This is a genomic window from Flavimobilis marinus, assembly GCF_900113055.1.
GTDB lineage: Bacteria > Actinomycetota > Actinomycetes > Actinomycetales > Cellulomonadaceae > Flavimobilis > Flavimobilis marinus.
The window spans coordinates 792,495-1,019,658 of record NZ_FONZ01000001.1; the positions used below are offsets into that span (position 1 = coordinate 792,495).

The following is a 227,164-nucleotide window of genomic DNA, read 5'->3' on the forward strand; positions in this document are numbered from 1 at the left end:
CTGTGGACGACGAGCTTCCCCGCGGCCGGGCCGGCCCCCGCCGGCACCCATCGTGTGACCGGAAATACCGTGGAGCTCGGTGGGGTTGTGGAGTAGGCTCGAGGGTGTCCGGAGCGGCGTGCCGCCCTGGGTGCTTGAAAACTGAACATGGGGGTGATCGGTTTCGACGGTGGTCGTGCTTCGAGGAGAAGCGGGCCGAGGATGCAGACTTATCTCGTAAACGATGTCTGCAAACCAATAGGTGCCGATAACAAGCGCACCGACTTCGCACTCGCCGCCTGAGCGAGTCCTGAAGTCCGTCAGCCCGGAGTAGCTCTCGCTCCGGTTCCTGGCGTCAGCTAGAGAGCCACTGCTCACAGCATTCGTCATCGGTGCTGCGGGGACTTTTAGATGACTGGGCCTGTCAGCAGCTTGTCTGCGTGCGTGCTGGGGCCGAGAAAATCCACTAGCAGACTGCGCCCGGAGAAGTCCTCGATCGGCGTCACCGGACCGGGGTTCGATTCCCCGCACCTCCACCAGACAGCGAAGGCCGCCCCACGGGGCGGCCTTCGCTGTGCCCGCGAGCAAGAGGGCTAGCGCTTGACCTTGACGGTCCGCACGCTGGAGACGTCACCACGCAGGGTGCTGGTCTCCTTGAACACGACGCGGTACGACGTCGTCTTCTTCACCTTGACGGTGGTCTTCCACCGTCCCGACGTGCCCACCTTCACCTTCTTGACGTTCTTCCACTTCGAGGAGCCCTTGACCTTCTGCTGCAGGACGAGCTTGGTGCCCTTCTTCATGGCCTTGGTCTTGTAGTAGACCTTCTGGTCCGCCCGCAGGTAGGTGGCCTTGCCCGACAGCGCGACCTTGGCGTTCTTCTTGACCGTGGTGCGCGACGCAGCCGGCTTCGCCACGTTGGTGGCGTTGAGGATCTTGAACGACGTCGTCGCCGTGATCTCCTTGTCGATCGACCCGGCGGGGTTGATCGTGGAGCGGTACACGTCGAGCTTCGCAGTGAGCTTGCACGTGCCGCTCTTGAGGTAGTAGTTGGTGAACCCCTTGCGCGTGTTCTCGATCGGCAGGTCGATCGTCCAGCTGCCTCCCGTACGGCCGTCGACCTCGCTCTTGCGCATCAGGACGTCGCCGTAGGAGCCGCCGCACGAGCCCTTGCCGGTCGAGCGGACCTCGACGCTCCACCAGACGTCCTTGGTCCCAGCGGGAGAGCCGTCGGAGAAGGTGTCGGTGAAGGTCCCAGGGACCACGACGTCGACGGTGAGGAACTTCTTCACCGTCGACTTGCCCTTCTTGTTGTTGATGTTCTTCACCTTGACGGTGACCGACGCGGGCAGGGCGGGGTCGGAGGCAGAGCCCGTCCCGGCGCTGGCGGGCCCGGCCACGGCGCCGGCGGTGACGAGGCCGGCGATGATCGCCGACGTCAGCATGGTGCGAAGTCGCATGCGTGTGATCCATCTCGTGTTGGAGGGGCCAGCGCGCCTGAGTCGGCGTGCGGCTCGGCCGCAGCGTAGCGGAGCGCGCACGCACGTGTCCGGGGACCCGCCAGACGCCGGACAGGTCAACCAGCGGTGCGCACCCCGAACCCGTACACGAAGTACCGCGGGGTGCTGCCGACGGTGAGCTCGACGCCCGCGCGGCGAGCCGCGTCGCACAGCTCGTCCGGCTCGTAGAAGTTCTTCACGATCGTCGCGACCCGTCCGTCGTCGAGCTCCCGCGACATCAGCTGCCCGTCCGCCGCGACGACGTGCGGGGCATCGGTCGCGCTCGCGCGGTCGTCGACGAAGAACACCCGCCCCCCGGGCTTGAGCGCACGCGCCACCCGGGCCCAGAAGTCGTCGAGCCGCTCCCGCGGGACGTGCGTCACCCAGAACGTGAAAGACACGGCGTCGTAACGGCGGTCCGGCTCCCACGTGAAGAGGTCCGCGACGACCGACACGACGTGCGGCTGACCGACCACGGGGTTGCGGGCCAGCGTCGCCGCCGCCCCGTCGAGCACGGTCAGCCGCGTCGCACATCGGGCCAGGTGGATGCTCCACGTCCCCGTGCCGGCGGCGAGCTCGACGACGTCGCCGGTGATCGCCGCGGCGTCGAGCACCTGGACGACCTGGTCGACCTCCACGAGCCACGCGGCGTTGGTGTCGGACACCTCAGGAAGGCTGGCCATGTGCCAGATGTTCGCTCCGGATCGCGGCGCGCGCGCGTCAGGACGCGGCGGTCTCGTCCCGCGGGGCCAGGACGGCGAATGCGACGACGGCGAGTACCGCGACGACGACCGCGTGCGCCCACGCCACGCCCCACAGCTGCTCGACCGTGCCCCGGTCCAGCCTCGGATCGCTCCCGATCGTGTACGTCCAGTTCGTCGCGAGCACCCACACGAGCAGGACGTAGACGCCGGCAGCACGGCCCGCGGTCGCGAGCACCCCAGGGTCCCGGAAGGCCGCTGCCAGCGCCGTCGTCGCCAGCACGACCAGGACCAGGCCGACGACGCTCCCCGCCGAGGTCCACTCGCGGACGAACGTGTCGACCGTGAGCCGCTCGGCTCCGCTGGCGTCCCGCCCCATCCACCGGCTGACCAGCCACGTCGACACCCACGGCACCGTCGCGGCGACGCCGGAGTGGAGCGCGGCGCGGGGGAGGCGTGAGGCCCAGGTGGTCATGCCCCCATGATCGGCACGAAGTCGGCGCCGCTGAAGTCATCGACGCGGTCCCCAGGTCCGTGATGCGTCACACTCGCGGTGGTACGTTCGCCTCGATGGGCACCGACGAGGACATGACCATGAGCGACACGGGCTACGGCGACTTCGAGTTCGAGCGCCGTTTCCTGGTGCGCGAGGTGCCGGACCACGTCCTTGCGGAGCCGGACCCGGTGCTGATCGTGCAGAGCTACTTCCTCGCGGCCGACGGCTACGCCATGCGCCTGCGCGTCCAGGCGTCATCGGTGCTGCTGGCCATGGACGGCACGGAGGACCCGCTCGACGTTCTCGATCGGTTCGCCGCCCAGTTCGACTTCTGTGCCCTCACGGTCAAGGGCCCGCAGGTCGGGGGCACCCGCTACGAGGCCGAGCGGCAGATCGACGTTCACATGGGCGTCGAGATGATCCGCCGGGGCGGCGCGCGCATCGTCAAGAACCGCTATGCGACGTGGATCGGCGCGGACGGCTGGGTGATCGACGTCTTCGGCGGCGCGAACCACCCCCTCGTCGTCGCCGAGTGCGAGCGCGGGGGACCCGTGACGGACCTCAGCATCCCGGACTTCGCGATCACGGAGATCACCGACGACTGGCGCTTCGCCAACGAGAGCCTCTCCCAGCGTCCGTTCGGCCCGTGGGCGGCCGCGTACGACGTGGAGCTCGCCCAGGCGGGCCCGCGCTTCCTCCAAGGCTTCGGCGAGAACACCCTGGGACGCGACGGGCTCTGAGGCCTCAGTCGTCCTCGGTCGGCGGCACCGCATGCCCGAGCAGCCGGTCGAGCTGGCGGCGTTCCCGCTTGGTGGGGCGCCCGGCGCCGCGGTCGCGCCGCGGCATGGACAGCAGCAGCTCCTTGGGCGGGGGCGGCGGGGAGTGGTCCTCGTACGCGTCCACGGCGATCGCCGCCCCGACCCGCTTGGTGATCGTCCGGCGCACGATGACGATGCGCTCGCCCGCGTCGGTGCGGGCGCGGACCTCGTCGCCGACGCGCACGGGCGTGCTGGGCTTCGCGCGCTCGCCGGCCACCTTGACGTGCCCAGCTCGGCAGGCGGCGGCCGCGAGGGAGCGTGTGCGGAACAGTCGCACCGCCCATACCCAGCTGTCGACGCGCACCCGCGCGCCGGCGTCGTCGCTCGCCATGGCGCGACACTAGCCCCAGTCCCGCGCGCGGTGCGAGCGCGCGACGATCGGGGCAAGAAAGTGCGGTCGACCGACACTGCAGGTCAGGGCCGCGCCACGCCGTCCACGAGGCCGCCGGGGGCGCGCAGCATGTCCGTTCCGCGTCGCGACGGACGTAGACTCGGCGCATGAGCGAGTCGAGCCCGAACCCCATGGACCCGCAGGCTCCGAGCGGAGGCGCTACCGGTGTGCTGGAGCGCACCGAGCAGGCCCAGGAGGTCGAGCCGGGCGATCACGAGCGGTTCGCGCACTACGTCCGCAAGGAGAAGATCCTCTCCTCAGCGCTGTCCGGCAAGCCCGTGATCGCGCTCTGCGGGAAGGTCTGGGTCCCGGGCCGCGACCCCTCGAAGTTCCCCGTGTGCCCCGTGTGCAAGGAGATCTACGAGGGCTTCCGCGAGCCCCAGGACGGCGACGACGGCGGCTCGGGCGACGCTGGCTCCGGCGACGGCGGCCGGTGAGCCCGGACCAACCGGACCTGTTCTCGATCGCCCACGAGGAGTCGCGGGAGCGTGCTGCTCGCGAGAGCGACCAGCGCGCGCACCGGGACTCCGTGCGGCCCGCTGCGCGCAGCGCTGCCCCGGTACGTCCGGCCGGGGTCCAGGCGCCCGTGCATGCCTCCTCGGCAGCGGCGTCGCAGCTGTCCCCGGCGTTCCCGAGCCGTGCCCCGTGGGGCACCGCGACCAAGCTGCGTGCCTGGCAGGCCGCTGCCCTCGACCGGTACCGGGAGGCTCAGCCGCGCGACTTCCTCGCCGTGGCGACGCCCGGGGCTGGCAAGACGACGTTCGCGCTGCGCCTGGCCACCGAGCTGCTCGAGGCCGGCACGGTGCGACGCGTCGCCGTCGTCGCGCCGACGGAGCACCTCAAGCACCAGTGGGCCGACGCCGCGGCGCGCGTGGGCATCCGGATCGACCCGAGCTTCCGCAACAGCCAGGGCCGCCACGGTGCGCACTACGACGGCGTCGCCCTGACGTACGCGCAGGTCGCGGCCAAGCCGGCGCTGCACCGCGCCCGGACCGAGGCCGCGCCCACCCTGGTGATCCTCGACGAGGTGCACCACGGCGGCGACGCGCTGTCCTGGGGCGACGCGGTCCGTGAGGCCTTCGAGGGCGCCACGCGCCGCCTGATGCTCACCGGGACGCCCTTCCGCTCGGACACCGCGCCCATCCCGTTCGTGCGTTACGAGCGCGGCTCGGACGGCATCCGCCGCTCGGCCGCGGACTACACCTACGGCTACGGCGAGGCTCTGCGCGACCACGTCGTGCGGCCCGTGATCTTCATGTCCTACTCCGGCAACATGCGCTGGCGCACCAAGGCGGGCGACGAGATCAGCGCGCGCCTGGGCGAGCCGCTCACCAAGGACATGACGGCGCAGGCCTGGCGCACGGCGCTCGACCCGAACGGGGAGTGGATCCCGTCCGTCATCGCGGCCGCCGACAAGCGGCTCACCGAGGTGCGCCGGACCGTCCCGGACGCCGGGGCCATGATCATCGCGTCCGACCAGACCGACGCGCGCGCCTACGCGGGCCACATCGCCCGGCTGACGGGTGAGTCCCCGACGGTCGTGCTGTCGGACGAGGCCGGGGCGAGCGCCAAGATCGACGAGTTCTCGGCGTCGGACGCCCGCTGGCTCGTGGCCGTGCGGATGGTCTCGGAAGGTGTCGACGTGCCCCGCCTCGCCGTCGGCGTCTACGCCACCTCGACGGCCACGGCGCTGTTCTTCGCCCAGGCGGTGGGACGCTTCGTGCGCGCCCGGCGCCGGGGGGAGACCGCGTCGGTCTTCCTGCCCAGCGTGCCCAACCTGCTCGGCCTCGCGGCCACGATGGAGACCGAGCGCGACCACGCGCTCGACCGGCCGGAGAAGCAGGGCGACGGCATCGACCCGGAGGCGCTCGAGCTCGCGCGCGCCAACAGGTCGGAGTCCGCGTCCGCGGACCTCGAGGGCTCGTTCGAGGCGCTCGAGGCGCAGGCGTCCTTCGACAAGGTGCTGTTCGACGGCGGCGAGTTCGGCCTGGGTGGCGCTGACGCGGGCTCCGCCGAGGAGCTCGACTTCCTCGGGATCCCCGGGCTGCTGGACCACGACCAGGTGGGTGCGCTGCTGCGGCAGCGGCAGGCGAACCACATGACGACGCGTCCCGCGCCCGAGGTCGATCGCGCGGAGATGGACCACCGTCGCGCCGCCGAGCTGCGCAAGGAGCTGTCCCAGCTCGTCTCGGCGTGGGCCCGGCGCAGCAAGCAGCCGCACGGGTCGGTGCACAACGAGCTCCGACGCCGCAGCGGCGGCCCGGAGGTCCCGCTCGCCACCGTCGCGCAGCTCGAGAAGCGCGTCGGGATCGTGCGCGACTGGTTCGTCGGCAAGAAGTAGCGCCGCCTAGGCTCGGCCAGGGCGCGGTCAGTCCAGCAGCAGCGAACGCTGGGGAAGCGCGGGGTCACCCGCGGACAGCCGCAGGGCCGTGGCCGGGAGCTCGGCGCGCACGCGGGCGTGGTGCTCCGCCGCGCGCCGCACGCCCTCCGGCCCGGTGTAGGCGGCGTCGGCGACACCGTCGCGGACCAGGTCCACCAGCAGTCCCCGTTGGCCGTCGCCGGGCTGCCACGCGTCGACGGCGGCGTCGCTCCCGCTGACGACCAGCTCGGCCTCGGCGCGGCCGGCTCGGTCCAGGACGCGTGCTGCGCTCTTGCGTCCGCCGACGCTGGCCTTGCTGGCCGAGGCCTTCGCCACGGGCTCCATCACACCGGCGCCGTTCTCCCGCGCCACGACCTTGTAGACCATCGAGCACGTCGGCGCCCCGGAGCCCGTGACCAGCGAGGTCCCGACGCCGTAGGAGTCCACCGGGGCGGAGGCGAGCGACGCGATCGCGAACTCGTCGAGATCGGACGTCACCGTGATCCGCGTGCCGGTCGCGCCGAGCGCGTCGAGCTGGGCGCGCACCTCGACGGCCTGCTGGCCCAGGTCGCCCGAGTCGAGGCGGACCGCGCCGAGGCCCGGGCCCGCGATCGCCACGGCGCGCTCGACGCCACGCGTCACGTCGTAGGTGTCGACGAGCAGCGTGGTGCCCGGCCCGAGCGCGTCGACCTGCGCCCGGAAGGCCTGCTCCTCGTCGTCGTGCAGCAGCGTGAACGAGTGCGCGGCGGTGCCGATGGTCGCAAGCCCGTAGCGCTGGCCTGCCTCGAGGTTGGAGGTCCCCTGGAAGCCGGCGACGACGGCGGCGCGCGCGGCCGCGACCGCGGCCTGCTCGTTGGCCCGGCGCGCGCCCATCTCGAGGCACGGTCGTGTGCCCGCCGCGGACGTCATGCGCGAGGCCGCGCTCGCGACGGCGGAGTCGTAGTTGAGGATCGACAGCACGAGCGTCTCCAGGATCACCGCGTCCGCGAACGTGCCCTCGACGACCAGCACGGGGGAGCCCGGGAAGAAGATCTCGCCCTCGGCGTAGCCGCGGATCGACCCGGAGAAGCGGTACGCGGCCAGCCAGTCGAGCGTGCGCCGGTCGACGACGTCGGCGCGCTCGAGCCAGGCGAGCTCGGCGTCGCCGAACCGGAACACCTCGAGGGCCTCCAGCACGCGCCCCGTGCCCGCCAGCACGCCGTACCGCCGGCCCGGGGGAAGCCGGCGCGTGAAGACCTCGAACACGCACCGGCGGTCCGCGGTCCCGGCCGCGAGCGCCGCCTGGACCATCGTCAGCTCGTACTTGTCGGTCAACAGCGCCGTGCTCGACGACGGGGTGAAGTAGTCCGGCTGGTCGGAAGTCGTCATGGCACGACGTTATGGCACGCGGGCGCGCGACACCCGACGAACGCGAGACCCGACGTACCCTGGCACCGTGACCATCAGCCCGGACCTGACCACCGAGGTCGAGCAGGGGGCCGCGCTCGCCGACACGTGGGTGACGATCGTCTGGAACGACCCGGTCAACCTCATGTCCTATGTCGCGTACGTCTTCGAGTCGTACTTCGGCTACGCCCAGGCGCACGCGGAGAAGCTGATGCTCGACGTGCACACGCGGGGCCGCGCCGTGGTCTCTTCCGGGTCGCGCGAGCGCATGGAGCGCGACGTCCAGGCGATGCACGACTACGGGCTGTGGGCGACGCTGCAGCGAGCGGGGGAGTGAGCGTGCGCGGGTTCGAGCGAGCGGACGAGGGCTACACCGCGCACATGGACGGCGCCGAGCGCGGCGTGTTCGCCTCGGTGACACGTGAGGTGCTCGCGCTGGTGCGGAGCGTCGAGGGCGCGCCGTCCGCCGAGCCGGAGGCGATCGTCGAGCGGGCGCAGGACGCGGCGGCCGGGCTGCCCTCGTTCAGCGTCGAGGCCGTGCCCACGCCCGACGACTCCGCGCTGCGCCGGCTCTTCCCGGCCGCCGTGCGCGACGACGACGACGCCTCCGCCGAGTTCCGCCGGTTCGCCCAGCCGGAGCTCGCCAGCGCGAAGGTCGCGCGCCTCGAGCGTCTGGCCGAGCTGTTCGCCGACGACGCACCGACCCTCGTCGTTGACCGCGCGGAGGCGCGGGAGGTTGCCGCAGCACTGACCGACGTACGCCTCGTCGTCGCCGACCGCCTGGGCGTGGTGACCGACGCCGACGCCGAGCGCGTCGCGGCGAGCGTCTACGACGCGTGGGACGGCGACGCGGAGGAGGCGCCGATCCTCGCGACGGTGCACGTGCTGCTCACGGTGCTGCAGGACACTCTGGTCGAGGAGATGCTCGCGGATCTCCGCGGTAGGCGCTGAGGAGACGCTGATCACAGCTTCCTGAGCGCTGCCTGAGGGCTGCGTGGAAAACATGTGAAGGTCCTCATCGTTTCAAGATGCGCGACCACGCGACCTGCGACATTGTCAAGGGGTACCGAAGCACTCTTTCTCGAAAGAAGGGCCGAGACCATGCCTACCTGGCTGCTCATCCTCATCGTCGGCATCATCCTGCTCGTCCTCGGTTTCACCGGGGTGGCAGAGATCCTTATCTGGATCGGTATCGCCGTGCTCGTCGTGAGCCTCATCCTGGCGCTGCTGGGGCGCGGCAAGTCGACACGCGTATAACTGCGCGCGGCTCGATCTGTTCCACGACGCCGGCCCGGAGGCACCCGCCTCCGGGCCGGCGTCGTCATGTCCGGGCCCTCCGGCCGGGCTAGGCTCAGGGGCGTGAACGACGCACCCATCGGCATCTTCGACTCGGGCGTGGGCGGCCTCACCGTCGCACGCGCGATCATCGACCAGCTGCCGCACGAGTCCCTGGTCTACATCGGGGACACGGCCAACACGCCCTACGGGCCCAAGCCGCTCGCGACCGTCCGTGCCCTCGCGCTCGAGGTGATGGACCGCCTGGTCGACGAGGGTGTGAAGATGCTCGTCATCGCCTGCAACACGGCGTCCGCCGCCGTGCTGCGCGACGCCCGCGAGCGGTACACGATCCGTCGTGGGCTGCCCGTCGTCGAGGTGATCGTGCCCGCGGCGCGTCGCGCCGTCGCTGCGACCCGCTCCGGGAAGGTCGGCGTGATCGGCACCCGGGCGACCATCGAGTCCCGCGCCTACGAGGACGCCTTCGCCGTCGCGCAGGGCCTTGCGCTCACCAGCCAGGCCTGCCCGGAGTTCGTCGAGCTCATTGAGGCCGGGGTGACGTCGGGGCCGGACGTGCTCGACGTCGCGCACCGCTACCTCGACCCCGTCCGCGCGGCCGGCGTCGACACGCTGGTGCTCGGCTGCACCCACTACCCGCTGCTCACCGGGGCGATCTCCTACGTCATGGGCGACGGCGTCACACTCGTCTCGAGCGCCGAGGAGACCGCGAAGGACGTCTACCGCACGCTCGTCGCGCACGACCTGCAGCGCTCGCGCGACGCCGGGCCGCCCGTGCACCGGTTCATGGCCACGGGCGACGCCGAGGGCTTCTCCGTCCTGGCGCGACGGTTCCTCGGGCCCGAGGTCGGCAACGTCGAGTCCGTGCTGGCGCCGTCGTGAGGCTGACCGCCGTCGGGTGCCGCGGCTCCGTGCCCGGACCGGACTCGCCCGCGTCCAGCTACCTGGTCGAGGCCGAGGACGCGGACGGTCGCACCTGGCGACTGCTGCTCGACCTCGGCAGCGGCGCGCTGGGCTCGCTGCAGCGGGTCGTGGACCCGTTCGCGCTCGACGCCGTGCTGGTCACCCACCTGCACCCCGACCACTTCATCGACCTGTGCCCCCTGTACGTGTACCTGCGGTACCACCCGCAGACCGGCTACGCCGTGACCGGCGGGCACAAGCCGGTCGTCGTCCGCGGTCCCGGGGACCTCGAGGACCGACTCGGGTCCGCCTACGGGCTCGCCGCCGACGAGACCATGCGCTGCGTCTTCGACATCCAGTCGCACACGCCGACCTGGTCGCTCGGGCCGTTCACCGTCGAGGTGGTGGCCGTCGAGCACCCCGTGGAGGCCTTCGGGCTACGGGTGCACGGGCCGTCCGAGGACGACCCGGACCGCCAGGTGGTCCTGGCCTACTCGGGGGACACCGACGAGTGCCCCGGCGCCGTCGACGTCGCCCGGGACGCGGACCTGTTCCTGTGCGAGGCCGCATTCGTCGAGGGCCGCGACGAGCCCCGCGGCGTGCACCTCACGGGCCTGCGCGCGGGGCGGATCGCCCAGGAAGCCGGGGCGAAGCGGCTCGTGCTCACGCATCTGCCGCCGTGGAACGAGGACACCGTGGCGCTCGCGGAGGCCCGCACCACCTACGCCGGACCCATCACGGTCTGCGAGCCGCTCGGCGTCTACCGCGTCTGACGGCGCCCGGAGCAGGCAGAATGGCCGCCATGACCACCCCCCGCCTCGTCCTCGCCTCCCACAACGAGCACAAGCTCGGTGAGCTGCGTGCGATCCTGCGCCCCGTCGTGGGCGACCTCGACCCCGCCCAGGTGGTCAGCGCACGGGAGTTCGGCGCTCCCGAGCCGATCGAGGACGGCCTCACATTTGCCGAGAACGCCCTGATCAAGGCCCGGGCCCTCGCGGCGGCGACGGGCCTGCCGTCGGTGGCCGACGACTCCGGGCTCGCGGTCGACGTCCTCGGGGGCGCGCCCGGCATCTTCTCCGCGCGCTGGTCCGGCCGGCACGGTGACGACGCCGCGAACCTCGACCTCCTGCTCGCGCAGATCAGCGACGTGGCGCTCGAGCACCGCCTCGCCCAGTTCGTGTGTGCGGCGGCCCTCGTCACGCCGCAGGGTGACGAGCACGTCGAGCTCGGCCGGATGCACGGCTACCTGCTCACCGAGCGGCGCGGGGACGGCGGGTTCGGCTACGACCCGATCTTCGTGCCCGAGGGAGCCACCCGCACCACGGCCGAGCTCAGCCCCGAGGAGAAGAACGCGATCTCCCACCGCGGCCGCGCGTTCCGGGCCCTGGCCCCGCACATCGCCTGGGCGCTCGCGGTCGGCTGAGGCTCCGCAGGCGTGCTCTCAGGCGAGCCGCGCTCAGTGCTGGGAGAGGCCCGGGTAGCTGCTGCGCGCGCCGGCCGTGAACCGGGCGAGGAAGCGCCAGCCCACGAGCAGCGCGCCCAGGACGCCCAGCGCGACGAGCACGAACGGCAGCGCCGTGCCGCCACCCGTGACGGCACGTAGAGCCATCCCCAGCGCCCACGTGAGCCCCCACAGGCCCACGCCGGTGGGCCAGAGCGCGCGAGGACGCTTGTGGGCGCGCAGGGCGAGCCACCCGACCGCCAGCGCCACGAGGAACGGCCATGCCGCGCCGAGCACGCCCGCGACGTCGAGCGACGAGTCGTGGCTCGAGCGGCCCACGGCGGCGAACACCACCACGGCGACGGCGTCGAGCGCGGCGGCGGTGGCGATGGCCCGCTTGCGCGGACGAGCGGGCGGGAGCGGCCGTGCGAGGACGTCATGCATGGGCTCACGCTAACCCGCCAGCGTCTAGGGTGGGTGGTCGATCAGGAGGTGGAGTGATGGGCATGCCGCACGTCGTCGTCGACGACGCCGGGTACGCCTATCCCGGGCGCACCGTGCTGGAGCACGTGGACGTCCGCGCGAGCGCGGGGGACCGCCTCGCCGTCGTGGGGGAGAACGGCTCGGGCAAGACGACGCTCCTGCGCCTGCTCGCGGGTGACCTCGCCCCGAGCACGGGCGAGGTGCGCGTGGTGGGGACGCTCGCCGTCGTCGAGCAGGAGATGCCCGTGGCGCCCGGCGCGACGGTGGGCGACGTCGTCGCGGCGACCCTGAGCGACGTGCGGGCCGTCGCGGCCGAGCTCGAGGCCGCCACGGAGGCGTTCGACCACGAGGAGGGCGCCCTGGGCGAGCTCACGGCCCTGCTCGCGCGTGCGGAGCACCTCGCCGCCTGGGACGCCGATCGCCGCGTCACCGAGGCCCTGTCCCGCCTCGGCGCGTGCACGGACCTCGACCAGCCGCTCGCGGAGCTGTCCGTGGGGGAGCGGCACCGCGTCCGCCTCGCGTGCCGGCTGGCCGAGCGCGCCGACGTGCTCCTGCTCGACGAGCCGACCAACCACCTCGACGGCGCGGGAATCGACTACCTGACCGCGCAGATGATGGGGTGGCGGGGGGTCGTCGTCGTGGTGACCCACGACCGCCAGCTGCTCGACGACGTCGCGACCGCGATCCTCGACCTCGACCCCGCCATGGACGGTCGCCCCGTGCTGTACGGCCAGCCCGGCTACCTCGCGTTCCGGTTCACCAAGAACCAGGCGCTGCACCGCTGGCGGCAGCGGTACCGCGCCGAGACCAAGCGACGAGAGGTGCTCGCGGCGCGGCTGGACGCGTCCTACGAGGGGCTGTCGGACGAGTGGCGCCCGCCCAAGGGGTCGCAGAAGCATCGCCGCGGCACGCGCGCCCGCACGCACGTCAAGGCCGCCGACCGGCTGATCGAGCGCCTCGAGGCCCAGGCGGTGGACGTCCCCGTCCCGCCCCTCGAGCTCGCCTTCCCGGAGCTCGCCGCGCTCGACCCGCACTGGTCGCTCGGCGCGGGCGACTGCCTGCTCGAGGTCCGCAGCCCGCTCGTCGCCGGCCGCCTCGACCTGCCGGGCGTGCGCATCGCCCTGCCCGCCTCGGGGCGACTGCTGGTCACGGGCGGCAACGGTGCCGGCAAGTCCACGCTCATGGCGGCGCTCGCAGGCACGATCCCGCTCGAGCGCGGCACCCGGACGGTGCACGACGGCGTCCGCGTGGGCGTCCTGGGCCAGGAGGACACGACCCTCGGGCAGGACGACGGCGCTACGGGGTTCGAGCTGTACGCGCGTCACGCGCTGCGCCTGCTCGACGCCGGCCGGCTCGACCCCACCCACGTGGTGCCCGTCGCGCACCTGGGACTGCTCGACGAGGAAGAGCTGGACCGGCCGCTGCGCGAGCTCAGCGTGGGCCAGCGTCGCCGCTTCGAGCTCGCGTGCGCGCTGCTGAACGCCCCGCATGTGCTGCTGCTCGACGAGCCGACCAACCACCTGTCGACCGACCTGGTCGACGAGCTGACGCTCGCGCTCGTGCGCACCCCCGCCGCCGTCGTCGTCGCCACGCACGACCGGCGCATGCGCGACGACCTCGCGACCTGGCCCGCGCTCGAGCTGTGACCACGCCCGGCGCTCCAGGCGTGGACGCCGCGAGCGGCGTCAGACCGTGCGGCCGACGTGCGCCATGGCCTGGCGCAGCAGGAAGCCCGCGCCGCCGTGCATCTCGAGCTGGATCGCCTCGCTGACGGCTTCCTCCGGGGTGATCCACGCCAGGTCGATCGCGTCCTGCTGCGGCGTGCAGTCCCCGTGCACCGGCACCACGTACGCGAGGGACACCGCGTGCTGGCGGGGGTCGTGGTACGGGGTGACCCCCGGCGTCGGGAAGTACTCCGCGACCGTGAACGGCTGCGGGGACGCCGGGATCTGGGGGAGCGCGACCGGGCCCAGGTCCTTCTCGATGTGCCGCTGCAGGGCATCGCGGACGCGCTCGTGGAACATCACGCGGCCGGAGACCAGGGCGCGGGACATCACCCCCTCGGGGGTGACGCGCAGCAGCAGGCCGACCTCGACGACGTCGCCGCACTCGTCCACGCGCACCGGCACGGCGTCGACGTAGACGACCGGCACCTGGGTGCGCACGGCACCGATCTGGTCGGGGCTGAGCCAGCCGGAGGGACGGGGCTGGTCACCAGGGAAGTCGAGGGTCTCGGTCACTTCTCAGTTCTACCCCGACAACACCACGGGAGGCGAATGGTCACCGAGTGGGGGAATACTCGGAACCGGGGGACGTTGACCCCACGAAGAGCAACGACAGACGACCTCGAGGGAGGACCCCCATGGCCACGGTGGCAGTGACCGAAGCGACGTTCGAAGAGACGATCAAGGACAACGACATCGTCCTGCTGGACTTCTGGGCCGAGTGGTGCGGACCGTGCAAGCAGTTCGGTCCCATCTTCGAGAAGGCGTCGGGCGAGCACCCCGAGATCGTGTTCGGCAAGGTCGACACCGAGGCCGAGCAGGGCCTTGCGGCCGGTGCCGGCATTACGTCGATCCCCACGATCATGGCGTTCCGCGAGCAGGTGCTCGTGTTCTCGCAGCCCGGCGCGCTGCAGGCCAGCCAGCTCGGCCAGGTGATCGACGCCGTCAAGGCGCTCGACATGGACGAGGTACACAAGCAGGTTGCCGCGCAGGCGGCGGGCGAGGCCCCGGCCGAGGACTGAGACCTCACGCATGGACGAAGGCCCGGTGGGAGTACCCGCCGGGCCTTCGTCGTCGTGCGCGAGATGGGACTCGAACCCACACGCCCGAAGACACAGGAACCTAAATCCTGCGCGTCTACCAGTTCCGCCACTCGCGCGCGCAGACATCCTACGGTCCGCCGGGCGCCGGGTGGCCTCCCGGCTCAGTCGATCTTGAGGTCGCGGCGGAGCTTGGCGACGTGGCCCGTGGCCTTCACGTTGTACTGCGCGAGCTCGACGGTGCCGTCGGCGCCGACGACGACCGTCGAGCGGATGACTCCCGTGACCGTCTTTCCGTACAGCTTCTTCTCCCCGTATGCGCCCCACGCCTCGAGAACCGTGTGCTCGGGATCGCTCAGGAGGGGGAAGGTGAGGGACTCGGCCTCGGCGAACTTCGCGAGCTTGTCCACCTTGTCGACCGAGACGCCGACGACGCGGTAGCCAGCGCCCTGGAGGCTCGCGAGGGAGTCGCGGAAGTCGCAGGCCTGCGTGGTGCAGCCCGGTGTGCCGGCCGCCGGGTAGAAGTAGACGACGACGCGCTCGCCGCGCAGGTCCGACAGGGTGAGGGTCGAGCCGTCGGCGGCCGGGAGCGTGAAGTCGGGGGCGAGGTCACCCGGGGTGAGGCGCGGCATGTGGAAGTCCTTTGGTCTCGGGGATGCGCCACGAGCCTAGTAGCCCCGGTGTGATGCCTCTCATCACCCGTCTCCTCACCTGGATTCCACTTGTGGCCCGCGCGCGGCGGTGTTTCCATGGAAGCGCGACAATCGGTGCAGAGCGTCTGCGATCGCCATTCCTGGCGGTTACAGCTGCACCGGGTGAGGTCGGTGAAAAGGGGGAGGGATCGATGCTGCACGACCACAGGCCTCGCGGCGGCCGACGACCGGTCACGCCGACCTCCCGCAGCACCGCGAGCGCCTGGACCACCCCGACGGCGCACAGCGCCCAGGGGACGGGCGCGCTCGCGGGCGCAGTCCTGGACGACGACTTCGACCTCGGACGCATCCCGCTCGCGCTGATGGCCGACCTCATGAACCCCTTCGGCCCCGGGACGGAGCGCATCCTCGAGGAGGAGCGTGGCCTGTGACACACCCCGCGAGGGCTCGGGAGCGTTGAAATCTCGCCGATTTCGCGGTGTCCCGTCGGGGTGGTAATGTCTTCCATCGTTGCTCCGGCAACACGCGCCATTAGCTCAATTGGCAGAGCAGCTGACTCTTAATCAGCGGGTTCGGGGTTCGAGTCCCTGATGGCGCACAGCAGAAGGCCCGGTCCCAGCGGAGACGCTGAGGCCGGGCCTTCGTCGTGTCTCCCCGTGGTCGCGGTGGACGACGAGCACCTGGACAGCCTCGGGCGAGCGACGGCGGGACGCTACGCTCGCCAGCAACCCGCTCCGACGCGGGTGGCATGGCACCACGGCGCGCCCAGTGCGCTGCGCAGCGAGACCGAGGGCAGAGGCAAGCACATGACAGCACAGCAGGGAACGGCGGGACGCGGGCCTTCGCTCGTCCTGGCAACGGTCGTCGCCGTCGGCGCATTCGTCGCGGCGATGGTCCTCTATGACGTCGTGCTCGGCATCAGCGGATACGGCGGCAACGAGTTCTGGTGGGCGCGTGCCGTCGAGGGCGTGCTGATCGGGGGCGCGGCGCTCGTGGCGTGGACCGTCGCCGCGGTGCGGCTGGGGGCCATCGTGGGTCTGGCCGTGACGACGGTCCTCCTGGCCCTCGGGCTGGCTGAACCCTCGAGTGAGCTGTGGTCCAGCGGCCAGTCACCGGTGATCTGGGCGTTGGCCGTCGTGTTCGCCGTGCGCGCTGTTGTCCCCGCGGCGCGCAGAGCCGAGACGCTCCCCGGGATGTCGGCGTCGTGACGACAACGACGGCCAGGGCCCGCGAAGAGTTCGACAGGTTCACTCAAGACTTGGTGACGTCGGCGTCGGCGCGCGACGACGTCGTCGGCCTCGTGCTCCTCGGGTCGGGCGCGGACACCGCGCGGGTTGACGAGTGGAGCGACCACGACTTCTACCTGGTGAGCACCCCGGGCGCGCAGGAGGCGCTGCGGACGGACCTGTCGTGGCTACCGCGGTCGGTCTCGATCGTGCTCGCGGCGCGCGAGACCGAGCACGGGCTCAAGGTCGTGTACGACGACGGGCACGTGCTCGAGTTCGCCGTCGCCGACCTCGACGAGGTGCGCGGGTTCGGGACGAACCACTGGCGCGTCGTGCTCGACCGCGGAGGAGTGGCCGAGGCGGTCGGGTCCGCGGCCCTGGTGACGCACGCGCGTCCGGGCCGGCCCGCGCGCGACGCCGTGGGGCTCGCGGTCACCCTCGTGCTGATCGCCGCCGGACGCGCCCGTCGGGGCGAGACGCTCACCGCCCAGCGTTCGGTCGCGCAGGCGGTCGACCTGGTGCTCGAGGCCGTCACGGCGCGCATCGCGTCCGCCGACCCAGCCGTGACGGACGTGCTCGACGCGCGGCGCAGGGCTGAGGCGGCCTATCCCGACGTCGCCGCAGCGCTGAGCCAGGCACTCATGGCAGCGCCCGAGGAGGGCGCGCGGCGCGTGCTGGACGCCGCCGAGGGTGCGCTGGCGCGCGGGTGGGACGGGTGGCCCCACGCGGCTGTCGCTGCGGTCCGGCGCCGCCTGGGCTGGGCGAGGCCGGCCCCCTGGGCAAGAAGCTGAGACGTGGGAAACAAGGAGCCGCTTCCCGAGAGTCGGGCGCTGCGTCGCGCTGGGTCAGGACTGACGCAGCTGGGACCTTGTGTCAGAAGGCTCCAACTCGTGCCGATATCACCACGGTTAGTTCGACCGAGTGTCCTTCAGTGTCAGGAGCGTGACTGACGGAGCAATAGCCGACGAGGCAGCGGGTGCGGCAAGGCTCAGTCACGCTGATCGGGCGCTCGGGGCCGCCTCACCGAGCGCTGCCATCACCTATCCGTGCAGCAGACACCCGCTGCTACGCTCCCACCAACCACGCGTTCACCGACGCGTCGTCAGTGCATCGAGTCAGGGGCCCTCATGCGTGTACGCGGTTACTCAAAGACGGCTGTGGTTATGGCTCTCTGTCTGGCCGTCACTTCCCTCGGCGGATCGTCCGCGCACGCGGATGCGGCCGATCCCGCCACAAGCCTGTCGGCACCGACCGGTCAGTCAGAGCACGGCAACTTCGTCGTGCATGAAGACAGCTATGGCTCTACCTTCACATGGCGCCCGCGGGAAGAACTTCCGATGGGCGGCGCCCGCCCCGAGTTCTTCCTCGATGGTCAGTTCGTGGGCGCGCCCCTGGCCAAGGGTGGGGTCCTCACCCTGCGCGTTCCGGGGCTGCAGGGCGCCAAGGCTCGCAGTGTGAGCGCCGTCAGTGGCGGGCGGGTGCTGGACGGCAGGGCGCTGCCGTCCGCCAAGAAGCGGACCACCACGAAGGCCCCCGTGCAGCCAGCAGCGATCCTCAAGGACGACCCAGGAAAGAAGGGCAGGTACAAGACCGAGTCCTTCACCTACACGGCGAAGTCCCTCAAGGTCGCTGGCTACCCCTCGCGACTGGAGATGAAGGCACTTGTCGTTGCCCCCAAGGGTGCCAAGGGAAAGCGGCCCGTCGTGCTGTTTCTGCACGGGCGGCACGGCACGTGCTACGTCGGCGAGGAAGTCGACCTCGCGTGGCCGTGCGCGGACGGTATGAAATCTATCCCGAGCTACCGTGGCTACGCCGAGCAGCAGCGGCTGCTCGCGAGCCAGGGCTACGTGACGGTCTCGGTCTCCGCGAACGGCATCAACGCTCAGGACGCTGAGGTTGCTGACGCGGGATCAGGTGCGCGTGCGCTCGTCGTGCGTGAGCACCTCGCCCTCCTGGCCAAGTGGAACGCCGGCGTCAAGGCGACCGGCAAGGACGCACGCGTGATCAAGCGCGTCCTGTCCGGCCACATGAACCTGAAGAAGGTCATGACCGTGGGGCACAGTCGCGGAGGTGAGGGCGTCAACCGCGCCGCACTGCAGGAGAAGAAGGGCGACCCGTTCAGAATCGTCGCGCAGGTGCTCGTGGCGCCGACGGACTTCGGCCGCCAGGTCGCTGTCGGAGTCCCCACGACCGTCCTCCTGCCATTCTGCGACGGCGACGTCTCGGACCTCCAGGGCCAGCAATACGTCGACCAGGGTGCGCGCATCGCCGCAGGCGACAACTCCCTCAAGACGTCCGTGCTCGTCATGGGCGCCAACCACAACTACTTCAACACCTACTGGACCCCGAACGCGACGGCCGCCCCGGCGAGTGACGACTGGTGGGACGCCGGCGATGCTGCTTGTGGTAGCAAAGCGAGATCGCGGCTCAAGCCCGCAGCGCAGCGAGCCGTGGGATCGACGTACATCGCCGCTGCTGCCCGGACCTTCCTCACCAGGAGCACCAGCGCTGTCAAGCTGCTTGACGGTACCGCGGTCCGGGCGGCCTCGGCCGGCCGGGCGGTCGTGCTGACCTCCGCAGTCGGAGGCAAGCGGCGTGCGGTCGTCGTGCCCTCGTCGGCTCTGAAAGTCAAGGCGAGCGTGAACGCGTCCGCCACGGTGTGCGACGGCTTCGCGCTGGACGAAGGCGTCGGAACTCCTTGCACACTGGACGGATCCTGGGCATCCCCGCACTGGCTTCCCTCGAGCTACCAGACGACCGGCTCCCCGAGCCCCCGGGCGTTGCGATTCGCATGGAAGAAGACGGGGGGCGCCGTCACGATCTCGGCGCCGCGTGACCTCGGGTCCTATCGCCACATCGACTTGCGCGTCATCGCGGACCCCTCGGTCACTGCGGGAAGGTTCGCATTGGTGCTGCGCGACGCGTCCGGGCGCAAGGTGAAGATCAAGTCCCAGAACGATGCAGCACACCTACCCGCCGCTGGCGAGACGGCACGGCTGTGGGCGCAGACCGTCCGGTTCACGCTGCCGAAGCGCTCCCGGGTCAACATGAGCAAGATCGCGTCGATCTCCCTCGTCGGCACGAGCGCGCGCGGCAAGGTCTACGTGCTGGACGGCCACCTGTCCTCGTCTGGCCTTCGCGCCACGAAGGTGACGAGTAAGAACGTCGCGCGGTTCAACGTGCAGGATGCGGTGGTCACTCGCGACGCCCGGCAGTCCGAGCAGACCGGGTACCTCACCGTCCCGATCTCCAACGCGTTCACGAGCGCAGCACGGGTGTGGGTCGAGGTCTCCGATCTCAACGCGTTTGCTGGCTACAGCGGCAAGTACTACACCGTCCAGCCCGGGCAGCGGGAGATCAAGGTTCCCGTGGTCTTTGCCGGCGACGACATCTTCACAGATGACTCCTTCGCGGATCAGGGCGGATACGGAGTCAGAATCGAAGCGAAGCGGAACGCGGTCGTGGACCGCGTGGAGGGTCGCCTGACCGTCCGCAACTCTGCCCCGCGCCCGACTCTGTCAGTCGAACAGACCGATGTCGTGGCGAAGCCCGGGGGAGTCGTCCGCTGGGTGCTGTCGCTCTCCGCGCCGATGACGCAGGACTACTACGGCTTTGCGACGGCGGTTCCGCCTACGCTTCCGGGGGGCGAGCTCACGCTCGCCTCGGCGGTGCCGAGCTGGTTCGCCCAGTTTGGGCAGGGCGCTGCCAAGGCGATGACCTTCTCTCAGGCGGGGGTGGTCGTGGGCGTGTCGGTCCCGGCCTACAGCACCACCACGACGATCGAGGTTCCGGTCCGTGACCTCGCGTACGTGGGAGACGGGCGGACGCTGGAGTTCGTCGTCGAACCCGATGGCGCCTTCGTGCCCGAGCCGATCACGCTGCGCGCCCGGATCGAACCCAAGGAGGGCTAGTCGATGCATCTCCGAGCAGAAGGGTTCCCGCCTTGAGCGGCTTCACATTCTTCACCTTGTTGTTCTGGCTCCTTCCGCTGCTCTCTGTCGTGTTGATGATCGCGGCGCTCCTGAGCCTGGCGAAAGCGGACGTGAATCAACGCGAGTTCCTGGCCTGGCTTGCCATCATCGTCTTTGCGCCCGTCGTCGGGCCTGTCGTGTGGTTCTTCATGGGCCGCGGGCCGCGCGCGGCGGAGCCTGCAGCGCACGTCGATCCGATTCGGGTGCCACCGACGGCCTGAGCTACAGTCGCGCCCATCATGAGCGAGACGCCCAGCCCTCACGGCACCTTCCGCACCGAGCCGGTGTCGTTCATCCGGCGCAGCGGCCGCCTGTCCGCGGGGCAGGAGCTCGCGCTGGAACGCTCGGGCGGGACGTACGTGGTCGACGTGCCTCGCGCGATCGCGCGCACCTCGGTGGACCCGGACTACGTCCTCGACCCCGCCGCGGTGTTCGGCCGGACCGCTGCAATCGTCGTGGAGATCGGGTCGGGCATGGGGGAGTGCGCGGTGGCGGCCGCGACCGCACGCCCCGACGTCGACCATCTCGCCCTCGAGGTGTACCTGCCGGGGATCGCCCAGGCCGTGCGCGGAGCCGAGCGCGCCGGCCTGGCCAACCTCCGCCTGCTCCAGGCCAACGCGCCCGAGGTCTTCGCGACAGCCCTCCCCGTCGCGAGCGTCGACGAGGTGTGGATCTTCTTCCCCGACCCGTGGCCCAAGGCGCGCCACCACAAGCGGCGCCTGGTGACGCCGTCGTTCGTCGAGCTCGTCGCCCGGGTGCTCAAGCCGGGCGGAGTGTGGCGCCTCGCGACCGACTGGCGCCCCTACGCCGAGCAGATGATCGAGGTGATCAGCGGCTCGGACGCGTTCGCCCCGCTCGTCCCAGGCAGCGACGGCACGGCGCCGCGCTTCGACGGCCGGGTCCTGACGACGTTCGAGGCGAAGGGTCACCGGGCGGGACGCGAGGTCACCGACCTGGCCTACGTGCGGACCCGGTGACGGTTACGCTTCACCTCGTGACGCGAATCGCCCTGGCCACCAGCAACTTCCACCCCGATCTCACCGAGGACGACGTGCCGGTCCTCGAAGCGCTGCGCAAGCACGACGGCGTCGAAGCCGTTGCTGCGATCTGGGACGACCCCGACGTCGACTGGTCGTCCTTCGACCTCGTCGTTCTTCGGTCGACGTGGGACTACTCCTCCCGCCGCGAGGAGTTCCTCGCGTGGGCCAAGAGCGTGCCCCGTCTGGTCAACCCCGCCGGTCTGGTCGAGTGGAACACCGACAAGTCCTACCTGCGCGAGCTCGCCGATGCGAGCCTGCCGACGATCCCGACCATCTGGCTCGACCCGGCGCGCAACCTCTCCTCGCGTGCCGTGCACACGCGCATGCCCGCCCACGGGGACTTCGTCATCAAGCCGACCGTCTCGCGTGGCTCGCGGGACACGGGCCGCTACGAGGCCGGCGAGGCGCACTCGCGCGGGCTCGCCATCCGGCACGCCGTCGAGCTGCTCAAGGACGAGCGGCACGTCATGGTGCAGCCCTACCTCACGCAGGTCGACACCGAGGGCGAGTCGGTGCTCGTCTACATCGACGGCGAGTTCTCCCACTCCGTCCGCAAGGGCGCGATGCTGCAGGGGCCGTTCCGCGGCATGGCTGGCCTGTACAAGCAGGAGGAGATCTCCGACCGCGAGGCCACGGACGCCGAGCGCGCCGTCGCCGACCGCGTCGTCGCGCACGCCCGCGAGGTGTTGCACCGCGTCTCGGACGAGCAGGAACTGCTCTACGCCCGCGTGGACCTGGTGCCCGGCAACGACGGCGAGCCCGTCGTCATCGAGTTCGAGGTCGCCGAGCCGTCGCTGTTCCTGGCCTTCAAGCCGGGTGCCGCGGAGAAGCTCGCCGAGGCGATCCTCGCGCGTCTGGCCTGAGGCGCCGCTGCGAATTCCCGGGCACGTGGTCAGAGTGCCGCCGGAAAGCAGGTACACTTTTCGTCGGCCCAGGCACGCATGTTCGCCCGGGTCATGGTGGGTATAGCTCAGTTGGTAGAGCACCTGGTTGTGGTCCAGGGGGTCGCGGGTTCAAGTCCCGTTACTCACCCCATGAGAACGAGCCCCTGATCGGCGGAGACGCTGGTCAGGGGCTCGTCTCGTCTCCGGTCCCGCCCTAGCCAGGACGGCCTCGCCAGCAGCACAATGGCCCCGACCCCCACGGAAGGACCGCACGTGACCGAGCCGCAGCCGCCCATCGAGCCCGACACCAAGGACTGGACGTGGGTGCTCGTCCGTCCGTGCGCGGAGTGTGGGACCGACGTCAGCGCGATGGGCCCCAAGGACGTCGCTGCGGCCGTGCGGGACTCGCTGCCCCGCTGGCGAGCAGCGCTCGAGCGGCCGCACGTGGCCCAGCGTCCCGACCCGGCCACGTGGAGCCCGCTCGAGTACGGCGCGCACGTCCGCGACGTCTTTCGTGTCATGCGGTTCCGACTGGACCTCATGCTCACCACGGAGAACCCCGAGTTCCCGGACTGGGACCAGGACGCCACCGCCCTCGAGGACGCGTACGCCGAGCAGGACCCGCCCGCCGTCGTCGTCGCCCTGGCCGACGCCGGGCGGGCGTTCGCGGACGGGCTCGAGGCGGTCCGGCGCCGGGACTGCGAGCGCATGGGCCGCAGGAGCAATGGCTCCGTCTTCACCGTCGAGACGCTCGCCCGGTACGCGTGGCACGACGTCGCCCACCACCTGCACGACGTCGGGGCCTGAGCGGAGCACGCGCGCGCGGCGACTTGACGCACGGCCAGGCTCCAACAATCATCGCCATATGACGATGACAACCGAGAGTGCGATGGACGGCGACGCGCGAGACGCCGCGGGCCGCACCGCCGCGGCGTGCCTGTTCCACGGCTTCAGCGACCCGAACCGGATCGCGATCCTGCAGCACCTGGCGCTCGGTGAGCACCGCGTGGTCGACCTCACCGCGCACCTCGGGCTCGCGCAGTCGACCGTGTCCAAGCATCTCGTGTGCTTGCGCGACTGCGGACTCGTCACGGGCCGGGCCGAGGGCCGCGCGACGGTCTACTCGCTCAACCACGCCGACGCGCTGCACGAGCTGTGGGCAGCTGCCGAGCGGCTGCTCGCACGCACTGGCGAGCAGGTCACCCTGTGCGCCAACCACGGCCTCGCGGCGGTCGCCGCCGAGGACGCGCTGTGACCCACGAGCACGCAGTCCTCGCCCCCGCCGAGCGCCGAGCGCTGGGCCGCCGCGCGCAGCTGCTCGCTGGTGCCTCGGTTACCTACAACGTCGTCGAGGCGGTCATCGCCATCGCCGCAGGCCTTGTGGCGGGGTCGGTGGCGCTGGTCGGCTTCGGTCTCGACTCGGTGGTCGAGGTGTCCTCGGGCCTGATCATCCTGTGGCAGTTCCGCCACGCACTGCCGGAGTCCCGCGAGCGGCTCGCGCTGCGGGGCATGGCGGTGTCGTTCTTCGCCCTGGCTGCCTACGTCACGGTCGAGTCCGTCCGGGCGCTGTGGACCGGTGCCGAGCCCGAGACCTCGGCCGTCGGGATCGCGCTCGCTGCCGCGTCCCTCGTGATCATGCCCGTGCTGTCCTGGGCGCAACGGCGCACCGGTCGGGCGCTGGGGTCAAACGCGGTCGTCGCCGATGGCACCCAGACCTTGCTGTGCACCTACATGTCGGCAGCCGTGCTCGGCGGACTCGTGCTGAACGCGACCCTCGGCTGGTCCTGGGCCGATCCCGTCGCGGGTCTGGTGATCGCCGCGATCGCGGTGAAGGAGGGCCGGGAGGCGTGGCGCGGCGAGGGGTGCTGCGGCGGCCTGGGCGCGAGCTCGTGCGCGTCGACCGGCGCCGTCGAGCGGCGCTAGGGAGCGTCGCGCGGCGCGAGCGCGACGGACGTCTCGCTGACTCCCGCAGCGATCTTCCGCGCGGTGTTCGAGTCCGGGCCAGGCTGGGGCACGAACATCGCGGCGCGGTAGTAGCGCAGCTCGTCGATCGACTCCAGGATGTCCGCCAGCGCGCGGTGGCCGCCGTTCTTCTTGGGCGACTGGAAGTAGATGCGCGGGTACCAGCGGCGGGCCAGCTCCTTGACCGACGAGACGTCGATGACGCGGTAGTGCAGGTGATCGGCGAGGGTCGGCATGTCGCGCGCGAGGAACACCTTGTCGGTCCCGACCGAGTTGCCTGCCAGCGGGGCCTTGCCGGCGTCCGGCACCCACGTGCGGATGTAGTCGAGCACCCGCTCCTCGGCCTCGGCCATGGTCAGGCCCGCGTCGAGCTCGTCGATGAGCCCCGAAGACGTGTGCATGGCGCGCACGAAGTCGTTCATCTGCTCGACCGCCTCCGCAGGAGGACGGATGACGACGTCGACGCCTTCGCCCAGCACCGTCAGCTCGGAGTCGGTCACGACGACGGCGACCTCGACGAGTGCGTCGGCGACGGGGTCGAGTCCCGTCATCTCGCAGTCGATCCACACGATCCGGTCGTTGTTCAATGGCCTGCTCACCGGTCCAGGGTACGAGATCTGCGGAATATCGCCCCTGGTCATCCATCAGGACAGCCTCGCCGAGCCGTCGCCGGTACGTATCGCGGGCATGGAAGAGCCCCGCAGGCGTCGTGCGTGCCTGCGGGGCTCAGCCGCCGTTCACGAGGTGCGGCGGGGGAGGCGGGTCGTCCGACGAGGGACGGCCACACGGGTCGGGCGCGCGTTGCGGGCCTGCGCGAAGGTGTTCGCCCTCAGGTCCTCGCGTCGCGTGCGGACGGCTATCTCGTAACTGATCAACGGGTGGGTCATGGTGGTGCTCCGTGACGGTCGGTTCGGATGGGCTCCGGCGTCGACTCCGGTGGCCCGCGACGTCACCGCGGTGTGGTCACAGCCAACCAGGAGCGGGTGGACGCACGCACGCCTTTTTCCGGTACAGGGTGCCCGACGACGGCGCTCGCCGAGAAGGATCGGCGCTGTTGTCGTAGCGTCGGCGCATGCCTTCCGCGACCGTCCTCGACCGCTCCCTGGCCGTGCTGCGCGTCATCTGGCCCGGGCTGCTGCTCATCGGGATAGGCGGCGCCGCGTTCGCGAGCCTGCTCGACGCCCTCTGGGACCAGGAGGACCTGTGGGCCGCGGACACCCCCGTCCTCGAGTGGCTCGTCTCGCAGCGGTCGGAGACGCTCACCAGCGTCTTCACCGTGATCACGAACACCTTCGGGCCGGTGATCCTGCCGATACTCGTCGCGATCGGTGCGTTGATCTGGGCGCGCGTCGACCGCCGCTGGTGGGCGCCGAGCCTGCTCGTGGGCGCGATGCTCCTCGCCGTCGGGATCTCCTCCGCGGTCAAGGCGATCGTAGGACGCCCGCGCCCGCCCGCCGAGGCGATGTCGGTCCCCGGCGCGGAGACGACGTTCTCCTTCCCGTCGGGCCACACGATCGGCGCCGCGACGCTCGTCCTCGTCGCCGGCTACCTGATCTGGACCATCGGCCACCGGCGCGCCGTCCTGGTGGTATGGGTCGTGTCGACCGTCGTCATCGTCGGTCTTGTCGCTGGCTCGCGCCTCTACCTGGGCTACCACTTCGTCACGGACGTGCTGGCCGGCGCGAGCCTTGCCGTGGCGGTGCTCGGCGTCGTCGTCTGCGTGAACCGCTGGTGGGGGCCGCGCTCGCGTGAGCTGCGCGGTGTCCCGGCGGTCGACCAGGCCGCGTAAGATCGTCCCGCCTCCGTAGCTCAATGGATAGAGCAACGGCCTTCTAATCCGTAGGTTGCAGGTTCGAGTCCTGTCGGGGGCGCTCAGCGACCCACGTAGGCCGCCAGGTGTTCTCCTGTCAGGGTCGACCTGCGGGCCACGAGGTCGGCGGGCGTGCCCTCGTAGACGACCTGGCCGCCGTCGTGCCCGGCGCCCGGACCCAGGTCGATGATCCAGTCCGCGTGCGCCATCACTGCCTGGTGGTGCTCGATCACGATGACCGAGCTTCCGCCGTCGACCAGGCGGTCGAGCAGCGCGAGCAACTGCGCGACGTCGGCCAGGTGCAGGCCCGTCGTCGGCTCGTCGAGGACGTAGACGCTCGTGCCCTTCTCGCCCATGTGCGAGGCGAGCTTGAGGCGCTGGCGCTCGCCGCCCGACAGCGTGGTGAGGGGTTGGCCGAGGCCGAGGTACCCGAGGCCGACGTCGGACAGTCGCTCGAGGACCGCGTGGGCGGCGGGCGTGCGCGCCTCGCCCTCGCCGAAGAAGTCGAGCGCCTCGGTGACGGGCATCGCGAGGACCTCGGCGATGTTCTTGCCGCCCAGGCGGTACTCAAGCACGGACGCCTGGAACCGGCGGCCCTCGCAGTCCTCACAGGTCGTGGCCACCCCGGCCATCATCGCGAGGTCCGTGTAGATGACGCCCGCGCCGTTGCACGTCGGGCACGCGCCCTCGGAGTTCGCGCTGAACAGCGCCGGCTTGACGCCGTTGGCCTTGGCGAAGGCCTTGCGGATCGGCTCGAGCAGGCCCGTGTACGTCGCGGGGTTGGAGCGCCGCGACCCTCGGATGGGCGTCTGGTCGACCGTGACCACGCCGTCGCGCCCCGCCACCGAGCCGTGGATCAGCGAGCTCTTGCCCGATCCGGCCACCCCGGTCACGGCGACCAGGACACCCAGGGGGATGTCGACGTCGACGTCGCGCAGGTTGTGCGTGGCGGCGCCTCGGACCTCGAGGGTGCCCGTCGCAGCGCGGACCGACTCCTTGAGCGACGCGCGGTCGTGCAGGTGCCGGCCCGTGATCGTGTCGCTCGCCGCGAGCTCGGCGACCGACCCGGTGAAGCACACCGTCCCGCCGGCGGACCCGGCGCCCGGGCCGAGGTCGACCACGTGGTCGGCGATCCGGATGGTCTCGGGCTTGTGCTCGACGACGAGGACGGTGTTGCCCTTGTCCCGCAGGCGCAGCAGCAGCTCGTTCATCCGCGCGATGTCGTGCGGGTGCAGGCCGATGCTCGGCTCGTCGAACACGTACGTGACGTCCGTCAGCGCGGAGCCCAGGTGCCGGATCAGCTTGGTGCGCTGGGACTCGCCGCCGGACAGCGTGCCCGACGGGCGGTCGAGCGAGAGGTAGCCCAGCCCGATCTCGACGAACGAGTCCAGGGTGTGGCGAAGCGTCCCGAGCAGGGGAGCGACCGACGGCTCGTCGAGGCCGCTGACCCACGCGGCGAGGTCGCTGATCTGCATCGCGCACGCGTCCGCGATGGACACCCCGCCGATCGTGGAGGTCCGGGCCGGCTCGGCCAGGCGCGTCCCCTCGCACTCGGGGCACGTGGTGAACGTGACGGCTCGGTCGACGAACGCCCGCACGTGCGGCTGCATCGCGTCGCGGTCCTTGGACAGGAACGACTTGCGGATCTTCGGGATCAGCCCCTCGTAGGTGAGGTTGATGCCGTCGACCTTGATCTTCGTCGGCTCCTGGTGGAGCAGCGCGTGCAGCTCCTTCTTGGTGAACTTCGCGATCGGCTTGTCCGGGTCGAAGAACCCGCTGCCCGCGAAGATCCGCCCGTACCAGCCGTCCGCGCTGTACCCCGGGATGGTGAACGGGCCCTCGTTGATCGACTTGGCGTCGTCGTACAGCGCCGTGACGTCGATGTCGGTGACCGAGCCCATGCCCTCGCAGCGCGGGCACATGCCGCCCAGGCGGTTGAACGTCGCCTTCTCCGCGCGCGTCTTGCCGCCCCGCTCCACGGTGATGGCACCGCTCGCGTGCACGGACGGAGTGTTGAACGAGTACGCGTTGGGTGGGCCGATGTGCGGCGTCGCCGCGCGGCTGAACAGGATCCGCAGGAGCGCGTTCGCGTCCGTGACGGTGCCGACCGTGGACCGCGGGTTCGCCCCGATCCGGTCCTGCCCGACGATGATCGCCGTGGTCAGGCCGTCGAGCAGGTCCACCTCAGGGCGCGCGAGCGTCGGCATGAACCCCTGCACGAACGCGCTGTAGGTCTCGTTGATCATCCGCTGCGACTCCGCGGCGATCGTCGCGAACACCAGCGAGCTCTTGCCCGAGCCGGAGACTCCGGTGAAGACCGTCAGGCGGCGCTTGGGCAGCTCGACGCTCACGTCCTTGAGGTTGTTCTCTCGCGCCCCGTGCACGCGGATCGTGTCGTGCGAGTCGGCGGGGTGGGCAGCACGCGGGGTGGTCGTCATGGTTCTCCCTCGGTGGGCCGGGTGCCCCGGGCGCGGCGGGCGTCGTCGGCGTGGGCAGCGGTCTTCTCGATTGTTGCGCGCAGGCACCCCCGGTGGCGAGCACTCGTGGCCTCGGCGACGGCGCGCGCGTTTGGCTCCGGTCGCAGCGACGGGCGAGGATGGTCGGGTGAGCACCCACGGGCTGAGCGAGACGGACGGCACCGAGCCGCACCCCAGCCCGACGCTGCTCGACGTGGTGACTGACCTGCGCCGAGACCTCGCTGCGCTGCGGCTGGGCGCGGACGACGGCGCCGACGCGGGCCCCGACCGCGCCGACGCGCGTGCGCTGCGCGACCGGCTCGCCCGCCAGCTCGACGAGCGGGTGCTGCCGCGCCTGCGGGCCCTCGCGCTGCCCGCCGTCGTCGTGGTCGCCGGATCCACCGGGGCTGGGAAGTCGACCCTGGTGAACTCGCTCGTCGGGGCCGACGTCAGCCCCGCCTCGGTGCTGCGCCCCACCACGCGCGAGCCCGTCGTCGTGCACCATCCCGAGGACGGGCCCCTGCTCGCCGCGCACCCGGTCCTGGCGCTCGCGCGTGCTCACGAGCACGACGCCGTCCCGCGGGGCGTCGCGCTGCTCGACGCGCCCGACCTCGACTCGTTCGAGGAAGCCAACCGCACCCTCGCCGGCCGGCTCATGGACGCCGCCGACCTCTGGCTCTTCGTCACCACCCCCGCCCGCTACGGCGACGCCCTGCCGTGGGCGGCCCTGGCCCGCGCCCAGGAGCGCGGCACCGCCGTCGCCGTCGTCCTCAACCGGGTCCGGGACGCCGACGCGCCCACGCTGCGCCGCGCGCTCCTCGAGCGCCTCCGCGACCAGGAGCTCGTCGACGCCCCGATGTTCGTCGTGCCCGACGCCGGTCCGACCACCGCGCTGCTCGCGCCCGACGCCGTCGCGGACCTGCGCGCGTGGCTCACGACGCTCGCCGGACGCGACCAGGGCCGCACCGCCGTCCTGCGCTCCCTGCGCGGCTCGCTCGCGTCACTCGAGGCCGACGTCCGCGCACTCATCGCAGCCGCCGAGGAGCAGGACACGGGCGCGCACGACCTCGCCGGACGCCTGCGCGAGGTCGCCGATGCCCACGCGGCGACCGCCATCGACGCGCTCGAGACCGGTGTGCTCGCCGCGGGACGCCTCGGCGCCGCGTGGCATGCCGTGCTGGACGCCGACCCCGGCATGCTGCGCCTGACCCAGCCCCGGCTCGTGCTCCCACGCCGCGCCGCCCGCGCGCGGACCGTCGCGCTCGCGGGCGTCCGGACCCGCGTGCGCGACGTGGTCGCCGAGCTCGTCGACCTGCACCGCGCCGCCGCCGCGTCCGACGCCGCGGGGGAGCCGGTCGTCGCGGCCGACGCCGGGCTGCGCCTCGCCGAGTCCTGGCTCGACGCGACCACCGTGCGCGTCGCCCCGGTCGAGTCCCGCGGTGCGCGGGCCGCCCGGGCCGCCGTCGGCGACGCCGGTCTCGGCACGCTGCTGGCCGGTGCCGCCGTGGGCGTGACCGGGATGGAGCGTCTCCTCGCCTCTGCTGCCGGGGCCCACGAGGGCGCCCAGATGGTCCGTGGGGTGCGGGCCGACCTGGCCGAGCGCGTCCGGCGCGCGATCGACGACGCCGTCGTGCCCTACGTCGACGCCGCAGGTGCGTCCGCGCCCGGCGACGAGGTCGCCGCGCTCCACCTGCGCGCCGGGGAGCTCCGCCGGCTCGTCTGAGCTCGTCGGCCGCATGACATCGAGTCACACGGACCGGTGACGCCAGGGCACTGACGCTCGCCGGCGTCCGCGCGCCAACCTTGAAGGGCCCGACCGAGACCCTCAAGGAGCCCCCATGGCACTCGACAAGGACCTCTTCCTCTTCGACGGCGACTGCCGGTTCTGCGCCCGCTCCGTGGCCTGGCTGTCGGCACGCACCGACGGGTCCGTCACGTTCCGGGCCTGGCAGCACGTCGACACCGACGCGCTCGGCGTGAGCGCCGCAGCGTTGGAGCAGAAGGCGGTGCTCGTGGCCACGGACGGGCGTCGCTTCGACGGCCACCTCGCCTACGGCGAGTGCCTGCGCCGATCCCCGCGGCGCGACGTCAACCTGCTGGGGCGGCTCATCCTCGAGGAGCCCACGCGCGAGGTGTCCCGCTGGGTCTACGGGTGGGCCTCGAAGAACCGGCATCGGCTCGGCGGCCAGGCGGCCCGCTCTGCGGCCGGGTAGCAGGAGCGCTCGCCCGCACCGCGCTCGGTCGCCCGCCTCAGATCCAGCCCTCGGTCCAGGCGCGGTCCGCCGCCTCGCGGCCCGTCGTGACCCCGAGGCGTGCGATCGCGCCCGACACGTAGTTGCGGACGGTGCCCTGCGCGAGCGAGAGGTCGCGGGCGATCTCCTTGGTCGTGCGACCCCCGCGGACCAGCTCGAGGATCTGCAGCTCACGGTCGTTGAGCGGGCTGGTGCGCGCCGTCAGCGCGAGCGCCGCGATCTCGGGGTCGATGTAGCGATGCCCGGCACGGACGTCCAGCAGGATCCGGGCGAGGCGGTCGGCGGGCGTCGTCTTCAGCACGAAGCCCTTGGCGCCCGCCTCGAGCGCGCGGCGCAGCAGCGTCGGGCGGGCGTGCCGCGTCATCACCACCACGTCGACCCCGAGGGGGCGCAGCGCCGCCGCAGCCTCGAGCCCACCGAGGACAGGCATCTCCAGGTCGAGCAGCGCGACGTGCGGCCGGAGCGTGCGCGCGAGGTCGACCGCCTCCTGCCCGTCGCGCGCCTGCCCGACGACGCGGATCCCGTCCTGGAGGTCCAGCACCTGCGCCAGCGCTGAGCGCAGCAACGACTCGTCGTCGGCTACGAGGACGGCGAGCTCCCCAGGGCTCGAGGCGTCAGGGGGCGCCTCGGGCCCGGCGGGGAGCGAAGGATCGACGGCGGGCACGGACCCGGTCCCGTCCTGGTGGCCGGCGGTCATGGGTTCTCCTCGGTCGAGCAGGTGAGCGTGAGCTGCCAGCCGGAGCCGTCCGGTCCGTGGTCGAGCCGCAGGCCGGCGCTCGCGGCGCGCTCGGTGAGGCTCTCGAGCCCGGACCCGTGGTCGAGGCCGAGGTGGCCCTCGGGGCGCGGCGGTCCCGGGTCACGCACCACCACGCGCACCTCGTCGCCCGCGCGGGTCACCGCGAGGTCGGCGGTCGTCGCGGCGGAGTGCCGCAGCAGGTTGGTGGCGGCCTCGCGCACGAGCAGGCCGGCCAGGTGGCGGGCGTCCGGCGGCACCGCGGCGAGGCGGCCCGACACCGTCAGCGCGACGCCCGCGGCTCTGAGCACCTCGACCGCGCCCGCGACCTCCTGCTCGAAGTCCACGGCGCGGTACCCGTGGGCGATGGCGCGCGTCTGGCGCAGCGTGCCGGCTGCGGTCTCGTGGATCGCGTCGAGGATCTCGGCGACCTGGGTGGCGTCTCCCGGCTCGTCCCGGCGCAGGAGGGTGCGCGCGAGGTCCGCCTGCATCACGATGTTCTGCAGCTCGTGGCCCTGGAGGTCGTGCAGCTCGCCGGCGAAGCGCAGCCGTTCTTCGGTGCGGGCGAGCGCGACCGAGGTGCCACGGGATGCCTCGAGCGCCGCGACGACGTCGAGCCACCAGACCTGCCCCACCTGCACGACGAGCGCGCCAGCGACGACGGCTGCCACGGACAGGCCGGACCAGTCTGGGGTCATGACGAGCGCGACGACCACGGGCGCGAGTACCGCGAGCGCGAGCGCAGCGGCGTCGCCCCGCGGGAGGCGAGGGAGCAGTCCGTCGTCGCTGCGCACCGTGCGGGCGAGCGTCGCGTCCGCGAGCGTGACGGCGTACGGGAGCGCCCACAGCCAGGCAGGGCGCCCCTCGCGCAGCCCGTAGGCGAGCAGACCGAGCCCGGCGAGCAGCACGACGACGACGGCCACGCGGCTGGTCGCCCAGGCGCCGATCCCCGCGCCGGACCACCAGCGCGACGGGAGCAGACCGGCACGGACGACCAGCGCGAGCTGTTGGACCCAGACGGCCGCGACCGTCGCCCAGACCGCGAACGTCGCGAGGGTCGGCACCGGGTGGTCGAACGCCACAAGCAGGCCGGCGATCAGCGTGGGCGCGAGCAGCGAGACCTGGGTGTAGAGCTCGAAGGCGTGCGGGACATGGGCCGACTCGTCGCTGCCGGCCGCGTCGCCCCCTGCCACGTCGGTCACCTCGCGCATGCTGTCACCTCCGTCCCATCGCGGCAAGCATCCGCGCGTCGCGTTGGCGCCGCGGGTGTCGGCACGGCACGCTGGGCCCAGAGCCGAACAAGAGGGGACCTCATGACCACGGACGGTGACACGCTCCGCGGGCGGGCGGGCGACCTGCTGCGCGCACTCGAGACGGCGGGCACCCGGCTCGATCGGGAGGTCGCCACGGCGGCACGCAGTGCCGTCGGCCTCGCCCAGGAGCGCCTCGACCTGGGTGTGGACCTCACGGTCGTCGCCCTCGTCGGGGGTACCGGCTCGGGCAAGTCCTCGCTGTTCAACCGGGTCTCCGGCCTGCCCCTGGCCGAGGTCGGGCCCGAGCGCCCGACGACGTCGCAGGTGTCGGCCTGCGTGTGGGGCGAGGGGGCGGCGGCGCTCCTGGACTGGTTGGACGTGCCGCGCGAGCGCCGCACCGACCGGGTGAGCGCGCTCGACGCGGACGACGAGGAGGACCTGCGCGGGCTGGTGCTCCTCGACCTGCCCGACTACGACTCGATCGCGCGCGAGCACAAGGACGTGGTCGACCGCGTGCTGCCGCACGCCGACCTGGTCGTCTGGGTCGTCGACCCGCAGAAGTACGCCGACCACGCCCTGCACGCCGGCTACCTCGACGCCGGTGGGAGCCGCGCGACGGTGGTCCTGAACCAGATCGACACCGTCGCGCCGGAGGCTGCCGAGCGGCTGGTCGAGGACGTGCGCCGGCTCGTGGCCCCGCACGGGCTCACCGACGTGCTCGCGGTCTCGGCCGTGACGGGGCAGGGCATGGAAGAGCTTCGCACGGCGCTGGGGACTGCGGTCCGGACCCGGTCCGTCGCGGCGCGTGCGGTCGCGGAGACCCTGCACGGCGCAGCCCGGCTGCTCGGCGAGGCGCTTCCCGCCGACGCCATGTGGAGCCTGGACGCTGCTGCCGAGGATTTCCTGGACCAGGCGGCCGACCTCGTCGGGCTCGACGAGCGCGCGGCGAGCGCCGGCACGGGCGCCGACGACGGAGCCCGGGCGAGCGGGGACGCTGACCTGCCCGCGGCCGCGGTGGAGCCGCTGCGCGACCGGTGGCTGGCGCGCGTGGCCGCACCGCTCGCACCGCGCTGGCGCGGAGCGGTGGAGGAGGCCGTCGCCTCACCCGGCGACCTCGCCCGGCGGCTGTCGTCCGCGGTGAGCGGGACCAGGATCGCGGACGGACGGGGCGGCGCAGCCCGGGCGCGCGTGGTGGCGCTGACCCTCGGTGTGCTGGCGCTCCTGGCCGTGGTGGCGTTCGTCGTGCTCGCCGTCGTCGACCAACCGCTGGGTATCCCGGTGGGGGTCGGTGCCGTCGTGCTCGTCGCCGTCGCGCTCGTGGCCGCCTGGTGGTGGCGTCGCTGCGAGAAGCACGCGACGCTCGCGCGGGCGGACGAGTTCCGGTCCCGCGCGCGTGAGCGCCTGCGGACCGCGCTCGACGAGACCCTGGTGAGTCCGGCGCGGGAGCAGCTCGACGAGCACCACACGACCCGCGAGCTTGCGTTGGCGGGCCTCGACGCGGAGCTGGTGCGCGCGACCCCGGACGCTACCCCCACCCCGACCGCAGCTTCCTCCACAGCCGCGGTCTGAGCCCGGGCTCCTCCACAGCCCGCGGCGCCAGCCACCGCGGCGGCCCCCGGACGGGAACTCTGGCTCGTGGCAGCACACGGCTGCCGCCACGACCAGGAGGTAGACCGATGACCGCGACCGTGACGATCAAGGGGTGGGCGGGCGCGTCGCCCGTGCTCACCGCCACCAAGAACGGCAAGCCCTTCGCCCGCCTGCGCGTGGGCTCGACCGACCGGTACCGCAACGACAAGGACGAGTGGGTCGACGCGGAGACCGACTGGTACACCGTCCGCGTCTGGGGCGAGCGCGCGGAGAACCTTGCGGCGTCCGTGCGCAAGGGCGACCCGCTCGTCGTCACGGGCAGGCTCGAGCTGGAGAAGTGGACGACGAGCGAGGGCGAGCAGCGGGCGGACCTCGTCCTGCGGGCGACGGCGCTGGGGCACGACCTCTCGAACGGACAGACGGTCTTCCGGCGCACCGCCAAGGGCGGGGCGCACGTCCCGGACGACCCGGCGGACGCCTTCCGCCGCGCGGGGAGTGCGGGGGCCGAGGAGCCGGACCCCTACGCGGCGGACGCTCTCGAGGATCTCGACGACGTCAGCGTCGACGAGCCCACCAGCGACGACGAGGTCGACGTTCGCGTGGCCTGAGGGAGTGACGCGAGCGAGCGGCCGGGCGTCGCGCTGCGTCGCGGAGCGACCCCCGGCCGCCGCGCGTCCCGAGTGCACCCCGGGGTCCGGCATTCACCGAGCGCGCGCGACGGCGTAGGCTGACCAGGTCCGGGTCGCGCGCTCGTCCGAGCGCGCTGTGCCCGCACGTCCCTGTTCATCCCCATGCGAGGCGGTCCAAGAGTCAGTGGCTGAATTCATCTACACCATGTACAAGGCGCGCAAGGCGCACGGTGACAAGGTCATCCTCGATGACGTCACCATGAGCTTCCTGCCGGGTGCGAAGATCGGCGTCGTCGGTCCTAACGGTGCTGGTAAGTCCACGATCCTCAAGATCATGGCTGGTCTCGACCAGCCCTCGAACGGCGAGGCGCGGCTCTCCGCCGGCTACTCGGTGGGCATCCTCCTGCAGGAGCCCCCGCTGAACGAGGAGAAGACGGTCCTCGGCAACGTCGAGGAGGGCGTCGCCGAGATCAAGGGCAAGCTCGACCGCTTCAACGAGATCGCCGAGCTCATGGCGACCGACTACTCGGACGAGCTCATGGAGGAGATGGGCAAGCTCCAGGAAGCCATCGACGCCGCCGACGCCTGGGACCTCGACACCCAGCTCGAGCAGGCGATGGACGCCCTGCGCTGCCCGCCGCCGGACGCCGACGTCTCGGTGCTGTCCGGAGGTGAGCGTCGCCGCGTCGCGCTGTGCAAGCTGCTGCTCGAGAAGCCCGACCTCCTGCTCCTCGACGAGCCCACCAACCACCTCGACGCCGAGTCCGTGCTCTGGCTCGAGCAGCACCTCAAGTCCTACCCCGGCGCTGTCCTCGCCGTGACCCACGACCGCTACTTCCTCGACCATGTCGCGGAGTGGATCGCCGAGGTCGACCGTGGACGCCTCTACCCGTACGAGGGCAACTACTCCACCTACCTGGAGAAGAAGGCCGAGCGCATGGCCGTCCAGGGCAAGAAGGACGCCAAGCAGGCCAAGCGTCTCAAGGAAGAGCTCGAGTGGGTCCGGATGAACGCCAAGGGGCGCCAGACCAAGTCGAAGGCGCGTCTGGCCCGCTACGAGGAGATGGCCGCCGAGGCGGACCGCACCCGCAAGCTCGACTTCGAGGAGATCCAGATCCCGCCGGGCCCGCGCCTGGGCAACGTGGTCATCGAGGCCGAGAACCTGCGCAAGGGCTTCGGCGAGCGCGTGCTCATCGACGGCCTGAGCTTCACGCTGCCGCGCAACGGCATCGTCGGCGTCATCGGCCCCAACGGTGTCGGCAAGACGACGCTGTTCAAGACGATCGTGGGCCTCGAGCCGCTCGACGCGGGCGACCTCAAGGTCGGCGAGACCGTCAAGATCTCCTACGTCGACCAGTCGCGCGGCGGCATCGACCCCAAGAAGACGCTGTTCGAGGTCGTCTCGGACGGTCTGGACTTCATCAAGGTCGGCAACGTCGAGATGCCCTCGCGCGCCTATGTCGCCGCATTCGGGTTCAAGGGCCCGGACCAGCAGAAGCCCGCCGGCGTGCTCTCCGGTGGTGAGCGCAACCGCCTCAATCTCGCGCTGACCCTCAAGCAGGGCGGCAACCTGCTCCTGCTCGACGAGCCCACCAACGACCTCGACGTCGAGACCCTCGGGTCGCTCGAGAACGCGCTGCTCGAGTTCCCCGGCTGCGCGGTCGTCGTCTCGCACGACCGCTGGTTCCTCGACCGGGTGGCGACGCACATCCTTGCCTACGAGGGCACGGAGGAGAACCCCTCGGCGTGGTACTGGTTCGAGGGCAACTTCGACTCCTACGAGGCGAACAAGATCGAGCGCCTCGGCGCCGACGCTGCGCGCCCCCACCGGGTCACCTACCGCAAGCTCACCCGCGACTGACGCGCGCAGCTGAGTGCATGAAGATGGCGGTGTCTGAGACCTCGGACACCGCCATCTTCATGCACTCGACGGGTTGAGACCGGGCGTCGGACCTAGGGTGGGGCCATGGGTGGCACCGAGGACACGTCGCTGGTCGACGCGCTGGACGACGCCCGGCGGGTGCTGGACGGGCTGCGGCTACCCCTGGACGTGAGCGAGGCGGCAGGCGCCCGGCTCGAGCGCGCCGCGCTCGTCGCCGAGCTCGACGACTACGTCCTGCCGCGCGCCCGGACCATGGACGCGCCCCTGCTGGCCGTCGTCGGCGGGTCGACCGGCGCCGGGAAGTCGACCCTGGTCAACTCGCTCCTGCGGCAGGTCGTCACTCCCGCCGGCGTGCTGCGGCCCACCACCCTCGCGCCCGTCCTCGTGCACCACCCGGCCGACGCGTGGCGCTTCGTCTCCGACGCGATCCTCCCCGGCCTCGACCGGGTGCGCGCCGACGAGCCCGTCCCGGCCGCCCGCTCGCACACGAGCCTGCGGCTCGCGCCGTCGGAGGTGCTGCCCCAGGGGCTCGCGCTCCTGGACGCTCCGGATGTCGACTCGGTGGTCGACGAGAACCGACGCCTCGCAGGACAGCTGCTCGCGGCGGCCGACCTCTGGCTGTTCGTGACGACCGCGGCTCGCTACGCCGACGCCGTCCCGTGGGCGCTGCTGGCGGCCGCCGCACGCCGCCGGGCGCGCGTCGCGCTCGTGCTCAACCGGGTCGACCCCGGCACCGAGGAGACGATCAGCAGCCACCTGCGTCAGATGCTCGCCGAGCGCGGGCTGCCCGAGACGCCGGTGTTCACGGTCACCGAGGGCTCGACGACCCACGGGCTCCTCGACGTCGCCGCCGTCGCCGAGCTCTCCGCATGGCTCGCCGCCACCGGGGCCGACCCCTCCGCGCGGGCCCGGATCATCGCCGGCACCCTCGACGGGGCGGTCGACGACGTCGTGCAGCGCACCGCCGCGCTCGCGCACGCCGCGGAGGCGCAGGTGACGGCACGCGCACGGCTCGACGGCGCCGTCGACGCCGCTTACGGCGCTGCGGCCGCGGACATCGCGAGCGCCACCGCCGACGGCGTGCTCCTGCGCGGCGAGGTCCTGGCCCGGTGGCAGGACTTCGTCGGCACGGGCGAGCTGTTCCGCAAGATCGAGGCGGGCGTCGGTCGGTTCCGCGACCGCGTGTCCGGGTACTTCCGCGGGCAGGGCAGCACGACGGCGCCCGACGTCACCGAGGCGGTCGGCCACAGCCTCGAGGCGGTGATCCTCGACGCCGTGCACGGTGCCGCCGAGCGCACGTACGCGGCGTGGCGCGCCGACCCAGCCGGGACGTCGCTCGCGGACGGTCTGGGGCGGGGTGCGACCGGGCTGCGCGAGGAGGTCGGGGCCGAGATCCGCGCGTGGCAGGGCGACGTGCTCGCGCTCGTCGCGGAGGGCGGCGCGCACAAGCGCGGGCGTGCCCGGGCGCTCTCGTTCGGGGTGAACGGGCTCGGCGCGGCGCTGATGATCGTCGTGTTCGCCTCCACGGGCGGCCTGACCGGCGCGGAGATCGGGATAGCGGGCGGATCCGCCGTCCTCGCGCAGCGGCTGCTCGAGGCCGTGTTCGGCGACGAGGCGGTGCGCCAGCTCACCGCCGACGCGCGCACGCGGCTCGCCGTCCGCGTCCAGGGCGTCCTCGACGCCGATGCCCGCCGCTTCCGGGCACGGCTCGACGACGTCGCTCCGGACGCCGGTGCTCCCGCGGCCCTGCGCGCCACCGCCGCGGCCCTGCGCAGCGCGGCCCAGCGCTCCCGCGCGATGCGACCCGTCCCGCTGCCCGAGGCAGGACCAGCGACGTCCCTGGTCCCCTCGAGCGGCGACGAGGCGGCAGGGAACGGGCGCCCGGCTGCGGAGCGTCCCCGCTGGTGGCGACCCCGGGGCCGATCGTGAGAGCACGCCGAGGTCCCGGCGCCGACGTCGGTGCCCGGGTCGAGCTCCTCGACGCAGCGCGGGTCGCCGGGGGAGATGCGCTCGTGGACGTGGCCGCCCGCAGCGACCCCGAGCTCGTGGCCGAGGTCGAGGCCTTCGTCCGGCGCGCGCGCGAGCGGATCGCGCTGTCGCTCGACCGCACGGTCGTCGCCTTCGCGGGCTCGACCGGGTCGGGCAAGTCGTCGCTGGTCAACGCGGTCGCGGGCAGGCAGGTCGCGGTTCCGGGGGTGCGCCGCCCGACGACGGCCGAACCCGTCGCCGCCGTCTGGCCCGGACCGGAGCAGGGTCCCGAGACCGACGAGACCAGCCTCGCGCTGCTCCGGTGGCTCGACGTCAAGACCTGGCACGACGTGCCGCCAGCGCCGCCCGGAGCCGCGGCCGTCCCCGACGGGCTGCTCGTGCTCGACCTGCCCGACCACGACTCGGTGGTCGTCGAGCACCGCCTGCGCGCCGACCGGCTCCTCGCGCGCGCGGACGTCATGGTCTGGGTGACGGACCCGCAGAAGTACGCCGACGACGCGCTGCACGCGGGATACCTGCGCGAGCTCGCCGGCCACGAGGGCACGGTCGTCGTCGTGCTGAACCAGGCCGACCGCCTGCAGCCGGCCGAGCGCGATCGTTGCCTGGCGGACCTGCGCCGGCTCGTCGACGCCGACGGCCTGCGCGACGCCGTCGTGCTGGCGACTTCCGCCCAGGACGGCACGGGCGTCGCGGACCTGCGCGCCCTGCTCGCCCGCGCCGCCGCCCAGCGCACGGCCGCCAACGAGCGCCTCGCCCAGGACTGCCGCGGGCTCGCCCGGCGCGTCGTGGCGGTCTGCGGGGACGACGTCGTGGCCTCGGCCCCCGACGCACGGCTGCGGACGGCGCTCGCCAAGGCCGCGGGAGCCGACGTCGTCGTCGGGGCCGTGCGCTCCTCGACCCGACGGACCGTGCGCGCCCGCACGGGCTGGCCCGTCACGCGGTGGGTGGCGCAGCTGCGCCCGGACCCGCTCCGCCGGCTCGGGCTCGGGAACGAGAAGTCGCGGGCCGAGCGGCCCGATCTCGCGCGCACCTCCCTGCCGCAGCAGTCGCAGGCCTCGCGGGCGGCCGTCTCGCTGGCGGTGCGCGACTACGTCACCGACGCCTCGGCCGGGGCACCCGAGGGCTGGACGCGCCGCCCCGACGTCGACGCCCTGACCGACGCCCTCGACCAGGCCGTCGCGGGCGTGCGGTTCGGTGCCGAGCGGGTGCCATGGTGGGCCCGCGCGGTCTCCGTGGCGCAGTACGTGCTGCTGGGCGTCGCCGTCGTCGGGCTCGCGTGGCTCGCGCTGCTCGCCGGGCTCGACTACCTGCGTGTCCCGTTCGGGGACCCTCCCACCTGGGAGCAGGGTCGGCTGACCGTGCCGGTGCCGACCGCGATGCTCGTGCTCGGTGTCCTGGCGGGGCTCCTGCTCGCCGTCGTCGGGGGACTGGCCGCGCGGGTGACGGCGGCCCGCCGCGCCCGGCGCGCCCGGGCGCGGATCGAGGCGGCCGTCGCCGACGTCGTCGCCGGTCACGTGACCGCGCCCGTCGCACGCCGCCTAGCCGCCCTCGCCGAGTGCCGCGAGGCAGCCCGACGCGCCGCCCGCTAGGTTGGGCGCATGATTCTGGAGATCCCGGTCCACCTGCGCTGGTCCGACATGGACGCGTACGGCCACGTCAACAACGTCGAGTTTCTCCGCCTGCTCGAGCAGGCCCGGATCAGCGCTTTCTGGCACGTCGAGGGGCGCACGGACGCGCCCGGCACGGCGATCCTCGACGCCTCCGGCGCCGCGGGTCTCGTGACGCTGGTCGCCCGCCAGGAGATCGAGTACCTCGCACCGCTCGAGTACCACCCGGAGCCGATCATCGTGAAGCTGTGGCTCGCACACCTGGGGGGCGCGAGCATCGACGTCTGCTACGAGGTGTGCGACACCGCGCGCACCAAGACCTACGCGCGCGCCGTGACGACCCTGGTGCTCATCGACACGGCGACGTCGTCACCCCGGCGCATCGGGCCGCGGGAGCGCGAGGCATGGGAGCCGTACGTCGGGGAGCCGATCAAGTTCCGGCGCCGCGCCTGACGCCGGTCGCTCACCCCAACAGCTCGATGACCGCGCGCTCGGCCGCCGCCGACGTCCGCGGCACCCCGATGGTGCGACCCCGCTCCCACAGGTCGAACAGCCGGGGGTCGATGTAGGACGCGCGGCAGACCGCCGGGGTGTTGCCCAGCTCGTCCGCGACGGCGCGCACGACGGCGGACATCGCGCGCTTGCGGCCCGCTGCCGACGTCGGGGGCGGGCCAGCCGCGCCGAGCTCGCGTGCCGCCATGACGGTGGCGTGCCACGTGCGGAAGTCCTTGGCCGTGGCGTCCTCGCCCAGCTGGGACTTCACGTAGGCGACGATGTCCACGCTCGTGACGTCGTGCCACTCGCCGCGGGCCCCCTCACGCCACACCAGGAGACGGTCGCCACCGGAGCGGCGGCGCTTCAGGCGGGTGAGGATCGGCACGACCTGCTCGTCCTCGATCGCGTAGTCGCGGATCTGCCCGGACTTCGCCGGATACCGGAAGTGCGCGGAGCCGTCGGCACGCACGCGGACGTGCTCGCGCAGCAGCGTGGCCAGGCCGTAGCTGCCGTTGGTCTTGGTGTACGTCTCGGAGCCTGCACGAAAGTAGCCGAGGTCGAGAAGGCGGAACGCCACGGCCAGCACCTGCTCACGCCCGAGGTCCGGTGCCTCCTCGAGCGTCTGGGCCACGCGTCGTCGGGCCGTGGGCAGGGCGCGGGCGACGGCGAGGACGTGCTCGTGCTTGGCGCGGTCCCGGCGCTCGCGCCAGGCCGGGTGGTACAGGTACTGGAGGCGACCGGCGTCGTCCACCCCGGTCGCCTGGATGTGACCGTTCGGGTACGGGCAGATCCACACGTCGCGCCAGGCGGGCGGGATCACGAGGTGCGTGCACCGCTCGACCTCCTCGGGCTCGGTGAGGAGCGCTCCGTCGGCGTCGACGAACCGGAGCTCGCCGTCGCGCTCGACCCTGCCGAGCCCGGGGCGAGACGGGTCGGCGCGGCGCAGTCGTGGCATGCAGGAAGTGTCACCCACGGTGTGCGGGCGCGCAGGTCGAGGCGGGGATACCGTCGACGCACGACGAGAGTCGACACACGACGAGAGGAGATTCCATGCGCCTGCAGGCGACGGTGGGCGAGCTGGTCGCGCTTGCGGAGGCCGGTGGCCCGCTGCCGGAGCTCGTGCGGTCCGTCCGCGCGGCCGACGGCGTCGTGCACGTCGAGCTCGACCCGACCCTGATCCCGGACGCGCCCAGCCTGCTGCGCTGGGCGGCGGCCGCAGCCGGGACGGTGTCGGTTGCCGTGCGCGTCGAGGGGCTGCGCGGGGGAGAGGCGGTGCTCGACGTCGAGGCGCACGTCCGTGGCCTGCCCGCGCACAAGCTGCTGCCCTACCTGATCGGGCCGGTGCGCTCGGCGCTGCGTGCGCGTGGCCTGCCCGAGCACCTCGTGGATGTGCGCCGGGAGGAGGCCGGCCCGCGCGTCGTCGTCGCCGTCCAGGAGGCGCTGAACCTCAAGACGACAGGCATCCACCTGGCGGCGCTCACCCTCCAGGACGACACCCTCCAGGCCACTGTCACCCTGACCCCGCCGCTGACCTTCTGACAACCGTGAGTGCATGATTTTGGCGGTGTTTTTTGGCGATGACACCGCCAAAATCATGCACTCAGCGGGAGGGGGAGAGAGGGGGGGAGTCAGGGGATACGGAGCATGCCCTCCTGCGCGATCGAGGCGACCAGGGTGCCGTCCTGGGCGAAGACACGTGCGCTCCCGAGGCCGCGGCCGCCCTGCGCGCTCGGCGACGACTGCACGTACAGCAGCCACTCGTCCACGCGGGCGTCGCGGTGCCACCACATCGCGTGGTCGAGGCTCGCGATCGACATCCCCTTGAGTGCCCACGACAGCCCGCCGCGGCGCAGCACGGGCTCGAGCATCAGCTGGTCGCACGCGTACGCCATCAGCGCGCGGTGCGTGAGCTGGTCGTCGGCCACCGGGCCCCGGGCGCGCATCCACACCATCTGCCGGTCGGTGCGCTCCGACGCCGGGGCGAGGTAGAGCGGCTCCTCGACGTGCCGGATGTCGAACGCCGCCTGGCTCGTCCAGAACTTCGCGACCGGGTGGTCCATCGCGGAGAACTTCTCGACGGCGGAGTCGACCGTCATCGGGTCCGGCGCCTGGGGCATCTCCTGCGACTCCTCGATCCCGCCCTGCGGCTCCTGGAACGACGCCGTCATGGACAGGATCGGCTTGCCGAACTGCAGCGCGTGCGTGCGCCGGGCGGAGAAGGACCGGCCGTCGCGCAGCCGCTCGACCTGGAACTCGATGGGCTCCTCAAGGTCGCCGGGGCGCAGGAAGTAGCCGTGCAGCGAGTGCGGGGTGCGGGTGGGGTCGACGGTCCGTCCCGCCGCGAGCAGGGTCTGGGCGAGGACCTGACCGCCGTACACGCGGCCGTTGAGCTGCGGCAGGGAGCGACCGCGGAAGCTGTTCTCCCCGGTCTGCTCGAGCTGGAGCACGTCGAGGAGCCCGGCGAGCGGGGCAGACATCTCGGGGGTGGTTCCGGTCACGGTGGCCTCAGTCCTCGAAGGTGTTGAGCAGGGAGTGGGCGGCGCGCTCGAGGTAGTCGAGCAGCGTGGACTCGTGCAGGGGCGACAGCCCCAGGGAGCCGACGGCGGCGCGCATGTGAGCGAGCCAGCGGTCGCGCGCGTCGGGGTTGACCTTGTAGGGCGCGTGCCGCATCCGCAGCCGCGGGTGGCCGCGGGTGTCCGAGTACGTCGTCGGGCCGCCCCAGTACTGCTCGAGGAACAGCACGAGGCGCTCCTTGGCGGGCCCGAGGTCCTCCTCGGGGTACATGGGCCGCAGCACCTCGTCGTGGGCGACGCCCGCATAGAACGCGTCGACCAGGCGGACGAACGTCTCGTGGCCCCCGACGGCGGCGAAGAAGGAGGACTCGGTCACGCCGCGATTCTGCCACGCCGGCTCCCGGGGCCACCTGCGAGGGCGCCCGGAGCGAGGGTGCGTCCCGTCACAGACCGAGGGCGTCCAGCTGCGGGAGGCGGGCACGGACGGCGGCGCGGGCGTCGTGCGCGCTCGACGCAGCCAGGGCGATCCGGGCCACGGTGCGGCACTCCTCGAGGGTGACCGCGCCCAGGGCGGCGGCAACGTCGGGCAGCGCCCGCGGGGCCATCGACAGCGAGGAGACACCGAGCCCCACGAGCACGGTCGCCAGCGCCGTGTGCGAGGCCGCCTCGCCGCAGACCCCGACGGGCCGTCCCTGCTGGGCCCCTCCCGCGCACGTGCTCGCGATCAGCTGCAGGACGGCCGGCTGCCACGGGTCCGACAGGTGCGCGAGCGAGCCGAGCAGACGGTCCGCGGCCATGGCGTACTGGGTGAGGTCGTTGGTGCCGATCGAGGCGAAGTGCGCGTGCGCGAGGATCTGCCCGGACAGCAGCGCGGCGCTCGGGACCTCGACCATGACCCCGGGCTCCGCGAGGCCGTGCCGGTGGCACGCGGCCACAAAGTCCTCGGCCTCGTCGACGGTGGCGACCATGGGCGCCATCACCCACACGGTGGCGTCCTCGGCGGCGGAGGCCTCGGCGATCGCCGCCAGCTGCTCGTCGAGCAGCTCAGGCCAGCGCGCCGACGTGCGCAGCCCGCGCAGGCCCAGCGCGGGGTTCTCCTCGTATCCCATGGACAGGAACGGCAGTGGCTTGTCTGCCCCCGAGTCGAGGGTGCGGATCACGACCTTGCGCCCGGGGAAGGCGGCGAACACCTGGCGGTAGGCGTCGACCTGCTCGGCGCGCGAGGGGGCCTGCTCGCGGCCGAGGAAGCAGAACTCGGACCGGAACAGGCCGACGCCCTCGGCGCCGACCTCCGCGGCGAGGAGCGCCTGCTCGGGGTTGGCGACGTTGGCCAGCAGCTGCACCGGGTGGCCGTCCGAGGTGCGCCCGGGACCTGTCAGGACCCGGGGGCGCGCCGTCGCGGCGCGCGCGGCGGCGAGCTCGGCGGCGTCGGGCTCGATCGTCACGAGGCCCGTGGACCCGTTCACGAGCACCTGGGTGCCCTCGGCCAGCAGGGCGGACGCGCCCTGGGCGGCGACGACGGCGGGGATGCCGAGCGCGTTCGCGACGATCGCCGTGTGGGACGTGGGCCCGGCGCCGTCCGTGACGACGGCGAGCACGCGGGCCGGGTCGAGGGCCGCGGTGGTCGACGGCGCCAGGTCGAGCGCGACGAGGACGAACGGCTCGCTGTGCTCGGGGACGCCCGGCGCTGGCCGACCGGTCAGGGCAGCGATCACGCGGTCGCGGATGTCCTCGATGTCGCCCACGCGCTCGGCGAAGTGCCCGCCGAGCGCGAGGAACTGCCGGCTGACCTCGGCCGCGGCCTCCCAGACCGCGCGCTCGGGGACGAGGTGCTCGGTCTGGACGCGGCGCTGGGCGTCGGCGCTCAGGGTGGGGTCGGCCGCGATGGTCGCGGCGGCGGCCAGCACGTCCGCGGTGTCCCCGCTCGCGGCCGCGGCTGCACGTTCGAGGTCGGCGGTGACCTGTGCGGCGGCCGCGGGGATCCGGCGCGCCTCGGCGTCGTGGTCGTGGCTCGGGTGGAGGCGCACGCCCGCGGGTGGTTCCGAGACGGGGTCGGGCAGGTGGACGACAGGGCCAGCGACGAGTCCGGCGCTGACCCCGATCCCTGACACGTGGCGCTGGGATGGGCTCACCGGTCTAGGCTAGGACATCAGCCCTGCGTCACCCGCAGGGACAGCCCTTCGAGGTGTCGCGCGTCCGTCCCGACGGAGCCCGGCGGCCCGGCGCAGAACGTGGGAGAGCAGTTGATGAGCAAGGCAGAGCAGATCCTCGCCGCCCTCGGCGGAGGCGCGAACGTCGTCGACCTCGAGCCGTGCATCACCCGCCTGCGGGTGGAGGTCACCGACCCGGAGCAGGTCAGCGACGACCAGCTCAAGGAGAGCGGCGCGTTCGGCGTCGTGCGCTCCGGCCGGGTCATCCAGGTCATCGTGGGTCCGGAGGCCGACAACCTCGCGGCCGAGCTCGAGGGCATGCGCTGAGCACGACGCTCGAGGTGCGGGCGCCGTTCCGCGGCGTCGTGCTGCCCCTCGCGGCGGTGCCTGACCCGGTGTTCGCCGGAGAGATGGTCGGGCCCGGCCTGGCCCTGCGCCCCGAGCCCGGCGTGCACGTGGTCTGTGCACCCGTCGCCGGGGTCGTCGCGTCGCTCTTCCCGCACGCGTGCGCGATCAGCGCGCCCGGTGACCGGACGGTCGTGCTACACCTGGGCATCGACACAGTCGGGCTCAAGGGCGTCGGCTTCGAGACGATCGTGGCGGTGGGCGACGTCGTCGACACCGGCGCCGTGCTGCTGCGGTGGGACACCGCGCCGACGCTCGCCGCGGGGCTGTCCACCGTGAGCCCGGTCGTCGCGCTCCAGGCGGAGGCGGGCATCAGGCTCGTGGCCGAGCCCGACGACGTCGTCGCACCCGGCGACCTTCTGCTCACCTGGGCGTAGGGCGTAGGGCGTAGGGCGTTGCGCGTAGGGCCCGACGCCGCTCAGAGCTGAGACTCGCCGCTCACGTCCGCCTCGACGACGGTGCGGGACGCGTCTTCGTCGTCGGCTTCGCCGCCCTTCGCCGCGCCCGTGCTGGCACCCGACGAGGTCTTGTCGACCACCGTCATGCGCGTCCCGCCGACGAGCGGGATGCCCGCGGCGGTAAGCGACTCGAGCGCGGCGGCGCGCAGCTCGCGGGCGACCTCGAACTGGTCGCCGCTGGGGGTGCGGACGATGATGCGGAAGAGCATCGAGTCCTGGGCGAGGTCCTCGATGCCGGACACGAACGGCTCGTTGAGTAGCAGCGGTCCGAGCTCCGGGTCGGACTGGACCTTCGCGGTGGCCTGGGCGAGCAGCGACTGCACCTGGCGCGGGTCCTCGTCGTAGCCCACGCGGAGCTCGACGAACGCGCGGCCCCAGCCTTGGGTGCGGTTCGCGACGCGCAGGATCTCCCCGTTGCGCAGGTACCAGAGCGCCCCCTCGAAGTCGCGGACCTTGGTGACGCGCAGGGCGACCTCCTCGACCTCGCCGACGACGTCACCGAAGTCCACGAGGTCGCCGACGCCGTACTGGTCCTCGAACAGCATGAACGCGCCCGAGAGGAAGTCTTTGACGAGGCTCTGTGCGCCGAAGCCGAGGGCGACGCCCGCGACGCCGGCCGACGCGAGGAGCGGGGCGAGGTTGACGTCGAGCTCGGCGAGGACCAGGAGAGCCACGAGGCTGCCGATGACGATGTTGGCCGTGGACCGCAGCACGCTGCCCAGCGTCCGGGCGCGGTTCGCGCGGCGCTGCGTGGACAGGGCGTCCGCCGGGGTGCCGCGCAGCCGGTCGGGCAGGACGTTGCCCTCGGCGAGGCGCCCGGTCACCAGGCGGATGGCGCGGCGGAGCAGCGCGAGCAGGAGTGTGCCCACGACGAGGATGACGAGGATCCGCAGGGGCGCCCCGACCGCCCAGTCCATCAGCGAGTCGTTCTTCTCACCTGGCTCCCGCTCGACGACGTCGAGGAAGCCCTCCGTCGTGCTCGTCGGCGACGGTTCTGGGTCGGCGTAGGGCAGGCGGGAGAGCACGGCGTAGACGGGTGACAGCATCTGGCCAGGGTAGGCGGAGGGGCCGACGTCGTGCAGTTCCGGTCCGCCGTAGCGGTTGCTCCCAGAGGCTCGTGCAACAAGCGCCATGAAACATTTCTGCAACTTTCAGCCGACGCTGGTCCCTTTGGCCCGGTGTGTCGGGACGTCATCTGCAAAGATCGGCATGTGGATGCACCGGTTGAGATGAGCGAGTCCCTGCTGCGCCTGGCCCGTGAGAGCGGCGTCGGCACCGAGTACTGGGCCTTCGACGGCTCTGAGCAGCGCGTCGAAGGGGGGACCCTGGTCGCGGTCCTCGGCGCGCTCGGGATCGACGCGACCTCCCCCGAGCGCATCGAGGTCGCGCTGCGGCACCTCGAGGACGAGCCGTGGCGCGAGCCCCTGCCGCCCACCGTCATCGTCCGCCAGGGCAACGACGTGCAGTTCCCCGTCCACGTCTGGGACGGGGAGAGCGTCGAGGTCTGGCTCGAGCTCGACCCCGAGGCCGGGGGTGGCCGCCGCGAGCTCGAGCAGCGCGACGTCTACGTACCCCCGCGCCAGGTCGACGGGCGGATGATCGGCCGCGCGACCTTCGCCGTGCCCACCGACCTCCCGCTCGGCTGGCACGAGCTGCGCTCGCGGTCCGCCGACGGCGACCACCAGGCGACCCTCGTCGTCGTGCCCCAGCGCCTCGAGATCCCCGCGTCGCTGCAGCGCGACCGCGCGTGGGGCCTCATGGCCCAGCTGTACTCCGTGCGCTCGCGGCGGTCCTGGGGCGTGGGCGACCTCGCGGACCTGGCCGACGTCGCGTGGCTCAGCGCCCACGACCTCGGCGCCGACTTCCTCCTGATCAACCCGCTGCACGCCGCCGAGTCGTGCTCGCCCATGACGCCCTCGCCCTACCTGCCGACGTCGCGTCGGTTCGTGAACCCGCTGTACGTGCGCCCCGAGGACATCGACGAGACCGCCTACCTGTCCGCCGCCGACCGCGCGCTGGTCGAGTGGTCCGCGCAAGAGGTCCGCCCCCTCAACACCAGTGCGGGGCCCATCGACCGCGACGCCGCGTGGGACGCCAAGAAGCAGGCGCTCGAGATCATCTTCGCGGCTCCGCGCACCGCCGCACGCGAGGCGTCGTTCCGGGCCTTTCGCGCTGCCGAGGGCAAGGGCCTCGAGGACTTCGCACTCTGGAGCGCCATCAAGGAGGTCCACCCCGAGGAGGACTGGCCTGCGGAGCTCCTCGACGTCGCCGGCCCGGCGGTCGCCGCGCTGCGCAAGAAGCTCGCGGACCGCATCGAGTTCTTCTGCTGGCTGCAGTGGGTCGCCGACACGCAGCTCGCCGCAGCCCAGCGCGGCGCGCTCGAGGGCGGCATGTCGCTCGGGATCATGCACGACCTCGCCGTGGGCGTGCACCCGGTGGGCGCGGACGCCTGGGCCCTGCGTTCGGTGCTCGCCACGGGCGCCTCCGTCGGGGCGCCGCCCGACATGTACAACCAGCAGGGGCAGGACTGGTCGCAGCCGCCGTGGCACCCGCGCGCCCTCGGCCGCGCCGGCTACAAGCCGCTGCGTGACATGCTCCGGACCGTGCTCCGCCACGCCGGGGCCATCCGGATCGACCACATCATCGGGCTGTTCCGGCTGTGGTGGATCCCGGAGGGCCACGGCGCCCAGGAGGGCGCCTACGTCCGGTACGACCACGAGGCGATCATCGGGATCCTCTGCCTCGAGGCGCACCGCAGCGGCGCCGTCGTGATCGGCGAGGACCTCGGCACGTTCGAGGGCTGGGTCCGGGACTACCTCACGGACCGCGGCATCCTCGGCACGTCGATCCTGTGGTTCGAGAAGGACCACGAGGGCCGCGCGCTCGCGCCCGAGCACTACCGGCGCATGTCGTTGACGTCGGTCACCACCCACGACCTCCCGCCCACCGCGGGCTACCTCGCCGGCGAGCACGTGGAGCTGCGCGAGAGCCTCGGGCTCCTGCAGGCCCCCGTGCAGGTGGTCCGCAACGAGGCGCGGGCGGAGCGCGACGACATGGTGCGGCTCCTCGCGACCCGCGGGCTGATCGGGGACGACCCGTCGGAGCGCGAGCTGGTCGAGGCGCTGCACGCGCTCATCAAGGAGACCCCGGCGCTCCTGCTGGGGGTGTCCCTCGCAGACGCCGTGGGGGAGCGCCGGGCGCAGAACCAGCCGGGTACCGACACCGAGTACCCGAACTGGAAGGTGCCGCTCGCGGACTCCGCGGGGAACGTCGTCCTGATCGACGACCTCTTCGACAACGCGCGGCTCCGCTCCCTCGCGGCGGTCTTCCAGCGCTGACTCCGCCCGGCACGGCCCTCGCCGCGTCGCAGGTGGCAGCGAGCACAGTCCTGAACGGCTCCACCGGTCAGGAGTGTGCTGGCTGCGCTCTCCGTCGCTGACGGGAATGGGGTGCGCGCGCCGGACGTTGGAACGGTTCCGCCGTCTCAGGAGGTCTCGTGCCCGCTGCACAGCACGCTCCCACGCCCACCCATGCATCGCCGGATCTGACCGAGGAGCTCGACCGCCAGATCCAGGTCCTGGTCGACCTCGGGTACCCGGCGCTGCTCGACCGGACCGAGCGCCAGCTGCGAGATGCCCTCGAGCCCCTGCGCGACGTCGTCGCACGGCTGCGGCCCGATCCAGCGTCCGCCGCCGACCCGGACGACCACGTGCCCTTCGTCGTCGTCCTTGACGGGCTCGAACTCGCTGCGGCCGCCAGCCGTATGAGTCTCGCCGGCCGGCCGGCCCGGCTCATGCTCACGCCCGAGGAGATTCCGCAGTACGTCCCGCTCGACGTCGTGCGCGTGCCTGTCGGCGTGCCGCTCGGCTCCTCGGGCGCGACGCCGGGGCCCCGGGCCTACCTGCTGTCCGACGTGGACACCGGCTCGGAGTTCTGCGACGTCACGCCGGAGACCGCGCTGACCCAGATCGTGGCGCGCGGACGCACCCCCCTGACCATCGCCGAGGGGGTGGCGCTCGTGACGCAGCGCCCCGACAAGCTGCGCAAGAACCGCTGCTTCTCGCTCGCGGGGTCGCGCCGCGGGGACCAGCGGGTGCCGGCGATCTGGATCAGTGAGCGGGCGCCCAAGCTCGGCTGGTGCTGGGACCGCAACCCGCACACGTGGCTGGGCACGGCGTCGGCGGGCGCCCGGAGCATCCCGGTCTGACGGCTGAACACCCCGCCCCACCGATCGAGTGCCCGGCAAGCGCGAACGAGTGCCCTGTCTCTTCCGGACTCCGGCGTCCGGACCGGCAGAGACAGGGCACTCGATCGTGGGGTGGTGCGGGTGGCTCAGGCCTGGGCGTCGACCGCCTGGGCCGCCAGGGCGCGCTCGGTGCCCGCGAGGCTCTCGATCACCATGCGGCGCAGCGCCGTCGGGGCGACCTTGGGGGCCCCCTCGGCGTGCTGGTCGAGCCAGGCCTGCGTCGCGTCACGCAGCTCGGCGCTGGCGAGGACCGCCGGGTAGAGGCCCTCGATGAGCTCCTCGGCCATGTGGTACGTCCGGGACTCCCAGATCGGGAACAGGGCGTCCAGGTACGTCGTGACGAACGGCTGCAGGACGGCGGGATCGTGCACGTGCCCGAACCCGGCCGCCGTGGCGCGGATGATCGCGTTCGGGGCGTCGTCGCGAACCACGACGCTGTCCCACGCGGCCTGCTTGCCCTCGAGCGTCGGTACGGCTGCACGCGCGTGCGCGGCGTGCTGCTTGCCCGACGCCGTGTTGTCGCCCGCGAGCTCGGCAGCGATCTCCGCCTCGCCCGCGCGGCCACCCGCGACGAGCGCCGTGAGGAGCTCCCAACGCAGGTCGGTGTCGATGGCCAGGCCCTCGAGCGCGACCGACCCGTCGAACAAGCCCCCGACGGCGTCGAGCTGGCCCGGCGTCGCCGCGACCTGCGCGAGGAACTTCACGAACTGGAACTGCTCGTCCGAGCCGGGCTCGGCGCTCTGCGCCAACGCCCAGAGTCCGTCGCCGACCGCGGTGAGCATCTGCTCGCGGCGCTCTGGGGCGACGTAGCTGCGCGCGGCGAGCAGGAGCTGGCCGAGCGTGGTGCGGATGGTCGTCGACTCGGTCTCCGAGGCGATGTTGTTGAGCACCAGGCGCACGTACTCGCTCGCCGGGACCTCCGCGTCTCGCGTCGCGTCCCACAGCGAGCCCCACACGAGGGAGCGGGCCAGCGGGTCGGCGATCTCGGCGAGGTGCTCGACGGCCGTGGCGCGCGAGACCTCGTCGAGGCGGATCTTCGCGTAGGCGAGGTCCTCGTCGTTGAGGAGCACGAGGTCGGGGCGCGTGGTCCCGACGAGCTCGGGCACCTCGGTGCGCTCGCCGTCGACGTCGAGCTCGACGCGGTGCGTGCGGGTCAGGCCGTCCTCGCCGAGGGTGTAGTAGCCGATCGCGAGGCGGTGCGGGCGGATCGTCGGGTAGTCCGCGGCCGCGGTCTGCAGGACGGCGAACGAGGTGAACACCCCGGCGTCGTCGACCTCGATCTCGGGACGCAGGGTGTTCACGCCCGCGGTCTCGAGCCACAGCTTTGACCATTCGCCCAGGTCGCGCCCGGAGGCGGCCTCGAGCTCGGCGAGGAGGTCCTTGAGCTCGGTGTTGCCGAACGCGTGCTTGGCGAAGTACGCCGCGACGCCGGCCATGAACGACTCGAGGCCCACCCACGCGACGAGCTGCTTGAGCACCGAGCCGCCCTTGGCGTACGTAATGCCGTCGAAGTTGACCTGGACGTCCTCGAGGTCGTTGATCGTCGCGACGATCGGGTGCGTGGAGGGCAGCTGGTCCTGGCGGTACGCCCAGGCCTTCTCCATCGCGGCGAACGTCGTCCATGCCTGCTTCCACTCGGTGGCCTCGGCCGTCGCGAGCGTCGAGGCCCACTCGGCGAAGGACTCGTTGAGCCACAGGTCGTTCCACCACTTCATCGTGACGAGGTCGCCGAACCACATGTGCGCGAGCTCGTGCAGGATCGTCACAACACGACGCTCCTTGACGGCGTCGGTCACCTTGGAGCGGAACACGTACGTCTCGGTGAACGTCACGCAGCCGGCGTTCTCCATCGCGCCCATGTTGTACTCGGGCACGAACAGCTGGTCGTACTTGGTGAACGGGTACGGGTACTGGAAGTGCTTCTCGTAGAACTCGAAGCCCTCGCGGGTCTTGGCGAAGATGTAGTCGGCGTCCAGGTGCTCGGCGAGCGACGCGCGGCAGAACACGCCCAGGGGGATCACGCGGCCGTCGGCGCTGGTCAGCTCGCTGCGCTCGACGACGTACGGCCCCGCCACGAGCGCGGTGATGTACGACGAGATGACGGGCGTGGGGTCGAACGCGTACGTCAGGCGACCCTCGCCGGCGGGCCTGGGCTCCGGCGTCGGCTCGTTGGACACGACCTGCCAGCCCTCGGGGGCGGTGACCGTGAAGGCGAACGTCGCCTTGAGGTCGGGCTGCTCGAATACCGCGAACACGCGGCGGGAGTCCGGGACCTCGAACTGGGTGTACAGGTAGACCTCGTCGTCGACCGGGTCGACGAACCGGTGCAGGCCCTCGCCCGTGTTCGTGTAGGCGCAGTCGGCGACGACGCGCAGCTCGTTCTCGGCGGCGAGGTCGTCGAGCTGGATGCGGGAGTCGGCGAACACAGCCGCGACGTCGAGGCTGCGTCCGTTGAGCACGACCTCGTGCACGACGGGGGCGACCAGGTCGATGAACGTGCTCGAGCCGGGCGTGGCGGTGAAGCGGACGACCGAGGTCGAGGCGAAGGTGGTGGGCCCCGTGGTCAGGTCGAGGGCGATCTCGTAGGACTGCGTGGCGACGGTGGTCGCGCGCTGCGTCGCCTCGTCGCGGGTCAGGTTCTCTGCGGGCACTGCTGCTCCTTGTGATGGCGCGGTTCCGGGTCGTGCGTGCTGCTCGGTCGATCTTGTCACGGCGCACCCACACTCCCGCCAGCTTTTGGGCCGCGGGAATAGCGGACGCCCTTCGGGCGCTACGCACAGCAGTGCAGCGTCAGCCCTTCGACCCGAGGAGTCCCATGTCCGAGCAGGCCACCACCCCCGTCGCCGACTTCTGGTTCGACCCGATGTGCCCCTGGGCGTGGATGACGTCGCGCTGGATGACGGAGGTCGAGCAGGTGCGGGACGTGACCGTCCGCTGGCACGTCATGAGCCTGGCGGTGCTCAACGAGGACAAGGACATCCCCGAGGACTACCGGGCGATGCTGGCCGACGGGTGGGGCCCGGTGCGCGTAATCGTCGCGGCGGCGCGCGAGCACGGCGACGACGTCGTGAAGCCGCTGTACGACGCGATCGGTACCCGCTTCCACCCGGACGGGCGCAGCGACCGGCGTGAGGTCGTCGCCGAGGCCCTGGCGGAGGTCGGGCTGCCGGCCGCGTTGCTGGAGCGCTACGACAACGCGGCCGACGACATCGATGCGGCCTTGCGCGCCTCGCACGCCGAGGGCATCGCGCTCGTGGGCGAGGACGTCGGCACGCCCGTCGTCGCCTTCGAGGGCCGGGCGTTCTTCGGTCCCGTGCTCAGCCCGGCACCCAAGGGCGAGGCCGCCGGCCGGCTCTGGGACGGGGCGCTGCTGCTCGCTGAGTTCGACGGCTTCTACGAGCTCAAGCGCACCCGGACCGTGGGCCCGATCTTCGACTGACGCTCTGCGGAGGCGCGCCCGGTGCCCGGTCCGCGCTAGCGTGGGACGAGCATCCCCGACGCGTGTGGAGACTGATCGATGAGCTATGCCGGTGCACCGCCGCCGCCCCCGGGCCCTCCAGGACCCGGTGGTGCGGGCGCGCGACGTCGCCTGAGCCCGGGCCTGCTGGCTTTCCTGATCGTCGACGTGGTCCTGGTGATCGCCGTCGTGATCGCCGCGGTGGTCATCCTCGGTGGTGACGACGGCGAGCCGACGGCGAACCCCACGACCACGTCCAGCGCGCCTGTGTCGCCGGACGCCACCGAGGCGCCCGCGCCCGAGCCCAGCGAGCCGACGACGACGGAGCCCGGCACCGAGACCACCTCGCCCGACGAGGGTCCCACCGAGGAGCCGACGCTGTTCGCCTCGCCGAGCGGCAACATCACCTGCGCGATCTCCGCGGAGGGGGCGCGCTGCGGCATCGCCCAGCTCGCCTCGAAGCCGGCGTCGATCGACACGTGCGACGGCTCCGTGGGCTACGTGTACATCGTGACCGAGGCGGGCGTCGAGGTCCCGTGCGTCGCGAAGGGCGACCGGCCCAAGACGGCCGAGGGCGGCACGACGGTCCTCGACTACGGCAAGGAGGCCACCGGGTTCGGCTTCACGTGCGAGTCGGCCGAGGATGGCGTCACGTGCCGCAACGACGCCTCGGGACGCGGTTTCCAGCTCGCCCGCGCCGGAGGTCAGGTGTTCTGACCGGCACGCCGGCCCACGCCAGCGGAACAGACAGACAGCCAGACCGACAGCCAGACAGACACAGAACGCCCCGGCCGATCCCGGCCGGGGCGTTCTGCTGCGTCGGCGCTGGCTACCAGATGCGTACGCGCTCGGCGGGCTCGAGGTACAGCGCGTCCCCGGGCTGCACGTCGTACGCGGCGTAGAACTCGTCGAGGTTGCGCACCACGCCGTTGCAGCGGAACTCTGCGGGGGAGTGCGGGTCGATCGCGAGCAGGCGGATCGCCTCGGCCTCGCGGGCCTTGGTGCGCCACACCTGCGCCCAGCCGAGCAGCACGCGCTGCACGCCGGTCAGCCCGTCGACGACGGGAGCGTCGTCGAGGTCGGTGCCGAGCGCGATCCGGTACGCCTTGAGCGCGATCGAGAGGCCGCCGAGGTCGCCGATGTTCTCGCCGATCGTCAGAGCGCCGTTGACCTTGTGCTCGGAGTCGAGGCCGAGCGGGGTGAACGCATCGTACTGGTCGATCAGGGCGGCCGTGCGCTTCTCGAACTCGGCGCGGTCCTGCTCGGTCCACCAGTCCTCGAGGCGGCCGGCGCCGTCGTACTTGGACCCCTGGTCGTCGAAACCGTGGCCGATCTCGTGGCCGATCACCGAGCCGATGCCGCCGTAGTTCACGGCGTCCTCGGCCTCGGGGTCGAAGAACGGCGGCTGCAGGATCGCCGCGGGGAAGACGATCTCGTTCATGCCCGGGTTGTAGTAGGCGTTGACCGTCTGCGGCGTCATGTACCACTCGTCGCGGTCGATCGGCTTGCCGACCTTGTTCAGCTCGTGGTCGAGGTCGAACGAGTTCGACCGGCGCACGTTGCCGAGCAGGTCGTCGGCCTGGACCTCGAGCGCGGAGTAGTCGCGCCACTTGACCGGGTAGCCGATCTTGGGCACGAACGCGTCGAGCTTGGCGAGCGCCTTGACCTTGGTGTCCTCACCCATCCAGTCGAGGCCGGTGATCGACTCGCGGTAGGCCTCGATGAGGTTCGCGACGAGCTCTTCCATCTTGGCCTTGTGACCGGCGGGGAAGTGGCGGCCGACGTACTCCTGGCCGACCGCCTCGCCGAGCGCGCCCTCGACCAGCGCGACGCCGCGCTTCCAACGGTCGCGGATCTCCTGGGCACCGGTCAGCGTCCGGCCGTAGAAGTCGAAGTTCGCCTCGACGAGCTCGCTGTGCAGGTACGGGGCGCGGGCGGAGACGGCGTGGTAGGCCATCCACAGCTTCCAGTCTTCGAGCGGCTCGGTGGTCCACAGCTCGGCGAAGCCCTGGGTGTAGCTCGGCTCGCGGACGACGATCTGCGTGAACGCGGCCTCGGGCACGCGCAGCGCGACGGACCAGGCGTTCCAGTCGAAGCCCGGGGCGCTCGAGGCGAGCTCGGCGAGCGTCGTCGGGTTGTACGTGAGGTTCGCGTCGCGGTCGCGCACCACGTCCCAGTGGTGCCCCGCGAGCTTCGTCTCGAGCGCCATCACGCGCCCGGCGGCCGCGGTGGCGGCGTCCTCGGCGACGACGCCGGCGAGGGTGAGCATGCGCGCGATGTGCGCCGTGTAGGCGGCGCGGATCTCGGCGAAGTGCTCCTCGCGGTAGTACGACTCGTCCGGCAGGCCCAGGCCGCCCTGGTAGAGGTACACGACGTAGCGCTCCGGGTCGTGCGCGTCGTTGTCGACGTAGAAGCCGACGGCGCCGGCCGCGCCGGTGCGCTGCAGGGCGCCGAGCGACCCGGTGAGCTCCTCCTGCGACGTCGCGGAGCGGATCAGGGCGAGGTCGGGCTCGAGCGGGGCGGCGCCGAGGGCGTCGATGGTCTCGACGTCCATGAAGCTGGCGTACATGGCACCCACCTTGGCGAGCGTCCCGCTGGGGTCGCCGTCGGCCGCGCCGGTGATGATGTCGCGCACCTGCTCCTCGGCGCGGTCCGCGAGCGTGCGGAACGCTCCGTCGCGGGCGCGGTCGGCGGGGATCTCGTACGTCGACAGCCAGCGGCCGTTCACGTGGCGGTAGAGGTCGTCCTGGGGGCGCGTGGCCGGGTCGAGCGCGTCGGTGTCGATGCCCGATCGGGGCGCACCCGCCTCGGCGGTGAGGTTCTCAGTCGTCATCTACCTACCCTATGCGCCGGGCGAAGGTCGCCGTCAGGGTGTCGTCGCTGAGCGTGAGCCGGAGCGGAGCGCCGGAGGACGTCGGGATGATGGCCCCGTCCTCGGTGTGCGTGGCAGTCCCGAGAGCGTCGAGGTAGCCGACGAGCGCCGCGCGGTCGATGGCCAGGGCCTGCGGCTTGCCCACGGTGATCAGGTCGCCGTCCACGGCGCCGGGTGGGAACGCGACCCTGACGGCGTGGTCTCCCTGGCTGACCCTCGCTGTCTCGGCGACGAGCTCGTAGACCTCCTCGTCGGCCCTGGGCGCCACCGTGTAGCGGGTGCCCGCGTGCACCGCTGCGAACGTGTCGCCCGCGATCCTCCCACCGGGGTATGCCGCCTGGAGCTGCGCGAGGAGCTGGTCGCGAGGAGCGTCGGTGCGAAAGGTGTAGACGACGCCGTCGAAGGAGAGCCGCTCGTGGCGGAGCTCAGCGGTGAAGTCGGAGGCGGACTCGGAGATCCCGCCGGACGACCTGATCATCTCGTGCCGCTCGCCTATCCCAGCCATCCGCGCGGCGACGGTCGTGCCGCCAGCCACCCCGACGAGGCTCGCCGCGAGCAGCCCGACCGCGAGGCGACGGCGCGGACGCCACAGGACCGCTGCAGCGACGCCGAGCACGAGCGCGATGACGACGATCCCGAGCAGCGTGACGAGCCGCGGTAGCTCCATCGGTCGTGCCCCCTGTCGTCGGGCTGATCCTGGCGGATCGCGAGCGGCACGGTCAATAGCCCGAGGCCAGCGGGAGCGTCGCTCGATGCGGCATGATGGCCCCATGCGCGTTCACCTTGCCTCCGACCACGCCGGATATGCCCTCAAGAGCCACCTCCTGACCCACCTCACGGCCGCGGGACACGACGTCGTGGACCACGGTGCGTTCGAGTACGACGCAGAGGACGACTACCCCGCCTTCTGCTTCGCCGCGGGCGAGGCCGTGGTGGCGGAGCCGGGTTCGCTCGGCATCGTGATCGGCGGGTCGGGCAACGGTGAGCAGATCGCCGCGAACAAGGTCGCCGGCGTGCGGGCCGCGCTCGCGTGGAGCGTCGAGACCGCGAAGCTCGGCCGCCAGCACAACGACGCGAACGTCATCGCGATCGGGGAGCGCCAGCACTCGCTCGAGGAGGCCACGACGTTCGTCGACGCGTTCCTCGCGGAGCCGTTCAGCGGCGCGGACCGCCACCAGCGGCGCATCGACCAGCTCGCGGCGTACGAGTCCGCGCGCTGAGCCTTCGCCCATGCCTGAGGGCCACACCGTCCACCGCCTCGCGCGGACCTTCGCTGAGCTGTTCGGCGGGCAGACGCTGTCCGTGACGAGCCCGCAGGGCCGGTTCGCAGCGGGCGCCGCACTGCTCGACGGGCGCACGCTCGCCGACGCCGAGGCGTGGGGCAAGCAGATGTTCCTGCGGTTCGAGGGCCCCGACCCGGCATGGCTGCGCGTGCACCTCGGGCTCTACGGCGCGTGGACCTTCGCCGGTGACGGCAGCGCCGACGTCGCGCACGCGATCGGCGCCCCCCGCAAGCGTGTGGGGGAGGGCGAGAAGACTCTCCCCGCGCTCGTGGTGGCTGAGGAGGGCGGGCCCGACGCCGACCAGCCCGACGCGGCCGGCGGCGGCTCGTCGGGCGACTTCGTGCCGCCCCCGCCGCGCGGTCAGGTGCGGGTGCGGATCGCGAGCACGCACGCCGTCGCGGACCTCACCGGTCCCACGGCGTGCGAGGTGATCGGCGACGACGAGCGGGCGGCGGCGCTCGCCAAGCTGGGCCCCGATCCCATCCGGGCCGGTACAGCGTCACCGAAGGAGGCGGCCGGGCTTGAGGACCGGTTCGTGGCTCGCGTGCAGCGCTCGCGGACAGCCGTCGGGGTGCAGCTCATGGACCAGGGCGTGTCCGCCGGCGTCGGGAACATCTACCGCGCCGAGGCCCTGTACCGCGCGCGCCTCGACCCCGCCCGTCCGGGAGCGACGGTGCCGGCGGAGGACCTGCGCGGGCTGTGGCGCGACCTCGTCGCGCTGATGACCGACGGCGTCGCGCGGGGCGCGATCGTCTCGACGCTGCCCGAGCACCGCGGCCTGGGGCACGAGCGGGGTCTGCACCGGCCGAGCGCACGGCCGGGCCGCGTGCGGCAGAACACCGACGCGGAGCCGGACGCCGTGCCGTCCGAGGAGGCGTTCTACGTCTACCACCGCGACGGTCTGGCCTGCCGGGTCTGCGGGACGACGGTGCTCGTGCGCGAGGTGGCCGGGCGCAACCTGTTCTGGTGCCCCGGGTGTCAGCGCTGAGCGCGCCTCAGCTGGCGTCGTGCTGCGCGAGCCACGCCAGCGCGCCCCGCGCGGCCGCGACGCCCGTGCTGAAGGACGCCTGCAGCAGGTAGCCGCCCGTGGGTGCCTCCCAGTCGAGCATCTCACCCGCGACGAACGTGCCCGGGCGCGCGTACAGCATCAGGGCGTCGTCGACGTCTGACCACGCGACCCCACCGGCCGTGGAGATGGCGCGGTCGATCGGCCTGGTCGTGGTGACCGTGACGGGCACGGCCTTGATCAGCGCAGCGGCCGCGGCGGGCTCCTGGGTGATCGCGCCGCCGCTCGCCTCGCGCAGCAGCGCGGCGCCCACGGGGTCGAGCCCGACGGTGCGGCGCAGCCACGTAGAGGTGGAGTCCTTGGGGCGGCGGCGGCGGGCCAGCCGGTCGGTGAGGTGCTCGATGCTGAGGTCCGGCCGCAGGTCGACCTCGAGGACGCACGGCGGCGGGCCGTCGAGTGCGTCTCGGATCGCCGCGCCGATCGCGTAGACCGGGCCACCCTCGATCCCGTGCCGCGTGATCATCGCGTCCCCGCGGCCCACGAACCCGTGCTGGCCGCGGACGGTGACGGCGACGTTCTTCAGCGGCGTCCCGGCGAACCGGTCGGCGAAGACCTCGGACCACGATGCCTCGACCCCGACGTTCGCGGCGCGCAGGGGCGCGACGCGCACGCCGTGCTCACGGAACGCCTCGACCCAGCCGCCGTCGGAGCCCAGCCGCGGCCACGACGCGCCCCCGAGCGCGAAGACCGCGACGTCGCTGCGCGTCGTGGTCTCGACGCCGTCGGAGCCGGCGAACCGCAGCTCGCCGGGCTGGTCGGTCCAGGCCGTCCAGCGGCGCCGGGTCTCGATGCGCACCCCGAGCTCGTCGAGGCGGGCGAGCCAGGCGCGGACGAGCGGCGTCGCCCGGAACGCGACGGGGAAGACGCGCCCGCTCGACCCGACGAAGGTCTCCTGGCCCAGGCCCGCGCACCAGTGACGCAATGCCGCCGCGTCGAATGCCGTGAGCATCGGCGCCAGCCGGTCCGCGGACGTGCCGTAGCGCGTGAGCATGCGCGTGAGGGGCTCGGAGTGCGTGATGTTCAGGCCCCCGCGGCCGGCGAGGAGGAACTTCCGGCAGACGGCGTTGGTGTGCTCGTAAACGGTGACCGTGACGCCCGCGCGGGCGAGCTCCTCGGCGGCGATCAGCCCGGCGGGTCCGCCGCCGACGATGCTCGCGGTTCTCATCGACCGGGCCGGACGACGTCGGCGGGGAGGAGGAGCATCTCCCGAAGATAGCCGAGCGCCGGCGCCGCCCGGGCCACCGGGCGCGGGCGACACCGTCGAGGCTAGAAGATGAAGCTCGAGACCGGCTGGACGGGCCACGCGAACGCGGCCGACGCCGTCGCGAGGGACCCCGTCGTGTGCTCGGTGACCAGACCCGCCAGAGCGAGGGACGCGAGCGTCGTGCCGCCCAGGTAGGCCGCGGCGAGCTCTCGGACGTCGAGCGACAGGTCAGCGGCGTCGTCGGTGCGCTCGACCGACGGCGCGGCGAACGCCTGGGCGCGCACGCGGTAGCTCCCGGTGTTCTCCGGCAGGCGCGCATCCTCGACCCGGACCACGACGTCGACGTCCGCCGCGTAACGCCGCTGCGCCAGGGCGGAGGGAACGTCGACCAGGCGGACCCAGACGTTGTCGGCGCCCTTCGTCCGCGCGGCCCGCGGGTCGACGAGCAGCGACAGGATCGCGTCGTCGGGGGCCACGACGAAGGTCGCGACCTCGCTCGTGAGGTCCAGGTCGAGCAGCACGGACCACAGTGCGTGGGCCGCGGCGGCGTCGAGCGCGACGATCTCGCTCAGGTGCACGGTTCCGCGGGGACCCTCGTCCTCCCAGCGCACCTCGCGCCGGAACGTCGCGTAGCCGCGGGCCTCCCCGTTGCGCTCGACGACGACGATCCGCCGGGTCTCCTTGCCGCCCCGGAACGGGGGCAGGTCCTCGAGGTGGCGACGGCGCATCTCGGGGGTGTCGCGGGTCGCCCACCCGGGGCGGTTGAGCAGCGCGCCGTGCGGGGCCCCGACGCCGAGGGGCCGGCGGCCCGCCTCCCGGTGCAGGGAGTCGACCAGCTCGAGGTGGTTCTCGGCGGTGAGCTCCTCGAGGCGCGCGCTGTGCTCGGTGGACCCGGTGACGGGACGGAGCTTCGCGCCGCGGGGGATCGTCAGGCGCACGTCGTGGGCGGCGAGGCCGTAGCCGAACCGGCCGTAGATCGCTGCCTCCGCGGCGAACAGCGCGGAGATCGCTTCGCCGCGCTCCCGGCACTGCGCGAGGTGGTGGTCGATCATCGCGCTCAGGATCCCGCGGCGGCGGTGCGCCGGGTGCACGCCCACCCACGTCAGGCCGCTCACGCGCGTCTCGGCGCCGGGGACGTTGAAGTGCTCGAACGGGTAGGAGCCGTGCATCGCGACGAGCTCCGTCGTCGGGAGCGCGCCGTCGAGCGGGACGGCCGACTCGTCGGGCTCGTCCCGCACGACGCCGACGAACCGGTCCCACGGCAGCTCGAGGGGCAGCTTCTCCTGCGTCTCGAGGTCGACCCCGCTGGGGAACGCCCACAGGTCCAGCTGGATCACGGCGCGCTTGTCGTCGGCGGACAGGGGACGGAGGCGGTAGCCGTCGGGGAGGGTCATAGATGCCACAGTGGCAGGCCGCCCGCGTCCGTGACCAGGGTTTTCCTGCGACCGGGTAGGTTGCCCGCCATGGACGAGGAGTATGTGGAGGCGGTGCTGGACGTCGTCGAGCAGATCCCCGCCGGCCGGGTCATGACGTACGGGGACATCGCCGAGGTCGTCGGCCGCGTGCTCGAGCGCGGCGGCCCGCGACAGGTGGGGACCGCACTGCGCGACGCCGGGGGAGCAGTGCCGTGGTGGCGCGTGGTGAATGCCCAGGGGCTGCCGCCGGTGCACAAGCGGCAGACGGCGCTCGACCGGCTCCGGGCTGAGGGGACGACGATCACCGCCGCCGGGCGGGTGGCTCCGGGGTGCCGGTGGAGGTCCGGCGAATAATGCCGTGACAGCCGTCCCGGGACGCGGGAACATAAACGTGCCTCCCCCTGTTGGAGAGGATGCAGGTCAGATGCAGGTCATGAACCGGGCAGCTCCGCTGCCCACCCGCCGCGCCGGAGAGATCCCGCGGCTCACCTGCTCGCGTTGCTCTCCCGTCCCGTGCCGCACGGGAGAGGCAGTACGTATCGGCATGTGTTGCCCGGGTCCGTTGGCCCGGAACAGCCCATGGCCGAGGGCACCACGGTGACGGCCCCGAACAGCTCGGGGCGGTTCAACGACCGGGATGATGACAACCGCCGGTCCGGGCACCGTGGGGCGGCACCTTCGTGGCGTCGGGCGTCCCCGCCATCGGTAGGGGCGCCCGACGCGGCGGTAGCATCGGCGGATGCTCTCCCTCCCTCGCGCCGCGGTCCTGCTCGGCGCGGTCGCGCTCGGTGTCGGCGGCTGCGCGTCGCCGGCGGAAGAGCCACCGCCAGTGGCAACCCCCGGGGCGACCTCACCCGGCGCGGACGACCTCGCACCCGGCTGGGACGAGTCCCCGGACAGCGCGGAGCCGACACCTGATGCTGCGCTCGACGCCAGCCAGCTCGCAGACATCGTGCGCCTGCCCGCATCCGGGGCCGTGACGGACGAGTCCTGTGCACCCGACGACGTCGCCGTCACCCTCACGTTCACGGACGCCGCGCTCGGGCACCGGTTCGGGGTGCTCGCCGTCGAGAACGCGTCTGCGGAGGCCTGCACGGTCGAGGGCTACCCGGGCCTGGGGGCCCGCGGTGCCTGGGGCTCGACGTTCCTTCTCGACGTCGAGCACCGCGACCCGATCCACGCCGATGCCGAGCCGACGACCGTGACGGTGGCGCCTGGCGAGCGCGCCCAGGCCAACGTCGAGTGGACGGGCGAGCTCGCAGGGGCAGCGTCGGAGCCGGTGTCGCTCCTCGTCGTCCAGCTCGCCACCGGCCAGGAGGCTCTCGGCCATGCCGTCTCGATGGACGGTCCGCCGGGTGAGCCGGACACCGGCATCGACATCGGGATGCTCACGACCGTGCGGGTCGGGCCGTTCTCTGCGGCGCCTGAGGTCCCGGACGCGAGCGACTCACCGGGGGTCTGACGCCCCGAGCACGCGCTCCGCGAACCGCGCCCCGATCCGCGCGTGCCCCGCCGTGTCGGGGTGCAGGGCATCGGGGAGCGGCACCTCGGCGAAGTCCGCCTCCCCGTAGAGCTCGAGCCCGTCGAGGTACGTCAGGTGCGGGTCGTCCGCCGAGCGCTGGGCGACGATCCGCGCGAGCTCGTCGCGGATGACCCGCAGCGTGAGCTTGCCCGCGGCGCGCTCGGACGGGTCGCCGGTCGCGCGGAACTGCATCCGGCCCTCAGCGAGTGCCGCCATGTCGAAGGCGCCAGGCCCGGGGGTGTCCTCGTGGATCGGGCAGAAGATCGGTGAGACGACGACGAGCGGCGTCTCGGGGTGCCCATCGCGGATCGTGTCGAGGAACCCGTGCACCGCCGGCCCGAAGGCCCGCAGGCGCATGACGTCGGCGTTGACGAGGTTGATGCCGATCTTCACGGAGATGAGGTCGGCTGGCATGTCGCGGATGACTCGCGCGACGAACGGGTCCAGCATCGCGCTGCCCCCGAAGCCGAGGTTCACGAGCTCGACGCCACCTGTGGCCGCGGCCAGCGCCGGCCAGGTCGCCGACGGGCTGGTCGCGTTCGAGCCGTGGCTGATCGAGCTGCCGTGCTGCACCCACACGCGCCTGCCCGCGCGCACGAGGGGAGCCACCGTGGCGTCCGTCCGCAGCTCGACGAGCTCGGTCGTCTCGTTGTGCGGCAGCCAGAGCTCGACGTCCTTCTCCCGCGCCTCGAGCCCGTCGAAGCGGATCGTGCCCGGCTCACCGGGGCGGACGTCAGGCACGCCGGTCGCCATGTCGATCGCGACGCTCGTGCCGCCGACGACGCTCGCCTGGGCGGTCAGCCGACCGTCGACGACGAGGTCGTAGACGCCGTCGGGCCGGGCCGGCGCGCCCACGTAGGAGTAGCGCGTCGGGTGGGCGTCCAGCTCGATCACCGTGGCCGCCGTGCGGAACGCGAGGCGCACCCCCGCCGGCTGGGACTCGACCATCGACAGCTGGGCGTCAGCGCCCTGCGCGCGCGCCCAGGCGGGCAGCCGGTGCGGCTGCACCCCGCGGACGGTGGGCTCGAGCTCGAGGGCGCCGCGGACGACGTCGGCGGTCAGGGGCGTGCGGATCCAGTGGTGCATGGGGGACACAGGTCGAACCTCCGGCTGGGGGAGCCCGCGCGGCGGGTCGTCACCCAGCCTGCGCCAGGAGCGGGCTCGACGCCAAGGCCAATAGTGTTGCCTGGTCGGCCTGCAGGACCATGGTCGTGACCGCCGTCTGCTCCCACGCGGCCATGCCCCGGGCGACGTCGTCGAGCGTGCCGACGAGCGCGACGTCCTGGACGAGCTCGGTCGGGATCGCCCGGGCGGCATCCTCCTTGCGGCCCTCGAGATAGAGGCGCTGGACGTCGTCGCACACCTCGCGGTAGCCCAGGCGGGCGACGGCCTCGAGGTGGAAGTTCGCGCCCTTGGCGCCCATGCCGCCGATGTACAGCGCGAAGAACGGCCGGACAGCGTCGGCGGCCTCCTCGACGTCGTCGCGCACCACCACCGGCACGGTCGCCGAGATCTCGAACTGGTCCCGGGGCAGGCGCTCGTCCGAGCGCTTCGCGAAGCCGTCCTCGAGCAAGCCGCAGAACTCGCTGTCGAGGCGCGGCGCGTAGAACATCGGCAGCCAGCCGTCCGCGATCTCCGCGGACAGCGCGATGTTCTTCGGGCCCTCGGCGGCGAGGTGGATTGGCAGGTCGCGACGCAGCGGATGCACCGTGGGGCGCAGGGCACGGCCCAGGCCCATCGGCGTCGTGTCGCTGCGAACCGCGTCGTCGGGCTCGGCCAGGGGCAGCTGGAAGAAGTCGCCGTCGAACGACACGGGGCGCTCGCGGGCGAACACCTGCCTCACGATGTCGACGTACTCACGCGTGCGCGCCAGCGGGCGGCGGTACGGCTGGCCGTACCAGCCCTCGACGACCTGTGGGCCGGACGCGCCCAGCCCGAGGATGAAGCGGCCGCCGGAGAGGTGGTCGAGGGTGATCGCGGCCATGGCCGTGGCCGTAGGGGTCCGGGCGTACATCTGCGCGACGGCGGTGCCCAGGCGGATCTGATGGGTGCGCGCGCCCCACCAGGCGAGCGGCGTGAACGCGTCAGAGCCGTACGCCTCGGCCGTCCAGACGGAGTCGAGACCGGCCTGGTCCGCCAGGACGACGGCGTCCGCGACGCCGGCCGGGGGCCCCGCGGTCCAGTAGCCGGTGTGAAGGCCGATGCGCATGTGAGCTCCTCGTCGTTGAGGGGCGGCCGGGGCCGCGGGGCCGACGTCGGGCGTCGGAGGGCAAGGACAACGTACCTGAAACGGACCGTCCTAGATACTGCGTGGCTAGCGTGCGCGCGCAGCCAGCGTGTTGAGCAGCGCGGCCCCCGAGCCGGCGTCGTCGATCGTCACGACCAGGCGCTTGCCGCCCGAGTGCACGACCTCCAAGCCCTCGCCGTGACGGACCACGATGCCGAGCGAGCCGTCGCGTCCGGTGCGCCAGCCGAAGCCGCCGAACTCCCGGAACGGGGCGACGTCGCGTGCGGAGGCCTCCTCGATGCTCGCGAGCGGCACATGCGTCCGCGGCCATCCGAGAGCGGATCGGACGTGCACGCCGCGGGAGTCGACGCGCACGGTCCAGGCAAGCATCCCGGCAAACAGCGCGAGCAGCAGCGCGGGGATGACCAGCAGCCACCACTCGCGCGTCACGACGGCGAGCACGCCCGTCACAAGGATCGAGCTCGCGCCGATCCACACCCCGGGGCCCCCGGCGATCGTCGCGATCCACACCGCCCGCTCGCTGGCGCCGAGGGCGGCGCGGGGTGCGTCGTCGGGCACGCTGCTCGTGGCTGCCGTCGGGCGATCGCCCGGGACGAGCAGCGCGGCCCCGATGCCGACGACGAGCGCTGCGAGCGTCGCGATCGCCAGGACGGCTCCGACACCTCCGGCGTCCGCGGCGTCCGTCAGACCGCGCTGCATGTCGAGCGAGCCGAGCTGCAGGCCGGCGACGAACGCGCTCATGCCGACGCTCGCACCGGCGGACAGGCGCCGGGTCGAGGCGAGCTGCCCCCACCAGAAGCCGATCGCCCAGAACATCACGGCCAGCAGGACGCCGATGATCGCCATCGTCGCCAGAGACGAGGTCAGGGAGGCGAAGCCGTCGGGACCCTCGCCGGTGCCCCAGTGGACCGCGACCGGGTCGGGCAGATCCTCCCGCCAGGACCACGTGAGCGCCGCGGCGGCCGTGAGCACGGCGGTCGGCGCGACCAGGGCGAGGAGGGTGGTGATCCCGCGGTGCGGGACGGACGGGCGGGTGGGTACGGAGTTCGAGCTCATCGCAGAGCCTCCTTGAGCAGGGTGAGGGTGGTGGTCGGGGGGACGCCGAGCGTGCGTGCGCGGTCGACGACGACGTCGATCGCCGCGCGGAGCTCGTCGAGCGCGGGGGCGGGCGGGGCGCTGACGACGGCGCCGCGGCCGCGCCGCAGTTCGATCAGACCGTCGTCGCGCAGGGACTGGTAGGCGTGCAGGACGGTGTGGACGTTGATGTCGAGCGACTCGGCGAGCGCGCGGGCGGCGGGCAAGCGGTCGCCGGTGACGAGCGCGCCCGCTGTGACGGCCGCGCGCACCTGGGTGCCGAGTTGCTCGAACAGCGGCTCGGGGGCGTGGGGATCGACGCGGAAGATCATGCGATGACCATACTAGTTCTATGGCAACTAGAACAAGTTGCTCAGGACTGGACCGGCCGGTCGACCGCGCTGCGGGGCCGCCCGCCCGGCCAACCGCGCCGCTGCGCCGCCCGGCCAACCGCGCCGCTGAGCCGGCGAGGCCGCGACTTCGTCACTTCGACCGCGACTTCGTGACTTCGAACTGACGAAGTCGCGGTCGAGCTGACGAAGTCGCGGTCGGGTCCGGTCGTCCGTAGGTACCGGGGGAGGCGCAGGCGCAGGCGCCGGGCCACCTGAGCGGCAAGCAGCCCGGGTGCCCGAGCAGCTCGGGTGCCCGGGCAGCCGGGATGGCCTCGTGGCGGGAGGAGCCGCGAGGCTAGATGACGTACTCGATGAGCTCCGCCGGGTCCTCGACCGGGCGGACCGCCTTGGGTGCGCGCTCGCGGACCTGCGCGGGGACGCCCACGGCGACCGCGCCGGCGGGCACGTCCTTGACGACGACGGCGTTCGCGCCGATCTGCGCGTCGTCACCGATCCACACGGGGCCGAGCACCTTGGCGCCGGCGCCGAGGACGACCCGGTCGCCCACGGTGGGATGGCGCTTGCCGTGTGTCATCGAACGGCCGCCGAGGGTGACGTTGTGGAACAGCACGACGTCGTCGCCCACGACCGCCGTCTGCCCGATCACGACGCCCATGCCGTGGTCGATGAACAGTCGACGCCCGAGCACGGCGCCGGGGTGGATCTCGATCCCCGTCGCGGCGCGCGTGGCCTGCGAGATCAGCCGCGCGGGCAGGCGCAGCAGCGGGGTGTGCCACATCCGGTGGGTCAGCCGGTGCGCCCACAGGGCGTGCACGCCGGGGTAAGCGAGCGCGACCTCGAGCGAGGACCTCGCGGCGGGGTCCTGGCTGCGGGCCGCCTCGAGGTCCTCGCGGAGGACGACGAGCGCGCGGTGGAGCAGTGACATGCACACCTCGGATCTGCCCCGGGGGACCGGGGGAGCAGGGACGGCGGGTGCGGGCGGACGACGCTGCGGCGCCGCCCGCCCGCGGTCGATCAGTCGAGCAGGTCCGCGTAGAGGATCGAGGACAGGTAGCGCTCACCGAACGACGGGACGACGACGACGATGAGCTTGCCCTCGTTCTCGGGGCGCTTGCCGACCTCGAGCGCGGCGTGGATCGCAGCGCCGGAGGAGATGCCGACGAGCAGGCCCTCCTCCTTGGCGGCGCGGCGCGCAACCTCGACCGAGGTCTCCGCGTTCACGTCGAACACCTCGGTGTAGACGGACGTGTCGAGGATCTCGGGGACGAAGTTCGCGCCGAGGCCCTGAATCTTGTGGGGGCCGGGCGCGCCGCCGTTGAGGATCGCGGACTCCTCCGGCTCCACCGCGATGATCTGCACGTCGGGCTTGCGCTCCTTGAGGACCTGGCCGACGCCGGTGATGGTGCCGCCCGTGCCGATGCCGGCGACAAAGATGTCCACCTTGCCGTCGGTGTCGTTCCAGATCTCCTCGGCCGTGGTGCGGCGGTGGATCTCAGCGTTGGCCTCGTTGGCGAACTGCCGCGCGAGGATCGCCCCGTCGCGCTCGGCGGCGATCTCGTTCGCCTTGTCGACAGCGCCCTTCATCCCGCCGGAGCCGGGGGTGAGGATGAGCTCGGCACCGAACGCGCGCAGCAGCGCACGGCGCTCCTTCGACATGGTCTCGGGCATCGTCAGCACGACGTCGTAGCCCCGCGCCGCGCCGACCATGGCGAGCGCGATGCCGGTGTTGCCCGACGTCGCCTCGACGATCGTCCCGCCGGGCTTGAGCGCGCCCGCGGCCTCCGCCGCGTCGACGATCGCGACGCCGATGCGGTCCTTGACGGAGTTCGCCGGGTTGTAGAACTCGAGCTTGGCGACGACGGTCGCGCCGACGCCCTCGGTCAGACGGTTGAGCCGGACGAGCGGGGTGTTGCCGACGAGCTTCGTGACGTCGTCTGCGATGTGAGCCATGGAATGGTCCCTCTTCTCTCGTGGGTGTGCCGGGCGGGTGCTGCGTCCGCGAGGAGGCACCCGGGCCGGCTCGGCACGCGGCGCCACCTCGCTGGGAGGGGCTGCCGGAGGGCTAACGAGGATGGGGGCCGGATTCTTCCGTGATCCACCTGGTCGTCTCTTCCCACCGGCGTCGGGGGCGAGGAGCGATGCTCGGAGCAGGCGCACGCCTGCGGCACCGCTCTAGAGACAACAACAGCCGAGGTGGGAAGCGGGCACGTGGCGCATCGCTGATCCTCTCCTCGACTGGGTGCGCTCAGGTGCGCACGGCCGTCACCATACTGCACGCGGCAGCGACGGGCGACGACAGATCCGTGGATCTCAGGGAGCGGATGACGGGAATCGAACCCGCGTAATCAGTTTGGAAGACTGAGGCTCTACCATTGAGCTACATCCGCACAGGTCCGCGAGCGGCGGACCAGCGCCCACACCTTAGCAAGTGACGCGGGGCGTCACGAACCAGGGGAAGAGTCGGGGTGACAGGATTCGAACCTGCGACCTTCCGGTCCCAAACCGGACGCGCTACCAACCTGCGCCACACCCCGTGGGCCAGCAGACCTCGCTGGCGCCTCACCGAGTGTAGGCGACCGCGGCGGTGGGCCCGTGATCCGCCCATGCCGTACGATCGACGGGTTACTCGCGCGCCTCGTGGCGTGCCAGTCCCTGAACTCCCGTGGCCACCGGGTCACGCCCGCCGGACGCACGCCGTCCGCCGGACCCCCTGCGAACAGTTGGAGACCATCGAACGTGAAGAGCGCCGTCGAGAACCTGGAGCCCACCAAGGTCAAGCTGACCGTCGAGGTGGCGTACGACGAGCTCAAGCCGAGCATCGATCACGCCTACGAGCACATCGCTCAGGACATCTCGATCCCCGGCTTCCGCAAGGGAAAGGTGCCTGCGCGCATCATCGACCAGCGCGTCGGCCGCGGTGCCGTGCTCGAGCACGCGATCAACGAGGGCCTTCCGAGCTTCTACACGCAGGCCGTGCGCGAGAACGAGCTGCGCCCCCTGGGGCAGCCGCAGGTCGAGGTCACGAAGGTGCCGGACCCCACCGACACCGCCGGTGAGCTGCACTTCACCGCCGAGGTCGAGGTCCGCCCTGAGCTCGACATCCCCGCGCTCGAGTCGCTCTCGGTGACCGTGGACGACGTCGAGGTCTCGGACGAGGACGTCGAGCAGCGCCTCGAGGCGTTGCGGGAGCGCTTCGGCTCGCTCGTGGGCGTCGACCGCCCCGCGGCCGACGGCGACTTCGTCGTGATCGACATGACGGCGAAGATCGAGGACGAGGAGATCGACTCGGTCTCCGGCACGAGCTACCAGATCGGCTCGGGCAACATGCTCGAGGGCATCGACGAGGCTCTCACGGGCCTTTCTGCTGGCGAGTCCTCGACGTTCACCTCGGCCCTGGCCGGCGGCGAGCACGAGGGCAAGGACGCCACGATCTCCGTGACCGTCACCTCGGTCAAGCAGCGCGACCTGCCGACCGCGGACGACGACTTCGCGCAGATGGCGAGCGAATTCGACACGCTCGACGAGCTCAAGGCGGACCTGCGTACGCAGGTCGAGAGCGCCAAGGGCTCCAACCGTGCCGTGCAGGCGCGCGACGCCCTGCTCGACGCGCTCAAGGCTGCCGTCGACGTCCCGGTCCCGAGCGGCGTCGTCGACGCCGAGGTGCACCGCCACCTCGAGTCGGAGAACCGCCTCGAGGACGACGAGCACCGCACCGAGGTCACCGAGGAGGCTACGGTCGCTGTCAAGAACCAGATCCTGCTCGACACCCTGGCCGAGCAGCTCGAGGTCAAGGTCGGCCAGTCCGAGCTCCTCGACTACCTGCTGAACGCCTCGCGCCAGTACGGCATGGACCCGAACGAGTTCATCAAGACGCTCGACGAGTCCGGCCAGATCCCGTCCGTCGTCGCCGAGGTCGCGCGCTCCAAGGCGCTCGCCGTCGCGCTGCGCCGCGTCGAGGTCAAGGACGCCGCGGGCAACGCCGTCGACCTGTCGGAGTTCGTCGGCACCGACGAGGAGGACGCCGCCGCGGACGCGAGCGACGCCGCCGAGGTCGCCGCCGCCGAGGCTGCGGAGAACGACGAGCAGGCCTGAGCCTGACAGCACCCGACGACGGCCGTCCCGCACCCGCGGGGCGGCCGTCGGCGTACCGGGAACGCGTCGTGCGTGACGTCCCCGGTGCGCCGACAGCGAAACGCGCCTCCGCCCGGGCAGGACACCGGGTGCGTGCGCGTTAGGGTCGGGACAGTTGATCATCGACGAGGGAGATGAGCGTGAACGAGCAGATGCCCATGGCGGCACGTGGTGATGTCGCGGGCCTGGGGCTGAACGACAGCATCTACAACCGGCTCCTCAAGGAGCGCATCATCTGGCTCGGGTCCGAGGTGCGCGACGAGAACGCGAACGCCATCTGCGCGCAGATGATGCTGCTTGCGGCCGAGGACCCTGACAAGGACATCTACCTCTACATCAACTCGCCCGGTGGCTCGATCACGGCGGGCATGGCGATCTACGACACGATGCAGTTCATCCAGCCCGACGTCGCCACGGTCGCGATGGGCATGGCGGCCTCGATGGGGCAGTTCCTGCTCTCCTCCGGAACCAAGGGCAAGCGTTACGCCACGCCCCACGCGCGCGTCATGATGCACCAGCCCTCGGGCGGCATCGGCGGCACCGCGACGGACGTCCGCATCAACGCGGAGCTGATCCTGCACATGAAGCGCGTGCTCGCCGAGCTGATCGCCGAGCAGACCGGCAAGACGGTCGAGCAGATCCACACGGACTCCGACCGCGACCGCTGGTTCACCGCGCCCGAGGCCCTCGAGTACGGGTTCATCGACCACGTCGTCACCCACGCGGGCTCCGTCGCCGGCGGCGGCGGCACCACGGGCTCCTGAGCCCGCAACCCCGCCCAGCCCTCCCGGACACCAGACTTCTCAGGAGCCAGTGATGAGCATCGAGTCCCAGTACCTCAACACCGCCCAGCGCCTCGCTGGGCCCTATGCCGGCGCCCTCGCCGGTGGCACGGCGCCCGCCGGACCGTCGGCGCGCTACGTCCTGCCGAACTTCGAGGAGCGCACCCCCTACGGCTTCAAGCGCCAGGACCCGTACACCAAGCTGTTCGAGGACCGCATCATCTTCCTCGGCGTGCAGGTGGACGACGCCTCGGCCGACGACGTCATGGCCCAGCTCCTCGTGCTCGAGAGCCAGGACCCCGACCGCGACATCGTCATGTACATCAACTCGCCCGGCGGCTCGTTCACGGCGATGACGGCGATCTACGACACGATGCAGTACATCAAGTCGCAGGTCTCCACCGTGTGCCTCGGCCAGGCTGCCTCAGCGGCCGCCGTGCTGCTCGCGGCGGGTCAGCCGGGCAAGCGCCTGGCGCTGCCGAACGCGCGCGTGCTGATCCACCAGCCGGCGATGGAGGGCGGCGGCTACGCCCAGGCCTCCGACATCGAGATCCACGCCAACGAGCTCATCCGGATGCGCGAGTGGCTCGAGGCCACGCTGGCCTCGCACACCGGCCGCGACGTCGAGCAGGTCCGCAAGGACATCGAGCGCGACAAGATCCTGTCGGCGGCCCAGGCCCTCGACTACGGGATCGTCGACCAGGTCCTCGAGAGCCGCAAGCCGAAGGTCCTCCCGGCCTCGTGACGAGCCCGCACGGCTGACCCGCCGCCGTGGCCCGGAGCGTCGTGACAGACATCCGGGCTACGGTGGTGTGGAATGGACAGCACGGAGCGGTCGATCGACCGCGCTCAGCGCGCGGGGTACCGCCGACAGGCAGTGGAAGGGGAACAACAGTGGCACGGATCGGAGACGGCGCCGACCTGCTCAAGTGCTCCTTCTGCGGCAAGTCGCAGAAGCAGGTCAAGAAGCTCATCGCGGGCCCCGGGGTCTACATCTGCGACGAGTGCATCGAGCTGTGCAACGAGATCATCGAGGAAGAGCTCTCCGAGACCAGCGAGCTCGGCATGGTCGAGCTCCCCAAGCCGCGGGCGATCTTCGACTTCCTCGAGCAGTACATCGTGGGTCAGGACCTCGCCAAGCGCGCCCTGGCCGTCGCGGTCTACAACCACTACAAGCGCATCCAGTCGGGGCACACCGGCAAGCCGACCTCGGACGACGCGGACCAGGTCGAGATCGCCAAGTCCAACATCCTGCTGATCGGCCCGACCGGCACCGGCAAGACGTACCTCGCGCAGACCCTCGCGAAGATGCTCAACGTGCCGTTCGCGATCGCCGACGCGACCGCGCTGACGGAGGCCGGCTACGTCGGCGAGGACGTCGAGAACATCCTCCTCAAGCTGATCCAGGCCGCGGACTTCGACGTCAAGAAGGCCGAGACCGGCATCATCTACATCGACGAGGTCGACAAGATCGCCCGCAAGAGCGAGAACCCGTCGATCACGCGCGACGTCTCGGGTGAGGGCGTGCAGCAGGCGCTCCTGAAGATCATCGAGGGCACGGTCGCCTCGGTGCCGCCGCAGGGTGGACGCAAGCACCCGCACCAAGAGTTCATCCAGATCGACACCTCGAACGTCCTGTTCATCGTCGCCGGCGCCTTCGCCGGCCTCGACGACCTCGTGGCCGAGCGCTCACGCAAGCGCGGCGTCGGCTTCGGGGCTCCCATGGAGTCCGACGACGACGTCGACCTCTTCGCGGAGGTCCGGCCCGAGGACCTGGTGAAGTTCGGGCTGATTCCCGAGTTCATCGGTCGCCTGCCCGTCGTGACGTCCGTGTCGAAGCTCGACGAGGACGCGCTCGTGCGGATCCTCACCGAGCCTCGCAACGCCCTGGTCAAGCAGTACCAGCGCATGTTCGAGATCGACGGCGTGGACCTCGAGTTCTCGAGCGACGCCCTGACGGCGATCGCCGAGAAAGCGCTCGAGCGCAAGACGGGGGCGCGCGGCCTGCGCGCGATCCTCGAAGAGGTGCTGCAGCCGGTCATGTTCGAGATCCCCAGCCGCGAGGACGTCGAGCGCGTCGTCGTGACCCGGGCGGTCGTCCTGGAGGACGCCCCCGTGACGATGGTCGAGCGCGCCCCCGAGCAGCGCGAGAAGAGTGCCTGACGCGCCCCGGGTGCCCGCGGAGATCCTCCAGCTGCGCGAGAGCATCGACAACATCGACGCCGCCCTCATCTACATGCTGGCGGAGCGGTTCCGGTGCACCGAGCGCGTCGGGCAGCTGAAGGCCACCGGTGGCCTGCCTCCCGCGGACCTCGAGCGCGAGGGCCAGCAGATCGAGCGCCTGGCGGGCATCGCTCAGACCGCCGGCCTGGACCCCGTGTTCGCCGAGGCCCTGCGGGCGTTCATCGTGAGCGAGGTGATCCGCAGGCACGAGGCGATCGCCGCGGAGCGCGACGGCGAAGCCCCGGTCCTCGACATCTACTCCTGAGCAGCGGCCGCACGTCTTCGCCCGGTCACCTCGTGGCCCCGACCGCCGCGTGGCGGGTGCCGTCGCTATCCATTGCAGGAACCCCCACCGCGTAGCAGGGTAGGGAGGGACCCGGCGGCAGCGCCGCCACAGCCGACGTCATGAGGTGGTCTCGCGTGAAGATTGATTGGCTCCGTCCGCTCCTCGGCCAGGAAGCGCCGTTCACGACCGTGCATCTCGATGTGACAGGAGAGGGTGAGCCAGCCGCTCGAGAAGCGCGTGATCGCTGGCGCGGTCTCCGCCGCCAGCTCGCCGGCGAGGGAACGCCCGAGGCGACGCTCGACCTCATCGAGGAGGCGTTGACGCCCCCCACCGGCCGCGCACGGGGACGCGTCGTCATCGCGAACCCGCAGGGAATCCTCGTCGACCGCACCCTCATGGCCGCGCCGACGTCGTCGTCGGCGGTGCACGGGCCTGTCCCCGCGCTGCTTCCGGCCGCGCTGCACAACGACGAGGTCGTCGACCACATCATCGCGCGCGTCGACCGCAGCGGCGCCGATCTCGTCCGCCATCACTGGGGCTCCGCCGACGGCGACTGGCATGCGACCGTCGAGGGCGGCCACGACGACGTCGAGGTCACCCAGACCGGTCCCGGTCAGAGCCGCGGGGAGGCGCGCCAGCACGACTCGTGGGAGCGCAACGCTGAGGCTGTCGCGCAGGAGCTCGACCGACTCTGCGCGAGCGAGGCGCCGGAGGTCATCATCCTCACCGGCGACGTGCGCGCCGTCGCGCTCGTCAAGGGTGAGCTCGGCCAGAAGGCGTGCGCGTGCGTAATCGAGGTGCCCGGCGGCAGCCGGGGCGCTGGGGCTCACGAGGACGCCTTCGACACGCACGTCACGGCGGCGCTCGACGACTTCCGGGCGCGCCGCCGCGAGAAGGTCCTGGCGCGCTACCGGGAGGGCCACGGGCGCCAGGACGGCGCGGTGACCTCGCTCACCGACGTCGTCGAGGTGCTCACCAAGGGACAGGTCGCCGAGCTCGTGCTGGCCGAGGACGCCGCGCGGACCGCCGAGCCCGAGCCCGCGCTGTGGGTGGGGCCCGAGCCGCTGCACCTGGCTCTCGACGAGGCCACGCTGAGCGCGATGGGGCTGACGGACCTGCGGCAGATGCCGGCGTCGATCGCGCTCGTCCGGGCGGCCCTCGGCCAGGATGCGGGTCTGACCTTCGCCCCGGACGGCGCCGTGGACCTCAGGGACGGCGTCGGGGCCGTGCTGCGGTGGTCGGACCCGAGCACGCCGCACGAGTCCGCCCCGAGCCTTTCGAGCGACGCGGGGCGGCTCTCGGCCCACGGCTGACGAGCGAGGCGGACCGTGCCGAGCGCCACGCCGGTGCTCGGCACGGGCCGCCGCCGCTGAGGTCAGCGGTGCGTCGGGTCGAGCACCCGGTCGAGGAACTCGCGCGTGCGGGGTTCCCGAGGGGTCCCGATCACCTGGTCGGCCGGCCCTTCCTCGAGGATCGTGCCCCCGTCCATGAACACCACGCGGTCGGCGACGTCGCGCGCGAACGCCATCTCGTGCGTCACCACGATCATGGTCATGCCGCCCTCGGCGAGCTCACGCATGACGGCGAGCACCTCACCGACGAGCTCCGGGTCGAGCGCGGAGGTCGGCTCGTCGAACAGCATCAGCGCCGGGTCCATGCTCAGGGCACGCGCGATCGCGACCCGCTGCTGCTGTCCGCCCGAGAGCTGGCTCGGCGTCGCGCCGGCACGGTCGGCAAGGCCCACCCGGGCGAGGTTCTCGAGTGCCACCTTCTCGGCCTCGGCCTTCGAGCGGCGCAGGACCTTGCGCTGGGCGACGGTGCAGTTCTCGAGCACGGTCTGGTGGGTGAAGAGGTTGAACGACTGGAACACCATGCCCACGTGCTGGCGCACGGCGTCGATGTCGACGTCCGGGTCGTTGATCTCGGTGCCGAGCACGCGCACCGAGCCTGCGGTCGCGTGCTCCAGCTGGTTCACGCAGCGCAGCAGGGTGGACTTGCCCGAGCCGGACGGCCCGATCACGCACACGACCTCGCCCGGTGCGACCGTGAGGTCCACACCGCGGAGCACCTCGCGCGGGCCGAAGGACTTGTGCAGGTCGGTGATCTCGACGACGGCGTTCATGCGGCCGCTCCCTTCGTGCCACGACGCTCGAGGTGCCGAGCGACAAATCCGAGCGGGATGGTGATGACCAGGTAGCACAGGCCCGCCACGACGAGGCCGGTCATGCCGCCGCCAGCCGAGGAGTTCAGGGCGTTGTTGCCGACCTTGGTGAGCTCGAACTGCGCCTGGGTGACGCCCATGAGGTAGACGAGCGAGGTGTCCTTGGTGAGCAGGATGATCTCGTTGGTCATCGGCGGCAGCACGATCCGGAAGGCCTGCGGGATGACGACAGTGATCATCGTGCGGCTGTGCGACATGCCGAGCGAGCGTGCGGCCTCGATCTGACCGCGCGGCACGGCGGCGATGCCGGCGCGGAGCGTCTCGGCGATGTATGCCGCGGACACCAGCCCGAGCGCGATCGCGATCTTGATGATCAGGCTGTCGATCCGCAGGTCGAACGCGAGCGGCACGCCGTAGGCGACGCCGAGCACGACCAGCAGCGCCGGGATGCCGCGGAAGAACTCGATGTACACGGTCGCGATCGCCCGGTACGGGGCGACCGAGGACAGCTTCATGAGCGCGAGCACCGTGCCCAGCACGAGGCCGACGGCGAAGGCACCCAGCATGTACGTGAGGGTGTTCACGAACGCGCCGGGCAGGTCGGGGAGCATCGCGCGCGCGGCATCGAGGTTGAAGACGCTCGTCGTGAAGGTCTCGCGGTCGACGGCGCTCAGGACGGCGACGACGGCGACGAGGAGGATCGCGTACTGCACGCCGCGCCAGAGGCGCGCGCGCCTGCGCGGGCTCAGGCGCCGGCTGCGGACGACGGGGGAGACTCCCGCGCCAGCCGCGCCGCCCGAGGTCCCCGGCGTGCGGTCGGTCGCTGACGGGTCAGCGTCCGGAGCGCCGCGGAGGCCGCTGGTGTCTGCGCGCCCGAGGGGCACGCCGCTGCTGTCGCGGGAGTCGGTCATCGGGTCAGCCCTCGTGGGCGACGCCGATGCGCGCCTCGTAGAGCGTGTCGTAGGTGCCGTCGCCCTCGATGCGGTCGAGCGTCGCGTTGATGGCCTCCAGCAGCGCCGTGTTGCCCTTGGCGACGGCGAGGCCATAACGGTCCTCGGTGGGGAACGTCGCGGTCACGCCGAAGCCGTCGCCCTCGTAGGCGCCGAGCACGAACACGTCGTTGATGACGGCGTCCACCTGGCCGGTCTTGAGCGCCTGGACCTGCAGCCCGAGGTCGGCGTACTGGATCGCCTCGAGACCCTTGGCCTCGGCCCAGTCCTCGCCGACCGTCGCGATCTGCACGGCGACGGTCTTGCCGGCGAGCGCGTCCTCGGACGTCAGAGCGGCATCGGCCGCGGCGAGGAGGCCCAGGTCGGCGTCGAAGTAGGGCTCGGAGAAGTCGACGTTCTGCGCGCGCTCGTCGTTGATGGAGATGCCGGCCGCGGCGATGTCGCACTGCCCCGAGGTGAGGGCGGCGCCCGACTCCATCGCGTCGAAGGCCACGTTGATGACCTCCTGGTCGACGCCGAGGTCCTTGGCGACCTCACCGGTGATATCCATGTCGAAACCGACGATCTCGCCGTTCTCCTCGAACTCGAACGGCTCGAACGGCGCGTTGGTGCAGACCGTGAGCGTGTCGCCTGCGACGAGCTCGACGTCGGCGGAGCTGCCCGAGCCCTCGGTCGAGGACGCGTCTCCCGAGGCCGACGTGCCTGCGGGGGTGGCGGGGGCGTCGTCGGACGAGCAGCCTGCGAGCAGCAGTGCCGAGGCGATGAGGGCGGCGGCGGCCGTGGAGATCTTCATGGTGTCCTCGCTCTGATGAATGTTTATTCTTCGGAGATACTACCTATGCAGAGCGTCGTGGGCGGCGTCCGAAGGTCCTGACGTGACGCGACGCACGTGTGAACCGTGCCATAGCGGCAGTCAACACCGATGCGGCCACGCGCACGGAGAGACGGCGGACGCGGGCAACGCGATCGCTGGTCGGGACGCTGAGCGCCGGGCTCAGGGCGCGGCGGGGCGCGCCGGGTCCGCGCTGGGCGCGTAGATGCCCTCGATCTCGGCCGCGAAGTCGCGGTGGACGAGGTTGCGCTTCACCTTGAGCGACGGGGTGAGGTAGCCGTTCGCCTCGGTGAAGTCGGTGGTGAGGACCGCGATCTTGCGGATCGACTCCGCCCGGGAGACCGCCGCGTTCGCGCGCGCCGCCGCGCGGTCGAGGGCGGCGACCACGGTGGGGTGGGTGGCAGCGGCGGCGACGTCCATCGAGGGCAGCCCGTGGGTCGCGAGCCAGCCCGGAAGCATCTCTGCGTCGAGGGTCACGAGCGCGCCGATGAACGGCTTCCCGTCCCCGACCACCACGCACTGGCTGACCAGCGGGTGACCGCGGAAGCGGTCCTCGAGCACCGCCGGCGCGACGTTCTTGCCGCCGGCCGTCACGATGAGCTCCTTCTTGCGCCCGGTGATCCGCAGGTGGCCGTCCTCGTCGAGCGTGCCGATGTCCCCGGTGCGGAACCAGCCGTCGTCGAACGCCTCGGCCGTGGCCTCGGGGTTGGCGTGGTACCCGCGGAACACGTGGTCACCCCGGACGAGGATCTCGCCGTCGTCCGAGATGCGCAGGGACGCGCCCGGGACGGGTGGGCCCACCGTCCCGATCTTCGTGTTGCCGGGCACGTTGACGGTCGTGGGTGCCGAGGTCTCCGTCAGCCCGTAGCCCTCGAGGACCGTCAGACCGATGCCGCGGTAGAAGTGCCCCAACCGGGTGCCCAGCGGTGCGCCGCCGGAGATGGCGTAGCGCAGCGCCCCGCCCATGGCCGCGCGCAGCTTGCGGTAGACCAGGAGACCGGCCACGCGGTGCTGGACGCGCAGCACGGGCGTGAGTCGGCCTTCGCCGTCCTGGGCGCGCGACGCCGCGATCGAGACCTTGGCCGCCCACCGGAACACCGCCAGCGACGTGCCCGTTCCCGCGCGCTGCTCGGACGCGTTGTAGACCTTCTCGAACACGCGAGGCACGGCCAGCAGGAACGTGGGCTGGAAGGTCCCCAGGTCCGCCACGAGGTTCTTCGCGTCGGGCACGTGCCCGACGACGGCTCCCGACGTCACGCACAGCACCTGCACGAACCGCGCGAACACGTGGGCGAGGGGCATGAACAGCAGGGTGCGCGCCGCTGGAGGTTCCACCATCGGACGCAGCGACGTCGCCATCGTGTTGCGAGTGATCGACACGAACGCCCAGTGGGTGAGCTCGACGCCCTTGGGGCGGCCCGTGGTCCCGGACGTGTAGATGATCGTCGCGACGTCGTCGCCCGCGACCGCGCGCGAGCGGGCCTCGACGTCGGCATCCTCGACGGCGCCTCCCGCGCGCTTGAGTGCGTCGAGCGCGCCCGCCGCGAGGACCAGGCACGTCTCGAGCGCCGGGAGCTCCGCGCGCGACTCGGCGACGAGCGACTCGTGCGCGGCGGTCTCGACGACCGCGAAGCGCGCTCCCGAGTCTGAGCAGATCCACGCGACCTGCTCCGCGGAGCTGGTCTCGTAGACGGGCACCGACACCCCGCCCGCAGCCCACACCGCGAAGTCCAGCACCATCCACTCGTAGCTCGTGTGAGCCATGATCGCGACGCGTTCGCCTGGCCTCAGCCCGAGCCCGACGAAGCCCTTGGCCACCGCTCGCACCTCACGCGCGAACGCCTCGGCCGTCATCGGCACCCAGTCGCCGCCGAGCGTGGTCTTGCGCTCGAGGAGCGTCGAGCCGCCAGCCGCGCGCACCCGAGCGGCCAGCAGGTCGTTGACAGAGCTCCCCTCGGGGACGTCGACGGCGCTGGGGGTCGAGACCTCGTGCACGGCAGCCGCTGCCCGTCAGGCGCGCGGGGTCTTGGGCTCGGGCTGGCCGAGCTCGCTTGCCGTGACGACGATGCCGCCCTGGACCGCCGAGTCGCCCTGCCCGTCGGCCGCCGGGGCGAGGATCAGGTCACCCGTCACGCGGCCCGCGCCACGCACGTCGACGAGAGCGGACTCGATGCGGGCGACGTCGGCGGCCGGGACCGCGAGCTCGGCACGCAGGATCGGCGTGCGCATCGAGGCCTTGGCCTCCGACTTCACCTTGCGGAGCACGGCGAGGGCGTTGCCGGCGGCCGTGAGGACGGCGGGGTCGCCGTCGGCGGCGGCAGCGCGCAGCTGACCCGAGGTGGGCCACGCCGCCTGGTGCACCGAGCCGTCCCGCCACCACGACCAGACCTCCTCGGTCGCGAACGGCAGCACCGGCGCGAACAGGCGCAGCAGCGTGTCGAGGGCCAGCGCGAGCGAGACGCGAGCCGACGTCGTCTCCGCAGCGACGTCGTCGGCGCCCCCGCCGTAGGCGCGGTCCTTGACGAGCTCGAGGTAGTCGTCGCAGAACGTCCAGAAGAACGTCTCCGACACCTCGAGGGCGCGCGTGTGGTCGTAGGCCTCGAGCGCGGCCGTCGCGCGGTCGACGACACCGGCGAGGCCGGCGAGCATCGCGCGGTCGATCGGCTCGGTCACGAGCGTCGGGTCGAGCACGAGCTCCTTGTCGCCCGCGAACGACAGGGCGAACTTGGACGCGTTGAGGACCTTGATCGCCAGGCGGCGGCCGATCTTCATCTGGCCGACCTCGAAGGCCGCGTCCGTGCCCAGGCGGGCGGAGGCCGCCCAGTAGCGCACGGCGTCGGACCCGTGCTCCTCGAGCAGGCCCATGGGCGTGACCACGTTGCCCTTGGACTTGCTCATCTTCTTGCGGTCCGGGTCGAGGATCCAGCCCGAGATCGCGGCGTTGCGCCACGGCAGCGAGCCGTGCTCGAGGTGCGAGCGGACCACGGTCGAGAACAGCCACGTGCGGATGATGTCCTGGCCCTGGGGCCGCAGGTCCATGGGGAACACGCGCTCGAACAGGTCCGGGTCGGCCAACCAGCCGCCGGCGATCTGGGGGGTGAGCGAGGACGTCGCCCACGTGTCCATGATGTCGGGGTCGCCCACGAAGCCGCCGGCGACGCCGCGCTGGTCCTCCGTGTACCCCGCCGGCACGTCCGAGGACGGGTCGATGGGGAGCGAGGCCTCGTCGGGGACGATCGGGGACTCCCACTGCGGCTGACCCTCGCCGTCGACCGGGTACCAGACGGGGATCGGGACGCCGAAGAAGCGCTGGCGCGAGACCAGCCAGTCGCCGTTCAGGCCGCCGACCCAGTTCTCGTAGCGGACCTGCATGAACTCGGGGTGGAAGTCGAGCTCCTCGCCGCGGGCGAGCAGCTCCGCCCGCAGCTCACGGCCCGGCATCGCCCGGCCACCGTTGCGGATGTACCACTGGCGGCTCGTGACGATCTCGAGCGGCTTGTCGCCCTTCTCGAAGAAGTTCGTCTTGCGCTGCGTGGCGACGGGCTCGCCGACGAGGTCGCCGGACTCGCGCAGGGCGTCGACGATCGCGGCGCGCGCCGAGAAGGTCGTCTTGCCGGTGATCTCGGTGAACAGCGCTACGGCGCGGTCCGTGGTGAGCCACTCCGGGACCTCGCGGGTCAGGCGCCCGTCGCGGTTGAGGATCGAGCGAGTCGGCAGCTGCAGCTCGCGCCACCACTGCACGTCGGTCAGGTCGCCGAAGGTGCAGCACATCGCGATGCCCGCGCCCTTGTCCGGCTCGGCGGCCGGGTGGGCGAGCACGGGGACCTCGACGTCGAACAGGGGGGAGCGGACGGTCGTGCCGAACAGGTGCTGGTAGCGCTCGTCGTCCGGGTGCGCGATCAGGGCGACGCACGCGGGGAGCAGCTCCGGGCGGGTGGTCTCGATCTCGACCGTCGTCGCGCCGTCGGCGCCCACCGTGCCCGCGGGGAGGTGGAAGCTGACCTTGTGGAAGTGCCCGGGGTAGTCGCGGGCCTCGAGCTCCGCCTGGGCGACCGCGGTCTGGAACGTGACGTCCCACAGCCCCGGCGCCTCCGCCTGGTACGCCTCGCCACGGGCGAGGTTGCGCAGGAACGCCGTCTGCGCGGTGGCCTGCGCCGTCCTGCCGATGGTCTGGTAGTGGTGCGACCAGTCGACGCTCAGGCCGAGGTAGCGCCAGAGGGCCTCGAACTGCTTCTCGTCCTCGGCCGTGAGGCGCTCGCACAGCTCGACGAAGTTCTTGCGGGAGATCGGCTGCTGGTCGGCTGCCTTCACGCTCTTGCCCTCGGCGCCCTCGAGCGGGGGCTGGTACCCCTCGACGTACGGCAGCGACGGGTCGCAGCGCACGCCGTAGTAGTTCTGCACGCGGCGCTCGGTCGGCAGGCCGTTGTCGTCCCAGCCCATCGGGTAGAACACGGACTTGCCGCGCATGCGCTGAAAGCGCGCGACGACGTCGGTGTGGGTGTAGCTGAACACGTGCCCCACGTGCAGCGAGCCCGAGACGGTGGGCGGCGGCGTGTCGATCGAGTACACCTGCTCGCGCGTGGCGGAGCGGTCGAACGCGTACGTGCCGTCCCTGGTCCAGCGCTCGTCGAGCGCGGCCTCGAGCCCGTCGAGGCTGACCTTGTCGGGTACCTCCCGGACGACCGCCCGGACGACCTCGGCGCTGGCCGCGGGGGAGGTCGAGTCGGTGGTGGTCGCGTGCTCGGGGGTCGACGAGGTGCTCATGGCGCCCATCTTCCCAGATCGACGGCGGTGCCCGCGCGCGCGGTCCGTGCACCGCGCGTCCCCGCCGACGCAGAGGACCGTCAGGCCTGCGCCGCCGCCGCGAGGGCGGTGCCCAGCGCATCGAACGCGTCCCGCACCGACCCGACGCTGATCCGCAGGTGTGCCTCGCCCGGCCCGGGCGCATCGACGCGGAACGGGCTGCCCGGAGCCGCCCGCACGCCCTGGGCGGCGAGGCTCACCAGCGCCGCCCGCTCGTCGGCGACGGGCAGCCACATGTTCAGGCCGTCTCCGCGCCGCAGCCTGCCACCCGAGGCCTCGACGGCGCGGGCCACCTCACGCTGGCGACGGCGGTAGGCGTCCCGGGCGCCGGCGACCTGCTGCTGGGTCGTGCGGTCCGTGAGGAGCTCGAGCAGCGCGGACTGCAGCATGCGCGAGGTCCACCCGGGCCCGAGCATGCGGCGGGCGACGACGCGCTCGAGGACGCGCGCGGGGCCGCCCACTGCCGCGATCCGGAGGTCAGGACCGTGCGACTTCGAGTAGGAGTGCACGTGCACCACGCGTCCCGCGAGGTACGTCCCGAGACTCACGTCGGCGGTCTGGCAGATCGCGCCCGAGTGGTCGTCCTCGACGACCACGACGTCGGCGCCGTGCGGGTGCGTGTGCAGCACCCGTGCCAGCTCCCGTGCCCGTTCGCTGGTCATCGACGCCCCCGTCGGGTTCTGGGCGCGCGGCTGCAGGACGACGACGTCGCACCGGGCGTCGAGCGCTCGCCAGAGCTCGTCGGGCAGCAGGCCGTGCTCGTCCAGGCCGACGCCCACGCGCTGCACGCCGAGGCTGTCGAGGAGGTCGAGCAGCGGCGGGAAGCACGGATCCTCGATCGCCACGCGCGAGCCCAGCCCGACGAGCACGTCGAGCGTGCGGCTCATGCCGTCGAGCGCGCCGTCGACGACCGTGAGCGCCTCCGGCGCGAACGGCCACGCAGCGCGCAGGCGGGACTCCAGCGGGGGCAGCACCGGCGGGCCCAGGTAGGACGACGTCGTGGCGCCCGCCGTCCGGCGCGCGAGCGTCGCGAACGCGGGCCCGAGGGCAGGCAGCAGCTGGGGATCGGGGGTGCCCGACGACAGGTCGAGCCGGTAGGGGACCTGCGCACCGCTCGCGAGGTCGCGGTAGCGCGGGGGAAGCCACGTCGTCGTCTGGGCCAGGACGAAGGTGCCGGCCCGCCCCCGCGACCGGACGAGACCGGCGTCGGACAACGCGTGCCACGCGGCCGAGACCGTGCCGGGGGAGACCTGCAGCGACGCGGCCACCTCCCGGACCGTGGGCAGGCGCGTCCCGACGGGCAGGTCGCCCGAGCGCACGAGCTGGCCGATCGTCGCGGCGATGCCGGCGGGCGTGCGCTCGGTGAGCGCGGCGAGGAGGTCCACAAGGCGTGATCCTGCCCTGCACGGGGCCGCCCGGAGCGCAGCCCGGGGCCGCGCGGCCCAGAGTTAACGACGCCGACACAACTCTTCTCGCGACCGTTACACGGGGACACCGCCGCGAAATGTTCAACCACCACAGTCGCATTCAGCAGCGAAGGGGCGGCGGACCAGCCCCCGAGGGCGTCGTCGCCGACCGAGAACGCTGGCACGACGACCCGAGGAGCGACGTTGAGCATCGTCAGAACCGCCCTGACCCAGGCCACCTGGACCGGGGACAAGGAGTCCATGATCGCGCTGCACGAGGAGTGGACGCGCGAGGCGGCCGCCCAGGGTGCGCAGATCATCTGCTACCAGGAGCTCTTCTACGGACCGTACTTCGGGATCGTCCAGGACCCCCAGTACTACGAGTACGCCGAAGCCGTCCCGGGACCGACGACCGACCGGTTCGCGGCGCTCGCCAAGGAGCTCGGCATCGTCATCGTGCTGCCCGTGTACGAGGAGGACCAGGCCGGCGTCCTGTACAACACCGCAGCGGTCATCGACGCCGACGGCACCTACCTCGGCAAGTACCGCAAGCACCACATCCCGCACCTGCCCAAGTTCTGGGAGAAGTTCTACTTCCGGCCCGGCAACCTGGGCTACCCGGTGTTCGACACGGCGGTCGGCAAGATCGGCGTCAACATCTGCTACGACCGGCACTTCCCCGAGGGCTGGCGCGTGCTCGCCCTCAACGGCGCCGAGATCGTGTTCAACCCCAACGCGACGGCGCCGGGAATCTCCAACAAGCTCTGGGAGATCGAGCAGCCCGCCGCCGCCGTCGCCAACGGGTACTTCGTGGTCGCGACCAACCGCGTGGGCCTCGAGGACAACGAGTACGGCGCCGAGGCCGTCAACTTCTACGGCTCGAGCTACGTCGTCGGCCCGGACGGCGCGTACGTCGGCGAGGTCGGGTCGTCGACGTCGAACGAGCTCCTCATCCGCGACATCGACCTGGGGCAGATCCGCCGGGTGCGCGAGCGGTGGCAGTTCTTCCGCGACCGCCGCCCCGACGCCTACGGCCCGATCGTCGCGCCATGACCGGCGCGCGCGTCACCGCCGTCCGTCCGCTCGAGCCACGAGGAGCCTGACATGTACACCCTCATCACCGGCGGCACGGTCGTGAGCTCGACCGGGTCCGGCCAGGCCGACGTCCTGATCGAGGACGAGAAGATCGTCGCCGTCCTCGAACCCGGGTCGGGCGTGCTCGGCGCGACCTTCCTCCAGGGGGTGGACCGCCGGATCGACGCCACGGGCAAGTACGTCATCCCCGGAGGGATCGATGCGCACACCCACATGGAGATGCCGTTCGGGGGCACGTTCGCGTCCGACACCTTCGAGACCGGGACGCGCGCCGCCGCGTGGGGCGGGACGACGACGATCGTCGACTTCTCCGTGCAGTACACCGGCGAGGACGTCCTCGAGCGCTTCGCCGCGTGGCACGACAAGGCAGCCGGCAAGTGCGCCATCGACTACGCGTTCCACCAGATCATCGGTGGAGTCGACGACGTCTCGCTCGCGGCGATGGACACCCTGATCGACGAGGGCGTGTCGAGCTTCAAGCTCTTCATGGCCTACAAGGACGTGTTCCTGTCCGACGACGGCCAGATCGTCCGGGCCATGCAGCGCGCCTCCCGCAACGGCGGGCTGCTGATGATGCACGCCGAGAACGGCTCGGTCATCGACGTCCTGCAGCAGCAGGCCCTCGAGCGTGGCGAGACCGACCCGATCCACCACGGGCTCACGCGCCCGTGGCAGACGGAGGAAGAGGCGACGTACCGGGCGATCCGGCTGTCCGAGCTCACCGGTGCGCCGCTCTACGTCGTCCACGTCTCGGCCAAGCAGGCCGCGATGCGCATCGCCGAGGCCCGTGACACGGGGCAGAACGTGTTCGGCGAGACCTGCCCGCAGTACCTGTGGCTCTCCCTCGAGGAGCAGCTCGGCGCGCCGGGGTTCGAGGGGTCCAAGTGGGTGTGCTCGACGCCGCTGCGGGCCCGCGTCGACGGGCACCAGGAGCACATGTGGCAGGCGCTGCGGACCAACGACCTCCAGCTGGTCTCGACGGACCACTGCCCCTTCTGCATGAAGGGCCAGAAGGAGCTCGGGCGGAACAGCTTCGCGGCGATCCCCAACGGCATCGGGTCCGTCGAGCACCGCCTGGACCTGGTCTACCAGGGCGTCGTCACGGGGAAGATCTCGCTGTCGCGCTGGGTGGAGATCTGCTGCACGACGCCGGCACGCATGTTCGGCATGTACGGCACCAAGGGCGTCATCGCGCCCGGGGCCGACGCCGACGTCGTCGTGTACGACCCGGCGGGGCGCACCCGGATCTCGGTCGACACCCACCACATGAACCTCGACTACTCGGCGTGGGAGGGCTTCGAGATCGACGGTCACGTCGACACCGTCATCTCCCGGGGCCTCGTCGTGATCGACGACGGCGAGTACCACGGGCACGCCGGTCACGGGAAGTACATCCGCCGCGGGCTGTCGCAGTACCTCATCTGAGCCCCGGGCCGCCGCCCCCGAACCGAAAGGACACCCTCTCGATGGACATCGGTGTCGTCCTGCAGACCAACCCTCCCGCGTCCCGCACGGTCGAGCTCACGCGCCTCGCCGAGACGTACGGCTTCTCGCACGCATGGACGTTCGACTCGCACCTGCTGTGGCAGGAGCCGTTCGTCATCTACTCCGCGATGCTCGCGGCGACGCGCAAGATCGTCGTCGGACCCATGGTGACGAACCCCGCCACCCGGGACTGGACCGTGATGGCGTCGCTGTTCGCCACGCTCAACGAGATGTACGGCAACCGCACCGTGTGCGGGATCGGGCGCGGAGACTCGGCCGTGCGGGTGCTCGGGGGCAAGCCCACGACCCTCAAGACGCTGCGCGAGTCCATCCACGTGATCCGTGAGCTCGCGAACTCCCGCAGCGTCGAGGTGGGCGACGCGACCCTGCAGTTCCCGTGGAGCCACGGCTCCGAGCTCGAGATGTGGGTCGCGGCCTACGGGCCCCTGGCCCTCAAGCTCACCGGGGAGGTCGGTGACGGGTTCATCCTGCAGCTCGCCGACCCCGACATCGCCGCCTGGATGATCGGCGCGGTCCGGGACGCCGCGGACAACGCGGGCCGGGACCCCATGGCGATCAAGTTCTGCGTGGCGGCGCCCATGTACGTGGGCAACGGCGACTCGCCGGCCGAGCGCCTGCACATGCGCGAGCAGTGCCGATGGTTCGGCGGGATGGTCGGGAACCACGTCGCTGACATCGTCACCAAGTACGGCGCCGGGTCGAACGTGCCCCAGGCGCTGACCGACTACATCGCCGGCCGCGAGGGCTACGACTACAACCAGCACGGCCGGGCCGGGAACACGCACGCCGACTTCGTCCCCGACGAGATCGTCGAGCGGTTCTGCGTGCTCGGCAGCGTCCGCGAGCACATCGACAAGCTCGAGGCGCTGCGCGACCTCGGGGTCACGCAGTTCGCCGGATACCTCCAGCACGACAACAAGGAGGAGACGCTGCGCCAGTACGGCGAGTGGGTGATCCCGGCCCTCAGCCAGCACGTGGTGGCGAGGGCATGAGCGGCGCGGCGCCTCGGCCAGCCCTTGGCCGCTGGTCTGCGATCGGCCGCCGGCCTGCGCTCCGCCGCCAGCCTGCGCTCGGCCGGATGGCGGCCGCGCTGGGCGCGGTCGCCCTGCTGGCCACCGTCTGGGAGCTCTACAAGGCCGCCGGGCCGGCGCAGGGATGGTCGCTCGGGCAGACGCGGATCCTGCCCCGCACCTCCGACCTCGCCATGCCGCACACCTGGGACATGCTCCAGCGCCTCGTGGAGCCGATCACCGGCGCCCGTGACGCCGCGCCGCTGTGGCGTGCCGTCCTCGACGCCGGCGCCGTCAGCCTCGGGATCGCCGCCGTGGGCTGGGCGATCGGCGTCGGGGTCGGGCTGCTGATCGCCGTCGCCATGCAGCGCCTGCGCGTCGTCGAGCGTGCGGTCCTGCCGCTGGTGATCCTCTCCCAGACGGTGCCCCTGATCGCCCTCGCGCCGCTCGTGCGCTCGTGGGGGTCGCGGCTCGAGATCGGCTCCCTCGAGTGGGCGCCGTGGATGTCGGTCGCCGTCATCGCGTCCTACCTCGCGTTCTTCCCCGTCGCGGTGGGGGCCCTGCGCGGGCTGCAGTCGCCGTCGGCGATCCAGACCGAGCTCATGCACGCCTACGGAGCGGGCTGGTGGACGACGCTGCTCCACTTGCGCGCCCCGGCCGCCGTGCCGCACGTGCTCCCCGCCCTCCGCCTCGCCGCGGCCAACGCCGTGATCGGGACGGTCGTCGCCGAGGTCGCCACGGGTCTTCCCGGCGGGCTCGGGCGCATGATCCTCGAGCTCGCCAACTTCGCCGGGTCCGACCCCGCCAAGCCCTGGGCGCCGATCTTCGGCGCCGTCGTCCTCGGCCTGCTCGCCGCGGGCATCGTCACCGCGCTCGGCGCAGGCCTCGCGCGGTTCAGAAGGATGGAGGCCTCCGCATGACTGCAGCAGCCGTACGCGTCACCGGCGTCACCCGCGTCTTCGCCGGGGCGGGCCGTGAGGTCGTCGCCCTCGAGGACGTGGACCTCACGGTCGCGCCGGGGGAGTTCGTGTCCCTGATCGGGCCCTCCGGCTGCGGGAAGTCGACGCTCCTGCGGTTGATCGCCGACCTCGACGCGCCGAGCGCCGGCACCGTCGAGGTGTTCGGGCGGCCGGCCCGCGAGGCCCGCCTGTCGCGTGACTACGGCATCGCGTTCCAGCAGGCCGGCCTGCTCCCGTGGCGCACGGTACGCGCCAACATCGAGCTGCCGCTGGCGCTCGCGGGCGTGGGCCGCGGTGCCCGCCGGGAGCGCGCCGACCACCTGCTCGACCTCGTGGGCCTGGCCGACTTCGCCGGCCAGTTCCCCGACCAGCTCTCGGGCGGCATGCAGCAGCGCGTCGCCATCGCCCGGGCGCTCGCGGACGAGCCCAGCCTGCTTCTCATGGACGAGCCCTTCGGTGCGCTGGACGAGATGACGCGCGAGCACCTGCAGACCCAGCTCCTGCGGATCTGCGCCGAGAACCGTGCCGCCGTCGTCTTCGTCACGCACTCGATCCCCGAGGCCGTGTTCCTCTCCGACCGGGTCGTCGTCATGTCCGCCCGGCCGGGGCGGGTCCGGGAGGACATCGCGGTGCGGCTCGACCGGTCCGCGGTCGCGGGCGCCGGGCTCGACAGTGCGAGCGACGACCTGCGTGCTGACGCCGGCTTCTTCGCGCACGTCGCGCGGGTGCGCGCTGCCCTGCACGGCACGCCGTCGCTCGCGGTCGCCGGGGACACGGTCGCCGAGGACGCGGTTCGCGGAGGGGCCGCATGAGCGGGCCCGCCGCCGCCCGCGGACCCGGGCGGTCCGCCGTGCGGTCGGGACTCGCGGCGACCCTGCCGCCCGTCGCGCTCCTCGGGTTCCTGCTGCTCGGCTGGCACCTCGCGGTCACGCTCGGCGACGTCCCCGCGTTCGTCCTGCCGGGCCCCGTCGACATCGCCGCGAACCTCCGCGAGCTCGCCGGACCTGTCACCGGTGCCGCCCTCGTCACCGGCCGCAACGCCGCCGTCGGCCTCGTCGTCGGCGCCGTCCTCGGGATCGGGCTGGCCGTGCTGTCCTCAGCCCTGCGGCCCGCGGACCGGCTGGCAGCGCCGGTCGTGACCGCGCTCGCCGTCGTGCCGATCGTCGCGCTGGCCCCCGTCCTGTACTCGATGTACGGCGCGGCCTCCGAGCAGGCCCGCGTGATCGTCGCCGGGCTGGCGGTGTTCGTGCCCGTGTACGTCAACACGCTCACCGGGCTGCGTCAGGTGGCTCCGGTGCACCGCGACCTCATGCGGGCGCTCGCCGCCTCGCCCGTCCAGGTGGCCCGCACCGTCACCGTCCCGACCGCCCTGCCGTTCGTCTTCACCGGCCTGCGCATGGCCTCCTCGCTGGCGGTCATCTCCGCGATCGTCGCCGAGTACTTCGGCGGGCCACGCTCCGGCATCGGCTCCTTCATCACGACCGCCGCAGCGGGCTCCGACTACGCACAGGCCTGGGCCTACGTCGTCGGCGGCATCGTCGTCGGCCTCGTCTTCTATGCCGCCACCGCCGTCGCCGAGCACCTCACCGCTCGCCGGAGCATCGGCGCGAGCACCCTCGCCGGACTATCGGCGTGAGCACCCCCCACCGACCACGCGCCACGCCCGCGGCGCGTCCCACGATCGAAGGAGACGACATGACCCGCACGATCTGGAAGGCCACTGCGGCCGCACTCACCGCAGGGCTGCTCCTGGCCGCCTGCTCGGACGGGGGCGAGGAGACCGCACCCGCGGCCTCCGGCTCCGCCGGCGAGCTCACGCCCGTCAAGCTCCAGCTGCAGTGGCTCACGCAGGCCCAGTTCGCCGGCTACTACGCCGCGCTCGACCAGGGCTACTACGAGGCCGAGGGCCTCGACGTCGAGATCCTCCCGTCCGGCGGCGACATCGTCCCCCAGGACGCGCTCGCCCAGGGCGAGGTCGACTACGCGATCGCGTGGGTGCCCAAGGTGCTCGGGTCGATCGAGCAGGGCGCCGGCGTCACCAACGTCGCGCAGATCTTCGAGCGTTCCGCCACCCTCCAGGTCGCGTTCGCGGACTCGGGGATCGAGAGCGTGGCCGACCTCGAGGGCAAGACGATCGGGTCGTGGGGGTACGGCAACGAGTGGGAGCTGTTCGCCGGGCTCAACAAGGCCGGCGTCACCGACTTCGAGCTGGTCACCCAGGCGTTCGACATGCTCGGGCTGCTCAACGGCGACATCGACGCCGCGCAGGCGATGACCTACAACGAGTACGCCCAGCTGCTCGAGGCGGAGAACCCCGAGACCGGCGAGCTGTACCAGCCTGAGGACTTCACCGTCATCGACTGGAACGTGGAGGGGACCGCCATGCTCCAGGACGCGATCTGGGCGGACACCGAGCGCCTCGAGTCCGACGCCGCGTACGAGGAGACGACCGTGAAGTTCCTCAAGGCGTCGCTCAAGGGCTGGGCGTACGCCCGGGACAACGCCCAGGCAGCCGCGGACATCGTCACGGCCGCCGGGTCCACCCTCGGCACGAGCCACCAGCTGTGGATGACCAACGAGACCAACAAGCTGCTCTGGCCCTCCACCACCGGGGGAGTCGGCACGATCGACGAGGCCGCCTGGGACGCGACCGTGGCGATGGCCATGGAGACCGTCAACGAGACCGGCGCCAGCATCATCTCGGCGCAGCCGCCCGCGTCCGCCTACACCAACGAGTACGTCGAGCAGGCGCTCAGCGAGCTGACCGCCGAGGGCGTCGACGTCGTCGGCGAAGGCTGGTCGCCGATCGAGGTCACCCTCAACGCCGGCGGCGCATGACCAGCAGCGCGCAGCCGGTCTGACGGGTCGGCGGCGACGCTCCGGTGCCCTTCCGGGGGCGGCGCCGCCGACCACGTCCCTCGCCTCGTACTCCCACCGCCGACCCAGGAGGCCACCGTGCCCACGCCAACGTCCGAGCCGCTCACGGCGCTCGAGCTCGACCGCTTCGTCTTCCACTCCTGGTCCGCCCAGGGGCGGCTCGCCCCCCTCACGATCGCCGGCGGCGAGGGCTGCGAGGTCTGGGACGACACCGGGCGCCGCTACCTCGACTTCTCGTCCCAGCTCGTCAACGTGAACATCGGCCACCAGCACCCCGCGGTCGTGGCCGGCATCGTCGAGCAGGCCGGCACCCTCACCACGATCGCCCCGGGGCACGCGAATCTGGCCCGAGGGCGCGCGGCCCGCGCCATCACCTCCCTCGCCCCGGACGGCATGTCGCAGGTCTTCTTCACCAACGGCGGAGCGGACGCCAACGAGAACGCGATGCGCCTGGCGCGCCTGCACACCGGCCGGCCCAAGGTGATCTCCGCGTACCGCAGCTACCACGGCAACACCGGCGCGGCGATCGCCGCGACCGGCGACTGGCGGCGGATCCCCAACGAGCACGCCACGGGGCACGTCCACGTGTTCACGCCCTACCTGCTGCGCTCGGACTTCTGGGCCAGCACGCCCGAGGAGGAGTGCGAGCGAGCCCTCGGCCACCTCGCCCGGGTGATCGAGTGCGAAGGGCCCGCATCGATCGCGGCGATCCTGCTCGAGACCGTGCCGGGCACCGCGGGCGTGCTAATCCCGCCACCGGGCTACCTCGCCGGGGTCCGCGCGCTCGCCGACGAGCACGGGATCCTCCTCATCCTCGACGAGGTCATGTGCGGCTTCGGTCGCACCGGGCGCTGGTTCGCGTTCGCCGATCACCTCGAGCCCGGGACCCGGCCTGACCTCATCACGTTCGCCAAGGGAGTGAACTCGGGCTACGTGCCAGCCGGCGGCGTGATCATCGGCGACGACGTCGCCGCGACCTTCGACGAGCGCGTCTTCCCCGGCGGGCTCACCTACTCCGGGCACCCGCTCGCGATGGCGGCGATCGTCGCCACCCTTGAGGCCATGGCGAGCGACGACGTCGTCGGGCACGCCCGGCGGATCGGCGACGACGTGCTCGGCCCCGGCCTGCGATCGCTGGCTGCACGACACCCCGTCGTCGGCGAGGTGCGTGGCGTCGGGGTGTTCTGGGCCCTCGAGCTCGTCGCCGGGCGCGGCGACGTCGCGCCCCTCGGTCCGACGGACATGGCGTTCGTCAAGGCAGAATGCCTTCGACGAGGGCTGCTGCCCTTCGTGCAGGACAACCGCATCCACGTGGTGCCTCCGTGCGTCGTCACCGCCGCCGAGGTCCACTGCGCCCTGAGCATCTACGACGACGTGCTGACCGCGCTCGAGGAGAACCGATGAACCCGACTGATCCTGCTGCTGCTCCTGCTGATGGAGCGGACCGCGCCGCTGCCGGGCTGAGCCCCGCGAGCCCTGCTGGCGCTCCGGCCGATGACCGACGCGGCACGGCCCGCCGGGCCGTCGTGACCGGGGCCTCCTCAGGCATCGGGGCCGCGACCGTGGCCGCGTTGCGCGCGGACGGGTGGGACGTCGTCGGCGTCGCCCGCCGAGCCGACCGCCTCGCGGACCTCGCCGCGCGCACCGGGGCGACCGTCGTCGCCGCGGACATCACCTCCGACGAGGACGTCGCGCGCCTCGTCGCCGAGGTCACCGCCGGTGGACCCGTGCACGCCGTCGTGAACAATGCCGGAGGCGCCCTCGGCAACGAGCCCGTCGCCCAGGCCGACCTCGACGGATGGCGCCAGATGTACGAGCTGAACGTGCTCGGCACGATCCGCGTGACGAACGCGTTCCTGCCGGCGCTGCGCGAGTCCGAGGGCGACGTCGTCGTGGTCACCTCGACCGCGGCCCACGAGCCATACGAGGGCGGGGGCGGCTACGTCGCGGCGAAGTTCGCGGAGCGGGTGGCGGCCCGCACGTTGCGGCTGGAGCTGGTGGGGGAGCCGTTGCGGGTCATCGAGATCGCGCCCGGCATGGTGCACACCGAGGAGTTCTCGCTCACGCGGTTCGGTGGTGACCAGGCCAAGGCCGACGCCGTCTACGCAGGAGTCCCCGACCCCCTCGTGGCGGCCGACATCGCCGAGGCCATCCGCTGGACCCTCACGCAGCCGGCGCACGTGAACGTCGACACGCTGATCGTGCGGCCGCGCGCGCAGGGCTCCTACACCAAGACCCACCGGATCGCCGGCGCCTGAGCGCCGCCACCTACTCTCCTGACGATAGGTTTTCTCCATGGACCTGACCATCGGTTACGCAGCCATGCTCGAGCAGTTCCACCCGACGGAGGTGATCGAGCTCTCCGCCTACGCCGAGTCCCAGGGGTTCAGCGGCGTCATGGCCGCCGACCACTTCCAGCCGTGGGTGCCGCAGCAGGGGCAGAGCGCGTTCGTGTGGAACGTCCTCGCCGCCCTGGGGGAGCGCACCCGCGGCGACCTCGGGCCCGGGGTCACCGCCCCGACGTTCCGCTGGCACCCGGCGATGGTCGCGCAGGCGTCGGCAACGCTCGCGGCCATGTACCCGGGCCGGCACTGGTTGGGGCTCGGCTCGGGCGAGGCGCTCAACGAGCACATCACCGGCCAGTACTGGCCGGAGGCGCCGGAGCGCATCAACCGGATGTTCGAGGCGATCGACGTCATCAAGAAGCTGTTCTCGGCGTCGCTCGCCGGCAAGGACGTGAAGCACTCGGGCCAGTTCTACAAGCTCGAGTCCACCCGCCTGTGGACCATGCCGGAGGTGCCGCCGGAGATCCTTGTCGCGACCGCGGGCCCGGTGACTGCGAAGCGCGCGGGCCGCCACGCCGACGGCCTCATCACCGTGGGCGCGCCCCTCGAGAAGATCTCGATGCTCTTCGGGAAGTTCGACGACGGTGTCCGTGAGTCGGGTCGCGACCCGGAGTCGATGCCGAAGGTGCTGCAGATCCACCTCTCGTGGGCGCCGACCGACGAAGAGGCCATGACGAACGCCATGACGGAGTGGCCCAACGGGGGCATGAAGTTCCCCAAGGCGGACATCCGGTCGCCGTTCGAGTTCGAGCAGATCGCCAAGCTCGTGCGTCCGGAGGACTTCGCGGGCCGCATGGTGATCTCGGCCGACCCGGACGAGCACCGCGCGGCGATCCAGAAGTACGTGGACCTGGGCTTCGACCGAATCTACCTGCACAACGTGGGCCGCAACCAGCGGGAGTGGATCGACGTCTTCTCGCGGGACGTGCTGCCCAAGCTCTCGCGGTGACGCGCACGGCTCTCGAGATCTGGGCGCCCGACGGCGTCGGTGAGGTCGCCCCCGGGGACGACCTCGGCGCACTGGTGTGCGGCGTGTGTCCGGACCTGGCGGACGGTGACGTCGTGGTGATCACGAGCAAGATCGTCTCCAAGGCCGAGGGGCGGGTCGTGGCTGCCGCCGACCGGGAGGCCGCGATCACCGCGGAGACGGTGCGGGTCGTCGCGACCCGCGCACGGCCCGGCCTGCCGCCGCTGCGGATCGTGGAGAACCGGCTGGGGCTCGTCATGGCTGCCGCGGGAGTGGACGCCTCCAACACGCCCGACGGCACGGTCCTGCTGCTGCCCGAGGACCCGGACGCGTCAGCGCGCAGGATCCGGGCGGCGGTCGCCGCGCACCTCGGCGTCAAGGTCGGCGTGATCCTCACGGACACCGCGGGGCGGGCGTGGCGTGACGGGCTGGTGGATCTCGCGATCGGCTGTGCTGGCGTCGTGCCGCTGATCGACGAGCGCGGCGGGCACGACTCGCACGGACGCGAGCTGACGGTCACCGTCACGGCGGTCGCTGACGAGATCGCCTCGGCGGTCGAGCTGGTGAAGGGGAAGACGTCCGGGCGGCCCGTGGGTGTGGTGCGCGGCCTCGGCCACCTCGTGACCGACGACGACGGGCCCGGTGCTCGTGTGCTTCCCCGGCTCGGTGCGAGCGACCTGTTCGCGGAAGGCACGGCGGAGGCCTACGCACGCGGGTTCGGCGACGGGAGCGCCGCACGCTGACGTGGCTCAGAGCCGGAGCATCCCCTTGGCGATCGAGATGGCGATCTCGTTGCTGACGTGCGGGTCGGGACCCCACCCGCCGCCGGCGATGCTGATGGACGCGTCGGGCACGAGCACCCCCACCGTCATGACCGTGGCGACCGCGGTCTGCGCGCTGTTGCCGTAGGCGATGCCTCCAGCCGCCTCGATCGCGGGATCCGGGAGGTGCTCGAGGTTCGCGTCGGCGAGCTCCGCCGCCGTGAGCATCGCATCGGTCTGGTCATACGGCTCGCCGATCACCTCGACCGAGCGGATGTTGGCGAAGTCCTCCGGGTCCGGCTCGTCCCAGCTGCACCAGACGCCGTACTCGTCGACACCCGAGGTCTCGGTCAGGACGAGACCGTCCGTGAGGCCCTGCGTGAGGGCCGCGACCTGCTCGCAGCTCGTGATGTGGGCGAGCGCGTCGGTCGTCTCCTCGGCCTGGGGGGCGCCGTCGGCTCCGTCGTCGAGGAGGTCCTCGACGCCGTCGACCGCGTCGTCGACCGGCGAGTCGCTCGAGGTGTCCTCGGGGGACGCGTCCCCGGGAGCTGACTGACGGACCGTGGCCGAGGGCGCCGTCGGGCCGGCAGGGGCGGTGCCGCCGCACGCTGCGAGCGTCAAGCAGACGGCGGCGATTGCGAGCGCGCGTGAGGCCGATATCCAGGTCACGGCACGCAAACTACCGCGAACGCGGCGCGAGGGCGAGGGCCTGCCTCTCCTTGCTGGCGGCGGGGGCCGTGGAGAATGGGGCCATGCTGACGATCACGGTTCCCGACGCCGACCTCGAGTCCCGCCTGTCCGACCTCGCCGACCGCGTCCGCATGATCCGCTGGGACTTCAAGACGCCCTATGCGGACGTCACGGACGTCGACCCCGCCGAGGTGAGCGTCGTCGTCGTGCCGCACTACTTCACCAAGCGCGAGGGCTACGAACGCCTCGCGGCGCTCCCGAACCTCCGCACCGTGCAGCTCCCGAGCGCGGGCTACGAGCACGCGCTGCCGCACATCCCGGCGGGGATCACGGTGTGCAACGGCCGTGGTGTGCACGACGACGGCACGGCCGAGCTTGCCCTCGCACTCACCCTGGCGGCGCAGCGGGGCCTCGACGACGCCGTCCGTGACATGCCGGCCGGGCGCTGGCGGCCCTCGATGCGGTCCTCGCTCGCCGATCGTCGGGCGATCGTGGTGGGCTACGGGTCGGTGGGACAGGCCATCGCGGCGCGCCTGCGGGCGTTCAAGGTCGACGTCGTGCCGGTCGCCAGCACAGCGCGCGACACCCCCGACGGGCACGTGCACGCCGTGACGGAGCTTCCGTCGCTCCTGCCGACCGCCGACATCGTCGTCCTGATCACTCCGCTCACCGACGACACCGACGGTCTGGTCGACGCGGAGTTCCTGTCCGCGATGCCCGACGGCGCGCTGCTCGTCAACGTCGGACGAGGCCGCCTGGTCGACACCGACGCGCTCCTCGCCGAGGTCCGTTCGGGCCGGCTGCGCGCTGCGCTGGACGTCACCGAGCCGGAGCCGCTCCCCGCCGACCATCCGCTCTGGCGCACGCCGGGCGTGATCATCACGCCGCACGTCGGCGGCAGCAGCGATGCCACGTTCCCCCGCTTCGCCGACCTGGTCCGGCGTCAGCTCGAGCGGCTCCTTGCGGGTGAGGAGCCGGAGAACGTCGTCGCGCGGACCTGAGCGACCGACTGCCGTCAGCCCTTCGCGGCCTTCGCCGCCTTGGCCGCGGCCTTGGCGGCCTTCTTGGTCGCCCGCACCTCGTCGAGCGACTGCTGGTCGACGACGTCGGCGATAGACCTGCGGGCGTCCTCCTCGCCGTAAGCGCCGGCCGCCTCCCGCCAACCGTCCGGCGTGGTGCCGTACTGCTTGCCGAGGAGGGCCAGGAAGATCCGGGCCTTCTGGTCCCCGAACCCCGGCAGCGCCTTGAGGCGGCGGAGCACCTCGCGCCCGTCGGGCTCCGAACCGTCCGACGTCGGCGCTCGCCAGACCTGTGCGGCGTCGGCGTCGTACTCGTCGACGAGGTGCTGCGCGACCGCCTGGATCCGGCCCGCCATCGAGCGCGGGTACCGGTGCACGGCCGGCGACTGCGAGCAGAGCGCGACGAACTCGTCGGGGTTGGCGCGGGCGACCTTGCGGACGTCGAGCCCGGCCATGCGCTCGGCGATCAGCGCGGGCCCGGCGAACGCGGACTCCATGGTCACCTGCTGGTCGAGGAGCATCCCGACCAGCAGCGCGAAGGGGTCCGACGACAGCAGGCGGTCCGCGTTCTCGTCACCCGTGAGCCACAGTGTGGGAGTCATGCGTCCATGATGGCAGGCACCCCCGACGCCGACCTGACGAGCAGCTATGGCCGCAGGAGTACCTTGGTGGCCCGCCGCTCGTCCATCGCCGCGTACGCCTCGGCGACCTGCTCCAGAGGGAGCTCCAGGTCGAAGACGAGTCCCGGGTTGAGGGCGCCTGACAGGACCTCGGGCAGGAACTCCTCGATGTAGCCGCGCACCGGAGCGACTCCGCCGTTCACGCCGACGTTCGTGCCGAACAGCGTGCGGATGGGCAGCTCGGCTCCGCCGTTGGGGACGCCGACGTAGCCGACCATCCCGCCGGGACGTGCGGACCGGATCGCCTGGTCCATCGACTCCGCCGTGCCGACGCACTCGAGCACGCAGTCGGGCCCGATCCCGTCGAACATCTCCTTGATGCGCGCGATGCCCGCGTCGCCGCGTTCGGCGACGACGTCCGTCGCGCCGAACTCCCGCGCGATGGCCTGTCGGGTCTCGTGCCGCGACATCGCCACCACTCGTGCTGCGCCGAGGCGCCTGGCCGCGAGCACGGCGCAGAGGCCCACGGCGCCATCGCCGACGACGACGACGGTGCTGCCCTCGCGCACGCCAGCCGAGAGCGCGGCGTGGTGGCCGGTTCCCATGACGTCCGCGAGGGTGAGGAGGCTGGGCACCAGGGCATCGTCGGGGACCTCGGGCGTCGGGACGAGCGTCCCGTCGGCGAGGGGGACGCGCACGCGCTCGCCCTGGGCGGCGTCGACGAACACGCCGTCACGGTCGTCCGAGCCCCACCAGCCGCCGTGCAGGCAGGACGTGGAGACTCCGTTGCGGCAGTTCGCGCACGTGTTGTCGCAGAAGTAGAACGGTGCGATGACGAAGTCGCCCACGGACACCCGCGCGACGGCGGACCCGATCTCCTCGACGATCCCCACGAGCTCGTGCCCGATGCGTCGCGGCTCGCGGGTCGGTGTGACGCCGCGGTAGCCCCACAGGTCCGACCCGCACACGCATGCGGCGACGACCCGGACGACGGCGTCCGTGGGGGCGCTGATCGCGGGGTCGGGGACGTCGTCGAGGCGGATGTCGCGCTCACCGTGGAGGACTGTTGCTCGCATGCCGGTGAGTCTACGGAGAGGGGCGGACGCGCTCACCTCGGAGCGTGTGTCGGACGTCACCCCTAGGCTCCGAGCATGTTACTGACCGACGACGACACCCTCGTGTACAGCGCAACGGATCTCGCCAGCGCAGCCTCGTGCGAGTTCGCGCTGCTGCGTGCCCTCGACGGTCGGCTCGGCCGCGTCGATCCCGTCGTGCTGCCCGTGGACGCGATGCTCGAGCGGGCCGCCCGGCTCGGCGACGCGCACGAGCAGCGTGTGCTCGAGGACTACCTCGCGCGGTTCGGCCCCTGGGACCGGGCCTCGGGCACGGGAGTGGCCTGCATCGAGCGGCCGGCGGGTGCCAGCGGTCGGCGTCGCGACGCGCTCGAACGCAAGCACGCCCAGACGCTCGATGTGCTCCGGGCGGGCGCGGATGTCGTCTTCCAGGCAGGCTTCTTCGACGGACGGTTCGGCGGCTGGGCCGACTTCCTCGTGCGGATGCCGGGCAGCGGAGAACCCGGGAGCGCAGCCGCCGACGGCGTACCGACGTACGCCGTCTACGACACCAAGCTCGCGCGGCACGCCAAGGTGACCGCCCTGCTCCAGGTGACGGCCTATGCCGACCAGCTCCTGCGGGCCGGCATCCGGCCGGCAGACCAGGTGCACCTCGTGCTCGGTGACCGGTCGACGGTCAGCCACGAGCTCCGCGACCTGCTGCCCGTCTACCGTGAGCGCCGCGCAGCGCTCGAGGGCCTGCTCGATCGCCACCGTGCGGCGGACGCGCCCGTCGTGTGGGGAGAACCGTCGGTCCGCGCGTGCGGACGGTGCGCCGTGTGCGCGCCGGAGGTCGAGTCGCACCGAGACGTCCTGCTCGTCGCAGGCCTCCGGTCGACGCAGCGGGCCCGGCTGCTGGCCGCCGGCATCACGACGATCGATCAGCTGGCTGCGAGCAGGGTGCCCGTCGACGGCGTCGGCGCCGCGACCCTCGAGGCGCTGCGTCTCCAGGCCGCTCTGCAGGTGGAGCAGGACCCGCCGGGCAGCGAGGTGGGCGGTGGCGAGGCAGTCGCAGCGGAGTCGGACGCTGTGTCGAGCCAGACGACGACGGGGGTCGTCTTCCGAGTCGTCGACGCCGCGCCGATCCACGGGCTGCCTGCACCCGACCCGGGGGACGTGTTCTTCGACTTCGAGGGCGACCCGCTGTGGTCCGAGGACGCTTCGGCGGACTGGGGCCTCGAGTACCTCTTCGGGCTCGTGGAAGCGCCGCAGGAGCCGACGGCGCAGCCCGTGTTCCGGACGTTCTGGGCGCACGACCGGGCGCAGGAGAAGCAGGCGCTCCTCGACTTCCTGGCCTATGTCACGCAGCGCCGGGCCGCGCACCCGGGCATGCACGTCTACCACTACGCGCCCTACGAGAAGACGGCGCTCCTGCGGCTCGCCGGGCGCCACGGGGTGGGTGAGCAGGAGGTCGACGACCTGCTCCGTGCGGGCGTGCTCGTCGACCTGTACGCGACCGTCCGGCGCAGCGTGCGGACCGGGCAGCGCTCGTACTCCATCAAGAAGCTCGAGCCGCTGTACATGGAGGCCGCCCGGGCCGGGGAGGTGACGACGGCGGGGGACTCGATCGTCGAGTATGCCGACGCCTGCGCGCTGCGCGACGGCGGGGACACCGCGGCTTGGGCGGAGCGGCTCGAGGCGATCGCCCGGTACAACGAGGACGACTGCGTGTCGACGCTGCGCCTGCGTGACTGGCTCCTCCAGGTCGCCGGTGCTCCGCCGGACGATGCGGCCGGCACCGCGCCGGGCGCCCCGCCCAGCACTGCGACACCCGGCCCTGACGCGCTGATGCCCGCGCCCGAGCCCGACCTCGACGCCGAGGCGGAGTCTGAACCCGACCCGCTCGCCGACCAGCTCGCGGCGTTCGCGGGGGCCGAGCCCCGGGGCGTCGACCAGCAGGCCGTCGCACTCCTGGCGGCGTCGCTGGACTACCACCGCCGCGAGGACAAGCCGTTCTGGTGGGCACACTTCGACCGCCTCGTGAGCGACCCGGCCGACTGGACCGAACCGCGCAGCACGTTCGTCGTCGAGCCGGGGTCGGCCGAGGTGCTCGAGCCGTGGCACGTGCCGCCCGGGAAGCGCACGAAGGTGCGCCGGCTGCGGCTCGCCGGACGGCTCGAGCCCGGCAGCGAGCTCCGTGCCGGTGCGGCCGCGTGGAGCCTCTACGACGTCCCGGTGCCGGGCGCCGCCAAAACCACCGTCGACGGGGTGCGGGGATGGTTCGAGACCGCCACCGTCACCCAGGTGGATGTCGAGGAGGTCGATGGCGCCGTGCGGGACGTGCTGATCGTCGACGAGCGGCTCCCGTCCAAGGCAGAGGCGCACGACGCGCTGCCGATGGCCCTCGGCCCTGGCGCGCCGCCACGCACGGACAAGCTGGTCGCCGCCGTCCGGGACGTCGCCCAGCACGTTGCCGCGAGCCTCCCGGCGCTGCCGCCGCACCCCGCCGTGGACCTGCTGCGCCGGATTCCGCCGCGCACCCGCAGTGGCGCGCCCCTGCCGAGCGTCGGAGCGGGGAACGACGCGTACGCCGACGCGATCGTCGCCGCGCTCGGCGACCTGGACGGCTCCTACCTCGCCGTCCAGGGGCCGCCCGGCACGGGCAAGACGCACACCGGGGCGCACGTCGTCGCGCAGCTCGTGCGGCGCGGGTGGCGGATCGGCGTGGTCGCACAGTCCCACGCGGTCGTGGAGCACATGCTCGACGGCATCGCGAGCGCCGGCGTACCCCAGGAGCAGCTCGGGAAGCGCCCGGCCTCCGACCGCCGCGACGACGTGCCGTGGCAGTGGCTGGGCGACACCGGCTTCGGTCCGTTCTACGCGGCCCAGCGTGGCGGCTACGTGGTCGGCGGCACGATGTGGGACTTCACCAACGTCCGACGCCTGCCTGACCAGGCGTTCGACCTGCTCGTCGTCGACGAGGCCGGGCAGTTCTCGCTCGCCAACACGATCGCGGTCTCGGGCGCCGCCCGTTCGCTGCTGCTCCTCGGCGACCCTCAGCAGCTGCCGCAGGTCAGTCAGGGGCGCCACCCCGAGCCCGTGGACCGCTCGGCCCTCGGCTGGCTCGCCGACGGACACGACACCCTCCCGGCAGAGCTGGGCTACTTCCTCGCGCGGACGTGGCGCATGCACCCAGCGCTCGCGGGAGCCGTCTCGCGGCTGTCGTACGACGGTCGCCTGGAGGCGATGGCGTGCACGTCGGAGCGCTCGCTCGACGGCGTCGCGCCCGGGGTGACCTGCCGTCGGGTGCACCACGACGGCAACGCCGTGGCGTCGCGCGAGGAGGCGCGCGCCGTGGCCGAGGAGGTGCGGTCGGTGCTGGGCCGGCGCTGGCGCGACCCCGCCACGTCCGTCGACCGCCCGCTGCGCGAGAGTGACGTGATCGTCGTCGCGCCCTACAACGCGCAGGTCTGGACGGTCCGGCAGGAGCTCGCCGCTGCCGGTCTCGGCGCTGTGCGCGTGGGTACCGTCGACAAGTTCCAGGGCCAGCAGGCCGTCGTCGTCGTGCTCTCGATGGCCGCGTCGTCGGCCGACGACGTCCCCCGCGGCATGGAGTTCCTGCTCAACCGCAACCGCCTCAACGTCGCGATCTCGCGCGGACAGTGGAGGGCCGTCGTCGTCCGCGGCGAGCACCTCACCGACTACCTGCCCACGCGCCCCGAGCAGCTCGGCGAGCTCGGGGCGTTCATCGCCGTCTGCGAGCGATGCGAATCCGGGCGTGCTACGGGCGGGCCGACGGCGTAACGTCGTCCTCGATCCGGCCGGAGCCCGCGCATGCGCGCGGCGAACCCGGTCGCGACGCGCGAGAAGGGGGAGCCATGAGATTCGTCCTGCTGTTCCGGGCGGAGTCCGAGCCGGAGGGACCGCCCAGCGTGGAGGACCTCGCCGTGCTCGCCCGCTACCGGGGCATCCTCGACGACGCGGGCGTGCTGGTCGCCTCCGGCTGGCTGCAGCCCACGAGCACGGGGGCGGTCGTGGACTTCTCCGGGCCGGACCGCACGATCATCGACGGCCCCTTCGAGGATCTCGACTCCTACGTCGCCGGCTTCTGGGTGCTGCGGTGCGCCACGTTCGACGAGGCCCTCGACTGGGCACAGCAGGCGCCGCTCGCGTCGGGGCGCATCGAGGTCCGCCAGGTGGAGGGGGAGGACTGAGGATGGCCCACGCCAACGACCCCGACGTCGTGCACCGGCTTCTGACCACCCCGGGGCGCTGGGCCGTCGTCGGGCTCTCCAGCAACACCGCACGGACGGCCTACGGCGTCGCGCGGTACGTCCAGAACCTCGGCATGACGATCGTCCCGGTCCACCCGAGCGCCGACGGCGTGCACGGCGAACGGGGCTACCCGGACCTCGCCTCGGTCGACGGGCCGATCGACGTCGTCGACGTGTTCGTGCGTTCGGAGCTCGCGGGCGGCATCGTCGACGAGGCGATCGCCGTGGGCGCGAAGGCCGTCTGGCTCCAGCTGGGCGTGGTCGACGAGGACGCGGCGCAGCGAGCAGCCGCCGCCGGTCTCGATGTCGTCATGGACACGTGCCCCGCGATGGAAGCCCCACGGCTCGGGATCGCCTAGCGCGCACCACGTGCGCGTGCCGCCTACTGCGAGGCGCCGGAGTCGTCGGCGTCCTCGGCCTCGAGCAGCGCCAGCTGGGCGAGGCGGTCCCGCCAGAACGCCTTCATCACGGCCAGTGCGTCGGCGTCGGTGAGGCGGTGGTGCTGCACCGCGACCCGCGTGCGGCCCTCAGCGTCCTCGAGCCGCACGGTCACCCGGCTGCCGTCCGGCCAGTCCCAGCGCACCGACGTCGGCTCGGTGGTCCCGCGCAGGGTCGGCTCCATGTCGAGCCACCGTGCGCGCTGAGCCGGGTCCGTGAGCAGCCGGTACGTCGCCGCGGTGCCGAGCGGCACGATCTTCGACCCGGTCGCCTCGAACGTCCCGTCCGGACGCTGCCCGGCCGCGCGCAGTCCCCGGGCCTGCTCGTACCCGACCGTCAGCGACTGGGCCCACCACCCCTCGACGCCGCGCTCGCGCACGAGCCAGTCCGCGATGTCGCGGTGCTCCCAGCCGGCGGCTCCGGCGCGATCGAGGTCGGCGAACCACTCGTCGCGCGAACGGCCCGTACGCGCGTGCAGCGCGTCCTCGCTGATGGAGGCTTCGTGGGTACGGACGTCGTCGTCGGCCATGCGACGAGTCTGGCACCCGTTGGCGGTCCCGGCCACGGGTCGTTGCAGGCCTGCGTGAGCGGTGCGGCTCAGAAGTTCACCCGTCGATCGAGGGCGGTGCGCTCTCGATCGACGTGGGGCTCGACCAGACTGTGCGTGGCGGTCCTCCGGATCGCGTCGCGGGTGCGCGTTGCGCTCCAGCAGCAGGTGCCAGGCGAGCGCGGGACAGAGGATGGCGATGATCGAGCGTCTGACGACATGGGTGGCGATCGCTGCGGTCGTGCTGGCGGGACTCGTGGCGGGCCCCGCACAGGCTGCGGACCACGAGCACGGTGCCGTGACCGGCGCGATCACGGCCGGTGGGGGACCACTGCCCCGAGTGGTCGTCTCGTTCCAGGGCGCCGGGTCCGTCCGCGACAGCTCCGCCACGGACAGCGGCGGGCGCTACGCGCGCGAGCGCCTCGCAGCGGGTGAGTACACCGCCTTTGTGGAGGCGGCGAAGGCGGACACGTTCCTGACGACGTACTACCCAGGCACCGTGCGCAAGATCGATGCTCGGCCCGTCCAGGTTCGGGCGGGCCAGACCAGCAGTGTCGACATCGCCGTCTGCGATGAGCTGGGCCACATCCGCGGACGTGTGCTCACGCCGGCCGGCAAGCCAGCGAAGGGGCTCGTCGTGTACGCCCAGGCGCAGAATCGGACAGGCTCGGGACACACCTCCACCGACGCGCGCGGCTACTACGTGATCAAGAACCTGCCGGTCGACTCGTACACCGTGACCGTCCCCTGGACGTCGTGGAGCCCGCAGACGGTAACCACGACGAAGCTCCGTACCGGTGTCACCACGACCGCGCGGACCCTCAGGCTCGACGCCGGTCCCGGAACATCGACGATCGTCGGCACAGTCACGGCCGCGAAGAGCGTCCGGAAGAAGCACGCGCTCGGGGTCACGGCGTTCGACAGCAAGGGACGCATCGTCGGGACAGATCTTCCTGACGCTCGGGGAAGGTTCGTGCTCACAGGCCTGCGGGCGGGCACGCACACGATCGTGCTCGACGGCACCAACCAGTCCCGGAAGGTGAAGGTGAAGAGGGCCCGGACAGCGAGCGCGGGTACGTTCGCGCGTGGCGCGGGCACGGTCATCTCGGGAGTCGTGAAGACGTCACGGGGCGGGCGCGCGAAGCGTGCTGAGGTCGTCGTGACCGACCGGTACGGGACGTGGCTGGGTCAGACGAGGACCGACGCCCGGGGTCGCTACCGTCTGCCCGGCGCGATCAGCGGTCGCTACCGGGTGCACGTGCTTCAGGTTCGCGGGGCTGATGCCGCGCCTCGGCCGAAGACGGTCACGGTGAAACGGGGAAAGAGAGCCACGGCAAATCTTCGGGCGGCGCGCGCGGCCACTCTCTCCGGGCGGGTGGTCGCAGCCGGGAAGGGAGTCCGGGGGATATCCGTGCAGGTCAGTCCGGTGAAGGGCGATCCGCTCCGCCGGTTCGTCGGCGCCGCGGTCACCAAGGCTGACGGGAGCTACTCCGTGTCGGGCCTTCCTGCAGGCACCTACCGGATCTCGACCTTCGATCCCTACGTCGGCGGTTACCTCAACGGCTCGACGACCGCGACGGCGCGTCAGGGCAAGGGAGCAACCGTCAGGACGATCACGCTCAGGTAGGACCCGCTACTCGCTGAGCGCGAGCAGCGGCCTCCCGGTCCGGGGGTGCACCAGGACGTCGCAGCGCACGCCGTACACCTCGTGGACGCGCTCCGCGGTGAGGACGTCGTGCGCGGGCCCGGCCGCCACGACGCGGCCACGGGAGAGCAGGACCAGGTGGTCGCAGGCAGCGGCCGCGAGGTTGAGGTCGTGCAGCGCGGTCAGGACGGTCACGCCGTCGGCGGCCAGGTCGCGCAGGAGCGCGAGGAGCGAGAGCTGGGCACCGACGTCGAGGTGGTTGGTCGGTTCGTCGAGCAGCAGGAGCGTGGGCTCCTGAGCCAGGGCTCGAGCGAGATGGACGCGCTGGCGCTCCCCGCCGGAGAGTGTCGCGACCTGACGGTCGGCGAGCGCAGCCAGCCCGACGCGGCCGAGGACCGCACGCGCCAGGCCACGGTCGTGCGCGCTGTCGCCGGCGAGCACCGAGCGGTGCGGGATCCGCCCGAGGAGCACGGCGTCCAGCACCGTCACGGGACGGTCGGGCGCGGCGTCCTGCTCCACGAACGCCAGGCGTCGGGCGCGCTCCCGTCGCGGCATGCGGAGCAGGTCCGCCGAACCAAAGGTCGCGCCCCCGTCGTCGAGCCGCTGCACACCCGCGAGGCCCCGCAGCAGGGACGACTTCCCCGACCCGTTGGGGCCGAGGAGCCCGGACACGGCACCAGCGGGGACCGTGCAGTCGATCCCGTCGATGACGAGCGTCTCGCCGACCGACCACGTCGCCCCCGTCACCTCGAGCGTGGCACCAGCGTGCGGAGCGGCGGGGACCGCGCGTGGCACCTGCGTCGTCGACGTCATGCGATCGACCTCCGCCCGCGCCACAGGATCCACGCGAACACGGGAGCGCCGATGGCCGCGGTGACGACCCCGACCGGCAGCTCCCTCGGCTCGAACACCGTGCGCGCGAGCGTGTCCGCCCAGACGAGGAACACGGCGCCGGCGATGGCCGCGACGGGCAGCAGGGCGCGGTGCCGCGGCCCCGTCAGAGCGCCGACGGCGTGGGGCAGGATCAGCCCGACGAAACCGATCGACCCCGACTGCGACACCAGCGCGCCGGTGAGCAGCGCGACGGCCCCGAGCATCACCCAGCGCACCGCCGTGACGTGCAGCCCGAGGGTGCTCGCGGCCGCATCGCCGAACGTGAAGGCGTCCAGCACCGAGCCCGAGAGCACCAGCGGTGTGCCCAGCAGCAGGAGCGCCCCGGCGGTGACCGCCACCGACGTCCAGCTGGCGCCGGCCACCGAGCCGAGCAGCCACGACAGGATCTCCCGGTAGGAGTCCCCGGTCGCCGACCAGAAGATCACGAAGCTCGTCCCCGCCGCGCACAGCTGGCTGATCGCCAGACCGGCGAGGATCGTCCGCGTGGGCGTGATCGCCCCGAGGGCGCCGGCGAGCCCGAGGGCGGCGACGAGCGCGAGGCCGGACCCGACGAACGCGGCCACGGGGAGCGCCGCGCTGATCCCCACGACCAGGACGAGCACCGCACCGAGCGAGGCGCCGGACGACAGCCCGAGCAGGTAGGGATCCGCGAGCGGGTTACGGGTGAGCGACTGCATGACGGCCCCGCAGACGGCGAGCCCTGCCCCGACCGCCGCCGCGGTCAGCGTCCGGGGCAGGCGGCCGTCCCAGACGATCGCGTCACGCAGCGGCTGCACGGGCGCGGGCCCCAGTCCCAGGTGGTGCGCGACGGACGCCCAGACCTCACCCGCCGTGAGGTCGGCGGGCCCGATCAGCACGGCGAGCAGCACGGAGCCGACGAGCACGGCGAGGCCGACGACGATCGCGACCGTCAGGCCGGCCCGCGTCCGGACCCCCGCCGGGGCCGCCGTCGCCGGTGCTCGCCTGAGCACGGGTCAGTCCTGTCCCAGCGTGGCGACGTCGCGGGCCAGCTGGGCGGCGGCGTCGACCGTGCGCACCCCGGCCTCGGTGGCGGGGAAGTCGATGACGACGTACGCCTGCTCCTGCACGGCGGTGAGCTTCGAGGTGAGCGGACCCTCCTCGAGGACCTTGATCTTCTTCTCCGCGCTGTTCCAGGGGGAGTCGACGAGCACGATCACGTCGGGGTCGGCGGCCGCCACCTGCTCCCAACCGAACGGCCCCCAGGAGTCGTCGATCTCCGCCGCGATGTTCGTCAGGCCAGCCGTATCCATGAGGAGTGCCGGCGCTCCGGTGCCCCCGCCGACGTACGGGGTGTCGGAGCCGGACGAGAACCACAGGGCCGTGAGGCCGCGGTCGTCGGGGACGATCTCCTCGAGGGCCGCCTGCTGCTCGGTGACGAGCGCCGCCGCCTCCTCGGCCCGGTCGAAGACCTGACCGACGATCACGATCTCCCCGAACACGTCGTCGAACGTGAGGGGGGCGGGCCGGTAGCCGTCGCCCTTGCACGCCGACGGCGCGACGAACGTCCGCACGTCGAGGGCCTCGAGCGCCGCTCGCTCGCCAGCCCCGTCGGCGGCGAAGTTCGACTCCCACCCCGCGTAGACGAGGTCAGGCTCCTGCTCGAGCACCGCCTCCTGCCCGGGCACGCGGTCGGAGATCACGGGGATCGCCGCGGCCTCGGCGGTGTACGGCTCCGGCGCCGGGCCGTCGGGGTAGGCGGTCGCGACGATCGTGTCCCCGGCGCCGAGGGCGAGGAGCATCTCGGTGGTGGCGGACTTGATCGTCACGACGCGCTGCGGGGCCGCCTCGAACGTCACGAGCGTCCCGCAGTTGTCGAGCGTCAGGGGATAGGTGCTGCTGCCGAGCGCCAGGCCGGCTGTCTCGACCGGCTCGCTCGTCACCTCGGGCGTCCGCGACTCGGTGCCGCTGCACGCGGCGGTCCCGAGCGCGACGAGCGCCACGACGGCGCTGGTGCGGAGCAGTGCGGGTGCCGTGCGGCGGCGGGACGTGAGGGGCACGGAGGATCTCCAGGAGGCGCGGGGACGACGGGCGGGGCGCGCGAACCTGCGTGCCAGCGGACCAGCGGCCCAATGCTCTGGCCGCTCCGTCGGACCAAATCGAGTCCGAGATCGCCTCCAGGCTACCGCGCACCGCCGTCGCGGGGACCCGCGAGCTCGGCGTCCCTGTCGATCGTGGCCTGGACGCCGTCGACGACCGTCGAGACGAAGCCTCCGTCCTCGAGCGCCATGAGGCCCGCGATCGTGGTTCCGCCGGGGGAGCAAACCTTGTCGATCAGGACCCACGGGGCGTCGTCGGACTCCAGCACCATCCGGGCGCTGCCGAGGACCGTCTGGGCGGCGATGCGCGTGGCCTGGTCCTTGGGCATGCCCGCGCGCAGCGCACCGCGGGCGAGCGCGTCGATGAACAGGTAGGCGTACGCCGGGGCGCTGCCCGCGATCGCCGTGAAGGTCGCGAACTGCTGCTCGGGGAGCTCGATCGCGGTGCCGACGGCGTCGAAGAGGTCCAGCACGGTCTGCACGTGCGCGCGGGTGGCGGCGGCGTTGCCCGTGACCGCGGCCATGCCCGCCCCGACCATCGCGTTGACGTTCGGCATGACCCGCACGACGGGAACGGCGGGCGCACCGAGCAGTCCCTCGATCTTCGCGAGCGGCGTTCCGGCCGCGATCGAGACGACGAGCGTGCCGCGTTCCGCGATCACCCCGGCGAGCGGCGGCAGCGCCGCGGCGAACACCTGGGGCTTGATCGCCAGCACGAGGACGTCGACCGCCCCGGCCAGCTCCTCGGCAGAAGACGCGGCGGAGCCGCCGACCGACGTCGCAAGGTCACCTGCCTTTGCCGCGTCGGTGTCGAACACGAGCACGTCGCCGCCCGCGACGACGTCGTGCTCGACGGCGCCGCGCACGATCGCCGTCGCCATGTTCCCTGCACCCAGGAAGCCGATCTTCATGTCCGTCCCACCCTCGTCCGTTGCCTTCCGACCACCCTAGGGCGCGCAGGAAGGGCGGGCGACGACGACCAGGCCACCGCGCGTTCCAGCATGCGGACATGCGGGCGGGCTGCTTGGCGTCTCCCGGCCACCGCCGCATGATCCTCACCATGAGCACCCGGACCGCCACGCGCATCGTCGCGGCGTCCGTCGTGCCGGCAGCGGTCCGCTGCCCGGCTGCGTGTTGTTGAGGCCCCCGCCTCCGACCCGCCGACCCGCGCGCCGTCCCGGCGCGCCCGCACCCCCAGGACGCTCCCATGCTCGCTCCCGCCCCGACCGCACCCTCGTCCCGCACCCGTCCCGTCGCCCGCACGGTTCGGCGCCCCGTGCCCGCGCCCTCCGTCGCCGCCGCAGAGGCCGAGGTCCTCACCTCGCGCCACCACCCCGGCCCCGCCACGGTCGAGGAGCTCGTGGCGCGGGACATCGGCGCGTTCAGCCGGCGGCGTCCGCGCTGAACCGCTGGACGCCACCGCTGGTCGGGCTACCATGGGGCCACAGGCGTCGACCCGGCCATCACCGGTGAGCCTCCGGAAGAACAGGCCCGCACCGCGGGCCCCAGTAGAACCGGACGGGAGCGGCCCGTCACAGCCGGACGAGTGGCCAGGCCACCGGGCGCCGTGAGGCGCCGCGGAGCAGGGCAAGCGGGGTGGTACCGCGGCGCAGGAGCACGAGCAGTCGTGACCGGCGTCGTCCTCGCAGACGAGCAGCACCTACCACCGTCCGCCGGCCCGCCCGCACCAGGAGACTTCGATGGCCTACCCCCTGCACCGCCCCGACGGCGTCGTCCCCGCCTCGCCGCACCTGCCCTCGCTCGAGCGCGAGGTGCTCGCCCACTGGCAGACGGACGGCACGTTCCAGGCGTCGATCGACCAGCGTCCGGCCGGCGAGCAGGGCAGCAACGAGTTCGTGTTCTACGACGGCCCGCCGTTCGCCAACGGCCTGCCGCACTACGGTCACCTGCTGACCGGGTACGCCAAGGACGTCGTGCCGCGCTACCAGACCATGCGCGGCAAGCGGGTCGAGCGTCGCTTCGGCTGGGACACCCACGGCCTGCCCGCCGAGCTCGAGGCCGAGCGGATCCTCGGGATCACGGACAAGTCCCAGATCGAGGAGATGGGCATCGACACCTTCAACGCGGCGTGCCGCGAGTCGGTGCTGAAGTACACCGACCAGTGGGAGGAGTACGTCACTCGCCAGGCGCGCTGGGTCGACTTCGAGAACGACTACAAGACGCTCGACGTCACCTTCATGGAGTCGGTGATCTGGGCGTTCAAGCAGCTGCACGACAAGGGGCTCGCGTACGAGGGCTACCGCGTGCTGCCGTACTGCTGGCGCGACGAGACGCCGCTGTCCAACCACGAGCTGCGGATGGACGACGACGTCTACCAGTCGCGCCAGGACCCCGCGCTGACCGTGGGCGTGCGCATGGAGACGGGCGAGCTCGCCCTGATCTGGACGACCACCCCCTGGACCCTGCCGTCCAACCTCGCGATCGCGGTCGGCCCGGAGGTCGAGTACGTCGTCGTGCGCCCGGGGGAGGCCTCGGCCGTCGCCGGTCAGGAGGTCGTCCTGGGAGCGGCGCGCCTCGCCGCCTACGCCAAGGAGCTCGACCTGGGCGAGGACCCGGCCGCGCACGTCGTGCGGACGCTCACGGGAGCGGACCTCGCTGGGCGGCGCTACACCCCGCCGTTCGACTACTTCGCCGACGGCGGGCACGTCGCGGGTGCCGAGGACGCCACGTCCAACCCGGCGGCCCACCAGATCCTCACGGCGGACTTCGTCACGACGGAGGACGGCACGGGCCTCGTGCACCTCGCGCCCGCGTTCGGTGAGGACGACATGGCCGTCTGCGACGCCGCGGGCATCCACCCGGTCGTGCCCGTCGACGCGCGCGGCCGCTTCACCGTCGCCGTCCCCGACTACGCGGGCCAGCAGGTGTTCGACGCCAACCCGCAGGTCATCAAGGACCTCAAGGACGGCACAGGGCCGCTCGCCCGCACCGCGCCCGAGCAGCGGGCCGTCGTGCTGCGTCACGAGACCTACCAGCACTCCTACCCGCACTGCTGGCGCTGCCGGAACCCGCTGATCTACAAGGCCGTGTCGAGCTGGTTCGTGCGGGTCACGCAGTTCCGCGACCGCATGGTCGAGCTCAACCAGGAGATCACCTGGACGCCCGAGCACATCAAGGACGGTCAGTTCGGCAAGTGGCTGGCCGGCGCCCGCGACTGGTCGATCTCCCGCAACCGCTACTGGGGCACACCGATCCCGGTGTGGGTGTCCGACGACCCCGCCTACCCGCGCACGGACGTCTACGGCTCGCTCGCGGACCTCGAGGCGGACTTCGGCGTGCCCGTGACGGACCTGCACCGCCCCTTCATCGACTCCCTCACGAGACCCAACCCGGACGACCCCACCGGCCGCGCCACGATGCGCCGCATCCCGGACGTGCTCGACGTCTGGTTTGACTCGGGCGCCATGCCGTTTGCGCAGGTGCACTACCCGTTCGAGAACCGCGAGTGGTTCGAGGACCACCACCCGGGCGACTTCATCGTCGAGTACATCGGGCAGACCCGCGGCTGGTTCTACACGCTGCACGTCCTGGCCACGGCGCTGTTCGACCGCCCTGCGTTCCGCACGGCCGTGTCGCACGGCATCGTCCTCGGCTCGGACGGCCGGAAGATGAGCAAGTCGCTGCGCAACTACCCGGACGTCTCCGAGGTCCTCGACCGCGACGGCTCGGACGCGATGCGCTGGTTCCTGATGAGCTCGCCGATCCTACGGGGCGGCAACCTCGTGGTCACCGAGGACGGCATCCGCGACGCCGTGCGGCAGGTCCTGCTGCCCGTGTGGAGCACCTACTACTTCTTCACGCTCTACGCGGGGGCCGCGAACGCCGGTGCGGGCTACGAGGCGCGCCGCGTCACGCCCGACGAGGTCGCCGGCCTGCCGGTGATGGACCGCTACCTGCTCGCCCGCTCGGAGCGCCTGGTCCGCGTCGTGACGGAGCAGCTCGACGCCTACGACATCGCCGGCGCGTGCGAGACGGTGCGCGAGCACCTCGACGTGCTGACCAACTGGTACGTGCGCACCCAGCGGGACCGGTTCTGGGACGAGGACGCCGACGCCTTCAACACCCTCTGGACGGCGCTCGAGGTCCTGACCCGTGTGATGGCGCCGCTCGCGCCCCTGCTCACCGAGGAGGTCTGGCGCGGGCTCACCGGCGGGCGCTCCGTGCACCTGACCGACTGGCCGGCCCAGGACGACGCCGTGCTGGTCGCGGACGACGCGCTCGTGGAGACCATGGACCGGGTGCGGGCAGCGTGCTCGCTGAGTCTCGGGGTGCGCAAGGCCAACAAGCTGCGCGTGCGCCAGCCGTTGGCCCGCCTCACGGTCGTCGTCGAGGACCCGACGGCGCTCGCGCCCTACACGGACCTGCTCGCCTCCGAGCTCAACGTCAAGGACGTCGCGCTCGTCGGCCTCGAGTCCGGCGCGGCCGAGCAGTTCGGCATCTCCCGTCGACTCACGGTCAACGCGCGCGCCGCGGGCCCGCGCCTCGGCAAGGGCGTCCAGTCGGCGATCAAGGCAGCCAAGGCCGGGCACTGGCGCGAGGACCACGACGGCGCCGTCGTGCTCGAGACGCCCGAGGGCGACGTGCCGCTGCAGGAGGGCGAGTACGACGTCGCGACCGTCGTTGAGCAGGGCGAGGGCGCAGTGGGTGCTGCGGTCCTGGATGGTGGTGGCTTCGTGGTGCTGGACCTGACGCTCACCGACGCGCTCGTCGCCGAGGGGTTCGCCCGCGACGTCGTCCGTGAGGTCCAGGACGCGCGCAAGGCGGCGGACCTGCACGTGGCCGACCGCATCGACCTCGCTCTCGTCGTGCCGGCCGCCCAGGTCGAGGCCGTCGAGACGTTCGCGGACCTCATCCGGTCCGAGACCCTCGCGCTCTCGCTCGACGTCGTCCCCGGCGACGCGCTCGAGGTCCGCGTGACCCGTCGCGCGGATGACTCCGCCGGCACCGCAGCGAACGACGGAGGAACCCTGTGAGCGCACCCGACTCCCGCGACGCCCTGGCCGAGGTGTACGCCTCGATCATGGATCGCAGCCCGGAGCACGACTTCGAGCCCACGCTCGGCCGCGTGCAGCGGGTGTGCGAGCTCCTCGGCGACCCGCAGCGGGCCTACCGCGTCGTGCACCTGACGGGCACGAACGGCAAGACGTCGACCGCCCGGATGGTCGAACGGCTCGTGCGCGAGCACGGCCTGCGCACGGGTCGGTTCACGAGCCCGCACCTGGCGAGCGTCACCGAGCGGATCGCGATCGACGGCGAGCCGCTGAGCGACGAGCGGTTCGTCGAGGTCTGGCAGGACGTCGCGCCGTACGTGCACATGGTCGACGTCGAGTCGCAGGCGACCGGCGGACCGCGGCTCAGCTTCTTCGAGGTGCTCACCGTGATGGCGTTCGCCGCGTTCGCGGACGCCCCGGTCGACGTCGCGATCATCGAGGTCGGCATGGGCGGCACCTGGGACTCGACCAACGTGGCCGACGGCGACGTCGCGGTGCTCACCCCGATCGCGCTCGACCACCAGCGGTGGCTGGGGCACACGGTCGGCGAGATCGCGGACACCAAGGCGGGCATCATCAAGCCGGGCGCGACGGTGGTCCTCGCGGAGCAGTCCGAGGAGGTCGAGGGCATCGTCCTGGCCGTTGCCGCCGAGCGCGGTTCGCGGGTCGTGCGCGAGGGCGCGGAGCTCTCCGTGGCGGCACGGCACGTCGCCGTGGGCGGTCAGCTGATCGACCTCAGCACGCCCGGCGGCCTGTACACCGAGATCTTCCTGCCGCTGCACGGTGCGCACCAGGCGCAGAACGCCCTGCTCGCCCTCGCGACGACCGAGGCTCTCGTGACGGGCGGCGCCGCGCTCGCGGGCGAGGTCGTCGAGGCCGCCTTCGGCGACGTCGACTCGCCGGGGCGCCTCGAGGTCGTGCGCTCGAGCCCGACGATCGTCGTCGACGCGGCGCACAACCCCGCGGGAGCCGAGGCGCTCGTCGCAGCGCTGGACGAGTCGTTCGGCTTCACCCGTCTGATCGGCGTGATCGGGGTGCTCGCGGACAAGGACGCCGAGTCGCTGCTCTCCGTCCTCGAGCCGGTGCTCGCTGAGATCGTCGTCACGCAGTCCGGCTCGGACCGGTCGCTGCCGACCGACGACCTCGCGGAGATCGCCGTCGAGGTGTTCGGCGAGGACCGCGTGCACGTCGAGCCGCGCCTGGACGACGCGCTCGACCGCGCCGCGGGCCTGGCGGAGCGCGACGACACCACGGGGGTCGGCACCGGCACGGGCGTCGTCGTCGCGGGGTCGGTCATCCTCGCTGCGGAGGTCCGGACGCTGCTCGGGCGGCCGTGAGCCCTGGCGGGCGCGGGGTCTGCGGGGGCATAGTGGCGAGGGCGGGCGCGTGAGCCACCACGCGCCGGCCCGAGGCTGAAGGAGAAGCGAGATGAAGAAGCTGCTCAACGCCGTCGACGACGCCGTGCGTGAGTCGCTCGTGGGGTTCGGTGCGGCGCACGAGGAGCTCGTGCGCGTGCACCTCGACCCGATGTACGTGACCCGCGCGCAGCCGCTGCTGCGCGGAACCGTCGCGGTCGTGTCGGGGGGTGGCTCGGGACACGAGCCGCTGCACACCGGCCTCGTGGGAGAGGGCATGCTCGCCGCCGCGGTGCCCGGCGAGATGTTCACCTCGCCCACGCCCGACCAGATCGCCGCCGCGTATCAGGCAGCCGATGCGGGCGGGGGCGTGCTCGCGATCGTGAAGAACTACACCGGCGACGTGCTCAACTTCGAGACGGCGGCGGAGCTCACCGACGGCCTCGACGTCGAGCAGGTGCTCGTGAACGACGACGTCGCGGTCGAGGACTCGCTGTTCACGGCCGGCCGTCGCGGGGTCGCGGGCACGCTCCTCGTGGAGAAGGTCGCCGGGGCCGCGGCCGAGCGTGGGGACGACCTCGCGGCCGTCGCCGAGGTCGCCCGCCGCGCGGCGGGTGCGGTGCGCTCGATGGGCGTCGCGCTGCGCGCGCCCGTCGTGCCGCACACGGGCCGCGCGAGCTTCGACCTCACCGACGAGGAGGTCGAGATCGGCATCGGGATCCATGGCGAACCTGGTCGCCACCGGGAGCCGTTCACGGGCGCGGACGCGATCACCGCGGCGCTCCTCGACGCCGTCACGGACGACCTCCGCCTGGCGTCGGGGGAGTCCGTGTTGCTGTTCGTTAACGGTATGGGCGCGACCCCGCTGTCGGAGCTCTACGTCGTCTATGGTCGGGCGAGGACGATGCTCGCGGAGCGCGGCGTGCAGGTGGCCCGCTCCCTGGTGGGCAGCTACGTGACGTCGTTGGACATGCAAGGGGCATCGATCACCGTCATGCGACTCGACGAGGAGCTGACGAGCCTGTGGGACGCACCCGTGCACACCGCCGCTCTGCGCTGGTGAGCACCCGCTGAGGAGGAACCGCACACGATGACGCTGGACGTCGAGTGGGCCCGTCGTTGGGTCGCCCTGGCCGCGCAGGCCATCACGGAGGCCAAGGACGAGCTGGTCGAGCTGGACCGCGAGATCGGGGACGGTGACCACGGCGTCAACCTCGACCGCGGCTTCGCTGCCGTCGCCGCGAAGATCGAGGGGATGGATCGTCCCGCGACCGTCGGAGAGATCCTGACCACGGTGGCGACGACCCTGATGTCCTCGGTCGGTGGCGCGTCCGGCCCCCTCTACGGCACCGCGTTCCTGCGCGCCGGCAAGGTGTCCGGCCTCGCCGAGCTCGGCCCGGACGCCGTCGTCGCGCTCCTCGAGGGGGCGCTCGAGGGCATCACGTCGCGCGGGCGGGCCGGGGTGGGGGAGAAGACCATGGTCGACGCGTGGGCACCCGCGGTCGAGGCCGCGGTGCGGTCCGCCGGGGCCGGGGACGAGCCCGCCGCAGTGCTCCGGGCGGCCGCCGACGCGGCCGCGGACGGCGCGCGCTCGACCATCCCCCTGGTGGCGTCGAAGGGCCGCGCGAGCTACCTCGGGGAGCGGAGCGCCGGCCACATGGATCCCGGGGCGCGTTCCTCCGCGATCCTCCTCGACGCGGCGGCACGGGCGGCAGCGTGACCGATCCCGGCGTCGCGCTCGTCCTCGTCTCGCACTCCGCCCAGCTCGCGGCGGGTGTGGCCGAGCTCGCGCTGCAGATGGCGCCCGGCGTCGCGATCCACGCCGTCGGGGGCCTGCCGGACGGCTCGCTCGGCACGGACTTCGCGGCGGTGGACGCGGCGCTGCGCGCCGGCGCGCAGGCGCTCCGCGGCGCGGTGGTGCTCACCGACCTGGGGTCCGCCGTCCTCACCGTGGAGGCCGCGCTCGAGCTGGCCGACGACGACGTCCGCGCGCGCGTCCACCTCGCGGACGCGCCGCTGGTCGAGGGCGCGGTCGCGGCAGCCGTCGTCGCGCACGGGGGAGGCACGGCGTCCGAGGTCCTCGACGCGGCCGAGCACGCAGGGTCGACGTTCGCGGACCGGGCGGGCCGTACCCTGGCGGTGCGCGGCTGGGACTCCGCCGCAGACGAGGAGGACGCCGTGAGCACCGTCGCCCGCGAGGTCATGGTCCGCAACCCGATGGGTCTGCACGCGCGGCCGGCCGCGATCCTGGCGCGCATGGTCGCGCGCCTCGACGCCGCCGTCCGCATCCAGGGCGTCAACGCCGCGAGCGTGCTCGAGCTCATGAAGCTCGGGGTCCTGGGCGGAGCGACTGTGCGCGTCGAGGCGGACGGCCCGGCGGCCGCGGAGGCCGTCACCGCGGTGGTTGAGGCGATCGAGGGCGGCTTCGGTGAAGTGTGACGCGCAAGACATGCACGCTGCGCAATTTTGCATTGACTGAAAAACTACTTGCTGTGTAGGTTTCCGGGGTGACCGACGAGACCTCCAGCCCCGGGCTGCGCGAGCGCAAGAAGGCCGCGCGCCGCGAGGCGCTCATCAGCGCGAGCCACGAGCTCGTAGCCGAGCACGGCCTGGACCACGTCACCGTCGAGATGATCTGTGAGCGCGTCGGCGTCTCCAGCCGCACGTTCTTCAACTACTTCGAGTCGAAGGTCGACGCGGTGCTCGCCATCGGGCCGTGGGCGCTCGACGACGCGGCCGTCGCCGCGTTCGTCGACGGGGGACCCACCGGCAACGAGCTCGACGACTGCGCCTACCTCGTCACCCAGCTCCTCGCGGACCCCCCGGTCGCGCACGAGCGGCTGCACACGATCATGGAGCTCGCCCGGCGCGAGCCGAGCCTGATCGCGCGGCAGATGGCGTGGTTCGAAGACCACCGCACGACCATGGAGCGCCTCGTCGCGCGACGCGCCGGCGTCGAGGAGCCAGGTCCCCGCGAGGCGCTCACCCACGAGCTCCTCGGCCTGCTCTTGCGTTCGACGTACCGGCACTGGGAGTCCAGCGGCTGCGCCGACGACCCCGTGCGCCACCTGCCCGGCGTCGTCGACGACCTGCGCTCCCTCACCCGCTGACCGACGCAGCCGCGTCGAGCACCAGCCCCCCGCCGTCACCCGCCCCCACCCCCGCGCCCCCACGACGCCCCGAGAACCAGGACATCCCATGGCCACAGCACCAGCCGCGACGGCACCCGACCGTCCGATCGTCGTCCTCGACAAGAGGTCCATCCGCCTGATCTTCGGGGCGCTGCTCGCCTCGATGTTCCTGTCCTCGCTCGACCAGTCGATCCTCGGCACCGCGATGCCCACGATCGTCGGCGAGCTCAACGGCGTCGAGCACCAGGGCTGGCTGATCACCGCCTACATCCTGGCCATCGCGATCGTCATGCCCCTGTACGGCAAGTTCGGTGACCTGTGGGGCCGCCGGTGGCTGTTCCTGTTCGCGATCGGCGTGTTCACGCTCGCGTCCGCCGGGGCCGGCTTCTCGCAGAGCTTCGGTGAGCTGGTCGCGTGGCGCGGCGTGCAGGGCCTGGGCGGCGGTGGGCTGATGATCCTGTCGCAGGCGATCATCGCGGACATCATCCCGGCCAAGGACCGCGGCAAGTACATGGGCCCGATGGGCGCGCTGTTCGGCATCGCCGCCGTCGTCGGGCCCCTGCTCGGCGGACTCTTCACGGACCACGCGGACTGGCGCTGGGCGTTCTGGATCAACATTCCGATCGGTGCCGCGGCGTTCTTCGTCGCCTGGAAGACGCTGAAGCTGCCGAGCCACCGGTCGAACCGCCCCATCGACTGGATGGGCATCTGGACCCTCGTCGTGGCGACCTCCAGCCTCGTGCTGCTGGCGACGTGGGAGAGCTGGAGCGGGCAGCGCGATTACGACTTCTCCGATACGGGGCTCCTCGCTCTGACGATCACGTTCGTCCTCGCGACGGGACTGTTCGTCTGGGCGGAGCGCCGCGCGGTCGAGCCCATGATCCCGCTGCACCTGTTCCGCAACCCGACGTTCACCATCTCGACCGCCGTCGGCCTCGTCATCGGCATGGGCATGTTCTCGGCGCTGTCCTTCCTGCCGACCTTCCTGCAGATGTCCTCGGGCGTCGGGGTCACCGAGTCCGGCTACCTCCTGCTCCCGATGACCGCCGGCGTGATGCTCACGGCGATCGGCTCGGGCATCTGGATCACCCGGACCGGCCGCTACAAGAAGTTCCCCGTCATCGGCATGGCCATCACGACGGCGTCGCTGGTCGCGCTCACCCAGATCAAGGGCGACACCTCGCTCGTGACGATCTCGGTCATGCTGTTCATCCTCGGCGCCGGGCTGGGGCTCGTGATGCAGACCATCGTGCTCGCCGTACAGAACGCCGTGGACCCGCACGAGATCGGCACCGCGACCAGCTCGAACAACTTCTTCCGGGAGATCGGCGCGGCCGTGGGCGTCGCGGTGTTCTCCACCGTCTTCACGGGCCGGCTCGTGGACCAGCTCGCGAAGCTGCCCGAGACCGTGCCGCTCGAGCAGCTGGCTGGGTTCGACCCGACCGCGCTGACGCCGGGCGTGGTCCAGGGCTACCCGACCGAGCTGCGCGAGGGCATCATCGCCGCGTACGCGGACGCGCTCGCGCCGTCGTTCTGGTACCTGGTGCCGATCGTCGCGGTCGGGTTCGTGCTCACCCTCTTCCTGCGTGAGGTCAAGCTCTCGCACGAGGCGGGCATGATCGCCCGGGGCGAGGCCGTCATGGCGGACGAGACCGAGAACGTATCCTCGGGCGTGTGACGACCGAACCGCAGCCCCCCAGCGCCGCCGACGACGCGCACGACGACCTCGTCGTCCGGCCCAAGAAGTCCGCCAAGGTGCTGTTCACCTCGACGATCCTCGTGCTCGAGTCCTTCGTCATGGTGTTCGCGACGCTCGCGCTCTACGGGCTGCGGACCGTCCCGGACGTCGCACCGTCGTTGCCCCCGGGCCTCATCTGGGGCCTCGGGGGCACGATGGTCGTCGTCCTGCTCGTCCTGAGCCGCCTCGTCGGGCGCCCGGGCGGATACCTCGCCGGGTCGCTCGCGCAGCTGCCCGTCGTCGCGGCAGGGTTCGTGGTGCCCATGATGTTCGTGGTCGCGGCGATCTTCGTCGTGCTCTGGGTGGTCTCGCTCCGACTCGGCGCCCGCGTCGACCGGGAGCGCGCCGCGTACGACGCGGCGCACCCCGGCGAGATCCCGCCGCTCAGTCCGCCGCGCGCGCACTGACGTGGTCGGGTCGAGACGCGGAGCGACCGCGCACCGATAGGGTGTGGCGCATGAGTGAAGCAGCAGCGCAGCGCACCCTTGTCCTGGTCAAGCCCGACGGCGTGGGGCGCGGCCTCACCGGAGAGGTGCTCCGCCGGATCGAGGCGAAGGGCTACCGGTTGGTTGCCCTCGACATGCGCGAGGCCACCACCGAGCTCCTGGAGCAGCACTACGCCGAGCACCTCGGCAAGCCGTTCTACGGCCCCCTCGTCGAGTTCATGATGTCGGGCCCGGTCGTGGCCCTGGTCGTCGAGGGCCACGAGGTCATCGCCGGATTCCGGTCCCTCGCCGGCACGACGGACCCCACGAGCGCCGCGCCCGGCACGATCCGCGGCGACCTCGGGCGCGCCTGGGGGACCGCGGTCGTGCAGAACCTCGTCCACGGCTCCGACTCCCCGGAGTCCGCTGCACGTGAGATCGGCCTGTGGTTCCCGGCGCTGTGACGCGCGGTCGCCTCGCGGCCGGCCGCTGAGGCGCGGCCGTGCACCTCAAGACCCTCACGCTGCGCGGGTTCAAGTCGTTCGCCTCGGCGACGACGCTGCACCTCGAGCCCGGGGTGACCTGCGTCGTCGGGCCCAACGGCTCCGGCAAGTCGAACGTGGTCGACGCGCTCGCGTGGGTGATGGGGGAGCAGGGCGCCAAGTCCCTGCGGGGCGGCAAGATGGAGGACGTCATCTTCGCGGGCACCTCCGGCCGGCCGCCCCTCGGGCGGGCCGAGGTCTCGCTGACGATCGACAACGCGGACGGCGCGCTGCCGATCGACTACGCCGAGGTCACGATCTCGCGGACCCTGTTCCGCTCCGGCGGCTCCGAGTACGCCATCAACGGGGCGTCGTGCCGCCTCCTCGACATCCAGGAGCTGTTGTCGGACACGGGCCTGGGCCGCGAGATGCACGTCATCGTCGGCCAGGGACAGCTCGACGCGGTGCTGCGGGCGACCCCGGAGGAGCGACGAGGGTTCATCGAGGAGGCAGCCGGCGTCCTCAAGCACCGGCGGCGCAAGGAGAAGGCGCTGCGCAAGCTCGAGTCGATGCAGGCCAACCTCACGCGCCTGACCGACCTGACCAGCGAGATCCGCCGCCAGCTCGGGCCGCTGGGCAGGCAGGCGGAGGTGGCGCGGCGAGCCCAGACCGTCCAGAGCGACGTTCGCGACGCACGCGCCCGTCTGCTCGCAGACGACCTGGCGCAGCTGACTGCGACGCTCGAGCAGGAGCAGGCGGACGAGTCCGCGCTGCGGGCCCAGCAGGCCGAGGTCGAGCAGAGCCTCGCTCAGGCTCGCGCGGCGTCGTCGGCCCTCGAGGAGGAGGCCGCCCTCGCGGCACCACGCCTGTCCGCGATCGCCGAGACGTGGTACCAGCTGTCCTCGCTGCGCGAGCGGCTGCGGGGCACGCTCACCCTCGCGCAGGAGCGGGTGCGCCTGCTCGGGAGTCCTGAGGTCGTCGAGCAGGGGCCGGACCCGTCGGGCCTCGAGCAGCAGGCGGCGCGGGTGCGCGCGACCGAGGCCGAGCTGCTCGCGGACATCGAGGGTGCTCGGGCCGCCCTGGAGGGTGCGGTCACCTTCCGCGCCCAGGCCGAGGAGCAGGCCGCGGACGCCGAGCGCGCGGTCGCGACGCTGTTGCGCGGGGCCGCCGACCGCCGCGAGGGGCTGGCACGACTCGCCGGCCAGGTCGCGGCTCGGCGGTCGCGTGTCGAGGCCACCGAGGCCGAGGTCGGGCGGCTGCGGGAGAGCATGACGCAGGCGCAGTCCCGGGGGGCCGAGGCCGAGGCGTCCTTCGTCGCGCTCGAGGCGGAGGTCGCCGGCGTCGAGGAGGGCGAGCTCGGGCTCGATGCGGCGCACGAGGAGGCATCGGGCGCTCTGGAGGATGCGCAAGCGCGTCGTGCCGCGCTGCGCGAGGAGCAGCGGGCCGTGGCGCAGGAGCACTCGACCCTCGCCGCGCGCGTCGAGACGCTCGATCTCAGCCTGAGCCGCAAGGACGCCGTCGGCGCCGTCCTCGCGGCCGATCTCCCCGGTGTGCGCGGTTCGCTCGCTGCGCTCGTCACGATCACGGCGGGGTACGAGGACGCCGTCGCTGCGGTCCTGGGGCAGGTCGCCGAGGCGCTCGTGGTGGAGTCGCTCGGCGCGGCCGTCGACGTCGTCCGGTGGCTGCGGACCGACGACGCCGGGCGGGCCACGCTGCTCGTCGAGGGCACCGCCGACGTCCCCGCCGGGGGCGATCCGCCGGAAGGCGCGACCTGGGGACGCGACGTCGTGTCGACCGGCCCGGCGCTCGCGGGTGCGCTCGGGCACGTGCTGCGGGGCGTCGTCGTCGTCGAGGACCTCGCGACGGCGCGCGCGACCGCACGCCAGCACCCGGAGCTGACGGCGGTGACGCGCGCGGGAGACGTGCTGGGCGCGGCGCTCGCGTCCGGCGGCTCTGCGGCGGCGCCGAGCGTGCTCCACCTCCAGGCCGCGCTCGACGAAGCCCGCGCCGGGGCAGCGCGGGCTGAGTCTCGCGCCGCCGAGCTGCTCGGCCTGCTCGCCGCCGCCGAGCAGGCCGAGTCCGATGCGCGGTCCCGCTACGACCAGACGCTCGCGCGACTGAACGAGTCCGACGCCGCGCTCGCCGCCGTCGCCGAGCAGCTCGGGCACCTGGGCTCGGTCGCGCGCGCCGCGTCCGCCGAGGTCGAGCGCAGCCGGGCGCAGGTCGAGCGGGCCGAGCAGACGCTCGGCGCGGACCGCGTCGAGCTTGCGAACCTCACCGCGCGCCTCGAGGTGGCCCAGCGTGAGCCCGCCGACTCGGAGGACGCCGTGGCGCAGGCGACGGCCCGGCGTGACGAGCTCGCCGGGCTCGCCGCCCAGGCCCGTGCCCGGGAGACCGAGGCCCGCCTCGAGCTGCGCACGGGCGAGGAGCGCGCCCGTGCGCTGGCTGGGCGGGCGCAGTCGCTCGAGCGCGCCGCCGCCGCGGAGCGTGAGGCTCAGGAGCGAGCGCGCCGCCGCGCGATCGTCCGAGCCCGGCGGGCCGCCCGTGCCCACGCTGTCGAGGCGGGGGCCGCCCGAGCGCTGTCAGCCCTCGAGCGCTCGCTGATGGCTGCGGGCCAGGAGCGGGAACGCGCGGAGGCCGCGCGCGCGGAGCGCGACCAGCAGATCACCGCCGCCCGCGCCGACGTCGATCGCCTGGCTGCGGCGCTGCGCGAGCTGACCGACGTCGCGCACCGGGACGAGGTCGCCCGGGCGCAGCAACAGCTGCGGCTCGAGCAGCTCGAGGCCCGCTGCGTCGAGCAGGTGGGCATCGCCCCGGACACGCTCCTCGAGGAGTTCGGGCCGCACGTCCCCGTGCCCGGACCCGACCCTGACGCCCCGACCGTCCCGTACGTCCGTGCCGAGCAGGAGAAGCGGCTGCGCAGCGCCGAGCGTGCGCTCGCGCAGCTGGGGCGCGTCAACCCGCTCGCGCTCGAGGAGTTCGCGGCGCTCGAGGAGCGCCACACCTTCCTGACGGAGCAGCTCGCCGACCTGAAGAAGTCTCGCTCCGACCTGCTCGACATCGTCAAGGACATCGACGAGCGGGTCGAGCGCGTGTTTACCGAGGCCTTCCGGGACACCGAGGCGCAGTTCGCCGACGTCTTCCCCCGACTGTTCCCCGGCGGTGAGGGTCGGCTGGTCCTGACCGACCCGTCAGACATGCTCGCCACGGGGATCGAGGTCGAGGCGCGTCCGGCGGGCAAGAAGGTCAAGCGCCTGTCGCTGCTCTCCGGCGGGGAGCGCTCCTTGACCGCGATCGCGCTGCTCGTGTCGATCTTCAAGGCGCGCCCGAGCCCGTTCTACGTCATGGACGAGGTCGAGGCCGCCCTCGACGACGTCAACCTCGGGCGCCTGCTGGAGATCTTCACCGAGCTGCAGCGCGACTCCCAGCTCATCGTCATCACCCACCAGAAGCGCACGATGGAGATCGCCGACGCGCTCTACGGCGTCACCATGCGCGGCGACGGCATCACCACTGTGATCAGCCAGCGACTGCGTGCCGAGTGACCGCGCGCCGTGCGGTGAAGATCATGTGGTGAAACGCGGCGGACCTGCTCGGTGCCCGCGCGGCCACGCCGAAGTCATCCCACAATGAGACCGTGATCGACTACCTCCTCTGGCTGGCCCTGGCACTGGGCGCTGCGTGCGCCGTCTTCTACGTCGCGCTCCGCAGCGCGTCCGACGCGCCGGACATCCCGCACGGGATCCGGGGGTTCGTGGCCGACGTCCGCGCCGGCCTGCGTGACCGCGGCCGCGCTCCCGCCGAGACCGAGTCCCAGGTCTCGACGCTCGAGGACTTCCTCACCGCGGCGTCCCAGCCCGGTCAGGCGTACCTGGGACCGGACGAGGTCGCCTCGCTCCTCGAGAAGCGACCCGAGCGGCGGTAGTCCCGGCACGCGCCCGGTTGCACGGCCCGGAGCCCCGTGAGGGGATGGTCGACAGACCACTACCGGGAGGTTCGATTTTGCGCGCCCTGTCCCAGCGGATCCACGACGCCCTCGGTCTGCGCACCGGCCCCGTCATCTTCATGACGTCGGCGTTCGTGACGATCCTCTTCGTGCTGCTGACCGTGCTGTTCACCGAGCAGGTGGACGCGTTCTTCGCCGGAGCGACGGGCTGGATCCTCGACAACCTCGGCTGGTTCTACATCCTGGGCGTCACGGTCTTCCTGATCTTCCTGCTCTACATGGCGGTGAGCCGGTTCGGTCGGGTGCGGCTCGGCCCCGAGGAGGAGGGTCCGGAACACTCCGGGCTGAGCTGGTTCGGCATGCTCTTCGCCGCCGGCATCGGCACGATCCTGATGTTCTGGGGGGTGGCGGAGCCCATCAACCACCTCGCGAACCCGCCCATGCAGGACGTCGAGCCGGGCAGCGCCGCGGCGTTCGAGGAGGCCATGGCCTTCACGCTGTACCACTTCGGGCTGCACACCTGGACGATCTTCACGCTGCCGGCGCTGGCATTCGCGTACTTCATGTACAAGCGCAACCTCCCACCCCGGGTCAGCTCGATCTTCCACCCGCTGCTGGGTGACCGGATCCACGGCCCGCTCGGCGCGGTCATCGACATCACGGCGATCGTCGGGACCATGTTCGGGGTCGCGGTCTCCGTGGGGCTCGGGACGCTGCAGATCAACAGCGGCCTCGCCACGCTGTTCGGGATCGAGGAGGGGCGCCTCGTCCAGATCCTGATCATCGCCGCGGTGTCCGCCGTGGCGATCACCTCGGTGGCGGTCGGCCTGGACCGCGGCATCAAGCGGCTGTCGAACTTCAACATCATCGTCGCGGTCGCGCTGCTGTGCTTCGTCGTCGTCACGGGGCCCACGCTGATGCTGCTCAAGGGCACGATCGAGAGCGCCGGCAGCTACCTGGCGTGGTTGCCCGAGCTCGCGTTCTGGAACGACACGATGAACGACAGCGGCTGGCAGAACTCCTGGACCGTCTTCTACTGGGCCTGGACCATCACGTGGTCGCCGTTCGTGGGCATCTTCATCGCGCGCATCTCCCGGGGCCGCAGCATCCGGCAGTTCATCGTCGGGGTCCTGGCGGTGCCGGTGACCTTCAGCGCGATCTGGTTCGGCGTGTTCGGCTGGGCGTCCTTCGACATCGAGCGGCGCGAGCCCGGTGCGCTCACGGGGCCGGTGGTCGAGCAGGGCGACATCCCCGGGGCGCTTTTCCAGTTCCTCGAGCACTTCCCTTGGACCACCGTGATCTCGGTCGTGGCGATCCTGCTGGTCATCGTCTTCTTCACGACGTCGGTCGACTCTGCGGCGCTCGTCATGGACACGATCGCCAACGGGCACGAGGACCCGGCTCCCACCCGCCAGCGCGTGTTCTGGGCGGTGTGCGTCGCCGCCGTGGCCGGCACCCTGCTCGGCGCGACCGGGGCGGGAGGGCTCGAGGCCCTGCAGCAGGTGATCATCGTCGTCGGTCTGCCGTTCTTCGTCATGGGATACGTGATGATCTACTCCCTCCTGCGCGCCCTGAAGGAGGATGCGGGCGAGCGCCCGCCGCTGCGGACCAAGCGGTGGCGCAAGGTGCTCCCACCGGAGGAGGCCGAGCGTCGCGAAGCCGAAGCCGCGGATTCCGCCGCGCCCGCACCTGCGTCGAACCAGGTTCACCCGGAGTGACCGTGCGGGGCGCGCGCGCCCCCGGTGCCTGGTGAGAGACTGCTCTGCGTGGAAGATCTCAACTGGCTCTGGATCCTGCTGCCCGTCGTCGCCGTGGTCGGAGGCGCGGGCCTGCTCGTGCCTCGGCGCGGACGCAAGTCCGCCCCGCCGGCGCCCCCGACCGCCCCGACCGCGGTCGAGACGCCCGTCGCACCCGCCCCTGCCGGGGCGCCGGTCGACACAGCACCGGCGCCCGCCGCGCCCGCGCTCGACGTCCCGGAACCCGTCTCGGGCCGCATGGTGCGGCTGCGCAGCCGGCTCGCACGTTCGGGCTCGCCGCTCGGCGCCAAGCTCCTCGCCGTCCTCTCGCGCGACTCGCTGACCGAGGACGACTGGGACGAGATCGAGGAGACGCTGCTGCTCGCCGACGTCGGCGCTGGGCCGACGAGCGAGCTGCTCGACGCCCTGCGCACGCGCGTGCGCGTCGAAGGCGTGCAGGGGACGACCGCGGTGCGTGCGCTCCTGCGCGAGGAGCTCCTCCGGCTGGTCGACCCCACCATGGACCGGTCGCTCGCGACGGCCCCGACCGACACGGACGGCGGCCCCGTCCCCGCGGTCGTGCTCGTCGTCGGCGTGAACGGGACGGGCAAGACGACGACCGTGGGCAAGCTCGCGCGCGTGCTCGTGGCGGACGGGTCGTCGGTGGTGCTCGGCGCCGCGGACACGTTCCGTGCGGCCGCCGCCGACCAGCTCTCGACGTGGGGCCGGCGCGTGGGCGTGCCGACGGTGCGTTCGGACCGCGAGGGTGCGGACCCCGCCGCCGTGGCGTTCGACGCGGTCCGTCAGGGCCGTACCACGGGCGCCGACGTCGTCCTCGTGGACACGGCCGGCCGCCTGCAGAACAAGGCGGGACTCATGGACGAGCTCGGCAAGATCACCCGGGTCATCACCAAGGAGGCCCCCCTGTCGGAGGTGCTGCTGGTCCTCGACGCCACGACCGGGCAGAACGGTCTCAACCAGGCCCGTGTCTTCGGTGAGGTGGCCGGCGTCACCGGGATCGTCCTGACGAAGCTCGACGGAACCGCCAAGGGCGGGATCGTCGTCGCGGTCCAGCGCGAGCTCGGGGTGCCCGTGAAGCTCATCGGCCTGGGCGAGGGACCGGACGACCTCGCCCCCTTCGACGCCGAGCAGTTCGTCGACGGTCTGCTCGGTTCCTGACCACCCACCGAGACACAGGGGTCGTGGAAACACGACGTTTACCTGGTGGCGCGTGAAGTCCCACGTTCGTAACGCGAGCGGACCGGACCGGTAACTGCCGTTGGCCACTGTGGTCCCCAGACCGGCCGAGCGGCTGGTGCGGAAGGGATTCGGTCACATGGACTTCACGCTGGACACCGGTAACACCGCGTGGCTCTTGGCGTCAGCATCTCTGGTGCTGCTCATGACGCCAGGGCTCGCGTTCTTCTACGGGGGCATGGTCAGAAGCAAGAGCGTCCTCAACATGATGATGATGAGCTTCGGGGCCATGGGCCTCGTCGGCATCATCTACGTGCTCTGGGGCTACTCGATGTCGTTCGGGGACGACGTCGCCGGCCTGTTCGGCAACCCGTTCCAGTTCTTCGGTCTGAGCGACCTGACGGACGCAGACGGCATCCTCGCGGGGAACGGCGTGCCGGCGCTCGTCGGGGTGGCCTTCCAGGCCACCTTCGCGATCATCACCGTCGCCCTGATCTCCGGGTCGCTCGCCGACCGCACCCGCTTCGGGGCGTGGCTGACCTTCGCGGGCCTGTGGGTCACGCTGTCGTACTTCCCCCTCGCGCACATGGTGTGGGGCGGCGGCTTGCTCAGCGGCTCCGAGGACGGCCTCGCGGCCATGATCTTCGGGACCACCGACGGTGCTGCGAGCGTCGCACCGCTCGACTTCGCGGGCGGCACGGTCGTGCACATCAACGCGGGCATCGCCGGTCTGGTGCTGGCGCTGATCGTCGGCAAGCGCAAGGGCTTCGGCAAGGAGCCCATGCGTCCGCACAACCTGCCGTTCGTGATGCTCGGCGCGGCGCTGCTGTGGTTCGGCTGGTTCGGCTTCAACGCCGGGTCCGCGGGCGCGGCGAACGAGCAGGCCGGCCTGGCGTGGGTGACCACCACGGTCGCGACCTGCGCGGCGATGCTCGGCTGGCTCGTGACGGAGAAGATCCGTGACGGGCACCCGACCTCCCTCGGTGCCGCTTCTGGTGTGGTGGCGGGCCTCGTGGCGATCACGCCGGGCGCCGGATTCGTGTCGCCGGTGGGCGCCATCTTCATCGGCCTCGTCGCCGGTGTGCTCTGCGCGCTGGCCGTGGGCCTCAAGTACAAGTTCGGCTACGACGACTCGCTCGACGTGGTCGGCGTGCACCTCGTCGGTGGCCTCGTCGGCACCGTGCTGCTGGGCCTCTGGTCCACCGACCAGGGCCTGTTCTACGGCCACGGCATCGAGTCGTTCGTCGTCCAGATCGTCATCGCGGTCGCCGCGATGCTGATCTCCGGCATCGTCACCGCCGTCCTCGGCTACGGCGTCAAGGCCACCCTCGGGTGGCGTGTCAGCGAGGACGTCGAGGTGGGCGGCATCGACCTCGCCGAGCACGGCGAGGCCGCGTACGAGACGATCGGCTCCGGCCGAGTGATCACGGAGGGCAAGGCATGAAGCTCGTCACAGGAATCATCCAGCCGCACCGCCTGGACGACGTGAAGTCGGCCCTGGAGGCAGCGGGAGTCCGAGGCATGACGGTGAGCGAGGCCAGCGGCTACGGCCGTCAGAAGGGCCACACCGAGGTGTACCGCGGGGCCGAGTACACGGTCGACCTCGTGCCGAAGGTCCGGATCGAGGTGCTCGTGATCGACGAGGACGCCACGACCGTGACCGAGGCGATCGTTGCTGCGGCACAGACCGGCAAGATCGGCGACGGCAAGGTGTGGACCGTCCCGGTCGACGACGTCGCCCGGGTCCGCACCGGCGAGCACGGCGCCGAGGCGCTGTAGTCGCACGTGGCTGACGCAACCACGGGCCCGGAGGTCTCGCACCCCACGGTGCGGGACCTCCGGGCCTCTCGGCTCTCCCTCGCACGCGCGTCGCTCGAGGCGGGGGAGAGCGGCGCGCGACGCCGCGCGCGGACCAGCGCGCTCGTCGTCGACGGGCTCGCTCGCCTCTGGGACGCGGTCGTCGACGACGGCCACGGCCTCGCCCTCGCGGCGGTGGGCAGCCTGGCCCGCGACGAGGCGGGTCCGTGCTCGGACCTCGACCTCGTCCTGCTGCACGACGGCCGGACCCGGTCCGCCGACCAGATCGAGGAGATCGCCCAGCGCCTGTGGTACCCGTTGTGGGACGCCGGCCTCGAGCTCGACCACGCCGTCCGCTCCCTCGCCGGCTGCCGGCGGGTGGCCAGCAAGGACCTGCCCGCGGCGGTCGGGCTCCTGCACACGCGGGCCGTCGCGGGGGACGCGAGCCTCGTGCACGCGGCGTCGTCGGCCGTGCTCCAGGACTGGCGCGGGGCGGCGCGTCGCCGGCTCCCGGAGCTCCTCGACTCCACCCGCGAGCGGGCTTCCCGGTTCGGGGAGCTCGCGTACCTCATCGAGCCGGACCTCAAGGAGGCGCGCGGCGGGATCCGGGACGCGACCGTGCTCTCCGCGCTCGCCGCCTCGTGGATCACCGACCGCCCGCACGGCGAGGTCGACCGCGCCTACGGCCATCTCCTGGACGTGCGTGACGCGCTCGCCCTTGCCACGCGACGTCGCACCAACAAGCTGCTGCTCGCGGACCAGGACGAGGTCGCGGCACTGTGCGGCCTGGCCGACTCCGACGACCTCCTGGCCTCGACCGCCGAGGCTGGTCGGGTCCTCACCTACGCCCTGGACACGACCGCACGCCGCGCACGGCAGGCGTTGGCACATCCCGGCCGCGGCCCGCGGATCGTGCGTGGCCGGCGGGTCGCGCCCCGGCTGCAGCGCGTCGGTGACGGCCTGGTCGAGCACGACGGCGAGCTCGTGCTGGCGAGCGACGCCCAACCCGAGCGCGACCCCCTGCTCCCGCTGCGCGCGGCGGCGACCGCGGCTCGCACGGGGCTGCAGCTGTCGCCCGTCACGGTCGGGTCGCTCGCGCTCTGCCCTCCCATGCCGGAGCCCTGGCCGCGGATCGCGCGCACGCACCTGCAGTCGCTGCTCGCGTCCGGCGCCGCCCAGGTGCAGGTCTGGGAGGCGCTCGACCTCGCCGGCGTCGTGACGTCGTGGATCCCGGAGTGGCAGGGCGTGCGGAACCGGCCGCAGCGCGCGGCGGTGCACCGCCACACGGTCGACCGGCACCTCGTGGAGGTCGCCGCCCGGGCCAGCGGCGACCGCAAGCGGGTCGCCGACCCCGAGGTGCTGCTCCTCGCCGCGCTCCTGCACGACATCGGCAAGCGCGCGGGCGCCGCCGACCACAGCGTCGCGGGCGCCGCGCTCGTCCCCGACATCCTCGGCCGTATGGGCTACGCCGCCGACGTCGTGGGCGACGTGACGCTCCTGGTCCGCCACCACCTGACCCTCGCGCGGCTCGCGACGACCGCCGACCCCGACGACCCCGCGACCGTCGCCGAGCTCGTCGCCGCGGTCGCGGGCCGAGCCGACCTGCTCACCTGCCTGCGGGTCCTGACGGAGGCCGACTCGTCCTCGCTCGGCCCGACCGGCTGGACGTCCTGGCGCGCGACCCTCGTGGACGACCTCACCGCGCGCGCACGACGCCATCTCGGTGGCGGCGGGTAGGCTGTGCCGTTGCAGCCCTCTTGCCCCGCAGCAGCCGATCGTGAGGATCAACACCGGTGTTCGCCACGCTCTCAGACCGCCTGACATCGACCTTCAAGCACCTGCGCACGCGGGGTCGCCTGAGCGAGGCCGACATCGACGCGACCGTGCGGGAGATCCGCCGGGCCCTGCTCGACGCCGACGTCGCGGTCAGCGTCGTGCGCGAGTTCACGGGCAAGGTGCGGGAGCGTGCGCTGTCCGCGGAGGTCTCGGGCGCGCTCAACCCGGCCCAGCAGGTCGTGAAGATCGTCAACGACGAGCTCGTCGCCATCCTCGGTGGGGACGCGCGGGGTCTGAACCTCGCGAAGAACCCGCCCACGGTCATCATGCTCGCCGGCCTCCAGGGTGCCGGCAAGACGACGCTCGCCGGCAAGCTCGCGGTGCACCTGCGCGAGCAGGGGCACACCCCGCTGCTCGTCGCGGCCGACCTCCAGCGCCCGAACGCCGTGACCCAGCTCAAGGTCGTCGGTGAGCGCGCGGGGGCTCCCGTGTACGCCCCGCACCCGGGGGTCGCCGGCGAGGACGAGGTCCCCACGGGCGACCCGGTCGCCGTGGCACGTGCCGGTGTGGAGACGGCGAGGTCCCGCCAGCACGACGTCGTGATCATCGACACCGCCGGCCGCCTCGGCATCGACGCCGAGCTCATGACCCAGGCGTCGGAGATCCGCGAGGCGACGCAGCCGGACGAGGTGCTCTTCGTCATCGACGCCATGATCGGCCAGGACGCGGTGACCACCGCGCGAGCGTTCGCCGACGGCGTGGGCTTCACCGGCGTCGTCCTGTCGAAGCTTGACGGCGACGCCCGTGGTGGCGCGGCGCTGTCGGTCGCGAGCGTCACGGGTCGCCCGATCCTCTTCGCGTCCACAGGTGAGAAGCTCACGGACTTCGAGCCGTTCTACCCGGACCGCATGGCCTCGCGCATCCTCGACATGGGTGACGTGCTGACCCTGATCGAACAGGCCGAGAAGGCGTTCGACGCCGACGAGGCCGAGCGCATGGCGAACAAGCTCGCGGGCGGGGAGGACTTCACGCTCGAGGACTTCCTCGTGCAGATGCAGGGCATGCGCAACATGGGCTCGATGAAGAAGATGCTCGGGATGCTGCCGGGCATGGGCCAGATGCGCGAGGCCCTCGAGAGCTTCGACGAGCGTGAGGTCGACCGCATCGAGGCGATCGTCCGCTCGATGACCCCGGCCGAGCGCCGTAACCCCAAGCTCATCAACGGTTCGCGCCGCGCGCGCATCGCGAAGGGCTCGGGATCGACGACGACGGCGGTCAACCAGCTCCTCGAGCGTTTCGCCGGTGCCCAGAAGATGATGAAGCAGATGGCCCGCGGCGGCGGCGGGGGCATGCCTGGCATGGGCGCGCTGCCCGGCATGGGGGGCAAGAAGTCCAAGGGTCGCATGCAGGCGCCGCCCAAGAAGGGCAAGGCCAAGTCGGGCAACCCCGCCAAGCGCGCGGAGCAGGAGCGCCTCGCGCGGCTGCGGGCGGCGGGCGAGATGCCGGCTGCGCCCGCGCCGCAGGGGTCGGCCTTCGGCCTCGGTGGTGCGAAGAAGCCGGGGGTCCCGGACCTCTCGCCCGACGACCTGAAGAAGCTGCTCGGGGGCTGACGTGCCCGACGTCCTGCACCTGGCGGGCCCGGTCCGCGTCGGCGACGACGACGTGCGACCGGAGGCCTGGGTGGTCGGTGGCCGGATCACCTACGAGCGGCCGTCGTCCGGGGACGTCACGCGGGTGCCGGGCTGGGTCGTGCCCGGGCTGGTCGACGTGCACTGTCACATCGGGCTCGTCGCCACCGGCCCGGCCGACCGCGCGGCCGCCCAGGCGCAGGCCCTGGCGGACCGTGACTCGGGCGTGCTGCTCGTGCGCGACGCAGGCTCGCCGTCGGACACGCGCTGGATCGACGAGCGCGACGACCTGCCCCGACTGATCCGGGCGGGCGCTCATCTGGCGCGCCCCAAGCGCTACCTGCGCGGCTACGGCATCGAGCTCGACGACGTCGCGGACCTTCCGGACGAGGTGCGGCGCCAGGCCGAGCGCGGGGACGGCTGGGTCAAGATCGTGGCGGACTGGATCGACCGCGAGGCGGGGGCCGAGGCGGACCTTGCGCCCCTCTGGCCTGCGGACGTGCTGGGCGACGCCGTCGCCCGGGCGCACGACGCCGGTGCTCGCGTCACGGCGCACACGTTCAGCACCGTGGCGCTCGACCCGTTGCTCGACGCCGGCGTCGACTGCCTCGAGCACGGGACGGGACTGACGGCGCAGCAGATCGACCGCGTCGCGCGCACGGGCGTCGCGGTGACGCCGACCCTGCTCCAGGTGGCGCAGTTCGGGGCGATCGCTGGCCAGGCCGACGGTAAGTACCCGGTGTACGCCGGGCACATGCGGCAGATGCACGCCCGACGCTACGAGCACGTGCGCGACCTGTTCGACGCCGGCGTGCGGCTCCTCGTCGGGACGGATGCGGGCGGGACGCTCAGCCACGGGCGGATCGCGGACGAGTGCGCCGAGCTGGCCCGCGCGGGCGTCCCGGCCCTCGACGTCCTGGGCGCCGCGAGCTGGCGCACGCGGGAGTACCTGGGCGTCCCCGGGCTCGTCGAAGGGGCCAGCGCGGACCTCGTGGTGTACGACGCCGACCCTGCGCGCGACGTGCGTGCCCTCACGACGCCGAGCGCGGTCGTGCTGCGCGGGAGCCGGGTGGCATGAAGCCCCGGCCGCGCACGTGTTGGAGCATCGGTCCGGGTCTGGCAGAATAACCCCCTGTACTCGGCATGCCCGGCCCCTCTCTCCGCGCAGTGCCGTGTCCTGAACCCGATCGCCGTGCGGCCCCACCGCGTGGCGCCACGGTTCGCCCACATCTGAGAACCAGGAGAGACCACCACTGTGGCCACCAAGATTCGTCTGAAGCGTCTCGGCAAGATCCGTGCGCCGTACTACCGTGTCGTCATCGCCGACTCCCGCACCAAGCGTGACGGTCGCGTCATCGAGGAGATCGGCAAGTACCACCCCACCGAGGAGCCGTCGCTCATCGACATCTCCTCCGAGCGCGCGCAGTACTGGCTGAGCGTCGGCGCGCAGCCGACCGAGCAGGTCCTCGCCCTCCTCAAGGTCACCGGTGACTGGCAGAAGTTCAAGGGCCTCCCGGGCGCCGAGGGCACCCTGCGCGTCAAGGGCGAGAAGGTCGACCCTGCCGCCGCGATCGCCGCAGCGGCCGAGCAGGCCGAGAAGGTCAAGGCCAAGGCCTCCGAGGCCAAGGCTGCCGAGCCCGCCCCCGCTGCCGAGGCTCCCGCTGAGGAGTCGGCGGAGGAGCAGGCCTGATGCTCGCCGACGCTCTGGAGCACCTGGTCCGCGGCATCGTCGACAACCCGGACGAGGTCCAGGTCGAGACGCGCAACCGCGGACGGGGCGAGGTTCTCGAGGTGCGCGTGCACCCCGACGACCTCGGCCGCGTGATCGGCAGGTCCGGCCGCACGGCGCGAGCCCTGCGGACGGTCGTCGGGGCGTTGTCCCCGGCTCCCGTGCGGGTCGACGTCGTCGACGTGGACCGCCGCTGAGCCTCCCAGAGCGTCACCGTCTCAGGCCCGGCCCCTCGTGGGCCGGGCCTGAGACGTTTCTCCCCACGACACACGCACACCACCGCGCCGCGCGCGCAGGACCCCAGGAGACGACATGCAGCTGATGGCAGCCCGGATCGGGCGGGCGCACGGCCTGCGCGGCGAGGTCGGCATCGACGTCCACACCGACGTGCCCGAGGAGCGGCTCGCCGTCGGCCAGCGCCTCAGCACGAACGCGGGGACCGAGCTGGTGGTGTCGTCGGTTCGGGTCGCGAACGGCCGCTGGCTGATCGGCTTCGAGGGCGTCCCCGACCGCACCGCCGCGGAGGCCCTGCGCGGCCTCGAGCTCCTCGTCGACGCCGACACCTCGGACGAAGACGACGCCTGGTACCCGCACGAGCTCGAAGGCCTGCGGGCCGAGCTCGCGGACGGCACCGTCGTCGGGACCGTCCTCGGCATCGAGCACCCGCCCGCCCACGACGTCCTCGTGGTGCGCGAGACCACCGGCGAGCGGACCCTCGTGCCGTTCGTCGCCGCGATCGTGCCGGTCGTCGACGTCGCCGGCGGACGCGTCGTGCTCGACCCGCCCGGCGGTCTGCTGGCGCGGGACGCGGATGCGATCGTCGTCGCCCGCCCCGACGGCGACGAGCCCGCGGAGGCGTAGTGCGCATCGACGTCGTCACGATCTTTCCCGAGTACCTCGCGGCGCTCGACCTCTCGCTGGTGGGCAAGGCCCGCACGAGCGGCCTGCTCGACCTGCAGGTCCACGACCTGCGCACCTGGGCCACGGACCGGCACCGGACCGTGGACGACACCCCTGCCGGTGGCGGCGCCGGCATGGTGATGCGTCCCGACGTGTGGGGCGCGGCGCTCGACGAGGTGATCCAGGGACCGGGAACCGTGCTGGTCGTGCCGACGCCGTCCGGGCCGACGTTCACCCAGGAGACCGCGCACGCGTGGGCCGAGGCCGACCAGCTCGTGTTCGCCTGCGGTCGGTACGAGGGGATCGACGCGCGCGTGGCCGAGCACTACCGCGCAGCCGGGGTCCAGGTCCGCGAGGTCTCGATCGGCGACTACGTCCTCAACGGCGGTGAGGTCGCCGCCCTCGTGATGACGGAGGCCGTCGTCCGCCTGCTCCCGGGCGTCATCGGGAACCCCGCGTCGCTGGTCGAGGAGTCGCACGGCGAGGCGGGCCTGCTCGAGTACCCCGTGTTCACGCGGCCGGTGACGTGGCGCGAGCTCGACGTCCCCGACGTGCTGATGTCCGGGCACCACGGCAAGATCGCGCGCTGGCGCCGCGACCAGGCGCTCGCACGTACAGCGGCCCGGCGGCCCGACCTCGTGGCGGCCCTCGAGCCCACCGCGCTCGACAAGGACGACCGCGCGACCCTCGCTCAGCTCGGCTGGGTCGTCGCGGACGGCGTCGTCGCACCGCAACCCGGCCAGGACGCCTGAGGCTGCGGATTACCCGACGCAGGTCCGCGTGTGGCAAGATTGGTCGTTGGTGCCGCTCGAGTCTCTGCCACAGGGGAGAACTCGCTCAGCGCATCCCCTCGGGATGCGAACGCACCCAGTCGAACCCGTAGGGCCCACGTTCGTGGTCGGCCCCCTGAGACGCGTTCCTGACCTGTGGCAGGACGAGGAGTGAACATGCACACGCTCGACTCCGTCGACGCAGCATCGCTGCGCACCGACATCCCGGCCTTCCGCGCCGGCGACTCGCTCAAGGTCAACGTCAAGGTCGTCGAGGGCACGCGCTCGCGCATCCAGGCGTTCCAGGGCATCGTGATCGCCCGCCAGGGTGGTGGCGTCCGTGAGACCTTCACCATCCGCAAGATCAGCTTCGGCGTCGGCGTCGAGCGCACCTTCCCGATCCACACCCCGGCGATCGAGTCGATCGAGGTCGTCTCTCGCGGTGACGTGCGTCGCGCGAAGCTGTACTACCTGCGCAAGCTCCGCGGCAAGAAGGCCCGCATCAAGGAGAAGCGCGAGCCGAAGGCCTGAGCCTTCTCGCTCCGAACAACGTCCACGGCGGGCGGGTGACGATCACCCGCCCGCCGTCGTCGTTCCCGGGCCCTGGCGTGCGCGTCCAGCCACGGGACGTATCGTGGTCCGGTGGCATGGACGGCAAGTTCTGACGAAGGTGGCGTGGTGGACCCCGAGAGCGACGCTGGCGCCGAGCCGACGCCCGAACCCTCCCGACGCCCCGAGCAGCCGCGCCGCAAGCGCGGCTCCCTCCTGCGCGAGCTCGTCATCATCGTCGTCAGCGCGCTGCTGCTGTCCTGGCTGGTCAAGACGTACCTAGTCCAGCCCTTCTCGATCCCCAGCTCGTCGATGGAGGACACGCTGATCGAGGGCGACCGCGTGCTGGTCTCCAAGCTCGTGCCGCGGTTCGCCGACGTCCGCCGCGGCGACGTCATCGTGTTCAAGGACCCGGGCGGCTGGCTGGGCGAGGACGGTCCCGAGGACGCCGACGGCGTCACGGGCTTCGCGGACGACGCCCTCACCTTCGTCGGGCTCCGTCCCCAGGACGCCGGCGAGCACCTGATCAAGCGTGTCGTCGGGGTCGGGGGCGATCACGTCACGTGCTGCGACGACGAGGGCCGCGTGTCCGTCAACGGCGTGCCGCTCGCCGAGACCTATCTCAAGCCGGGCGTCGCGCCCAGCCAGACGGAGTTCGACACGGTCGTGCCCGAGGACTCCTACTGGGTGATGGGCGACAACCGCCCGCACTCGCACGACTCGCGATACACCGGTGGTCTGCCGGGAGGCGGCTACGTGCCGCTCGACGACGTCGTCGGCGTCGCGTTCGCACGGGTCTGGCCGGTCGACCGGCTTGCGCTCATGAAGAACCCGGAGGACGTGTTCGCGCCGGTGGGGGAGCCGTGACGAAGGCCGACCTGCGCCACGAGCGTGCTTGGCTCCGGGAGGGGCCGCTGCTCGTGGCGGGCATGGACGAGGTCGGGCGCGGCGCGCTGGCTGGCCCCGTGAGCGTCGGCGTCACGGTCGTGCGGGCGACGACCCGGCCGTGCCCCGCGGGGCTCACCGACTCCAAGGCGCTGTCCGCGGCGGCACGCGAGCGGTTCGAGGCCCTCGTGCAGACGTGGGCGGTGGCCTGGGGCGTCGGGCACGCGAGCGCGGCCGAGATCGACGAGGTCGGCATCATCGGGGCGCTGCGGCGCGCCGGCGAGCGCGCGCTGAGCCGCGTCGAGGCCGCGTGCGGACCGGTCGCGGCGGTGCTGCTGGACGGCTCGCACGACTGGCTCACCCCGCCCGCGCAGGGTGACCTCTTCAGCGCCGCCGACGTCGGGCCGGCGCGTGCGGTGCGCACCCTCGTCAAGGGCGACCTGCGCTGCGCCTCGGTGGCGGGTGCGAGCGTCCTCGCCAAGTGCGAGCGCGACCGGATCATGACCGCGCTCGCCGCAGGGCACGAGGCGTACGGCTGGGACCGGAACAAGGGCTACGGAGCCCCGGACCACCTCGAGGCGTTGCGCACGAGCGGCCCGAGCGAGCACCACCGCCGGTCGTGGCGGCTCCCCGGGGTCGGTTCGGCACCGGCCTCGGCATGCGAGATGATGGTCCCGTGAGCGCCGAGGACCTGGAGAACTACGAGACAGAGATGGAGCTCGCGCTCTATCGCGAGTACCGCGACGTCGTCGGGCTGTTCTCGTACGTCGTCGAGACCGAGCGTCGGTTCTACCTGGCCAACCAGGTCGACCTCCAGGTCCGCTCGGCCGCGGGCGAGGTCTACTTCGAGCTGACTCTCGCCGACGCGTGGGTGTGGGACGTGTACCGCTCGGCGCGGTTCGTGAAGTCCGTGCGCGTCGTGACGTTCAAGGACGTCAACGTCGAGGAGCTCGCGCGCGCCGAGCTCACGCTCTAGCCAGCGCCCTCCCCAGCGACGCCTGCGGACGACGCTGTCCACAGGTACGCCGGCGCCGCCCGTGCGAGGCGCGCTGGTGCCTCAGGTTGAGACCTGGAGGTGGTGCTCATGCGCGCGAAGGACGCGGTGGGACAGTACGGCGAGCGCACGGCGGCGCGGTTCCTGGAGGACTGCGGGTACGCGCTGGTGGCCCGCAACTGGCGAGGGACCGGGGGCGAGCTCGACATCGTCGCGCTCGACGGCGACGAGGTCGTCGTGGTCGAGGTGAAGACGCGGACGAGCACGGCGTTCGGGCACCCGGCGCAGGCGGTGACGCCGCGCAAGCTTGCCCGGCTGCGCCGGCTCGCCGGGGAGTGGCTGACCACGTACGAGCCGTACGTCGCGTCGGTGCGGATCGACGTCGTCGCCGTGACGGCGCAGCGTCAGGGACGCGCCGTCGTCGAGCACCTCGTGGGGGTGTGCTGATGGGCCTGGGCCGCGCCGGCGCGGTGGCGCTCGTCGGGCTCACGGGGCACGTCGTCCAGGTGGAGGCGCACCTCGCGGCCTCCGTGCCCGGCTTCACCCTCATCGGCCTCCCGGACGCGGCGCTCAGCGAGTCGCGGGACCGCGTGCGCGCGGCGGTGACGTCGTCCGGGCTGCGTTGGCCCAACCGCAAGGTGACGGTGAACCTGTCGCCCGCGGCGCTGCCCAAGCAGGGCTCGGGCTTCGACCTGGCGATCGCGGTCGCGGTCCTCGCGGGTGCGGGACTGGTCGACGCAGCCAGTGCCGCGCGCGCCGTGCACCTGGGCGAGCTGGGCCTCGACGGTCGTGTGCACCCCGTGCGCGGGGTCCTGCCTGCCGTGGCGGCCGCCGTGGCCGCCGGCGTGGAGCGCGTCGTGGTCGCGGAGGCGGATGCCGCCGAGGCGCGCCTGGTGCGCGGGGCAGACGTCCGCGGCGTCGCGACCCTCGGCGAGCTCGCCCTCGCGTACGGGGCGCAGATCCCGCCGCCGGCAGTGCTGCCGCCCGTCGCGCGCGGGCCCGTGCGCGCGCCGCGTGCCGAGACCCCTGACCTGGCGGATGTGCTGGGGCAGGGGCCGGCCCGGCAGGCGCTCGAGGTTGCGGCCGCAGGTGGGCACCACCTGCTCATGGTCGGGCCGCCGGGCGCGGGCAAGACGATGCTCGCCACGCGCCTGCCCGGGATCCTCCCGGACCTCGGGGAGGACGAGTCCGTCGAGGTCACCGCGCTGCACTCGGTGGCGGGCACGTTCGACCCGAGCGTCGGGCTGATCCGGCGCCCCCCGTTCGAGGGTCCGCACCACACGGCGACGGCGGCATCGATCGTGGGTGGGGGGTCGGGCCTGCCGCGGCCGGGTGCGGCCTCCCGGGCGCACCGCGGGGTCCTGTTCCTCGACGAGGCCCCCGAGTTCGCCGGACGCGTGCTGCAGACCCTGCGTCAGCCGCTCGAGCAGGGCGAGCTCGTCATCCATCGTGCGGGCGGCGCGGCGCGCTACCCCGCGCGGTTCCAGCTCGTCCTGGCGGCGAACCCGTGCCCGTGCGGACGGGCGTTCGGCAAGGGGCTCGACTGCACGTGCTCCTCGCTCGCCCGACGTCGCTACTTCGCACGGCTCGACGGCCCGCTCCTGGACCGCGTCGACCTCCAGGTGGAAGTCGCGCCGGTGCGCCGTGCCGACCTCGCCGACGGCGCTCGGGGCGAGGCGAGCGCCGCGGTGGCCGCACGCGTGCGAGCGGCCAGGGACGCGCAGACGGAGCGGTACCTCGGCACGGGGTGGGCCACCAACGCGGAGGCGAACGGTGGATGGCTGCGGCGACGCCTGGGGGCGCGGGTCCGCGTGCTGGGCGATCTCGACCGGGCGCTCGACCGCGGACAGCTGACGCTGCGGGGGGCGGACCGGGTGCTCAAGGTCGCCTGGACGCTCGCGGATCTGGCGGGCCGCGACGGGCCCGGGGCCGAGGACGTGGCGCGCGCCCTCGCCCTGCGGACGAGGAGCGGCTCGTGACCGGGCTGCGGTTCGACGTCGGTGACGCGGTGCTCGCCGCCGCCGCGTGGAGCCGCCTTGCCGAGCCCGCCGACGCGGTCGCGGGGGCGCTCGTGCGCACGATCGGGGCCGGGTCGGCGCTGCGCTGGCTGGACGCCTCCCAGGACCAGGCCGCCCGTGGCGTCGCCGAGCTCGTGGAGCGTGGCGTCGTGGCGCCGGCGGCCGCCCCGGCGCTGGTCCGCGGCGTCGACCGCTGGCGGCCACGCCTGGCTGTCCTGGACCCCGCGCGGGAGCTGCGCGTCCTGGCCCGGCTCGGCGGGCGAGTGGTCCTGCCGGGGTCGCCGGGGTGGCCGGCGGGCCTGGACGACCTGGGCGCCGAGGCGCCGTTCTGCCTGTGGGTGCGCGGCAGGTCCGTGGACGCCGGCGGTGCCGCGATCGTCGGTGCCCGGGCGAGCACGGAGTACGGCAACCAGGTGGCGTCCGACCTCGCCACGGGACTCGCCGACCGCGGCGTGGTCGTCGTCTCCGGAGGTGCGTACGGCATCGACGCAGCCGCGCACCGGGGTGCCCTTGCCGCGGGTGGCGCGTCGGTCGCCGTGCTCGCGGGCGGCGTGGACCGGCTCTACCCGGCAGGCAACGCACGGCTCCTCGAGGCGTTGTGCGACGCGGGCGCGGTGACGAGCGAGGTCCCGCCGGGCTCGGTGCCGTCACGGGTGCGGTTCCTGCAGCGCAACCGGCTGATCGCCGCCCTGACCGTGGCGACCGTCGTGGTCGAGGCCGCGTGGCGCTCCGGCGCGCTGAGCACGGCGGGTCGAGCCGCGGAGCTGCTGCGTCCGGTGGGAGCGGTGCCCGGCCCCGTCACGTCCGCCGCCTCGGCCGGCTGCCACCGCCTCCTGCGCGAGCAAGGCGCCGTGTGCGTCACGGACGCCGCCGAGGTGGCCGAGCTCGTGGGCGCCGCCGGCGAGCACCTTCCGGCTGCGCGCCCCGACGAGCACCGCCCGGGGGACGGGCTCGCGGAGCGGGAGCGGCGCGTCTTCGAGGCTCTCCCGCTGCGGCGGGGGGCTGGCACCGCAGCCCTTTCGCGGGCGGCCGGGCTGGGCACGCAGGACACGATGGCGGCGGCGGGGACGCTCGAGCTCGCGGGCCTCGCCGTGCGCGACCTGGACGGGTGGCGACGAGTGAACAACCCTCCGGGGCGAAACGGGTCAGAGGTCAGATGACCCAGTTCTGGCGCGGTTCGGCCGCGGCGTATCAGGTCGTCCTGGGTGAGGAAGTCGGCTTTGGCCTGCGCTGACGGCGCGATATTTGCGGCGAACGGGGGATAAACCCGACATTGACCTCACCAGGCGCACAAGATCGTGCTTGTGAAACGGCTCACGACAGGCCACCGTGGTGCCCGTGAGCTCGACATTAGAGGTTCGTGAGACGACGGAGTGGGGTCCCCACCTCGCCGACTTCGCCGCGCACCTCGACGCCCAGCGCGGGCTGGCGGCACACACCGTCCGGGCCTACCGGTCCGACCTGGAACAGCTGGCCGTGTACGCCGCCGAGCAGGGCGTGACGAGCGTTGCGGACATCGACCTGACCGTCCTGCGGGGATGGCTGGGGTCGATGACCGAGCGCAACCTGTCGCGGGCCACGATCGCTCGACGCGGCGCCAGCGCCCGGACCTTCTTCGAGTGGGCGGCGCGCACCGGCCGCGTGGCGAACGACCCCGCCTCGCGGCTCGCGAGCCCCCGGGCCGACCGTTCGTTGCCGACCGTGCTGGGCGTGGACAGCGCCGCCCGCCTCATGGAGGCGGCGCGCGAGCGCGCCGCGAGCGACAACCCGGCCCACCTGCGTGACTGGGCCGCGGTCGAGCTCCTGTACGCCACCGGGATCCGCGTGGGCGAGCTCGTCGGAGTCGACGTGCACGACGTCGACCTCGACCAGCGGATGGTCCGTGTGCTGGGCAAGGGCGCCAAGGAGCGCGTCGTGCCCTTCGGCCAGCCCGCAGGACGGGCTCTCGACGCCTGGCTGACGCGCGGCCGGCACGTGCTCACCTCCCGGCTCACCGACGACGCGCTCCTCCTCGGCTCGCGCGGTCAGCGTTGGGGCCAGCGGCAGGTCCGCGAGGTCGTGCACGACCTCGCCCGGCTCGCGGACGTCGAGGACATCGCCCCGCACGGGCTGCGCCACAGCGCGGCGACCCACCTCCTCGCCGGGGGCTCCGACCTCCGTGGCGTCCAGGAGGTCCTCGGGCACGCGACCCTCGCGACCACACAGAAGTACACCCACGTCAGCGCCGAGCGGCTCCGCTCGTCGTACGAGCTCGCGCACCCCCGTGCGTGAGGCGAGAGAAGGTCTGAGCATGCTGCCAGCCGCCAGCCCCACCGTCGACCCCGGCCAGGCCTCCGGGTTCCGTCCTCGCCTCGTCACCGACGAGGTCGACGCCGCCGAGCTCGTCCGCGAGGCGTGGCAGGACTACAAGGCCCACGGCAGCGCCGCGCGTCGCGAGCAGCTCATCCTGCACTACGCGCCGCTCGTGACGATGGTCGCCTCGCGGGTGGCCATGCGCCTGCCGAGCTCCGTCGAGCATGCGGACCTCGTGTCGTACGGCATGTTCGGGCTGATCGACGCGATCGACAAGTTCGAGATCGACCGCGAGATCAAGTTCGAGACCTACGCCTCCTCCCGCATCCGCGGGGCGATCATCGACGAGCTCCGCTCGATCGACTGGGTGCCGCGCTCGGTGCGCACCAAGGCACGCGCCATCGACCAGGCGTACGCCGAGCTCGAGGGGCACCTGCGCCGGACGCCGACCGACGCCGAGGTCGCCGCGTGGATCGGTATGCCGCTCGCCGAGGTCCGCGCCATCACCACCCAGCTGTCCAACGCCAACGTCGTCGCCCTCGACGAGCTGCTCGCCGTCGGCGCCGAGCGCGCGGACACGGTCTCGGCCGTCGACCCGCAGGGCCCCCGCGAGGTCGACCCCGCCCGCACGTTCGAGGCGAAGGAGACCAAGTACCTCCTCGCCCGTGCGATCGGCCAGCTGGGTGACCGCGAGAAGATGGTGCTCACGCTCTACTACTTCGAGAACATGACGCTCTCGGAGATCGGCACCGTGCTCGGCGTGACGGAGTCGCGGATCTCCCAGATGCACACCGCGGCCATGGCGCGGCTGCGCGCCCTGCTGGTCGCGAGCGAGAAGGCCTGACCTCACGCCCTGAGGGGCAGCAGCACGATCCGCACCTCCGCGAGCAGCAGCGCGGGATCCAGGTAGTCATCACCCACCCGGACGCCCCAGTGCACGCAGGTGTCCGGCGCGCAGTGGCCGGGGTGCGCTCCCACGTGCCCGACGACGTCCCCCCGCTCGACCGAGGTGCCCACCGCGGCTGTCGAGCGCACGGGCTCGAGCGTGCTGCGTGTCCCGTCCGCGTGCGCGACCACGAGCACCGGACGGTCGACGACGACACCCGCGAACGTCACGAGACCGTCGCGCGGCGCGCGGACGGGGTCGAGCTCTTCCGCCCGCAGATCGAGGCCGCGGTGCCCCGCGAGCCAGCGCTCCGGGGGTCGGTGGAAGGCGGCGACGACGCGCCCGGGCACCGGGGGAGACCAGGGGCTGTCGGGCGGCGGTGCGCCGTCGGCCGTCGCGAGCAGGGCGAGCGCGAGCGTGAGCGCTGCGGCGCGCAGGGGTCGGACGGCGGAGGACAGGTGCACGAGACGAGCCTGCGTGGTCGGGGGACACTCGCGTCGCGATCGCGTCGACCTGTGGGTGCGGCACCGGGTCGGCGGTGCCTGGGGAGGGCGGTGGGAACACCGACCACGCGCGTCCGGTAGACTCCATGACGCGCTGGCCCTGTGCCAGTGACATCGCGTGCCCTCACCTCGTGCCTGGGAAGTCGACCAGGGGCAGGTCAGCGCCTGCACAGGTCCGGGTCAGACCCGGCGCCGGCCAAGCAGGGCACCAGGGGGACGACCTCGCCGAGGACGTCCCGAGAACCTCAGAGAAGCAAGCGGCCCTCGGGCTGCCCGACACACGCACGGACAGGCTTGCTGCCGCCGTGCCAGAAAGGTTGTGCCATGGCCGTCGTGACCATGCGCCAGCTCCTCGACAGCGGAGTCCACTTCGGACACCAGACGCGTCGCTGGAACCCCAAGATGAAGCGCTTCATCTTCACCGAGCGCAACGGCATCTACATCGTCGACCTGCAGCAGTCGCTGTCCTACATCGACACCGCGTACGACTTCGTCAAGCAGACGGTGGCGCACGGTGGCACCGTGCTCTTCGTCGGCACGAAGAAGCAGGCCCAGGAGCCCGTCGCCGAGCAGGCTGCGCGCGTGGGCATGCCCTACGTCAACCACCGCTGGCTCGGTGGCATGCTCACGAACTTCGGCACCGTGCACAAGCGCCTCCAGCGCATGAAGGAGCTCGAGCAGATCGACTTCGACGACGTCGCGGGCTCGTCCCTGACGAAGAAGGAGCTGCTCGTCCTGCGTCGCGAGAAGGACAAGCTCGTGCGCACCCTCGGCGGCATCCGCGAGATGTCCAAGGTGCCCTCCGCGGTCTGGATCGTCGACACGAACAAGGAGCACCTTGCCGTCGACGAGGCGCGCAAGCTGCACATCCCGATCGTCGCGATCCTCGACACCAACTGCGACCCGGACGTCGTCGACTACAAGATCCCGGGCAACGACGACGCGATCCGCGCCGTCTCGCTGCTGACCCGCGTGATCGCCGACGCCGTGGCCGACGGTCTCATGGCGCGTTCGGCCGGCAAGTCGGGCCAGACCGCCGACGCTGCCGCCGAGCCGCTGGCCGAGTGGGAGCGCGAGCTCCTCGCCGGTGCCGAGGCTCCCGCCGCTGAGGCTCCTGCGGCTGAGGCTCCTGCGGCTGAGGCTCCTGCGGCTGAGGCTGAGGCTCCTGCCGCTGACGCCGAGGCCCCGGCCGAGACGCCCGTTGCCGAGGCTCCCGCCGCTGAGGCTCCTGCCGCTGAGGCTGCTCCTGAGGCGACCACGCCGTCCGAGTGATGCCACTGGCCGGGCGGGGAGACCCGCCCGGCCTTCGCACGCCCACCCACACACTTCTGCACAGGTAAGGGAACCACCATGGCGAACTACACCGCCGCTGACATCAAGGCCCTGCGCGAGCGCACCGGCGCTGGCATGCTCGACGTCAAGAAGGCGCTCGACGAGGCTGACGGCAACGCCGAGAAGGCGCTCGAGATCATCCGCGTGAAGGGGCTCAAGGGCGTCAGCAAGCGTGAGGGCCGCGCAACCTCGGAGGGCCTCGTCGCGCTCCAGATCGTCCCCTCCGCCGAGGGTGAGACCGGCACCGTCATCGAGCTCAACTGCGAGACGGACTTCGTCGCCAAGAACGACAAGTTCATCGCGCTGTCCGAGCAGGTGCTGGCGGCCGTCGTCGCTGCCGGAGCCACCGAGGTCGACGCGGCGCAGTCCGCTCCCGTCGACGGCCAGACGGTCGCGGAGCTCATCGTCGAGAAGTCGGCCGAGCTCGGCGAGAAGATCGCCCTGCGCCGCGTCGCCGTCGTCTCGGGCGAGAAGGTCACGAGCTACCTGCACCGCACCGCCAAGGACCTGCCGCCGTCGATCGGTGTCCTCGTCGCCACGGACGCCGCCGGTGCGGCCGCGGGCAAGGACGTCGCCCAGCACGTCGCCGCGATCGCGCCGACGTTCCTCTCCCGCGACGACGTCCCCGCCGAGACGGTCGAGAACGAGCGCCGCATCGCCGAGGAGACCTCGCGCAACGAGGGCAAGCCCGAGGCCGCGCTGCCGAAGATCGTCGAGGGTCGCCTCGGTGGCTTCTTCAAGGACGTCGTGCTCCTCGACCAGCCCCTCGCGAAGGACCCGAAGAAGACGGTCAAGCAGGCCGTGGCCGAGGCCGGCGGCGTCGTGACGTCGTTCGTCCGGTTCCGCGTCGGTTCCTGATCCCTCCCGAGCGCCGTTGGTCCAGCCCTTGCGGGCGGGACCGACGGCGCTCGTGCAGGTAGCCCCGCCCGCAGAGCACGTTGCTGTCGCCGACCGAAGGAGCCCTACCCATGACCGCTGACACCACGAAGCCGACCCGGCGCCGCGTCCTGCTCAAGCTCTCGGGCGAGACGTTCGGCGGTGGCCAGATCGGACTGGCCCCCGACGTCGTCCAGCGCGTCTCGGCGGAGATCGCGCAGGCCGTGGCCCAGGGCGTCGAGGTAGCGATCGTCGTCGGCGGAGGCAACTTCTTCCGCGGGGCCGAGCTCTCCCAGCGCGGCCTCGACCGCGCCCGCGCGGACTACATGGGCATGCTCGGCACCGTGATGAACTGCCTCGCGCTGCAGGACTTCCTCGAGCAGGCCGGGGTGTCCACCCGGGTGCAGACCGCGATCACCATGGGCCAGGTGGCCGAGCCCTACATCCCCCTGCGGGCGATCCGTCACCTCGAGAAGGGCCGCGTCGTGATCTTCGGTGCCGGCGCGGGCATGCCGTACTTCTCCACCGACACCGTCGCCGTGCAGCGTTCCCTCGAGACCCACTGCGACGAGGTCCTGATGGGCAAGAACGGCGTCGACGGGGTCTACACGGCGGACCCCAAGCTGGACCCGACGGCGCGCAAGCTCGATGTGCTGACCTATGGCGACGCCCTCCAGCAGGGCCTGCGCGTGGTGGATGCCACCGCGTTCAGCCTCTGCATGGACAATGGGGTGCAGATGCGGGTGTTCGGCATGGGAGAGCCCGGCAACGTCACGCGGGCGCTCCTCGGCGAGAACATCGGCACGGTCGTCACCGCGGACTGACCCCGCGCCACCGTGAGAGCCGCCACCGTTCGGTGCGTGGCGAAGAACTGATGAAGGAGCACGCGTGATCGACGAGACCCTCCTCGAAGCCGAGGACAAGATGGACAAGGCCGTCGCGGTCGCCAAGGAGGACTTCTCGGCGATCCGTACCGGACGGGCGAACGCCGCGATGTTCTCGAAGGTCTTCGTCGACTACTACGGCAGCCCGACCCCGCTGCAGCAGCTCGCGTCGTTCAACGTGACCGAGGCGCGCACCGTGCTCATCTCGCCGTTCGACAAGACGGCGATGACTGCCATCGAGAAGGCGCTGCGTGACTCCGACCTCGGCGTGAACCCGGCGAACGACGGCAACGTGATCCGCGTGGTCCTGCCGGCGCTCACCGAGGAGCGTCGTCGTGACTACGTCAAGCTCGCCAAGACGAAGGCGGAGGACGCGCGCGTGTCCATCCGTGCCGTGCGTCGCAAGGCCAAGGACCTCATCGACCGTGCCGTCAAGGACGGCGACGCCGGCGAGGACGAGGGTACGCGAGCCGAGAAGGAGCTCGACGCCGTGACCAAGCGCCACACCGATGCGGTCGACCAGCTGCTGGCGGCGAAGGAAGCCGAGCTCCTCGAGATCTGATGGCTGAGGTCTTCGAGCAGGTGAGCGCAGGTTCATCCGCACGCACCGGGCGCGACATGCCCAAGGCCGTGGGGGTGGGCCTGCTACTGCTTGCCGTGGTGGCGGGCTCACTCTTCCTCGTCAAGGGCGTGTTTGTCGCCCTCGCGGTGCTGGCTGTGGGGGCCGCGCTGTGGGAGCTCGCGCAGGCGTTCCGTCGCCGTGCGCTCACCCTCCCGCTACTGCCGCTGTGGGTCGGGACGGCGGGCATGCTCGTCTCGGCGTACACATCAGGACGCGAGGCGCTCATGGTCTCGTTCTTCCTCACCGTCGTCGGCGTCGTGGTCTGGCGCGCGATCGACGGGCACGCCGAGAGCGCGCTGCGGGACGCCGCGGCCGGCGTCTTCGCCGCCACCTACCTGCCGCTGCTCGCCGGCTTCGCCATGCTCATGCTGGCCCAGCCCCAGGGCGAGATCCGCGTGTGCCTGTTCATCCTGCTCGCGGTGGCCAACGACGTCGGTGGGTTCTTCGCCGGCGTGCGGTTCGGCAAGCATCCGCTCGCACCGTCGGTGAGCCCCAAGAAGAGCTGGGAGGGCCTCGCAGGCTCGTTCCTGCTCGCCCTGGTGGTCGGTGTCGTCGGTGCCGCGCTGCTCGGAGCGCCATGGTGGATGGGCATTGCGCTCGGCGTCGCGACGCCGCTGACCGCCACCGCGGGAGACCTCGCCGAGTCGCTGCTCAAGCGCGACATGGAGCTCAAGGACATGGGCTCGCTCCTGCCCGGCCACGGCGGCGTGCTCGACCGGCTCGACTCGATGCTCCTCACTGCCCCCTTCGTCTATCTCCTGCTGTCGGTGTCCGTGCCGATCGTGGGCTGAACCGTGGAAGACTCTCCTCGACATGTCTGCTGACCGAGCGCCGATCGCGCTGAACCTGTCCACGCCGTCCGCAGGGCGCCGTGGCAAGCCGCCGCGCCACTTCGCCGACCTCTCGGCCGAGGAGCGATCGGCTGCGGTCGTGGAGCTGGGCGAGAAGCCGTTCCGTGCGAAGCAGCTGGCCACGCACTACTTCACCCACCTCACCTCGGACCCCGAGGCGATGACCGACCTGCCGAAGGCGTCGCGCGACGCGCTCGCCGGCGCGCTCTTCCCGCCCCTGCTGCGTGCGGCCCGGGTGATGCAGGCGGACGGCGGCACGACCGTCAAGACGCTGTGGAAGCTCTTCGACGACGCCAAGGTCGAGTCCGTCCTCATGCGCTACCCGTCGCGGACCACGCTGTGCGTGTCGAGCCAGGCGGGCTGCGGCATGGCGTGCCCGTTCTGCGCGACCGGCCAGCTCGGCCTGACGCGGAACCTCTCGACCGCCGAGATCGTCGAGCAGGTGCGCGCGGCGGCCCGCTCGCTCGCGGACGGGGAGATCCCCGGCGGTCCGGCGCGGCTGAACAACCTGGTCTTCATGGGCATGGGAGAGCCGCTGGCGAACTACAAGGCCGTGATGTCGACGGTCCGCCAGCTGGTCGCGGAGGCGCCCGACGGTCTCGGGATGTCCGCCCGCAACATCACGGTGTCGACCGTGGGCCTCGTGCCCGCGATGAAGCGCCTGGCGGAGGAGGGGATCCCGGTCACGCTCGCGGTCTCGCTGCACGCGCCGGACAACGAGCTCCGCAGCGAGCTCGTGCCGATCAACACGCGCTGGTCGGTCGACGAGGTCCTCGACACGGCTCGCGCCTACTTCGACGTCACCGGACGCCGGGTGAGCATCGAGTACGCCCTGATCCGCGACATCAACGACCACGCGTGGCGCGCGGACCTGCTCGGCAAGAAGCTCGTCGCCCGCGGCCAGGGCTGGGTGCACGTCAACCCGATCCCGCTCAACCCGACGCCCGGGTCCAAGTGGACGGCGTCGGACCCGCGGGTCGAGGACGAGTTCGTGGCGCGCCTGCGCGGGCACGGCGTCCCGACGACCATCCGGGACACCCGCGGCAGCGACATCGACGGTGCGTGCGGACAGCTGGCGGCAGAGGAGAGCGCATGAGCGGCATGTTCAGCCTGGAGAACCGGTTCCGGAAGGGCTATGCCCCCGACCAGGTGGACGCCCTGTTCGCGCAGGCACGAGCCGCCTACGAGGGCGGCAGCGAGGTCGGCCTCAGCCCCAGCCAGATCCACGCCGCTGCGTTCGACCTCGAGCGCGGGGGCTATGTCGTCGCGGACGTCGACGGCGCGCTGGACCGCCTCGAGGCGGCGTTCGTCGCGAAGTCTCGCGCCGACTTCGTCGCGAGCCACGGTCAGCAGGCCTGGATGGAGCACCTGGCGGAGCGCGCCCGGACCCTCTACGGGCGCCTGAGCCGCCCGGACGGCGACCGCTTCCTCCCCGGCGAGCGTGGCGCCTACTCGTACGACGCCGACGACGTCGACGCGCTGTGCCGGCGTCTGGTCGCCTACTTCGACCGTGGCGAGCCGATCACGAGCGAGGAGGTGCGCCACGCAGCGTTCCGACGCCGCCGTGGCCGCGACGGCTATGCCCAGGCGCCGGTCGACGCGTTCCTCTCGCGTGCCGTCGAGGTCCTCCTCGGGGTCGAGTAGGTGGCGGCCCGCACGGTCGTGCTGTGCGGCTCGACTGGCTCGGTGGGGACGCAGGCCGTCGAGCTCGTCTCGCGGCACCGGGACGAGCTCGAGATCACGGCGCTGACCGCCGGCGGCGCCAATCCCGCGCTGCTCGCGGACCAGGTCCGCGCCCTGGGGGTGCGGGTCGTCGCGGTCGCTGACGAGTCCGCGCGATCGGCGCTGGTCCGGGAGCTCGGTTACCTCGCTGCCGGGATGGACGTGCTGGCGGGCCCGGACGCCTCGGCGACTGTCGCTCGGTCCGGCGCGGACGTGGTGCTGAACGCCATCACCGGCTCGATCGGGCTCGCGACCACCCTCGCGGCGCTCGAGTCCGGGTCGACGCTCGCGCTCGCCAACAAGGAGTCTCTCGTCGCAGGCGGGGCGCTCGTCCGGGCCGCGGCGCAGCGCCCGGACCAGATCGTCCCGGTCGACTCCGAGCACTCCGCGATGGCCCAGGCGTTGCGTGGTGGCCGCGCCGAGGAGGTCCGCCGGCTCGTGCTGACGGCCTCCGGTGGACCGTTCCGAGGCTGGACGCGCGAGCAGATGTCCGCGGTCACGGCCGCGCAGGCACTGGCGCACCCGACCTGGGCCATGGGCCCGGTGGTCACCGTGAACTCGGCCTCCATGATGAACAAGTCGCTCGAGCTGATCGAGGCTCACCTGCTGTTCGACGTGCCCGTCGAGGACATCACCGTCGTCGTGCACCCGCAGTCGGTCGTGCACTCGATGGTCGAGTTCCGGGACGGCTCCACGCTCGCCCAGGCCTCCCCACCCGACATGCGGCTGCCCATCGCGCTCGGGCTGAGCTGGCCGGAGCGGATGGACGACGTGATCGCCCCCTGCGACTGGACCCAGGCGACGAGCTGGACGTTCGAACCGCTCGACGACGACGTGTTTACCGCCCCGAACCTCGCGCGTCACGCCGTGCGCGCGTCGGCGACGCACCCGGCCGCGATGAACGCCGCCAACGAGGTCGCGGTGGCCGCGTTCCTCGCCGGTCGTGCGGGGTTCGGCGACATCCTCGACATCGTGCACCGCGTCGTCGACGAGCACGAGGGCACCCCTGGTTCCCAGGTCACCCTCAGCACCGTGGTGGAGACTGAGCGCTGGGCCCGTGCCCGCGCGCGGGAGCTGCTCGCGTCCTGACGCGCGTCGCGCGCCCGTAGCCTGCTGGAACGAACCGGAGACGTCGTGGGGTATCTGCTCGGAGTGGTCGTGCTGGTGGTCGGCATCCTTGCGTCGATCGCACTGCACGAGGTGGGCCACATGGTGCCCGCCAAGCGGTTCGGCGTGCGCGTGAGCCAGTACATGGTCGGTTTCGGTCCGACCCTCTGGTCGCGGACCCGTGGCGAGACCGAGTACGGCGTCAAGGCGATCCCGCTCGGCGGCTACGTGCGCCTCGTGGGCATGTACCCGCCCGCGCGCGAGGGTGCCCCGGTGCGCGCCGGCCGCCTCGCCGAGCTCGTGGAGGACGCGCGCGCGGTCTCGGCGGAGGAGATCCACCCGGGCGAGGAGCACCGAGCGTTCTACCAGCTGTCCGCGCCGCGCAAGGTCGTTGTGATGCTTGGCGGACCGTTCATGAACCTGCTCATCGCCTTCGTGCTCTTCGGGGTGCTGCTGCTCGGGTTCGGCGTCGCCACGCCGACGACGACCGTCGGTGCCGTGGTTCCGTGCGCGAGCGGCTCGACCGAGTGCGCGGCCGGGGATCCCGTGTCGCCCGCCGCAGCGGCAGGCCTGCAGCCCGGCGACACGATCGTGACGTACGGGGGCGCCGCGGTCGCGAGCTGGGACGACCTCGTCGCCGCGATCGCCGCCCAGGGCGCCGGCTCCGTCGACGTCGAGGTCGAGCGGGCGGGGGAGCGGCTGTCCCTGACGGTGGAGCCGACCCTCGTGACCCGCGAGGTGGTGGACGCTGCTGGCGTGGTCCAGACGGACGAGTCCGGCAAGCCGGTCACGACCACCGCCGCGTACCTCGGGGTGCGTCCGACCGCCGAGGACGTGCGCGGGTCCCTGGGCGACGTCCCCGCCGCGCTCGGCGAGCAGGTGAGCGCGACGGCCTCCGTCATGGTCACGCTGCCCGTGCAGGTGTGGGACGTCGCGACCGCGCTGGTGCGCGGCGAGGAGCGCGGCACCGACTCGGTCATGAGCGTCGTCGGCGTCGGGCGGGTGGCGGGGGAGATCGGAGCGGTCACCGGAGACGTGACACTCGGTGACCGGGTGGCGGGCTGGGTCTCGCTGCTGGCCGCGCTGAACATCGCCCTGTTCGTGTTCAACCTCATCCCGTTGCTGCCGCTCGACGGCGGCCACGTCGTCGGCGCCCTGTACGAGGGCGGCCGCCGGCAGATCGCGCGCTGGCGGGGACAGCCCCGGCCGGGCCCAGCGGACACAGCCCGGATGGTCCCGGTCGCGTACGGCGTCTTCCTGGTCATCGTGGGCGTGTCGCTCGTGCTCATCGTGGCCGACGTCGTGCGCCCCGTCACGCTCGGCTGACCGCCGTTCGCTCGCGACGGGTGCGCGGGGGATAATGGTCGGGTGACTTCGATCAGCCTGGGAATCCCTGCCGTCCGCGAGGAGGCGCCGCCCGTCCTCGCGCCGCGCCGCCCCACCCGCAAGATCCGCGTCGGCTCGGTCGACGTCGGTGGTGACGCGCCGGTCTCGGTGCAGTCGATGACGACGACGCCGACGACCGACATCAACGCGACCCTCCAGCAGATCGCCGAGCTCACGGCGTCCGGCTGCGACATCGTGCGGGTGGCGTGCCCCTCGCAGGACGACGCCGACGCGCTGCCGATCATCGCGAAGAAGTCGCAGATCCCCGTGATCGCCGACATCCACTTCCAGCCGAAGTACGTCTACGCCGCCATCGACGCCGGCTGCGCCGCGGTACGGGTGAACCCGGGGAACATCCGCAAGTTCGACGATCAGGTCAAGCAGATCGCCCAGGCCGCCAAGGACGCAGGCACCTCGATCCGCATCGGCGTCAACGCGGGATCGCTCGACCCGCGGCTCATGGCGAAGTACGGCAAGGCCACGCCGGAGGCGCTCGTGGAGTCCGCGGTGTGGGAGGCGTCGCTGTTCGAGGAGCACGACTTCCACGACTTCAAGATCTCGGTCAAGCACAACGACCCGGTGGTGATGGTCCGCGCCTACGAGCTGCTGTCCGAGCGGGGCGACTGGCCCCTGCATCTCGGTGTCACCGAGGCCGGACCGGCGTTCCAGGGCACCATCAAGTCCGCGACCGCTTTCGGCGCGCTCCTGAGCAAGGGCATCGGCGACACCATCCGCGTCTCGCTCTCGGCCCCGCCGGTCGAGGAGGTCAAGGTCGGTATCCAGATCCTGCAGTCCCTCAACCTGCGTCCCCGCAAGCTCGAGATCGTGTCGTGCCCGTCCTGCGGTCGCGCCCAGGTGGACGTCTACACGCTGGCCGAGCGCGTGACCGCGGGGCTCGAGGGGCTCACCGTGCCGCTGCGCGTCGCCGTCATGGGCTGCGTCGTCAACGGGCCGGGCGAGGCGCGCGAGGCCGACCTCGGCGTCGCCTCGGGCAACGGCAAGGGGCAGATCTTCGTCAAGGGCGAGGTCATCAAGACGGTGCGTGAGGACCAGATCGTGGAGACCTTGATCGAGGAGGCCATGCGCATCGCCGAGTCCATGGAGCCCGTCGAGGGCGCCACCCCGACCGTCGCGGTCAGCGGCTGACCAGGTCGGAAGCATGACGATCCTCGGCACCAGGCGGCGCGCGCGCGTGCTGCTGCACGAGGACCTCAGCGAGGCCCTGGAGGTCTGCGCGCGACAGCCGGTCGCCTCGGTGCTCGCCGCGACGCGGATCGAGGTAGCACGTCGCAGCAGCCTCGCGGCAGCGGGCGGGCAGCTGTGGGGATTCCCCGCGGCCGGTCCCTTCGAGGCTGTGTGCTGGGCGGGGGCGAACATCGTCCCGGTGCTGTCGCCGGACGCGGGTCCGGACGCGATCCCGGCGTTCGCGGAGCTGGCGCGACGGCGGGGCCGCACCGCGTCGTCGCTCGTCGGAGAGCGCGGCGCCGTGCTCGCGCTCTGGGAGCTGCTCGCGGCCGAGTGGAGCGCGCGGGAGGTGCGCGACGACCAGCCGTCCCTCGCGATCGACCGAGCCCCTGACGTCGCAGCCGATCCGCTGGTGCGACGCTCACGCCCGCAGGACCTCGGCCGGGTGCTCCCCGCGTGCGTCGCGATGTTCACCGAGGAGGTCGGGTACTCTCCGGTCGCCGGGGCCGGGGGAGCGTACGCCCAACGGGTCGCGTCGCTCATCGCCGACGGCCGGTCGTTCGTCCGGACGGCCGACCCGGAGGTGCGCTCGCCGGTCGTGTTCAAGGCCGAGATCGGGGCGCAGGCCGGGACGGTCGCTCAGGTGCAGGGGGTGTGGGTGGAGCCGTCGCGGCGCGGCCAGGGCCTCGCCGCGCCGGGGGTGGCTGCTGTCGTGGACGCCGTGCGCTCGGCACGCACGCCCGTGGTGTCCCTGTACGTCAACAGCTACAACGTCGCCGCGCTCGCGACGTACCGGCGCGTGGGCTTCGAGCAGGTCGGCACCTACGCGACCGTCCTCCTGTAGCCCCGTCGCGGCCCCGGCGTCGGGCAGGTCCCCGTGCGGTCGGTAGGCTGTGCACGTGCTGCTACGTATGTCATCTCTCTTCGTCCGGACGCTGCGTGAGGATCCCGCAGACGCCGAGGTCGCTAGCCACCGCCTGCTGGTGCGCGCGGGCTACATCCGCCGCGCCGCGCCGGGCATCTACACCTGGCTCCCGCTCGGCCTGCGCGTCCTCGGCAAGATCGAGGCCGTGGTGCGCGAGGAGATGGCCGCCGCGGGCGCGCAGGAGGTGCACTTCCCTGCGCTCCTGCCGCGCGAGCCCTACGAGGCCACCCACCGGTGGACCGAGTACGGCCCCAACCTGTTCCGGCTGCAGGACCGCAAGAAGGCCGACTACCTGCTCGCGCCCACGCACGAGGAGATGTTCACGCTCCTGGTCAAGGACCTGTACTCCTCGTACAAGGACCTCCCGGTGACGTTGTTCCAGATCCAGACCAAGTACCGCGACGAGGCCCGCCCCCGCGCGGGACTGATCCGCGGCCGCGAGTTCGTCATGAAGGACGCGTACTCGTTTGACGTCGACGACGCCGGCCTGGAGGCCGCGTACCAGGCGCAGCGGGACGCGTACGAGCGCGTGTTCACCCGGCTGGGCCTCGAGTACGTGATCGTCGCGGCGACCTCGGGCGCCATGGGCGGCTCGCGCAGCGAGGAGTTCCTCAGCCCGAGCGCGATCGGTGAGGACACGTACGTGCGTTCGGCGGGCGGCTACACGGCGAACGTCGAGGCGGTCGTGACTCCGGTACCTGCGGCCGTCGACGCGAGCGGCGTCCCCGCAGCGCACGTCGAGGACACCCCCGACACCCCGACGATCGCGACGCTCGTGGCTGCGGCCAACGAGCGGCACCCGCGCGCCGACGGTGTGGCATGGACGGCCGCCGACACGCTCAAGAACGTCGTGCTTGCCCTCAGCCACCCGGACGGCACCCGCGAGGTCGTCGTCGTCGGCCTGCCGGGCGACCGCGAGGTGGACCTCAAGCGCGCCGAGGCGTCGTTCGCACCGGCCGAGGTCGAGGCCGCGGGCGACGCGGACTTCGCGAAGCACCCGGAGCTGGTCAAGGGCTACATCGGCCCCGGAGTCGTCGGTCGGACGGACACCGGCCGCGAGGACGCGGTGAGGTACCTCCTCGACCCCCGCGTGGTGGACGGCACATGCTGGATCACCGGTGCCAACGTGTCCGGCAAGCACGTCTTCGACCTCGTGGCCGGACGCGACTTCGTCGGTGACGGCACGGTCGAGACCGCCGAGGTCCGCGCCGGGGACCCGGCACCCGACGGCTCCGGCCCGCTGGAGCTCGCCCGCGGCATCGAGATCGGCCACATCTTCCAGCTCGGCCGCAAGTATGCCGAGGCCCTGGGTCTCAAGGTGCTCGACCAGAACGGCAAGCAGGTCACCGTCACCATGGGTTCCTACGGGATCGGTGTCACCCGGGCGCTCGCCGCTCTGGCCGAGGCGCACCACGACGACTCCGGGTTGGCGTGGCCCGCGCACGTGGCGCCCGCGCACGTCCACGTGGTCGCCACCGGGAAGGACGCCGCCGTGCTCGCTGCGGCGGACGACGTCGCGACGCGGCTGTCCGAGCGTGGAGTCGAGGTGCTGTTCGACGACCGGCCCAAGGTCTCGCCCGGGGTCAAGTTCGCCGACGCAGAGCTGCTCGGTGTGCCTCTCGTCGTCGTCGTCGGGCGTGGTCTCGCGGACGGCGTCGTGGAGGTGCGGCCGCGTACCGGCGGCGAGTCCGAGCAGGTCACGGTCGCCGACGTCGTCGACACGGTCGCCGCGCGCGTCGCGCAGCTGCTCGGCAGCTGAGCCGACGCGCTGCGGTCGTCGGCCGCGCGAGCCTCAGCCGCGTTCGCGGTCGAGCTCGCGGCGGTAGCCGGCGGCTGTGGCCACCGTGCACGCCGCACCCCAGGCGAGGACGACCACCAGGCTGACCGCGATGCTCGTCTCGTCGCCCGCCCCGAAGATCTCGCGGTCGGCGGCGGGCGCCATCGACGACCATGCGAGCTGTCCGAAGTGGTAGGTGGGCAGCCACGGCGCGACCCCTTGCAGGACGGTCGGCAGCTGGCTGAGCGGGAAGAAGAACCCCGACAGGAACGACAAGGGCAGGAACACCAGGTTGACGATCGTCGAGGCCGCGCGGGGGCGGGCCCAGTAGGCGATGGCCGACCCCATGGGCGAGAAGACCAGGGTGCCGAGGAGGAGCACCGCGGTCGTCGTCGCGAGGCGGCTGGCGTCGAACCGCGCGTCACCGGCGAGCGCGGCGAGGAGGGCGATACCGCCGACGATGACCAGGGTGAACACGAGGTTGAGCGCGAGCTTGCCCGCGAAGTACACCCACATCGGCATGGGCGTGGACCGCAGGCGCCGCAGCCATCCCTGCAGTCGCTCGGCGGCGAGCTCTGCACCGAAGGAGAACAGCGCCTGGCTCACGACGCCGTAGCAGGCGAACGACACGAAGATCATGGCCACGACGGTCGTCCCACCCGGAAGCGTCTCGCCACTGTTCGGCAGGCCGAACATCGCGAACAGGATGACGGGCAGCACGACGACCCCGATGAAGTACTCCGGGACACGCGCCGTGCGTCGGATCTCGCTGACCACCTGCGCGGCGACCATCCCACTCCGGCCGCGCGTCGCGACCGCCTCGGGACTGCGGTGGGTGGTGCTCATCGGCGGTTCTCCTCAGCGACGTCCGGACCCACGGAGGTGAGCTGCACGAAGGCTTCCTCGAGGGAGGCTTCGGCGACGATCAGGTCGCGCACCTCGTAGGGCGAGGCGAACAGGGCGTGCAGGACGGGCTCGGCCGTCGCGGCCTGGATGGTGATTGGCCGAGAGCCGGGGAGCCCGTCGGCCTCGTGGACGTTGCGCACGCCCGGCAGGTCCCGGACGGAGGAGAGCGGCGCGTCCGTCGTCAGCCGGAGGGTGCGTCCGGCGACGAGCGCCTTGATCTGCTGGGGTGTGCCGTCGTGGATGACCCGGCCCCGGGCGATCACGACGATGCGCTCGGCGACGGCGTCCGCCTCTGCGAGGTTATGGGTGGAGAACAGGATCGTCTTGCCGAGGTCCGTGAGCCCGGAGACCTGCGTCCAGAACCCGCGGCGCGCGCCGACGTCGAGCGAGGCGGTGGGCTCGTCGAGGTACAGCAGGTCGGGATCACCGACGATCGCCAACCCGAACGACAGGCGTGCCCGCTGCCCGCCCGAGAGCTGCGTGACGCGCATCCGCGCCTGGGCGACGAGGTCGGCCCGCTCGAGCACGAGCGGTGTCGGCAGGCGGTAGGGGTAGTAGCTCCCGACCAGCCCGACGATCTCCGCGACCGTGAGGCTCTCGGGTGCGTCCGTGTCCTGGAGCATCGCACCCACCCGGTGCCGGACGGCCAGGGGATCGGCCCCGAACACCTCGACCACGCCCGACGTCGGCGTGCGCAGACCGAGGAGCATCTCGATCGTCGTCGTCTTGCCGGCCCCGTTGGGGCCGAGGACGGCCACGACCTCGCCCTCCTTCACCTCGAGGTCGATGCCCGCGACGGCGTCGACGGCGCCGTAGGTCTTGCGCAGCCCGCTCGTGCGTACCACCGTCTGAGGCATCGCCGCTCCCCACGTGTCGATCCTGGGCCGGTCGTCTAGTCGCGCTGCTCCGGCATCCCGGGGAAGAACAGCGGTGCAGCACCCCAGGTGCGTGCCGACAGGTAGGAGTCTGTCAGGAGATCCGCCGCAGCGACACGGTCGTCCTCCGCGACGCTGCCGAGGAGCGTGCCGTACGCGTCGGCGAGACCGAGCTCGAGCGTCCCGAGGTGAGCGGTCGCGCCCTCGCCCGACAGGACCTCCGGGGGCAGGGCGTACACGGTAGCTCGCGGGTCGCTCGTCGTCCCGGCGACGCCGGCGGCGACCGCCCACGCCTGCGCGCGGTCGCGGTGGACGTCGGCCCGTGCGCTCGCAGCGACGCGCTCGGCCTCCGACCCGACCCGGGCGGCGACGACCTCGAACGCGTACCCGGCGGCGTCCTCGAGCGCGACCAGCGGGACCAGCGTGCCCGCGGGGACGCCAGGGAGCTCGGCTGGGACGGTCGGCGTGGTGGGCAGGTCGACAGGTGTGATGGGGATCCCGGCTGCGGCGGCGATCGTCCGCGCCTGCGCGAGCTGTGCCGTGCCGATCGATGCGACCAGCCTGGCCAGTCCGGCCTCGGGCACGGTCACGAGCGACCCGCGTGACCGGGAGTACCCCTGGCTCAGCCGCTCGACGAGCTCGGCGAGGTCCTCCGTGGCAGGGTCGCCCGCCACCTCGGTCGTGGACGGCTCGGGCTCCGGCGCGCCGGGTGAGGACGTCGGCGTCGACGTCGGGGCGACCGCGACGTCCTCGCCGCCGTCAGGGTCGACCAGGCCGGAGTCGTAGACCCCACCGAGCGCCTCGAGGTGCACGGCGGCGGCGTCGACGGTGCGCGCGAGCTCAGGACCCGGTGGCTCCTCCGTCCCGGTCTCGACGAGCAGCACGCGGGCGAGCTCCGCCACGTCGAGCGCGTCGGTCACCGCTGCGCGGCGGGCGACCTCGCGCGAGTCCGGCTCCGGCTCGCTCGGCGACGGCGTCTCGAGGCGCACCGAGCACCCGGTGACGAGCGCGGTCACGAGCACGGTCGCGAGCATCGCCCGCACGCGGAGCGCCACGGTCGCAGGGGTGCGGCGGGCGGCCGTGGTCGACGGGGCGGGGCGAGGCGTCATCGGACCCGATCATGCCACGTCACACCCCCCACGAGCCGTGCCGCGCTGCTGCACGCGCCGGGGGTCGGTAGGCTGTCCTGCGCGCGCACAACCACACACCGGTCGTAACCCATGGCGGGTGAGCGCCAGGATCGACAGGAGAAGAGTCATGGCACCCAGCCCCGCGCCCACCCCGGAGGCGGTGGCGGAGCGCATCCGCCCGGCCGTCGACGGAGCCGGACTGTTCCTCGAGGACGTGAAGATCGTCGGTCCGGAGCAGCGCAGCACGGTGCGCGTCACCGTGGACCTGCCCGAGGACGAGGTCGGCGGCGTCGACCTCGACCAGGTGGCGGAGGTCTCACGAGCCATCTCCGACGCGCTCGACGCGCAGGACATGTTCCCAGGGACCTACCACCTCGAGGTCTCGAGCCCGGGCACCTCACGACCGCTCACGCAGGCCCGCCACTTCCGCCGGGCGCGCACGCGCCTGGTGACGCTCGACATGATCGCCGGTGGCACGCGGGCGGGCCGGGTCGCCGAGGTGACCGACACCGCCGTCGTCCTGTCCGACGACGCCGGTACGACCCACGAGGTGCCGCTCGCCGACATCCGTCGCGGCAAGGTCGAGGTCGAGCTCAAGCGCATGGACGAGGTGGACCTCGGGTCCGAGGACGAGGAGAGCTGACATGGACATCAACATGACCGAGCTGCGGCTGCTCGAGCGCGAGCGCGAGATCAGCCTCGACGTGCTGCTCTCCGCGATCGAGCAGGCTCTGCTCTCCGCCTACCACCGCACACCGGACGCCCAGCAGGACGCCCGCGTCGAGATCGACCGCCGCAGCGGCCACGTCACCGTCTGGGCGCGCGAGCGGATCGAGAGCCCCGAGCCCGACGACGACGGAGTCCGGGCGCCGCGCGAGCTCGGCCCGGAGTTCGACGACACCCCGGCCGGTTTCGGGCGCATCGCGACGGCGACCGCCCGGCAGGTGATCGTGCAGCGCCTGCGCGACGCCGAGGACGACCAGGTGCTGGGTGCCTTCCGTGACAAGCAGGGCATGCTGCTGTCCGGCGTGATCCAGCAGGGCCGCGACCCGCGCATGGTGCTCGTCGACGTCGGCGGCACCGAGGCGCTCCTGCCGCCCCACGAGCAGGTCCCGACCGAGACGTACGTGCACGGCGAGCGGCTGCGAGCGCTCGTGCTCGAGGTCACGCGCGGCATGAAGGGGCCGTCGGTCACCCTCAGCCGCACGCACCCCAACCTCGTGCGCCGGCTGTTCGAGATGGAGGTGCCCGAGGTCGCGGACGGCACCGTCGAGATCGTCGCCCTGGCGCGCGAGGCCGGGCACCGCACCAAGATGGCGGTGCGCGCCCGCGTCCCCGGTGTCAACGCCAAGGGCGCCTGCATCGGCCCGATGGGCGGCCGGGTGCGTGCCGTGATGGCTGAGCTCCGCGGCGAGAAGATCGACATCGTGGACTTCGACGAGGACCCCGCGACGTTCGTGGGCAACGCCCTCTCGCCGTCGCGGGTGAACTCCGTCACGGTCGTCGACGAGGTCGCCCGCGCCGCCCGCGTCGTCGTGCCGGACTTCCAGCTGTCGCTGGCGATCGGCAAGGAAGGTCAGAACGCGCGTCTGGCCGCCAAGCTCACCGGCTGGCGCATCGACATCCGGTCCGACGCCGAGGCGCCAGGAGCGGCTGACGGCGAGCCCGCCGACGCATGACGGCGCGCGTACGGCTAGACTAGGCCGAGTGCCCGTGCACATCGATCCCCTTACACCCCGGCGTGACGTCGTCGCGGCCCCTGTCGACCAGGGTCCCGTGCGCACCTGCGTCGGATGTCGAGGAACCGGTCCGCGGGCACAGCTGGTCCGCCTGGTGGCGGCCGCACCCCATCCCCCCGGCGCGTCTCGCGTCGTCGTGGACCAGGGGCGGTGCCTCCCGGGTCGCGGCGCGTGGCTCCACCAGGAGGAACGTTGCCTCGGGCTCGCCGAGCGTCGGCGAGCGGTGATCAGAGCACTACGACTGCCAGGTCCTGCGGACCTGGCCGGTGTGCACGAGTGGTTCGCCCGAGGGACGTGACCATGACGTGTGTCAGAGCATGACAGTCAACGACGAAAGCGGGCAGAAGCCGATGGGCACCCGATGAGTACCCAGCGATGAGTACCCAGCACTAACGTTGGTCCTCCCTGTCCGGGTGGGCCTGGACAGGAGAGATGTGGCAAAGGTCCGCGTGTACGAGCTCGCCAAGGAGCTCGGTGTGGAGAGCAAGACCATCATGAGCAAGCTGACCGAGCTCGGAGAGTTCGTCCGGTCAGCGTCCTCGACGATCGAACCCCCCGTCGTGCGCAAGCTGCGCGACGTCTTCCCGGCCGAACAGGCGGCAGCGCCCGAGGCCAAGAAGCCCGCGCCCAAGGCCCCGGTCGCGCCGGCTCCGGCAGCGGAGCCTGCGGCCCCCGCGCCGACCTCGACGCCGGCCGCTCCGGCCCCCGCCGAGCGCCCGGCCCCGTCGGCACCCAAGGCCCCCGTGGAGCCGGCTGCCGCAGCACCGACTCAGGAGCCGGCCGCGCCGGCTGCGCCCGCCGCTCCGGCCTCGCCGGCCAGCAGCGCGCGCCCCGGCCCCGCTGCACCCAAGGCGCCCGCGCCCAAGGCGCCCGCTCCCAAGGGACCGCGCCCGGGCAACAACCCGTTCGCTCCCAGCCAGGGCATGCCCCGTGGCGGCGGTCCGCGTCCGGGCAACAACCCGTTCGCGCCGAGCCAGGGCATGCCCCGACCCGGCTCTCGTCCCGACGCCGCGCCCGCCGCGGCGGGCGGTGAGCGCTCCGGCGGCCCCCGTCCCGGCGCTCCGCGTCCGGGCGGTCCTCGCCCGAACCCCGGCATGATGCCGGGCAAGAGCGCGGCTGCACGCCCTGCTCCGGGTGGTGGCCGTCCTGGCGCCCCTGGTGGCGACCGCAGCCGCGGTGGCTTCTCGCGTCCCGGCGCTCCCGGCGGCGCACCCGGTGGTGGCGGCGGCTTCGCCGGCCGCCCCGGCGGCGGCGGCGGTCGCGGCGGCGCAGGCCGCGGCAGCACGCAGGGAGCCTTCGGGCGTGCTGGAGGGCGCCCCGTGCGTGGACGCAAGTCCAAGCGCGCGAAGCGTCAGGAGTTCGAGCAGATGCAGGCGCCGTCGCTCGGCGGCGTGCAGGTGCCCCGCGGCGATGGTCAGACCGTCGTGCGGCTGCGCCACGGTGCGTCGCTCAACGACTTCGCCGACAAGATCGACGCGAACCCCGCCAGCCTCGTCACCGTGCTGTTCCACCTCGGTGAGATGGCCACGGCGACCCAGTCGCTGGACGAGGACACGTTCGGCACGCTCGGCTCCGAGCTCGGCTACATCATCGAGATGGTGTCGGCCGAGGAGGAGGACCGCGAGCTCCTGGGCGCGTTCGACATCGACCTCGAGGCCGAGCTGGCCGACGAGAGCGACGAGCAGCTCACCGCGCGTCCGCCGGTCGTGACCGTGATGGGCCACGTCGACCACGGAAAGACCAAGCTGCTCGACGCTATCCGATCCGCGAACGTCGTGGCCGACGAGGCCGGCGGCATCACGCAGCACATCGGTGCCTACCAGGTGCGCACCGAGCACGAGGGCGTCGACCGCGCCATGACCGTCATCGACACCCCGGGTCACGAGGCGTTCACCGCCATGCGTGCTCGTGGCGCGCAGGTCACCGACATCGCGATCCTCGTGGTCGCGGCGGACGACGGCGTGATGCCCCAGACGATCGAGGCGCTCAACCACGCGCAGTCGGCCGGCGTGCCGATCGTGGTCGCAGTCAACAAGGTGGACAAGGAGGCTGCGAACCCGGCGAAGATCCGTCAGCAGCTCACCGAGTACAACCTGGTGGCCGAGGAGTACGGCGGCGACACGATGTTCGTCGACATCTCCGCGCTCAAGCGCATGGGCATCGACCAGCTCCTCGAGGCCGTGCTCCTGACGGCGGACGCCTCGCTGGACCTGCGGGCCAACGCCGACAAGGACGCCCGCGGTGTGGCGATCGAGGCCAACCTGGACAAGGGACGCGGTGCGGTCGCGACCGTCCTCGTCCAGTCCGGCACGCTGCGCGTCGGCGACGCGATCGTCGCCGGGACGGCGTACGGCCGCGTCCGTGCGATGTTCGACGAGCACGGCGAGGCGGTCGCCGAGGCGACGCCAGCCCGTCCCGTGCTGGTGCTCGGCCTGACCTCGGTGCCACGCGCCGGTGACACGTTCATCGTGGCGCCGGACGACCGCACGGCCCGTCAGATCGCCGAGAAGCGCGAGGCGGCCGAGCGTGCTGCCCTCCTGGCCAAGCGCCGCAAGCGCATCAGCCTCGAGGACTTCACCCAGGCGCTCGAGCTGGGCAAGGTCGAGACCCTCAACCTCGTCATCAAGGGTGACGTCTCCGGTGCTGTCGAGGCTCTGGAGGACGCCCTGCTCAAGATCGACGTGGGCGACGAGGTCCAGCTGCGCGTCATCCACCGTGGTGTGGGTGCGATCACGCAGAACGACGTCAACCTGGCGACGGTTGACAACGCCATCATCATCGGGTTCAACGTCAAGACCGGCGAGCGCGTGGCCGAGCTTGCGGACCGCGAGGGCGTCGACATCAAGTTCTACTCGGTCATCTACCAGGCGATCGACGACGTCGAGGCCGCGCTCAAGGGCATGCTCAAGCCCGAGTACGTGGAGGCCCAGCTGGGCACCGCCGAGGTCCGCGAGATCTTCCGTTCCTCCAAGTTCGGAAACATCGCCGGCTGCCTCGTCCGCTCGGGCACCATCCGCCGCAACACCAAGGCGCGCGTCCTGCGTGGCGGCGTGGTCGTGGGGGACAACCTCTCGATCGAGTCGCTCAAGCGGTTCAAGGACGACGCCACCGAGGTCCGCGAGGGCTACGAGTGCGGTATCGGCCTGGGGTCGTTCAACGACCTGCGCGCCGAGGACGTCATCGAGACGTTCGAGATGCAGGAGAAGCCGCGGTCCTGACTGGCTAGTACCTCCCGAGGATCGGTCGCGGGCCTACCGCGGGCCTGGCGGCCCGTGCCAGGCCCACCACGGCCCGCGACCGATCCTCGTCCGGTTCCCCCGCTCGGCTCGCTGGGCGGGGGGAGGCCGGGACAAACTCATGACGACCTAGGAGCTGTGTTTCATGGTTGACCACCCGCGGGCACGGAAGCTTGCCGATCGGATCAAGGTCATCGTGGCCGAGATGCTGGAGACCCGGGTGAAGGACCCGCGTCTCGGGTTCGTCACGATCACCGACGTCCGGGTGACGGGCGACCTGCAGAACGCCTCGGTGTTCTACACGGTGATGGGCGACGACGAGGCACGCGCCGGCAGCGCTGCGGCGCTCGCCTCGGCGCGTGGACTCATCCGGTCCGAGGTCGGCAAGCAGACGGGCATCCGGCTGACGCCCACCGTCGACTTCTTCCTCGACGCGGTCCCGGAGACCGCGGCCCACCTCGACAAGGCGCTGCTCGAGGCCAAGCGTCGCGACGAGGAGCTCGCGGCCCTGCGAGCGAACGCGACGTTCGCCGGCGACGAGGACCCCTACCGCAAGCCCGCGCCTGAGGACGAGGCGGGTGACTGAGCGGCTCACCGCCGCCGACGGTCTCGTCGTCGTCGACAAGCCCCAGGGCATCTCCAGCCATGACGTCGTGGCTCGGGTGCGCCGTCTCGCGGCCACCCGCAAGGTGGGGCACGCGGGCACGCTCGACCCCATGGCCACCGGCGTGCTCGTGCTCGGCGTGGGCCGCGCGACCCGGCTGCTGACGTACCTCGTGGGCGCCGACAAGGAGTACCTCGCCACCATCCGCCTCGGCGTCGCGACCTCGACCGACGACGCCGACGGCGAGGCCCTGGCGACGGCGGGTGCGCGGGACGTCGCCGACGACGCCGTCGCTGCGGCCGTGCGGGCGCTCACCGGGCCGATCTCGCAGGTCCCCAGTGCCGTCTCCGCCATCAAGGTGGACGGCAAGCGCGCGTACGCCCGTGTGCGGGCGGGGGAGGACGTGGAGCTCGCGCCCCGACCGGTCACCATCCATGCGTTCGACATCGACGTCGCGCGGCGCACCGTCGTCGCCGAGGGCGCGCCCGGAGCGGGGACGGACGTCGTGGACGTGGACGTCCGCGTCGTGTGCTCCTCGGGGACGTATGTGCGCGCGCTCGCGCGGGACGTCGGCGCCGCGCTGGGCGTCGGAGGGCACCTCACCCGGCTGCGACGCACGCGGGTCGGGGCGATCGCGCACGCCGTCACGCTCGACCAGCTGACCGAGGCGACCGAGACCCACGGCCAGATGCCCGTGCTCGCCATGGCTGAGGCCGCCGCGGCCATGTTCCCGGTGCGCCGTCTCGACGCCGCAGAAGCGACCGAGCTCGGGCACGGGCGCTTCGTCCCGGCGCACGACGAGCCCGTGGGGGAGACGGTCGCGGCGGTGCACGACGACCGTCTGGTCGCCCTCGTGGAGCGGCGCCGCGATGCGCTGCGGCCCGTGGTCGTCCTCGTCCCGGCGGGTGGCTGATGGAGCTCTGGTCCGGGGCCGGTGCGGTCCCTGCGGGCGTCGGTCCGACCGTCATCACGATGGGCAACTTCGACGGCGTGCACCGCGGTCACCTCACGGTGCTGGCACGCGTGCGGCGCGCTGCCGACGCCCTCGGGGCGCGCGCCGTCGCCGTCACCTTCGACCCGCACCCCGGGCAGGTGCACCGTCCTGACGCGGCCCCCGCGCTCCTCACCGGGCTCCAGGACCGGGTCGAGCTGCTCGGTGCTGCGGGCGTCGACGCCGTGCTCGTGCTCGAGTACTCGATGGCGTTCGCGCGCCAGAGCCCGGAAGACTTCGTCCAGCGGTACCTCGTCGACCTGCTGGGTGTGGCGCACGTCGTCGTCGGCCGCGACGTGCGGTTCGGCTGGCAGAACGCCGGGACGATCGACACGATGGTCGCGCTCGGGCGGCAGCACGGCTTCGAGGTCGAGGTCGTGGACGACGTCGGCGGGCCCGACGCGGCACGGTGGTCCTCGACCCAGCTGCGGGCCCGGCTGGACGCCGGCGACGTCGCTGGCGCGGCAGCGATCCTCGGCCGGTGGCACCGCGTGCGTGGCGTCGTCGTGCACGGCGACGCCCGCGGCCGCACGATCGGCTTCCCGACGGCGAACCTCGGCGCTCCGGTCCAGGGCATGGTGCCCGCCGACGGCGTGTACGCGGGCACGCTGCGGCGTACCGACGGCGGACCGGTGTGGCCCGCGGCGGTGTCGATCGGCACAAATCCGACGTTCGACGGCGTCGAACGACGTGTCGAGGCGTATGTCCTCGACCGGACGGACCTCGACCTCTACGGTGCTGAGGTGATCGTCGAGCTCGTGCGACGCCTGCGGCCCATGACGAGGTACGACGGCGTCGAGGCGCTCGTCGAGCAGATGCATCGGGACGTCGCACAGGCCCGCCAGGTGCTCAGTTCGCTCGAGGCGCGTGACTCTTGGGCTCAAGCGCCGTAGATTATCGCCCGGATGTCCTTCGTTTGTCCGGCTGGTGACCGATATGCCAGGGGTGGACGGTGACCGTCCACCATCACCACCCCGGAGGACTCGCCCATGCGACCCGTGCTCGCCGCCCTGCTCACTGGTGCTCTCACCGTCGTCGGCCTCGCCGTCCCGGTGGTGGCGCTCCCCGTCGCCGCGGCGGAACCGGTCGAGGCGGAGTTCGCCTCCATCGCCCTCGACGGGGTCGACACGGCCGCGGCGAAGGATGCGAGCGTCGCCGAGGAGGCCGTGAACGCCGCGCCCGACGCGGCAGCCGAGTCCGCGCTGCGGGACAGCTCGGACGACCTCGTCGCCCTCAGCTCGCTGGAGAGCACCGAGCCCTTCATGGTCGCGGGTGTCACGTGGGACGGCACCGCCGAAGACGTCACCGAGGTCGCCGTTCGCGTGCGTGAGCAGGGCGAGTGGACGGACTGGACCGAGCTCGAGGTCGAGAACACGGGCGTGGAGGGCGAGCGTGCGGGTACGTCGCCCGTGCTGAGCGCCGGTGCCGACGGCATCCAGGCTCGGGTCCGCACCCACAGCGGGCGCGCCCCGGCGGGCCTGCAGATCGACCTGGTGGACCCGGGCTCCTCCCGCGCTGACGGGGCACGGGCCGGCGGCCCGGCCGCCACGGCGAACGCCGCGACGGGCTACGAGATCGCACCGCAGGTCGTCACGCGCGCCCAGTGGGGCGCGGACGAGTCCAAGGCCGGGTCGTGGCCGCAGCTCTCCGCCGGGCTGTCGGCCATGTACGTGCACCACACCGCCGGGACGAACAGCTACACGGAGGCACAGGCCGCCGCGCTCGTGCGAGGGATCTACGGCTTCCACACGGGCAGCCGCGGCTGGCCGGACATCGGCTACCAGTTCCTCGTGGACAAGTACGGCAACATCTACCAGGGCCGCCAGGAGGCGATCCACGACCTCCCGATCGGCGCCCAGGCGGGCGGGTACAACACCTCGACCATCGGGATCTCGGCTCTCGGCAACTACGAGACCGCGGAGCCCACGGCCGCGCTGCAGAGCGCGCTGGTCAAGGTCCTGGGCTGGAAGGCCTACCAGTACGGGCTCAACGCCACGGGTACCACCCGGCTCTACACGGGCTCGAGCACCGGCAGCACCGTGCGGGCCAAGGCGGGTTCCACGATCACGGTCCCGGTCATCCTCGGCCACCGCGACACCAACTACACCGCGTGCCCGGGCAAGAACCTCTACGCGAAGATGCCCAGCATCCGCCAGCGCGTGGCTGAGCGCGTCTCGCGCGCGAAGGCTACCCACGGATCGTCCGTCGCCCCGGGCGTCGGCTCGCCGTCGGTCGTCCAGCCCGGTGCCGACCAGGCGCCGGTCCAGACCGCGACGAGCTCGACCTACCGCTGGTCGGCCGTCCCGGGCGCCGCCCGCTACGAGATCCTCACGCGCTCCGGCTCGCACGGGTACGCGATGGACGACTCCCGCTCCTGGATCCGCTACGGCACCGTCTCCGGCACGCAGGCGACCATCTCGATCAGCCCGGGGCAGACGCGGCTGGTCATGGTGCGCGCCATCGATGGCTCTGGGCGACGCAGTGCCGCGGTGCGTGTCACGCAGTCCACGGCGCCGGTGTCGGCGTCGGCTCTCGCGTGGTCGAGCGGTTGGACCAAGGAGTCCGGCGCCGGACACACGATCGGGGCGCTGCGCTCGACGGCGACCGCGGGGCGCACGCTCCGCGTCGACAACGTCAAGGACGCCGCCGAGGTGCGGATCTACGGCGAGGCCGGGCCAGGCTACGGCGCCACGCAGGTGCTGCTGGGTGACCGGGTCATCGGCGAGGTGCGGTGGGACGCGGCAACCGTCGACCCGCGCGCGGTCCGTGCCCTGCGCCTGCCCGGTCCGGTCTCGGGCAAGGTCCGCCTCCGGACGACGAGCGCCGCACGCGTGGCGATCAGCACCCTGGCGTTCCCACGCGAGTCGGCCCCGGCCTCACCGACTCCGAGCCCCTCCGCCCCCGTCGCGCTCGGCCGGCCGGTGCTGGACAAGAGCAGCACGTACGACTTCCCGGGCCGGCTCTCGCAGTCGATCACGTTCCGCTGGAAGCCGGTTGCGGGGGCGAGCTCGTACCGGCTCGAGGTGCGCAAGGCGAAGCACGGCAAGGGCTTCGGTCGCACCATCCAGGCCGGATCGACGACCGGGACGTCGATCTCGAAGAAGATCAAGGCGGGCGAGACCTGGTACGTCAAGGTGCGCGCGGTCGCGGCCGACGGCACGGTCTCCGCCGCCTCCGCGTACCCGAAGGTGACCCGGCCCGTCGGCCGGTCCACGCTGAAGCGGACGTCGGGCACCAAGGCGTGGAGCAAGTCCCGGCACACCGGCTACTACGGGAACTTCGCGTGGTCGACCACGAACAAGGGCGCCAAGCTGTCCGTCGACGGCGCGTCCGACGTCCGGACCGTGCAGGTCGTCGCGGCGCGCGGCAAGGGATACGGCCGCATGGCCGTGTACGTCGGTGGCAAGCGGGTCGGCACCATCAACACCGCCGCGACGCGACTCGACCGGACGCACCGCTACACCGTCAAGGTGGGCGGCAAGCGCTCGGGTCGGGTGACGCTCAAGGCGCTCGACCAGGGCAAGCCGGTGCGGGTCAGCGTGATCGTCGCCGCACGCTGACGGACCGTCGCCGCCACCCGCACCTGATAGCATCAGATCGCCGTCAGAACGGCCGCGGACAGACAGAGCCCGGGTGGACATGCCCCAGGGCGCCGCGCAACGAGTGAAACAAGGAGAGCCGTGCCCCTCGACACTGCCACCAAGCAGCGCATCATGACCGAGTACGCCACCACTGAGGGTGACACCGGTTCGCCCGAGGTCCAGATCGCGCTGCTGTCGCAGCGCATCAAGGACCTCACCGAGCACCTGAAGGAGCACAAGCACGACCACCACAGCCGTCGTGGTCTGCTGCTCCTCGTCGGCCAGCGCCGTCGTCTCCTCGGGTACCTGCAGAAGGTTGACATCAACCGCTACCGCAGCCTGATTGAGCGCCTCGGACTGCGCCGCTGATCTGACTCTTCCCAGCCCGGGCCCTGATGGGTCCGGGCTGGTGCAGTGTCAGCCACCATGCGCCGGCGGGACGCCGGCAGCAGCACGACACCTGCATCTCCGCAGGACAACACAACACGAGTTCCGCGCACCGAGCCTCGTCCGGTCCTCGGTAGTGGTCCCCGACATCGCCGCTGAAGACAGCGCGCTGCGGGTGCCTCGATCGAAGACCGTCGGGTGGGTGCGCGGCTACCGAGAGGAAGGTACCCATGGAGGGTCCCGAGATCATGTTCTCCGAGGCGACGATCGACAACGGTCGCTTCGGCACCCGCACCGTCCGCTTCGAGACCGGACGCCTGGCCAAGCAGGCCGCCGGCGCAGTCGCCGCCTACCTGGACGGCGACACGATGCTGCTGTCGGCCACGACGGCCGGCAAGTACCCGAAGGACCACTTCGACTTCTTCCCCCTGACCGTCGACGTCGAGGAGCGCCAGTACGCCGCGGGCAAGATCCCCGGCTCGTTCTTCCGTCGTGAGGGCCGTCCGTCGACCGAGGCGATCCTCGCGTGCCGCCTGATCGACCGCCCGCTGCGTCCGCTGTTCGTCAAGGGCCTGCGCAACGAGGTCCAGGTCGTCGTGACCGTCCTCGCCATTCACCCGGACGACGCGTACGACACGCTGGCCATCAACGCCGCGTCGCTGTCCACGCAGATCTCCGGCCTTCCGTTCTCCGGCCCCGTCGCCGGTGTGCGCATCGCGCTCATCGACGGCCAGTGGGTCGCTTTCCCGCGCTACTCCGACAAGGAGAAGGCCGTCTTCGACATGGTCGTCGCCGGTCGTGTGGTGGGCGACGACGTCGCGATCACCATGGTCGAGGCCGAGGCGACCGAGGGTTCCTGGAACCTGATCAAGAACGAGGGCGCCGTCGCCCCGACCGAGGCCGTCGTGGCCGAGGGCCTGGAGGCTGCCAAGCCGTTCATCCGCGCCCTGTGCGAGGCGCAGTCTGACCTCGCGGCGCAGGCCGCCAAGCCCGTCCAGGACTTCCCGGTCTTCCCGGACTACCAGCCGGACGCCTACGAGGCCGTCGAGGGTCAGATCACCGACGCGCTCGCGCAGGCGCTGACCATCGCGGACAAGCAGGACCGCGAGAACCGCCTGGACGAGATCAAGGCTGAGGCGGTCGCCGCTCTCGGCGCTCGCTTCGAGGGCCGCGAGAAGGAGCTGTCCGCCGCTGTCCGCGCGCTGACGAAGAAGCACATCCGTGGTCGCATCCTCGCCGACGGCTTCCGCATCGACGGTCGTGGGCTGCGGGACATCCGCACGCTGTCGGCCGAGGTCGAGGTCCTGCCCCGCGTGCACGGCTCCGCGATCTTCGAGCGCGGCGAGACGCAGATCCTCGGCGTCACGACGCTGAACATGCTCCGGATGGAGCAGCAGCTCGACACGCTCTCCCCGGAGACGCGCAAGCGCTACATGCACAACTACAACTTCCCGCCCTACTCGACCGGTGAGACCGGCCGAGTGGGCAGCCCCAAGCGTCGCGAGATCGGCCACGGAGCGCTCGCCGAGCGTGCGCTCATGCCGGTGCTGCCGTCGCGCGAGGAGTTCCCCTACGCGATCCGTCAGGTCTCCGAGGCGCTCAGCTCGAACGGCTCGACGTCCATGGGCTCGGTGTGCGCCTCGACCCTGTCGCTGCTCAACGCCGGCGTGCCGCTGCGCGCGGCCGTCGCGGGCATCGCGATGGGCCTCGTGTCCGACCAGGTGAACGGCGAGACGCGCTACGCGGCCCTCACCGACATCCTGGGCGCCGAGGACGCGTTCGGTGACATGGACTTCAAGGTCGCCGGCACCCGGGAGTTCGTCACGGCGATCCAGCTGGACACGAAGCTCGACGGCATCCCCGCCGACGTCCTCGCTGGCGCGCTCACGCAGGCCCGCGAGGCCCGCCTGGCGATCCTCGACGTCATCAACGAAGCGATCGACACCCCGGACGAGATGTCCCCGAACGCCCCGCGCGTCATCGCGGTCCAGGTGCCCGTCGACAAGATCGGCGAGGTCATCGGCCCGAAGGGCAAGATGATCAACCAGATCCAGGCCGAGACCGGTGCCGACATCTCGATCGAGGACGACGGCACCGTGTACATCGGCGCCACCGACGGTCCGTCGGCCGAGGCCGCGCGCGCGGCGATCAACGCGATCGCCAACCCGCACGTGCCGGAGATCGGCGAGCGCTTCGTGGGTACGGTCGTCAAGACCACGTCGTTCGGCGCCTTCGTGTCGCTCTCCCCGGGCAAGGACGGTCTGCTGCACATCAGCCAGATCCGCAAGCTCGTGGGTGGCAAGCGCGTCGACACGGTCGAGGAGGTCCTCTCGGTCGGACAGCGCGTCGAGGTCGAGATCGGTGAGATCGACCCTCGTGGCAAGCTCTCGCTGCACGCCGTCGTGGCGGAGGAGAAGAACGACGACGCGCAGGCCGACGCCTGACGTGCCGTGGAACCTACCGCTCATCGCGTCGGGGGAACCCGGCAGTGAGCTGACCGCCGGGCAGGAGGGCGCCGTCATCCGGCGCTCCGTCCTGCCCGGCGGGGTCCGGGTCCTCACGGAGTCCATGCCCGGACTTCGCTCGACCACCGTCGGTGCCTGGGTGGGTGTCGGCTCGCGCGACGAGACCGACGGTCACCACGGCGCGACGCACTTCCTCGAGCACCTGCTGTTCAAGGGCACCGCCCGGCGTTCCGCGATGGACATCGCGGAGGCGTTCGACGAGGTCGGCGGCGAGGCGAACGCCGCCACCGGCAAGGAGCACACGTGCTACTACGCGCGGGTGCTCGACACCGACCTGCCGATGGCCGTGGACGTCATCAGCGACATGGTGACGTCGGCGAGCATCGACGCGGACGAGCTCGAGACCGAGCGTGGCGTGATCCTCGAGGAGATCGCCATGAACGACGACGACCCCTCGGACGTGGCGCACGAGGAGTTCGCCCAGGCCGTGCTCGGCGACCACCCGCTGGGGCGGCCGATCGGCGGCACGCCCGCCTCCATCCAGGCTGTCCCGCGGGACGCGGTCTGGGAGCACTACCAGTGGCACTACCGGCCTGAGACCCTCGTGGTCGCGGCCGCGGGCGGGGTGGACCACGACGCGCTGTGCACCCAGGTCGTCGACGCGCTCGGCGCGGGCGGCTGGGAGCTGGACCCGTCGGCGCCCCCTCGCGCGCGCCGGGACGGTGCCGACGCCGTCGGCGTGGGTGCCCACGGCGCCGTCGAGCTCGAGGTGCACCGCCCCGTCGAGCAGGCGAACGTCATCCTGGGTTCGGTGGGCATCAGCGCTTCCGATGACCGGCGGTTCACGCTCTCGGTGCTCAACGCGGCGCTGGGTGGGGGCATGTCCTCCCGGTTGTTCCAGGAGATCCGCGAGAAGCGAGGCCTGGCGTACTCGACGTACTCGTTCGCCTCCGGGCACGCGGGCACCGGGGTGTTCGGCCTCTACGCCGGCTGCACGCCGGGCAAGGTCGACGAGGTCACCGCGCTGCTCGGGAGCGAGCTCGACCGGCTCGCGGACGGCGGGATCACGCAGGCGGAGCTGACGCGCAGCGTCGGCCAGCTGTGCGGCGGCATGGTGCTCGGGCTGGAGGACACCGGGTCGCGGATGAGTCGGCTCGGCAAGTCCGAGCTCGTCTCCGGCGAGCTCCTGTCCATCGCCGAGTCGCTCGACCGCATCCGGTCGGTCACGCTCGAGGACGTGCAGACCCTGGCGAGCGAGCTAGCCGGTCGTCCTCGCACGGTCGTGCGTGTCGGGCCCTTCGCGGCCTGACCTTGAGGTGCCCGACGGCCCGTTCCCTCCAGGGGGCGGGCCGTCGTCGTCCGCGCGGGGCCGGGCGTGCAGCACGGCTAGGGTGGTGCCGTGACTGACGTGATCAAGGTGGCCGTGCTCGGTGCGGCCGGACGCATGGGAACCACCGTCTGCGCTGCCGTCGAGGCAGCCCCTGACCTCGCGCTCGTGGCGCGGGTGGATGCCACGGACGACGTGGCCGCCGCGCTCCGCGACGCGAGTGCCGACGTCGTCGTGGACTTCACGGTGCCGTCCGCGACGGAGGCGAACGTGCACACCGCACTCGCGGCCGGGGCGCACGTCGTCGTCGGCACGACCGGCTGGACGCCCGAGCGCCTCGAACGGCTCGAGGAAGCGCTTGCCGCTCTGCCCGGACGTGGCGTCCTGATCGCGCCGAACTTCGGGCTGAGCGCGGTGCTGGCCATGACCCTCGCCGCGAAGGCGGCACGGTTCTTCGAGTCGGCGGAGGTCATCGAGCTGCACCACCCGGACAAGGTGGATGCGCCGAGCGGCACGGCTCGGCACACGGCGGCGGCGATCGCGGCGGCCCGCGGCGCGGCCGGTCTCGGCCCCAGCCCGGACGCGACGGAGTCCGGCTTCGACGCGCGCGGTGCGGACGTCGACGGCGTCCGGGTGCACGCGGTCCGGCTCCGCGGTCTGGTCGCGCACGAGGAGGTGCTGCTGGGCAACCCGGGCGAGCAGCTCGTCATCCGGCAGGACTCGTTCGACCGCACGTCCTTCATGCCGGGTGTCCTGCTCGCCGTGCGCAAGGTCGGCGGACGCCCCGGTCTGACGGTCGGCCTCGAGCACGTCATGGACCTCGACTGATGGCACGGCCGCGCCGCGGGCTCGTGCCCGCGCTCGCGCTCACCGCGCTGCTCGTCCTGTACACCTGGGCCGTGGCGACGCGGGGAGTCGCCCTGGTGCGGACCGGCGACCCGGCCGGCATCGGCATCGGAGCGGCGGTCCTGGTGGTCCCCCTCGTCGTGATCGGGCTGATCGCCCGCGAGTGGCTGCTCGCGACCCGCGTGCAGCAGATGGCGGACGAGCTCGCCGAGGCGGGCGAGCTCCCCGTGGACACGCTGCTCCGGTCGCCCGGAGGACGGATCGACCGGGCGGCCGCGGACGAGGCGTTCGGGACCGCCCGCGCGGCCGCCGAGCGTGACGACGCGGGGTGGCGCGAGTGGTACCACCTGGCGTTCGCCTACGACGCCGCGGGCGACCGTCGCCGCGCACGGCACGCGCTGCGCACGGCCGCGGCGCTGCGCAAGACGGCCTAGAGCGTCGCGGACCAGCGCGACTCGCGCACCTCGCGCTCGCCGGCCGCGAGCGTCCGCGTCCGCCCGCTCGGGCCGAGCCCGGCTCCGGCGAAGAACTGCTCGCGCGCCGCGTCGCCGTCGAGGATCCAGGTCACGACCTCCTCGGCGCGGTCTGTGCGCAGCCGGTCGACCGCCGCGGAGAGCAGCCGGGACCCGTGGCCCTGGCGCTGTGCGGCAGGCTCGACCTCGAGGGCGAGGATCTGTCCGGGCGCGACGGCGGCGAAGCCGACCACGACAGGTCCGGCGCACGCGACGAGCACTGCGAAGCCGGGCCCCGGGGGGGCGGTGATCGCGGTCGCCCACTGGGCCGCCATGCGCGGCTCGTCGAGCAGGTCGACGACCGCGTCGCCCAGGGTCGCCGCGTGCGCCGTGCGCCACGCGCTGACCTGCACGCGCGTCATGGCCACCTCGTCCCCGGCGACGGCGGGGCGGACGGAGACGTCTGCGGTCTCGGTGAAAAGGGCCATGGGCCGACCCTACCTGCGCGTCAGCACGCCACGTAGACGGTCTCGAGGTACTCCGCGAGCCCGGCGTGCCCGCCCTCGCGGCCCAAGCCGGACATCTTGGTGCCCCCGAACGGCGCCGTCGCGTCGGACACCAGCCCGCGGTTGAGGCCGATCATGCCCGCGTCCAGCTGCTGGGTGAGGCGCGTCGCCCGGTCGAGGTCACGGGTCCACGCGTAGGCGACCAGGCCCTCGTCGGTCGCGTTGGCGAGCGCGAGTCCCTCGTCATCAGATCCGAAGGTCACGACCGGGGCGACGGGCCCGAAGATCTCGGTGCCCAGCAGATCGGCGTCGGGCGCGACGCCGGCCAGGACGGTAGGGGAGAAGAAGTGCCCGGCACCGTCGCGGGGAGCGTCGCCCCCGGTCATCACGCGAGCCCCGCCGGCGCGTCCCGCGGCCACCACCTCGTGCATGTGGTCCACCGCGCGGGCGTCGATGAGCGGACCGACCTGGGCGCCGTGCCGACCGTCGCCCACCTCCAGCGCCGCGAACGCCGCGGTCAGCCGGTCCGTGAACTCGTCCGCGACGCCGGCCTGGACGTAGAACCGGTTCGCGGCGACGCAGGTCTGGCCTGCATTGCGCATCTTGGCGACCAGCGCCCCGGACACGGCAGCGTCGAGGTCCGCGTCGTCGAGCACGAGGAACGGCGCGTTCCCGCCGAGCTCCATCGACGTGCGCAGCACCCCGTCGGCCGCGGTGCGCAGGAGCTGCTGACCGACCGCCGTCGACCCGGTGAACGACAGCTTGCGCAGCCGACGGTCGCCCATGACGGCCGCGGAGAGGTCGCTCGCGCTGCTCGTCGGGACGACGTTGAGCACGCCCGTCGGCAGGCCGCGCTCCGTCAGGTGCCGCAGGACGACGTCGGCGAACAGGGCCGTCGTGAGCGGCGTCGGGCTCGCGGGCTTCACGACGACCGTGCACCCCGCGGCGAGCGCAGGCGCGATCTTGCGGGTCGCCATCGCGAGCGGGAAGTTCCACGGGGTCACGAGCAGGGCGGGGCCGACCGGTCGGCTGTGCACGAGCTGCGTCCCGCCGGCGGGCGCGGGGCGCGCGAGGCCGGGGAGGCGGACAGCCTCCTCGGCGAACCAGCGCACGAAGTCGGCGCCGTACGCAACCTCTCCCCGCGCCTCGTCGAGCGGCTTGCCGCACTCCGCGGTGATCAGCGCGGCGAACTCGTCGGTGCGTCCGACCACCTCGTCGTACACCGCGCGGAGCAGGTCGGCGCGGTCGCGGGGTGTCGTCTCGCGCCACCGCTGCGCACTCGCCACCGCCGCGTCGAGCGCAGCGACGCCGTCCTCGGGGCGCGCGTCGCAGACCTCGGCGACCACCTCGAGCGTCGCGGGGTCTTCGACGGCGAAGGTGCCGCGTCCCGCGGGACGGGTCCACGCGCCGTCGATCAGCAGGCCGGTGAGCGGTGAGTCGGTGTCCATCTGCCGAGTATCGGCCGACGCCGGCCTGATCGCGACCTGCCCGGGTGTCGGGTCGCGCGCCTCGTGTGGGATGGTCTGACATGCACGCGGCTACGCAGGCCGCGGGGACGACGGAGGGGAACCCATGCTGGTGGACGAGCGCTCGACGCCTGCGGTGTGCACCGCGTACGAGGACCTGTTGCGGCACGTGCTGGCCCACGGCACCGCGAAGTCCGACCGCACGGGCACGGGTACGCGCAGCGTGTTCGGTCACCAGATGCGGTTCGACCTCGCCCAGGGGTTCCCGCTCGTCACGACCAAGCGGGTGCACCTGCGGTCGATCGTGGGAGAGCTCCTGTGGTTCCTGCGCGGTGACTCGAACGTGCGCTGGCTGCAGGAGCACGGGGTGCGCATCTGGAACGAGTGGGCGGACGACGACGGCGAGCTGGGCCCGGTCTACGGCGTGCAGTGGCGGTCGTGGCCCACGCCCGACGGCGGGCACATCGACCAGATCGCCCGCGTCCTCGAGCAGCTCAGGAGCGACCCGGACTCGCGCCGAATCATCGTCTCGGCCTGGAACGTCGCCGAGCTCGACACGATGGCCCTCGCCCCGTGCCACGCGTTCTTCCAGTTCTACGTGGCGGACGGCCGGCTCTCGTGCCAGCTCTACCAGCGGTCCGCGGACCTCTTCCTCGGGGTGCCGTTCAACATCGCCTCGTACGCCCTCCTGACCCACATGATCGCCCAGCAGACGGGGCTCGAGGTCGGGGACCTTGTGTGGACCGGCGGCGACTGTCACATCTACGACAACCACGTCGCGCAGGTCACGGAGCAGCTGGCCCGCGAGCCGTACCCCTTCCCGCAGCTGCGCCTGCGCCGGGCCGCGTCGCTGTTCGAGTACGACTTCGACGACGTCGTGGTCGAGGGCTACCAGCACCACCCGGCCATCGCGGCGCCGGTCGCGGTCTGATCAGGCGGTCGGCGCGTCCAGCAGCGCGGACGTCGTCACGAACCGGTAGCCGTCGCCGCTGAGGCTAGCCACGAGCCGGTCCACGGCCACGTAGAGCGACTCGGCCGGGGTGGAGCGTCCGTCGTGGCAGAGCATGATCATGCCCGCCGTCGCACAGCTCAGGTTGTGGTCGACCTTCCGCTCGGCGCCGTCGGTGGGCAGGTGGTGGGACCAGAGGGCGACGCGGTAGCCGAGCTCCGCGGCGACGAAGAGCCCGGGCGCGTCGATCCGCCCCCAGGGTGGCCGGACGAGCGTCGGTGCGGCGCCGGTGGCTGCCTCGATGGCGTCGTGCGTCCGCACGAGGTTGTCCCGGAGGTCCGCCGCGGGCAGGTCCGTCAGGTCGCGGTGGCCCCAGCCGTGGTTGGCCACCTCGTGGCCGGCGGCCACGACGTCACGAGCGACGCCGGGGTGGCGTTCGACGGCGTCCCCCAGCTGGAAGAAGGTGGCGCGAGCGTCGTGCCGTGCGAGCACGTCGAGCACGCGGGGGGTCCACCGCGGATCCGGGCCGTCGTCGAACGTGAGGGAGACCAGGCGCTCGGCCGGCTGGGCGCGCCACACGACCTGGGCGGCGACGGCCGAGGCGACGGTCTCGGGCCGTGGCGAGACGCGGTGGGTCGGGCTCTTGCGGCGGCTCTGCGCCGCTCGTGCCTCCTCGGCCGCAAAGACGGTCAGGCCAGCGGCGAGCGCGCTCACGCCCGACGTCGTCAGCAGGCGTCGCCGGGTGAGGCCGGGTGCCGCCTCGCTGGTGGGGCGGTCGTCTGTCTGCTGGTCGGGCACGAGACGCGAGCGTAGCGGAGCGCGGCGTCGCGCGGGTGCGCGAGACGGCGCGTGGCGGGCCGCACGTGCGCGGTAGGTTGTCCCCATGGTTGCGCGCCCCGTCCCGAACCGTCCGTTCGGTGCTGTCCTGACCGCGATGGTCACGCCGATGTCGATCGACGGATCGCTCGATCTCGACGCCGCGGTGGCCCTGGCCCGTCACCTCGTGGACCACGGCCACGACGGTCTGGTGCTCAACGGCACCACCGGCGAGTCCCCGACGACCCACGCCCCGGAGAAGGCCGAGCTCGTCCGGGCGGTCGTCGACGCCGTCGGCGACCGTGCCCACGTGATCGCTGGCGCGGGCTCCAACGACACGGCGCACGCGGTGCGCATGGCCGAGAACGCGGCCGACGCCGGTGCGCACGGCCTCCTCGTGGTCAGCCCGTACTACTCGCGGCCCAGCCAGGAGGGCCTGGTCCGGCACACGCTCGCCGTCGCCGAGTCCACGGACCTCCCGGTGATGCTGTACGACGTGCCGGGCCGCACCGGCGTCCGCTTCGCGCCCGCGACCATCGCGCGCCTCGCCGAGCACGACGCCGTCGTGGCCATCAAGGACGCCACGGGCGACCTGTACTCCGCCGCGACGCTGATCGCGCGCACGGGCCTCGCCTGGTACTGCGGCGACGACTCGCTGTACCTGGCCTACCTGGCGCACGGCGCTGCAGGCGTCGTGAGCGTCGCGGGGCACGTCGTCGGCCCCCAGCTCGCCGCGCTCACGCAGGCGTTCGACGCCGGAGACCACGCCCGGGCCACCGAGATCCTCGTGGAGATCGCGCCCGCGATCGACGCGGTGAACGCGGCGGGCTTCCAGGCGGTCATGGCCAAGGCGGCTCTCGAGCTGCTCGGTCTCGTCCCCGGCCGCACCCTGCGGCTGCCCCAGGTCGCGGCCACCGACGACGACGTCGCCGTCGTGCGCGCCGGCCTGGTCGCCGCCGGGCTGCTCGCGCAGTCCCACTGAGAGGTACCCCATGAGCCACCCGCACCCCGAGCTCCCGCTGCCGCCCGCCCTCGTGGACCGCGGCACCCGGGTGGTCGCCCTCGGCGGCCTGGGCGAGATCGGCCGCAACATGGCCGTGCTCGAGCACCAGGGCCGGCTCCTGATCATCGACTGCGGGGTGCTGTTCCCCGAGGACCACCAGCCCGGCGTGGACCTGATCCTGCCCGACTTCGACTACATCGCCGACCGCATGGACGACGTCGAGGCGATCATCCTGACGCACGGGCACGAGGATCACATCGGGGGAGTGCCGTACCTGCTGCGGCTCCGGCAGGACATCCCCGTGCTGGGGTCCCAGCTGACGCTGGCGTTCGTCGAGGCCAAGCTCAAGGAGCACCGCATCACGCCGGTGACGTACGCGGTCAAGGAGGGCCAGCGCGAGCAGCTGGGGAAGTTCGAGGTCGAGTTCGTCGCCGTGAACCACTCGATCCCCGACGCGCTCGCCGTCGCCGTGACGACCACCTCCGGCACCATCCTGCACACGGGTGACTTCAAGATGGACCAGCTCCCGCTGGACGGGAGGATCACCGACCTGCGCGCGTTCGCGCGGCTGGGTGAGAAGGGGGTAGACCTGTTCATGGTCGACTCCACCAACGCGGAGGTGCCGGGGTTCGTCACGCCCGAGCGCGAGATCGGTCCGGTGCTCGACCGGGTGTTCGAGCAGGCGCAGAAGACCATCGTGGTCGCGTCCTTCGCCTCCCACGTGCACCGCGTGCAGCAGGTGCTCGACGCCGCGCACGCCCACGGCCGGCGCGTCGCCTTCGTCGGGCGCTCGATGGTCCGCAACATGGGCATCGCCGCCGAGCTGGGGTACCTCAGGGTGCCCGACGGGCTGCTCGTCGACATCAAGAAGATCGACGCGCTGCGCGAGAACGAGCTCGTCCTGATGTGCACGGGTTCCCAGGGTGAGCCCATGGCAGCGCTCAGCCGGATCGCGAACCGCGACCACCGCGTGTCGGTCGGTCCGGGGGACACCGTGATCCTCGCCTCTTCCCTGATCCCGGGGAACGAGAACTCGGTCTACCGGGTCATCAACGGGCTGACGCGGCTGGGTGCGAAGGTCGTGCACGGTGGCAACGCCAAGGTTCACGTGTCGGGGCACGCCTCGGCCGGCGAGCTGCTCTATTGCTACAACATCCTGCGCCCGCGCAACGTGATGCCCGTGCACGGCGAGGTGCGCCACCTCGTCGCGAACGGGGCCCTTGCGGTAGCCGCCGGGGTCGACCCGAAGCGCGTCGTGCTCGCCGAGGACGGCGTCGTCATCGACCTGGTCGACGGCGAGGCGAGCATCGTGGGGGCGGTGCCGTGCGGTTACGTCTACGTGGACGGCTCGAGCGTGGGCGAGCTCACGGACGTGGAGCTCAAGGACCGACGCATCCTGGGCGAGGAGGGGTTCATCTCGCTGTTCGCGGTCGTCGACTCAGCCACGGGCAAGGTGCTCGCCGGGCCGGAGATCCACGCGCGCGGGTTCGCTGAGGACGACGCGGTGTTCGACGAGATCATCCCGCAGCTCACGAGCGCCCTCGAGGAGGCTGCGGCGGCGGGGAGCGCGGACACCCATCAGCTCCAGCAGGTGATGCGACGGGTCGTCGGACGCTGGGTGTCCGGCCGGCTGCGCCGCAAGCCGATGATCATCCCGGTCGTCGTCGAGGCCTGACACACGTCGCCGGGTGCCTCGGATCGCCGCCCCGGCGCGGTAGCGTTCGAGCATTATGGCAACACGTGGGTCCACCTCCCGGACGGCTACCAAGAAGCGTCCCGCCGCGCAGAGCGGACGGGGCGCGAGCGCGGCGCGTTCTGGCAAGCCACGCGGGGCGGCTGCGAGCGCGCCCGAGCGTCCGCCGCTGCTGGTGCGCATGGTGCGCGGCACGTGGCTCGGGTTCGCCCACGGGGTGGGCGGCGCCACGCGTCGGGTAGGACGCGGTGCCCGAGACCTGGACCCGGCGCTGCGCCGTGACGGCGTCGCGCTCACGCTGCTCGGGCTCGCGATCATCGTCGCGGGCCGGGAGTGGTGGGGCCTCGAGGGCGCAGCCATGGACGTCGTGCACGCGATCGCGGCCGGGACCTTCGGCGTCGTCGCCGTCGCTCTCCCGCTCGTGCTGCTGTGGCTGTCCGTGCGGTTCATGCGCCATCCGCAGGAGTCGCAGGTCACGAGCCGCATGGGCATCGGCCTCGGTGCGATCACGATCGCGGTCTGCGGTCTGGTCGCGATCGCCGAGGACCTGCCCGCGCCCCGGGACGGCTTCGAGGGCGTGCGCGCCGCCGGCGGCGTGATCGGCTACCTCGTCGGCACCCCGCTCGTGGCCGGGCTCACGGCGTGGGTCGCGGTCCCCGTGCTGCTCCTCCTCGGCTTCTTCGGGATCCTCGTCCTGACCGCCACCCCGCTCGGTCAGGTCGTGCCGCGGCTGCGTGGCGTGGTCGACCGGCTCACCTACGGCAGGACGGCAGCGGACACGGACGAGACCCTGCAGCTCGCCGAGGGCGTCTCGCGCCACGACGCGCCGGACGAGGTCGAGGCGGCGCCCGTGCGCCGCCGTCGCTTCGGCCGCAACCCCCGCGCAGCGGAGGTCGCGCCGACGGACGTCCTGCCGCAGCCGTACGCCGGCGACGAGGCCTTCGAGGCCGCCGCGCTGCGCGAGGCCGACCTCGCCGAGCGCGAGGCCGCGGCCGACGCGACGCAGGTCCTGGGTGCGGAGGCCGCGGCGACCGCCCCGACGGCTCCGACCGAGGCGCTGGCTCCGGTCCCGGCCCCGCCGACGGAACGCGCAGCGCCCCCGACGGAGCGTGTCCCGGCGGGCGAGCAGCCGATGCTCTCGGGCGACATCGTCTACCTGCTGCCGCACGAGGAGAGCCTGGTCAAGGGACCGCCGCACAAGGTCCGCTCCGCAGCGAACGACCGTGTCGTGGAGTCCCTCACCAACGTGTTCGAGCAGTTCGGCATCAACGCGTCGGTGACCGGCTTCTCCCGCGGACCGACGGTCACGCGCTACGAGGTCGAGCTCGGGCAGGGCACCAAGGTCGAGCGGGTGACGGCTCTGAGCAAGAACATCGCCTATGCGGTGGCGAGCGCGGACGTGCGGATCCTGTCGCCGATCCCGGGCAAGTCCGCGATCGGCATCGAGATCCCGAACGCGGACCGCGAGACTGTCGCGCTGGGCGACGTGCTGCGCTCCTCGGTCGCTCGGCGCACCGAGCACCCGATGGTCATCGGGATCGGCAAGGACGTCGAGGGCGGCTACGTCGTGGCGAACCTCGCGAAGATGCCGCACATCCTCGTGGCCGGGGCGACCGGGGCGGGCAAGTCGAGCTTCGTGAACTCCATGATCGTGTCGCTGCTCATGCGTTCGACGCCCGACCAGGTGCGCATGGTGCTCGTGGACCCCAAGCGCGTCGAGCTGACGATCTACGACGGCATCCCGCACCTGATCACCCCGATCATCACGAACCCCAAGAAGGCCGCCGAGGCCCTCGAGTGGGTGGTGCGCGAGATGGACGCGCGCTACGACGACCTCTCGGCGTTCGGCTACAAGCACATCGACGACTTCAACGCGGCCGTGCGGTCCGGCAAGGTCAAGCCCCTGCCGGGTTCCGAGCGCAAGATCGCGCCGTACCCGTACCTGCTCGTCGTCGTCGACGAGCTCGCGGACCTGATGATGGTCGCGCCGCGCGACGTCGAGGCCTCGATCCAGCGCATCACGCAGCTGGCGCGCGCCGCCGGCATCCACCTGGTGCTCGCGACCCAGCGTCCGAGCGTGGACGTGGTCACCGGGCTCATCAAGGCGAACGTGCCCTCCCGGCTCGCCTTCGCGACGTCGTCCCTGACGGACTCGCGCGTCGTGCTCGACCAGCCGGGGGCGGAGAAGCTCATTGGCCAGGGCGACGCGCTGTTCATGCCGATGGGCGAGGCCAAGCCCATGCGTGTGCAGGGCGCGTGGGTGACGGAGAGCGAGATCCACGCCGTCGTCCAGCACGTCAAGACGCAGCTCAAGCCCGTCTACCGCGAGGACGTCGCCGTCACGGCCGCGAAGAAGCAGGTGGACGAGGACATCGGCGACGACCTCGACCTGCTGCTCCAGGCCGCCGAGCTCGTCGTGACGACGCAGTTCGGCTCGACCTCCATGCTGCAGCGCAAGCTCCGGGTGGGCTTCGCCAAGGCGGGCCGCCTGATGGACCTGCTGGAGTCGCGCGAGATCGTCGGCCCGTCCGAGGGTTCGAAGGCGCGCGAGGTGCTCGTGCAGCCCGACGACCTGCCGGGCACGCTCGCGATGCTTCGCGGTGCGCCGGCCGAGCCCGAGGCCGTCCCGTCGCATGAACCGCCCGTGGCGCAGGAGTACTTCGACGACGACGCGCCGAGCGAGGACGACGCCTGGGGCGAGACGGGACGCTGAGGCCGCGCCGGCGGCGTGCCGGCCGTGCGGTAGGCGTGCGCGGTCCGCGTCAGCCGCGGGGGAGGACCTCGACGGTCGCCGTCGGCTCGGGTGGCGCCGTGCGCTCCGGCGCGCTGCCGTCGACGACGTCGCGCACCCGGTCGTAGCGGTCGGCCACGTCCCTCGCGCTCAGCGTACCGGCGCCGTCGGGGATCTCGGACAGCACGTGCATGACGTGCCCCGCCTTGCGGTCCACGGTGATCGCGGTCCACTCGGCCTCGGTCACGCGGGCTGCCTCGCCAGCGGCGTGCTCGACCGTCGCGGTGAGGAGCAGGCCCGAGTCGGTCTGTGGGACGCAGCACTCGGTGTCCTGGTTGGAGATCATGTTGCCCAGGCCGTACGCGGTCCACATGCCTGCGCCGTCAGGTCCGCCGGGCAGGAGAGCCATCGGCTGGGGGACGTGCGCGTGGTGCCCGATCATGAGGTCGACCAGGCCGGAGCCCGCCAGCGACTCGGCGACCTCCACCTGCTGGTCGGTGGGGACAGCCTGGTACTCGTTGCCCGCATGCACCGAGACGATCACGAGGTCGGCACCGTCGGCGCGGGCGGCGCGGGCCTGGTCGACGAGCTGGTCGACGTCGATCAGCTGCACGGCCCACGGCTGCTGCGCCGGCATGGGCAGGCCGTTGACGCCGTAGGTCGCGGCAAGGTGCGCGACCCGCGTGACCTGGCCGTCGACCGTGACGTCGTAGAGCTGGGGGGCGTCGGCCTCGTCGGCGCTCCGGGCCGTACCCACGTGCCCCAGCCCGACGGCGTCGAGCCGGTCCAGGGTGGTCTCCACCCCGGCGTAGGCACGGTCGACCGAGTGGTTCGAGGCCGTCGAGCACCCGTCCCAGCCCTGGTCCACCAGGTCGTCTGCCAGCAGCGGGCTGGCGCCGAACATCGGGTAGCCGCTGACCTTCTGCCCGGCCGGCGTGAAGGGCACCTCGAGGTGGCACAGGGCGAGGTCGGCCGAGGCCACCCAGTCGTCGATGCCGGCGAGCAGCGGTGAGAAGTCGTACCCGTCTGCCGTGCGCGCGGAGATGTGCACCCACTCGTGCGGCAGCACGTCGCCGCCGGCGAGGATCGTGAAGACTGCCGGCTCGGGCTCCGGCTCGGGCTCCGGCTCGGGCTCCGTCGGCGGGGCGGGCTCTGGGCTCGTGGCGGCCGGGCTGGGCGTCGACGCCGTGGCGGACCCCGGAGGCACCTCGTCGTCCGCAGCGAGCCAGGCCGCGGTCCCGGCCGTCGCGGCCCCCGCGACGACGATTCCCGCGGCGAGCAGGGTCCGGGCGGGTCGGCGCGCCGGCGCGGTCGAGCGACTGTGCTTCACAGCTCGTCACAGTACCGGCCGGAGGAGGGCGCCCGCGCCGCGCCGCCCGTCCCCGGCGCCTCGTCGTCGGCCGACCCCTATTGTGGATCCGTGACCACATCGGACCCGGCCCCCGAGCCCCTCGAGGGCGACGTGCCCAGCCTGCCCGTCGCACCGCCGCCGAGCCCCTGGAACAGCGCGAACCTGGTGACGATGGCGCGGATCGCGCTCGTGCCGTTCTTCGCGTGGGCGTTGCTCGTCGAGGACGGGACGGACGCACGGTGGCGCTGGGTCGCCGTCGGCGTGTTCGTGCTCGCGGCGGGCACCGACAAGGTCGACGGCTACCTCGCACGTCGGTACGGCCTGATCACCGACCTCGGCAAGCTGTTGGACCCGATCGCGGACAAGCTCTTGATCGGCACGGCGCTCGTGGGCCTGTCGCTCGTCGGCGAGCTGTGGTGGTGGGTGACCGTCGTCGTGCTCGTGCGCGAGCTGGGCATCACCGCCATGCGCTTCTTCCTGCTGCGGTACGTGGTGCTCCCGGCCTCGCGCGGCGGCAAGCTGAAGACGCTGATGCAGTCGGTGGCCCTCGGACTCATGCTGACGCCGCTGTGGCTGCTGCCGGAGCCGATCACGTGGCTGGCCTACGCGGCCATGGCCGCGGCCGTCGCGGTCACCCTGGTGACCGGCGTCGACTACGTCGTCCAGGCGGTACGGCTGCGGCGCAGCGCCCGCACGGAAGCCTGACGCGCGCGTGCCCGGCACCGCGGACGGCTCGGCCCCCGAGGCGCTCCTGGTCGCGGCGCACGCGCGCGGTCTGACCATCGGTGTGGCTGAGTCGCTCACCGGCGGCCTGGTCTGTGACTCGCTGGTGGCGGTGCCGGGGGCGTCGCGCACGCTCCGCGGGGGCGTCGTGGCGTACGCGACCGACGTCAAGCGGTCCGTCCTCGGAGTGGACGGTGACCTGCTGGCGGAGGTGGGTCCCGTGCACGCGGAGGTCGCGCGGCAGATGGCGACGGGTGCCGCTCGGGTGCTGGGCGCGTCGCTCGGGCTCGCCACGACCGGGGTTGCGGGCCCCGGCCCCCAGGACGGCGTCGCCGCAGGGACCGTCGTGGTCGCCGCGGTCCTGGCGGACGGTCGGCACGTCGTGCACGAGCACCGCTGCGAGGGCGGTCGCGCCGCCGTGCGCGTCGCTGCGGGCTCGGCGGTCATCGCCGCGGCCCTGGAGCTCCTCGACCAGACGCGCTGACGACTCCGGGAACAATCGTCCCCAGGCGTGCGTTGGGACGGGTGTGGCTGCCGGTGGGCTCGACCCGCCTGACGGCGCCAGGCGCGGTACCGTATGGTTCCGCACTCAGAAGAGGAAAGGGGGTCGCCATGGTGGTTCTACGCCGAGAGATCGGAGATGTGCTGCGCGACGCGCGTCAGCGACAGGGGCGAACCCTCCGTGAGGTGTCGTCTGCGGCACGAGTGTCCCTGGGTTACCTCAGCGAGGTCGAGCGCGGTCAGAAGGAAGCATCGTCCGAGCTCCTGGGCTCGATCTGCGACGCCCTCGCCATGCCGATGTCGTCGATCCTGCGCGAGGTGAGCGACCGTATCGCTGTCGCTGAGGGTCTGCTGATCCCCGACACGGTCCCCGACGACCTCGCGACGCCGGTGCGGCACGGGCTGCGTCGCCGCGAGCTGCAGCCGATCGGCTGAACCCAGCGTGCCGGCTCAGCCGGCACGCTGGCAGGTCGGGCACCAGAAGATCGGGCGCTGCTCGGGCGGCTGACGCGCGAGCTCCCGGACGATCACCGACCGGCAGCGAGGGCACCGCTGGCCCGCGCGGTTGTGCATGTGCACGACGCGGGCCCCCAGCCCTCCGGTGACCGCCTGGAGCATCTGCCCGCGGATCACCGTGACAAGGCGGAGGAGCGCAGTGCGGGGTAGTTGTGCCACGGGCAGCCACGGGTTCGTCCGTGTGGCGAAGAGGCCCTCGGCCACGTAGAGCGTGCCGATCCCAGCGACGGCCCGCTGGTCGAGCAGCGCTTCGGCGAGCGGTGCACCCGTCCCGACGAGCCGGTCGACGATCTGTTCCGGGTCCCAGTCGGCGGCGAGGATGTCCGGCCCCAGGTGACCGAGGATGACGTGCTCGTCGCGGGTCCGCACGAGGTCCAGCATGCCGAGCCGGTGGCCCGTCGCCGTCCACTGCTCGTTGGCGAGGACAGCGCGGACGAACGCGCCCTTGCCGGCCGCCTCGTGGGTGCCCGTCCGCGCGACGTACCACGACCCGTCCATGCGCAGGTGCGTCCGCAGGGTCCAGCCTGAGTCCAGGCGCATGAGCAGGTGCTTGCCGTACGCAAGCACGTCCTCGGGGGTGGCCCCGACGAGGTGGGCGCCCCCGGTGCCCGGCCAGCGCAGCTCGGCCCGGACGAGCGGCCGGCCAGCCAGCGCCGCGTCGAGGCGCTGGGCGGTGAGCGCCACGACGTCGCCCTCAGGCACGCTCCACCACCCGCAGACCCCTGGGCGTGCGACCGAACCCTGCGGCGAGCAGGGCCTCGGCGGCCACACCCGCCCCGGTGGTGACTTCGACCCCGTCCACGCGCTGGACGGTCATCCGGCCCAGGGTCCCGGCCCGTGCGGCGGACGCGATCGCGTCCGCTCCGGCGGCGAGCGTGTCTGTGTCGGTGGTGAACGTCAGGACGGTCCGGCCGCCACGCTCCAGGTACCACGTCAGCACGCCCCCGACGAGCACGACGACGGCGCCGGCCTTGCGCCCGGCACGGTGCCCGCCCGTCGGGTCGGGCCAGGCGAGCGCGGCGCCGTACGGGTTCGCCGGGTCGGTGGCGGCGAGCAGCAGCGCGTCGCGGGACCCGCTGCGCGCGTCGTCGCGCAGGGCGTCGACGGCCCCGGGGATCGCGAACTGGGAGCCACCGAGGTGCTCGACGAAGTACCCACGCCGAACGTCGCCGCTCTGCTCGAGGGCGGCGAGCACCCGGTACACGCCCGGGTACTCGCGGGTGACGCCCTCGGCCGGCGCGACGGCCCGTGTAAGCACGCCGTGGCGGTCGAGGAGCACGGTCGCCAGGGCGTGCAGCCGCTCGGTCGGCTCGACGGCTGCGGGGCGCAGGGCTGCCCAGCGACCGTCCGTCGCGTCCGCGCGCGGCGCCAGGGCACGCAGGCCGAAGCCTCGGCGCCCGGGCCGCGTCGCGGTGCGGGGAGCGCTCCGACGCCCGGGGTGCAGCCGGGCACGGAGCGGGGCGAACGAGTCGTTGGTGACCGCTCCGACCCAGGCCAGGTCCCACAGCACCCCGCGGACGGCGGCCTCCGAGACGACGACGGCCGGCTCGGCGGACTCGTCACGCCCGAGCTCCGCGCGGACGGTCGCGGCGATCTGGCTGACGAAGAAGGCGCCGCCGCGCGCGAGGGCGTCGGCTACCGCGACGTGCAGCGGTCCGGCATCGACGACGTCACGCGGCGGGAGGAGGGTGAGGTCGGCGGTCTCGGCGAGGTGGAGGCTCACGAGGCCGTCGCCGGCGCCGCGCGAGCCCGGGAGCGCGGCGTGCCCGGCCCAGAGCACCTGGCCGGTGGTCGTGAGGTCGTCGAGGAGCGCGGGGGAGTAGTCGCGGACGCGGGCCGGCAGGATCCGGGTCTCCAGGTCGGAGAGCGGCAGCGGCAGGCCTGCGAGCTGCTCGACGGCGCGCAGCAGGCCCGCGGTGCCGCGCAGGTCGCCCAGTCGCTGCCACCGGGGCAGGAAGACGCCGAGCGCTTCCTGGGGCACCGGTTCGACCTCGCGTCGCAGCGCTGCGAGCGACCGGCGCCGCAGCTGTCGCATGACCTCGGGATCGCAGTACTCGTTGCCGCCGCCCCCGAGCGACTCGGGAAGGAGACGCCCCGCGAGGAGCCGTCCGCTCCGGGCGAGGCGTTCCAGGACCTCGTGGGCGACAGCGACCGGCACCCCGAACCGGGCGGCGGCGTCCGCGGCTGCGAAGGGGACGTGGGTCCGGGCGTGCCGGCTCAGCAGGTCGCCGAGCGGGTCGGCGACGGGCTCCGTGAGCGCTGCGGGCAGGCCGGGGGGGAGCGCGACTCCGAGGGCGTCCCGCACCCGGCCGGCGTCCTCGACCGCGACCCACTGCGCGCCGTCGGGCCCGTCCCGTCCGGGGAGACGGACGGCGACCAGCCGGCGCTGGTCCGTGAGGCTCTCGATCCATCCCGGTACGTCGTCGTGAGCCTCGGGGCGCGTCCGCGCGACGATCTCGGTCAGCGGCAGGGGGCCGACCCGGCGCAGCAGGTCGACGAGGTCCTCGGCGTGCCGCAGCAGTCGGCCCTCGGTGCGTCCCGCGAGCTCGTCGGCGACCGCGGTCACCGCAGCGGGGTCGAGGAGGTCGGCGATCTGGGCCTCGCCGGTACGCCCGAGGAGCTCGTCGAGGAGCGTCGGGTCCAGGGTCAGCGCGGCCGCTCGCCGTTCAGCCAGCGGCGCGTCGCCGTCGTAGAGGAACTGGGCGGTGTAGCTGAACAGCAGGGACTGCGCGAAGGGGGACGGGGTGGTCGGCGCGGCATGCACGACCTCGACGGCGCCGTCGGCGATCCGGCGCATGAGGGCGCCGAGCGCGGCTACGTCGAAGTCGTCCTGGAGGCACTCGCGCACGGCCTCGAGCACGATCGGGAACTGGTCGTAGCCCGAGGCGACCTCGAGCAGCTGCGCGCTGCGCTGGCGTTGCTGCCAGAGGGGCTGGCGCTTGTCCGGGGACCGGCGCGGCAGAAGGAGCGCGCGGGCGGCAGCCTCGCGGAACCGGCTCGCGAACATGACCGAGCTGCCCAGCTGCTCCCGGACGGCGCGGCTGACCTGATCCGGGTCGATCAGGAGGTCGTCGAGGTCGAGGTCTGGGCCGCGGTTGCCGTCGGCCCACCGCTGCCCCTGACCGTCCGGGCTGTCGTCGAGGAGCACGTCGGGCAGTCGCAGGACGATGCCGTCGTCGGCGTGCATCGCGGCCACGTCCGTGCCGTAGCGCTCGCGCAGCCGCGCGCCGAGGACCAGCGCCCAGGGCGCGTGCACGCGGGCGCCGTAGGGGGAGTGGATCACGATCCGCCAGTCGCCGATCTCGTCGCGGAACCGTTCGACGACGACGGTCTGGTCGTCGGGCACCGCGCCCGTCGCGGCCTCCTGCTCGGTCAGGTACGCGAGCAGGTTCTGCGCGGCCCAGGCGTCGAGCCCCGCGGCGGCGAGGCGCTCGAGCGGGGCCTCGGTGCGGCGGAGCTCGCGGGTCCAGGCACCGATCGCCTGCCCGAGCTCCGCGGGCCGGCCGGCGGCGTCACCCTTCCAGAAGGGCAGGCGACCGGGGACGCCGGCGGCGGGCGAGACGAGGACGCGGTCGGGGGTGATGTCCTCGATCCGCCACGTGCTCGACCCGAGCGTGAAGGTGTCGCCGACCCGCGACTCGTAGACCATCTCCTCGTCGAGCTCGCCCACGCGCTTGCCGCCGCGCGGGCGCGACGGCTCGTCTGCGGCGTCCGAGCCGGGGACGCCGGAAGCGAGGAAGACGCCGTAGAGACCGCGGTCGGGGATCGTGCCGCCGGAGGTGACGGCCAGGCGCATCGAGCCCGGGCGAGCCGTGACGACGTCCGTCGTCCGGTCCCACGTGATCCGGGCGCGCAGCTCGCCGAACTGCTCGCTCGGGTAGCGGCCCGAGAGCATGTCGAGCACGGCGCGCAGCGCCCCGTCGCCCAGGCTCGCGAACGGCGCGGCGCGGCGCAGGACCTGTGCGAGGTCCGCGACCGCCCAGTCGTCGACCGCGACCATCGCGACCACGTGCTGGGCGAGGACGTCGAGCGGGTTGCGCACCAGGGCGAGCCGTTCGATCTGCCCGGCCGCCATGCGCTCGGCCGCGACGGCGGCGGGGACCAGGTCGCCGCGGTTGGTGGGGAAGACGACGCCACGGCTCACGGCGCCGACCTGGTGCCCCGCGCGGCCGATGCGCTGCAGGCCGCTCGCCACCGACGGCGGGGATCCGATCTGGACGACGAGGTCGACCGCACCCATGTCGATCCCGAGCTCGAGCGAGCTGGTGGCCACGACCGCCGGCAGCCGTCCGCTCTTGAGCTCGGACTCCGTGAACGTGCGCTCGGCGCGGGACATCGACCCGTGGTGGGCGCGGGCGAACACGGCCTCGGCCCCGACCGCGGCCCCGGACTGCGCCATCACCTCCGCCGGGCGCAGGGTGCCGTGGTCCGGCAGCGCAGGGTCGGGACCTGGTGCGGTGCGCTCGGTCCAGACCTCGTTGAGCCGCGCGGTCAGCCGCTCGGCCGACCGGCGTGAGTTGGTGAACACGATTGTGGAGCGGTGCTCGGCGACGAGGTCGACGACGCGCTCCTCCACGTGCGGCCAGATCGACGGGCGTCGCAGCGGCCCAGCCGCCGCGCCCGAGAGGTCGGGCTCCGCCGCGGGGCCCGCCACCGCGCCCGCGAGGTCGGTGAGGTCCGGGACGGGCAGCACGACGTCGACGTCGATCTGCTTGGTCACGTGCGGCTGGACGACCCGGACCCGGCGTCCGCCGTCCTCGGCGTCGCGGTGGCCAGCCAGCAGCTCCGCGACCGTGCTCGTCGGGTTGACCGTCGCCGACAGCCCGACCCGCTGCGCGGGCGCGGGGAGCAGCTCGTCGAGCCGTTCGAGGCTGACGGCGAGGTGAGCACCGCGCTTTGTGCCGGCGACTGCGTGGATCTCGTCCACGATGACGGTGCCGATCTCGCGCAGCCCCTCGCGAGCCCCGGACGTCAGCATCAGGTAGAGGGACTCCGGGGTGGTGATGAGGATGTCGGGCGGGCGCGTCGTCAGCGCTCGGCGCTCCGCCGGTGACGTGTCCCCGGTGCGCACCCCGATCCGCACGTCGCGGACCTCGTGCCCCAGACGGGCGGCCGCGTGCCGGATCCCGGTCAGCGGGCTGCTGAGGTTGCGCTCGACGTCGGCGGCCAGCGCCTTGAGCGGGGAGACGTACAGGATCCGGTCGCCCGTGGCCGGCCCGGCGTCGGCGGGGGCGGCGCCCCGGGGCCGCACGAGACGGTCGATCGCCCAGAGGAACGCGGCTAGCGTCTTGCCCGATCCGGTCGGAGCCACGACCAGTGCATGGTCTCCGGCGCGGATCGCGGTCCAGGCGCCGGCCTGCGCGCTCGTCGGCCCGGCGAAGGCGCCCCGGAACCACGCGCTGGTGGGGGCGTAGAACTCCGCCATGGCGTCGCTGGCATCCGTGGTGTTCTCGGCGGGCCTGGTCACGCCCCCATTGTGGATGCTGGCACCGACATCCGCGTGGCAGGCTGGGAGGCATGCGCTACCGCGAGTTCTGGGACCTGGTCGACGACGTCTTCGGCCGCGCCTACGGCCGCTCCCTGGCCTCGGACCAGGTACTCGACGCCCTCGGTGGCCGGACGGCGGCGCAGGCCATCGACGACGGCCTCGAGCCGCGCCTCGTGTGGCATGCCCTGTGCGACGCCATGCAGGTTCCCGACCAGCGGCGGTGGGGGCGCGACCCGCACCGGCAGGCACCTCCCGCGCGCTGACGACACGCGGGCCGGGCACGCGCGAGTCGAACACTTGTTCGGTATGCTCGTGCGTACGGCGCCCCGGCTGCACAGCGGTGCTCCGTGCTCGCCGTCCACAGGGTCGGGACCCGTCCGGGACCGTGTCGGTGGTTCTCGTTAGCCTCGGCAGGGCACACAGACAGCAGATCAGCAGCGGCCTCGGCGCCGCCGAGAGAGCGTGGAGATACTGACATGGCAGCAGCAATGGATCGTGAGAAGGCCCTCGAGGCGGCTCTGGGTCAGATCGACCGCCAGTTTGGCAAGGGATCGGTCATGCGCCTCGGGGACGAGACCCGCGCGCCCGTCGAGGTCATCCCCACCGGGTCGATCGCCCTGGACATCGCCCTCGGCATCGGCGGTCTGCCGCGTGGCCGCGTCGTCGAGATCTACGGCCCAGAGTCGAGCGGAAAGACGACCGTCGCGCTGCACGCCGTGGCGTCGGCCCAGCGCGCCGGCGGCATCGCCGCGTTCATCGACGCGGAGCACGCACTCGACCCCGAGTACGCCAAGAAGCTCGGCGTCGACACCGACGCGCTGCTGGTCTCTCAGCCCGACACCGGTGAGCAGGCGCTCGAGATCATGGACATGCTGATCCGCTCCGGGGCCATCGACATCGTCGTGATCGACTCGGTGGCGGCGCTCGTGCCCAAGGCTGAGATCGAGGGCGAGATGGGCGACAGCCACGTCGGGCTGCAGGCCCGCCTCATGTCGCAGGCCCTCCGCAAGATCACCGGTGCGCTGAGCTCGTCGAACACCACGGCGATTTTCATCAACCAGCTGCGCGAGAAGATCGGCGTCTTCTTCGGGTCGCCCGAGACCACCACCGGTGGCAAGGCGCTCAAGTTCTACGCCTCCGTGCGCATGGACATCCGGCGCATCGAGACCCTGAAGGAGGGCACGGACGCGGTCGGCAACCGCACCCGCGTCAAGGTCGTCAAGAACAAGATGGCGCCGCCGTTCAAGCAGGCGGAGTTCGACATCCTGTACGGCGTCGGCATCTCCCGCGAGGGCGGCCTGATCGACATGGGTGTGGAGCAGGGCATCGTCCGCAAGTCCGGATCGTGGTTCACCTGCGACGGCGACCAGCTCGGCCAGGGCAAGGAGAACGCGCGCGGGTTCCTCCGAGACAACCCGGACCTCGCCAACGACATCGAGCGTCGGATCAAGGAGAAGCTCGGCATCGGCCCGAAGCCTGAGGGTGGCGCCGCGCCGGTGGCCGCTGCGCCCGCCGTCAGCAAGGGCGGCAAGAAGGTCGACTTCTGAGTCCGGGGCAGGCCCGCGCGCGCCGAGGGAAGACCTTCGGCGCGCGCGGTGCCGACCACCCGTCCGGCGACGGCGCGGACGACGCGCGACCCGACGAGGACCCGCAGGCGGAGAACGTTCTGGCGGAGGACCCGCAACTGCAGGAAGAGCGTGCCCGCGAGTACCTGCTGCGCTCCCTGGGAGCCGCGGCCCGGACACGGCACCAGCTCAGCCAAGGCCTCGCCCGCAGGAACGTCGACCCTGAGCTTGCCGAGCGCTTGCTCGACCGGTTCACGGAGGTCGGTCTGATCGACGACGCCGAGCTGGCACGAACGCTCGTGCGCACCCGTGTCGCCGAGCGCCACCTGTCCCGGCGGGCGCTCGCCGTCGAGCTGCGCCGCAAGGGCATCGCCGATGACGATGCGCGCGCCGCCCTCGAGCGGATCGACGACGACCTCCAGGAGGAGACGGCGCGCGCGTTCGTCGCGAGTAGGATCAGACGCGCATCGTCGCTCGACCCTGTGACGCGCTCCCGACGTCTCGTCGGTGCGCTCGCCCGCAAGGGCTACTCGGCCGAGGTGGCGACACGTGTCGTCCGCGAGGCCCTCGCCGCGGATGCCGCCGCGCGAGACGAGGACGACTTCAGGAGCTGAGCATGGACGGGATCGACACCAGCATCCTGCTGCTGGTCCTGCTCGGTGCTTGCCTCGTGGCACTCATCCTCGTGCTGGTCGCCCGGCGTGAGGCGGAGGCTGTCCGGCGCCAGGCCCGCGACGACGTCGCCAGCATCCGGGAGGAAGCACGCGAGCTCAGCCGCGACGCCGCCCGCCGGGCGCAGCGAGCGTCGGACCTCGAGACCGAGCTGGCGGCGGAACGCGAGCGTCTGGCCCAGGTCGCCGAACGGCTCGACGCCCAGGCGCGGCGCCTCGCCTCATCCGAGGCGGAGACCGTCGCCGTCCGCGCGGCCCAGCAGGAGGCCGTCGTCCAGGAGCTCGAGCGGCTGAGCGCGCTCACGGCCGACGAAGCGCGTGACGCGCTCGTGCTGCGCATGACGAGCGACGCCGAGCGTCGCGCCGACGCCCGGGTCCGCAGGCTCGAGGCCGCCGCTCGCAGGACAGCCGACGAGCGCGCCCGCGCGGTCGTCGCCGCCGCCGTCAGCCGCCTCGCTGTCCCCACCAGCACGCAGACCAGCATCACGATCGTCCCCCTGCCCAGCCCCGACCTCAAGGGACCGATCATCGGTAAGGAGGGCCGCAACATCCGGACGTTCGAGGCCACGTCGGGCGTGACCCTGATCGTGGACGACAGCCCCGACCACGTCCTGCTCTCCTGCTTCGACGCTGAACGGCGTGAGATCGCCGAGGTCGCCCTCGTCGAGCTCATGGCCGACGGTCGCATCAACCCCGAGCGGATAGAGGCAGCGCTGCGCCAGGCCGCCGCCGGCGCCGCCGACCGCGCGACGAGCAGCGGCCACGCCGCCGCGGAGGCCGCAGGAGTCCCTGCGCTGCACCCGGACCTGATCGAGGCGCTCGGCAGGCTGCGCCTGCGCTCCTCCTACGGGCAGGACGTCCAGGCCCACCTGGTCGAGTCGGCACACATCGCGGGAGCCATCGCCGCTGAGCTCGGCGCAGACGAGGCGCTGGCACGCCGCGCTGCGCTGCTCCACGACATCGGCAAGTCCGTCCCTGCGACCGTCGAGGGCAGCCACGCGACGCTCGGCGCCCGGCTCGCGGCGCGGTGCGGCGAGTCCGCAGCGGTCGTCAACGCCATCGCTGCGCACCACGGTGAGGTCGCCTCGGACACCGTCGAGGCGGTCGTCGTCCAGGCGGCCGACGCCATCTCGGCCGCGCGCCCGGGTGCACGCCGCAACGACGTCGACCAGTTCGTCGAACGGATGGAGTCGATCGAGCGGCTCGTCGCTGAGCACGCCGGAGTCGCCAAGGTGCTCGCGATGGGTTCAGGGCGCGAGGTGCGCGTCGTCGTCGAGCCCGCGGCCGTGTCCGACGCCGACGTCCCGCGCCTCGCCCAGGCGATCGCTGACCGCATCACGAGCGAGCTCCCCGTCCCTGGCGAGGTCCACGTCACGGTGATCCGCGAGCTGCGCGCGAGCGCCACCGCGGGCTGACGCGGACTCACATCTGGTTGGCGCCCTCGGCCTCCACCCGGACCGGGCCCGTCGTGCGCGAGCGCAGCAGTCGTGCCAAGAGCTGCGCCACCGTCGACAGCACCATGTTGACCACGATGAAGATCACCGCGATCACGATGACCGCGGGGATGTAGTTGGAGAAGTTCGTCGACAGGTACTCGGCCTGGCGGAGCAGCTCGACATACCCGATCAGATACCCGAGAGCCGAGTCCTTCACGACCACGACGAGCTGGCTGACCAGCGCCGGCGCCATCGCCACGATGCCCTGCGGCAGCTGCACCGAGCGCAGCGTCTGGCCATAGGTCAGACCGACGGAGAGCCCTGCCTCGCCCTGCCCCTTGGGGAGCGAGGTCACCCCCGAGCGCACGAGCTCCGCCACGACCGAGCCGTTGTACAGGGTCAGCGCGACGACCACGGCCGTCAGTGCGAACTGGTCGGGCGGCACCAGCCGGTAGACGATCAACAGCTGGTAGACGAACACCATCATCAGGAGCACAGGGACGGCACGGAAGAACTCGACGACCACGGTGCTCACGGCGCGGACCGCCCGGTGCTGCGAGAGCCTGCCGAGGCCGAAGACCAGCCCGAAGACGCCAGCGAGCACCACGGAGTAGGCGGCGGCGACCAGCGTTCCCTTCAGGCCCGGCCACAGGTAGTCCTGCCAGGTCGATGCTTCGAGGAAAGGCGTCCACTTGGCCGCGGTGAGCTGGCCGTTGGCGTCGAGCTGGAGGAGGACGACCCCGAGCCCGGCGAGGAGCAGGAGCACCGCGAACACGTTCGCCACGGCGAAGTTCCGTCGGGTGCGTGGCCCCGGCGCGTCGAACAGGGGAGAGGCGCTCATCGGGTCACCGCCAGCCGGCGCGAAGCCCAGGTGACGACCAGCCCGACGGGCAAGACGATGAGGATGAAGCCGAGCGCGAAGATCGCGAAGATCCCGAAGAGCACGTCCGGACGATTCTCGATCATCTCCTTCATGACGTACGAGGCCTCGGCCACGCCGATGGTCGCGGCGACCGTGGTGTTCTTGGTCAGGGCGATCACCACGTTGCCGAGGGGCGCGATGGCGCCGCGGAACGCCTGCGGGAGGATCACGATCGACAGGCTCTGGCGGAACGTCAGACCGATCGACCGGGCGGCCTCGGCCTGCCCCAGCGGCACGGTGTTCACGCCGGACCGGAGCGCCTCGCACACGAACGACGCGTGGTACAGCGAGAGCCCGAGGACCGCGAGCCGCACGTTGTTGTCGACGATGAACGTCCCGGAGTCGCGGTCTGCGAGCACAACGCCCAGCTGGGTGTAGAGCCCGAGGCTGCACGCCACCACGATCAGCGTGAGCGGCGTGTTGCGCACCACGTTGACGTAGATCGCGCCGCCGGCCTGCAGCGAGGCGATCGGGGAGACACGCATGATCGCGAGCACGGTGCCGATCAGCAGCGACCCGACGAGCGTCGCGCCCGCGAGCACCAAGGTCATCTGGAATGCGCCGAAGATGTCGTACTCGGAGAACAACGACGTGACCTGGGGGAGGGCTCCGCTCAGGGTGATCACCGCCTAGGTGGATCGGAGGGACGGACGGGGCCGCGCTGTCGCGGGCGCGACCCCGTCCGACGGTCAGGCGCAGGCAGCCGGCGTCGGCGGGTTCAGGTCGGCGTTCGGCGTGTACGTCTCCCCGGCGTTGCGGGCCAGGGCGGTCTCCCACTCGCCGGACTCGATCATCTTGCTGATCGCGGCGTTGACGTCCTCGCAGATCTCGTTGTCCTGGGGGAGGCCGACGCCGTAGTTCTCCTCGGAGAACGGGTTGCCGACGACCTTGAGCTTGCCGGCGTTCGCCTCCTGGGCGGCGAAGCCCGCCAGGATGATGTCGTCGGTCGTGACCGCGTCGATCGTCCCGGCGGCGAGCTGCTCGATGCACTTGGAGTAGGTGTCGAACTCCTGGAGCTGCACGCCGGCGGAGTACTCGTCCTTGACGCGCTGGGCCGACGTGGAGCCCTGCACCGAGCAGAGCTTCTTGCCGTCCAGGGCCTCGGGGCCGGTGATGTCGGTGTTGTCCTCCGCCACGAGCAGGTCCTGGCCGGCGACGAAGTACGGGCCCGCGAAGGCGACCGTCTCCTTGCGGGAGTCGGTGATCGAGTAGGTCGCGAAGATCATGTCGACCTGACCGCTCTGCAGGAGGGTCTCGCGCTGGGGTGACGGGCTCTCCTTGAACTCGATCTGGTCCTCCTCGTAGCCAAGCTCGGCTGCCACGTAGCGCGCCACGTCGACGTCGAAACCCGAGTAGGAGTCGCCGGACTTCAGGCCCAGACCGGGCTGGTCGAACTTGATGCCGATGGTGACCTTCTCGTCGTCGCCTCCTTCTTCCGAGCTGCAGGCGGTGAGGCCTACGGCGGCCACCGAGGCAAGGGCGATCGCGGTGAGTGTGCTGCGGCGCATGGTGTTCTCCCGTCGTCGTGCGTCGTATCGTGCCGAGGGTGGTGCGTCCTGCCGCCCGGCGCCCCGCCGGTTGCCAGAGGCGGGCTGCGGGCGGCGGGAGGTCTCTAGTGGGTGAGGATCTTGGACAGGAAGTCCCGCGCGCGGTCCGAGGTCGGGTGCGTGAAGAACGTCTCCGGCTCCGCCTCCTCGACCACGCGGCCGTCCGCCATGAACACGACGCGCTTCGCGGCCTTGCGCGCGAAGCCCATCTCGTGGGTGACGACGATCATCGTCATCCCCTCCCGGGCGAGGGCGACCATCACGTCGAGGACCTCGTTGATCATCTCCGGGTCGAGGGCCGACGTGGGCTCGTCGAAGAGCATCACCTTGGGGTGCATGGCGAGCGATCGCGCGATCGCGACGCGCTGCTGCTGTCCGCCCGAGAGTGCAGCGGGGAGCTTGTGCGCCTGGTTGGCGACCCCGACCCGTTCGAGGAGCTCCATCGCCTCCTTCTTCGCGGCGTCGGGCTTGACGCCGCGGGCCTTGATGGGGCCGAGCGTGACGTTCTCGAGCACAGTCTTGTGCGCGAACAGGTTGAACGACTGGAAGACCATGCCGACGTCGGCACGCAGCTTGGCGAGCGCCTTGCCCTCCGCGGGCAGCTCCTGCCCGTCCACCCGGATGGTGCCGGAGTCGATCGTCTCCAGCCGGTTGATCGCGCGGCACAGGGTGGACTTGCCCGACCCCGAGGGACCGATCACGACGACGACCTCGCCGGTCGCCACCGAGAGGTTGATGTCCTGGAGCACGTGGAGGTCGCCGAAGTGCTTGTTCACGCCGACGAGCTCGACGAGCGGGTGGGCAGCGGCAGTGCCTGCATCTGTCATCCTCTGAAAGTAGGGACTCAAGGCCCAGGGCGCTACCTCATCGCGTAACGGTACGGTCTCGTTATGGCAAAGCGGGTCGAGCCGTAGAATTGGTGGCGATGTCCACCACCGCTCCCGCCCCCGCCTCCCGCCGCACCTACGTCGTGCGCACCCTCGGCTGCCAGATGAACGTGCACGACTCCGAGCACATGTCCGGCATGCTTGAGCAGGCTGGGTACGTGCGGGCCAGCGCGGCGGACGAGGCCGCGAGCTCGGCCGACGTCGTCGTCATCAACACGTGCGCCGTGCGCGAGAACGCGGCGAGCAAGCTGTACGGCAACCTCGGCCAGCTCGCCTCGGTCAAGAACGCACGCCCGGGCATGCAGATCGCGGTGGGCGGCTGCCTCGCGCAGAAGGACCGGGCCGGCATCGTCGACCGCGCCCCGTGGGTCGACGTCGTGTTCGGCACGCACAACCTCGACGCCCTGCCCGTCCTGCTGGAGCGGGCGCGCCACAACGCCGAGGCCCAGGTCGAGATCGCCGAGTCGCTGCAGGTCTTCCCCTCGACCCTGCCGACCCGGCGCGAGTCCGTGTACGCGGGCTGGGTCTCGATCTCGGTCGGCTGCAACAACACGTGCACGTTCTGCATCGTCCCCCACCTGCGGGGCAAGGAGCGCGACCGGCGGCCGGGCCAGGTGCTCGCCGAGGTCGAGGCGCTGGTCGCGCAGGGCGCCGTCGAGGTGACCCTGCTGGGCCAGAACGTCAACAGCTACGGCGTCGAGTTCGGCGACCGCGGCGCTTTCGCCAAGCTGCTCCGCGCCTGCGGCACCATCGAGGGCCTCGAGCGCGTGCGATTCACCAGTCCCCACCCGGCGGCCTTCACCGATGACGTCATCGTGGCGATGGCCGAGACCCCGAACGTCATGCCGCAGCTGCACATGCCGCTGCAGTCGGGCTCCGACCGCATCCTGCGCGCCATGCGCCGGTCCTACCGGTCAGAGAAGTTCCTGGGGATCCTCGACCGCGTGCGGGCGGCGATCCCGGACGCCGCCATCACGACCGACATCATCGTCGGGTTCCCGGGCGAGACCGAGGAGGACTTCGCCGAGACCCTCCGCGTGGTCGAGGCGTCCCGGTTCGCGTCGGCGTTCACCTTCCAGTACTCGCCGCGTCCCGGCACCCCCGCGGCGGAGCTCGACGGGCAGCTGCCCAAGGAGGTCGTGCAGGAGCGGTTCGTGCGCCTGACCGCCCTTCAGGACCGGATCGCTGCCCAGGAGAGCGCGGCCCAGCTCGGGCGCACGGTCGAGGTCCTGGTCACGGAGGCCGCGGGCCGCAAGGACGCCGCGTCCGAGCGCATCTCGGGACGCGCCCGCGACAACAGGCTCGTCCATGTCGCTCCGGCACCCGGGACACCGGTGGGCATTGGAGCCGACGACCCGCGCCTCGCCACCGACCTCGACGCGCGGGTGGTCCGTCCCGGCGACGTCGTGGAGGCTGTGGTGACGCAGAGCGCGCCCTATCACCTGGTCGCGGACGACCTGCTCGGCATCCGCCGCACCGCTGCCGGCGACGCCTGGGCGGCGCGCGAGCGCGGGCGCTACACGGACGATCACGACCACGGCTCGGCCGTGAGCTCCGGGGGCGCCGTCGCGCTCGGCCTGCCCACCGTACGACGCCGATAGCGAGGCTCCGGCCTCGACCCTGTGCTCGCGCGGGCTCAGCGTGGCGGAGCTGCGCCCAGAGCGGGGGCGAGGTCCTCGAGAGCAGCGGTCACCGCGACGAGCGAGGTACCCAGCTGCGCGGCGAGCTGCGCGTCGGTCGCGCCGTGGCGCACGTCGGTCGAGAGCTCCGCGTACAGCACGTGCTCGGCGGCCTGGTCGCCCTCCGCGCGCAGGTAGACCTTCGGCCACACCCGCCCGCGGTTCCAGTCGTTGAGGGCTCGGAGCACGGCCACCCGGTCCCGGACCGGGACGGCGGAGACCGCCCTGCCGCGGACCTGCAGCACGTCCGCCCGGGAGCCTTGGAGGAGGAACCACAGGTGGTGCCCGTCCCAGTTGCCTGCCAGGCCGGCCGGGGTCGGGGCGAACCCGTAACCGCGCTCGCGCAGGTAGGCGGCGACGCGTTCGATCGTGACGGCGCGGATGTCGGCGGCGCTCACCCTGCCACCGCGGGCGGGAGAGACGCCGGGTCGGGATAGCGCTCGTCGAGGCTCGAGAAGAACAGGGACGCCGCGCTCAGCCCGCACAGCAGGGCGGTGCCGAGTTGCGCGTCGTCGGCGCCGTGCTCGACCTCGGTCGAGACCTCCGCGACCACGCTGATCTGGCCGTCGTCGCGCACCTTCACGTAGCACTTGGGCCAGAGGCGCTCGGTGTTCCAGGCGTTGCAGATCTCGAGGATCTCCTCGATCCGGTCCATCGTCACCAGCCGGTGCCACTGGCCTCGGACCTGCAGGATGTGCTCGTCGGCGCCGCCGAGCAGGAACGAGAACACGTTCGAGCGCCACAGGCCGCCCAGCTCGCCCTGGCCGTCGGTGAAGTACACATACCCCTGGCTCTCGAACCACGCCGCGATGCGCGCGCGCGTGACGCGCGGCGTGGCGCTCGCGCCGGGCGGGGCAGCAGGCTCCGGCGCAGGGGTGGGCTCGTCCGCTCCCCGTGACCACCACCACCGCGCCATGTCGACCAGCGTAGACGCCGCGCCAGGTAGCCTCGCGGTGTGCTGATCGCAGTGGTGGGCCCGACGGCGACGGGCAAGTCGGCCCTCGGGGTCGCGCTCGCGCGTGCCCTCGACCCGCCGGGCGAGGTCGTCAACGCGGACGCCTTCCAGCTGTACCGGGGGATGGACATCGGCACCGCGAAGGTGACCGCCGCCGAGCGCGGCGAGGTCCCGCACCACCAGATCGACGTGCTCGACGTCGCGGAGGACGCCTCGGTCGCGCACTTCCAGACCGCCGCGCGCACGGACGTGGCGGACATCGAGTCGCGTGGGCGGCGAGCGATCCTCGTCGGCGGGTCCGGCCTGTACGTGAGATCGGTGCTGGACCGGATCGAGTTCCCCGGCACCGACCCGAAGATCCGGGGCGCGCTCGAGGCGCGCGCCGAGGCCGAGGGCGCGCGGAGGCTGCACGACGAGCTCACCCGACGCGACCCGGTCGCGGCTGCGAACATCGGGCCGGGCAACGTCAAGCGGACCGTCCGCGCCCTCGAGGTGATCGAGCTCACCGGCCGACCCTTCTCCGCGACCCTCCCCGTGCCGGAGTACGTGCGTCCGACCGTGCAGATCGGCCTGGACTGCTCGCGCGCCGTCCTCGACGCCCGCGTGGAGGCGCGCGTCGCAAAGATGTGGGAGCAAGGACTGGTCGCTGAGGTCGCCGCGCTCGCGGACCACGGGATGGGCCGGACGGCCGCACGCGCCGTCGGCTACGCAGAGGTCCTGGAGATGCTGGTCGGGCGGTGCACGGAGGCCGTGGCCCGCGAGGCGGTCGTCGTCCACACGCGGCGCCTGGCGCGCAAGCAGATGGGCTGGTTCGGGCGGGACCCGCGGATCGTCTGGCTCGATGCCGACGCCCCCGACCTCGTCGCCCAGGCGCTCGACGTCGTCGCCCGGGCCGAGCGCGGTGAGCTCGACCTGCCCGACGCCTCCCGCCCGACCCGCCGTACCCTGGGCTCATGACCTCGCTCGCGTTCTCCAAGGGCCACGGCACGCAGAACGACTTCGTGCTGCTGGCCGACGTCGACGCGGAGCTGGACCTGACCGCCGACCTCGTCCGGGCCCTCGCGGACCGCCGGGCCGGGCTCGGGGGCGACGGCGTCATCCGGGTGGTGCCGACGTCCGCCGTGCCGGAGGGCACCGCGATCCTGGCGGCGGACCCCACCGCGCGCTGGTTCATGGACTACCGCAACGCAGACGGCTCGATCGCCCAGATGTGCGGAAACGGGGTGCGCGTGTTCGCCGCCTTCCTCGAGCACCTGGGACTCGCGGATCTCAGCGACGGCGCGCCGCTCGCGATCGGGACGCGAGCCGGTGTCCGGCACGTCCGCCGCGAGGAGGTCGGCTACTACGCGGTCGGCATGGGCACCTGGCGGCTGCCGGGCGGGACCGAGGCGGTCGAGCTCGGCGCCGACGCCCTCGTCCGGACCGCCGGCATCGCGGACGAGCGGCCCGCGCTCAGTCTCGACATGGGGAACCCGCACACGGTCGTCGCGCTCGCGGACGCGGCCGAGCTCGCCGCGGCGGACCTCACGGCAGCGCCCGTGGTGACGCCGGTGCCCCCGGAGGGGACGAACGTCGAGTACGTCGTGGCGCTCGAGGCAGACGCGTCGGTCGGTCACGCCCGCATGCGGGTGCACGAGCGCGGCGTCGGGGAGACGCGGTCGTGCGGGACTGGCGCGTGCGCCGCGGCGGTGGCGGTCCGGACGTGGGCGGGAGCGGGCGCGCCGAGCACCTGGTTCGTGGACGTGCCTGGGGGCACCGTCCGCGTGCGGCTCGCCGACGACGGCACGACCGAGCTGGCAGGGCCTGCACGCCTGGTGGCCCACGGGACCGTCGACCCCGCCGCGCTCGTCGGCTGACGTTCCCCGACGAGCCGCTCGCGCGGCGGGCGGGCCCCTAGGCCCGGACGTCGAGGACCCGGAAGCCCTTCGCGCTCGCGCGACGGTCGACGTGCATGCCTAGATCCTGCGTCAGCCACGTTGCGAGCGAGTCGGCCCCCAGGTTGCGCTGCACCACGAGGTGCGCCGTGGCATCGGCGCGCAGGCGCGGCAGCCAGGTGCGCATGAGGTCGTGCAGGACGCCCTTGCCGACGCGGATCGGCGGGTTCGACCAGCACGCCGCGAAGGCGACGTCGTCGGGCACCTCGTCCGGGCGGACCGCCGTGACGTTGGCGAGGCCGAGCCGCGCCGCGTTGCTCCGCACCAGGTCGAGCGCGCGCTCGTTCACGTCGACGGCCCACACCCGCGCCTCGGGCGCCTCGAGCGCCATGGTCAGCGCGAGGGGTCCCCAGCCGCAGCCGAGGTCCAGCAGGTCGCCCGCGGCAGGAGGGTCGGGCACGTGGCGCAGCAGCACGCTCGTCCCGAGATCGATGCGTCCGGGGGAGAAGATGCCTCCGGCGGTCTCGACCTCGACGTCGCGGCCAGCGAGCCGAACGGTCAGGGCGCGTCGCTCCGCGGCCGAGGCGGGCTGGGCGGTGAAGTAGTGGTCCTCGCTCACGGTCGAGACTCTAGTGCTCGTCCGCCCCCGTCGTGCCGCCCGGGATCCGCCGCAGGGGGCCCTCGGCCGCGGTGGGTGCCTCGAAGTGGTCGAAGTAGCGCGCCGCGAGCGCGGGCGACAGGGGGACGTCGTCGGCGTGGGCTCCGGTCCGTGCACGCACGCGAGCCAGCGCGGTCGCGCGGTCGGTGTCCAGGTACCACGTCTCGGGTACGACGTCGGGTGCGAGCAGCGCCCGGTAGCGCGCGCGCATCTCACGTGACCAGAAGGAGAAGTCGAGCACCACGTCCGTGCCGGCAGCCACGTGCCTGAGCAGCTGGTCCTGGAGCGTCGCCTCGATCTCGGCGTGGACCGCGGGCTCGAGCGGCGTCGCGAGCCCGCGGCGCCAGATCTCCGTGTCGAACGAGAGGCGCACGAAGCCCTGCTCCTCCAGTCCGCGCGCGACGGTGGACTTCCCGGAGCCGGCGGGTCCGCACATCAGCACGACACGGGGCATGCGGCGAGCCTAGGGCAGCGGCGGGGACGCGGGGGTCCACAGGGACGTCACGCCCGTGGTGAAAACGGTCGCGCGGCGTCAGGACGACGTGACACCCTGGGATCCTGCGAACAGAGAGGCTCCACATGACGTCCCTTCCCCCTGAGTCCGACCAGCGCGCACAGCGTGACGTCGCCGACGACGTCGTCGCACGGGTCCTGGCGCGGGCGGGGACGGCACGCGCCGAGGGCGTCACGGTGCACGCGGCACACGACGGCGACCAGCTCGACCTCGCCGAGCGCGCCGCCCTGCGTCGCGTCGCCGGACTGTCGACGGAGCTCCAGGACGTCACCGAGGTCGAGTACCGTCAGCTGCGGCTCGAGCGCGTGGTGCTCGTCGGCCTCTGGCACGGTGGCCCGGCGGGCGCCCTCGAGGCCGAGGTCTCGCTGCGGGAGCTCGCCGCGCTCGCGGAGACCGCAGGGTCGCAGGTGCTCGACGGCCTCCTGCAGCGCCGTGCGAAGCCCGACCCCGGGACGTACCTCGGTTCCGGCAAGGCGCAGCAGCTGGCGGAGATCGTCGCGGCGAGCGGCGCCGACACCGTGATCGTGGACGACGAGCTCGCTCCCTCGCAGCGCCGTGCGCTCGAGGACGTCATCAAGGTGAAGGTCATCGACCGGACGGCACTGATCCTCGACATCTTCGCGCAGCACGCGAAGTCGCGTGAGGGCAAGGCCCAGGTCGAGCTCGCTCAGCTCGAGTACCTGCTCCCGCGCCTGCGCGGCTGGGGCGACTCGATGTCCCGTCAAGCCGGTGGCCAGGTCGGTGGGGCGGGTGCCGGCATGGGCTCGCGCGGTCCCGGTGAGACGAAGATCGAGCTGGACCGCCGGCGCATCCGCGACCGGATGGCGAAGCTGCGGCGCGAGATCGCTGCGATGGCGCCGGCGCGTGCGACCAAGCGGACGTCCCGTCACCGCAACGAGGTGCCGTCCGTGGCGATCGCCGGGTACACCAACGCGGGCAAGTCGAGCCTGTTGAACGCGATCACCGGGGCTGGCGTGCTGGTCGAGAACGCCTTGTTCGCCACGCTCGATCCCACGGTGCGCCGGGCCAAGACGGACGACGGTCGCGAGTTCACCATCGCCGACACGGTCGGCTTCGTGCGGTCGCTCCCGCACCAGCTGATCGAGGCGTTCCGGTCGACGCTCGAGGAGGTCGGCGACTCGGACCTCCTGCTGCACGTCGTCGACGCGTCGCACCCGGACCCGGAGGGGCAGATCGCCGCCGTCCGCGAGGTCCTCGCCGACATCCCCGGGGTGGCAGACCTGCCCGAGGTCGTCGTGCTGAACAAGGCGGACATCGCCGACCCGGACGTCGTGGCACGCCTGCGTGGCACCGAGCGCAACACCCTCGTCGTCTCGGCGCACACCGGGGAGGGCGTGCGCGAGCTGATGGCTTTCATCGCGGCCTCGCTGCCCCGCCCGGCGGTGGACGTCGACGTCGTCGTGCCCTACGCCCGGGGCGAGCTCGTCGACCGGATGCACCGCGAGGGCGAGATCGACTCCGAGGAGCACACAGCCGAGGGGACGCACCTGCGCGGCCGGGCGTCCGCGACGCTGGCCTCCGAGCTCGCTGCCGCTGCCCGGTGAGCGTGACGGCGCCCGTGGAGGGCTTGCCGGGACAGGCGCCGCAGCCCGACGTGGGCGCGCTCCTGGACGCCGTCGTCGCCGAGCTCGGGGGTTCCGCGCGGGCCGGCCAGCAGACCATGGCGCGCGAGATCGCCGAGGCGATCGAGTCACACCGCCACCTGCTCGTCCAGGCGGGCACCGGCACGGGCAAGTCGCTCGGCTACCTCGTCCCAGCGGTCGCCCACGCCGTGCGCACGGGCGAGAAGGTGCTGGTGTCCACGGCGACGCTCGCGCTGCAGCGGCAGGTCATGACGCGGGACCTCCCGCTCGTCGCGACCGCGCTGACCCCGCACCTGGCGCGGTCCGCACGCGTCGCGCTGCTCAAGGGCTGGCAGAACTACGCGTGCGTGCACAAGCTGGCCGGGGGGTACCCGCCGGACGACGCGGGCACGCTGTTCACGCTCGAGGCGGACCACCCCGCCGGTCCACGGCCCGGCAGGGGCTCCGACACCGACGAGGAGTCCCTCGGCGAGCAGGTGGTGCGGCTGCGGGCCTGGGCCGAGGAGACGACGACGGGGGACCGGGACGACCTGGTCCCTGGGGTGAGCGAGCGCGCCTGGCGGCAGGCGGCGGTCACCTCGCTCGAGTGCCTCGGGCAGAAGTGCCCGATGCTCGACTCCTGCTTCCCCGAGCGCGCACGCCAGGAGGCACGGGCGGCGGACGTGGTCGTCACCAACCACGCGATGCTCGGCATCGCGGCGTCGGGGTCACCTAACGTCCTGCCGGAGCACGCCGTCCTGATCGTCGACGAGGCGCACGAGCTCGCGGACCGCGTGACGGGGCAGGCGACGGCAGAGCTGTCGGCGGCGACGATCGAGCAGGCCGCGCGGTTCGCACGCAGGCACGGCGGCGTCGCCACGACCGAGCTCGACGCCGCGGGTGCCGCCGTCGGCGGTCTCCTGATGGGGCTCCCGGAGGGCCGCTTCCCCCACGGGCTGCCCGACGACCTGCGCACCGCGGTGGCGGCGGTGCGCGACGCCGCCCGAGGGCTGCTGACCGAGCTCAAGCCGGGCGGGGACAAGGACGCGGCTGTCGTCAGCGGGCTCAAGGTCGCGGCGTCGGCGATGCTCGTCCTGTTCGAGATCGCCGAGCGCATGGCCGCGGACCCGAGCGGCCACGACGTGGTATGGAGCTCGCGCGGCGCCGAGGGTGACGGGCGACGCGCAGGCATTACGCGGCTGTTCATCGCGCCGCTCCAGGTGTCCGGGCTCGTGCGCGAGGTGCTGCTCGGCGAACGGACGGGGGTCTTCACGTCCGCCACGCTGAACCTCGGCGGCAGCTTCGACGCCTCGGCGCGCAGTCTCGGCCTGGCGGTCGACAGCGAGGGTTCCGGCTGGCGCGGCCTCGACGTGGGCACACCGTTCGACTACGCCAAGCAGGGCATCCTCTACCTCGCGCGCCATCTGCCCGCTCCGGGGCGCGACGGGGTCCCTGACGCGCAGCTGGACGAGCTGGCCGAGCTGATCGAGGCCGCGGGCGGCCGCACCCTCGGACTCTTCTCCTCACGTCGGGGCGCGGTGGCCGCGGCCGAGGCGATGCGTGAGCGGCTCGACGTGCCGATCCTGTGCCAGGGCGACGACCAGCTGCCGACCCTCGTGGAACAGTTCACCGCGGACGAGGCGACGTGCCTGTTCGGTACCCTCTCGCTGTGGCAGGGCGTGGACGTCCCCGGTCCGGCGTGCCGCCTCGTCGTCATCGACCGGATCCCGTTCCCGCGGCCGGACGATCCCATCCGTTCGGCGCGCACCGAGGCCGTCGCGGCGGCCGGCGGCAACGGCTTCATGCAGGTCAGCGCCACCCACGCGGCTCTCCTGCTCGCGCAGGGTGCCGGGCGCCTGATCCGGCGCGCTGACGACCGCGGCGTCGTGGCGGTGCTCGACCCGCGCCTCGCGACCGCAAGGTACGGCACCTACCTCGCCCGCTCGATGCCGCCGCTGTGGCCGACGTCGGACAAGGCCGTGGTCACTGGCGCGCTGCGTCGGCTCGCGGACTAGGGTGGTCGCAGACCGACGCCTATCCTCCGGAGGACCCGTGAACGACGCCGCGCCCGCTCAGCTCGACACCTTCTCGCGCCGCACCACCAAGCTCGCGGTGGTCGGAGCCGGAGCGGTGGGATCGACGCTGGCGTACGCCGCGCTGATGCGCGGCGCGGCGCGCACGGTCGCCCTCTACGACGTGAACGCCGCCAAGGTCCAGGCCGAGGCGCTCGACCTCAGCCACGGTGTGCAGTTCGTCCCCGAGGCGACCGTCGTCGGGTCGGACGACATCTCCGTGTGCGCCGACGCCGACGTCGTCGTCGTGACCGCCGGTGCGAAGCAGCGTCCCGGGCAGTCCCGCATCGACCTCGCGGAGGCCACGATCGGCCTGATGCGGACGATCCTGCCGCCGCTCGTCGAGGTCGCCCCGAACGCGATCTACATCATGGTCACCAACCCTGTCGACGTCGTCACCTACGCCTCGCTGCAGATCTCCGGGCTCCCGGCGCGGCAGCTCTTCGGCTCGGGCACGGTCCTGGACTCCTCGCGGCTGCGCTACCTGATCGCCGACCACGTGGGCGTCGCGGTGCAGAACGTGCACGCGTACATCGCGGGGGAGCACGGCGACACGGAGATCCCGCTCTGGGACTCTGCGTCGATCGGAGCGGTGCCGCTGCTCGAGTGGGCGCGGACCGGCCCGAAGGGCGCGTTCGACGCATCCGTCCGCGAGGAGATCGCCCACGAGGTGGTGAACTCCGCGTACCGGATCATCGAGGGCAAGGGCGCCACGAACTACGCGGTCGGCCTCGCCGGCACCCGGATCATCGAGGCTGTGCTCAACAACGAGCACAGCATCCTGCCCGTGTCCTCGCTCCTCGACGACTACTTCGGGATCAGCGACGTCTGCCTGTCGGTGCCGACGATCGTCGGGCGTCGCGGCGTCTACGACCAGCTGCAGGTGCCGCTGTCCGATGCCGAGTACGACGGGCTCAAGCGGTCCGCGGACAAGCTGCGCGCGGTGGCCCGCCAGTTCGGGTTCTGAGCCCCGGAGCGGTCCCCGCTCGCCTCAGAGGCTGCGCAGGACGCTGACGACGCGACCGAGGATCTGCGCGTCCGTGCCGTCGATCGGTGCGTACGCCGCGTTCTGCGGCAGGAGCCACACCTCGCGGCCTGTGCGTCGCAGCGTCTTCACGGTGGCCTCGCCGTCGATCATCGCCGCGACGATCTCGCCGTTCTCAGCGACCTGCTGCTGACGGACGACCACCCAGTCACCGTCGCAGATCGCAGCCTCGATCATCGAGTCCCCGACCACCTTGAGCAGGAACAGGTCTCCGTCGCCCACGAGCTGCCGGGGGAGAGGGAACACGTCCTCGACGACCTGGTCCGCGAGGATCGGCCCACCGGCGGCGATGCGTCCGACGAGAGGAACGTAGGACGGGCGGGGGCGCTCGGTGACCAGCCCGTCCGGGACGACGTCCTCGTCCTCGCCGGACCGCGGGACGGGACGGACCACCTGGGCGTCGTCCCCCTGCACGATCTCCATCGCCCGGGGGCGGTTGGGGTCCCGGCGCACGTAGCCCTTGCGCTCGAGGGCCGCGAGCTGGTGCTTGACGCTGGACGGGCTGGTGAGGCCGACGGCGTCGCCGATCTCGCGCATGGACGGCGCGTAGCCGCGGGCCTCGACCGAGGCCCGGATGCACTCGAGCACCGCGCGCTGACGCGCCGTCAGGCCCTCCGCCTCGTCGCCGATCACGGTGCTGATCTGCTCGGTGCTCACGCTGGCACTCCTGTCCGTGGGGCGGGGCTGGTCGACTGCTGCCCGGGCCGTGTCAGTGGTGGGTGATGTGCTCGGGTCATCGGTTCTCGTGCTGCTGGCCAGCCTAGGGCCGACGAGGGTGGGAATCAAACATGTGTTCGAGCGTGTCTCGACATGTCGCCCCCACCCTGCTACAAATAGAACACGCGTTCGACGAACGTCTGTTCGAGTCACCTGTGGCGCGCAGTACGAGCGCCGAGACGGAGGAACCATGACCACGATCGCTTGGGGGATCCCCAGCCAGACGCGCACGTCCCACGCCCGGCCCGCACGCGCCGCCGCTCGTCGTCCGCAGGCAACGGCGCGCGGCACCCTGGTGCTCACGCGTCGGGGCCGCGTCGTGCTCGCCACGCTCGCCCTGCTGGTGGCGCTCGCCCTGGGCGGGCTCTTCGCCAACGGGGCGTCGGCCGACGCCCTGGGGGAGCCGGTCAACGTCGCGGTCCACACGGTCAGCCCGGGCGAGACGCTGTGGCACATCGCCTCAGGGGTCACCGTCCCGGGCCAGGACGTACGGGACACGATCGACGACGTGCTCGAGCTCAACGCGATGACGTCGGTCGACCTCGTCGCCGGCCAGCAGCTCCTCGTGCCGCAGTCCTGACGCGAGCACGCGCACGCCGAGCGTGGTTCCTTGCGCCGCCACGTTCCTGCGCCTAGATTCAGCGGGTGCTCTGCAGGCACGTCTCCCAGCGTGAAGGATCCTGATGCACTGCCCTTTCTGCCGCCATCAGGACTCGCGCGTCGTGGACTCCCGCACCTCCGACGACGGGGCGTCGATCAGACGTCGGCGCCAGTGCCCCGCGTGCAACCGCCGATTCTCCACGATCGAGACTGCGAGCCTGACGGTCGTCAAGCGCTCCGGCGCCACCGAGCCGTTCAGCCGCGAGAAGATCGTCAACGGCGTGCGCAAGGCCTGCCAGGGGCGACCCGTGAGCGACGATGACCTCGCGCTCCTCGCGCAGCGCGTCGAGGAGACGATCCGCGGCTCCGGGAGCGCGGAGCTGGACGCCAACGAGATCGGGTTGGCGATCCTCGGGCCGCTGCGCGAGCTGGACGAGGTCGCCTACCTGCGGTTTGCGAGCGTCTATCAGGGATTCGGGTCGCTCGAGGACTTCGACGCCGCGATCACGGCGCTCCGGGCAGACCGAGAGGCTCGCGACGCCGACGCCGACGACCGGGTCGAGGACGCACCGGAGGTCTGACTGCTCCTCACCTGACCTGGACGTTCGCCGTCCGAGGCGCGCAGCAACCCGGACGTTCGAGGTCAGGACAGGCGGCGCAGCCGGACCGTCGAGGCGAGGTCAGCGAGGGAGGCCACGACGTCGTCCGCGATCGGCGAACCCGCGTCCGTGACCACGTAGCCGATGTCGCCCCGCGTGGCCAAGAGCTGCGCCTCGATGTTGACGTCGTGCTCCGCGAGAACCTGGTTCACCTTGGCCAGCACGCCGGGGGTGTTGCGGTGCAGGTAGGCGAGGCGGTGCGCGCCCGTCTGCTCGAGTGCGAGGTTCGGGATGTTGACGCTCAGGGTCGTGGAGCCCGTCTGCAGGTAGTCGCGCAGCTTCGTGGCGACGAACTGCCCGATGGCCTCCTGCGCCTCCTCGGTGGAGCCGCCCGTGTGCGGCGTCAGGATCACGTTCGGCAGGCCCTGCAGGTCGAAGACGAAGGGGTCGCCCTTGCGCTTGGGCTCCTGGGGGAAGACGTCGACCGCGGCGCCGGCCACGTGCCCGGACAGCAGCGCGTCGCGCAGCGCGGCGTAGTCGACGACGAAGCCTCGTGAGAGGTTGAGGAAGATCGAGCCAGAACGCATACGTGCGACGTGGGCCGCGCTGAACATGCCGGCGTTGCCGGGACGGCCGTCGACGTGCAGCGTGACGACGTCGGCTACCTCGAGGAGCTCCTCGACCGTCTCCATCCGGCGGGCGTTGCCCAGGGCCAGCTTCTCGGCGGTGTCGTAGAAGACCACGGACATGCCCAGGTTCTCGGCGAGCACGGACAGCTGTGTGCCGATGTTCCCGTAGCCGATGATCCCGAGCGTGCGACCGCGGATCTCGTGCGCGCCGGACGCGGTCTTGTTCCACACGCCCTGGTGCATCTCGTCGTTGAAGACGGTGAGCCGGCGCGTGAGCGCGATGATGTCGGCGATCGCGATCTCCACCACCGATCGGGTGTTCGAGAACGGTGCGTTGAACACGGCGACACCGCGGTGCGCAGCCGGGTCGAGCGCGATCTGGTTGGTGCCGATGCAGAAGGCACCGATCGCCATCAGGTCCGGTGCGTGGTCGAGCACGCGCTCGGTGACGTTGGTCTTCGACCGGATGCCCAGGATGTCGACGCCCTCGAGGGCGTCGATGAGCTCGTCCTCGTCCAAGGCTCCCGTTCGCTGGACGACGTCGATCCCCTGGGACCGAAGGATCTCGGTGGCGAGGGGGTGCAGGTTTTCGAGGAGGAGGGCGCGTAGCACCCTCGAAGTATCGACGTCGGACCCGAGACCGACCAAGCCGGTCCCACGGGATGGACCTCAGCGGCCGTGCGGCCATCCTGCGGGCAGGGCACCGGAGGTGACGACGCGCAGCTGGCGGGTGGCGCGGGTCATGGCGACGTAGAGGTCCGGCGCGCGCAGCGTGGCCGGCTCGACCAGGACGACGACGTCGAACTCCAGGCCCTTGGTCTCGTGGGGGACCAGCACGGCGAGGGGAGCGTCGACGTCGGAACCGTCGGGCAGGAGCCGAGCGACCGCGCTCGCCCGGAGCGCCACGCGGACGGGCTCGGGATCGAGCGTCACGACGGCGACCCGGCCGGTGCGGTCAGCGCCGACGGTCTCCGTGGCGGCCGCGACGGCCTCGGCGACGGTGGCCGTCACGACCTCGGGCACCTCGACGCGGACGACCCGCAGCGCGTCGTCGACCTCGCGTGCGGACGTCACGGGAGAGACGGGCAGGCCCGCGGCGAGCGCGACGTCCTGCGCGCCCTGGGCGAGCACGTCCGGGGTGCGGTAGTTGACCGTGAGCTCGCGCTGCTGCCAGCCGTCGCGGAGCAGCGGGCGCAGCATGGTCTCCCAGCGGGTCGCGCCGGCCGCGTTCGCGGTCTGCGCGACGTCCCCGACGATGGTGAGCGAGCGGGTGGGGCAGCGGCGCAGCAGCATGCGCCACGCCATGGGGGAGAGCTCCTGGGCCTCGTCGACGACGACGTGCCCGTAGGTCCAGGCGCGGTCCGCAGCGGCGCGCTCCGCCGTCGTGAGGGCGGGACCTTGCTGCGCGAACCGGTCGACCAGGGTGTCGGCGTCGACGAAGGCGCCGGCGCCGGAGGTCGCGAGGACCTGCTGGGCGTACTCGCGGTCGCGGGCGCGCTCGGCCGCCGCGGCCCGGTTGCGGACGCGCTCGAGCTCGTCGTCCTCGCCGAGCAGCTCGGCGGCCTCGTCCAGGAGCGGGATGTCGGCGATCGTCCACGGGGCGTCGGCGGGCCGGGCGAGCAGGGCCCGCTCGGCCTCGGTGAGGTGCGGGGCCGCCTGCGCGAGCCGGTGCGGCTTGGTGAACAGGTCGCGCACCAGCTGCTCGGGCGTGATCGGGAACCAGGCGATGTTGAGCGCGACGCGCACCTCGCGGGTCGACCGCAGGTCCTCGACGATGCCGGACCGGTCCTCGGGTGCGTACGCGAGGGCGTCGGTGACCTGGGTCGCGAGCTTGCCGAGCATGTCGCGGACGAACACCGCGCGCGCCTCGTTGTGCGGTTTGTGGCTGCGTCGGGCGCGGCTCATCGCGTCCGCGACGTCGCGCGGGCGGATCACCACGTCCACACCGTCGACGCGCAGGTGCGTCTCCCGCTCGGGGACGCGCTGGCGGGCACGGACCGCGCGCTCGACGGCCTTGGCCATCCGCAGGTCGCCCTTGAGCCGGGCGACGGGACCCTCGTCGTCCTGCGTGGCGCGCACGCCGGGCAGCAGGCCACCGAGGGTGGAGGAGACGACGCCGGTCTCGCCCAGCGAGGGCAGCACCTGGTCGATGTAGCGCAGGAACGCCGGGCTCGGACCGACCAGCAGCACGCCGGAGCGCTCGAGGACCTTGCGGTGGTTGTAGAGCAGGTACGCCGCACGGTGCAGCGCGACGGCGGTCTTGCCCGTGCCGGGGCCGCCCTGGACGACGAGCGCGCCTGTGAGCGGTGCGCGGATGATCTCGTCCTGCTCGGACTGGATGGTCGCGACGATGTCGTTCATGCGGCCCGTGCGCTTGGCCGCCATCGCCGCGAGCAGGGCACCCTCGCCCGACAGGTGGGCGCCCTGGTCGTCGCTCGCCGCATAGGCGTCGAGGTCCAGGACCTCGTCCTCGAGGGACACGACCTGGCGACCGCGGGTGACCAGGTGGCGGCGGCGCACCACGTCGTCGGCGTGGGCGGCGGTGGCGCGGTAGAAGGCCTGAGCGGCCGGCGCGCGCCAGTCCGTGAGGAGCGAGGTGTGCTCGGCGTCGGTGAGACCGAGCCGACCGATGTAGCGGGTGGCTCCGTCGGCAAGGTCGAGGCGGCCGAAGCAGAGGCGGTCCTCCACGGCCTCGAGCTGGGCGAGGCGGTCCTCGTACAGCGTCGCGAACGCGTCACGCTCGCTGCGGTTCTGCGGCGAGCCGGAAGGCCCGGCCTTGCGGACACGGCGCAACCGCGCCCGCGCCTGGGCCCGGAGCTCGTCGAGTCGTGCGTAGAGGTCGTCCAGGGTGCTCTGCTCGCGTCCCAGCTCGTCGGTCAGTCCCGACACCCTGTCTCCCTCGCGTCGATCGGACGGGGCATCCATTATGGCCGATCCGGGCGGCGCCACGGGACGACGTCTCGTGGCGCCGGCCGCACGAGCCCCGCCTCTAGGATCGAGGGCGACCCGACGGCGTTGGAGGACATCTGTGAGCAGCGAACCGCGCGAACCGAGCGCGACCGAGGCGAGCCGCGTGGGGTGGACGCTGCGGCGTCGCCTCGGCGTCGCGCTGCTCGTGGCGGGCATCGTGCTCGCGACGATCCTGGCGATCGCCCTCACGGCGACGGCCCGGGTACGCAGTCATCAGGAGATGGTGACCCGTGACTACTACGCGACGGTCTCCTTGGTGAACGACTCCTACGAGCGGCTCGCCGCCGCCCAGTCGTCGATGCGCGGCTTTGCACTCACCGGCGCCGATGCGCTCCTGCCCGCGATCGAGGACGTCCGTTCCGCCCGGAGCGTGCTCCGGCTCGACGACGTCCCCGCGCCGGTGCGGGAGCAGCTCGGCGACGAGCTTGCCGGGCTCGTGACCAGCGCCAACGCTGGCGTGGAGCGGTGGCTCGACGAGTTCGCCGGACCGGTCGTCGACGCGGTGGCCGCCTCGGGTCCGGTGCCGCTCGCGCCCGAGTACTTCGTGGACGGACAGGTGGTCTTCGACGGCGTGCACGAGGACATGGACGCGATCGTCGCGCTCGTCAACGATGCCCGCGACGCCCAGACTCGCGAGCTCACGGCTGCCACGCGGACGCTCGTGTTCTCGTTCGGCTTCCTCGCGCTCTCGACCGTCGTCATCGGTGCGATCGTCTGGAACCGGCTGCGCCGCTGGGTGATCGACCCTCTCCAGATGCTGGCCGGCAGCGTGCGTCGGGTGCGTGACGGCGAGGTCGACGCACGCATCGGCACCGACGGCCCGGACGAGATCGGCGAGCTGGCCGGCGACGTCGAGGACCTCCGTACGACCCTCGTGGGGCAGCTTCGGCAGAACGAGGCCGACCGGGCGGAGCTCGTCGTCGCCAACGAGCAGCTCGTCTACCAGTCGGAGGAGCTGGCGCGGTCGAACCGGGACCTCGAGCAGTTCGCGTACGTCGCCTCGCACGATCTCCAGGAACCGCTGCGCAAGGTGGCGAGCTTCACGCAGCTCCTGCGCAAGCGGTACGGCGGCCAGCTCGACGACCGCGCCGACCAGTACATCGAGTTCGCCGTGGACGGTGCGCACCGGATGCAGCGGCTGATCCAGGACCTCCTGCTGTTCTCGCGGGTGGGCCGGACGCCGGCCGACTCCCGCGAGCCGGTCGCGCTCGAGGAGTGCGTGAGCGGCGCCCTCGCGAACCTCGGCGAGATCCTGGAGGAGACCGGCGCCGAGGTGACCTGCGACGCGCTCCCGACGGTCGTGGGCGAGTCGGGTCTGCTCACCCAGCTCTTCCAGAACCTCGTCGGCAACGCCGTCAAGTTCCGCCGCGATGGGCTCGCCCCGCGCGTCGAGATCACGGTGCGCCGCGACGGGGACGAGTGGCTGTTCGCCTGCCGGGACAACGGGATCGGCATCGATCCCCAGTATGCTGAGCGCGTCTTCGTGATCTTTCAGCGCCTGCACGCCAAGGACGAGTACGCGGGCACGGGCATCGGGCTGGCTCTGTGCAAGCGGATCGTGGAGTTCCACGGGGGCCGGATCTGGTTGGATGAGGACAGCGATTCGCAGGGCGCCACGATCCGGTGGTCCCTGCCGGCAGGCACCGACGCCCCCGAGACCGAGGGCGCCGAGAGATGAGCGAGATGATCAAGCAGCAGCAGATGGTGGACGTCCTCCTGGTCGAGGACGACCCGGGCGACGTCCTGATGACGCGCGAGGCGTTCGAGGACTACAAGATCGCCAACCGGCTGTCGGTCGTGTCCGACGGCGTCTCTGCGCTCGAGTTCGTCCGCAAGCAGGGCGAGTACGCCGACGCCCCCACGCCGGACCTGATCCTGCTGGACCTCAACCTGCCACGGATGGACGGCCGCGAGGTCCTCGCGGCGCTCAAGGACGACCCCGAGCTGCGCAGCATCCCCGTGGTCGTCCTGACGACGTCGGAGGCCGAGGAGGACATCCTGCGTTCCTACTCCCTGTACGCGAACGCCTACGTCACCAAGCCCGTCGACTTCGACCGGTTCATCAACGTCGTCCGCAGCATCGACGAGTTCTTCGTCAGCGTGGTCCGGCTGCCCGGACGCTGACCTGCTGAGCGAGCGTGGCGCGAGCGGTCGTGGGAATGCCCACGGCCGCTCGCGCGTTCTGCACCGGTGACCGACGCGCCGCGTGTCGAGACGGAGGAGGACATCGTGCTGGACCCCCAGGGCATCTACGAGTTGGACGAGACCGTCGCCGCACGGCTGGGCGCGACCGCGCAGGGCGGGACGGGCCCCGTGCTGGTGCACGTGCTGGACGGGTTCGTGGACGCGGGGAGCACGGGCGAGATCGTCGCCGAGCACCTGCGTGACCAGCTGACGAGCACGAGGCTCGCGACCTTCGACGTCGACCAGCTGCTCGCCTACCGCTCGCGACGCCCTGTCATGACCTTTGACGACGACCGCTGGGTCTCGTACGACGAGCCTCTCCTGGTCATCGACGTCGTGCACGACGCCGAGGGCACACCCTTCCTCCTCCTGCACGGCATGGAGCCCGACCTCCAGTGGGAGCGGTTCTCGCGCGCCGTCCGGGACGTCGTGGAACGGTTCGGTGTGTCGCTGACGGTCGGTGTGCACGGCATCCCCATGGGCGTGCCCCACACGAGGCCGATCTCGGCGACCGCGCACGGTACGCGGAACGAGCTGCTGGACATCCAGCCCCACGTGTTCGGCCGGGTGCAGGTCCCGTCGAGCGCGTCGTCGCTGCTCGAGCTCCGGCTCGGGGAGGCCGGGCACGACGCCATGGGCTTCGCCGTGCACGTCCCGCACTACCTGGCCCAGGCCCGGTTCGCGCCCGCGGCGCGCGCGGGCCTGGAGCACCTGCAGCGCGTCACCGGTCTGGCGCTCGACGTCGCGGCGATCGACGCCGCGGCCGAGGAGACGATGGCGAGCGTCGCCGAGCAGGTCGAGGGGTCCGAGGAGGTCGCCAACGTCGTGCGGCTGCTCGAGAACCAGTACGACTCGTTCGCGCGCTCCGTGGGGCGCACGAACCTCCTCGCGGACTCCGCGCCGATCCCGTCGGGCGACGAGATCGCCGCACACTTCGAGGAGTTCCTCGCCCAGCAGGACGAGACCGACTGACGCCCCTCGGGCCGAGGCGCGACCAGGCGGGCGTCGGTGCGCGTGCTCAGCTCGCGGGTGGGTCGTGGCGCGTGGGTGCCTGGCCGACGAACGTCGCCAGCTCGCCGCCGGTGAGGATGGTCGAGGGCGCAGCCAGCGACCGGACCGCGCGAGCGAGCGCGGCTCCGCCCAGGTCCGGCAGGCGCGTGCTGTCCTCCTCGGTCGTCGGCGCCAGGGCGGCGACGACGAGGTTGCCGTAGCGGCGCCCTTTGAGCACGCCGGGCTCCGCGACGAGCGCGACCTGGCAGCCGTCGAAGGCCGCGCCGACGCTGGCGAGCTCCTCGCGGACGCCGCGCAGGGGTGCCCGGTCGGCGACGTTCAGGAGGTAGAGGCCTCCGGGGCGCAGCGTGCGGCGGGCGAGCGCGTGGAACTCGGTCGTCGCCAGATGTCCGGGCGTGACGTCCGGGGCGAAGGCGTCCCGGACGACGACGTCGGCCGAGGCGGGCCGCAGCTGCTCCAGGACGGCGCGTCCGTCCCCGGCGCGCAGGCGCAGCGCGGGGGAGCGCGGGAGGTCGAACCACTCGCGCACACGCTCGAGCAGCTCTGCCACCGGGTCGATGCCGATCTGGCGGCTGCCGGGACGCGCGGCCTCGACGTGTCGCGCCAGTGCGCAGCCGGCCGCGCCGACGTGGACGACGTCGAGCGGGCCGCCCGGCAGCAGCGCGAGGACGGCCGCCATCTGCTGCATGTACTCGAACCCGAGAAAGCCAGGGTCGCCGAGGCGCAGGTAGGAGCTGGGGACGCCGTCGACCAGGAGCGTGAAGCCTTCGGGATCGTCCCGGTCCGGCACGGCCTCGACGGTCGCACCGCCCAGGACGACGGGGCCGGAGGGGATCCGTGTCAGTGGCGCGGAGGAGGATCGTGATCGAGCAGGACGACGGGCCATGGGAACAACCTAGGCCGCCGGAGGGCTTGACGTTCTCGAACATGTGTTCGAGTATGTGTCGTACAGCGAGACGAGGGGATGGCCATGGTCACCATGACGAAGAGCCAGCACGGCGAGCAGGACACGGAGCTGCGCGGCACGAGCGCCCCGCTCCCGGCCGCCGCGAGCCGCCTCGTCGCGCGTGCTGATGCAGAGATCCTCGCCGCCCAGCTCTCGACGAGCCCGGCCGACACCTTCCTGCACGCCCACTTCGCTGCGCTGCGCGCCGCTGGGGCCGTCCTCGAGGCGAGCGGCCGGGCGCGTCCCCGCGGGCGCGCTCGCAACGCCTGGGACCTCCTGAGCCAGTTCGTCCCGGAGTTCGCGTCGTGGGCTGGCTACTTCGCGGACGGGGCCCGCCTGCGGTCCGCCGTCGAGGCAGGCAGGGGAGACGACGTGAGCGCGGAGCGAGCCGAGGCCGCCCTTGCCGCTGCCGAGGACTTCCGGGACGTCGTCGCCGCCCACCTCGGGCTGGTCGACGGTGCTGGTGCTGGTTCCCCGTGGCGCCCGACCGCATGGCACGCCGGTCGTGCGTCATGACACGCGCACCGTCTGCCTGGGGCAGCGACGACGCCGCGGCGAACATCCTGCACGTGGACATGGATGCGTTCTATGCGTCGGTGGAGCTCGCGCGGCGCCCGCACCTGCGCGGGCGCCCGGTGATCGTCGGTGGGGACGGCAGGTCGGTGGTCCTCGCGGCCACCTACGAGGCTCGGGCGTTCGGCGTGCACTCCGCGCTCCCGATGGCGCACGCCCTCCGGATGTGCCCGCAGGCCATCGTCCTGCCGCCGGACCTGGCCGAGTACCGGCGCGTCTCGGGAGAGGTCATGGAGACCCTGCGGGCGGTCACGAGCCTCGTGGAGCAGCTGAGTGTCGACGAGGCGTTCCTGGATGTGCGCGGGGCCCGGCGCCGGTTGGGTCCGCCGTCCTCGATCGGCGCGGCGATCCGCGAGCGGGTCAGCGCGGAGCACGGGATCACGTGTTCCGTGGGGATCGCCAGCACCAAGTTCGTCGCCAAGCTCGCGTCGGTTCACGCCAAGCCTGACGGCATGCTGCTGATCCCCGCGGACGCGACCGTCCCGTTCCTGCGCACCTTGCCCGTCGGTGCCCTGTGGGGCGTCGGCGAGAAGACAGCGCAGGCGCTCGCGCGCTACGGCATCACTCAGGTGGCCGAGCTCGCCGACTCCGACGTCCGGCTGGTGCAGACCGCCGTGGGGAAGGTCGCCGGCGCTCGCCTGCACGACCTCGCCTGGGGCAGGGACCCTCGCGCCGTCGAACCCACACGTGCCGAGAAGAGCATCGGGACCGAGACCACCTTCGAGCACGACCAGACGGATCCGCGGGTCGTGCAGGACACCCTGCTCCGGCTCGCGGACAAGTGTGCGACGCGACTGCGCGCGCAGGGGCTGCTGGCGCGCACCGTGAGCCTCAAGGTGCGGACCGCCGACTTCGCGACCCTCACGCGTTCCCACACCCTGGTCGCGCCGACCGACGCGGCGCGCGAGCTCTTCCTCGTCGCCCGCGAGATGCTCGGACGCGCCCCGCTCGGCGGCCGAGCCGTTCGGCTCGTGGGCATCCGCGCGGAAGGCCTCACCCTACGGGCCGAGACGCCGGTCCAGCTCACCCTCGAGGACGCGGTTGCCGAGCACGGGGACCATCGGGAGGCGGAGGTCACGATCGACCTGGTGCGCGAGCGCTTCGGACGATCCGCGATCCAGCTCGGCGCCGGGCCTTCGACGGCCTCGCGCGCCGCGTCGCGACCTGGGGTGGACGCCTCAACTACCGCCAGCGCGCTTGTCGAACTATCCTGAGCGTGAGTATCGGCGAACCTAGGGCTACGAGGAGGTGTCCATGCCTCTGTCCGAGTACGAGCAGCGGGTGCTGGACCAGATGGAGCGACAGCTCACGTCGGACGACCCGGAGCTCGTGACATCACTGTCATCGACCCGGCGCGGCTCCGGCGTGAGGTACCTGCTGGCCGCGGTCGGGATTATCGTCGGGATCGGTCTGCTGATCCTCGGCGTGGCGCAGTCCCAGCCCGTCATCGGCGTCGTCGGCTTCGCGATCATGTTCGTCGCCGTCGTCTACGCCTTCACCAAGCCGGCGGCGGTCAAGGCGGCCCCCGGGCCCATCGGGTCCATCGGTCCCGACGGACGCCTCAAGCCGTCAACGCGCAAGAAGAGGAGCGCCGGCTCCAAGCCGTTCATGGCCAAGCTCGAAGAGCGGTGGGACCGCCGGCGCGACCAAGGCCTGTAGCCCCGGCCGTCCCGCGAGCCCTGAGGTCTTGCTACGAGGAGAGCCACCCGCGCCACCGCGCGGGTGGCTCTCCTCGTAGGGGCGTCGGCGCCGTCTCAGGTTCGCCGCGCCGCCGCCGCTCGAGACCGGATGCCCGTCAACGCCTCGTCCACGAGCGCGGCCAGCTGCGGTGCCTGCCGCTCGCCGGAACGTGGTGCGTACCGCTCGTCCTCGATCAGACGCGCCAGCCGGTGCACCGCCCCGTCGGCCTGATCGGGTTCGATCAGGTCCGCTGCGGTCCGCGACGTCGCTCCGTCGGGGATCGACGTGCCTGTCCGTACGGCTTCCGCGCACACTGCGCGCCACGCGGCCTCGACGTCGTGTGTGGCCCGGGCGCGGACCACCCGCCGCGCGACGACGCCTCCGGCGATCAGCAGCAGGGCCGCGAGCACAGCACCGCCGAGGAGCGCGGGCGACGGGCCGTCGTCCTCGGCCACGACCGTCGCCGTCCCCGTCGTCGTCGGGCGGGCGGTCGTCGGGCGCGGATCGGTCCGCTCCGCCGTCGGGTCGGGTGCGGTGGTCTCGGCCGGGGCCGAGGCCGTCGGGGTTGGTGCGTACGACGGCGCGGGCCCGGTCTGGACCGACGGCGTGGGCTCGAACCGCACCCATCCGACGTCGCCGAGGTACACCTCGGGCCACGCGTGCGCGTCCTTGCCGCGGACGACCCCCTCGCCGTCCCGCGACACGTCGCCCTCGAGGAAGCCGACGCTCATGCGCGTCGGCAGGCCCACCGACCGCGCCATGATCGTCATGGCGGTCGCGTACTGCACGCAGTACCCGGAGCGGTCGTTGAGGAAGTCCCACACGGCGTCGTCGGTCACCGGCTCGGGGACGTCGAGCGAGTAGGCGAAGCGCGACGTGTCGCGCAGGTAGTTCTGCAGGGCCAGCGCGATCTCGTACGGCGACCCGGCGTCGGCGGCCACCTCGCTGGCGACCCGCTGGACGTCGCTCATGTGCGAGGTCACCGGAAGGTCGAGGGCTCCGCCCCACGCCGCGTCTGGCCACATCTCGGTCCAGCCGGCCGCGATCGTCTCGGGCGCCAGGTCACGCTGGCGCACCGTCAGCGTGTACTCGTCGCCACGGGCGAGGGCGCGATCGCCGTAGATGGCGTCCGCGGCGTCGTCGTACAGGAGCGAGGCCGACGCGGTCCGGGGATCCACGGGTGCCGGAAGGAGCTGGTCCCGCAGGCCCTCGGCCTGGACGCGCACGTCGTACTGCCCGGTGGTCGCGGGCGCGAGCTGCGGCCAGAAGTCGGTGGTGCGCGAGCTCTGCGAGTCGTCGGGCGACCACGTCTGACCGTCGAAGGTGTAGAGCGATCGCGTCTTGAACGGTCCCGTCCGCACCCTCTCGCCCTCGGTCACCGAGAGCGGCGTCACCCAGTAGCGGAACACGACGTTGTTCGCGCGGGCACCGAGGCTCTCGCGTACGTCGAGCACGTCGGAGACCCGGACCGCCGCACCGCCGCGACGGATGTCGGGAGCGCCGGTCGTCGCCCAGAGGGCCGTGCTCGGTGCGACCAACGCGACCAGGGACGCCCCGACGACGAGCGCCGCCACGGCGCCCAGCGTGGCGGCGCTCTCGAGGCCGACCGCGCGACGGCCCAGGGGTGATGTCGGCCCCGAGCCGCGGGACGGGGAGTGCGGGTTGTCGACGGTGGCGAGCAGGAGCACGGCGAGGCAGGACCCGATCAGCGGACCTGTGGGCACGTCCGCCGTGATTAGCAGCGACGGCAGCCACAGCAGGACGAGCGGAACCCCGGCGAGCAACGGCGTACGCAGTGCGGCGAGGGTGTCGGACAGCACCAGGACCGCGAGGGCGCCCCCGATCGCCAGCAGGGCCAGCGGGGCGGTCGGGTCCGCGGGCGCGACCGACGTTGCTGCCGCGGCCGGCGCGGACCTGGCTAGCTCGACTGTGAGCCAGATCTCGTCGACGCCGGGAACCAGGTGGAACTCGCCGTCGGCTCCGAACCGTGCCGCGAGGAACCAAGCGGACGTGAGGAGCCCGGACGCCGAGGGGGCGAGGGTCGCAACCAGGCCGTCGACCCTGAGCCGGGTCAGCACGATGCGCGTCGTCGTCATGACGATCGAGGTGAGGGCGAGCGCGACCAGCCCGGTCGTGCGCCAGGAGCCCGGCGTCACGAGCCCCGAGAGCGACCACAGCGCGCAGCTCGCCGCCACCCAGAGCAGGAGCGAGGTGAGGGCCGCGCGAGCGGTCGGCGACGCCGGGCTCACGCGACCAGCCCCCGGAGCCACAGGAGCGAAGGATCAGCCCCGACCGGCGCCGAGACCACGTGCCAACCCGCCGCGGTGAGACGGTCGGCGGCGGCCGCGGTCGGGTGCCCCGGGGTCTCGACGAGCAAAGCGCGACGCGTCCCCACGCCGGTCGGGAGCGCAAGGAAGTCCTCGACGTCCGGCGCGCCGAGGACCGCGAGGACATGCTCGCCGTGCACGGGCGCGAGGTGATCAAGCACCGCTGCGCGCTCGGCGGCGCCCGGGACGCGCGCGCGGACGTCCGGTGTGAGGTCGAGGAGCGCAGCGAGCTCGTCCGCACCGCGGTGCCAGACCGGTGTGCCGTGCTCGCCGACGACGCCGGACTGGCTCGCAGGTGCTTCCGTCGAGACGAGGCGGGTCGGGTGGCCGCGCTCCAGCAGGTGCGCGGCGAACGACGCCGCGACGCTGACGGTCCAGTCCGTGATCCGCTCGGCCGGGCCGGTGTGGTCGGGATCGCGGGCCGGCGGATCGATGATCACGCACGCTCGGGGGCGCCCTGCGCCCTCGTCCGTGCGGACCATGAGCGTCTCGTGCCGTGCTGCGCTCAGCCAGTGCACGCGGCGGAGGTCGTCGCCCGGCTGGTACTCGCGCAGCGAGGAGTCCTCGTCGCTCGGGTCGCGCGCGCCGCTGCGGGTGACGGCGAGCGCGGCCGCGGCGCGTGCATGGCCGACGTCGACGGGCAGCAGGGGCGGCCACACCGGGACGGAGAGCGGCTCGCCCAGCGGCTCGACGACCGTGGCGAGCCCGAACGCGCCCGAGCGCGTCACGACCGCGGGGCCGACGCTCCACCGGCCGCGCCGTGCCGCGACGAGCTCGTAGTCGATCGTGATGGTGTCCGCCGCGTTCCGGACACGCGCGCGCACGGGGCGGCGGCCGTGCAGCTCGGGGGCGATGTTCTCGCTCGGCGTCGACCGTCGCAGCCGCACGAGGGCCGCGGCCGTGGCGCGCAGGGGAGTGAGCATGAGCGAGACCTGGACGGTGGTGCCCACCTGCGCCGGCAGCGGCCGGATCGTGCGGCGCACCCGGAGTGCGGACCGGCCTGACTGAGGCCGGACCAGGAGCAGGACGAGCCACGACGTCGCGGGTGGCAGCGCGCACAGCGCGCCGACCAGCACCACGTCCTCGAACCCGACGGAGGTCCCCGCCAGCACCAGCAGGACCCCGAGCGTCAGGAGGCCGACGCCGCGCTGGGTGAGGCGGACCTTGCGCTTCATCGCACCGCAGCAGGTTCCGGCGCCGGGACGCGGGTGCGCTGGACGAGCGCGGTGATCACGCCGGCCGCGCTGTGCCCGCCGGCCCGCGCCTGGGGCGCGAGGAGGA

At 72.4% G+C, this 227,164-nt stretch carries 212 protein-coding genes, 6 tRNA genes, 1 other RNA gene and 1 pseudogene (1 of these 220 running past the window's edge); 150 read left to right on the forward strand and 70 right to left on the reverse strand.

The features are described from left to right. Positions 1–149 precede the first annotated feature (149 nt). Positions 150–518, forward strand: a transfer-messenger RNA (tmRNA) gene (gene ssrA, locus BMZ30_RS03620). Positions 519–572: 54 nt separating this feature from the next. On the opposite strand, the gene BMZ30_RS03625 is transcribed toward ssrA, so the two are convergent. From BMZ30_RS03625 to BMZ30_RS03635, 3 genes are all read right to left on the reverse strand, one after another. Beyond that, positions 573–1,439 carry a hypothetical protein gene (locus BMZ30_RS03625; RefSeq protein ID WP_143073120.1) on the reverse strand — a complete coding sequence of 289 codons (867 nt, stop codon included), beginning with the start codon at positions 1,437–1,439 and terminating at the stop codon, positions 573–575. A gap of 116 nt (positions 1,440–1,555) precedes the next feature. After that, entirely contained in the window at positions 1,556–2,161 is a 606-nt protein-coding gene (locus BMZ30_RS03630; protein WP_093375121.1) for a class I SAM-dependent methyltransferase, read from the reverse strand. A 37-nt stretch (positions 2,162–2,198) separates the two neighbouring features. Then, positions 2,199–2,654, reverse strand: a complete 456-nt coding sequence (locus BMZ30_RS03635; protein WP_093375123.1) for a hypothetical protein — start codon at positions 2,652–2,654, stop codon at positions 2,199–2,201. A 95-nt stretch (positions 2,655–2,749) separates the two neighbouring features. On the opposite strand from BMZ30_RS03635, the gene BMZ30_RS03640 reads away from it, so the two are divergent. Next, positions 2,750–3,415 (forward strand): CYTH domain-containing protein, encoded by a 666-nt coding sequence (locus tag BMZ30_RS03640; protein WP_373296796.1) that lies wholly within the window; start codon positions 2,750–2,752, stop codon positions 3,413–3,415. 4 nt (positions 3,416–3,419) lie between these two features. On the opposite strand, the gene BMZ30_RS03645 is transcribed toward BMZ30_RS03640, so the two are convergent. Beyond that, entirely contained in the window at positions 3,420–3,824 is a 405-nt protein-coding gene (locus BMZ30_RS03645) for an RNA-binding S4 domain-containing protein (RefSeq protein WP_093375125.1), read from the reverse strand. A gap of 167 nt (positions 3,825–3,991) precedes the next feature. On the opposite strand from BMZ30_RS03645, the gene BMZ30_RS03650 reads away from it, so the two are divergent. Beyond that, complete coding sequence (locus tag BMZ30_RS03650; protein WP_093375127.1) at positions 3,992–4,321, forward strand: DUF3039 domain-containing protein; 330 nt, start codon at positions 3,992–3,994, stop codon at positions 4,319–4,321. A 92-nt stretch (positions 4,322–4,413) separates the two neighbouring features. Continuing rightward, the gene (locus BMZ30_RS03655) at positions 4,414–6,225 is read left to right on the forward strand and encodes a DEAD/DEAH box helicase (protein ID WP_093375743.1); all 1,812 of its coding nucleotides are present in this window, start codon (positions 4,414–4,416) and stop codon (positions 6,223–6,225) included. 27 nt (positions 6,226–6,252) lie between these two features. Here the strand turns inward: BMZ30_RS03655 and BMZ30_RS03660 are convergent, their stop codons facing one another. Beyond that, entirely contained in the window at positions 6,253–7,611 is a 1,359-nt protein-coding gene (locus BMZ30_RS03660) for a nicotinate phosphoribosyltransferase (RefSeq protein ID WP_093375129.1), read from the reverse strand. Between the two features lie 67 nt (positions 7,612–7,678). On the opposite strand from BMZ30_RS03660, the gene clpS reads away from it, so the two are divergent. The 6 genes from clpS (at position 7,679) to rdgB (ending at position 11,248) form a co-directional block, all read left to right on the forward strand. Then, a complete protein-coding gene (gene clpS, locus BMZ30_RS03665) occupies positions 7,679–7,966 on the forward strand; it encodes an ATP-dependent Clp protease adapter ClpS (protein ID WP_229828267.1) in 288 nt (95 codons plus the stop codon). 2 nt (positions 7,967–7,968) lie between these two features. Beyond that, a complete protein-coding gene (locus BMZ30_RS03670; protein ID WP_177191260.1) occupies positions 7,969–8,580 on the forward strand; it encodes a DUF2017 family protein in 612 nt (203 codons plus the stop codon). 150 nt (positions 8,581–8,730) lie between these two features. Beyond that, positions 8,731–8,886 (forward strand): hypothetical protein, encoded by a 156-nt coding sequence (locus BMZ30_RS13665; RefSeq protein ID WP_177191261.1) that lies wholly within the window; start codon positions 8,731–8,733, stop codon positions 8,884–8,886. 102 nt (positions 8,887–8,988) lie between these two features. Next, positions 8,989–9,804 (forward strand): glutamate racemase, encoded by an 816-nt coding sequence (gene murI, locus BMZ30_RS03675; RefSeq protein WP_093375135.1) that lies wholly within the window; start codon positions 8,989–8,991, stop codon positions 9,802–9,804. After that, the gene (locus BMZ30_RS03680) at positions 9,801–10,598 is read left to right on the forward strand and encodes an MBL fold metallo-hydrolase (RefSeq protein ID WP_093375137.1); all 798 of its coding nucleotides are present in this window, start codon (positions 9,801–9,803) and stop codon (positions 10,596–10,598) included. The genes murI and BMZ30_RS03680 overlap by 4 nt, the downstream gene beginning before the upstream one ends. A gap of 29 nt (positions 10,599–10,627) precedes the next feature. Further along, entirely contained in the window at positions 10,628–11,248 is a 621-nt protein-coding gene (gene rdgB, locus BMZ30_RS03685) for an RdgB/HAM1 family non-canonical purine NTP pyrophosphatase (protein ID WP_093375745.1), read from the forward strand. Between the two features lie 33 nt (positions 11,249–11,281). On the opposite strand, the gene BMZ30_RS03690 is transcribed toward rdgB, so the two are convergent. Further along, on the reverse strand, positions 11,282–11,710 hold the full coding sequence (locus tag BMZ30_RS03690) for a DUF3054 domain-containing protein (RefSeq protein ID WP_093375139.1): 429 nt from the start codon (positions 11,708–11,710) through the stop codon (positions 11,282–11,284). Positions 11,711–11,766: 56 nt separating this feature from the next. Here BMZ30_RS03690 and BMZ30_RS14055 point away from each other — a divergent pair, with 56 nt between their 5' ends. Next, the gene (locus tag BMZ30_RS14055; protein WP_093375141.1) at positions 11,767–13,395 is read left to right on the forward strand and encodes an ABC-F family ATP-binding cassette domain-containing protein; all 1,629 of its coding nucleotides are present in this window, start codon (positions 11,767–11,769) and stop codon (positions 13,393–13,395) included. A 39-nt stretch (positions 13,396–13,434) separates the two neighbouring features. On the opposite strand, the gene BMZ30_RS03700 is transcribed toward BMZ30_RS14055, so the two are convergent. Next, positions 13,435–13,989 (reverse strand): NUDIX hydrolase family protein, encoded by a 555-nt coding sequence (locus tag BMZ30_RS03700; RefSeq protein ID WP_093375142.1) that lies wholly within the window; start codon positions 13,987–13,989, stop codon positions 13,435–13,437. 122 nt (positions 13,990–14,111) lie between these two features. On the opposite strand from BMZ30_RS03700, the gene trxA reads away from it, so the two are divergent. Next, the gene (gene trxA, locus BMZ30_RS03705; RefSeq protein ID WP_093375144.1) at positions 14,112–14,495 is read left to right on the forward strand and encodes a thioredoxin; all 384 of its coding nucleotides are present in this window, start codon (positions 14,112–14,114) and stop codon (positions 14,493–14,495) included. 55 nt (positions 14,496–14,550) lie between these two features. Here trxA and BMZ30_RS03710 read toward each other — a convergent pair. Next, a tRNA-Leu gene (locus BMZ30_RS03710) sits at positions 14,551–14,632 on the reverse strand. A 45-nt stretch (positions 14,633–14,677) separates the two neighbouring features. Continuing rightward, positions 14,678–15,145 (reverse strand): thioredoxin-dependent thiol peroxidase, encoded by a 468-nt coding sequence (gene bcp / locus BMZ30_RS03715; protein ID WP_093375146.1) that lies wholly within the window; start codon positions 15,143–15,145, stop codon positions 14,678–14,680. A gap of 212 nt (positions 15,146–15,357) precedes the next feature. Here bcp and BMZ30_RS03720 point away from each other — a divergent pair, with 212 nt between their 5' ends. The 12 genes from BMZ30_RS03720 (at position 15,358) to BMZ30_RS03775 (ending at position 24,210) form a co-directional block, all read left to right on the forward strand. Beyond that, positions 15,358–15,597, forward strand: a complete 240-nt coding sequence (locus BMZ30_RS03720) for a hypothetical protein (protein WP_093375148.1) — start codon at positions 15,358–15,360, stop codon at positions 15,595–15,597. Between the two features lie 94 nt (positions 15,598–15,691). Continuing rightward, positions 15,692–15,764, forward strand: a tRNA-Lys gene (locus BMZ30_RS03725). Positions 15,765–15,972: 208 nt separating this feature from the next. Continuing rightward, complete coding sequence (locus BMZ30_RS03730; protein ID WP_143073122.1) at positions 15,973–16,374, forward strand: hypothetical protein; 402 nt, start codon at positions 15,973–15,975, stop codon at positions 16,372–16,374. Further along, positions 16,371–17,183, forward strand: coding sequence for a hypothetical protein (locus BMZ30_RS03735; protein WP_143073123.1), 813 nt, complete (start codon positions 16,371–16,373; stop codon positions 17,181–17,183). The genes BMZ30_RS03730 and BMZ30_RS03735 overlap by 4 nt, the downstream gene beginning before the upstream one ends. 255 nt (positions 17,184–17,438) lie before the next feature. After that, a complete protein-coding gene (locus tag BMZ30_RS03740) occupies positions 17,439–20,303 on the forward strand; it encodes an alpha/beta hydrolase (protein WP_177191262.1) in 2,865 nt (954 codons plus the stop codon). Between the two features lie 32 nt (positions 20,304–20,335). After that, positions 20,336–20,584 (forward strand): PLD nuclease N-terminal domain-containing protein, encoded by a 249-nt coding sequence (locus BMZ30_RS03745; RefSeq protein WP_093375155.1) that lies wholly within the window; start codon positions 20,336–20,338, stop codon positions 20,582–20,584. 18 nt (positions 20,585–20,602) lie between these two features. Continuing rightward, positions 20,603–21,340: a tRNA (guanosine(46)-N7)-methyltransferase TrmB gene (gene trmB / locus BMZ30_RS03750; RefSeq protein ID WP_093375157.1), complete on the forward strand. Its 738-nt coding sequence runs from the start codon at positions 20,603–20,605 to the stop codon at positions 21,338–21,340. 17 nt (positions 21,341–21,357) lie between these two features. Further along, positions 21,358–22,266, forward strand: coding sequence for an ATP-grasp domain-containing protein (locus BMZ30_RS03755; protein ID WP_093375747.1), 909 nt, complete (start codon positions 21,358–21,360; stop codon positions 22,264–22,266). Between the two features lie 96 nt (positions 22,267–22,362). Beyond that, positions 22,363–22,438, forward strand: a tRNA-His gene (locus BMZ30_RS03760). A 122-nt stretch (positions 22,439–22,560) separates the two neighbouring features. Beyond that, on the forward strand, positions 22,561–23,094 hold the full coding sequence (locus BMZ30_RS03765) for a DinB family protein (RefSeq protein ID WP_229828266.1): 534 nt from the start codon (positions 22,561–22,563) through the stop codon (positions 23,092–23,094). A gap of 58 nt (positions 23,095–23,152) precedes the next feature. Then, complete coding sequence (locus tag BMZ30_RS03770) at positions 23,153–23,542, forward strand: ArsR/SmtB family transcription factor (protein ID WP_093375161.1); 390 nt, start codon at positions 23,153–23,155, stop codon at positions 23,540–23,542. After that, complete coding sequence (locus BMZ30_RS03775; RefSeq protein WP_093375163.1) at positions 23,539–24,210, forward strand: cation diffusion facilitator family transporter; 672 nt, start codon at positions 23,539–23,541, stop codon at positions 24,208–24,210. Before BMZ30_RS03770 ends, BMZ30_RS03775 begins: the two co-directional genes overlap by 4 nt. Here the strand turns inward: BMZ30_RS03775 and orn are convergent. Beyond that, positions 24,207–24,848, reverse strand: a complete 642-nt coding sequence (gene orn, locus BMZ30_RS03780; protein ID WP_268248132.1) for an oligoribonuclease — start codon at positions 24,846–24,848, stop codon at positions 24,207–24,209. The genes BMZ30_RS03775 and orn overlap by 4 nt on opposite strands. A gap of 473 nt (positions 24,849–25,321) precedes the next feature. Between orn and BMZ30_RS03785 the strand changes: the two genes are divergently transcribed. Both BMZ30_RS03785 and BMZ30_RS03790 read left to right on the forward strand, forming a co-directional pair. Next, positions 25,322–26,038, forward strand: coding sequence for a phosphatase PAP2 family protein (locus BMZ30_RS03785; protein ID WP_093375167.1), 717 nt, complete (start codon positions 25,322–25,324; stop codon positions 26,036–26,038). 9 nt (positions 26,039–26,047) lie between these two features. Continuing rightward, positions 26,048–26,120 (forward strand) — tRNA-Arg (locus tag BMZ30_RS03790). A 1-nt stretch (position 26,121) separates the two neighbouring features. Here the strand turns inward: BMZ30_RS03790 and BMZ30_RS03795 are convergent. Then, the gene (locus BMZ30_RS03795; protein WP_093375169.1) at positions 26,122–28,497 is read right to left on the reverse strand and encodes an ATP-binding cassette domain-containing protein; all 2,376 of its coding nucleotides are present in this window, start codon (positions 28,495–28,497) and stop codon (positions 26,122–26,124) included. Positions 28,498–28,663: 166 nt separating this feature from the next. Here BMZ30_RS03795 and BMZ30_RS03800 point away from each other — a divergent pair, with 166 nt between their 5' ends. After that, complete coding sequence (locus tag BMZ30_RS03800) at positions 28,664–30,238, forward strand: dynamin family protein (protein ID WP_143073124.1); 1,575 nt, start codon at positions 28,664–28,666, stop codon at positions 30,236–30,238. 115 nt (positions 30,239–30,353) lie between these two features. After that, positions 30,354–30,728, forward strand: coding sequence for a thiol-disulfide oxidoreductase DCC family protein (locus tag BMZ30_RS03805; protein ID WP_093375173.1), 375 nt, complete (start codon positions 30,354–30,356; stop codon positions 30,726–30,728). A gap of 37 nt (positions 30,729–30,765) precedes the next feature. Here the strand turns inward: BMZ30_RS03805 and BMZ30_RS03810 are convergent, their stop codons facing one another. Both BMZ30_RS03810 and BMZ30_RS03815 read right to left on the reverse strand, forming a co-directional pair. Further along, the gene (locus BMZ30_RS03810) at positions 30,766–31,464 is read right to left on the reverse strand and encodes a response regulator transcription factor (protein WP_093375175.1); all 699 of its coding nucleotides are present in this window, start codon (positions 31,462–31,464) and stop codon (positions 30,766–30,768) included. Beyond that, entirely contained in the window at positions 31,461–32,711 is a 1,251-nt protein-coding gene (locus BMZ30_RS03815) for a sensor histidine kinase (RefSeq protein ID WP_093375177.1), read from the reverse strand. The genes BMZ30_RS03810 and BMZ30_RS03815 overlap by 4 nt, the downstream gene beginning before the upstream one ends. 102 nt (positions 32,712–32,813) lie before the next feature. On the opposite strand from BMZ30_RS03815, the gene BMZ30_RS03820 reads away from it, so the two are divergent. The 6 genes from BMZ30_RS03820 (at position 32,814) to BMZ30_RS03845 (ending at position 40,903) form a co-directional block, all read left to right on the forward strand. Continuing rightward, positions 32,814–34,322, forward strand: a complete 1,509-nt coding sequence (locus BMZ30_RS03820) for a GTPase (RefSeq protein WP_177191263.1) — start codon at positions 32,814–32,816, stop codon at positions 34,320–34,322. 107 nt (positions 34,323–34,429) lie between these two features. Then, a complete protein-coding gene (locus tag BMZ30_RS03825; protein WP_093375181.1) occupies positions 34,430–34,951 on the forward strand; it encodes a single-stranded DNA-binding protein in 522 nt (173 codons plus the stop codon). Between the two features lie 205 nt (positions 34,952–35,156). After that, on the forward strand, positions 35,157–36,833 hold the full coding sequence (gene ettA, locus BMZ30_RS03830) for an energy-dependent translational throttle protein EttA (protein WP_093375183.1): 1,677 nt from the start codon (positions 35,157–35,159) through the stop codon (positions 36,831–36,833). 105 nt (positions 36,834–36,938) lie between these two features. Beyond that, entirely contained in the window at positions 36,939–38,783 is a 1,845-nt protein-coding gene (locus BMZ30_RS03835; RefSeq protein ID WP_093375185.1) for a dynamin family protein, read from the forward strand. Further along, positions 38,780–40,432, forward strand: coding sequence for a GTPase family protein (locus BMZ30_RS03840; RefSeq protein WP_093375749.1), 1,653 nt, complete (start codon positions 38,780–38,782; stop codon positions 40,430–40,432). The genes BMZ30_RS03835 and BMZ30_RS03840 overlap by 4 nt, the downstream gene beginning before the upstream one ends. A gap of 9 nt (positions 40,433–40,441) precedes the next feature. Next, the gene (locus BMZ30_RS03845; protein ID WP_093375187.1) at positions 40,442–40,903 is read left to right on the forward strand and encodes an acyl-CoA thioesterase; all 462 of its coding nucleotides are present in this window, start codon (positions 40,442–40,444) and stop codon (positions 40,901–40,903) included. Positions 40,904–40,913: 10 nt separating this feature from the next. Here the strand turns inward: BMZ30_RS03845 and BMZ30_RS03850 are convergent, their stop codons facing one another. Continuing rightward, positions 40,914–41,900, reverse strand: a complete 987-nt coding sequence (locus BMZ30_RS03850) for a DNA topoisomerase IB (RefSeq protein ID WP_093375189.1) — start codon at positions 41,898–41,900, stop codon at positions 40,914–40,916. Between the two features lie 95 nt (positions 41,901–41,995). Here BMZ30_RS03850 and BMZ30_RS03855 point away from each other — a divergent pair, with 95 nt between their 5' ends. Continuing rightward, complete coding sequence (locus BMZ30_RS03855; protein WP_093375191.1) at positions 41,996–42,484, forward strand: hypothetical protein; 489 nt, start codon at positions 41,996–41,998, stop codon at positions 42,482–42,484. A gap of 89 nt (positions 42,485–42,573) precedes the next feature. Here BMZ30_RS03855 and BMZ30_RS03860 read toward each other — a convergent pair whose 3' ends face one another. The 3 genes from BMZ30_RS03860 to ptsP all read right to left on the reverse strand — a co-directional run bounded on the left by BMZ30_RS03860 (position 42,574) and on the right by ptsP (position 45,590). After that, on the reverse strand, positions 42,574–43,422 hold the full coding sequence (locus BMZ30_RS03860) for an acyl-CoA thioesterase (protein ID WP_093375751.1): 849 nt from the start codon (positions 43,420–43,422) through the stop codon (positions 42,574–42,576). Positions 43,423–43,450: 28 nt separating this feature from the next. Further along, positions 43,451–43,834, reverse strand: a complete 384-nt coding sequence (locus BMZ30_RS03865; protein ID WP_093375193.1) for a globin — start codon at positions 43,832–43,834, stop codon at positions 43,451–43,453. A 67-nt stretch (positions 43,835–43,901) separates the two neighbouring features. Next, complete coding sequence (ptsP, locus tag BMZ30_RS03870) at positions 43,902–45,590, reverse strand: phosphoenolpyruvate--protein phosphotransferase (protein WP_093375195.1); 1,689 nt, start codon at positions 45,588–45,590, stop codon at positions 43,902–43,904. Between the two features lie 114 nt (positions 45,591–45,704). Between ptsP and BMZ30_RS03875 the strand changes: the two genes are divergently transcribed. Continuing rightward, on the forward strand, positions 45,705–45,935 hold the full coding sequence (locus BMZ30_RS03875; RefSeq protein WP_093375197.1) for a PTS sugar transporter subunit IIB: 231 nt from the start codon (positions 45,705–45,707) through the stop codon (positions 45,933–45,935). A 14-nt stretch (positions 45,936–45,949) separates the two neighbouring features. Further along, a complete protein-coding gene (locus BMZ30_RS03880) occupies positions 45,950–46,390 on the forward strand; it encodes a PTS sugar transporter subunit IIA (RefSeq protein WP_093375199.1) in 441 nt (146 codons plus the stop codon). Between the two features lie 41 nt (positions 46,391–46,431). On the opposite strand, the gene BMZ30_RS03885 is transcribed toward BMZ30_RS03880, so the two are convergent. Next, positions 46,432–47,517 carry a mechanosensitive ion channel family protein gene (locus tag BMZ30_RS03885; protein WP_177191264.1) on the reverse strand — a complete coding sequence of 362 codons (1,086 nt, stop codon included), beginning with the start codon at positions 47,515–47,517 and terminating at the stop codon, positions 46,432–46,434. 183 nt (positions 47,518–47,700) lie between these two features. Here BMZ30_RS03885 and malQ point away from each other — a divergent pair, with 183 nt between their 5' ends. Both malQ and BMZ30_RS03895 read left to right on the forward strand, forming a co-directional pair. Further along, positions 47,701–49,809, forward strand: a complete 2,109-nt coding sequence (malQ, locus tag BMZ30_RS03890; RefSeq protein ID WP_093375203.1) for a 4-alpha-glucanotransferase — start codon at positions 47,701–47,703, stop codon at positions 49,807–49,809. Between the two features lie 158 nt (positions 49,810–49,967). Next, positions 49,968–50,678 carry a DUF5701 family protein gene (locus BMZ30_RS03895; RefSeq protein WP_229828264.1) on the forward strand — a complete coding sequence of 237 codons (711 nt, stop codon included), beginning with the start codon at positions 49,968–49,970 and terminating at the stop codon, positions 50,676–50,678. Between the two features lie 125 nt (positions 50,679–50,803). On the opposite strand, the gene pepN is transcribed toward BMZ30_RS03895, so the two are convergent. Beyond that, positions 50,804–53,368 carry an aminopeptidase N gene (gene pepN, locus BMZ30_RS03900; RefSeq protein WP_093375205.1) on the reverse strand — a complete coding sequence of 855 codons (2,565 nt, stop codon included), beginning with the start codon at positions 53,366–53,368 and terminating at the stop codon, positions 50,804–50,806. Positions 53,369–53,532: 164 nt separating this feature from the next. Here pepN and BMZ30_RS03905 point away from each other — a divergent pair, with 164 nt between their 5' ends. Together BMZ30_RS03905 and BMZ30_RS13670 are read left to right on the forward strand one after the other, a co-directional pair. Next, the gene (locus BMZ30_RS03905; RefSeq protein WP_093375207.1) at positions 53,533–54,156 is read left to right on the forward strand and encodes a mycothiol-dependent nitroreductase Rv2466c family protein; all 624 of its coding nucleotides are present in this window, start codon (positions 53,533–53,535) and stop codon (positions 54,154–54,156) included. A gap of 78 nt (positions 54,157–54,234) precedes the next feature. Further along, on the forward strand, positions 54,235–54,891 hold the full coding sequence (locus tag BMZ30_RS13670; protein ID WP_177191265.1) for a DUF6636 domain-containing protein: 657 nt from the start codon (positions 54,235–54,237) through the stop codon (positions 54,889–54,891). 112 nt (positions 54,892–55,003) lie between these two features. Here the strand turns inward: BMZ30_RS13670 and BMZ30_RS03915 are convergent, their stop codons facing one another. Both BMZ30_RS03915 and BMZ30_RS03920 read right to left on the reverse strand, forming a co-directional pair. Then, positions 55,004–57,007, reverse strand: coding sequence for a M13 family metallopeptidase (locus tag BMZ30_RS03915; protein WP_093375211.1), 2,004 nt, complete (start codon positions 57,005–57,007; stop codon positions 55,004–55,006). A 4-nt stretch (positions 57,008–57,011) separates the two neighbouring features. Continuing rightward, positions 57,012–57,713 carry a hypothetical protein gene (locus BMZ30_RS03920; protein ID WP_093375213.1) on the reverse strand — a complete coding sequence of 234 codons (702 nt, stop codon included), beginning with the start codon at positions 57,711–57,713 and terminating at the stop codon, positions 57,012–57,014. Positions 57,714–57,816: 103 nt separating this feature from the next. On the opposite strand from BMZ30_RS03920, the gene BMZ30_RS03925 reads away from it, so the two are divergent. Both BMZ30_RS03925 and BMZ30_RS03930 read left to right on the forward strand, forming a co-directional pair. Beyond that, entirely contained in the window at positions 57,817–58,266 is a 450-nt protein-coding gene (locus BMZ30_RS03925; RefSeq protein ID WP_093375215.1) for a ribose-5-phosphate isomerase, read from the forward strand. A 10-nt stretch (positions 58,267–58,276) separates the two neighbouring features. Continuing rightward, a complete protein-coding gene (locus tag BMZ30_RS03930; protein ID WP_093375217.1) occupies positions 58,277–59,317 on the forward strand; it encodes an Fpg/Nei family DNA glycosylase in 1,041 nt (346 codons plus the stop codon). 7 nt (positions 59,318–59,324) lie between these two features. Here the strand turns inward: BMZ30_RS03930 and BMZ30_RS03935 are convergent, their stop codons facing one another. After that, positions 59,325–60,560 carry a BaiN/RdsA family NAD(P)/FAD-dependent oxidoreductase gene (locus BMZ30_RS03935; RefSeq protein ID WP_093375219.1) on the reverse strand — a complete coding sequence of 412 codons (1,236 nt, stop codon included), beginning with the start codon at positions 60,558–60,560 and terminating at the stop codon, positions 59,325–59,327. A 101-nt stretch (positions 60,561–60,661) separates the two neighbouring features. Next, positions 60,662–61,993, reverse strand: a complete 1,332-nt coding sequence (locus BMZ30_RS03940; RefSeq protein ID WP_093375221.1) for a GNAT family N-acetyltransferase — start codon at positions 61,991–61,993, stop codon at positions 60,662–60,664. A 69-nt stretch (positions 61,994–62,062) separates the two neighbouring features. On the opposite strand from BMZ30_RS03940, the gene BMZ30_RS03945 reads away from it, so the two are divergent. Next, positions 62,063–62,368: an MGMT family protein gene (locus BMZ30_RS03945; RefSeq protein ID WP_093375223.1), complete on the forward strand. Its 306-nt coding sequence runs from the start codon at positions 62,063–62,065 to the stop codon at positions 62,366–62,368. A 385-nt stretch (positions 62,369–62,753) separates the two neighbouring features. Further along, the gene (locus tag BMZ30_RS03950; RefSeq protein ID WP_093375225.1) at positions 62,754–63,476 is read left to right on the forward strand and encodes a DUF4232 domain-containing protein; all 723 of its coding nucleotides are present in this window, start codon (positions 62,754–62,756) and stop codon (positions 63,474–63,476) included. Here BMZ30_RS03950 and BMZ30_RS03955 read toward each other — a convergent pair. The 8 genes from BMZ30_RS03955 to BMZ30_RS03990 form a co-directional block, all read right to left on the reverse strand. After that, entirely contained in the window at positions 63,462–64,622 is a 1,161-nt protein-coding gene (locus BMZ30_RS03955) for a GDSL-type esterase/lipase family protein (RefSeq protein ID WP_177191281.1), read from the reverse strand. The genes BMZ30_RS03950 and BMZ30_RS03955 overlap by 15 nt on opposite strands. 49 nt (positions 64,623–64,671) lie before the next feature. After that, on the reverse strand, positions 64,672–65,745 hold the full coding sequence (locus BMZ30_RS03960; protein WP_093375229.1) for an LLM class F420-dependent oxidoreductase: 1,074 nt from the start codon (positions 65,743–65,745) through the stop codon (positions 64,672–64,674). A gap of 105 nt (positions 65,746–65,850) precedes the next feature. Continuing rightward, on the reverse strand, positions 65,851–66,840 hold the full coding sequence (locus BMZ30_RS03965; protein WP_093375231.1) for a hypothetical protein: 990 nt from the start codon (positions 66,838–66,840) through the stop codon (positions 65,851–65,853). Beyond that, the gene (locus tag BMZ30_RS03970) at positions 66,837–67,190 is read right to left on the reverse strand and encodes a GntR family transcriptional regulator (RefSeq protein ID WP_093375233.1); all 354 of its coding nucleotides are present in this window, start codon (positions 67,188–67,190) and stop codon (positions 66,837–66,839) included. Before BMZ30_RS03970 ends, BMZ30_RS03965 begins: the two co-directional genes overlap by 4 nt. A gap of 355 nt (positions 67,191–67,545) precedes the next feature. Continuing rightward, the gene (gene epsC, locus BMZ30_RS03975) at positions 67,546–68,136 is read right to left on the reverse strand and encodes a serine O-acetyltransferase EpsC (protein ID WP_093375235.1); all 591 of its coding nucleotides are present in this window, start codon (positions 68,134–68,136) and stop codon (positions 67,546–67,548) included. 89 nt (positions 68,137–68,225) lie between these two features. Beyond that, complete coding sequence (gene cysK / locus BMZ30_RS03980) at positions 68,226–69,161, reverse strand: cysteine synthase A (RefSeq protein ID WP_093375237.1); 936 nt, start codon at positions 69,159–69,161, stop codon at positions 68,226–68,228. Between the two features lie 366 nt (positions 69,162–69,527). Further along, positions 69,528–69,598, reverse strand: a tRNA-Gly gene (locus BMZ30_RS03985). Between the two features lie 73 nt (positions 69,599–69,671). Continuing rightward, positions 69,672–69,745: transfer RNA gene (locus BMZ30_RS03990), tRNA-Pro, on the reverse strand. A 202-nt stretch (positions 69,746–69,947) separates the two neighbouring features. Here BMZ30_RS03990 and tig point away from each other — a divergent pair. The 6 genes from tig (at position 69,948) to BMZ30_RS04020 (ending at position 75,946) form a co-directional block, all read left to right on the forward strand. After that, complete coding sequence (gene tig / locus BMZ30_RS03995; protein WP_177191266.1) at positions 69,948–71,303, forward strand: trigger factor; 1,356 nt, start codon at positions 69,948–69,950, stop codon at positions 71,301–71,303. 179 nt (positions 71,304–71,482) lie between these two features. After that, positions 71,483–72,106, forward strand: coding sequence for an ATP-dependent Clp protease proteolytic subunit (locus BMZ30_RS04000; protein WP_373296795.1), 624 nt, complete (start codon positions 71,483–71,485; stop codon positions 72,104–72,106). A gap of 52 nt (positions 72,107–72,158) precedes the next feature. Then, complete coding sequence (locus tag BMZ30_RS04005) at positions 72,159–72,869, forward strand: ATP-dependent Clp protease proteolytic subunit (RefSeq protein WP_093375243.1); 711 nt, start codon at positions 72,159–72,161, stop codon at positions 72,867–72,869. 149 nt (positions 72,870–73,018) lie between these two features. Beyond that, positions 73,019–74,287, forward strand: a complete 1,269-nt coding sequence (clpX, locus tag BMZ30_RS04010; protein ID WP_093375245.1) for an ATP-dependent Clp protease ATP-binding subunit ClpX — start codon at positions 73,019–73,021, stop codon at positions 74,285–74,287. Next, the gene (locus BMZ30_RS04015; RefSeq protein ID WP_229828262.1) at positions 74,280–74,612 is read left to right on the forward strand and encodes a chorismate mutase; all 333 of its coding nucleotides are present in this window, start codon (positions 74,280–74,282) and stop codon (positions 74,610–74,612) included. Before clpX ends, BMZ30_RS04015 begins: the two co-directional genes overlap by 8 nt. A 155-nt stretch (positions 74,613–74,767) precedes the next feature. Then, entirely contained in the window at positions 74,768–75,946 is a 1,179-nt protein-coding gene (locus tag BMZ30_RS04020) for a baeRF2 domain-containing protein (RefSeq protein WP_093375247.1), read from the forward strand. Between the two features lie 62 nt (positions 75,947–76,008). On the opposite strand, the gene BMZ30_RS04025 is transcribed toward BMZ30_RS04020, so the two are convergent. The 6 genes from BMZ30_RS04025 to BMZ30_RS04050 all read right to left on the reverse strand — a co-directional run bounded on the left by BMZ30_RS04025 (position 76,009) and on the right by BMZ30_RS04050 (position 84,764). Continuing rightward, positions 76,009–76,755 carry an amino acid ABC transporter ATP-binding protein gene (locus BMZ30_RS04025; protein WP_093375249.1) on the reverse strand — a complete coding sequence of 249 codons (747 nt, stop codon included), beginning with the start codon at positions 76,753–76,755 and terminating at the stop codon, positions 76,009–76,011. Further along, entirely contained in the window at positions 76,752–77,705 is a 954-nt protein-coding gene (locus BMZ30_RS04030; RefSeq protein WP_093375251.1) for an amino acid ABC transporter permease, read from the reverse strand. The genes BMZ30_RS04025 and BMZ30_RS04030 overlap by 4 nt, the downstream gene beginning before the upstream one ends. 4 nt (positions 77,706–77,709) lie before the next feature. Next, entirely contained in the window at positions 77,710–78,537 is an 828-nt protein-coding gene (locus BMZ30_RS04035) for an ABC transporter substrate-binding protein (RefSeq protein ID WP_093375253.1), read from the reverse strand. 201 nt (positions 78,538–78,738) lie between these two features. Continuing rightward, positions 78,739–80,571 carry an AMP-dependent synthetase/ligase gene (locus BMZ30_RS04040; RefSeq protein WP_093375255.1) on the reverse strand — a complete coding sequence of 611 codons (1,833 nt, stop codon included), beginning with the start codon at positions 80,569–80,571 and terminating at the stop codon, positions 78,739–78,741. Positions 80,572–80,586: 15 nt separating this feature from the next. Next, positions 80,587–83,340 (reverse strand): valine--tRNA ligase, encoded by a 2,754-nt coding sequence (valS, locus tag BMZ30_RS04045; RefSeq protein ID WP_093375757.1) that lies wholly within the window; start codon positions 83,338–83,340, stop codon positions 80,587–80,589. Positions 83,341–83,420: 80 nt separating this feature from the next. Then, positions 83,421–84,764 carry an aminotransferase class I/II-fold pyridoxal phosphate-dependent enzyme gene (locus BMZ30_RS04050; protein WP_093375257.1) on the reverse strand — a complete coding sequence of 448 codons (1,344 nt, stop codon included), beginning with the start codon at positions 84,762–84,764 and terminating at the stop codon, positions 83,421–83,423. A 225-nt stretch (positions 84,765–84,989) separates the two neighbouring features. On the opposite strand from BMZ30_RS04050, the gene BMZ30_RS04055 reads away from it, so the two are divergent. The 11 genes from BMZ30_RS04055 (at position 84,990) to cofE (ending at position 96,287) form a co-directional block, all read left to right on the forward strand. Continuing rightward, positions 84,990–85,838 carry a nitrilase-related carbon-nitrogen hydrolase gene (locus BMZ30_RS04055; protein WP_093375259.1) on the forward strand — a complete coding sequence of 283 codons (849 nt, stop codon included), beginning with the start codon at positions 84,990–84,992 and terminating at the stop codon, positions 85,836–85,838. 51 nt (positions 85,839–85,889) lie between these two features. Beyond that, complete coding sequence (hydA, locus tag BMZ30_RS04060) at positions 85,890–87,305, forward strand: dihydropyrimidinase (RefSeq protein ID WP_093375261.1); 1,416 nt, start codon at positions 85,890–85,892, stop codon at positions 87,303–87,305. Between the two features lie 41 nt (positions 87,306–87,346). After that, positions 87,347–88,378, forward strand: a complete 1,032-nt coding sequence (locus BMZ30_RS04065) for a TIGR03842 family LLM class F420-dependent oxidoreductase (RefSeq protein WP_093375263.1) — start codon at positions 87,347–87,349, stop codon at positions 88,376–88,378. Positions 88,379–88,464: 86 nt separating this feature from the next. Next, a complete protein-coding gene (locus BMZ30_RS04070; protein WP_229828261.1) occupies positions 88,465–89,316 on the forward strand; it encodes an ABC transporter permease in 852 nt (283 codons plus the stop codon). Continuing rightward, the gene (locus tag BMZ30_RS04075) at positions 89,313–90,167 is read left to right on the forward strand and encodes an ABC transporter ATP-binding protein (RefSeq protein ID WP_093375267.1); all 855 of its coding nucleotides are present in this window, start codon (positions 89,313–89,315) and stop codon (positions 90,165–90,167) included. The genes BMZ30_RS04070 and BMZ30_RS04075 overlap by 4 nt, the downstream gene beginning before the upstream one ends. Then, on the forward strand, positions 90,164–90,991 hold the full coding sequence (locus BMZ30_RS04080; RefSeq protein ID WP_093375269.1) for an ABC transporter permease: 828 nt from the start codon (positions 90,164–90,166) through the stop codon (positions 90,989–90,991). Before BMZ30_RS04075 ends, BMZ30_RS04080 begins: the two co-directional genes overlap by 4 nt. Positions 90,992–91,050: 59 nt before the next feature. Then, a complete protein-coding gene (locus BMZ30_RS04085; RefSeq protein WP_093375271.1) occupies positions 91,051–92,193 on the forward strand; it encodes an ABC transporter substrate-binding protein in 1,143 nt (380 codons plus the stop codon). A gap of 117 nt (positions 92,194–92,310) precedes the next feature. Then, the gene (locus BMZ30_RS04090) at positions 92,311–93,636 is read left to right on the forward strand and encodes an aspartate aminotransferase family protein (RefSeq protein ID WP_093375273.1); all 1,326 of its coding nucleotides are present in this window, start codon (positions 92,311–92,313) and stop codon (positions 93,634–93,636) included. Beyond that, positions 93,633–94,490: an SDR family oxidoreductase gene (locus BMZ30_RS04095; RefSeq protein WP_093375275.1), complete on the forward strand. Its 858-nt coding sequence runs from the start codon at positions 93,633–93,635 to the stop codon at positions 94,488–94,490. The genes BMZ30_RS04090 and BMZ30_RS04095 overlap by 4 nt, the downstream gene beginning before the upstream one ends. Positions 94,491–94,527: 37 nt before the next feature. After that, positions 94,528–95,526 carry a TIGR03557 family F420-dependent LLM class oxidoreductase gene (locus BMZ30_RS04100; RefSeq protein WP_093375277.1) on the forward strand — a complete coding sequence of 333 codons (999 nt, stop codon included), beginning with the start codon at positions 94,528–94,530 and terminating at the stop codon, positions 95,524–95,526. Continuing rightward, positions 95,523–96,287, forward strand: coding sequence for a coenzyme F420-0:L-glutamate ligase (gene cofE, locus BMZ30_RS04105; protein WP_093375279.1), 765 nt, complete (start codon positions 95,523–95,525; stop codon positions 96,285–96,287). Before BMZ30_RS04100 ends, cofE begins: the two co-directional genes overlap by 4 nt. Before the next feature lie 6 nt (positions 96,288–96,293). Here the strand turns inward: cofE and BMZ30_RS04110 are convergent, their stop codons facing one another. Further along, positions 96,294–96,974 carry a hypothetical protein gene (locus tag BMZ30_RS04110; RefSeq protein WP_143073125.1) on the reverse strand — a complete coding sequence of 227 codons (681 nt, stop codon included), beginning with the start codon at positions 96,972–96,974 and terminating at the stop codon, positions 96,294–96,296. Between the two features lie 83 nt (positions 96,975–97,057). Between BMZ30_RS04110 and BMZ30_RS04115 the strand changes: the two genes are divergently transcribed. Beyond that, positions 97,058–97,996, forward strand: coding sequence for a 2-hydroxyacid dehydrogenase (locus BMZ30_RS04115; protein WP_093375283.1), 939 nt, complete (start codon positions 97,058–97,060; stop codon positions 97,994–97,996). Positions 97,997–98,010: 14 nt separating this feature from the next. On the opposite strand, the gene BMZ30_RS04120 is transcribed toward BMZ30_RS04115, so the two are convergent. Together BMZ30_RS04120 and BMZ30_RS04125 are read right to left on the reverse strand one after the other, a co-directional pair. Next, complete coding sequence (locus BMZ30_RS04120; RefSeq protein WP_093375285.1) at positions 98,011–98,616, reverse strand: HhH-GPD-type base excision DNA repair protein; 606 nt, start codon at positions 98,614–98,616, stop codon at positions 98,011–98,013. 44 nt (positions 98,617–98,660) lie between these two features. Beyond that, positions 98,661–99,710, reverse strand: a complete 1,050-nt coding sequence (locus BMZ30_RS04125) for a zinc-dependent alcohol dehydrogenase family protein (RefSeq protein ID WP_093375287.1) — start codon at positions 99,708–99,710, stop codon at positions 98,661–98,663. A 75-nt stretch (positions 99,711–99,785) separates the two neighbouring features. On the opposite strand from BMZ30_RS04125, the gene BMZ30_RS04130 reads away from it, so the two are divergent. The 3 genes from BMZ30_RS04130 (at position 99,786) to BMZ30_RS04140 (ending at position 104,319) form a co-directional block, all read left to right on the forward strand. After that, on the forward strand, positions 99,786–103,490 hold the full coding sequence (locus BMZ30_RS04130; RefSeq protein ID WP_093375289.1) for a TM0106 family RecB-like putative nuclease: 3,705 nt from the start codon (positions 99,786–99,788) through the stop codon (positions 103,488–103,490). A gap of 74 nt (positions 103,491–103,564) precedes the next feature. Continuing rightward, positions 103,565–103,900: a YciI family protein gene (locus BMZ30_RS04135; protein ID WP_177191267.1), complete on the forward strand. Its 336-nt coding sequence runs from the start codon at positions 103,565–103,567 to the stop codon at positions 103,898–103,900. Positions 103,901–103,902: 2 nt separating this feature from the next. Further along, on the forward strand, positions 103,903–104,319 hold the full coding sequence (locus BMZ30_RS04140; protein WP_093375293.1) for a CoA-binding protein: 417 nt from the start codon (positions 103,903–103,905) through the stop codon (positions 104,317–104,319). A gap of 23 nt (positions 104,320–104,342) precedes the next feature. On the opposite strand, the gene BMZ30_RS04145 is transcribed toward BMZ30_RS04140, so the two are convergent. Continuing rightward, the gene (locus BMZ30_RS04145) at positions 104,343–104,927 is read right to left on the reverse strand and encodes an SRPBCC family protein (protein WP_093375295.1); all 585 of its coding nucleotides are present in this window, start codon (positions 104,925–104,927) and stop codon (positions 104,343–104,345) included. 217 nt (positions 104,928–105,144) lie between these two features. Between BMZ30_RS04145 and BMZ30_RS04150 the strand changes: the two genes are divergently transcribed. Continuing rightward, positions 105,145–106,572 carry an MSCRAMM family protein gene (locus tag BMZ30_RS04150; protein ID WP_177191268.1) on the forward strand — a complete coding sequence of 476 codons (1,428 nt, stop codon included), beginning with the start codon at positions 105,145–105,147 and terminating at the stop codon, positions 106,570–106,572. Positions 106,573–106,578: 6 nt separating this feature from the next. Here the strand turns inward: BMZ30_RS04150 and BMZ30_RS04155 are convergent, their stop codons facing one another. The 4 genes from BMZ30_RS04155 to proC form a co-directional block, all read right to left on the reverse strand. Continuing rightward, entirely contained in the window at positions 106,579–107,403 is an 825-nt protein-coding gene (locus BMZ30_RS04155; RefSeq protein ID WP_093375759.1) for an ATP-binding cassette domain-containing protein, read from the reverse strand. Further along, positions 107,400–108,455, reverse strand: a complete 1,056-nt coding sequence (locus tag BMZ30_RS04160) for a putative F420-0 ABC transporter permease subunit (protein ID WP_177191269.1) — start codon at positions 108,453–108,455, stop codon at positions 107,400–107,402. Before BMZ30_RS04160 ends, BMZ30_RS04155 begins: the two co-directional genes overlap by 4 nt. A 3-nt stretch (positions 108,456–108,458) precedes the next feature. Continuing rightward, positions 108,459–109,502: a putative F420-0 ABC transporter substrate-binding protein gene (locus BMZ30_RS04165; protein ID WP_229828259.1), complete on the reverse strand. Its 1,044-nt coding sequence runs from the start codon at positions 109,500–109,502 to the stop codon at positions 108,459–108,461. Positions 109,503–109,624: 122 nt separating this feature from the next. Then, positions 109,625–110,452 carry a pyrroline-5-carboxylate reductase gene (gene proC / locus BMZ30_RS04170; RefSeq protein ID WP_093375299.1) on the reverse strand — a complete coding sequence of 276 codons (828 nt, stop codon included), beginning with the start codon at positions 110,450–110,452 and terminating at the stop codon, positions 109,625–109,627. Between the two features lie 296 nt (positions 110,453–110,748). Here proC and BMZ30_RS04175 point away from each other — a divergent pair, with 296 nt between their 5' ends. The 32 genes from BMZ30_RS04175 to BMZ30_RS04330 all read left to right on the forward strand — a co-directional run bounded on the left by BMZ30_RS04175 (position 110,749) and on the right by BMZ30_RS04330 (position 144,745). Further along, positions 110,749–110,946 carry a hypothetical protein gene (locus tag BMZ30_RS04175; RefSeq protein ID WP_093375301.1) on the forward strand — a complete coding sequence of 66 codons (198 nt, stop codon included), beginning with the start codon at positions 110,749–110,751 and terminating at the stop codon, positions 110,944–110,946. 295 nt (positions 110,947–111,241) lie between these two features. Next, complete coding sequence (gene ileS, locus BMZ30_RS04180; protein ID WP_093375303.1) at positions 111,242–114,535, forward strand: isoleucine--tRNA ligase; 3,294 nt, start codon at positions 111,242–111,244, stop codon at positions 114,533–114,535. A gap of 47 nt (positions 114,536–114,582) precedes the next feature. Then, on the forward strand, positions 114,583–115,890 hold the full coding sequence (locus tag BMZ30_RS04185; RefSeq protein WP_093375765.1) for a bifunctional folylpolyglutamate synthase/dihydrofolate synthase: 1,308 nt from the start codon (positions 114,583–114,585) through the stop codon (positions 115,888–115,890). Positions 115,891–115,981: 91 nt separating this feature from the next. After that, positions 115,982–116,971, forward strand: coding sequence for a dihydroxyacetone kinase subunit DhaK (gene dhaK / locus BMZ30_RS04190; protein ID WP_093375305.1), 990 nt, complete (start codon positions 115,982–115,984; stop codon positions 116,969–116,971). Positions 116,972–116,998: 27 nt separating this feature from the next. Next, a complete protein-coding gene (gene dhaL / locus BMZ30_RS04195; RefSeq protein WP_093375307.1) occupies positions 116,999–117,628 on the forward strand; it encodes a dihydroxyacetone kinase subunit DhaL in 630 nt (209 codons plus the stop codon). Next, positions 117,625–118,347, forward strand: a complete 723-nt coding sequence (dhaM, locus tag BMZ30_RS04200; protein WP_229828257.1) for a dihydroxyacetone kinase phosphoryl donor subunit DhaM — start codon at positions 117,625–117,627, stop codon at positions 118,345–118,347. The genes dhaL and dhaM overlap by 4 nt, the downstream gene beginning before the upstream one ends. 68 nt (positions 118,348–118,415) lie before the next feature. After that, complete coding sequence (locus BMZ30_RS04205) at positions 118,416–119,018, forward strand: TetR/AcrR family transcriptional regulator (RefSeq protein ID WP_093375309.1); 603 nt, start codon at positions 118,416–118,418, stop codon at positions 119,016–119,018. Positions 119,019–119,106: 88 nt separating this feature from the next. Next, positions 119,107–120,717, forward strand: coding sequence for an MDR family MFS transporter (locus tag BMZ30_RS04210; RefSeq protein ID WP_093375311.1), 1,611 nt, complete (start codon positions 119,107–119,109; stop codon positions 120,715–120,717). Continuing rightward, positions 120,714–121,184: a DUF4233 domain-containing protein gene (locus BMZ30_RS04215; protein ID WP_229828255.1), complete on the forward strand. Its 471-nt coding sequence runs from the start codon at positions 120,714–120,716 to the stop codon at positions 121,182–121,184. Before BMZ30_RS04210 ends, BMZ30_RS04215 begins: the two co-directional genes overlap by 4 nt. Positions 121,185–121,234: 50 nt before the next feature. Then, positions 121,235–121,666: a nucleoside-diphosphate kinase gene (gene ndk / locus BMZ30_RS04220; protein WP_093375313.1), complete on the forward strand. Its 432-nt coding sequence runs from the start codon at positions 121,235–121,237 to the stop codon at positions 121,664–121,666. A gap of 38 nt (positions 121,667–121,704) precedes the next feature. Beyond that, on the forward strand, positions 121,705–125,229 hold the full coding sequence (gene smc / locus BMZ30_RS04225) for a chromosome segregation protein SMC (RefSeq protein ID WP_093375316.1): 3,525 nt from the start codon (positions 121,705–121,707) through the stop codon (positions 125,227–125,229). 92 nt (positions 125,230–125,321) lie between these two features. Then, positions 125,322–125,609: a hypothetical protein gene (locus BMZ30_RS04230; protein ID WP_093375318.1), complete on the forward strand. Its 288-nt coding sequence runs from the start codon at positions 125,322–125,324 to the stop codon at positions 125,607–125,609. Between the two features lie 86 nt (positions 125,610–125,695). Beyond that, the gene (locus BMZ30_RS04235; protein WP_093375769.1) at positions 125,696–127,348 is read left to right on the forward strand and encodes a BCCT family transporter; all 1,653 of its coding nucleotides are present in this window, start codon (positions 125,696–125,698) and stop codon (positions 127,346–127,348) included. Between the two features lie 48 nt (positions 127,349–127,396). After that, a complete protein-coding gene (gene ftsY / locus BMZ30_RS04240) occupies positions 127,397–128,545 on the forward strand; it encodes a signal recognition particle-docking protein FtsY (RefSeq protein ID WP_093375319.1) in 1,149 nt (382 codons plus the stop codon). 157 nt (positions 128,546–128,702) lie between these two features. Beyond that, the gene (locus BMZ30_RS04245) at positions 128,703–130,007 is read left to right on the forward strand and encodes an ammonium transporter (protein ID WP_093375320.1); all 1,305 of its coding nucleotides are present in this window, start codon (positions 128,703–128,705) and stop codon (positions 130,005–130,007) included. After that, complete coding sequence (locus tag BMZ30_RS04250) at positions 130,004–130,342, forward strand: P-II family nitrogen regulator (protein WP_093375321.1); 339 nt, start codon at positions 130,004–130,006, stop codon at positions 130,340–130,342. The genes BMZ30_RS04245 and BMZ30_RS04250 overlap by 4 nt, the downstream gene beginning before the upstream one ends. Before the next feature lie 6 nt (positions 130,343–130,348). Beyond that, positions 130,349–132,097 carry a [protein-PII] uridylyltransferase family protein gene (locus BMZ30_RS04255; RefSeq protein ID WP_093375323.1) on the forward strand — a complete coding sequence of 583 codons (1,749 nt, stop codon included), beginning with the start codon at positions 130,349–130,351 and terminating at the stop codon, positions 132,095–132,097. Positions 132,098–132,153: 56 nt separating this feature from the next. Next, complete coding sequence (ffh, locus tag BMZ30_RS04260) at positions 132,154–133,746, forward strand: signal recognition particle protein (protein ID WP_093375325.1); 1,593 nt, start codon at positions 132,154–132,156, stop codon at positions 133,744–133,746. A gap of 1 nt (position 133,747) precedes the next feature. Then, the gene (locus tag BMZ30_RS04265; RefSeq protein ID WP_093375327.1) at positions 133,748–134,842 is read left to right on the forward strand and encodes an amidohydrolase family protein; all 1,095 of its coding nucleotides are present in this window, start codon (positions 133,748–133,750) and stop codon (positions 134,840–134,842) included. 177 nt (positions 134,843–135,019) lie between these two features. Next, positions 135,020–135,454 carry a 30S ribosomal protein S16 gene (gene rpsP / locus BMZ30_RS04270; RefSeq protein WP_093375329.1) on the forward strand — a complete coding sequence of 145 codons (435 nt, stop codon included), beginning with the start codon at positions 135,020–135,022 and terminating at the stop codon, positions 135,452–135,454. Further along, positions 135,454–135,690, forward strand: coding sequence for an RNA-binding protein (locus BMZ30_RS04275; RefSeq protein ID WP_093375331.1), 237 nt, complete (start codon positions 135,454–135,456; stop codon positions 135,688–135,690). The genes rpsP and BMZ30_RS04275 overlap by 1 nt, the downstream gene beginning before the upstream one ends. A 115-nt stretch (positions 135,691–135,805) precedes the next feature. Then, positions 135,806–136,354, forward strand: coding sequence for a ribosome maturation factor RimM (gene rimM, locus BMZ30_RS04280; protein WP_093375333.1), 549 nt, complete (start codon positions 135,806–135,808; stop codon positions 136,352–136,354). Continuing rightward, positions 136,354–137,145: a tRNA (guanosine(37)-N1)-methyltransferase TrmD gene (gene trmD, locus BMZ30_RS04285; RefSeq protein ID WP_093375335.1), complete on the forward strand. Its 792-nt coding sequence runs from the start codon at positions 136,354–136,356 to the stop codon at positions 137,143–137,145. The genes rimM and trmD overlap by 1 nt, the downstream gene beginning before the upstream one ends. Before the next feature lie 195 nt (positions 137,146–137,340). Further along, positions 137,341–137,694, forward strand: a complete 354-nt coding sequence (rplS, locus tag BMZ30_RS04290; protein WP_093375771.1) for a 50S ribosomal protein L19 — start codon at positions 137,341–137,343, stop codon at positions 137,692–137,694. Between the two features lie 147 nt (positions 137,695–137,841). Further along, on the forward strand, positions 137,842–138,579 hold the full coding sequence (lepB, locus tag BMZ30_RS04295; protein WP_229828253.1) for a signal peptidase I: 738 nt from the start codon (positions 137,842–137,844) through the stop codon (positions 138,577–138,579). After that, complete coding sequence (locus BMZ30_RS04300) at positions 138,576–139,277, forward strand: ribonuclease HII (RefSeq protein ID WP_229828251.1); 702 nt, start codon at positions 138,576–138,578, stop codon at positions 139,275–139,277. The genes lepB and BMZ30_RS04300 overlap by 4 nt, the downstream gene beginning before the upstream one ends. Continuing rightward, positions 139,274–139,573, forward strand: coding sequence for a DUF2469 domain-containing protein (locus BMZ30_RS04305; RefSeq protein ID WP_093375338.1), 300 nt, complete (start codon positions 139,274–139,276; stop codon positions 139,571–139,573). Before BMZ30_RS04300 ends, BMZ30_RS04305 begins: the two co-directional genes overlap by 4 nt. 108 nt (positions 139,574–139,681) lie before the next feature. Further along, positions 139,682–140,038: a YraN family protein gene (locus BMZ30_RS04310; protein ID WP_093375775.1), complete on the forward strand. Its 357-nt coding sequence runs from the start codon at positions 139,682–139,684 to the stop codon at positions 140,036–140,038. Beyond that, positions 140,038–141,570 carry a YifB family Mg chelatase-like AAA ATPase gene (locus tag BMZ30_RS04315; RefSeq protein WP_093375340.1) on the forward strand — a complete coding sequence of 511 codons (1,533 nt, stop codon included), beginning with the start codon at positions 140,038–140,040 and terminating at the stop codon, positions 141,568–141,570. The genes BMZ30_RS04310 and BMZ30_RS04315 overlap by 1 nt, the downstream gene beginning before the upstream one ends. After that, a complete protein-coding gene (dprA, locus tag BMZ30_RS04320; protein ID WP_093375342.1) occupies positions 141,567–142,769 on the forward strand; it encodes a DNA-processing protein DprA in 1,203 nt (400 codons plus the stop codon). Before BMZ30_RS04315 ends, dprA begins: the two co-directional genes overlap by 4 nt. 178 nt (positions 142,770–142,947) lie before the next feature. Further along, positions 142,948–143,880, forward strand: coding sequence for a tyrosine recombinase XerC (locus BMZ30_RS04325; protein ID WP_093375777.1), 933 nt, complete (start codon positions 142,948–142,950; stop codon positions 143,878–143,880). 19 nt (positions 143,881–143,899) lie between these two features. Continuing rightward, on the forward strand, positions 143,900–144,745 hold the full coding sequence (locus BMZ30_RS04330; protein ID WP_093375344.1) for a FliA/WhiG family RNA polymerase sigma factor: 846 nt from the start codon (positions 143,900–143,902) through the stop codon (positions 144,743–144,745). A 2-nt stretch (positions 144,746–144,747) separates the two neighbouring features. Here BMZ30_RS04330 and BMZ30_RS04335 read toward each other — a convergent pair whose 3' ends face one another. Beyond that, on the reverse strand, positions 144,748–145,251 hold the full coding sequence (locus BMZ30_RS04335; protein WP_229828248.1) for a M23 family metallopeptidase: 504 nt from the start codon (positions 145,249–145,251) through the stop codon (positions 144,748–144,750). 363 nt (positions 145,252–145,614) lie between these two features. On the opposite strand from BMZ30_RS04335, the gene rpsB reads away from it, so the two are divergent. The 12 genes from rpsB (at position 145,615) to BMZ30_RS04395 (ending at position 157,939) form a co-directional block, all read left to right on the forward strand. Next, positions 145,615–146,562, forward strand: a complete 948-nt coding sequence (rpsB, locus tag BMZ30_RS04340; protein ID WP_093375346.1) for a 30S ribosomal protein S2 — start codon at positions 145,615–145,617, stop codon at positions 146,560–146,562. A gap of 78 nt (positions 146,563–146,640) precedes the next feature. Further along, on the forward strand, positions 146,641–147,480 hold the full coding sequence (gene tsf / locus BMZ30_RS04345) for a translation elongation factor Ts (protein ID WP_093375348.1): 840 nt from the start codon (positions 146,641–146,643) through the stop codon (positions 147,478–147,480). Positions 147,481–147,590: 110 nt separating this feature from the next. Further along, positions 147,591–148,322, forward strand: a complete 732-nt coding sequence (pyrH, locus tag BMZ30_RS04350) for a UMP kinase (protein WP_093375350.1) — start codon at positions 147,591–147,593, stop codon at positions 148,320–148,322. A gap of 64 nt (positions 148,323–148,386) precedes the next feature. Next, on the forward strand, positions 148,387–148,944 hold the full coding sequence (gene frr, locus BMZ30_RS04355; protein WP_093375352.1) for a ribosome recycling factor: 558 nt from the start codon (positions 148,387–148,389) through the stop codon (positions 148,942–148,944). Then, positions 148,944–149,795: a phosphatidate cytidylyltransferase gene (locus BMZ30_RS04360; RefSeq protein ID WP_093375354.1), complete on the forward strand. Its 852-nt coding sequence runs from the start codon at positions 148,944–148,946 to the stop codon at positions 149,793–149,795. The genes frr and BMZ30_RS04360 overlap by 1 nt, the downstream gene beginning before the upstream one ends. A 22-nt stretch (positions 149,796–149,817) precedes the next feature. After that, positions 149,818–150,951, forward strand: coding sequence for a dual-specificity RNA methyltransferase RlmN (gene rlmN / locus BMZ30_RS04365; RefSeq protein WP_093375356.1), 1,134 nt, complete (start codon positions 149,818–149,820; stop codon positions 150,949–150,951). Then, positions 150,948–151,499 carry a DivIVA domain-containing protein gene (locus BMZ30_RS04370; protein WP_093375358.1) on the forward strand — a complete coding sequence of 184 codons (552 nt, stop codon included), beginning with the start codon at positions 150,948–150,950 and terminating at the stop codon, positions 151,497–151,499. Before rlmN ends, BMZ30_RS04370 begins: the two co-directional genes overlap by 4 nt. After that, positions 151,500–152,666, forward strand: coding sequence for a 1-deoxy-D-xylulose-5-phosphate reductoisomerase (gene dxr / locus BMZ30_RS04375; protein ID WP_093375360.1), 1,167 nt, complete (start codon positions 151,500–151,502; stop codon positions 152,664–152,666). A 45-nt stretch (positions 152,667–152,711) separates the two neighbouring features. Further along, positions 152,712–154,010: a M50 family metallopeptidase gene (locus tag BMZ30_RS04380; protein WP_093375362.1), complete on the forward strand. Its 1,299-nt coding sequence runs from the start codon at positions 152,712–152,714 to the stop codon at positions 154,008–154,010. A 42-nt stretch (positions 154,011–154,052) separates the two neighbouring features. Beyond that, complete coding sequence (ispG, locus tag BMZ30_RS04385) at positions 154,053–155,216, forward strand: flavodoxin-dependent (E)-4-hydroxy-3-methylbut-2-enyl-diphosphate synthase (protein ID WP_093375364.1); 1,164 nt, start codon at positions 154,053–154,055, stop codon at positions 155,214–155,216. A 13-nt stretch (positions 155,217–155,229) separates the two neighbouring features. Continuing rightward, complete coding sequence (locus BMZ30_RS04390) at positions 155,230–156,099, forward strand: GNAT family N-acetyltransferase (protein WP_093375365.1); 870 nt, start codon at positions 155,230–155,232, stop codon at positions 156,097–156,099. Positions 156,100–156,154: 55 nt separating this feature from the next. Beyond that, positions 156,155–157,939, forward strand: coding sequence for a proline--tRNA ligase (locus BMZ30_RS04395; RefSeq protein WP_093375781.1), 1,785 nt, complete (start codon positions 156,155–156,157; stop codon positions 157,937–157,939). A 33-nt stretch (positions 157,940–157,972) separates the two neighbouring features. Here the strand turns inward: BMZ30_RS04395 and BMZ30_RS04400 are convergent, their stop codons facing one another. Genes BMZ30_RS04400 through BMZ30_RS04410 form a run of 3 tightly spaced genes read right to left on the reverse strand, consistent with a single transcriptional unit; the run spans position 157,973 to position 160,847 of the window. Then, complete coding sequence (locus BMZ30_RS04400; protein WP_093375367.1) at positions 157,973–158,803, reverse strand: ABC transporter permease; 831 nt, start codon at positions 158,801–158,803, stop codon at positions 157,973–157,975. Then, complete coding sequence (locus tag BMZ30_RS04405; RefSeq protein ID WP_093375369.1) at positions 158,800–159,720, reverse strand: ABC transporter ATP-binding protein; 921 nt, start codon at positions 159,718–159,720, stop codon at positions 158,800–158,802. Before BMZ30_RS04405 ends, BMZ30_RS04400 begins: the two co-directional genes overlap by 4 nt. Before the next feature lie 35 nt (positions 159,721–159,755). Then, the gene (locus BMZ30_RS04410; protein WP_093375371.1) at positions 159,756–160,847 is read right to left on the reverse strand and encodes a DUF4439 domain-containing protein; all 1,092 of its coding nucleotides are present in this window, start codon (positions 160,845–160,847) and stop codon (positions 159,756–159,758) included. Positions 160,848–160,995: 148 nt separating this feature from the next. On the opposite strand from BMZ30_RS04410, the gene BMZ30_RS04415 reads away from it, so the two are divergent. The 13 genes from BMZ30_RS04415 (at position 160,996) to BMZ30_RS04475 (ending at position 176,478) form a co-directional block, all read left to right on the forward strand. Continuing rightward, entirely contained in the window at positions 160,996–161,511 is a 516-nt protein-coding gene (locus tag BMZ30_RS04415; RefSeq protein WP_093375373.1) for a ribosome maturation factor RimP, read from the forward strand. Between the two features lies 1 nt (position 161,512). Continuing rightward, positions 161,513–162,547, forward strand: coding sequence for a transcription termination factor NusA (gene nusA, locus BMZ30_RS04420; RefSeq protein ID WP_093375374.1), 1,035 nt, complete (start codon positions 161,513–161,515; stop codon positions 162,545–162,547). A gap of 97 nt (positions 162,548–162,644) precedes the next feature. Beyond that, a complete protein-coding gene (locus tag BMZ30_RS13895; RefSeq protein ID WP_268248144.1) occupies positions 162,645–162,905 on the forward strand; it encodes a YlxR family protein in 261 nt (86 codons plus the stop codon). A gap of 136 nt (positions 162,906–163,041) precedes the next feature. Continuing rightward, positions 163,042–165,825 (forward strand): translation initiation factor IF-2, encoded by a 2,784-nt coding sequence (gene infB, locus BMZ30_RS04430; protein WP_093375378.1) that lies wholly within the window; start codon positions 163,042–163,044, stop codon positions 165,823–165,825. Between the two features lie 163 nt (positions 165,826–165,988). Next, positions 165,989–166,429 (forward strand): 30S ribosome-binding factor RbfA, encoded by a 441-nt coding sequence (rbfA, locus tag BMZ30_RS04435; protein WP_093375379.1) that lies wholly within the window; start codon positions 165,989–165,991, stop codon positions 166,427–166,429. Beyond that, complete coding sequence (gene truB / locus BMZ30_RS04440) at positions 166,422–167,360, forward strand: tRNA pseudouridine(55) synthase TruB (protein WP_093375381.1); 939 nt, start codon at positions 166,422–166,424, stop codon at positions 167,358–167,360. Before rbfA ends, truB begins: the two co-directional genes overlap by 8 nt. Continuing rightward, complete coding sequence (locus tag BMZ30_RS04445) at positions 167,360–168,331, forward strand: bifunctional riboflavin kinase/FAD synthetase (protein ID WP_093375382.1); 972 nt, start codon at positions 167,360–167,362, stop codon at positions 168,329–168,331. The genes truB and BMZ30_RS04445 overlap by 1 nt, the downstream gene beginning before the upstream one ends. A gap of 96 nt (positions 168,332–168,427) precedes the next feature. Next, on the forward strand, positions 168,428–170,998 hold the full coding sequence (locus tag BMZ30_RS04450) for a peptidoglycan recognition protein family protein (protein WP_093375384.1): 2,571 nt from the start codon (positions 168,428–168,430) through the stop codon (positions 170,996–170,998). A 120-nt stretch (positions 170,999–171,118) separates the two neighbouring features. Then, positions 171,119–171,388 carry a 30S ribosomal protein S15 gene (gene rpsO, locus BMZ30_RS04455; protein ID WP_093375386.1) on the forward strand — a complete coding sequence of 90 codons (270 nt, stop codon included), beginning with the start codon at positions 171,119–171,121 and terminating at the stop codon, positions 171,386–171,388. A 248-nt stretch (positions 171,389–171,636) separates the two neighbouring features. Beyond that, the gene (locus BMZ30_RS04460) at positions 171,637–173,850 is read left to right on the forward strand and encodes a polyribonucleotide nucleotidyltransferase (protein ID WP_093375388.1); all 2,214 of its coding nucleotides are present in this window, start codon (positions 171,637–171,639) and stop codon (positions 173,848–173,850) included. Position 173,851: 1 nt separating this feature from the next. After that, positions 173,852–175,180 (forward strand): M16 family metallopeptidase, encoded by a 1,329-nt coding sequence (locus tag BMZ30_RS04465; protein ID WP_093375390.1) that lies wholly within the window; start codon positions 173,852–173,854, stop codon positions 175,178–175,180. 90 nt (positions 175,181–175,270) lie between these two features. Next, positions 175,271–176,026 (forward strand): 4-hydroxy-tetrahydrodipicolinate reductase, encoded by a 756-nt coding sequence (gene dapB / locus BMZ30_RS04470; protein ID WP_093375392.1) that lies wholly within the window; start codon positions 175,271–175,273, stop codon positions 176,024–176,026. Continuing rightward, a complete protein-coding gene (locus tag BMZ30_RS04475; RefSeq protein ID WP_093375394.1) occupies positions 176,026–176,478 on the forward strand; it encodes a hypothetical protein in 453 nt (150 codons plus the stop codon). Before dapB ends, BMZ30_RS04475 begins: the two co-directional genes overlap by 1 nt. Here the strand turns inward: BMZ30_RS04475 and BMZ30_RS04480 are convergent. Both BMZ30_RS04480 and BMZ30_RS04485 read right to left on the reverse strand, forming a co-directional pair. Next, positions 176,475–176,984 carry a GNAT family N-acetyltransferase gene (locus tag BMZ30_RS04480; RefSeq protein ID WP_093375396.1) on the reverse strand — a complete coding sequence of 170 codons (510 nt, stop codon included), beginning with the start codon at positions 176,982–176,984 and terminating at the stop codon, positions 176,475–176,477. The two genes, BMZ30_RS04475 and BMZ30_RS04480, sit on opposite strands and share 4 nt — an antisense overlap. Positions 176,985–177,004: 20 nt before the next feature. Continuing rightward, positions 177,005–178,450, reverse strand: a complete 1,446-nt coding sequence (locus BMZ30_RS04485; protein ID WP_093375398.1) for an NAD-dependent succinate-semialdehyde dehydrogenase — start codon at positions 178,448–178,450, stop codon at positions 177,005–177,007. Positions 178,451–178,574: 124 nt separating this feature from the next. Between BMZ30_RS04485 and BMZ30_RS04490 the strand changes: the two genes are divergently transcribed. Further along, on the forward strand, positions 178,575–179,399 hold the full coding sequence (locus tag BMZ30_RS04490; protein WP_177191270.1) for a thymidylate synthase: 825 nt from the start codon (positions 178,575–178,577) through the stop codon (positions 179,397–179,399). Here BMZ30_RS04490 and BMZ30_RS04495 read toward each other — a convergent pair whose 3' ends face one another. Beyond that, a complete protein-coding gene (locus BMZ30_RS04495; protein WP_219810177.1) occupies positions 179,400–180,215 on the reverse strand; it encodes a polysaccharide deacetylase family protein in 816 nt (271 codons plus the stop codon). A gap of 85 nt (positions 180,216–180,300) precedes the next feature. Between BMZ30_RS04495 and dapA the strand changes: the two genes are divergently transcribed. Genes dapA through BMZ30_RS04510 form a run of 3 tightly spaced genes read left to right on the forward strand, consistent with a single transcriptional unit; the run spans position 180,301 to position 185,642 of the window. After that, on the forward strand, positions 180,301–181,215 hold the full coding sequence (gene dapA / locus BMZ30_RS04500; RefSeq protein ID WP_093375402.1) for a 4-hydroxy-tetrahydrodipicolinate synthase: 915 nt from the start codon (positions 180,301–180,303) through the stop codon (positions 181,213–181,215). Positions 181,216–181,225: 10 nt separating this feature from the next. Continuing rightward, complete coding sequence (locus BMZ30_RS04505) at positions 181,226–182,911, forward strand: ribonuclease J (protein ID WP_093375404.1); 1,686 nt, start codon at positions 181,226–181,228, stop codon at positions 182,909–182,911. A 55-nt stretch (positions 182,912–182,966) separates the two neighbouring features. Then, on the forward strand, positions 182,967–185,642 hold the full coding sequence (locus tag BMZ30_RS04510; RefSeq protein ID WP_093375406.1) for an FtsK/SpoIIIE family DNA translocase: 2,676 nt from the start codon (positions 182,967–182,969) through the stop codon (positions 185,640–185,642). Positions 185,643–185,691: 49 nt separating this feature from the next. Here BMZ30_RS04510 and BMZ30_RS04515 read toward each other — a convergent pair whose 3' ends face one another. Then, on the reverse strand, positions 185,692–186,990 hold the full coding sequence (locus BMZ30_RS04515) for a CapA family protein (protein WP_093375408.1): 1,299 nt from the start codon (positions 186,988–186,990) through the stop codon (positions 185,692–185,694). A gap of 90 nt (positions 186,991–187,080) precedes the next feature. On the opposite strand from BMZ30_RS04515, the gene pgsA reads away from it, so the two are divergent. The 3 genes from pgsA to BMZ30_RS04530 all read left to right on the forward strand — a co-directional run bounded on the left by pgsA (position 187,081) and on the right by BMZ30_RS04530 (position 188,670). After that, positions 187,081–187,716 carry a CDP-diacylglycerol--glycerol-3-phosphate 3-phosphatidyltransferase gene (pgsA, locus tag BMZ30_RS04520; protein ID WP_093375410.1) on the forward strand — a complete coding sequence of 212 codons (636 nt, stop codon included), beginning with the start codon at positions 187,081–187,083 and terminating at the stop codon, positions 187,714–187,716. Between the two features lie 7 nt (positions 187,717–187,723). Beyond that, positions 187,724–188,218 (forward strand): CinA family protein, encoded by a 495-nt coding sequence (locus BMZ30_RS04525; protein ID WP_177191271.1) that lies wholly within the window; start codon positions 187,724–187,726, stop codon positions 188,216–188,218. A 128-nt stretch (positions 188,219–188,346) separates the two neighbouring features. Then, positions 188,347–188,670: a helix-turn-helix domain-containing protein gene (locus tag BMZ30_RS04530; protein ID WP_093375412.1), complete on the forward strand. Its 324-nt coding sequence runs from the start codon at positions 188,347–188,349 to the stop codon at positions 188,668–188,670. Between the two features lie 15 nt (positions 188,671–188,685). Here the strand turns inward: BMZ30_RS04530 and BMZ30_RS04535 are convergent, their stop codons facing one another. Both BMZ30_RS04535 and BMZ30_RS04540 read right to left on the reverse strand, forming a co-directional pair. Beyond that, entirely contained in the window at positions 188,686–189,453 is a 768-nt protein-coding gene (locus BMZ30_RS04535) for a DNA-formamidopyrimidine glycosylase family protein (protein WP_093375414.1), read from the reverse strand. Then, a complete protein-coding gene (locus BMZ30_RS04540; RefSeq protein WP_268248130.1) occupies positions 189,446–194,218 on the reverse strand; it encodes an ATP-dependent helicase in 4,773 nt (1,590 codons plus the stop codon). The genes BMZ30_RS04535 and BMZ30_RS04540 overlap by 8 nt, the downstream gene beginning before the upstream one ends. Before the next feature lie 50 nt (positions 194,219–194,268). Here BMZ30_RS04540 and BMZ30_RS04545 point away from each other — a divergent pair, with 50 nt between their 5' ends. From BMZ30_RS04545 to rny, 5 genes and pseudogenes are all read left to right on the forward strand, one after another. After that, on the forward strand, positions 194,269–194,502 hold the full coding sequence (locus BMZ30_RS04545; protein WP_093375418.1) for a DUF3046 domain-containing protein: 234 nt from the start codon (positions 194,269–194,271) through the stop codon (positions 194,500–194,502). A 213-nt stretch (positions 194,503–194,715) separates the two neighbouring features. Beyond that, a complete protein-coding gene (recA, locus tag BMZ30_RS04550; RefSeq protein WP_093375420.1) occupies positions 194,716–195,786 on the forward strand; it encodes a recombinase RecA in 1,071 nt (356 codons plus the stop codon). Positions 195,787–195,950: 164 nt separating this feature from the next. Next, a pseudogene (locus BMZ30_RS14005) lies at positions 195,951–196,043 on the forward strand (hypothetical protein); the annotation flags it as partial. Beyond that, positions 196,044–196,418, forward strand: coding sequence for a regulatory protein RecX (locus BMZ30_RS04555; protein WP_219810178.1), 375 nt, complete (start codon positions 196,044–196,046; stop codon positions 196,416–196,418). It abuts the pseudogene before it with no gap. A 2-nt stretch (positions 196,419–196,420) separates the two neighbouring features. After that, positions 196,421–197,890, forward strand: coding sequence for a ribonuclease Y (rny, locus tag BMZ30_RS04560; RefSeq protein ID WP_093375424.1), 1,470 nt, complete (start codon positions 196,421–196,423; stop codon positions 197,888–197,890). Positions 197,891–197,897: 7 nt separating this feature from the next. Here rny and BMZ30_RS04565 read toward each other — a convergent pair whose 3' ends face one another. From BMZ30_RS04565 to BMZ30_RS04580, 4 genes are all read right to left on the reverse strand, one after another. Beyond that, the gene (locus tag BMZ30_RS04565; protein ID WP_093375426.1) at positions 197,898–198,752 is read right to left on the reverse strand and encodes an amino acid ABC transporter permease; all 855 of its coding nucleotides are present in this window, start codon (positions 198,750–198,752) and stop codon (positions 197,898–197,900) included. Continuing rightward, positions 198,749–199,459, reverse strand: coding sequence for an amino acid ABC transporter permease (locus BMZ30_RS04570; protein WP_308430755.1), 711 nt, complete (start codon positions 199,457–199,459; stop codon positions 198,749–198,751). Before BMZ30_RS04570 ends, BMZ30_RS04565 begins: the two co-directional genes overlap by 4 nt. A 63-nt stretch (positions 199,460–199,522) precedes the next feature. After that, positions 199,523–200,341 carry a glutamate ABC transporter substrate-binding protein gene (locus tag BMZ30_RS04575; protein ID WP_093375428.1) on the reverse strand — a complete coding sequence of 273 codons (819 nt, stop codon included), beginning with the start codon at positions 200,339–200,341 and terminating at the stop codon, positions 199,523–199,525. Between the two features lie 104 nt (positions 200,342–200,445). Further along, positions 200,446–201,207 carry an amino acid ABC transporter ATP-binding protein gene (locus tag BMZ30_RS04580; protein ID WP_093375430.1) on the reverse strand — a complete coding sequence of 254 codons (762 nt, stop codon included), beginning with the start codon at positions 201,205–201,207 and terminating at the stop codon, positions 200,446–200,448. Between the two features lie 98 nt (positions 201,208–201,305). Here BMZ30_RS04580 and miaB point away from each other — a divergent pair, with 98 nt between their 5' ends. Next, positions 201,306–202,868 carry a tRNA (N6-isopentenyl adenosine(37)-C2)-methylthiotransferase MiaB gene (gene miaB / locus BMZ30_RS04585; protein ID WP_093375432.1) on the forward strand — a complete coding sequence of 521 codons (1,563 nt, stop codon included), beginning with the start codon at positions 201,306–201,308 and terminating at the stop codon, positions 202,866–202,868. Positions 202,869–202,903: 35 nt separating this feature from the next. Here the strand turns inward: miaB and BMZ30_RS04590 are convergent, their stop codons facing one another. Together BMZ30_RS04590 and BMZ30_RS04595 are read right to left on the reverse strand one after the other, a co-directional pair. Continuing rightward, complete coding sequence (locus tag BMZ30_RS04590; protein ID WP_177191272.1) at positions 202,904–203,344, reverse strand: type III secretion system chaperone family protein; 441 nt, start codon at positions 203,342–203,344, stop codon at positions 202,904–202,906. Beyond that, entirely contained in the window at positions 203,341–203,862 is a 522-nt protein-coding gene (locus BMZ30_RS04595) for a YbjN domain-containing protein (protein ID WP_093375436.1), read from the reverse strand. Before BMZ30_RS04595 ends, BMZ30_RS04590 begins: the two co-directional genes overlap by 4 nt. A gap of 39 nt (positions 203,863–203,901) precedes the next feature. On the opposite strand from BMZ30_RS04595, the gene miaA reads away from it, so the two are divergent. Both miaA and dapF read left to right on the forward strand, forming a co-directional pair. After that, the gene (miaA, locus tag BMZ30_RS04600; protein ID WP_093375438.1) at positions 203,902–204,858 is read left to right on the forward strand and encodes a tRNA (adenosine(37)-N6)-dimethylallyltransferase MiaA; all 957 of its coding nucleotides are present in this window, start codon (positions 203,902–203,904) and stop codon (positions 204,856–204,858) included. Beyond that, positions 204,855–205,757 carry a diaminopimelate epimerase gene (gene dapF, locus BMZ30_RS04605; RefSeq protein WP_093375440.1) on the forward strand — a complete coding sequence of 301 codons (903 nt, stop codon included), beginning with the start codon at positions 204,855–204,857 and terminating at the stop codon, positions 205,755–205,757. The genes miaA and dapF overlap by 4 nt, the downstream gene beginning before the upstream one ends. Positions 205,758–205,794: 37 nt before the next feature. On the opposite strand, the gene BMZ30_RS04610 is transcribed toward dapF, so the two are convergent. Both BMZ30_RS04610 and BMZ30_RS04615 read right to left on the reverse strand, forming a co-directional pair. After that, complete coding sequence (locus BMZ30_RS04610; RefSeq protein WP_093375442.1) at positions 205,795–206,394, reverse strand: class I SAM-dependent methyltransferase; 600 nt, start codon at positions 206,392–206,394, stop codon at positions 205,795–205,797. A gap of 10 nt (positions 206,395–206,404) precedes the next feature. Beyond that, positions 206,405–206,887, reverse strand: coding sequence for a P-loop nucleotide/nucleoside kinase family protein (locus BMZ30_RS04615; protein WP_219810179.1), 483 nt, complete (start codon positions 206,885–206,887; stop codon positions 206,405–206,407). A 125-nt stretch (positions 206,888–207,012) separates the two neighbouring features. On the opposite strand from BMZ30_RS04615, the gene hflX reads away from it, so the two are divergent. From hflX to BMZ30_RS04630, 3 genes are read left to right on the forward strand one after another with little or no spacing between them, the layout of a single operon-like run. Beyond that, positions 207,013–208,512 (forward strand): GTPase HflX, encoded by a 1,500-nt coding sequence (hflX, locus tag BMZ30_RS04620; protein WP_093375444.1) that lies wholly within the window; start codon positions 207,013–207,015, stop codon positions 208,510–208,512. A gap of 2 nt (positions 208,513–208,514) precedes the next feature. Next, entirely contained in the window at positions 208,515–210,545 is a 2,031-nt protein-coding gene (locus tag BMZ30_RS04625; protein WP_280513581.1) for an ATP-dependent DNA helicase, read from the forward strand. A 37-nt stretch (positions 210,546–210,582) separates the two neighbouring features. Then, on the forward strand, positions 210,583–211,569 hold the full coding sequence (locus BMZ30_RS04630; RefSeq protein WP_093375446.1) for an L-lactate dehydrogenase: 987 nt from the start codon (positions 210,583–210,585) through the stop codon (positions 211,567–211,569). Positions 211,570–211,593: 24 nt separating this feature from the next. Here BMZ30_RS04630 and lexA read toward each other — a convergent pair whose 3' ends face one another. After that, positions 211,594–212,304, reverse strand: coding sequence for a transcriptional repressor LexA (lexA, locus tag BMZ30_RS04635; RefSeq protein WP_219810180.1), 711 nt, complete (start codon positions 212,302–212,304; stop codon positions 211,594–211,596). 250 nt (positions 212,305–212,554) lie between these two features. Here lexA and BMZ30_RS04640 point away from each other — a divergent pair, with 250 nt between their 5' ends. Continuing rightward, on the forward strand, positions 212,555–212,944 hold the full coding sequence (locus BMZ30_RS04640) for a LysM peptidoglycan-binding domain-containing protein (protein ID WP_093375448.1): 390 nt from the start codon (positions 212,555–212,557) through the stop codon (positions 212,942–212,944). Between the two features lie 103 nt (positions 212,945–213,047). Next, positions 213,048–213,545, forward strand: a complete 498-nt coding sequence (nrdR, locus tag BMZ30_RS04645; RefSeq protein ID WP_093375450.1) for a transcriptional regulator NrdR — start codon at positions 213,048–213,050, stop codon at positions 213,543–213,545. A 62-nt stretch (positions 213,546–213,607) separates the two neighbouring features. Here nrdR and serA read toward each other — a convergent pair whose 3' ends face one another. Further along, positions 213,608–214,804, reverse strand: a complete 1,197-nt coding sequence (gene serA / locus BMZ30_RS04650; protein WP_093375452.1) for a phosphoglycerate dehydrogenase — start codon at positions 214,802–214,804, stop codon at positions 213,608–213,610. 57 nt (positions 214,805–214,861) lie between these two features. After that, positions 214,862–217,081, reverse strand: coding sequence for a HelD family protein (locus tag BMZ30_RS04655; RefSeq protein WP_229828244.1), 2,220 nt, complete (start codon positions 217,079–217,081; stop codon positions 214,862–214,864). A gap of 139 nt (positions 217,082–217,220) precedes the next feature. Between BMZ30_RS04655 and BMZ30_RS04660 the strand changes: the two genes are divergently transcribed. From BMZ30_RS04660 to BMZ30_RS04670, 3 genes are all read left to right on the forward strand, one after another. Continuing rightward, complete coding sequence (locus BMZ30_RS04660) at positions 217,221–218,840, forward strand: sensor histidine kinase (RefSeq protein ID WP_229828242.1); 1,620 nt, start codon at positions 217,221–217,223, stop codon at positions 218,838–218,840. 5 nt (positions 218,841–218,845) lie between these two features. Next, on the forward strand, positions 218,846–219,286 hold the full coding sequence (locus BMZ30_RS04665; RefSeq protein ID WP_093375795.1) for a response regulator: 441 nt from the start codon (positions 218,846–218,848) through the stop codon (positions 219,284–219,286). A 105-nt stretch (positions 219,287–219,391) separates the two neighbouring features. After that, complete coding sequence (locus BMZ30_RS04670) at positions 219,392–220,318, forward strand: PAC2 family protein (RefSeq protein ID WP_093375797.1); 927 nt, start codon at positions 219,392–219,394, stop codon at positions 220,316–220,318. Between the two features lie 46 nt (positions 220,319–220,364). Here BMZ30_RS04670 and BMZ30_RS04675 read toward each other — a convergent pair whose 3' ends face one another. Further along, positions 220,365–221,243, reverse strand: coding sequence for a spermidine synthase (locus BMZ30_RS04675; protein ID WP_093375458.1), 879 nt, complete (start codon positions 221,241–221,243; stop codon positions 220,365–220,367). 84 nt (positions 221,244–221,327) lie between these two features. Between BMZ30_RS04675 and BMZ30_RS04680 the strand changes: the two genes are divergently transcribed. Genes BMZ30_RS04680 through BMZ30_RS04690 form a run of 3 tightly spaced genes read left to right on the forward strand, consistent with a single transcriptional unit; the run spans position 221,328 to position 223,535 of the window. Beyond that, a complete protein-coding gene (locus BMZ30_RS04680; RefSeq protein ID WP_143073126.1) occupies positions 221,328–221,819 on the forward strand; it encodes an SAV_6107 family HEPN domain-containing protein in 492 nt (163 codons plus the stop codon). Then, positions 221,816–223,090, forward strand: coding sequence for a DNA polymerase IV (gene dinB, locus BMZ30_RS04685; RefSeq protein ID WP_093375799.1), 1,275 nt, complete (start codon positions 221,816–221,818; stop codon positions 223,088–223,090). The genes BMZ30_RS04680 and dinB overlap by 4 nt, the downstream gene beginning before the upstream one ends. A gap of 40 nt (positions 223,091–223,130) precedes the next feature. Beyond that, the gene (locus BMZ30_RS04690) at positions 223,131–223,535 is read left to right on the forward strand and encodes a DUF3040 domain-containing protein (RefSeq protein WP_093375462.1); all 405 of its coding nucleotides are present in this window, start codon (positions 223,131–223,133) and stop codon (positions 223,533–223,535) included. A 95-nt stretch (positions 223,536–223,630) separates the two neighbouring features. Here BMZ30_RS04690 and BMZ30_RS04695 read toward each other — a convergent pair whose 3' ends face one another. The 3 genes in view from BMZ30_RS04695 to BMZ30_RS04705 are tightly spaced (each overlapping or abutting the next) and all read right to left on the reverse strand, a layout consistent with a single transcriptional unit that may run on beyond the window. Next, positions 223,631–225,805, reverse strand: coding sequence for a transglutaminase TgpA family protein (locus BMZ30_RS04695; protein ID WP_093375464.1), 2,175 nt, complete (start codon positions 225,803–225,805; stop codon positions 223,631–223,633). Then, on the reverse strand, positions 225,802–227,058 hold the full coding sequence (locus tag BMZ30_RS04700) for a DUF58 domain-containing protein (RefSeq protein ID WP_093375466.1): 1,257 nt from the start codon (positions 227,056–227,058) through the stop codon (positions 225,802–225,804). The genes BMZ30_RS04695 and BMZ30_RS04700 overlap by 4 nt, the downstream gene beginning before the upstream one ends. Next, positions 227,055–227,164, reverse strand: partial view of an AAA family ATPase gene (locus BMZ30_RS04705; protein WP_229828240.1) — the 3' end only. Its footprint extends 871 nt past the window's final position; the window shows 110 of its 981 coding nt (coding positions 872–981); its start codon lies off the right edge, out of view; the stop codon is at positions 227,055–227,057. Before BMZ30_RS04705 ends, BMZ30_RS04700 begins: the two co-directional genes overlap by 4 nt.

What these genes read in the sequence shown, in the direction of transcription:
- BMZ30_RS04210 (WP_093375311.1), top strand. Translation starts at nt 119,107, where the DNA reads ATGGCCACAGCACCAGCCGCGACGGCACCCGACCGTCCGATCGTCGTC.
- BMZ30_RS03875 (WP_093375197.1), top strand. Translation starts at nt 45,705, where the DNA reads ATGAGCAAGGCAGAGCAGATCCTCGCCGCCCTCGGCGGAGGCGCGAAC.
- BMZ30_RS04530 (WP_093375412.1), top strand. Translation starts at nt 188,347, where the DNA reads ATGGTGGTTCTACGCCGAGAGATCGGAGATGTGCTGCGCGACGCGCGT.
- pyrH (WP_093375350.1), top strand. Translation starts at nt 147,591, where the DNA reads ATGACCGCTGACACCACGAAGCCGACCCGGCGCCGCGTCCTGCTCAAG.
- ileS (WP_093375303.1), top strand. Translation starts at nt 111,242, where the DNA reads ATGGCCTACCCCCTGCACCGCCCCGACGGCGTCGTCCCCGCCTCGCCG.
- proC (WP_093375299.1), bottom strand. Translation starts at nt 110,452, where the DNA reads ATGAAGATCGGCTTCCTGGGTGCAGGGAACATGGCGACGGCGATCGTG.
- BMZ30_RS04330 (WP_093375344.1), top strand. Translation starts at nt 143,900, where the DNA reads ATGCTGCCAGCCGCCAGCCCCACCGTCGACCCCGGCCAGGCCTCCGGG.
- BMZ30_RS03925 (WP_093375215.1), top strand. Translation starts at nt 57,817, where the DNA reads ATGCGCGTTCACCTTGCCTCCGACCACGCCGGATATGCCCTCAAGAGC.
- BMZ30_RS03860 (WP_093375751.1), bottom strand. Translation starts at nt 43,422, where the DNA reads ATGTCTGCCCCGCTCGCCGGGCTCCTCGACGTGCTCCAGCTCGAGCAG.
- BMZ30_RS04445 (WP_093375382.1), top strand. Translation starts at nt 167,360, where the DNA reads ATGGAGCTCTGGTCCGGGGCCGGTGCGGTCCCTGCGGGCGTCGGTCCG.
- BMZ30_RS03850 (WP_093375189.1), bottom strand. Translation starts at nt 41,900, where the DNA reads ATGCCACGACTGCGCCGCGCCGACCCGTCTCGCCCCGGGCTCGGCAGG.
- BMZ30_RS04120 (WP_093375285.1), bottom strand. Translation starts at nt 98,616, where the DNA reads ATGACTCCCACACTGTGGCTCACGGGTGACGAGAACGCGGACCGCCTG.
- BMZ30_RS03625 (WP_143073120.1), bottom strand. Translation starts at nt 1,439, where the DNA reads ATGCGACTTCGCACCATGCTGACGTCGGCGATCATCGCCGGCCTCGTC.
- BMZ30_RS03955 (WP_177191281.1), bottom strand. Translation starts at nt 64,622, where the DNA reads ATGCACCACTGGATCCGCACGCCCCTGACCGCCGACGTCGTCCGCGGC.
- BMZ30_RS03960 (WP_093375229.1), bottom strand. Translation starts at nt 65,745, where the DNA reads ATGCGCATCGGCCTTCACACCGGCTACTGGACCGCGGGGCCCCCGGCC.
- BMZ30_RS03835 (WP_093375185.1), top strand. Translation starts at nt 36,939, where the DNA reads ATGGGTGGCACCGAGGACACGTCGCTGGTCGACGCGCTGGACGACGCC.
- BMZ30_RS04100 (WP_093375277.1), top strand. Translation starts at nt 94,528, where the DNA reads ATGGACCTGACCATCGGTTACGCAGCCATGCTCGAGCAGTTCCACCCG.
- BMZ30_RS03970 (WP_093375233.1), bottom strand. Translation starts at nt 67,190, where the DNA reads ATGATCTTCCGCGTCGATCCCCACGCCCCCGAGCCGCTGTTCGAGCAA.
- BMZ30_RS04480 (WP_093375396.1), bottom strand. Translation starts at nt 176,984, where the DNA reads ATGGCCCTTTTCACCGAGACCGCAGACGTCTCCGTCCGCCCCGCCGTC.
- BMZ30_RS03940 (WP_093375221.1), bottom strand. Translation starts at nt 61,993, where the DNA reads ATGACCCTCCCCGACGGCTACCGCCTCCGTCCCCTGTCCGCCGACGAC.
- BMZ30_RS03845 (WP_093375187.1), top strand. Translation starts at nt 40,442, where the DNA reads ATGATTCTGGAGATCCCGGTCCACCTGCGCTGGTCCGACATGGACGCG.
- BMZ30_RS03950 (WP_093375225.1), top strand. Translation starts at nt 62,754, where the DNA reads ATGCTCTCCCTCCCTCGCGCCGCGGTCCTGCTCGGCGCGGTCGCGCTC.
- rny (WP_093375424.1), top strand. Translation starts at nt 196,421, where the DNA reads ATGGACGGGATCGACACCAGCATCCTGCTGCTGGTCCTGCTCGGTGCT.
- rbfA (WP_093375379.1), top strand. Translation starts at nt 165,989, where the DNA reads ATGGTTGACCACCCGCGGGCACGGAAGCTTGCCGATCGGATCAAGGTC.
- BMZ30_RS04490 (WP_177191270.1), top strand. Translation starts at nt 178,575, where the DNA reads ATGCTGGTGGACGAGCGCTCGACGCCTGCGGTGTGCACCGCGTACGAG.
- BMZ30_RS04075 (WP_093375267.1), top strand. Translation starts at nt 89,313, where the DNA reads ATGACTGCAGCAGCCGTACGCGTCACCGGCGTCACCCGCGTCTTCGCC.
- BMZ30_RS03785 (WP_093375167.1), top strand. Translation starts at nt 25,322, where the DNA reads ATGCCTTCCGCGACCGTCCTCGACCGCTCCCTGGCCGTGCTGCGCGTC.
- BMZ30_RS03930 (WP_093375217.1), top strand. Translation starts at nt 58,277, where the DNA reads ATGCCTGAGGGCCACACCGTCCACCGCCTCGCGCGGACCTTCGCTGAG.
- BMZ30_RS13665 (WP_177191261.1), top strand. Translation starts at nt 8,731, where the DNA reads ATGCCTACCTGGCTGCTCATCCTCATCGTCGGCATCATCCTGCTCGTC.
- BMZ30_RS04175 (WP_093375301.1), top strand. Translation starts at nt 110,749, where the DNA reads ATGCTCGCTCCCGCCCCGACCGCACCCTCGTCCCGCACCCGTCCCGTC.
- BMZ30_RS04390 (WP_093375365.1), top strand. Translation starts at nt 155,230, where the DNA reads ATGACGATCCTCGGCACCAGGCGGCGCGCGCGCGTGCTGCTGCACGAG.
- BMZ30_RS04065 (WP_093375263.1), top strand. Translation starts at nt 87,347, where the DNA reads ATGGACATCGGTGTCGTCCTGCAGACCAACCCTCCCGCGTCCCGCACG.
- rlmN (WP_093375356.1), top strand. Translation starts at nt 149,818, where the DNA reads ATGTCTGCTGACCGAGCGCCGATCGCGCTGAACCTGTCCACGCCGTCC.
- epsC (WP_093375235.1), bottom strand. Translation starts at nt 68,136, where the DNA reads ATGTCACTGCTCCACCGCGCGCTCGTCGTCCTCCGCGAGGACCTCGAG.
- BMZ30_RS04310 (WP_093375775.1), top strand. Translation starts at nt 139,682, where the DNA reads ATGCGCGCGAAGGACGCGGTGGGACAGTACGGCGAGCGCACGGCGGCG.
- BMZ30_RS03645 (WP_093375125.1), bottom strand. Translation starts at nt 3,824, where the DNA reads ATGGCGAGCGACGACGCCGGCGCGCGGGTGCGCGTCGACAGCTGGGTA.
- BMZ30_RS03935 (WP_093375219.1), bottom strand. Translation starts at nt 60,560, where the DNA reads ATGAGAACCGCGAGCATCGTCGGCGGCGGACCCGCCGGGCTGATCGCC.
- rimM (WP_093375333.1), top strand. Translation starts at nt 135,806, where the DNA reads ATGCAGCTGATGGCAGCCCGGATCGGGCGGGCGCACGGCCTGCGCGGC.
- BMZ30_RS03885 (WP_177191264.1), bottom strand. Translation starts at nt 47,517, where the DNA reads ATGCTGTCACCCGTCTACGCCGTGCTCTCCCGCCTGCCCTACGCCGAC.
- BMZ30_RS03640 (WP_373296796.1), top strand. Translation starts at nt 2,750, where the DNA reads ATGGGCACCGACGAGGACATGACCATGAGCGACACGGGCTACGGCGAC.
- BMZ30_RS03690 (WP_093375139.1), bottom strand. Translation starts at nt 11,710, where the DNA reads ATGCATGACGTCCTCGCACGGCCGCTCCCGCCCGCTCGTCCGCGCAAG.
- BMZ30_RS04690 (WP_093375462.1), top strand. Translation starts at nt 223,131, where the DNA reads ATGCCTCTGTCCGAGTACGAGCAGCGGGTGCTGGACCAGATGGAGCGA.
- recA (WP_093375420.1), top strand. Translation starts at nt 194,716, where the DNA reads ATGGCAGCAGCAATGGATCGTGAGAAGGCCCTCGAGGCGGCTCTGGGT.
- BMZ30_RS04130 (WP_093375289.1), top strand. Translation starts at nt 99,786, where the DNA reads ATGTTACTGACCGACGACGACACCCTCGTGTACAGCGCAACGGATCTC.
- BMZ30_RS03920 (WP_093375213.1), bottom strand. Translation starts at nt 57,713, where the DNA reads ATGGAGCTACCGCGGCTCGTCACGCTGCTCGGGATCGTCGTCATCGCG.
- BMZ30_RS04400 (WP_093375367.1), bottom strand. Translation starts at nt 158,803, where the DNA reads ATGAGCACCACCCACCGCAGTCCCGAGGCGGTCGCGACGCGCGGCCGG.
- BMZ30_RS04370 (WP_093375358.1), top strand. Translation starts at nt 150,948, where the DNA reads ATGAGCGGCATGTTCAGCCTGGAGAACCGGTTCCGGAAGGGCTATGCC.
- BMZ30_RS04510 (WP_093375406.1), top strand. Translation starts at nt 182,967, where the DNA reads ATGGCAACACGTGGGTCCACCTCCCGGACGGCTACCAAGAAGCGTCCC.
- BMZ30_RS03660 (WP_093375129.1), bottom strand. Translation starts at nt 7,611, where the DNA reads ATGACGACTTCCGACCAGCCGGACTACTTCACCCCGTCGTCGAGCACG.
- BMZ30_RS03815 (WP_093375177.1), bottom strand. Translation starts at nt 32,711, where the DNA reads ATGCGCGAGGTGACCGACGTGGCAGGGGGCGACGCGGCCGGCAGCGAC.
- BMZ30_RS04115 (WP_093375283.1), top strand. Translation starts at nt 97,058, where the DNA reads ATGCTGACGATCACGGTTCCCGACGCCGACCTCGAGTCCCGCCTGTCC.
- ndk (WP_093375313.1), top strand. Translation starts at nt 121,235, where the DNA reads ATGAGTGAAGCAGCAGCGCAGCGCACCCTTGTCCTGGTCAAGCCCGAC.
- BMZ30_RS04250 (WP_093375321.1), top strand. Translation starts at nt 130,004, where the DNA reads ATGAAGCTCGTCACAGGAATCATCCAGCCGCACCGCCTGGACGACGTG.
- dhaK (WP_093375305.1), top strand. Translation starts at nt 115,982, where the DNA reads ATGAAGAAGCTGCTCAACGCCGTCGACGACGCCGTGCGTGAGTCGCTC.
- BMZ30_RS03820 (WP_177191263.1), top strand. Translation starts at nt 32,814, where the DNA reads ATGACCACGGACGGTGACACGCTCCGCGGGCGGGCGGGCGACCTGCTG.
- hflX (WP_093375444.1), top strand. Translation starts at nt 207,013, where the DNA reads ATGACGTCCCTTCCCCCTGAGTCCGACCAGCGCGCACAGCGTGACGTC.
- malQ (WP_093375203.1), top strand. Translation starts at nt 47,701, where the DNA reads ATGAGCGAGTCCCTGCTGCGCCTGGCCCGTGAGAGCGGCGTCGGCACC.
- BMZ30_RS04675 (WP_093375458.1), bottom strand. Translation starts at nt 221,243, where the DNA reads ATGGCCCGTCGTCCTGCTCGATCACGATCCTCCTCCGCGCCACTGACA.
- BMZ30_RS04005 (WP_093375243.1), top strand. Translation starts at nt 72,159, where the DNA reads ATGAGCATCGAGTCCCAGTACCTCAACACCGCCCAGCGCCTCGCTGGG.
- BMZ30_RS04580 (WP_093375430.1), bottom strand. Translation starts at nt 201,207, where the DNA reads ATGACAGATGCAGGCACTGCCGCTGCCCACCCGCTCGTCGAGCTCGTC.
- BMZ30_RS03805 (WP_093375173.1), top strand. Translation starts at nt 30,354, where the DNA reads ATGGCACTCGACAAGGACCTCTTCCTCTTCGACGGCGACTGCCGGTTC.
- rpsB (WP_093375346.1), top strand. Translation starts at nt 145,615, where the DNA reads ATGGCCGTCGTGACCATGCGCCAGCTCCTCGACAGCGGAGTCCACTTC.
- BMZ30_RS04185 (WP_093375765.1), top strand. Translation starts at nt 114,583, where the DNA reads ATGGATCGCAGCCCGGAGCACGACTTCGAGCCCACGCTCGGCCGCGTG.
- BMZ30_RS04680 (WP_143073126.1), top strand. Translation starts at nt 221,328, where the DNA reads ATGGTCACCATGACGAAGAGCCAGCACGGCGAGCAGGACACGGAGCTG.
- hydA (WP_093375261.1), top strand. Translation starts at nt 85,890, where the DNA reads ATGTACACCCTCATCACCGGCGGCACGGTCGTGAGCTCGACCGGGTCC.
- BMZ30_RS04025 (WP_093375249.1), bottom strand. Translation starts at nt 76,755, where the DNA reads ATGAACGCCGTCGTCGAGATCACCGACCTGCACAAGTCCTTCGGCCCG.
- BMZ30_RS03915 (WP_093375211.1), bottom strand. Translation starts at nt 57,007, where the DNA reads ATGACGACTGAGAACCTCACCGCCGAGGCGGGTGCGCCCCGATCGGGC.
- trmB (WP_093375157.1), top strand. Translation starts at nt 20,603, where the DNA reads ATGAGCGAGACGCCCAGCCCTCACGGCACCTTCCGCACCGAGCCGGTG.
- BMZ30_RS04245 (WP_093375320.1), top strand. Translation starts at nt 128,703, where the DNA reads ATGGACTTCACGCTGGACACCGGTAACACCGCGTGGCTCTTGGCGTCA.
- cysK (WP_093375237.1), bottom strand. Translation starts at nt 69,161, where the DNA reads ATGGCTCACATCGCAGACGACGTCACGAAGCTCGTCGGCAACACCCCG.
- BMZ30_RS04665 (WP_093375795.1), top strand. Translation starts at nt 218,846, where the DNA reads ATGATCAAGCAGCAGCAGATGGTGGACGTCCTCCTGGTCGAGGACGAC.
- BMZ30_RS03795 (WP_093375169.1), bottom strand. Translation starts at nt 28,497, where the DNA reads ATGACGACCACCCCGCGTGCTGCCCACCCCGCCGACTCGCACGACACG.
- rdgB (WP_093375745.1), top strand. Translation starts at nt 10,628, where the DNA reads ATGACCACCCCCCGCCTCGTCCTCGCCTCCCACAACGAGCACAAGCTC.
- dapA (WP_093375402.1), top strand. Translation starts at nt 180,301, where the DNA reads ATGGTTGCGCGCCCCGTCCCGAACCGTCCGTTCGGTGCTGTCCTGACC.
- BMZ30_RS04125 (WP_093375287.1), bottom strand. Translation starts at nt 99,710, where the DNA reads ATGCGAGCAACAGTCCTCCACGGTGAGCGCGACATCCGCCTCGACGAC.
- bcp (WP_093375146.1), bottom strand. Translation starts at nt 15,145, where the DNA reads ATGCCGCGCCTCACCCCGGGTGACCTCGCCCCCGACTTCACGCTCCCG.
- BMZ30_RS04545 (WP_093375418.1), top strand. Translation starts at nt 194,269, where the DNA reads ATGCGCTACCGCGAGTTCTGGGACCTGGTCGACGACGTCTTCGGCCGC.
- BMZ30_RS14055 (WP_093375141.1), top strand. Translation starts at nt 11,767, where the DNA reads ATGGGCATGCCGCACGTCGTCGTCGACGACGCCGGGTACGCCTATCCC.
- BMZ30_RS04460 (WP_093375388.1), top strand. Translation starts at nt 171,637, where the DNA reads ATGGAGGGTCCCGAGATCATGTTCTCCGAGGCGACGATCGACAACGGT.
- BMZ30_RS04450 (WP_093375384.1), top strand. Translation starts at nt 168,428, where the DNA reads ATGCGACCCGTGCTCGCCGCCCTGCTCACTGGTGCTCTCACCGTCGTC.
- BMZ30_RS04085 (WP_093375271.1), top strand. Translation starts at nt 91,051, where the DNA reads ATGACCCGCACGATCTGGAAGGCCACTGCGGCCGCACTCACCGCAGGG.
- BMZ30_RS04315 (WP_093375340.1), top strand. Translation starts at nt 140,038, where the DNA reads ATGGGCCTGGGCCGCGCCGGCGCGGTGGCGCTCGTCGGGCTCACGGGG.
- tsf (WP_093375348.1), top strand. Translation starts at nt 146,641, where the DNA reads ATGGCGAACTACACCGCCGCTGACATCAAGGCCCTGCGCGAGCGCACC.
- BMZ30_RS04155 (WP_093375759.1), bottom strand. Translation starts at nt 107,403, where the DNA reads ATGACGTCGACGACGCAGGTGCCACGCGCGGTCCCCGCCGCTCCGCAC.
- BMZ30_RS04030 (WP_093375251.1), bottom strand. Translation starts at nt 77,705, where the DNA reads ATGACCGACTCCCGCGACAGCAGCGGCGTGCCCCTCGGGCGCGCAGAC.
- nusA (WP_093375374.1), top strand. Translation starts at nt 161,513, where the DNA reads ATGGACATCAACATGACCGAGCTGCGGCTGCTCGAGCGCGAGCGCGAG.
- miaB (WP_093375432.1), top strand. Translation starts at nt 201,306, where the DNA reads ATGTCCACCACCGCTCCCGCCCCCGCCTCCCGCCGCACCTACGTCGTG.
- BMZ30_RS04080 (WP_093375269.1), top strand. Translation starts at nt 90,164, where the DNA reads ATGAGCGGGCCCGCCGCCGCCCGCGGACCCGGGCGGTCCGCCGTGCGG.
- rplS (WP_093375771.1), top strand. Translation starts at nt 137,341, where the DNA reads ATGCACACGCTCGACTCCGTCGACGCAGCATCGCTGCGCACCGACATC.
- BMZ30_RS04415 (WP_093375373.1), top strand. Translation starts at nt 160,996, where the DNA reads ATGGCACCCAGCCCCGCGCCCACCCCGGAGGCGGTGGCGGAGCGCATC.
- BMZ30_RS04095 (WP_093375275.1), top strand. Translation starts at nt 93,633, where the DNA reads ATGAACCCGACTGATCCTGCTGCTGCTCCTGCTGATGGAGCGGACCGC.
- BMZ30_RS04565 (WP_093375426.1), bottom strand. Translation starts at nt 198,752, where the DNA reads ATGAGCGCCTCTCCCCTGTTCGACGCGCCGGGGCCACGCACCCGACGG.
- BMZ30_RS04405 (WP_093375369.1), bottom strand. Translation starts at nt 159,720, where the DNA reads ATGCCTCAGACGGTGGTACGCACGAGCGGGCTGCGCAAGACCTACGGC.
- BMZ30_RS03720 (WP_093375148.1), top strand. Translation starts at nt 15,358, where the DNA reads ATGCTGCACGACCACAGGCCTCGCGGCGGCCGACGACCGGTCACGCCG.
- BMZ30_RS03855 (WP_093375191.1), top strand. Translation starts at nt 41,996, where the DNA reads ATGCGCCTGCAGGCGACGGTGGGCGAGCTGGTCGCGCTTGCGGAGGCC.
- BMZ30_RS04140 (WP_093375293.1), top strand. Translation starts at nt 103,903, where the DNA reads ATGGCCCACGCCAACGACCCCGACGTCGTGCACCGGCTTCTGACCACC.
- BMZ30_RS03965 (WP_093375231.1), bottom strand. Translation starts at nt 66,840, where the DNA reads ATGAGCTCGAACTCCGTACCCACCCGCCCGTCCGTCCCGCACCGCGGG.
- BMZ30_RS03650 (WP_093375127.1), top strand. Translation starts at nt 3,992, where the DNA reads ATGAGCGAGTCGAGCCCGAACCCCATGGACCCGCAGGCTCCGAGCGGA.
- BMZ30_RS03825 (WP_093375181.1), top strand. Translation starts at nt 34,430, where the DNA reads ATGACCGCGACCGTGACGATCAAGGGGTGGGCGGGCGCGTCGCCCGTG.
- BMZ30_RS04485 (WP_093375398.1), bottom strand. Translation starts at nt 178,450, where the DNA reads ATGGACACCGACTCACCGCTCACCGGCCTGCTGATCGACGGCGCGTGG.
- BMZ30_RS03905 (WP_093375207.1), top strand. Translation starts at nt 53,533, where the DNA reads ATGTCCGAGCAGGCCACCACCCCCGTCGCCGACTTCTGGTTCGACCCG.
- BMZ30_RS04575 (WP_093375428.1), bottom strand. Translation starts at nt 200,341, where the DNA reads ATGCGCCGCAGCACACTCACCGCGATCGCCCTTGCCTCGGTGGCCGCC.
- trxA (WP_093375144.1), top strand. Translation starts at nt 14,112, where the DNA reads ATGGCCACGGTGGCAGTGACCGAAGCGACGTTCGAAGAGACGATCAAG.
- dhaL (WP_093375307.1), top strand. Translation starts at nt 116,999, where the DNA reads ATGACGCTGGACGTCGAGTGGGCCCGTCGTTGGGTCGCCCTGGCCGCG.
- BMZ30_RS03945 (WP_093375223.1), top strand. Translation starts at nt 62,063, where the DNA reads ATGGACGAGGAGTATGTGGAGGCGGTGCTGGACGTCGTCGAGCAGATC.
- BMZ30_RS13670 (WP_177191265.1), top strand. Translation starts at nt 54,235, where the DNA reads ATGAGCTATGCCGGTGCACCGCCGCCGCCCCCGGGCCCTCCAGGACCC.
- dinB (WP_093375799.1), top strand. Translation starts at nt 221,816, where the DNA reads ATGACACGCGCACCGTCTGCCTGGGGCAGCGACGACGCCGCGGCGAAC.
- BMZ30_RS04595 (WP_093375436.1), bottom strand. Translation starts at nt 203,862, where the DNA reads ATGGCGCGGTGGTGGTGGTCACGGGGAGCGGACGAGCCCACCCCTGCG.
- BMZ30_RS04640 (WP_093375448.1), top strand. Translation starts at nt 212,555, where the DNA reads ATGACCACGATCGCTTGGGGGATCCCCAGCCAGACGCGCACGTCCCAC.
- BMZ30_RS03810 (WP_093375175.1), bottom strand. Translation starts at nt 31,464, where the DNA reads ATGACCGCCGGCCACCAGGACGGGACCGGGTCCGTGCCCGCCGTCGAT.
- BMZ30_RS04700 (WP_093375466.1), bottom strand. Translation starts at nt 227,058, where the DNA reads ATGAAGCGCAAGGTCCGCCTCACCCAGCGCGGCGTCGGCCTCCTGACG.
- BMZ30_RS04150 (WP_177191268.1), top strand. Translation starts at nt 105,145, where the DNA reads ATGATCGAGCGTCTGACGACATGGGTGGCGATCGCTGCGGTCGTGCTG.
- BMZ30_RS04145 (WP_093375295.1), bottom strand. Translation starts at nt 104,927, where the DNA reads ATGGCCGACGACGACGTCCGTACCCACGAAGCCTCCATCAGCGAGGAC.
- BMZ30_RS04275 (WP_093375331.1), top strand. Translation starts at nt 135,454, where the DNA reads ATGCTCGCCGACGCTCTGGAGCACCTGGTCCGCGGCATCGTCGACAAC.
- BMZ30_RS03635 (WP_093375123.1), bottom strand. Translation starts at nt 2,654, where the DNA reads ATGACCACCTGGGCCTCACGCCTCCCCCGCGCCGCGCTCCACTCCGGC.
- BMZ30_RS04505 (WP_093375404.1), top strand. Translation starts at nt 181,226, where the DNA reads ATGAGCCACCCGCACCCCGAGCTCCCGCTGCCGCCCGCCCTCGTGGAC.
- BMZ30_RS04035 (WP_093375253.1), bottom strand. Translation starts at nt 78,537, where the DNA reads ATGAAGATCTCCACGGCCGCCGCCGCCCTCATCGCCTCGGCACTGCTG.
- BMZ30_RS04410 (WP_093375371.1), bottom strand. Translation starts at nt 160,847, where the DNA reads ATGACGCCTCGCCCCGCCCCGTCGACCACGGCCGCCCGCCGCACCCCT.
- BMZ30_RS04360 (WP_093375354.1), top strand. Translation starts at nt 148,944, where the DNA reads ATGGCTGAGGTCTTCGAGCAGGTGAGCGCAGGTTCATCCGCACGCACC.
- valS (WP_093375757.1), bottom strand. Translation starts at nt 83,340, where the DNA reads ATGAGCACCTCGTCGACCCCCGAGCACGCGACCACCACCGACTCGACC.
- nrdR (WP_093375450.1), top strand. Translation starts at nt 213,048, where the DNA reads ATGCACTGCCCTTTCTGCCGCCATCAGGACTCGCGCGTCGTGGACTCC.
- BMZ30_RS04475 (WP_093375394.1), top strand. Translation starts at nt 176,026, where the DNA reads ATGGCACGGCCGCGCCGCGGGCTCGTGCCCGCGCTCGCGCTCACCGCG.
- BMZ30_RS03630 (WP_093375121.1), bottom strand. Translation starts at nt 2,161, where the DNA reads ATGGCCAGCCTTCCTGAGGTGTCCGACACCAACGCCGCGTGGCTCGTG.
- BMZ30_RS03730 (WP_143073122.1), top strand. Translation starts at nt 15,973, where the DNA reads ATGACAGCACAGCAGGGAACGGCGGGACGCGGGCCTTCGCTCGTCCTG.
- BMZ30_RS03770 (WP_093375161.1), top strand. Translation starts at nt 23,153, where the DNA reads ATGACGATGACAACCGAGAGTGCGATGGACGGCGACGCGCGAGACGCC.
- BMZ30_RS04615 (WP_219810179.1), bottom strand. Translation starts at nt 206,887, where the DNA reads ATGCCCCGTGTCGTGCTGATGTGCGGACCCGCCGGCTCCGGGAAGTCC.
- BMZ30_RS04135 (WP_177191267.1), top strand. Translation starts at nt 103,565, where the DNA reads ATGAGATTCGTCCTGCTGTTCCGGGCGGAGTCCGAGCCGGAGGGACCG.
- BMZ30_RS04070 (WP_229828261.1), top strand. Translation starts at nt 88,465, where the DNA reads ATGGCGGCCGCGCTGGGCGCGGTCGCCCTGCTGGCCACCGTCTGGGAG.
- dapF (WP_093375440.1), top strand. Translation starts at nt 204,855, where the DNA reads ATGACCTCGCTCGCGTTCTCCAAGGGCCACGGCACGCAGAACGACTTC.